This is a genomic window from uncultured Dubosiella sp., assembly GCF_964018005.1.
Taxonomy (GTDB): Bacteria; Bacillota_I; Bacilli_A; order Erysipelotrichales; family Erysipelotrichaceae; genus Dubosiella; species Dubosiella muris.
The window spans coordinates 45,628-221,038 of record NZ_CAXHOA010000002.1; the positions used below are offsets into that span (position 1 = coordinate 45,628).

Annotated in this window: 176 protein-coding genes, 1 pseudogene, 2 riboswitches and 1 other annotated feature; of the genes and pseudogenes, 120 read left to right on the forward strand and 57 right to left on the reverse strand. The window is 52.2% G+C overall.

The genetic code is table 11. From position 1 onward, the window contains the following. Together ABNS49_RS01925 and ABNS49_RS01930 are read left to right on the forward strand one after the other, a co-directional pair. Positions 1-300 (forward strand): annotated as a pseudogene (locus tag ABNS49_RS01925) (hypothetical protein); the annotation flags it as partial. A gap of 136 nt (positions 301-436) precedes the next feature. Further along, complete coding sequence (locus ABNS49_RS01930) at positions 437-694, forward strand: hypothetical protein (RefSeq protein WP_135981076.1); 258 nt, start codon at positions 437-439, stop codon at positions 692-694. 179 nt (positions 695-873) lie between these two features. Here the strand turns inward: ABNS49_RS01930 and ABNS49_RS01935 are convergent, their stop codons facing one another. Both ABNS49_RS01935 and ABNS49_RS01940 read right to left on the reverse strand, forming a co-directional pair. After that, positions 874-1,365, reverse strand: a complete 492-nt coding sequence (locus ABNS49_RS01935; protein WP_135981077.1) for a peptidylprolyl isomerase — start codon at positions 1,363-1,365, stop codon at positions 874-876. 46 nt (positions 1,366-1,411) lie between these two features. Beyond that, positions 1,412-2,473 (reverse strand): M20/M25/M40 family metallo-hydrolase, encoded by a 1,062-nt coding sequence (locus ABNS49_RS01940; protein WP_135981078.1) that lies wholly within the window; start codon positions 2,471-2,473, stop codon positions 1,412-1,414. A 55-nt stretch (positions 2,474-2,528) separates the two neighbouring features. On the opposite strand from ABNS49_RS01940, the gene ABNS49_RS01945 reads away from it, so the two are divergent. The 4 genes from ABNS49_RS01945 to ABNS49_RS01960 all read left to right on the forward strand — a co-directional run bounded on the left by ABNS49_RS01945 (position 2,529) and on the right by ABNS49_RS01960 (position 7,005). Next, positions 2,529-3,278 carry an LD-carboxypeptidase gene (locus tag ABNS49_RS01945; RefSeq protein WP_135981079.1) on the forward strand — a complete coding sequence of 250 codons (750 nt, stop codon included), beginning with the start codon at positions 2,529-2,531 and terminating at the stop codon, positions 3,276-3,278. Between the two features lie 46 nt (positions 3,279-3,324). Then, positions 3,325-4,134: a hypothetical protein gene (locus tag ABNS49_RS01950; RefSeq protein ID WP_135981080.1), complete on the forward strand. Its 810-nt coding sequence runs from the start codon at positions 3,325-3,327 to the stop codon at positions 4,132-4,134. Continuing rightward, positions 4,103-6,079: an ATP-dependent DNA helicase RecG gene (locus ABNS49_RS01955; RefSeq protein ID WP_135981081.1), complete on the forward strand. Its 1,977-nt coding sequence runs from the start codon at positions 4,103-4,105 to the stop codon at positions 6,077-6,079. The genes ABNS49_RS01950 and ABNS49_RS01955 overlap by 32 nt, the downstream gene beginning before the upstream one ends. Positions 6,080-6,168: 89 nt before the next feature. Further along, a complete protein-coding gene (locus ABNS49_RS01960) occupies positions 6,169-7,005 on the forward strand; it encodes a hypothetical protein (RefSeq protein WP_289183513.1) in 837 nt (278 codons plus the stop codon). 27 nt (positions 7,006-7,032) lie between these two features. On the opposite strand, the gene ABNS49_RS01965 is transcribed toward ABNS49_RS01960, so the two are convergent. Next, a complete protein-coding gene (locus ABNS49_RS01965; RefSeq protein WP_135980478.1) occupies positions 7,033-7,443 on the reverse strand; it encodes an HIT family protein in 411 nt (136 codons plus the stop codon). Between the two features lie 404 nt (positions 7,444-7,847). On the opposite strand from ABNS49_RS01965, the gene murF reads away from it, so the two are divergent. Genes murF through ABNS49_RS01985 form a run of 4 tightly spaced genes read left to right on the forward strand, consistent with a single transcriptional unit; the run spans position 7,848 to position 12,441 of the window. Beyond that, complete coding sequence (murF, locus tag ABNS49_RS01970) at positions 7,848-9,221, forward strand: UDP-N-acetylmuramoyl-tripeptide--D-alanyl-D-alanine ligase (RefSeq protein ID WP_135980477.1); 1,374 nt, start codon at positions 7,848-7,850, stop codon at positions 9,219-9,221. Continuing rightward, on the forward strand, positions 9,214-10,263 hold the full coding sequence (locus tag ABNS49_RS01975) for a D-alanine--D-alanine ligase family protein (RefSeq protein WP_135980476.1): 1,050 nt from the start codon (positions 9,214-9,216) through the stop codon (positions 10,261-10,263). The genes murF and ABNS49_RS01975 overlap by 8 nt, the downstream gene beginning before the upstream one ends. After that, complete coding sequence (alr, locus tag ABNS49_RS01980) at positions 10,257-11,411, forward strand: alanine racemase (protein WP_135980475.1); 1,155 nt, start codon at positions 10,257-10,259, stop codon at positions 11,409-11,411. The genes ABNS49_RS01975 and alr overlap by 7 nt, the downstream gene beginning before the upstream one ends. Positions 11,412-11,424: 13 nt before the next feature. Beyond that, positions 11,425-12,441 carry an acyltransferase gene (locus tag ABNS49_RS01985; RefSeq protein ID WP_135980474.1) on the forward strand — a complete coding sequence of 339 codons (1,017 nt, stop codon included), beginning with the start codon at positions 11,425-11,427 and terminating at the stop codon, positions 12,439-12,441. A 62-nt stretch (positions 12,442-12,503) separates the two neighbouring features. Here the strand turns inward: ABNS49_RS01985 and ABNS49_RS01990 are convergent, their stop codons facing one another. Together ABNS49_RS01990 and ABNS49_RS01995 are read right to left on the reverse strand one after the other, a co-directional pair. After that, positions 12,504-13,643 carry an aldo/keto reductase gene (locus ABNS49_RS01990; protein WP_289108349.1) on the reverse strand — a complete coding sequence of 380 codons (1,140 nt, stop codon included), beginning with the start codon at positions 13,641-13,643 and terminating at the stop codon, positions 12,504-12,506. 121 nt (positions 13,644-13,764) lie between these two features. After that, entirely contained in the window at positions 13,765-15,132 is a 1,368-nt protein-coding gene (locus ABNS49_RS01995; RefSeq protein ID WP_289108348.1) for a sodium-dependent transporter, read from the reverse strand. Positions 15,133-15,239: 107 nt separating this feature from the next. On the opposite strand from ABNS49_RS01995, the gene ABNS49_RS02000 reads away from it, so the two are divergent. From ABNS49_RS02000 to nth, 12 genes are all read left to right on the forward strand, one after another. After that, positions 15,240-16,067, forward strand: coding sequence for an HAD-IIB family hydrolase (locus ABNS49_RS02000; protein WP_168353593.1), 828 nt, complete (start codon positions 15,240-15,242; stop codon positions 16,065-16,067). Positions 16,068-16,195: 128 nt separating this feature from the next. Beyond that, positions 16,196-17,776, forward strand: coding sequence for an FAD-dependent protein (locus tag ABNS49_RS02005; RefSeq protein WP_135980470.1), 1,581 nt, complete (start codon positions 16,196-16,198; stop codon positions 17,774-17,776). Then, positions 17,777-18,301, forward strand: coding sequence for a YqeG family HAD IIIA-type phosphatase (locus tag ABNS49_RS02010; RefSeq protein ID WP_135980469.1), 525 nt, complete (start codon positions 17,777-17,779; stop codon positions 18,299-18,301). It abuts the gene before it with no gap. Continuing rightward, positions 18,294-19,370 carry a GTPase gene (locus ABNS49_RS02015; RefSeq protein ID WP_135980468.1) on the forward strand — a complete coding sequence of 359 codons (1,077 nt, stop codon included), beginning with the start codon at positions 18,294-18,296 and terminating at the stop codon, positions 19,368-19,370. The genes ABNS49_RS02010 and ABNS49_RS02015 overlap by 8 nt, the downstream gene beginning before the upstream one ends. Before the next feature lies 1 nt (position 19,371). Further along, on the forward strand, positions 19,372-19,662 hold the full coding sequence (locus ABNS49_RS02020) for a YhbY family RNA-binding protein (protein WP_135980467.1): 291 nt from the start codon (positions 19,372-19,374) through the stop codon (positions 19,660-19,662). Continuing rightward, the gene (gene nadD / locus ABNS49_RS02025) at positions 19,659-20,690 is read left to right on the forward strand and encodes a nicotinate (nicotinamide) nucleotide adenylyltransferase (RefSeq protein WP_289183508.1); all 1,032 of its coding nucleotides are present in this window, start codon (positions 19,659-19,661) and stop codon (positions 20,688-20,690) included. The genes ABNS49_RS02020 and nadD overlap by 4 nt, the downstream gene beginning before the upstream one ends. Continuing rightward, positions 20,691-21,029 carry a ribosome silencing factor gene (gene rsfS / locus ABNS49_RS02030; RefSeq protein WP_135980465.1) on the forward strand — a complete coding sequence of 113 codons (339 nt, stop codon included), beginning with the start codon at positions 20,691-20,693 and terminating at the stop codon, positions 21,027-21,029. Continuing rightward, on the forward strand, positions 21,019-21,729 hold the full coding sequence (locus ABNS49_RS02035) for a class I SAM-dependent methyltransferase (protein WP_289108345.1): 711 nt from the start codon (positions 21,019-21,021) through the stop codon (positions 21,727-21,729). Before rsfS ends, ABNS49_RS02035 begins: the two co-directional genes overlap by 11 nt. A gap of 1 nt (position 21,730) precedes the next feature. After that, positions 21,731-22,408, forward strand: a complete 678-nt coding sequence (locus tag ABNS49_RS02040) for a 5'-methylthioadenosine/adenosylhomocysteine nucleosidase (protein WP_135980463.1) — start codon at positions 21,731-21,733, stop codon at positions 22,406-22,408. Positions 22,409-22,452: 44 nt separating this feature from the next. Next, a complete protein-coding gene (locus ABNS49_RS02045) occupies positions 22,453-22,935 on the forward strand; it encodes a hypothetical protein (protein ID WP_289197261.1) in 483 nt (160 codons plus the stop codon). 3 nt (positions 22,936-22,938) lie between these two features. Then, positions 22,939-23,481 (forward strand): DnaD domain protein, encoded by a 543-nt coding sequence (locus ABNS49_RS02050; protein WP_135980461.1) that lies wholly within the window; start codon positions 22,939-22,941, stop codon positions 23,479-23,481. Continuing rightward, positions 23,481-24,170 (forward strand): endonuclease III, encoded by a 690-nt coding sequence (gene nth / locus ABNS49_RS02055; protein WP_289108344.1) that lies wholly within the window; start codon positions 23,481-23,483, stop codon positions 24,168-24,170. Before ABNS49_RS02050 ends, nth begins: the two co-directional genes overlap by 1 nt. Positions 24,171-24,189: 19 nt before the next feature. Here the strand turns inward: nth and ABNS49_RS02060 are convergent, their stop codons facing one another. Then, on the reverse strand, positions 24,190-25,353 hold the full coding sequence (locus ABNS49_RS02060; RefSeq protein WP_289108343.1) for a hypothetical protein: 1,164 nt from the start codon (positions 25,351-25,353) through the stop codon (positions 24,190-24,192). Between the two features lie 220 nt (positions 25,354-25,573). Between ABNS49_RS02060 and ABNS49_RS02065 the strand changes: the two genes are divergently transcribed. The 8 genes from ABNS49_RS02065 (at position 25,574) to ABNS49_RS02100 (ending at position 31,458) form a co-directional block, all read left to right on the forward strand. Then, positions 25,574-25,963, forward strand: coding sequence for a hypothetical protein (locus ABNS49_RS02065; RefSeq protein ID WP_289108342.1), 390 nt, complete (start codon positions 25,574-25,576; stop codon positions 25,961-25,963). Continuing rightward, entirely contained in the window at positions 25,894-26,355 is a 462-nt protein-coding gene (locus tag ABNS49_RS02070) for a hypothetical protein (protein ID WP_289108341.1), read from the forward strand. Before ABNS49_RS02065 ends, ABNS49_RS02070 begins: the two co-directional genes overlap by 70 nt. A gap of 153 nt (positions 26,356-26,508) precedes the next feature. After that, positions 26,509-26,991, forward strand: a complete 483-nt coding sequence (locus ABNS49_RS02075) for a PTS glucose transporter subunit IIA (RefSeq protein ID WP_289108340.1) — start codon at positions 26,509-26,511, stop codon at positions 26,989-26,991. 12 nt (positions 26,992-27,003) lie between these two features. Continuing rightward, on the forward strand, positions 27,004-27,840 hold the full coding sequence (locus ABNS49_RS02080; protein WP_289108339.1) for a PRD domain-containing protein: 837 nt from the start codon (positions 27,004-27,006) through the stop codon (positions 27,838-27,840). A 72-nt stretch (positions 27,841-27,912) separates the two neighbouring features. Beyond that, positions 27,913-29,046, forward strand: coding sequence for a PTS transporter subunit EIIC (locus ABNS49_RS02085; protein WP_289108338.1), 1,134 nt, complete (start codon positions 27,913-27,915; stop codon positions 29,044-29,046). Beyond that, on the forward strand, positions 29,018-29,347 hold the full coding sequence (locus ABNS49_RS02090) for a hypothetical protein (protein ID WP_289108337.1): 330 nt from the start codon (positions 29,018-29,020) through the stop codon (positions 29,345-29,347). Before ABNS49_RS02085 ends, ABNS49_RS02090 begins: the two co-directional genes overlap by 29 nt. Positions 29,348-29,427: 80 nt before the next feature. Next, positions 29,428-30,180, forward strand: a complete 753-nt coding sequence (locus tag ABNS49_RS02095; RefSeq protein ID WP_289108336.1) for a ChbG/HpnK family deacetylase — start codon at positions 29,428-29,430, stop codon at positions 30,178-30,180. Between the two features lie 87 nt (positions 30,181-30,267). Then, the gene (locus ABNS49_RS02100; protein WP_304968678.1) at positions 30,268-31,458 is read left to right on the forward strand and encodes a MupG family TIM beta-alpha barrel fold protein; all 1,191 of its coding nucleotides are present in this window, start codon (positions 30,268-30,270) and stop codon (positions 31,456-31,458) included. A gap of 181 nt (positions 31,459-31,639) precedes the next feature. Here the strand turns inward: ABNS49_RS02100 and ABNS49_RS02105 are convergent, their stop codons facing one another. Beyond that, on the reverse strand, positions 31,640-33,199 hold the full coding sequence (locus ABNS49_RS02105; RefSeq protein WP_305084783.1) for an ABC transporter ATP-binding protein: 1,560 nt from the start codon (positions 33,197-33,199) through the stop codon (positions 31,640-31,642). A gap of 73 nt (positions 33,200-33,272) precedes the next feature. On the opposite strand from ABNS49_RS02105, the gene ABNS49_RS02110 reads away from it, so the two are divergent. Continuing rightward, on the forward strand, positions 33,273-34,511 hold the full coding sequence (locus ABNS49_RS02110) for a helix-turn-helix domain-containing protein (RefSeq protein ID WP_305084784.1): 1,239 nt from the start codon (positions 33,273-33,275) through the stop codon (positions 34,509-34,511). 39 nt (positions 34,512-34,550) lie between these two features. Next, entirely contained in the window at positions 34,551-35,951 is a 1,401-nt protein-coding gene (locus ABNS49_RS02115; RefSeq protein ID WP_305085542.1) for a 3'-5' exonuclease, read from the forward strand. A gap of 59 nt (positions 35,952-36,010) precedes the next feature. Here the strand turns inward: ABNS49_RS02115 and ABNS49_RS02120 are convergent, their stop codons facing one another. Both ABNS49_RS02120 and ABNS49_RS02125 read right to left on the reverse strand, forming a co-directional pair. Then, positions 36,011-36,187 (reverse strand): hypothetical protein, encoded by a 177-nt coding sequence (locus ABNS49_RS02120; protein WP_168353590.1) that lies wholly within the window; start codon positions 36,185-36,187, stop codon positions 36,011-36,013. 167 nt (positions 36,188-36,354) lie between these two features. Beyond that, positions 36,355-37,254: a DUF362 domain-containing protein gene (locus ABNS49_RS02125; protein WP_288341487.1), complete on the reverse strand. Its 900-nt coding sequence runs from the start codon at positions 37,252-37,254 to the stop codon at positions 36,355-36,357. A gap of 111 nt (positions 37,255-37,365) precedes the next feature. On the opposite strand from ABNS49_RS02125, the gene ABNS49_RS02130 reads away from it, so the two are divergent. From ABNS49_RS02130 to ABNS49_RS02140, 3 genes are read left to right on the forward strand one after another with little or no spacing between them, the layout of a single operon-like run. After that, the gene (locus tag ABNS49_RS02130; protein ID WP_288341489.1) at positions 37,366-37,959 is read left to right on the forward strand and encodes a histidine phosphatase family protein; all 594 of its coding nucleotides are present in this window, start codon (positions 37,366-37,368) and stop codon (positions 37,957-37,959) included. Continuing rightward, a complete protein-coding gene (locus ABNS49_RS02135) occupies positions 37,956-38,543 on the forward strand; it encodes a histidine phosphatase family protein (RefSeq protein WP_288341491.1) in 588 nt (195 codons plus the stop codon). Before ABNS49_RS02130 ends, ABNS49_RS02135 begins: the two co-directional genes overlap by 4 nt. Position 38,544: 1 nt before the next feature. Next, positions 38,545-39,450, forward strand: a complete 906-nt coding sequence (locus tag ABNS49_RS02140; RefSeq protein ID WP_288341493.1) for a ketopantoate reductase family protein — start codon at positions 38,545-38,547, stop codon at positions 39,448-39,450. 222 nt (positions 39,451-39,672) lie between these two features. On the opposite strand, the gene ABNS49_RS02145 is transcribed toward ABNS49_RS02140, so the two are convergent. Together ABNS49_RS02145 and coaBC are read right to left on the reverse strand one after the other, a co-directional pair. Continuing rightward, on the reverse strand, positions 39,673-40,461 hold the full coding sequence (locus ABNS49_RS02145; RefSeq protein ID WP_289197444.1) for a type III pantothenate kinase: 789 nt from the start codon (positions 40,459-40,461) through the stop codon (positions 39,673-39,675). Then, entirely contained in the window at positions 40,455-41,651 is a 1,197-nt protein-coding gene (gene coaBC / locus ABNS49_RS02150) for a bifunctional phosphopantothenoylcysteine decarboxylase/phosphopantothenate--cysteine ligase CoaBC (RefSeq protein WP_288341497.1), read from the reverse strand. The genes ABNS49_RS02145 and coaBC overlap by 7 nt, the downstream gene beginning before the upstream one ends. 180 nt (positions 41,652-41,831) lie before the next feature. Between coaBC and ABNS49_RS02155 the strand changes: the two genes are divergently transcribed. The 13 genes from ABNS49_RS02155 (at position 41,832) to ABNS49_RS02215 (ending at position 50,641) form a co-directional block, all read left to right on the forward strand. Next, entirely contained in the window at positions 41,832-42,977 is a 1,146-nt protein-coding gene (locus ABNS49_RS02155) for a glycerate kinase (RefSeq protein WP_288341499.1), read from the forward strand. Beyond that, a complete protein-coding gene (locus ABNS49_RS02160) occupies positions 42,970-43,482 on the forward strand; it encodes a hypothetical protein (RefSeq protein ID WP_288341501.1) in 513 nt (170 codons plus the stop codon). The genes ABNS49_RS02155 and ABNS49_RS02160 overlap by 8 nt, the downstream gene beginning before the upstream one ends. Positions 43,483-43,485: 3 nt before the next feature. Continuing rightward, positions 43,486-44,454, forward strand: coding sequence for an asparaginase (locus ABNS49_RS02165; RefSeq protein ID WP_135980441.1), 969 nt, complete (start codon positions 43,486-43,488; stop codon positions 44,452-44,454). Positions 44,455-44,548: 94 nt separating this feature from the next. Beyond that, a complete protein-coding gene (locus ABNS49_RS02170; protein WP_288341504.1) occupies positions 44,549-45,427 on the forward strand; it encodes a Cof-type HAD-IIB family hydrolase in 879 nt (292 codons plus the stop codon). Positions 45,428-45,440: 13 nt separating this feature from the next. Next, on the forward strand, positions 45,441-46,607 hold the full coding sequence (locus ABNS49_RS02175) for a GNAT family N-acetyltransferase (RefSeq protein ID WP_135980439.1): 1,167 nt from the start codon (positions 45,441-45,443) through the stop codon (positions 46,605-46,607). 78 nt (positions 46,608-46,685) lie between these two features. Further along, positions 46,686-47,075 carry an Inorganic pyrophosphatase gene (locus tag ABNS49_RS02180; RefSeq protein WP_135980438.1) on the forward strand — a complete coding sequence of 130 codons (390 nt, stop codon included), beginning with the start codon at positions 46,686-46,688 and terminating at the stop codon, positions 47,073-47,075. A 70-nt stretch (positions 47,076-47,145) separates the two neighbouring features. Next, complete coding sequence (locus tag ABNS49_RS02185) at positions 47,146-47,697, forward strand: rubrerythrin family protein (protein WP_135980437.1); 552 nt, start codon at positions 47,146-47,148, stop codon at positions 47,695-47,697. A gap of 69 nt (positions 47,698-47,766) precedes the next feature. Beyond that, the gene (locus ABNS49_RS02190; RefSeq protein ID WP_290091972.1) at positions 47,767-48,228 is read left to right on the forward strand and encodes an SseB family protein; all 462 of its coding nucleotides are present in this window, start codon (positions 47,767-47,769) and stop codon (positions 48,226-48,228) included. Positions 48,229-48,434: 206 nt separating this feature from the next. Beyond that, complete coding sequence (locus ABNS49_RS02195) at positions 48,435-48,701, forward strand: hypothetical protein (protein WP_290091973.1); 267 nt, start codon at positions 48,435-48,437, stop codon at positions 48,699-48,701. Next, on the forward strand, positions 48,698-49,213 hold the full coding sequence (locus ABNS49_RS02200) for a phosphatase PAP2 family protein (protein WP_135980434.1): 516 nt from the start codon (positions 48,698-48,700) through the stop codon (positions 49,211-49,213). The genes ABNS49_RS02195 and ABNS49_RS02200 overlap by 4 nt, the downstream gene beginning before the upstream one ends. A 184-nt stretch (positions 49,214-49,397) precedes the next feature. Beyond that, complete coding sequence (locus ABNS49_RS02205; protein ID WP_135980433.1) at positions 49,398-49,832, forward strand: hypothetical protein; 435 nt, start codon at positions 49,398-49,400, stop codon at positions 49,830-49,832. Beyond that, the gene (locus ABNS49_RS02210) at positions 49,793-50,239 is read left to right on the forward strand and encodes an AEC family transporter (RefSeq protein WP_348687805.1); all 447 of its coding nucleotides are present in this window, start codon (positions 49,793-49,795) and stop codon (positions 50,237-50,239) included. Before ABNS49_RS02205 ends, ABNS49_RS02210 begins: the two co-directional genes overlap by 40 nt. Positions 50,240-50,254: 15 nt before the next feature. Further along, the gene (locus tag ABNS49_RS02215; RefSeq protein WP_290155336.1) at positions 50,255-50,641 is read left to right on the forward strand and encodes a nuclear transport factor 2 family protein; all 387 of its coding nucleotides are present in this window, start codon (positions 50,255-50,257) and stop codon (positions 50,639-50,641) included. A 15-nt stretch (positions 50,642-50,656) separates the two neighbouring features. Here the strand turns inward: ABNS49_RS02215 and ABNS49_RS02220 are convergent, their stop codons facing one another. Next, complete coding sequence (locus ABNS49_RS02220; RefSeq protein WP_289183631.1) at positions 50,657-51,724, reverse strand: 3-deoxy-7-phosphoheptulonate synthase; 1,068 nt, start codon at positions 51,722-51,724, stop codon at positions 50,657-50,659. A 61-nt stretch (positions 51,725-51,785) separates the two neighbouring features. Further along, a complete protein-coding gene (locus tag ABNS49_RS02225) occupies positions 51,786-52,391 on the reverse strand; it encodes an HD domain-containing protein (protein ID WP_135980429.1) in 606 nt (201 codons plus the stop codon). A gap of 114 nt (positions 52,392-52,505) precedes the next feature. Here ABNS49_RS02225 and ABNS49_RS02230 point away from each other — a divergent pair, with 114 nt between their 5' ends. Then, a complete protein-coding gene (locus ABNS49_RS02230) occupies positions 52,506-53,513 on the forward strand; it encodes an aromatic acid exporter family protein (protein ID WP_135980428.1) in 1,008 nt (335 codons plus the stop codon). A gap of 59 nt (positions 53,514-53,572) precedes the next feature. Here ABNS49_RS02230 and ABNS49_RS02235 read toward each other — a convergent pair whose 3' ends face one another. The 8 genes from ABNS49_RS02235 to ABNS49_RS02270 all read right to left on the reverse strand — a co-directional run bounded on the left by ABNS49_RS02235 (position 53,573) and on the right by ABNS49_RS02270 (position 61,360). Continuing rightward, positions 53,573-53,782 carry a hypothetical protein gene (locus tag ABNS49_RS02235; protein ID WP_135980427.1) on the reverse strand — a complete coding sequence of 70 codons (210 nt, stop codon included), beginning with the start codon at positions 53,780-53,782 and terminating at the stop codon, positions 53,573-53,575. 159 nt (positions 53,783-53,941) lie between these two features. Continuing rightward, positions 53,942-55,009, reverse strand: coding sequence for an SIS domain-containing protein (locus ABNS49_RS02240; RefSeq protein ID WP_289108084.1), 1,068 nt, complete (start codon positions 55,007-55,009; stop codon positions 53,942-53,944). Positions 55,010-55,018: 9 nt separating this feature from the next. Further along, positions 55,019-56,014 carry an SIS domain-containing protein gene (locus tag ABNS49_RS02245; RefSeq protein ID WP_135980425.1) on the reverse strand — a complete coding sequence of 332 codons (996 nt, stop codon included), beginning with the start codon at positions 56,012-56,014 and terminating at the stop codon, positions 55,019-55,021. A 15-nt stretch (positions 56,015-56,029) separates the two neighbouring features. Beyond that, a complete protein-coding gene (locus ABNS49_RS02250) occupies positions 56,030-56,851 on the reverse strand; it encodes a PTS system mannose/fructose/sorbose family transporter subunit IID (protein ID WP_348687811.1) in 822 nt (273 codons plus the stop codon). Continuing rightward, positions 56,832-57,614, reverse strand: a complete 783-nt coding sequence (locus tag ABNS49_RS02255; protein WP_135980424.1) for a PTS sugar transporter subunit IIC — start codon at positions 57,612-57,614, stop codon at positions 56,832-56,834. Before ABNS49_RS02255 ends, ABNS49_RS02250 begins: the two co-directional genes overlap by 20 nt. Before the next feature lie 9 nt (positions 57,615-57,623). Continuing rightward, positions 57,624-58,094 carry a PTS sugar transporter subunit IIB gene (locus ABNS49_RS02260; RefSeq protein WP_135980423.1) on the reverse strand — a complete coding sequence of 157 codons (471 nt, stop codon included), beginning with the start codon at positions 58,092-58,094 and terminating at the stop codon, positions 57,624-57,626. An 18-nt stretch (positions 58,095-58,112) separates the two neighbouring features. Further along, entirely contained in the window at positions 58,113-58,541 is a 429-nt protein-coding gene (locus tag ABNS49_RS02265) for a PTS sugar transporter subunit IIA (protein ID WP_135980422.1), read from the reverse strand. Positions 58,542-58,666: 125 nt separating this feature from the next. Further along, positions 58,667-61,360: a sigma 54-interacting transcriptional regulator gene (locus tag ABNS49_RS02270; RefSeq protein ID WP_289108081.1), complete on the reverse strand. Its 2,694-nt coding sequence runs from the start codon at positions 61,358-61,360 to the stop codon at positions 58,667-58,669. Positions 61,361-61,470: 110 nt separating this feature from the next. On the opposite strand from ABNS49_RS02270, the gene rpoN reads away from it, so the two are divergent. Then, complete coding sequence (rpoN, locus tag ABNS49_RS02275; protein ID WP_135980420.1) at positions 61,471-62,697, forward strand: RNA polymerase factor sigma-54; 1,227 nt, start codon at positions 61,471-61,473, stop codon at positions 62,695-62,697. 192 nt (positions 62,698-62,889) lie between these two features. On the opposite strand, the gene ABNS49_RS02280 is transcribed toward rpoN, so the two are convergent. Next, positions 62,890-63,687 (reverse strand): YoaK family protein, encoded by a 798-nt coding sequence (locus ABNS49_RS02280; RefSeq protein WP_135980419.1) that lies wholly within the window; start codon positions 63,685-63,687, stop codon positions 62,890-62,892. 79 nt (positions 63,688-63,766) lie between these two features. Then, positions 63,767-64,648 carry a DMT family transporter gene (locus ABNS49_RS02285; protein ID WP_135980418.1) on the reverse strand — a complete coding sequence of 294 codons (882 nt, stop codon included), beginning with the start codon at positions 64,646-64,648 and terminating at the stop codon, positions 63,767-63,769. A 139-nt stretch (positions 64,649-64,787) separates the two neighbouring features. Here ABNS49_RS02285 and tig (ABNS49_RS02290) point away from each other — a divergent pair, with 139 nt between their 5' ends. The 3 genes from tig (ABNS49_RS02290) to tig (ABNS49_RS02300) all read left to right on the forward strand — a co-directional run bounded on the left by tig (ABNS49_RS02290) (position 64,788) and on the right by tig (ABNS49_RS02300) (position 68,895). Further along, positions 64,788-66,020, forward strand: coding sequence for a trigger factor (tig, locus tag ABNS49_RS02290; protein ID WP_135980417.1), 1,233 nt, complete (start codon positions 64,788-64,790; stop codon positions 66,018-66,020). 93 nt (positions 66,021-66,113) lie between these two features. Beyond that, complete coding sequence (locus ABNS49_RS02295; RefSeq protein ID WP_135980416.1) at positions 66,114-67,580, forward strand: family 1 glycosylhydrolase; 1,467 nt, start codon at positions 66,114-66,116, stop codon at positions 67,578-67,580. 100 nt (positions 67,581-67,680) lie between these two features. Further along, positions 67,681-68,895 (forward strand): trigger factor, encoded by a 1,215-nt coding sequence (tig, locus tag ABNS49_RS02300; RefSeq protein WP_289183846.1) that lies wholly within the window; start codon positions 67,681-67,683, stop codon positions 68,893-68,895. A gap of 76 nt (positions 68,896-68,971) precedes the next feature. On the opposite strand, the gene ABNS49_RS02305 is transcribed toward tig (ABNS49_RS02300), so the two are convergent. From ABNS49_RS02305 to ABNS49_RS02315, 3 genes are all read right to left on the reverse strand, one after another. Then, a complete protein-coding gene (locus ABNS49_RS02305) occupies positions 68,972-70,006 on the reverse strand; it encodes a hypothetical protein (RefSeq protein ID WP_348687817.1) in 1,035 nt (344 codons plus the stop codon). 162 nt (positions 70,007-70,168) lie between these two features. Beyond that, positions 70,169-70,801 carry an HAD-IA family hydrolase gene (locus ABNS49_RS02310; protein ID WP_135980413.1) on the reverse strand — a complete coding sequence of 211 codons (633 nt, stop codon included), beginning with the start codon at positions 70,799-70,801 and terminating at the stop codon, positions 70,169-70,171. After that, positions 70,794-72,251, reverse strand: a complete 1,458-nt coding sequence (locus ABNS49_RS02315) for a glycoside hydrolase family 1 protein (RefSeq protein WP_135980412.1) — start codon at positions 72,249-72,251, stop codon at positions 70,794-70,796. The genes ABNS49_RS02310 and ABNS49_RS02315 overlap by 8 nt, the downstream gene beginning before the upstream one ends. 176 nt (positions 72,252-72,427) lie before the next feature. Between ABNS49_RS02315 and ABNS49_RS02320 the strand changes: the two genes are divergently transcribed. The 8 genes from ABNS49_RS02320 to ABNS49_RS02355 all read left to right on the forward strand — a co-directional run bounded on the left by ABNS49_RS02320 (position 72,428) and on the right by ABNS49_RS02355 (position 86,701). Beyond that, on the forward strand, positions 72,428-73,897 hold the full coding sequence (locus ABNS49_RS02320) for a family 1 glycosylhydrolase (RefSeq protein ID WP_135980411.1): 1,470 nt from the start codon (positions 72,428-72,430) through the stop codon (positions 73,895-73,897). Between the two features lie 129 nt (positions 73,898-74,026). Beyond that, a complete protein-coding gene (locus ABNS49_RS02325; RefSeq protein ID WP_135980410.1) occupies positions 74,027-75,115 on the forward strand; it encodes an FUSC family protein in 1,089 nt (362 codons plus the stop codon). A gap of 438 nt (positions 75,116-75,553) precedes the next feature. Continuing rightward, a complete protein-coding gene (locus tag ABNS49_RS02330; protein ID WP_135980409.1) occupies positions 75,554-75,802 on the forward strand; it encodes a hypothetical protein in 249 nt (82 codons plus the stop codon). A 177-nt stretch (positions 75,803-75,979) separates the two neighbouring features. Continuing rightward, positions 75,980-76,206, forward strand: a binding site (T-box leader). Between the two features lie 35 nt (positions 76,207-76,241). Then, on the forward strand, positions 76,242-77,525 hold the full coding sequence (locus ABNS49_RS02335) for an O-acetylhomoserine aminocarboxypropyltransferase/cysteine synthase family protein (protein WP_135980408.1): 1,284 nt from the start codon (positions 76,242-76,244) through the stop codon (positions 77,523-77,525). 1 nt (position 77,526) lies between these two features. Next, positions 77,527-78,465: a homoserine O-succinyltransferase gene (gene metA / locus ABNS49_RS02340; protein WP_135980407.1), complete on the forward strand. Its 939-nt coding sequence runs from the start codon at positions 77,527-77,529 to the stop codon at positions 78,463-78,465. A gap of 296 nt (positions 78,466-78,761) precedes the next feature. Beyond that, positions 78,762-79,577, forward strand: coding sequence for a hypothetical protein (locus ABNS49_RS02345; protein WP_304645496.1), 816 nt, complete (start codon positions 78,762-78,764; stop codon positions 79,575-79,577). A gap of 68 nt (positions 79,578-79,645) precedes the next feature. Further along, positions 79,646-79,879, forward strand: coding sequence for a hypothetical protein (locus tag ABNS49_RS02350; RefSeq protein WP_135980405.1), 234 nt, complete (start codon positions 79,646-79,648; stop codon positions 79,877-79,879). A 294-nt stretch (positions 79,880-80,173) separates the two neighbouring features. Continuing rightward, positions 80,174-86,701, forward strand: a complete 6,528-nt coding sequence (locus ABNS49_RS02355) for a GH32 C-terminal domain-containing protein (protein ID WP_305085458.1) — start codon at positions 80,174-80,176, stop codon at positions 86,699-86,701. Positions 86,702-86,757: 56 nt separating this feature from the next. Here ABNS49_RS02355 and ABNS49_RS02360 read toward each other — a convergent pair whose 3' ends face one another. From ABNS49_RS02360 to ABNS49_RS02380, 5 genes are all read right to left on the reverse strand, one after another. After that, positions 86,758-88,044 carry an extracellular solute-binding protein gene (locus ABNS49_RS02360; RefSeq protein ID WP_289197313.1) on the reverse strand — a complete coding sequence of 429 codons (1,287 nt, stop codon included), beginning with the start codon at positions 88,042-88,044 and terminating at the stop codon, positions 86,758-86,760. Continuing rightward, positions 88,041-88,703 (reverse strand): response regulator transcription factor, encoded by a 663-nt coding sequence (locus ABNS49_RS02365; protein ID WP_135980858.1) that lies wholly within the window; start codon positions 88,701-88,703, stop codon positions 88,041-88,043. Before ABNS49_RS02365 ends, ABNS49_RS02360 begins: the two co-directional genes overlap by 4 nt. Next, positions 88,696-90,006, reverse strand: a complete 1,311-nt coding sequence (locus tag ABNS49_RS02370; RefSeq protein WP_135980857.1) for a sensor histidine kinase — start codon at positions 90,004-90,006, stop codon at positions 88,696-88,698. The genes ABNS49_RS02365 and ABNS49_RS02370 overlap by 8 nt, the downstream gene beginning before the upstream one ends. Further along, on the reverse strand, positions 90,006-90,953 hold the full coding sequence (locus tag ABNS49_RS02375; RefSeq protein WP_277820840.1) for a sugar ABC transporter substrate-binding protein: 948 nt from the start codon (positions 90,951-90,953) through the stop codon (positions 90,006-90,008). Before ABNS49_RS02375 ends, ABNS49_RS02370 begins: the two co-directional genes overlap by 1 nt. A gap of 96 nt (positions 90,954-91,049) precedes the next feature. After that, on the reverse strand, positions 91,050-92,222 hold the full coding sequence (locus ABNS49_RS02380; protein ID WP_348687820.1) for a helix-turn-helix transcriptional regulator: 1,173 nt from the start codon (positions 92,220-92,222) through the stop codon (positions 91,050-91,052). A 111-nt stretch (positions 92,223-92,333) separates the two neighbouring features. Between ABNS49_RS02380 and ABNS49_RS02385 the strand changes: the two genes are divergently transcribed. After that, positions 92,334-93,848 (forward strand): ABC transporter ATP-binding protein, encoded by a 1,515-nt coding sequence (locus tag ABNS49_RS02385; protein ID WP_135980855.1) that lies wholly within the window; start codon positions 92,334-92,336, stop codon positions 93,846-93,848. Between the two features lie 29 nt (positions 93,849-93,877). Here the strand turns inward: ABNS49_RS02385 and ABNS49_RS02390 are convergent, their stop codons facing one another. After that, positions 93,878-94,921 carry a ribonucleotide-diphosphate reductase subunit beta gene (locus ABNS49_RS02390; RefSeq protein WP_135980854.1) on the reverse strand — a complete coding sequence of 348 codons (1,044 nt, stop codon included), beginning with the start codon at positions 94,919-94,921 and terminating at the stop codon, positions 93,878-93,880. A 19-nt stretch (positions 94,922-94,940) separates the two neighbouring features. Continuing rightward, entirely contained in the window at positions 94,941-97,454 is a 2,514-nt protein-coding gene (locus ABNS49_RS02395) for a ribonucleoside-diphosphate reductase subunit alpha (RefSeq protein WP_135980853.1), read from the reverse strand. A gap of 397 nt (positions 97,455-97,851) precedes the next feature. Between ABNS49_RS02395 and ABNS49_RS02400 the strand changes: the two genes are divergently transcribed. From ABNS49_RS02400 to ABNS49_RS02440, 9 genes are all read left to right on the forward strand, one after another. After that, positions 97,852-98,769: a dihydrodipicolinate synthase family protein gene (locus tag ABNS49_RS02400; protein ID WP_135980852.1), complete on the forward strand. Its 918-nt coding sequence runs from the start codon at positions 97,852-97,854 to the stop codon at positions 98,767-98,769. 23 nt (positions 98,770-98,792) lie between these two features. Further along, positions 98,793-100,355, forward strand: coding sequence for a sodium:solute symporter (locus ABNS49_RS02405; protein WP_135980851.1), 1,563 nt, complete (start codon positions 98,793-98,795; stop codon positions 100,353-100,355). Further along, positions 100,352-100,807 carry a YhcH/YjgK/YiaL family protein gene (locus ABNS49_RS02410; protein WP_135980850.1) on the forward strand — a complete coding sequence of 152 codons (456 nt, stop codon included), beginning with the start codon at positions 100,352-100,354 and terminating at the stop codon, positions 100,805-100,807. The genes ABNS49_RS02405 and ABNS49_RS02410 overlap by 4 nt, the downstream gene beginning before the upstream one ends. A gap of 57 nt (positions 100,808-100,864) precedes the next feature. Next, positions 100,865-101,776 (forward strand): ROK family protein, encoded by a 912-nt coding sequence (locus tag ABNS49_RS02415; protein ID WP_135980849.1) that lies wholly within the window; start codon positions 100,865-100,867, stop codon positions 101,774-101,776. Then, on the forward strand, positions 101,769-102,587 hold the full coding sequence (locus tag ABNS49_RS02420) for a MurR/RpiR family transcriptional regulator (protein WP_135980848.1): 819 nt from the start codon (positions 101,769-101,771) through the stop codon (positions 102,585-102,587). Before ABNS49_RS02415 ends, ABNS49_RS02420 begins: the two co-directional genes overlap by 8 nt. Before the next feature lie 240 nt (positions 102,588-102,827). Next, a complete protein-coding gene (locus ABNS49_RS02425; protein ID WP_135980847.1) occupies positions 102,828-104,069 on the forward strand; it encodes a serpin family protein in 1,242 nt (413 codons plus the stop codon). Next, positions 104,062-104,871: an AzlC family ABC transporter permease gene (locus ABNS49_RS02430; protein WP_135980846.1), complete on the forward strand. Its 810-nt coding sequence runs from the start codon at positions 104,062-104,064 to the stop codon at positions 104,869-104,871. The genes ABNS49_RS02425 and ABNS49_RS02430 overlap by 8 nt, the downstream gene beginning before the upstream one ends. After that, positions 104,804-105,073, forward strand: a complete 270-nt coding sequence (locus ABNS49_RS02435) for an AzlD domain-containing protein (protein ID WP_348687838.1) — start codon at positions 104,804-104,806, stop codon at positions 105,071-105,073. The genes ABNS49_RS02430 and ABNS49_RS02435 overlap by 68 nt, the downstream gene beginning before the upstream one ends. A gap of 128 nt (positions 105,074-105,201) precedes the next feature. Further along, positions 105,202-105,498, forward strand: a complete 297-nt coding sequence (locus ABNS49_RS02440; RefSeq protein WP_348687823.1) for a GNAT family N-acetyltransferase — start codon at positions 105,202-105,204, stop codon at positions 105,496-105,498. A 410-nt stretch (positions 105,499-105,908) separates the two neighbouring features. Here ABNS49_RS02440 and ABNS49_RS02445 read toward each other — a convergent pair whose 3' ends face one another. Beyond that, a complete protein-coding gene (locus ABNS49_RS02445) occupies positions 105,909-106,307 on the reverse strand; it encodes a hypothetical protein (RefSeq protein ID WP_135980843.1) in 399 nt (132 codons plus the stop codon). Between the two features lie 254 nt (positions 106,308-106,561). Beyond that, entirely contained in the window at positions 106,562-108,058 is a 1,497-nt protein-coding gene (locus ABNS49_RS02450) for an RNA-binding domain-containing protein (protein WP_348687824.1), read from the reverse strand. 196 nt (positions 108,059-108,254) lie between these two features. On the opposite strand from ABNS49_RS02450, the gene ABNS49_RS02455 reads away from it, so the two are divergent. From ABNS49_RS02455 to ABNS49_RS02470, 4 genes are all read left to right on the forward strand, one after another. Continuing rightward, on the forward strand, positions 108,255-108,440 hold the full coding sequence (locus ABNS49_RS02455) for a hypothetical protein (protein ID WP_135980841.1): 186 nt from the start codon (positions 108,255-108,257) through the stop codon (positions 108,438-108,440). A 52-nt stretch (positions 108,441-108,492) separates the two neighbouring features. Continuing rightward, positions 108,493-109,155, forward strand: a complete 663-nt coding sequence (locus ABNS49_RS02460; RefSeq protein WP_135980840.1) for a GNAT family N-acetyltransferase — start codon at positions 108,493-108,495, stop codon at positions 109,153-109,155. Between the two features lie 73 nt (positions 109,156-109,228). After that, positions 109,229-110,002 carry a ZIP family metal transporter gene (locus tag ABNS49_RS02465; protein WP_277820839.1) on the forward strand — a complete coding sequence of 258 codons (774 nt, stop codon included), beginning with the start codon at positions 109,229-109,231 and terminating at the stop codon, positions 110,000-110,002. A 230-nt stretch (positions 110,003-110,232) separates the two neighbouring features. Beyond that, positions 110,233-111,924 carry an ammonium transporter gene (locus ABNS49_RS02470; protein WP_338400922.1) on the forward strand — a complete coding sequence of 564 codons (1,692 nt, stop codon included), beginning with the start codon at positions 110,233-110,235 and terminating at the stop codon, positions 111,922-111,924. A 157-nt stretch (positions 111,925-112,081) separates the two neighbouring features. On the opposite strand, the gene ABNS49_RS02475 is transcribed toward ABNS49_RS02470, so the two are convergent. The 5 genes from ABNS49_RS02475 to ABNS49_RS02495 form a co-directional block, all read right to left on the reverse strand. Beyond that, positions 112,082-112,309, reverse strand: coding sequence for a hypothetical protein (locus ABNS49_RS02475; RefSeq protein WP_277820838.1), 228 nt, complete (start codon positions 112,307-112,309; stop codon positions 112,082-112,084). Beyond that, the gene (locus ABNS49_RS02480; RefSeq protein ID WP_135980837.1) at positions 112,306-113,130 is read right to left on the reverse strand and encodes an HAD family hydrolase; all 825 of its coding nucleotides are present in this window, start codon (positions 113,128-113,130) and stop codon (positions 112,306-112,308) included. Before ABNS49_RS02480 ends, ABNS49_RS02475 begins: the two co-directional genes overlap by 4 nt. A gap of 123 nt (positions 113,131-113,253) precedes the next feature. Beyond that, positions 113,254-114,111 (reverse strand): MurR/RpiR family transcriptional regulator, encoded by an 858-nt coding sequence (locus ABNS49_RS02485; RefSeq protein ID WP_135980836.1) that lies wholly within the window; start codon positions 114,109-114,111, stop codon positions 113,254-113,256. Positions 114,112-114,275: 164 nt separating this feature from the next. After that, positions 114,276-114,950: a DUF554 domain-containing protein gene (locus ABNS49_RS02490; protein ID WP_135980835.1), complete on the reverse strand. Its 675-nt coding sequence runs from the start codon at positions 114,948-114,950 to the stop codon at positions 114,276-114,278. A 204-nt stretch (positions 114,951-115,154) separates the two neighbouring features. Further along, positions 115,155-115,640, reverse strand: coding sequence for an 8-oxo-dGTP diphosphatase (locus tag ABNS49_RS02495; RefSeq protein ID WP_135980834.1), 486 nt, complete (start codon positions 115,638-115,640; stop codon positions 115,155-115,157). 121 nt (positions 115,641-115,761) lie between these two features. Here ABNS49_RS02495 and ABNS49_RS02500 point away from each other — a divergent pair, with 121 nt between their 5' ends. Beyond that, entirely contained in the window at positions 115,762-117,204 is a 1,443-nt protein-coding gene (locus ABNS49_RS02500; RefSeq protein WP_135980833.1) for an ATP-binding protein, read from the forward strand. Between the two features lie 169 nt (positions 117,205-117,373). Here the strand turns inward: ABNS49_RS02500 and ABNS49_RS02505 are convergent, their stop codons facing one another. Both ABNS49_RS02505 and ABNS49_RS02510 read right to left on the reverse strand, forming a co-directional pair. After that, positions 117,374-118,195 (reverse strand): RNA-guided endonuclease TnpB family protein, encoded by an 822-nt coding sequence (locus tag ABNS49_RS02505; protein ID WP_135980832.1) that lies wholly within the window; start codon positions 118,193-118,195, stop codon positions 117,374-117,376. 81 nt (positions 118,196-118,276) lie between these two features. Then, on the reverse strand, positions 118,277-118,429 hold the full coding sequence (locus tag ABNS49_RS02510; RefSeq protein ID WP_168353629.1) for a hypothetical protein: 153 nt from the start codon (positions 118,427-118,429) through the stop codon (positions 118,277-118,279). 498 nt (positions 118,430-118,927) lie between these two features. On the opposite strand from ABNS49_RS02510, the gene ABNS49_RS02515 reads away from it, so the two are divergent. From ABNS49_RS02515 to ABNS49_RS02535, 5 genes are all read left to right on the forward strand, one after another. Then, positions 118,928-119,554 (forward strand): queuosine precursor transporter, encoded by a 627-nt coding sequence (locus tag ABNS49_RS02515; RefSeq protein WP_135980831.1) that lies wholly within the window; start codon positions 118,928-118,930, stop codon positions 119,552-119,554. Further along, on the forward strand, positions 119,551-120,771 hold the full coding sequence (gene tgt, locus ABNS49_RS02520) for a tRNA guanosine(34) transglycosylase Tgt (RefSeq protein ID WP_135980830.1): 1,221 nt from the start codon (positions 119,551-119,553) through the stop codon (positions 120,769-120,771). Before ABNS49_RS02515 ends, tgt begins: the two co-directional genes overlap by 4 nt. Before the next feature lie 118 nt (positions 120,772-120,889). Then, positions 120,890-121,456, forward strand: coding sequence for a DUF1292 domain-containing protein (locus ABNS49_RS02525; RefSeq protein WP_168353628.1), 567 nt, complete (start codon positions 120,890-120,892; stop codon positions 121,454-121,456). Positions 121,457-121,583: 127 nt separating this feature from the next. After that, positions 121,584-123,008 carry an MATE family efflux transporter gene (locus ABNS49_RS02530; RefSeq protein WP_135980828.1) on the forward strand — a complete coding sequence of 475 codons (1,425 nt, stop codon included), beginning with the start codon at positions 121,584-121,586 and terminating at the stop codon, positions 123,006-123,008. 199 nt (positions 123,009-123,207) lie between these two features. Next, complete coding sequence (locus ABNS49_RS02535; RefSeq protein ID WP_135980827.1) at positions 123,208-123,414, forward strand: cold-shock protein; 207 nt, start codon at positions 123,208-123,210, stop codon at positions 123,412-123,414. A 46-nt stretch (positions 123,415-123,460) separates the two neighbouring features. On the opposite strand, the gene ABNS49_RS02540 is transcribed toward ABNS49_RS02535, so the two are convergent. After that, positions 123,461-123,901 carry a DUF3021 domain-containing protein gene (locus ABNS49_RS02540; RefSeq protein ID WP_135980826.1) on the reverse strand — a complete coding sequence of 147 codons (441 nt, stop codon included), beginning with the start codon at positions 123,899-123,901 and terminating at the stop codon, positions 123,461-123,463. 9 nt (positions 123,902-123,910) lie between these two features. Next, positions 123,911-124,345: a LytTR family DNA-binding domain-containing protein gene (locus ABNS49_RS02545; protein WP_135980825.1), complete on the reverse strand. Its 435-nt coding sequence runs from the start codon at positions 124,343-124,345 to the stop codon at positions 123,911-123,913. Positions 124,346-124,531: 186 nt separating this feature from the next. Here ABNS49_RS02545 and ABNS49_RS02550 point away from each other — a divergent pair, with 186 nt between their 5' ends. Both ABNS49_RS02550 and ABNS49_RS02555 read left to right on the forward strand, forming a co-directional pair. Then, complete coding sequence (locus ABNS49_RS02550) at positions 124,532-125,134, forward strand: TetR/AcrR family transcriptional regulator (protein WP_135980824.1); 603 nt, start codon at positions 124,532-124,534, stop codon at positions 125,132-125,134. Further along, positions 125,121-125,651, forward strand: coding sequence for a GNAT family N-acetyltransferase (locus ABNS49_RS02555; RefSeq protein ID WP_135980823.1), 531 nt, complete (start codon positions 125,121-125,123; stop codon positions 125,649-125,651). The genes ABNS49_RS02550 and ABNS49_RS02555 overlap by 14 nt, the downstream gene beginning before the upstream one ends. A 17-nt stretch (positions 125,652-125,668) precedes the next feature. Here the strand turns inward: ABNS49_RS02555 and ABNS49_RS02560 are convergent, their stop codons facing one another. Both ABNS49_RS02560 and ABNS49_RS02565 read right to left on the reverse strand, forming a co-directional pair. Continuing rightward, the gene (locus ABNS49_RS02560) at positions 125,669-126,262 is read right to left on the reverse strand and encodes a DUF3267 domain-containing protein (protein ID WP_135980822.1); all 594 of its coding nucleotides are present in this window, start codon (positions 126,260-126,262) and stop codon (positions 125,669-125,671) included. Positions 126,263-126,314: 52 nt separating this feature from the next. After that, positions 126,315-127,418, reverse strand: a complete 1,104-nt coding sequence (locus ABNS49_RS02565; protein WP_135980821.1) for an aldo/keto reductase — start codon at positions 127,416-127,418, stop codon at positions 126,315-126,317. A 202-nt stretch (positions 127,419-127,620) separates the two neighbouring features. Here ABNS49_RS02565 and ABNS49_RS02570 point away from each other — a divergent pair, with 202 nt between their 5' ends. The 3 genes from ABNS49_RS02570 to ABNS49_RS02580 all read left to right on the forward strand — a co-directional run bounded on the left by ABNS49_RS02570 (position 127,621) and on the right by ABNS49_RS02580 (position 130,369). Next, the gene (locus ABNS49_RS02570) at positions 127,621-128,808 is read left to right on the forward strand and encodes an MFS transporter (RefSeq protein WP_277820837.1); all 1,188 of its coding nucleotides are present in this window, start codon (positions 127,621-127,623) and stop codon (positions 128,806-128,808) included. A gap of 514 nt (positions 128,809-129,322) precedes the next feature. Further along, complete coding sequence (locus ABNS49_RS02575) at positions 129,323-129,769, forward strand: low molecular weight protein-tyrosine-phosphatase (protein WP_135980820.1); 447 nt, start codon at positions 129,323-129,325, stop codon at positions 129,767-129,769. Between the two features lie 3 nt (positions 129,770-129,772). After that, positions 129,773-130,369 carry a uracil-DNA glycosylase family protein gene (locus ABNS49_RS02580; RefSeq protein ID WP_135980819.1) on the forward strand — a complete coding sequence of 199 codons (597 nt, stop codon included), beginning with the start codon at positions 129,773-129,775 and terminating at the stop codon, positions 130,367-130,369. A 15-nt stretch (positions 130,370-130,384) separates the two neighbouring features. Here ABNS49_RS02580 and tpx read toward each other — a convergent pair whose 3' ends face one another. Next, positions 130,385-130,867: a thiol peroxidase gene (gene tpx / locus ABNS49_RS02585; RefSeq protein WP_135980818.1), complete on the reverse strand. Its 483-nt coding sequence runs from the start codon at positions 130,865-130,867 to the stop codon at positions 130,385-130,387. Positions 130,868-131,008: 141 nt separating this feature from the next. On the opposite strand from tpx, the gene ABNS49_RS02590 reads away from it, so the two are divergent. From ABNS49_RS02590 to ABNS49_RS02650, 13 genes are all read left to right on the forward strand, one after another. Next, positions 131,009-132,094, forward strand: a complete 1,086-nt coding sequence (locus ABNS49_RS02590) for a VanZ family protein (protein WP_168353627.1) — start codon at positions 131,009-131,011, stop codon at positions 132,092-132,094. 360 nt (positions 132,095-132,454) lie between these two features. After that, the gene (gene rsmD, locus ABNS49_RS02595; RefSeq protein ID WP_168353626.1) at positions 132,455-133,036 is read left to right on the forward strand and encodes a 16S rRNA (guanine(966)-N(2))-methyltransferase RsmD; all 582 of its coding nucleotides are present in this window, start codon (positions 132,455-132,457) and stop codon (positions 133,034-133,036) included. Beyond that, positions 133,033-133,959, forward strand: a complete 927-nt coding sequence (locus ABNS49_RS02600) for an alpha/beta hydrolase (RefSeq protein WP_135980815.1) — start codon at positions 133,033-133,035, stop codon at positions 133,957-133,959. Before rsmD ends, ABNS49_RS02600 begins: the two co-directional genes overlap by 4 nt. Beyond that, entirely contained in the window at positions 133,956-134,843 is an 888-nt protein-coding gene (locus ABNS49_RS02605; RefSeq protein ID WP_135980814.1) for a CorA family divalent cation transporter, read from the forward strand. The genes ABNS49_RS02600 and ABNS49_RS02605 overlap by 4 nt, the downstream gene beginning before the upstream one ends. 11 nt (positions 134,844-134,854) lie before the next feature. Next, on the forward strand, positions 134,855-135,622 hold the full coding sequence (gene proC / locus ABNS49_RS02610) for a pyrroline-5-carboxylate reductase (protein WP_135980813.1): 768 nt from the start codon (positions 134,855-134,857) through the stop codon (positions 135,620-135,622). Position 135,623: 1 nt separating this feature from the next. Then, positions 135,624-136,514, forward strand: coding sequence for a LysR family transcriptional regulator (locus tag ABNS49_RS02615; RefSeq protein WP_135980812.1), 891 nt, complete (start codon positions 135,624-135,626; stop codon positions 136,512-136,514). Beyond that, positions 136,511-137,323 (forward strand): HAD family hydrolase, encoded by an 813-nt coding sequence (locus ABNS49_RS02620; RefSeq protein WP_168353625.1) that lies wholly within the window; start codon positions 136,511-136,513, stop codon positions 137,321-137,323. Before ABNS49_RS02615 ends, ABNS49_RS02620 begins: the two co-directional genes overlap by 4 nt. Before the next feature lie 88 nt (positions 137,324-137,411). Continuing rightward, the gene (locus ABNS49_RS02625) at positions 137,412-138,131 is read left to right on the forward strand and encodes a carboxymuconolactone decarboxylase family protein (protein ID WP_168353624.1); all 720 of its coding nucleotides are present in this window, start codon (positions 137,412-137,414) and stop codon (positions 138,129-138,131) included. Then, positions 138,128-138,520: a cupin domain-containing protein gene (locus ABNS49_RS02630; protein WP_277820836.1), complete on the forward strand. Its 393-nt coding sequence runs from the start codon at positions 138,128-138,130 to the stop codon at positions 138,518-138,520. The genes ABNS49_RS02625 and ABNS49_RS02630 overlap by 4 nt, the downstream gene beginning before the upstream one ends. 13 nt (positions 138,521-138,533) lie before the next feature. Continuing rightward, complete coding sequence (locus ABNS49_RS02635) at positions 138,534-139,004, forward strand: flavodoxin (protein ID WP_135980808.1); 471 nt, start codon at positions 138,534-138,536, stop codon at positions 139,002-139,004. A gap of 107 nt (positions 139,005-139,111) precedes the next feature. Beyond that, the gene (locus ABNS49_RS02640; protein WP_168353623.1) at positions 139,112-139,252 is read left to right on the forward strand and encodes a hypothetical protein; all 141 of its coding nucleotides are present in this window, start codon (positions 139,112-139,114) and stop codon (positions 139,250-139,252) included. Positions 139,253-139,299: 47 nt separating this feature from the next. Next, on the forward strand, positions 139,300-139,863 hold the full coding sequence (locus tag ABNS49_RS02645) for an NADPH-dependent FMN reductase (RefSeq protein ID WP_135980807.1): 564 nt from the start codon (positions 139,300-139,302) through the stop codon (positions 139,861-139,863). A gap of 153 nt (positions 139,864-140,016) precedes the next feature. Next, on the forward strand, positions 140,017-140,397 hold the full coding sequence (locus ABNS49_RS02650) for a hypothetical protein (RefSeq protein WP_135980806.1): 381 nt from the start codon (positions 140,017-140,019) through the stop codon (positions 140,395-140,397). A 94-nt stretch (positions 140,398-140,491) separates the two neighbouring features. Here ABNS49_RS02650 and ABNS49_RS02655 read toward each other — a convergent pair whose 3' ends face one another. The 5 genes from ABNS49_RS02655 to ABNS49_RS02675 all read right to left on the reverse strand — a co-directional run bounded on the left by ABNS49_RS02655 (position 140,492) and on the right by ABNS49_RS02675 (position 144,781). After that, entirely contained in the window at positions 140,492-142,090 is a 1,599-nt protein-coding gene (locus ABNS49_RS02655) for a hypothetical protein (RefSeq protein WP_135980805.1), read from the reverse strand. After that, entirely contained in the window at positions 142,083-142,802 is a 720-nt protein-coding gene (locus ABNS49_RS02660; RefSeq protein WP_135980804.1) for an ABC transporter ATP-binding protein, read from the reverse strand. Before ABNS49_RS02660 ends, ABNS49_RS02655 begins: the two co-directional genes overlap by 8 nt. 177 nt (positions 142,803-142,979) lie before the next feature. Further along, a complete protein-coding gene (locus tag ABNS49_RS02665) occupies positions 142,980-143,879 on the reverse strand; it encodes a GNAT family N-acetyltransferase (protein WP_135980803.1) in 900 nt (299 codons plus the stop codon). Then, complete coding sequence (locus ABNS49_RS02670) at positions 143,876-144,157, reverse strand: hypothetical protein (protein WP_135980802.1); 282 nt, start codon at positions 144,155-144,157, stop codon at positions 143,876-143,878. Before ABNS49_RS02670 ends, ABNS49_RS02665 begins: the two co-directional genes overlap by 4 nt. A gap of 9 nt (positions 144,158-144,166) precedes the next feature. Next, the gene (locus ABNS49_RS02675) at positions 144,167-144,781 is read right to left on the reverse strand and encodes a YigZ family protein (protein WP_135980801.1); all 615 of its coding nucleotides are present in this window, start codon (positions 144,779-144,781) and stop codon (positions 144,167-144,169) included. A 185-nt stretch (positions 144,782-144,966) separates the two neighbouring features. Here ABNS49_RS02675 and ABNS49_RS02680 point away from each other — a divergent pair, with 185 nt between their 5' ends. After that, positions 144,967-146,502, forward strand: coding sequence for a nitrite/sulfite reductase (locus ABNS49_RS02680; RefSeq protein WP_135980800.1), 1,536 nt, complete (start codon positions 144,967-144,969; stop codon positions 146,500-146,502). A gap of 299 nt (positions 146,503-146,801) precedes the next feature. Here ABNS49_RS02680 and ABNS49_RS02685 read toward each other — a convergent pair whose 3' ends face one another. Next, positions 146,802-147,971 (reverse strand): IS110 family transposase, encoded by a 1,170-nt coding sequence (locus ABNS49_RS02685; RefSeq protein WP_304805508.1) that lies wholly within the window; start codon positions 147,969-147,971, stop codon positions 146,802-146,804. Between the two features lie 300 nt (positions 147,972-148,271). Between ABNS49_RS02685 and ABNS49_RS02690 the strand changes: the two genes are divergently transcribed. The 16 genes from ABNS49_RS02690 to ABNS49_RS02765 all read left to right on the forward strand — a co-directional run bounded on the left by ABNS49_RS02690 (position 148,272) and on the right by ABNS49_RS02765 (position 163,741). Further along, positions 148,272-150,041 (forward strand): Na/Pi cotransporter family protein, encoded by a 1,770-nt coding sequence (locus tag ABNS49_RS02690; protein WP_135981284.1) that lies wholly within the window; start codon positions 148,272-148,274, stop codon positions 150,039-150,041. A 42-nt stretch (positions 150,042-150,083) separates the two neighbouring features. Beyond that, positions 150,084-150,626: a GNAT family N-acetyltransferase gene (locus tag ABNS49_RS02695; RefSeq protein ID WP_135981285.1), complete on the forward strand. Its 543-nt coding sequence runs from the start codon at positions 150,084-150,086 to the stop codon at positions 150,624-150,626. Further along, a complete protein-coding gene (locus tag ABNS49_RS02700; protein WP_135981286.1) occupies positions 150,595-151,176 on the forward strand; it encodes a GNAT family N-acetyltransferase in 582 nt (193 codons plus the stop codon). Before ABNS49_RS02695 ends, ABNS49_RS02700 begins: the two co-directional genes overlap by 32 nt. 2 nt (positions 151,177-151,178) lie before the next feature. Next, positions 151,179-151,280, forward strand: a riboswitch (TPP riboswitch). Positions 151,281-151,333: 53 nt separating this feature from the next. After that, positions 151,334-152,098, forward strand: a complete 765-nt coding sequence (locus ABNS49_RS02705) for an ABC transporter permease (RefSeq protein ID WP_135981287.1) — start codon at positions 151,334-151,336, stop codon at positions 152,096-152,098. Positions 152,099-152,124: 26 nt separating this feature from the next. Continuing rightward, positions 152,125-153,123 (forward strand): ABC transporter substrate-binding protein, encoded by a 999-nt coding sequence (locus ABNS49_RS02710; protein ID WP_135981294.1) that lies wholly within the window; start codon positions 152,125-152,127, stop codon positions 153,121-153,123. Further along, the gene (locus tag ABNS49_RS02715) at positions 153,120-153,854 is read left to right on the forward strand and encodes an ABC transporter ATP-binding protein (RefSeq protein ID WP_135981288.1); all 735 of its coding nucleotides are present in this window, start codon (positions 153,120-153,122) and stop codon (positions 153,852-153,854) included. The genes ABNS49_RS02710 and ABNS49_RS02715 overlap by 4 nt, the downstream gene beginning before the upstream one ends. Further along, positions 153,847-154,530, forward strand: coding sequence for a TatD family hydrolase (locus tag ABNS49_RS02720; protein ID WP_135981289.1), 684 nt, complete (start codon positions 153,847-153,849; stop codon positions 154,528-154,530). Before ABNS49_RS02715 ends, ABNS49_RS02720 begins: the two co-directional genes overlap by 8 nt. A 175-nt stretch (positions 154,531-154,705) precedes the next feature. Beyond that, the gene (locus tag ABNS49_RS02725) at positions 154,706-156,076 is read left to right on the forward strand and encodes a PTS sugar transporter subunit IIC (protein ID WP_277820866.1); all 1,371 of its coding nucleotides are present in this window, start codon (positions 154,706-154,708) and stop codon (positions 156,074-156,076) included. A 4-nt stretch (positions 156,077-156,080) separates the two neighbouring features. Next, positions 156,081-157,166 carry a MupG family TIM beta-alpha barrel fold protein gene (locus ABNS49_RS02730; protein WP_135981291.1) on the forward strand — a complete coding sequence of 362 codons (1,086 nt, stop codon included), beginning with the start codon at positions 156,081-156,083 and terminating at the stop codon, positions 157,164-157,166. A 123-nt stretch (positions 157,167-157,289) separates the two neighbouring features. Continuing rightward, the gene (locus tag ABNS49_RS02735) at positions 157,290-157,451 is read left to right on the forward strand and encodes a transposase (protein WP_277820867.1); all 162 of its coding nucleotides are present in this window, start codon (positions 157,290-157,292) and stop codon (positions 157,449-157,451) included. 433 nt (positions 157,452-157,884) lie between these two features. Next, entirely contained in the window at positions 157,885-159,132 is a 1,248-nt protein-coding gene (locus ABNS49_RS02740; RefSeq protein WP_135981293.1) for a cation:proton antiporter, read from the forward strand. Between the two features lie 68 nt (positions 159,133-159,200). Beyond that, a complete protein-coding gene (locus ABNS49_RS02745) occupies positions 159,201-160,223 on the forward strand; it encodes a dipeptidase (protein WP_338400925.1) in 1,023 nt (340 codons plus the stop codon). A gap of 24 nt (positions 160,224-160,247) precedes the next feature. Further along, positions 160,248-161,615: an SLC13 family permease gene (locus ABNS49_RS02750; RefSeq protein ID WP_135981241.1), complete on the forward strand. Its 1,368-nt coding sequence runs from the start codon at positions 160,248-160,250 to the stop codon at positions 161,613-161,615. 18 nt (positions 161,616-161,633) lie between these two features. Continuing rightward, a complete protein-coding gene (locus tag ABNS49_RS02755; RefSeq protein ID WP_135981240.1) occupies positions 161,634-162,224 on the forward strand; it encodes a cytidylate kinase-like family protein in 591 nt (196 codons plus the stop codon). 93 nt (positions 162,225-162,317) lie between these two features. Next, on the forward strand, positions 162,318-163,313 hold the full coding sequence (locus tag ABNS49_RS02760; protein ID WP_135981239.1) for a tyrosine-protein phosphatase: 996 nt from the start codon (positions 162,318-162,320) through the stop codon (positions 163,311-163,313). Positions 163,314-163,462: 149 nt separating this feature from the next. Further along, the gene (locus ABNS49_RS02765; RefSeq protein WP_277820862.1) at positions 163,463-163,741 is read left to right on the forward strand and encodes a hypothetical protein; all 279 of its coding nucleotides are present in this window, start codon (positions 163,463-163,465) and stop codon (positions 163,739-163,741) included. 204 nt (positions 163,742-163,945) lie between these two features. On the opposite strand, the gene ABNS49_RS02770 is transcribed toward ABNS49_RS02765, so the two are convergent. From ABNS49_RS02770 to def, 4 genes are all read right to left on the reverse strand, one after another. After that, on the reverse strand, positions 163,946-164,467 hold the full coding sequence (locus ABNS49_RS02770) for an energy-coupled thiamine transporter ThiT (RefSeq protein ID WP_135981238.1): 522 nt from the start codon (positions 164,465-164,467) through the stop codon (positions 163,946-163,948). Positions 164,468-164,492: 25 nt separating this feature from the next. Then, a riboswitch (TPP riboswitch) is annotated at positions 164,493-164,591 on the reverse strand. A 74-nt stretch (positions 164,592-164,665) separates the two neighbouring features. Next, on the reverse strand, positions 164,666-165,517 hold the full coding sequence (locus ABNS49_RS02775; RefSeq protein ID WP_135981237.1) for a metallophosphoesterase: 852 nt from the start codon (positions 165,515-165,517) through the stop codon (positions 164,666-164,668). A gap of 38 nt (positions 165,518-165,555) precedes the next feature. Beyond that, positions 165,556-167,412, reverse strand: coding sequence for a ribonuclease J (locus tag ABNS49_RS02780; protein WP_277820861.1), 1,857 nt, complete (start codon positions 167,410-167,412; stop codon positions 165,556-165,558). Positions 167,413-167,462: 50 nt separating this feature from the next. Beyond that, entirely contained in the window at positions 167,463-168,023 is a 561-nt protein-coding gene (gene def, locus ABNS49_RS02785) for a peptide deformylase (protein WP_135981235.1), read from the reverse strand. Positions 168,024-168,154: 131 nt separating this feature from the next. On the opposite strand from def, the gene ABNS49_RS02790 reads away from it, so the two are divergent. The 4 genes from ABNS49_RS02790 to ABNS49_RS02805 are packed head-to-tail and all read left to right on the forward strand — an operon-like array spanning position 168,155 to position 174,890. After that, entirely contained in the window at positions 168,155-169,423 is a 1,269-nt protein-coding gene (locus ABNS49_RS02790) for an FtsW/RodA/SpoVE family cell cycle protein (RefSeq protein WP_135981234.1), read from the forward strand. Then, the gene (gene coaD / locus ABNS49_RS02795) at positions 169,420-169,911 is read left to right on the forward strand and encodes a pantetheine-phosphate adenylyltransferase (protein ID WP_135981233.1); all 492 of its coding nucleotides are present in this window, start codon (positions 169,420-169,422) and stop codon (positions 169,909-169,911) included. Before ABNS49_RS02790 ends, coaD begins: the two co-directional genes overlap by 4 nt. Beyond that, positions 169,895-170,578, forward strand: a complete 684-nt coding sequence (gene rnc / locus ABNS49_RS02800; protein ID WP_135981232.1) for a ribonuclease III — start codon at positions 169,895-169,897, stop codon at positions 170,576-170,578. The genes coaD and rnc overlap by 17 nt, the downstream gene beginning before the upstream one ends. A gap of 13 nt (positions 170,579-170,591) precedes the next feature. Continuing rightward, positions 170,592-174,890: a PolC-type DNA polymerase III gene (locus tag ABNS49_RS02805; protein ID WP_135981231.1), complete on the forward strand. Its 4,299-nt coding sequence runs from the start codon at positions 170,592-170,594 to the stop codon at positions 174,888-174,890. Positions 174,891-175,411 lie beyond the last annotated feature (521 nt).

Sequence of the window (175,411 nt, forward strand, 5' to 3'; positions counted from 1 at the left end):
ATGCATGATTTCCACTGTACAAACCCGGACGACATGTTTTATGATGAGCTTAGAGAAGCCGTATCGTATTTTAAAAAAGAACCGGAAGGAGTGAATACCATGTGTGAAATCATGAGAGAATTTGAGAGAAAATCCGAGAACAAGGGACGTGCCGAGGAACGTAAAAAGGCAAAGAAGCGCACGGAAGCCATTATGCGCAATTTGCGTGAAGAAGGCATGTCCTACGAAAGGATCGCGCGAATCACCAATCAATCGCTATCAAAAGTAAAATTGTTTTTTAAGACGCAACAAACCGCGTAACAAGCAGGCATCATGGCATACGTCATGATGCTTTTTGATGAAAATCTTCTAGTGTACAAACCCGGATGACATGTTTTATGATGAGCTTAGAGAAGCCGTATCGTATTTTAAAAAGGAACCGGAAGGAGTGAATGCCATGTGTGAGATCATGAGAGAATTTGAAAGAAAGTCCCGGAACAAGGGACGCGCAGAAGGACGAGCGGAAGGCTTTGCCCAGGGACGTCGGGAAGGACGCGCCCAGGGACGGGCAAAAGGACGCACGCAAGAGCGTGAAGCCATCATGCGCAAATTGTATGCCAAAGGCATGGATTTGAAAACCATCGCTGAAGTAACGGGGCAAACCATTGCCAAAGTCGAAACGTTTTTCCAAAAACAAGCATTGAATAAAGGATAAAACCGTTTTTCACCTTCAATACATTCCCTGGATCGAAGGTTTTATTTTTGCGTCGTTTACTGTGCGACGGAACGAAGTTGTTGTTGGAACGCATCAAAAAAAGGAAGAATTCTGATTTTCTTCCTTTCAATAGATCTATCACAAACTTTTGGCAACAATCGCAAGCCGCGTTTCGTGTTTTAGTCGTGATCCTCGACCCGGATGGATTCGATGACTTGCGGTGTTTTTGGCGCGTCGTTCCAGCTTGTCGGGGTGCCCGCGATGCGGTCCAGCTCGTCCAGACCTTCGGTAATCAAGCCAAAGCCGGCGTACTGGCCATCGAGGTGCGGCGCGTCGGCATGCATGATGAAAAACTGGCTGCCCGCCGAGTTTGGATCCATCGCCCGCGCCATCGAAAGGATGCCGCGCGTGTGCTTCAAATCGTTTTTAAAGCCGTTGGCGTTGAACTCGCCCTTGATCGAGTATCCCGGACCGCCGGTTCCGTTGCCTTTGGGATCGCCTCCCTGAATCATGAACCCGGGAATGATGCGGTGGAACGTCAATCCATCGTAAAAGCCTTCGTTGGCGAGCTTTTCAAAGTTCGCCACCGTTTCCGGCGCGATATCCGGATACAGTTCGCCGGCCATCGTGTGGCCGTCTTTCATTGTGATGGTTACTTTTTTCTTTTTCATATCAACATCTCCTTCTCTTCACCTTACCATAAAACGCGCCGCGCCCCTAGAACGATGCCACGGTTTCCTTGTCCAGCGACTCGATGATCGCTTTGGCCAGTTCGACCGCTCCCTCGTAGTCTTTGATTGAGCAAAAGCCCACGCTCGAATGGGCGAACCGCGTCGGGATGCCAATGACGATCGTCGGCATGTCGTATGTGTGGTAAATCCCGCCATTCGTGCCGCCGCCCTTGCGCACCGCCACCTGGTACGGAATGCCGTGTTCCTCGGCGCACCGCAACGCGAACCGCTGAAAGCGCGGATGCGTAATCATGGAGCGGTCGAACGCGCGCAGCATAACGCCTTTGTTCATCGCCGACTGAATCAAATCCGGCGACTCGAACGAGTCGTCCGCCGGGCACCCCTCAAAACAAATGACGACATCGGCCTGGATCTTTTTCGCCGCCAGCGTACTGCCCCGGTCGCCTACTTCCTCCTGGGCGCTCAAGACGCCAATGACATGGTTAGGGCTTGTCTGCGTCTGGCGCAGCGTGTCCAGCAACGCGGCGCATCCAATCCGGCAGTCGAACGCCTTGCCCATGAACACACCGCGGTTTTCGTCAAACGCGCACGAAACGGCCGGCACGACAAAATCTCCCGGACGAACGCCCAGCGCGCGCGTTTGCGCTTTGTCGCTCGTTCCCACGTCGATTACCAGCGAATCGAAGTCGATGGGGCGTCGCTTTTCCTCCTCGCTCATAAAATGCACCGGTTTGGCCGCGACAATGCCGGTCACAAAGCCGTTTCGCGTCTGGATCTTCACCGGCGCGCCCACGATATTGACCGGGTTCCAGCCGCCCAGCGGCAAAAAGCGAAGCGTTCCGTTTTCCAGCAGCGCCTGCACCATAAAGCCGACTTCGTCGCTATGCGCGTCCAGCGCGATCGTGCAGCCGCCCGGCTTCGACGCGTTCGAGCGAGGACGCAAATACAAGTTGCGCAGCGTGTCCTCGGCCGCGTCGCAAAAATCGGCCGTGTCTGCTTTGGCGAGCGCGACCACCTCGTCTTCCATTCCGCTTGGGCCAAACGCGTTGGAAAGCGCGAGAACGCGCTCAATGCAATCATGATTCATAATTCTTTCCTTCTTTCCTGATATAATCAAATAAAATATACCTCGGAGGAAAACCATGCTCAATATAAAAATAGGAATTTTAAATCTTTCCAATCCGCTGACGCGTCCACTGGACGACTTGATTGACTGGCTGCAGGCGGAAGGGTTCCAAATCGCCGTTTCGCCGTATTTGTACGACCAACAGGCGTCGCCCGCCCAAAAAGCGGCCGTATTCAACGCGTGGATGCGTGAAAACGTTTTTGATTTTGTGTTCGACGTGTCCGGCGGCGACCTGGCCAACACGACGATTCCGTACTTGGATGTCGAAGCGTACCGCCAAGCGAAAACAGTGTTCGCCGGCTACAGCGATTTGACGTGCGTGCTCAATGTCTTATGCGTGCAAAAACCGGCCGTCCTGTACCAGCTGCGCAACCATGGCCGGCAAAGAGAGCTTCTCGACTGGCTTCGAAAGGAAAACGAGGACCTCCTCGTTCAAAAAGGCGTGTATGGCGGCAATATCCGTTGTTTGTTGAAGCTGGCCGGGACCGGCCGGTTTCCGGATCTGACGCAAAAGACGCTTCTTCTTGAAAGCTTTTCCGGTTCTTCCCAGCGTATCGAAAGCGATTTCGCGCAGCTGGCGATGATGGGCGTCTTCACGAAAATCCGCGCGCTTGTCCTGGGCCGGTTCACCGAGTTGTTTCAATCGCGGGACGGCCGGGTGGAGCTGGAACGCATCGCGCGACAGTATTATCTCGGACCGATCCGGTTCGATGATCGAATCGGGCATCAATACGACGCGTTCGCGGCGGTGTTGGGCGAATCGTGATTTTCGGGTATAATAAAGAAATACATCATTGAAAGGAGATCTCACGATGAAGAAGCTTCAAGCGTTCTTTTCCCATTTTCAGTTTCGCAGTCTGCTCAAGGCGCTGGTTGCGACGCTTATTTTGTCGTTTTTATACAATATCCCTTATTTAATGGCGGGTTCAGCCGCCATCGACCCGCGTTTGTTTTACGGCATCCAAGTCGTTCTCTCGCTGCTGTCTTCGATTGGCTTTTACAAAATCTGCACGCTGGCATGGACGCCCGACAAGGAAAAGCTGACGGCAGGTGCGATCGGGCGCGTGCTCATGCTGCAAGGCGTTTTGATCTTGCTCGTATCGGCCGTCCTCATGCCGCTTTCGACGGTTTTCGCCAGCAATATGCCCCTGTCGATTGTCGTGCAGCTCGTAAGCACGTTCGTTTTGATTGTCGTCATTCCGTTTCAGCTCGTGTACTATTACGCGCTGTTTTTAGGCAAGAGAAGCTGGAAGGACATTTGGGGCTTTGTGCGCGCCGTCTTCGCCCGCCACTACCGCTCGCTTTTGAACGTGTACTGCGCCTTGATTTTGGCCGTCATGGCCATCGACACGGTGACGGGCGGGCCGTTCTCACTGGCGCAAGGCTTTTACGTGCCCCACATCGTTTACAACTTGCTGTATGTGGGCAACCCGATGTTCAGCTGGATGTACATGCTGTTTTTAACCGTCGGATTCGGCGTGCCGCTCTCGAGCATGTTCGCGATCATTTTCCTTTTGTTCGTGGTCGGCTGCCTGTACGCCTACCTCGAGTTGAATTTTGTGGCGTTCGTCCAAAAGGAGTGTGTGGACCGTGGAACTGCGCGAACTCAAACTCACCGCTAGGCGCTATGGCCTGCTGCAAAAAATGAAGATCGACACGGTGGAACAGCTGCTTAAAACGTATCCGTTCCGCTATGAAACGATCGAGGCGGTGCCCTTCGACCAGTGGGAAAAAGGCGACAACGTGGCGCTGGAAGGACTGATCGCCTCCAGACCCTCGCTCATCCGGCTCGGGAAGAACCGCACGATGACGCGGTTTTCCATTATCGCGTGGAACGAGGAAATCGAAGTCACGCTCTTCAACCGGCCGTGGATCGGGCAGTTTCGCTTTGGTGAAACGATCACGCTGTTTGGCGTCTACCAGGGAAACGGCAAGATCGTGGCCTCCAACTACAACTTGAAGCCCCTCAGCGCCCAGACCGGGCTACGTCCGGTGTACTCGCTGACCAAAGGCATGAAGCCCGCCGACATGCAGGCGGCCATCAAGGCGGCGCTCAAGCACGTGCGCGACCTTCCCGATTTGATTCCTTCGCGCTACCGCCAAAAATACCGGCTGCTCGACAACGCCACCGCCTACGAGTGGATCCACGAGCCCCGCTCGATGCGCGAGCTTCACCAGGCGATCCGGACTTTAAAATACGAGGAGTTTCTTTGCTTTCAATGCTGCGTGCAGGCGCAGCAGGTGCAAACGATCACAAAGGAAGCCAAAGTGTTCGATCAAAAGCGGATCGAGGAAAAAATCGCGCAGTTCAAGTTCCCGCTGACGCCCGACCAGCAAAGCGCCATCGACGACGTCTTGCGCGACATGCGCTCGGACACGATCATGTACCGGATGATCCAGGGCGATGTGGGATGCGGCAAGACGATCGTCGCGATGATGAGCTTGTTCGCGTGCGAGCTGGCCGGATACCAGTGCGCGTTTTTGGCCCCGACTGAGATCCTCGCCCGCCAGCACTATGAAAATTTAAAAGCGCTCGGCCTGCCGGCCAGCCTGCTGGTCGCCTCGCTGCCCGCCAAGGAAAAGCGGGACGTGCTGGCCGGCTTGGAGGAAGGGGAAATTCGAATCGTGGTCGGCACCCACGCGCTGTTTCAGGAAAAAGTCAATTTTGAAAAGCTCGGCCTCGTCGTGGCGGACGAGCAGCAGCGCTTTGGCGTCAACCAGCGCCGGGCGTTGCTGGAAAAAGGAAAAAACGTCGACTTTCTCATGATGTCGGCGACGCCGATCCCGCGCACCTACGCGCACTTTCTCTATGGCGATATTCGGTTGAGCAGTATTCGGACGATGCCGCCCGGCCGCAAGCCGGTGCTCACCCGGTACGTGCCGGGCACCTCGATGAAAAGCATTTTGAGCGATGTGCTCGCCGGCATCGACGAAGGGCGCCAGTGCTACGTGGTGTGTCCGATGATCGACGAGAATCTGGAAACGAACTTGCGGGCCGTCACGACGATTTACGAAGGCATGGTCAAGACGCTGGGCGACAAATACCGGGTCGGCTTGCTGCATGGCAAAATGCGCGCGCAGGAAAAAGACGAGATCATGGAGCAGTTCGCCAACAAGGCGTACGACATTCTCGTGTCGACGACCGTCATCGAGGTTGGCATCGACGTGCCGGACGCCACGATGATGGTCATTTACGACGCGCATCGCTTTGGCTTGTCGACGCTTCACCAGTTGCGGGGACGCGCCGCCAGAGGCAAACGGCAGGGCGAGTGCTGGATGCTTTCCAACTCCAAAGATCCGGAAGCGATCGAGCGGCTCAAAAAGCTCGAAACGATGACGGACGGGTTCGCGATTTCCGCGTACGACTTGTCCAAACGCGGTCCGGGCGACTTGCTGGGAACCCGGCAAAGCGGATTGCCGACTTTTATTCTTGGCGACTTTGAAAAAGATCCGGCTATCATGGAAGTATGCGTGCACGACGCCCGGGAAATTCTCGATCTGGGCGAGGACAAGGCGATGCTCGACTACGTGAAGCAGGCGATGGAAAACGCGCGGTATTTCGACTAAGCCGCGCGATTGGAGGGACATAGGGATACACAAGAGAAGGGAGAAAAGGAGTTTCCTCGCGCAGACATTGCGGTATCCACTTCTGGAAGATGATGAATAAGGAAGCAATTCAAAACAAACTCGTTTATTTTGGCGCCTTACTCGGGTTGTGCGCCCTGCTGATCCTTGTGGCGTATTTCTTCTTTTTGCGGACGGTCAAAGTGGATGTCATGAGCAGCATGCGCTTGATTTACGAAGGGGAAAACCACGACGCCAGCGTGGAGGCGATCAATACGATGGAGGACATCAACCAGCGCATTCAGGAATTTTACAATACGATTCACTACACGGTGGAGCCGGATACGGGCTTGTCGAACGGGGACACGATCACGGTCAAAGCCCAATACGACGAGGCGCTGGCGCAGCAGTACCATTTCGAACCGGAAAACACCGTCAAGGAAATCGTGGTGGAAGGCCTGCCAAACCGCTTTGACTCGGTAACGCAAATCGACACGGCGTGGATCGGGCAAATCGAGCGGGAAATGGAGCGCTATATCGAAGAGCACAAAGGACAGGAAATTGAAACGGAATTCACGCAAATCGACCCGCGCGAGGCGACGCTGGAGTCGACGACGCTCGAATACGCCGGATTTTTAAAATCCATGGAAGCGCAGCACGGGGACCGGTTTATCGGATTGTACCGGCTGTCGTACGCCATCGAGCAAAAGCCGGTGGACATGTACTATATCGTCATCGTGCCCAATATCAACGACTCGCTCCAAATCGACACGCAAAATATTTATGGCGAGCGGGCGTACTTGAGCGAGGAGGAAATCGCGCAAGGCAAATATACGGACTACATCGCCCGGATCTTTGGCTCCCAGTACGTCATCGAGCCGGTGGCGCTTGAAAATGAAAAAGAAGAAGCGGATCAGCAGCCAAGCTGATCTTTTTCTTTTAAAAAAAAATCCGGTTTATTCAACCGGACGGGTAATGTTGGCGACAAGCTGATCGAAGTCGAACGCACCGATCTCGCCGAATTGGAATTTGACGTTTTCTTTGGCAGAATCTTCATAGCGCGGAATCAAATGAACGTGGAAATGCGGAACGGTTTGGCCGGCCGCTTCTTTCGCGTTGGTCAACACGTTGATTCCGTCGCAGTTTAAATTCGACATAAGCTGGCGGGCCAGCTTTTGCGCGACGTCCATCACATGATGAAGCGTGGCGGGATCGCAGTCCAAAAACGAGTCGATATGCGCCTTGGGCACGACGAGGGTGTGGCCGTAGCTCGTTGGCGCGACGTCTAAAAACGCGATGACCTGGTCGTCTTCATACACGCGCTTGGCAGGAATGGTGCCGTTTGCGATTTCACAAAAAATACACATTTTCTCTCTCCTCCTGAATGCCGCCTTAAACGATGAAAAGCCAGGCTAAGGGGAGGCCTGGCTTCTCAAAAATTAAGGGGATAGAAAATAGTATGAATATCATTATATGACATCATACCGGCAAGGCCTTCTATTTCCTTGCTTGATTAACAGTATAGCATAAGGCGGGGAATAATTTATGTGAACTTTATGGGAAAGTATGTGAATCGAAGCAAATGGTTGTTTTTGTGGGGAGATAGACCAAAAAAAAGGATTTTTTTTGCGCTTTTCGACCGAAAAAATAAGAAAAAGCCGATTTTATCGACAGAAAGCAGCAAAAATACGGGAAAAATGACATCGAAGATTGGTCGTCCCATTTCCCGTGCGCTGTGTTATAATAACTTCCAAATGGAGGCTCATAAATTATGATCAAAAAAACGATTTCTGAAATTGCCGGACTCATGCAAGCGCCGGTGTATGGAACCTATAAAGAGGACACGACAGTGGAAGGCGTCGTGATCGACTCCCGGCAAGTGCGCCCGGGCAGTTTATACGTCCCGATCCTCGGTCAAAAAGTCGATGGGCATTCATTTATCGAGCAGGTGGCGCAAAACGGCGCCGCGTTGGCGTTTTGGCAAAAGGACCATACGCCATACCCGGATCAGTTGCCGCTGATTTTGGTTGAAGACACGCAGCAGGCGCTCGCCGCGCTGGCGAAAGCGTATTTGGACACGCTGCATCCGCTTGTGATCGGCGTGACCGGCTCGAATGGAAAAACAAGCTGCAAAGACATGCTGTATAGCGTGTTTTCGCAAGAAAAAAAGACGCAGAAAACGCAGGGAAACCGCAACAACGAAATCGGTTTGCCGCTGACGGTGCTCGATTTTGACGAAGACATCGAGGTGGCCGTTTTGGAAATGGGCATGGAAAACAAAGGGGAAATCGCGGAGCTTTGCCAGATCGCGGCGCCCGATATCGCCATCATCACGACGATTGGATCGGCCCATATGGAAAATCTGGGCGGTAAAAAACAAATCGCCGAAGCCAAATGCGAAATTTACGACGGACTGCGCCCGGGCGGGCTTTTCCTCTACAACAAGGACTGCCCGGAAATCGACGAGGTTCTTCGTGAAAAGTCGCTGGACCGATCCAAGACGATTCGCTCGTTCGGGAAAACGGGCGATGGGAAAATCGTTTCCGGCATCGCGTATAAAGCCGGCGGCATCGAGTTTTCGACTTCGCTGCTGGACGGAAAGATCGCGTTGCGCGCCCTGGGCGACCACCAGGCGATGAACGCGCTGCCATGCATCATGGCGGCCAAGGCGTGCGAAATCCAGGACGAGTCCATCCAAAAAGGACTGGCCGAACTGGAAATGACGAAGATGCGCACCGCGCTCACACAGCTTGGCGCCGCGCGTGTTTTGGACGATTCCTACAAGTCGAATCCGGAAAGCGCCCGGGCGGCCATCGACACGCTGATGGCTATCGACGGAAAGAAACACGTGGCCGTGCTCGGGGACATGCTCGATCTGGGCCGGCAGGAAAACGAGCTGCACGGGCAAATTGGCGCGTACGCGCGCGAAAAAGGCGTCGACCTGCTGTACGCGTTCGGACCGCTTTCAAAACACACCGCGCAGGCGTTTGGATCGGGCGGAACGTGGTTTGAAACAAAAGAGGAAATTGTGGATCATCTGTCTTCGATGCTCGAAGACGATGTTGTGATATTGATTAAAGGAAGTCGGGCGATGAGCATGGACTCGATCGTCACGCAATTAAGTGGAGGATTTAAAAATGTCTAAATTGAAGTTGGGAGTCGTGTTTGGCGGCCAAAGCAGCGAGTATTCGGTATCGCTGCATTCGGCGGGCAGCTTTTTGCACCAGATCCATGCCGACCAGTATGATATGACGTGCATCGGAATCGACCAGACCGGTCATTTCTTTTTGTACACCGGACCGGTCGAGGCGATCGAGCACGATGAATGGAAAAAGGAGGAGTACGTCCATCCTTGCGCCTGGGTGCACAAGGGAATTTATGATCTGCAAAACCAGATCTTCATTCCTCTGGATGTCATCTTCCCGGTGCTGCACGGCAAAAACGGCGAAGACGGCGCGCTGCAGGGCATGTGCGAAATGATGAACATCCACTATGTCGGATGCGATATTTTGTCTTCCGCCATGTGCATGGACAAGGAAATCATGCATATTTTATGCGACGAGGCGTCGATTCCGTGCGCGGATTACGTGTGCCTGAAAAAAGGACAGCCGCAGCCGACGTTCGCGCAAATCCAAGAGCGGATCCCGCTGCCGTGGATCGTGAAGCCATGCAACGCGGGCAGCAGCTACGGCGTGCATTTTGTGGAAGACGAGGACGGGTTCGCCGCGGCGTGCGAAGACGCGTTTTTCTATGACGGCCGGGGAAAGATCCTGGTGGAAAAAGCGATCGACGGCTTTGAAATCGGCTGCGCGGTCATGGGCAACGAAGTCGTCGAAACCGGCAGCGTGGACGAAATCGAGATCGAAAGCGCGTTTTTCGACTTTGAAGGCAAGTACGCGATGAAAGGCGCCGAAATCCACTGCCCCGCCCGCCTGGACGATGAATTGTTCGAAAAGGCGCGGCTGCTGGCCAAAGACGCGTACCGCGCGATGGGCTGTACCGGACTGGCGCGCGTCGACATGTTTGTGACTGGCGGCGACATCGTGCTCAACGAGCTGAACACGATTCCGGGCTTTACCGCGACCTCGCGCTATCCGACTATGATGCAGGAAGCCGGATTGGGATTCAGCGACTTGATTGACCGGCTCATCGCGCTGGCGATGGAGCGTCAGGTGAGCGCATGCTAGAATCGTACAGCCGCGCGTGGTGCGAAATCGACCTGGACGCCATCGCGCACAATGTGGAAGAAATTCAAAAACTAGTGGGCCACACGAAGATCATGGGTATCGTCAAGGCGAACGCCTACGGCCACGGGGCGCTGGCTTGCGCCCAGGCGCTGACGCGATGCGGCATCGAGATCTTTGGCGTTTCCAGCATCGACGAGGCGATCGAGCTGCGCGAGGGCGGCATCGAGGCGGATATCCTGATTTTGGGCTACACGCCGCCCCGTCATTTTGACAAGCTGGCGGAATACGGCTTGATTCAGTCGCTTGTTTCTTGCGCCTACGCCAAAAAGCTGGAACAATACGGCGAGGCGAACGACGTCGTGTTTCGGGCGCACGCCAAAATCGACACGGGAATGAACCGCACCGGAATCGTCTACCAGCCCGATCACAAGCATTTTGACGAGCTGAAAGACGTGTACCGGCTCGACCATGTACGCGTCGAAGGCATTTTCAGCCATTTTCCGGTGAGCGACGATTTGGGCGAGGACGCCTTGTCGTTTACGAAGCGTCAAATCGCCTTGTTCGACGAAGCCGTCGAGCGGCTGCGCGCCGAAGGCATCGACCCGGGCGCGCGCCACATCCAAAACAGCTATGGCATTCTCAACTACCACGATCTAGGCTACGACTATTGCCGGCCGGGGTTGTTATATATGGGGGTGACAAGCGACGACGCGATCGAAATCAACAGCGCGCCGGACTTTATTCCGATTTTATCCGTATGGGCGAACGTGAGCGTCGTCAAATGGCTCAAGCCGGGGGAAACGGTCAGCTACGGCCGTCATTTCAAGGCGGAAAAGCCGACAAAAATCGCCACGATCTCGATTGGCTACGCGGATGGCTTGCCGCGTCTTGTTTCCAATCAGGGCGTCCAGGTGCTTGTCCATGGCGTGCCATGCCCGCTGGTCGGAAACGTGTGCATGGATCAGTGCATGGTCGATGTGACCGCGGTGGAAAACGTGCAGGAAGGGGACGTCGTCTGTCTGGTGGGCGAGCAAAACGGCCACAAGATGACGATCGACCGCTTGTCGCGGCTGGCGCATACGATCAACAACGAAACGCTGTCGCAAATCGCGGCCAGAATGCCGCGTCTGAAAAAAAGAGAACAATAAACAAGGGGTGAAAATGAGGGGAAAACAATACGCGGCGATCGACATCGCCCGCTACGTGTCCGCGCTTCTTGTCGTCTGCATTCATGTGTATCCGTTTGCGGGCATCTCTGAAACGTTCAACACGTATTTTATTCAAACGCTTTGCCGGCTTGCAGTGCCGTTTTACTTTGTGGTTTCCGGTTTTTTCTTCTTTCGGAAATGGGATCCGGACGAGGAGGAAGCCAACGAGGCGCACTTCAAGCGATATGAATGGCGGATCCTGAAGCTGTATTTGATTTGGTCCGTCATCTACTTGCCGTATGTGATTTGGAACTACGCCAGCCAGGGCTTCTCGTTTCTGGATGTGTTCGCGTACATCCGGGATTTTGTGATGACCGGAAGCTACTATCATTTATGGTTTCTTCCCGCGCTCATCGTCGGGATGTGGATCGTCTACATGAGCTACACCCGCAAAGGGCTTGGCTTTACGCTGAAGCTGGCGCTGGCTTTGTATTTGGCTGGGTATTTGATCAACGTGTACGCGCCGCTTTGGGAGAAGCTGCCGTACGTGTCGATTCTTTACGGTTTTTTCACAAAGACGATGGGCACCGCCCGCAACGGCTTGTTTTTCGGACCGATCTATTTGGCGCTGGGCCTGCTGCTGGCCAGAACGAGGCGCCTGCAAGTCCGGGCGAGCATGCTGGCGTTCCTGATTTCGTTCGTGCTGCTCGTGGCGGAAGTGACGCTGTATATCCGCCTTGGCATCATGTACGATTTAAGCTGCATGTTCCTCATGCTCGTGCCGGCGACGTACTTTCTTGTCAACGGGCTGCTCGCGGTACGCATGCCGTACCGGCGGCAGTACACGATTATGCGCTACGACTCCTTGCTGATTTACACGTCGCATATCTTGTTTGTGCGCATCTTGTTTTTGCTGCTGCCCGATGCCAATCTGGTCGTCTACTTCGCGACGCTCGCCTTGTCGCAGCTGTTCGCCTCTTTGGTCGTGCGCGGCAAGGAGCGGTTTCCGGTTTTGAACAATTTGATTTGATCCCGTTTATCGGGATCTTTTTTTCTTGGAAGTAAAAAAAAGCACAGACCGCGCTGTGCTTGCTATTTTCCAAAATGGGCCGCCACCTCTTTAAGGTGTTCGATAATCGGCAAATGCTGCGGACAAACGCCTTCGCACTGGCCGCACGCCACGCAATCGCTCGCCTTGCCGAAACTTTGCGTGAGCCGGTCGTAGTATTCGCCTTGCGGGGTCCAGCCTTTTTCTTCAACTTCCTGAAGATCGGCGTTGTACAAGGAAAAATACTTAGGAATGTTGATGCGCATCGGGCATCCATCCGTACAATACGAGCAGCCCGTGCACGGCACGGCGATCGTTTCGTTGATGGCGTCGGCCGCTGCTTTCACGATTTGTTCTTCGGCCGGCGTGAGCGGCACAAAGTCTTTCATATACGAAAGGTTGTCTTCGAGCTGTTCCGGCGTGCTCATGCCCGAAAGCACCATCGCGACGCCTTCCTGGCTGGCGGCGAACCGGATCGCCCAGCTTGGAATGGAAAGCTCGGGCGCGTGGGCTTTCATGGCGGCTTCCGCTTTGGCCGGCAGCTTCGCGAGCGTTCCGCCCTTGACCGGCTCCATGACGATGACCGGCTTGCCATGTTTGCGGGCCACCTCCAGACATTGTCTGGATTGGATGCCGGCGCTGTCCCAGTCCAAATAGTTCAGCTGGAGCTGCACGAATTCCATTTCCGGATGCGCGCGCAAAACCTGGTCGAGAACGTCGGCGGTATCGTGGAACGAGAAGCCAATGTGCCTGACGAGGCCTTTTTTCTTTTTCTCGACGATCCAGTCAAAGCAGTCCAGGGCGGTGTATTTTTCAAAGTGGTCCTTTCCCATGTCGTGAAGCAGGTAATAGTCGAAAAACTCGACGCCCGTCTTTCGAAGCTGCTCGTTAAAAATACGATCCCGGTCTTCTTTCGTATGCAGGAAGCCAGCATGCAGCTTGGTCGCCAGCGTGTAGGCGTCGCGCGGATGGCGCTCGACCAGCGCTTTGCGGACGGCGTTTTCGGACTCGAAGCCGCAATACATCCAGGCGGTGTCGAAATACGTGAAGCCGCTGGCTAAAAAAGTGTCGACCATCCGGTTCGTTTGGGCCAGGTCGATGCTGGCGGCGTCGTCCGGATCGGTCAGGGGCAGCCGCATCAATCCAAAACCGAGTTTTTTGGGGGAAGGAAACAAAGATTCCATAAACATTTTCCTCTTCTTTCTTTTTCTCTTTTATTGTAGGATGGGCGCGGCAGATTCTCCAATATTTCTTTGGCATACGTTTCCATTCGCGCAAGGAATAAAAAAAGATGCCTTATGGCATCTAAGCAAGAAAAGGAACGAGTCCCAAAACAAACACGACGAGAATCACGCAAGGCAGGACATAGCGGCAGTAGTTTTTCATCCAGGGTTTGACTTGCACGCCCTGTCCCGTGTTGGCTTCCTTTTGAAACGCTTCCCAGCCCCAGCCCTGGCTCCAGGTGCAAAACAGCACGAAGACAAGCGAGCCCAGTGGCAGCATGATGTTGGAAACGAGGAAGTCCTCAAAGTCCAGAATCGTCGTTCCGGCGCCGAGCGGCGCGATGTTTTCAAGCACGTTGAATCCAAGCGCGCAAGGCAGCGACAACACGAAGACGACGACAAGGTTGACCAGACACGCCTTCTTGCGCGACCAGCCAAATAGCTCCATGGTGCTGGACAGGATGTTTTCAAACACGGCCAGAACCGTCGAGAGGGCGGCAAATGACATGAAGACGAAAAAGAGCGCGCCCCACAAGCGGCCCAGTGGCATGTTGTGGAACAAGTTGGGCAGCGTGATGAAAATGAGCGACGGGCCTGCGCTTACTTCCACGTTGTACGCGAAGCAGGCCGGAATGATAATCAAGCCCGCGGTAATGGCCACGAACGTGTCCAGCAGGGCGACGTTGATGGACTCGCCCATGAGCGCGTGGTCTTTGTCGATGTAGGAGCCAAAGATGGCCATGGCGCCAATGCCCAGCGACAAAGTGAAGAACGCCTGGTTCATGGCCGCCACGATGACGTTGAGGGCGCCGGCTTCCTGAAAGCGGCTCCAGCTTGGCAGCAAGTAAAAGGCGAGCCCTTCCTGGGCGCCGTCAAGAAACAGCGAGTTGACGGCCAGCACGACCATGATGGCCAGCAGCGCCAGCATCATCCATTTGGTGATGCGCTCCAGTCCGTTTTGCAGTCCGAGCGCGCACACGCCAAATCCGATGGCGACGACAAGACCCATGAAGAAGACGAGCGTCCACGGGTCCTGGTTCATGGCCGTGAAGTGGGCGGCGACGGTTTCCGGGGTGGAGAAGTCGAGCCGGCCGGTCGCCATGTCGACAAAGTATTTGAGCATCCATCCGGCGACGGTCGTGTAAAACATCATAAGCAAGTAGTTGCCGGCGATGGCGAACTTGCTGTGGTGGTGCCACTTCGAGCCTTTGGGCTCCAGCTCGTTGTACATTTTCGCGCAGGAGCGTTTCGCGGCCCGGCCCATGGAAAATTCCATCGTCATGACCGGGATGCCGAGCACGACAAGGAAAAACAAGTAAATCAAAATAAAAATCGCGCCGCCGTTTTGCCCGGCGACATATGGAAATTTCCAGACGTTGCCGATGCCGATCGCGCAGCCCGCCGACAGCAGGATAAAGCCAAGTCTGGAACCAAGTTTTTCGCGTTCCATAAAAATTCCCCCTTCTTTTTTATTCGTATTCCATCTTACCATAACGAAAACCAAAAAGCGGCGGAGAATTTGTATTTGCGCACGGAAAAATGCGGTACAATGAAAGCATGGAAAAAAAAATAAAACTCATCCTGCTCGACATTGACGGAACGATCGTCAACTCGAGCTGGGACATGACACCGCTCACCAAACAAACCTTGACCAGGCTCCATGCCGCCGGCATTTTGCTTGGGATCGCTTCCGGCCGTCCGGTCGACGACATTTCGTTCCATTTGAAAAAGTGGGATTTGCCGTTTGATTTTGATGTGCTTGTCGGCTTGAACGGCTGCGAAGTCCAAAACAACGTCACCGGCGCGTACTCGATTTCCCACGAGCTCGACTGCCAGCGCTTGAGAACCGCCGTCACCTTGATGCAGGACCACTTCGACTGCATTCCGTTTTTGTATCGCGGCCCTTTGATCCACGCGCTCAAAGTCGATGAAGTCATTCGCACCTCGGCGCTCAAGTCCGGCAAGCAGCCGGTAGAAGTCGACCTGGACACCTTGTGCCAGTCGCCGTGCGTGAAAGTGATGTTTCGCACGAAGGACGGTCAAACCGTCGCGGAGATGGAACGCTTTTTGCAGGACACACCAACACCGGGATTGAAATGGTTCAAGACGCAGGAAACGCTTATGGAAGTGTCCGATCCCGACGTGTCCAAAGCGCTTGCCCTCCCCATCTTGTGCGCGCAGCTCGATTTGCCGGTTGAGGCGATCATGGCGTGCGGCGACACGACCAACGACAACGAGATGCTTTCGCAAGCCGGCCTTGGCGTCTGCCTGGCCAACGGCACCGACGACACGAAGGCGTGCGCCGACGAGATCACGGCGATCGACAACGATCACGACGGCCTGGCGCGGCATTGGATGGAACATCACCCGGAACTGTTCGACTAAACGAAAACACCATGCGGTTTTGGCAGGACGCGCATGGTGTTTTTATGGTTTTGTCATCAAAGCTGGCAAAGCGCGTGAAAACAAGCGCCTTTTTTTGTCGAAAGACGGGTTGGTGTTATAATGAATCCATGATTCGAGTACATCAAATAAAAACAAGCAGCCGGCAGCGCGAGGACATTCGGGCCGCCCTGCTCCAAAAACTGAATATGCCGGAAGCCGACTTGATCGACTTCCACTTGTATCGGCGAAGCGTGGACGCCCGCGGGCACCACGTGACGTTTTCATGGACCGTGGACGCCAAGGTGCACCACGAAAAAAAGTATTTAAAGCACAAGGATGTCGTCAAAAAGCCAAACGAGCGCTTTGATTTCGTCCCGAAAGGGAACATCCCGTTGACGAACCGGCCGGTGGTCGTCGGGTTTGGCCCGGCGGGAATGTTCGCCGCGCTCGTGCTCAGCCAGCAAGGCTATCGCCCTGTCGTGATCGAGCGGGGCTCCTCGATCAAAAAGCGGCAGGCGGATGTGAACCGGTTTTGGAAAGAAGGCGTTTTGGACCCCGAAAGCAACGTCCAGTTTGGCGAAGGCGGGGCCGGCGCGTTTTCGGATGGCAAGCTGACGAGCCGGACGAAAGATCCGCTGCTTCGAAAGGTTTTGGAGGAGCTGGTTCATTATGGCGCCGATCCCGACATTTTGATCGATGCCTATCCGCATATCGGCTCGGACGCACTGGCCGGCATTATCGAGCGCATGCGCGACGACATGATCAAAATGGGCGCGACGTTTCTTTTCGACACGAAGGTCGAGGACGTCGTGACAGAAGAGGGGGCGCTTTGCGCGCTGGTCGCCAACGAAAAGACGATCGACTGCCAGGCGTGCGTGCTCGCGATCGGGCACAGCGCCATGGATACGGTGCACGCGCTATACGAAAAAGGCATGCGTTTGGAAAACAAGCCGTTTCCGATTGGCGTGCGCATCGAGCACACCCAGGCGTTTATCAACGAGGCGATGCTTGGCGATTTCAAAGACGACCCGCGCCTCGTTCCGGCCCGGTACACGCTGACGGAAATGACGTCCAACCATAAAGGGGTGTACACGTTTTGCATGTGCCCGGGCGGATACGTCATTCCAAGCGCCGCCCAGCCCGGACAGCTTGTCGTCAACGGCATGTCATACGCCGATCGGGCGGGCACGAACGCCAACAGCGCGCTGCTCATCCAGTGCGACGCGTCCGATTATGGGACGAATTTGTTCGATGGCGAGCGATTCGTGGAGGCGCTGGAGCGCAAGGCGTACGCGATGACGGAAAACTACAAGGTGCCTGTCCAGCTCGCGTCCGATTATTTGCGCGGGCAGACGAGCGACCATTTGGAAGGCGTAGAGCCTTCGTACGCTTTGGGCTATTCGTTTGTCGACTTGAACACGCTCTTTCCGCCGCAGCTCAATGCCTCCCTCCACGAGGCGCTGGAGGCGTTTGAACGCAAGGTTCCCGGCTTTGTTTCGTCGGGCGCCGTGCTGTCCGCCATCGAGTCCCGAAGCAATCCGACGGTGCGGCTCGTGCGCGACAAGGAAACGCGGATGAGCAGCTTGTCGGGCGTGTATCCGTGCGGCGAGGGCAGCGGGTACGCGGGCGGCATCGTGACCAGCGCGATCGACGGCATCAAGAGCGCCCAGGCGCTCATGGATCGCTTTGCGAAATGTGAGGTAAAATAAATGCGTTTATTCAAACCGGATTACTATGTCCGCAATTTTGAAAAAATAAATTTGGACCGTCTGAAAAAAAGAGGAATCAAACTTCTGCTTTGCGACATCGACAACACGCTGGTCGCCTACAACGACCCGGATTCGAACGCGAAGGTGAAGCGTTTTTTGCGCGACGTGGAAGCCCATGGCATCCAGGTGGCGCTGTGTTCGAACGCCGCGCCGGCCAGAGCCAAGCGGTTCGCGCGCGATCTTGACGTGGAAAAAGTGTACTATCTCTCGTTCAAGCCGCTGGCGCGCAACATGAAAAAAGCGATGCGCCACTTTCACGTTTCGCCAAGACAGACGGCGCTGCTCGGGGACCAGCTGCTGACGGATATGCTTGGCGGACATCTGGCGGGGGTGTACACGATTTTGACCGCCCCGATCATTGAAAAGGACAAACTCGACACCCGGATCAACCGGTTTTTCGAAGGGTTCATCTATCGGCATTTTGAAAAAAACAATATTTTGAAAAAGGGGGATTTTGATGACTAAATACTGCAAAGGATGCGGGGCCCGGCTCCAAAACGACGATGAAAACGCGATTGGCTATGTGCCGACGCTGGATTCGTCGTATTGCCAGCGGTGCTATCGCATTCGCCATTATGGCGACGTGACGATCAACTTGCAGCAGGGAATCGAATCGAGCGAGACGTTTGAAAAAATCGACCGTCTGGAAGGCGTCGTGTTTTGGGTCGTGGACTTGTTCGCGTTTGAATCGAGCCTGATTTCCCGGCTGAACCAAAAGCTGCCGGGAAAAAAGATCGTGCTCGTGCTTACGAAACGCGACGTGCTGCCCAAGACGCTCACCGACCGCAAGATTTTCGATTTCGTGGACGAGCGTCTGGCCGAGGAACACATTCGGGTGGAAGCCAAAATCATTTTGGGCGGCTTGCTCAAAGGCGGCGAGGAGGCAAACGCGTCGATGGCGACGCTCGACGAAGCCATACACCGTTACGCCGCGCATCAAAACATCATCTTTATGGGGGTCGCCAACTCGGGAAAATCGACGCTGATCAACCGGCTGCTCGCTTCCAACGACTTGACGACTTCGCGCAATCCTGGAACGACGATCGACGTGGTGACGATTGAAAACGGCGACCATATCCTTTACGACACGCCCGGCATCGAAGATCCGCACAGCGTGCTCACCCACGTGGAGCCCAAAGATTTGAAAACGCTCATTCCAACGAAGCCGATTCGACCGCTTGTGACCCAGATTTACGAAAACCAGTCGTTCGCGGTGGGCGGTCTGGCCCGCATGGACGTGTATACAAACGGCAAGGCGACGGTCGTGGCTTACTTTTCGCGCAGCCTGAGCGTGCATCGTGGCAAAGTGGAGAAGGCGGACGCGCTGTGGCAGCGCCATATTGGCGGCATGCTTTCGCCGACGCTGGATTCGTCGCCAGATTCCATGCAGGTGTACCAGGCGCCCGCTTTTGACGGGAAGCTCGATGTCGTCATTCATGGAATCGGCTGGTTTTGCGTGTCGGGCGATATTAAGGAAATTTACGTAAGAGTGCACAAAGGCATCTTTGTGACGTTTAGAAAGGCAATGATTTAACATGTTGAACAATCAGGATAAAAAATATTTAAGAGGACAGGCGCAGGAAATGAGCGCCCTGGTGCAAATCGGAAAATCGGGGCTTTCGATGAATTTGTACGAGTCGCTTGATCTGGCGCTGGAAGCGCACGAGCTTGTGAAAGTCAGCTTGCTCAAAACGGCGCCTCTTGACGCGCGCGAGGCGGCGATCGAATGCGCGGCCAACACGCATTCCGAAGTCGTCCATCTTGTCGGCCGGACCTTCGTGTTGTACCGGCGCAGCAAGGAAAACAAGATGGGATTGAAAAAATGAGGCATGTGGCGCTGCTTGGCGGATCGTTCGATCCGATCCACCGCGGTCATTTGACGATGGCGCGCACCGCCCTCGAACAGCTGGGCGCGGATGAAGTGTGGTTCATCCCGACGTACGAGACACCGCTTAAAGACCGCGTGCTGACGAGCGATTCGCATCGTCTGGCGATGATTGAGCTCGCGATCCAGGACGAGCCGCGTTTTCGCTGCGATCCCATCGAGGTCGAGCGCGCGGAAAAATCGTACACGATCGACACGCTGCGGGAGCTGACGGCCCGCTATCCGGATACGAAGTTCACGATTTTGATTGGCGCCGACCAGGTCGCGCAGTTCGACCGGTGGCGCGACCACGAACAGCTGCTCGAGCTGGCGAACGTCGTCGGCGTGGAGCGGGAAGGAATCGTGGGGGCCAATCCGTGCGGCTTGCCTTGCGTCAAAATGGAGGCGGTGCCGGTGTCCTCGTCGATGGTTCGGCTTGGTCAAGGCTTGAATTATGTCGACCGGCGCGTTTTGGATTATATTTACGCGCATCGGCTGTATGTGAAGGATTTTATTAAGTCGAGGGTGCATGAGCACCGGTATTTGCATTCGTGTTCGGTGGCGGACCTTTGCGAGCTGTTCGCGCTGGAAAACGGATACGATCCGACCAAGGCGTATTTGGCGGGGCTGTTCCACGATGTATGCAAGGAGCTGGCGCCCAGCCAGATGCGGGCCTGGATCAAGGCGATCGCCCCCAAGTACCTCGACGCCCATCCGGCGATTTGGCATGGCTTTGTAGGCGGGCAGGTGGTCCGGTCGGTTTTCTTTATGGATGACTGGCAAATCGCCAACGCGATCCACTGGCACGTCCTTGGCCAAAGCGGCGATCCGTACGCGATGATGGTGTATTGCGCCGACAAGCTGGATCCGCTGCGCGGGTATGACAGCTACGACTTGATCGAGGAATGCAAGCGCGATATTTACAAAGGGTTTGAAAAAACCAAAGCACAAAACGACGAATATGTGAAAAAGAAGGAGAATCGGAAATAAATGGATGTATTGAATATCGTATTGAACGCGATTTCGGAGCGGAAAGGCGAAGCCATCGACGTGTATGACGTGCGCTCGCTCACGCCGTTTCTGGATACGATGGTCGTGGCGTCGTCATCGAATTTGCGGCAAAACAACGCGATTGCGGCCAATATTCGCGACCGGCTCAAGGAAGCCGGCTACACGGGCGAGATTCGCGAGGAAGGCATGAAAGAGTCGAAATGGCTTTTGATCGACTTGAAGGAAATCGTCGTGCATTTGTTTGTGGGCGAGGAACGGAACGCATACGGGCTGGATCGTTTGTATGCCGACGTTTTGGCGGAACGCTATGATGTATAACACGCTGGCGCGCTACTATGACGCGCTGGTCAAAGACGACGAGGCGACAAAGGCGTATGTGAACTGGATCGAGTCGTTCCATCCCGGAAAGAAAATGCTGGAGCTGGCGTGCGGCTCGGGGGAAATCACGGAACGGCTGGCGCGGGTCGGGCACCGGCTGGATGCGCTGGATTTAAGCGCGGACATGGTGGAGCAGGCGAAACAAAAAGATCCGGAGCGCCTGATCGGGTTTTCCGTGCGGGACATGCTCGATTTGACGGGTTTACCAATGTACGAGGCGGTGGTGTGCGTGTGCGACAGCTTCAACTATCTTTTGGAAAAGCAGGACGTCGCTCGTTTTTTCGAACAGGTGGCCGGCCATATCGAGGCGGGTGGCTTGTTTTTCTTCGACACGCATTCGCTGGACCGGCTGGATGAATTCGCGGACGAGTTTAACGAGACGGGCGCCTTTGAAGACGGCGTCCAGTACCAGTGGTCGATTATGGCGGAGGACGACTTCGTATATCAGGACTTCGCGTTTTATCTCGCGGATGGATCGGTGGTCCAGGAACATCATATGCAGCGGGTGTACGCCCCGCGGTTTTTAGAGGAGGCGCTCGAGCCGTGGTTCGACATCGTGTCGGTGACGACGGATTTCGACGAGAAAGGCATCGCGACGGGCGAGAAGTATTTTTTTGTATGTAAAAGGAAAAGAGGATAAAATGATTGGAATCATTTGCGCCATGGAGGAGGAGCTGCAAGCGGTCCTCGCCCATGTAAAAGAGGAAAAACAAGTGCGGACCGGCACGACGCGGCTGCATTACGGCACGCTGAACGGGCAGGCGATCGTCGCCTGCCTAAGTGGTGTCGGCAAGGTGAACGCGGCGATGGCGGCCACGATCGTATGCATGGAGCCGGCTGTCGACCTGGTGATGAATGTCGGGGTGGCGGGCGGCTTGCGCTCCGGCCAGCACGTTTGCGACCTGGTGATTTCCGACGCGCTCGTGCAGGCGGATTTTGACTCGAGTCCGCTAGATGGCGAAGAGGGGATCGGCTTGCGGTTTCCGGTGCGGCCCGAACTGGTCCGGAAGGCGTCGGCGATTGCCAGACAGCTCGATATTCCGTACCATGTGGGGACGATCGCGACGCAGGACTTGTTCATGGCCCGTCCCGAGGATTTCGCGAAGCTGATGGATCGGTTTCCGCAAAGCGCGTGCGCGGAAATGGAAGGGGGCGCTGTCGCGCAAGTGGCGATCGCGTTTGAAAAACCGGTGCTGGTGCTGCGGACGTTGTCGGATGTCGTGCACCATGCCGACAATCCGATGGAATTTTCGAAATTCGCGGCGCTGGCCAGCCGGCAGGCGGCCGATGTGATCGCGGCGTGGTGCGCGCAGGCGTAAGGAGGGAAGTTTCTCTCCTTTTTTTTCTATGTTATAATGGGCCCATGGCAGTGCTAAAGAAGAAAACGAAAAAAAGAGGGGGTTCCTCGTATTACGGGTTCCCGATGACATTGACGCTGGTGTTCACCTTTTTGTTTGTGTTCGCGCTTTTATGGTCGTTGTTTATTAGCGGCCCGGCGCGGGTGCATGACGAGCAGCTGGCGAAGGCGTACGTGACAATCGAAAAGAAGGTGCCGGGCATTCAAGGGCTGCGCCAAAACATATTCGACTATGTGACGTATCAAGGCTATACGGAAGACACGCTGTACTGGTTCGACCAGAAGCTTGACGAGATCACGACGCGGGACATCGGGACGCTGGACTATGAAAAAGCGCGCGAAATCGCCCAAAAGGAATACGGGATCGAGCCAAGCACGGTGGAGCTGACGTTTGGATACAACAGTCCATGCTACGAAGTGATCGGATCGGATCGGATGCTTTTGCTCGACTACGACACGTTCACCCGGGTTTATGAAAGGCAGGTATAGAGGATGGCACAAAATATTGACTGGTCCGCGCCCTGGATCGACCAGTGCGCGTGGATTTTTTCCAATTTGGAGAATTTGACGCTGGACGCGAAAGAGGCGCTCATCGTGCTGCTGATCGCGCATTACAACCGGCACGACCTTCCGATTTCGACGGAGGCGTTCGCGCAAAAGGCGAAAATCAGCGAAGAGGAAGTGGATACGATTTTTCAAATTTTGTCCACGAAAGGGTATTTGACGATCGACTTTGTGAACGGAAAAGTCGTGTTCTGTCTGGACGGGCTCGTACGGATGACAAGAGTGCCTGGAAAACAGCTTTCCAAAAGCTTGATTTCGGAATTCGAGGATGAATTCGGACGCGATCTGAGTCCGCAGGAAATGCAGAAAATTTTAGATTTGTCCGAAAAATTCACGGAGCGGCAGGTGATTTGCGCGTTGAACGAGGCGTCTGTCTACAACAAGCGCAATTTGACGTACATTGAGAACGTGCTTATTTCCTGGAGCAACAAGGGGCTGAGTACGGAAGATATCGAAAGCGGGATCCGGTAATGACGGGCAATGAAATCGTCGAAAAAATTGAAACGATTTTTCCGGACGCGCAATGCGAGCTTTTCCACGACTCGACGTTTCAGCTGGTCGTGGCGGTGATTTTGTCGGCGCAAACAACGGACGCTTCCGTCAACAAAGTGACGCCGAAGCTGTTTGAAGCATATCCGGACGCGCAAAGCCTCGCCAAAGCCGAGGCGGCGGATGTCGAACCGTACATCCGCTCGATTGGTTTGTATCGTTCGAAGGCGAAAAACATCGTTTCGATGGCCCGGGATTTGATGGCGCGTTTTGACGGCGTCGTGCCGAGCACGTATAAAGAATTGCAGTCGCTGGCGGGCGTGGGACGAAAGACGGCCAATGTCGTGCGCAGCGTCGCGTTCGACATTCCAAGCTTCGCGGTGGATACCCATGTGGATCGGGTGAGCAAGCGGCTTGGCCTGGCGAAGTTTGGCGACAGCGTGGAGAAGGTGGAGGAAAAGCTGAAGCGAAAGATCGACCGGGACCGTTGGAACCAGGCGCATCACGATTTCATCTTTTTCGGCCGCTATTTTTGTACGGCGCGCAATCCGAAATGCGAAGAATGCCCATTTCAGTCGTTTTGTAAAAAAGAGGGTCTGGAAGCGTATAAAAAGAGCGAAAAACAGCGGCTTTCCAAAAAAAATGAACAAGCAAAAACCGATGGCGAATGATTCCATCGGTATTTTTTGGTTACTGGCTGTCGCCGCCGCTTTCCGGTGGCGTGATTGGATCGACGGGTGTCGGATCTGGTGTCGGGGTCGGCTCCGGATCTGGTGTCGGCGTTGGTTCCGGGTCCGGCGTCGGGGTTGGCTCTGGATCTGGTGTCGGCGTTGGTTCCGGATCTGGCGTCGGGGTCGGGTCCGGCGTGGTCGTTCCGGTATTGCCTGAATTTCCCGGATAGTACGTTCCCGGGTTGGAGTAGGATGGTTCCTGATATGCTGGTGTTTGATTTGAGGTGTTCGTTTCCGGTTCGGCCGCCTTTGGCTCGGCTTCGGTTTTGGTTTCGGCCGGGGCGCCTTCCGGTTTGAACGTTTCCGGATTGAAGTATTTTTTACCGTCCGGTTTGGTGTAGGAAATCGCGTTTTTCAGCGTTCCTTTTTCCTTTTGGAGCAAAATCGTCTCGATTTCCTTTGGTTGTGGCGCGATCGAGATGGATGTCTGGGTTCCGCTGTTCAGGGCGTCCCAGGTTTGCTGGCTGAGCGGAACGAGTCCGTCCACCATGGACGAGAGGGTTTCGCCGTTGGCGACGTCTTTGGCGCTGACGACTTTCACGTTGACTTCCTGTTCCAGAAATTTGCCGTTTTCGCAGATGGCTTTGACTTTGATCGTGTTTTCGCCCGGCTTCGTGATGTCGACGGCGTCGGTTTCAATGCGGACCGGCTCGTTCGCGATCGCGAGGAAGTAGTTCGCCAAGTCGAAGTCGATGGCGTCCTGCTCGACGACGACAAGTTCCGGGAAGCCGATGAAGCGCGGCAGGCCGGCGGTGGTGTCTTCCTTGACGACGAGCTTGGAGCTGACTTTTTGATCGCCTCGAATAAGCGTGACGGTGTAGGTGCCGGGTTCGAGCGCGTCTTTTCCTTTCGTGGTCACTTTTTTCGTCGTGGCGTCGTAGGTGTATTTGGACGAATCGCTCAGCAGCGGACTTTCAATCGTGACGCCTTCGGCATCGGATTCCAGAAAGAGCGCGGGTTCCAGGCGGATGGCTTCGCCATACGGAACTTCCACTTGTTCTTTGGCTTCGATCGTGTCTTTGGGCAGGAACATAAAAAAACCGATGGCGGCCAGAATTGCGACGACGCTTAGACTGATCCCGACAATTAGGTTTCGTTTACGAATCGAACTTGTTTTTTTCATTACATTCTCTCTCCTCTTACTTTTATAATTTTCTTGGTTGATTTTCTTTTTTCATTATATCAGAAATGGGGGGAGGATTTTGGGAAAAATCAAAACTTGTATGGAAGAAAAACGGAATTCCATTTTTTTTAATTTTTTTCTTTTCGATCTACTTGGATCCAATTTCATCGCACTTACTTATGATTATGAAGGAGGAAATTTTCTGGATAAAGACAGAAGTTTGAAAGCACTCCTCTCCATCAAAGAAATTTTTGCGTCTTTGGTGAACACGTTCGTGTGTGACGGGACGCCAAAAGTAAAACCGGAACAAATCGTTTTTTTGACTATGCAGGGAAAGATCCATCGAAACGGGATGTTTCGGTATTTTGACCGGGATACGCTCGCTCTGGTTGTGGACGAAGAACGCAGGCCCTGGTTCCTGATTGGCTTTGAAAACCAGACGGGGATAGATCCGGATATGGACATTCGCAATTTGACGTACGACGCGACGACGTGGCACTGGATGACGACGAAGATCCGGCAAACCCGTAAAAAAATTCGTTGCGCGAAAAAAGCGGACGGGAAATCCATCTGGATCCGGATGACTTGTCGTATCGTATCCCCTGTGTGACGATTGTGCTTCATTATGGAAAAAAGGAGTGGAAACCGCGCACGTTGGCGCAGTCGATGCCGCAAAATGACTGTGAAAACTTGAAACGATTGAGCGCGGACCGGATCGTGGAGTCCGTGCTGGATTCGCTCATTCAATCGGAAAAGACCGAACCAACGAAGGGAGGTGTTGTGATGGCGGGGGCATTCGAGCAGTATATGAACACGGTGCTGGAAGAGAAGATGGAGAAGGAAAAGAAAGCGTGGCTTTTGGAGAAGCAGCGCTGGGACAAAGAGAAACGAAACAGGGACGAGGAAATCGGCGAGGCGGTTTCGACCTTTGTGATTTTAGCCCAGCGTCTTTTGTTGAAGGGGAAGCTGCGCGAAAAGATCATGAAGTTTTTGTTTCACTAATTCGAAAAAAGGGATTGACAACGCTTACATCAGACGTTAGGATATAGCCAGAAATAAGGTTTGTAACTCCTTGGAGGCATTACCTGTGATTGACGAAGGTCAAATGCATGGTGGATGTTGACGGGGAGTTTTTTTTACGAAAAAGGAGGGTGTATGTTTGGGTTAAAGAAAAAGTCGGAAGCGCCAAAGCGGTCGAAACTGGTTGTGGCGGCTCCATTGAGCGGAAAGCTCATTGATTTGTCGAGTGTGAACGATGCGGTGTTTTCAAAAAAGATGATGGGCGAAGGCTTTGCCATCAAGCCGGAAAACGGACAGGTCGTGGCTCCCGTCGCGGGGACGGCAATCACCGTTTTTCCGACCGGGCACGCGGTAGGCATCCGCACGAAAGACAACGTGGATGTGCTTGTCCACATCGGACTGGATACGGTAAACTTGAAAGGAGAAGGGTTCAAGACGCTCATCCAGGAAGGCGACGAGGTGCGAATCGGGCAGCCAATCGTGGATTTTGATCAAGACGTGATTGAGAAAAACGGATTCGAAACGACGACGATGGTCGTTTTTACGGAAGGATTCAAACGGCCAATCAAAGTGAATCCGAAGCAAGTCAAGGCGGGTGATGTGCTGATTCAGGCTTAGAAAGGGAAGACGATGCGGATTATTAAGAAAATCAACAACAACGTGGCGATCGGACTGGATCAAAACGAAAAGGAAGTTATCGTGTTTGGAAAAGGCGTCGGGTTTCCAGCGATTCCTTACGAGCTGAACGATCTTTCGAAAATCGACCGGACGTACTATGACATTGATCCTCGCTACTATGATTTGATCAACAGCGTGGACGAGCGCGTGCTGTTGTTGTGCACGAAAATGATGAACGTGGTTTCGACGAAAATCATCGCGGAATGGAATCCCAACCTCGTCTTTATTTTGACGGACCATATCACGTTCGCGCTGGAACGCTTCAACAAAGGGATGGCGATCCAGTTCCCCTACTCAGATGAAATCGAGCAGGAGTATCCGCAGGAAAACAAGTGGGCGTACTGGATCGTGAAAAACGTGAACCACAACTTTCGGGTAAAGCTGCCCAAAGGAGAGATCACATGCATCGCGATGCATTTAATCAACAACCAGATCGGGGACAGGAAAGGGAAGACGGAAACGGCGTCGCAGCGGTCGGACCGGATCTTGAAGTTCGCCATCGCAACGATCGAACACGATTTCGGCATTCAGATTTCCCGAAAGGATTTAAACTACTACCGGTTTAAAAACCACATCGCCTATTTTGTGAAGCGCAAGGATCGCCATGAGGAGTTCAAAGACGAAACGAGCGACTTGTACGCCATGATGATGGAAAAGTATCCGGATTCGTTCAAGACGGCGATGAAGATCAACGATTTTTTGAAGGAAGAATACCACGCGGATTGTTCGCAGGACGAGATCCTGTATTTGATGATCCACATCAACCGATTTATCCAACGAGGATTGTAACCTGGAAAACAGGGCATGACCCAAAAACTTTTAATGGTGTTTTTGGGTTTTATTTTTAGGAGGAAAAGAAAGATGGAAAAAAACCAGCAAATCGCGGCAAGCGTTTTAGAGCTTGTTGGCGGAAAAGAAAACATTTCGTTCGTGACGCACTGCATGACGCGGCTGCGCCTGAATTTGAAAGACGAAAGCATCGTGGACGACGAAAAGGTAAAGAAGATCAAAGGCGTGCTGGGCATCGCGCATTCGGGCGGCCAGTACCAAATCATCATTGGGCAAAACGTGCCAAAGGTGTACAAGGCGGTGTGTGAAACAGGCGGCTTTCAGCAAGAGGCCGCGATCGAGGAAAACCTCGATCAGCCCAAGGAGAAACTGACGTTGAAAACGATCGGATCGAATATCATGAACTATATGTCGGGCGCGATGACGCAGCTGATTGGCGTCATGATCGGAGCGGCGATGTTCAAAACCGTGCTCGTTTTGATTGGGCCGGACATGTTAAAACTTATTAGTGTGGAGAGCGACACATACTTGCTGTTGAACGCGATTTACAACGCCTTCTACTATTTTCTGCCGGTGTTTCTCGGGTATTCGGCGGCCAAAAAGCTGGGCACCAACGTCACGCTGGGCATGATGATGGGAACGTTGCTGCTGGTGCCGGATTTTGTCAGCCTGATCGGAACAAAGGAGTCGATTTCGATTTACGGCTTGTTGAACGCGCCGGTGCAGTCGTACGCGCAATCCGTTTTGCCGATTTTACTGGCGGTCGCGATCATGAGCGTCGTGGAAACGTTCTTTAAAAAAGTCGTTCCGGATGTGTTGTCGACGATTTTTGTACCGACATTGACCATCGCCGTCATGGTTCCGCTTCTGTTTTGCGTTTGTGGTCCGATTGGCGGCTATATTGGCGCATGGGTGGGTGATTTGCTGATTGGATTTGGCGATGTGGGCGGCTTTGTCGCGGTAGCGGTTGTCGCGGCGCTGTGGGAGTTCCTTGTTATGACGGGCATGCACGCGGTGCTGATTACATTCGCCATTACGACGATGCTTCAGACAGGAAGCGATTCGTTTGTGCTAGTTGCCGGAGGAATCGCGACATGGTCCGCGTTCGGCATGGCGCTGGGCGCGTTCTTTAAACAAAAAAAACAAAGAGGAGAAAGCGGAAAGCTTTGGATATTTCGTGTCGGGAATTCTCGGCGGTGTGACTGAGCCGGTGCTGTTTGGTGTCGGCATGCGCTACAAACGACCATTTATCGCTTTGTTGATTGGTGGCTTTGTTGGCGGATTGTACGCGGGCATTATGCATGTGACCACGTATGTGATGGGCGCGACGAACTTTTTGGCAATCCTTGGTTTTGTAGCCGGAGGAACGAGCAATTTGATTCACGGCATCATCGCCTCGATGATTGGCATGTTTGGAACGGCGATTCTAACATACGTCTTAGGCGGCTTCGAGGAAGAGGACGAAATCGAGGCGGCCGAGGAACTGGAACCTGTATTGGAAATTTAATCCAAAGACGGGCTGCGGAAGAAATATTCTTCCGTAGCTCGTCTTATTCGATACAATAAAGGAAAAAGGAGAAAAGGAAAATGAAGCAGATTTTAGTAAGAGCGGACGATCTGGGCTATTCGCGTGGTGTGAACTATGGCATCATGGACAGCGTGCGGCATGGCATCGTGCGGTCGGTGGGACTGATGCCGAACATGCCGGAAGCGAAAAACGGGTTTGATTTGATCAAGGATCTTGATGTGTGTATCGGGCAGCATACGAATATTTGTGTGGGGAAACCGCTTTGCGATCCGAAGGATATTCCATCGCTTGTGGACGAAAACGGAAACTTTAAAAGCTCAAAGACGTATCGTTCGGCGAAAGAGGACTTTGTCGATCTGGATGAGGTCATTTTGGAAATCGAAGCGCAATATGAAAAATTCAAGGAAATCACGGGCAGGGATCCGGGCTACTTTGAAGGGCACGCGGTGGCGAGCGACAACTTTTTCAAGGGACTGGAAATCGTGGCGAAGCGGCATGGCTTGCACTATTTGGGAATGAGCTTTAGCGGACCGGTTCCGTTTAAAAACAGCTGGATGGCGAGCAATTTTGGCTTCAACGACAAAGATTACGACCCGTTTGAAACGTTGAAGCGGATGGCGCTGGCGGACTATGACGAGAATGTCGTTCCGATGATGGTGCTCCACCCGGGCTATTTGGACGCGTTTATTTTAAAAACATCCTCGCTGCTCAAGCCAAGAACGCTGGAAGTGCAGATGACGATGGATCCGGACGTCAAACAATGGCTGAAAGACAACGACGTGCAAGTCATCTCCTATGACGAGGTAAAGTAAAAAACAAGCAGGCGTTAGGAAAAGGTTTGTTCCCTTCGCTTTGGATTGTTCTTTATAATGAATCCAAAGGATAAAGGAGAAATGAATATGAAACTTGGATTGAGCGTGTATCCGGAACAGGAAACACTGGAACAAATCGAAGCGTATTTGACATTGGGAGCGAAATATGGCTTCGATACGATTTTCACGTCCATCTTTTCGGTCGATGGAACGCGAAAGGAAATCGTGGATTATTTTAAAAAACTGACGGACATCGCCCACGGGCTGGGGTATGTGGTCGACGGTGACGTCAATACGTGGTTTTTTGAAAAGATTGGCGCCAGCTACGACGATCTTTCGGTCTTTAACGAAATGGGTATCGACATTCTTCGGATGGATGGTCCGTATGGGGACGAGCGGAACGCGGCGCTGATCAACAACCCGTTTGGCATCAAGATCGAATACAACACGTCGATGACTCGCGTCGTGGACAACGCGCTGGCGCACGGGGCGAAAAAAGAACGGATCTCCACGTGCCACAATTTCTACCCGCAGCGCTATACGGCGCCAAGCTATGAGCAAATCAAAGGGATGAACGCGCATTTTCACAAGCTGGGCATTCCAGTCGCGATGTTTTTGAACTCGCAGGTGGAAGGAACGCATGGCCCGTGGCCCGTATCGGACGGGCTGCCGACGATCGAGGAACACCGGGATGTGCCGGTGAGCGCCCAGCTCAAGCACATGCTGGCGATGAAGACGATCGACCTGGCGCTGTTTGGCAACGCGTTCGCCAGCGAGCAAGAGCTGGAAGCCGTGGCGCGGGTTTTGGACAAGGCGACGGTTTCTTTAAAAGAAGTGGATCCGAAAATGGCGCGCGCTTTACGCGGCATGTACGCGATGCATGGCAAAGCCGTGCCGAAAGAACAGCTCGTCCGCATTCCGTTTTTGATTCACGAGGAAGAAGGATTGAGCGAGGCGGAAAAGGAGCGGTTGTACTTTGGCTTTCACGCCGATCTGGGTGATTGCTTGAACTATATGCTGCGTTCCCGGTTGAGCCGGATGGCGTGCGGCAAAGAGGAAATCAAACCGCGAATTTGCGACAAGCCGATGTTTGAGCGCGGCGACGTCGTCATCGTGAACGATCATTTGCGCCATTATGCGGGCGAAGTGCAAATCGTGCTGAAGCCGATGAAAAACGACGGCCAGCGCAACTTGCTTGGGCATGTCGACGCGAGCGAGGAGGAAATCTTTGATTTGATCGAGGCGCTGGATTTCTTTACGTTTGTGAAAGCGGAATAGATACTTTGGGACAGTGCGAGCCGTCCTTTTTTGCGCAGAAATTAAAAAGTCCCTTGAAAAAGTGTAAATTGCGCGTTTTTGGTGCGGGAGGTATAGAAAAAGAAATCCGTTTCGTGAAATCGGATTTCTTTTTCATTTCAAGGCCACGAGCAAATCGGAAACGAAGCCTGAGTTCCTTTTCTCAATCTTCTTTTCTTTGCACACGCTGGATCGTTCCACGCTCCATGAATACGATCGCATCGTAAAGCTCCATATTGGCCGTAACCGGCTTGTGGCAAATGGAAACCATCGCCAAATCGGAACGTTCTAGAAACACGCGTTCGATGGTCGCGGTTGTTTGCGTGTCCAGCGCGGAAAATGCTTCGTCCAGCAAAAGCCAGGGCCGTCGCTGATACAACGCCCGGGCCAGCTGGATGCGCTGGCGTTCGCCACCCGAAAGCACGTCGTGATCCAAGCGAAGCCTCTGGTTTGGGTCCAAATAGGAAAGGCCGACCAGATCCAAAACCTCGGCGAGCCTTTTTTCGTCGCGTGGTGTATCCAGACAAATGTTGTCCGCCACGCTGCCCGGAAACAAAGGCGCGTCCTGCTCGACGATCGAACAATACGCGTGAAAGTCGGGCAGTGGCGGATCAAGAGCGATGTCGCCTTTGAGCACGTTGAACAACGTCGTCTTGCCGCAGCCCGACGGGCCGACGATCATGACCTTTTCCCGGGCGCGAAGCGTAAAGTCGATGTCGTGAAGAATCGTCTTGCCCTGGATGGCGAGCTTGTCGATTTGAACCGGGATAGAATCGGGATCCTCGCTTGGAATGGAAGAGGAAACCGCTCGATCGCGCAACACCAAAAACGAGGCCAGAATCGGCGCGTTGGACACGAGCCGGTTGCGAATTGTCGAAAAGTTGATGACCGGATTCGTGATCGTGTTGGACACCTGCATCGCGCTGACCGCCAGCCCGGCCGCCGCGCCGCTTTGCAGCAAGAGTCCGCACAAAAACACCTGACCGAAAAACAACATGTAGCCGATCTCGAAATTGATCGCGTCCAGTTTGGCTAGAAGAAGATGATTGGCGTACACCGCGTCAGCGCCGGCGTGAATCGTCTTTCGCAACATGGTTTGTTCCCGCTTTTCTAAATCGTAGTTTTTGATGACCGAAAAGTTGTGGTACATCGCCTGGATGCGGGCCAGCCATTGGCTTTGCTGGTCGAGTACCGCCTGCTGGCTCGCCTTCAGCTTCGTTTGAAACAGCGCGTTGAATCCGACCATGACGATACTGCCCGCCAGTAAAAAGCCAAGAATCAGCGGGGAAAGGGTAAAAAAGTACACGCAGCCAAACACGAAGTTGACGGCCAGCCCCATCGCCTTCAATAACGGCGTCATGTACTGGTCCATGAGTGTGTCCATCTGGGTGGACAGCTTGTTCAAGTAGGCGTTCAATTCCGTTTGGTGAAACGTTGTGTTCGACTCGGCCAGGTACGCCTGGATCGCGCCCTCGAGCAAAGTCACCCGCGTCTGGCGCTTCGCTTTCTCCATGATCCGCTCCCGGCCGTACTGGGCGATGAAATGCAAAACGATGAACCCGGCGCATATCGCGTAAAAGCGAAGGTGGTTCAAATCGGCGATGTGGTCGATGAGCAAGCCGAACACGACGGCGCTTCCGAGTTCCACGACGGCCGCCAGCACGAGCCAGAAAAAAATTTGCGCGAGCAGGTGTTTTTGATGAAAAAACAGTCGACGAATCATAGAGAGACTTCCTTTCTCGTTTGAAATCATTTTATAATGGGGATGTATTTTCTCAAGGAAAGGATATTCAGGAATGTTGAAGACTGGAAAAAACGAGAAAAGCCGCATTCAAGGCGCGCTCATGCGGACGTTGCGGTCAAAACGGGGATTTTCCCTCGAAAACGTGGCCGGTGATCTTTCGGTTTCGAAAACGACGTGGTTCCAAATGGAGAAAGGAACCCGAATCGTTGACGAGTCGTTGTTTCAACGCTTTATGGAACGATACGAAATTCCCTTTGACGACGATTGGAGTCGTCTGGACGAAGCGAAAGGGCAAATCGCAAAAGCGCGGAACGCCATTTACACACGGAACAAGGAAGAAGCCAATGAGATCCAAACCGGAAATCAAACGATAGACTACGGGTATTTCCACCGTCAGCTGCTCGATTTTGTGTTGGATGTACCGTTTTATGAAAAGGACAAAAAGGCGTGGCGCGAGCGGTTTGAAGCCATTGAACAGGATTACGACGTGTTGGAGGAGCGGGAGCTGGCGCTCTTTTACACGGTGGCTGGCTACGACCAAATTTGGAACACGGATGGACGGGAGGCCCGAAAGCTGCTGGAAATCGGCTTGCGGTTCGCCCGCCAATGCGGCGACCGGAAAGTCGAGGCGCTGGCGCTGTTGTGGCTCGGTCAGCGGGAAATCGGCGCCCGTCATCCTTTGGAGGGACTGCGCCTCACGCAAAAGGCGAAAGCGCTGTTTGTGGAACAAAACCAGTGGAACCGGGCCGCGGATGCCACGATGCAGTCGGTGTGCTTTTTGTGTTCGATGCGCGCGTATGAAGAAGCCAAACGCCAGCTGGATCAACTGGAAAAGACGGAGGGTGTTTCTTGGCGGGAAGTTGTGAACCAGCGGATCTGGATCGCTTTCCAGCAAAAGGAGTTCGCGCAAGGGTGCGCGCTCATCGAGGAAAACCGGACGAAGGAAACGCTTTTGGATGGCAACTTTGGATTGCTGCCGATGGGATATTTTTTGCTTGGCGAAACCAGGCGGGCCCAAGAGGAGCTGTCAATGCTTTTTCCAAACGCCAGCGATCCATGGACAAAAGCCGGATTGACGCTGGTGGAGGATTTACTTCGTTCGAGGCGTAAAAACATCCACCGCACCTTGAAGACGCTGCGCCATCAAAGTGAAGCGCGCCGCAAAAGGGACGTGTACCGGTTTTTGCTGGGGTGCGTCATCGAGACGAGAACGCGGACCTTGGACGACAAAGATGTGGAATCGCTGCGCGAGCTTGTCGAATGGCAGCGGGAGTGGATGGAGATGGAGTAGAAAATTTTATTAAAAATCGTGTAGGTGTATAATGGCGGTATGAAACCATTTGTATCACGAAGGAGTATGAAACAATATCCGCTGGATTTGGACAAGATCGCGGATTGTTTTGTCGCTATTGATTTTGAAACGGATGGCCGGGACAGCCAAAACGGGCGCGTCATCGAAATTGGCGCCTGCTTTTTTGAAAACGGGAAGCCGGCAAAGACGTTTTCCTCGCTCGTTCATTCGGTTGAAACCGTTTCGCCGTTTATTACCGAACTGACCGGCATCACATCCGAAATGGTGCAAACCGCGCCACCGGAAAAAGAGGTGTGGGAACAGTTTGTCCGGTTTTTGGGCGGCGCGCTGGAAGGAAAGGAAATCGTGGTCGCCCACAACGCAGGCTTTGACACGGCGTTTTTGAAGGCCACGCTGGAGCGGCTCGGCTACTCGGCGACGATTCGATACTTGGATACGGTCGACTTGTCGCAAAAGCTGCTGCCGCACATGTCAAGACACGCGCTCAACGTCGTTTGCGAGGAGCTGGCCATCGAACTGGAAAACCATCACCGGGCTTTGGATGACGCCGTGGCGTGCGGACACATTCTCGCCCGGTTGATGAGTGATCAGGCGTCTTTGAAAAGGCATGTCAAAAACGTGTCACAAGTGCTTTCGAAGCGTGAGCTGGAAATCGTGTCCGCCATTGTTTCCATGGGCGAGGCGGACTGGGGCGTTGGCAAGAGCGGCAGCTCGGTCGTCACGGTGCGCGCGAAAGGAAGGCCGGTATGCAGCTTTGTATGCGCGGGCGACTCGTTTTCCCTTTTAGCCAACGCGGATTTGCTGGAACAATGTCCCTGGACGTGGACGTTTGCCAATCAGAAAGAATGCGAGTACGGCTTGTTTCGGCTTTCTTTGGATGAGATCGGCCAGCTGGAGTATTTTAAGCCGTATATTCAAGCCTCGATCCAAAAGGAGATGGAATGTCCGTTCGAGGACGAAAGCCGGCGTGTCGAGTGGATGTATGGCATTGAGAAGCAGACGTACGAGAAGATTAGACCGCGGCTGCGCGAAACCGTTTTGACGTCTTCGTATACGCAGAAGGAGGCGAAACCGGTTCCGTTTGCGCAAAAGCTGAAGATCGAAGCCGCGAAGCCATTCGATCTGGCGGATTACGAGCGCGGCCTGGCGTACCGGTTTTATCTTACGAAAGCCATTGAGGCGCGCAAGCGCCGGCGCTACACGCCAGCCAAGGCTTTTTTGAAAAAGGCGTACGCGAACGGCTTGCGCTGCGCGGAGCTGTTTGTGGAAATCGCCAACGTGTATCAGCACCAAAAACAAGCCGGAAAAGAAGTGGAATGGCTTTTAAAAGGCGCCTCGTTCATGGACGCGATCCATTTTAAAAAAGAGCGGCAGCTTCTTTTGCTTCGGGCGGCAAAACGTCTGGCCAAACAGCCATAAAAGAGGGCTGTTTTTTTTCGTGTTTTGGACAAAAAAACGCCCGAAGGCGTTGGGGAAAATTAATGAAGCACGCCGGACTCGTTCAAAACGGCCTTTTGAACGGCACCAAGCTGAACGTTGGATTTAGCCGGCCGAATGCTGGAAGGCATGCTCCAGTCAAAGTCGCTCGTTCTCGAGCTCATATATCGTTTGATCATTTCATCGGATTTCATTTTGTTGATTTTGTTGAATTTCATGGTTTGTTCCTCCTTTGAACATCCTCAATATAGTCCTTTTTTTCGAAAAGTCAAAGGGAAATACATAAAAAAAATTCAACAATATAAAAGTAAGCGTTTACTTTATTTATCCTGAAAATTGAAAGCGCAATCAAAAGAAAAGACGCCGGTTGGCGTCAGGGAAGCTTTTACTTGTCGATGTCGATCAGCTCGTACTCCTTCGTTCCAAAGCCGAGTGCGGCCGCCGCGTCCACGGTGTGGCGTCCGTTTCTGGACTCGATGCGCTCCACGAGGTGATCGCGTCCCGGATCGGTCGAATTGTACACCATGTCCAGGCACGCCTGGTCGATGGCGACCGGATCGGTCGAGATCATGATACCGATGTCTTTCATGCAAGGATCTTCCGCCACGTGGCAGCAGTCGCAGTCCACCGACAAATTGACAAGGGCGTTGATATAGACGACATGGTCTTTGAAGTAGTTGTGGACGGTTTGCGCCGCGTCCGCCATGGCTTCCAGAAACTCGTCGTGCTCGATCGGGATTTCCCAGCAGTCTTTCATATCTTTGGATTTGCCGGTCGAATGGATCCAGCATTTTCCATCCGAGGAGGCGACACCAATCGAGAGCTGTTTGAGCGCGCCGCCAAAACCGCCCATCGGGTGCCCTTTAAAGTGGGAAAGAACGAGCAGGGATCCATATTTGTCGATGTCCTTACCGACATAGTTCTCCTTGAGGATCTTGCCGTTTGGCACGTCGAGAACGAGGTCCGGTCCCTCGGCGTCGAGAATGTCGACATCGAAGTTTTCCGTCCAGCCATGCTCTTTGAGAACCCGGCGGTGGCTTTCCGTGTTGAAGCGGTGTCCGCCCATGTCGTGCCCGTATGCCGTATTGCATTCGACAACGGTTCCGTTCACTTTGTCGATGATGGGCTTTACAAATTCAGGCCGCAAAAAGTTTTGATTGCCTTTTTCGCCCGAATGCAGCTTGACGGCCACGTTGCCTGTCAGCTCCTTGCCCAGCGTCTCGTACAGGCGGACAAGGCTTTTCGAACCGGTGTCTTTGGTGAAATACACTTTTGATTTTTCCATAAGTTCAACCTTTCTCCTTATCATATTTTTGGTATTTTCATCATATTCCTTGGAGTTCGCATCAAGCAATGTTTTTCTGAAAATTTTTTTCTTTTTCTTTATAATAAAATTATGAAAAAGAAAGTGTATGTTGTCCGTCACGGACAAACCGAATTCAACGTGCAAAAGCGATGCCAGGGATGGAGCGACTCGCCCCTGACCGAAAAGGGAAAGGCGCAGGCGCGCAAGGTCCGGGCGTATTTTGACGAACACGGCATTCGTTTCGACCACGCCTACGCGTCCGATTTGCAGCGCGCGATCGACACGATGTGCCTCATCACCGCCGGATACGATATTCCCCGGTTCACGACGGCCGGCTTGCGTGAAATGAGCTTTGGCCGGTACGATGGCGCTTTCCACGCCGATATTCCATCGGGCGACATGGCGACGTATTTCAAGACGGTCGGCGGCGAGACGATGGAAGAGGCGATCGTGCGCGCGTACAAAACGATCGTGCAAATCATGGCCCAGCCCGATCATGAGTGCGTGTTGTGCGTGAGCCACGGTATCCCGGTTTCGGGCTTGTTCCGCTCTTTGCCAAGAGACGAGACAATCGAGGATCCGCGCGATTTTCGCAACGGCTGCATTCTCGAATACGAAATCGACGGTTACGATATGAAGCTGGTCCGGTTCGTGCAAACGGAAAAGGAGAAATTTGTGTTATGAGGAAAAAACTGTATTTGATGCGGCATGGCGAGACGATGTTCAACGAGAAGAAAAAGATCCAGGGCTGGACCGATTCGCCTTTGACAGAGCTAGGAAAGGCGCAGGCGTTGAAGGCGAAAGCGTGGTTTGACGAAAACGGCATCGTCTTTACCGACGCGGCGTGCTCGACTTCGGAGCGCGTCAGCGACACGCTCGAACTCGTGACGTCGCTGCCGTACGTCCGGCTCAAAGGATTGAAGGAAATGAATTTTGGCAAGTTTGACGGGGAAAGCGAAGCGCTCAATCCGCCGTTGGAGGAATACGACACGTTTTTCGCGGTATATGGCGGCGGGGAGACGCGCGCCCAGGTTGGAAAGCGTATGAGCGAGACGCTGACCCGTTTGATGGAGCAGGAGGGCCACGAAAGCGTGCTCGTGGTTTCGCATGGCGGGGCGATCGCCAACTTTTACCGGCAGTGGGAAGAGGACGCCAAGGTGAAAAAGACGGAACGGTTTTATAATTGCTGCGTGCTCGAGTACACATTCGAGGACGGACGGTTCGTTCTCGAGCGGATCGTGAATCCAAACCGCCCGGAAGGGGACTGACATGGACGCGATTCAAAAGGTGCTTGTCGTTGGCCGGGGCGCGGTCGGCGGGTTGTTTGGCACGCTTATCGAGGAAAAGATTGGCGACCGGTTCGCGTTTTTGTGCGATGAAGACCGGAAGGCGCGCTACCAGCAAAACGATTACGTCGTCAACGGCGTGAAAAAGACGGAGCGGTATGTCAGCCCGGCCGACGCGTATCCGGTCGATCTCGTATTGATCGCCACGAAAGCTTCGGGCTTCGCGGACGCGATGGAGCAAATCAAACCGTTTTTGAAGCCGGACACGATTTTGGTTTCCTGTCTAAACGGCATCGAAAGCGACGAAACGCTCATGCGCGCGTTTTCGCAGCCGGTCATTCGCGCCATTTCCCAGAAAATGGACGCCCGCTACCATGATGGCGAGCTGACGTATTCCAGCACGGGAGAGCTTGTCATCGGCATGGAGCAAAAGAGCCAGAAGAGGGCGTTCGAAGCGCTGGTGGATTTTTTTGAACGAATCCGGTTTCCGTATGTCGCCTCGAGCGATATCGTCCACGACCAGTATTCTAAGCTTATGCTGAATTGCGGCATCAACCAGGTGTGCGCCATCCATCGCGCGACGTATGGAAAGGTCATGCGGGATCTAGAGCTCCATCGGCTTTTTGTCGACACGATGAAGGAAACGCGGGATGTGCTCGCGACCCAAGGCGTTCGTATTTCGGATGCGGAAATCGAAAGCTGGGAGGACGCGATCGCGCGCCTCGATCCGGATTCGATGCCAAGCATGGCGCAGGATGTGCTGGCCGGACGGAAGACGGAAGTTGACTTGTTCGCGAAAACGATTATGGATATCGCGAAAAAAGCGGGCGTTTCGGCCCCGATCAACACGATGCTGTATGGAAAGATCAAGGAAATCGAGAAACGGTAAAATGGCGAATATTTTCGCCTTTTTTTTGTTCTGAAATGCGGAAAAGCAGCTTTATTGATTATTCGATTGCCTCCCGAGAAGAGAGAAAATGTGAAATCGACTTTTTGATTGCAGGATCCCTGCGTGAAAGAAATTTGTATACTTACGAGTATACTACGCGCAAGTATACAAATCTTCGACCCGGTTAAGCCACATAAAAAGCGCGCCCGTGACGCGCTTTGCCTATTCTTTTGGAGCGGATTTGGCATCCTTGTTTTTTTCGTAAATGAGCTTCAGACCTTTAAAAATCAGGTTTGGATCGTATACGTCGATCAAGTCGGTGTGGTCGCAAATCACGCGCCCCAAACCGCCGGTCGCGATGACCTTGAAATCCTCCTTCAATTCCTTTTTGAACTGCTTCACGGTCAGTTCGAAGCCGCCCAGAAACTGGTAGAAGATGCCGGCCTGCATTTCCGCCTGCGTGTTTTTGGCTAAAATCGTATCCGGCCGTTTGATTTCCACTTCCGGCAGCTGCGCTGTCTGGCCCCACAAGGCGTTGGCGCCCGACTCGATGCCTACGCCAATCGCGCCCGCTTTAAAGTGGCCTTCCTTCGTGACGTAGTCGTACGTCGTGGCCGTGCCAAAATCGACGACCAGCACCGGTCCGCCATATTCGTGGTACGCGCCCGCGCAATCCGCGATCCGGTCCGCGCCGACGCTTTTCGGGTTTTCAAGCTGGACGCTGATGCCCGTTTTGATACCCGGGCCGACAATGATCGGGTCGATGTCGAGAAACTTGATGATGCCGTTGCGAAAGGAGTGCATGATCTTGGGAACGACGCTGGAAACGATGACGTTGTGCACGTCGTCAAGGTCGATGCCCGCCGCGGTCAAAAAGTTGACAAGACTGGAACCGTACTCGTCGGAAGTCCGGCGAATCTTAGTCGTCAGCCGATAATTGGCAATCAGATCGTCGTGTTTGAAGACGCCGATCGTGATGTTTGTATTTCCTACGTCGATGGCTACTAGCATGCGTTTTCCTCCAGTGTTTTCATCGTTTTCAAAATGGTTTCGCCCACTTCCTCCTTCGTCAGCGTGCCAAGCTCGACTTTGTCGTCCGGAAAGAAGATCGTGACGACGTTGGTCGAAGTCTGGAAACCGGCTCCTTTGGTAAACAAGTTGTTGGCCACCAGGAGGTCGCAGTGTTTTTTCGCCAGCTTTTCCTTCGCGTTTTGTTCCAGGTTTTCCGTTTCCATCGCGAAACCACAAAGAATCTGCCCTTTTGGTTTGTGGTTGCCAAGCCAGGCGAGAATATCCGGGTTTTTCACAAGCTCGACCGCCATTTCATCGTCCTTTTTTTTCATTTTCTGCTCATGGACGCGTTTTGGACGATAATCCGACACCGCCGCCGCCATAATGATATAGTCCTGCTCGGCGTGGCGGGCCTGTATCGCTTCAAACATGTCCTGCGCGCTGCGCACCGGTACGGTGTCGACCCCCTCGGGCGCCGCCAAATCGACCGGTCCATGCACGAGCGTGACCCGCGCGCCCAGATCGCGCGCCTTTTTCGCGATCGCGAAACCTTGTTTTCCGGACGAGTGGTTGGAAATAAAGCGCACCGGATCCAGCGCCTCCTGCGTCGGTCCCGCGCTCACCAGGACCCGTTTCCCTTCCAAAATCCGGGGAGAGAACAACTGGTCGATCGCCTCCGCGATCGAGTCGACCGAGGCGAGCTTTCCTTTGCCGACATCCTGGCAGGCGAGCATGCCTTCTTCCGGCTCCACGATGTGCCAGCCCAGCTCTCTGGCTCTTTTCAGGTTTTGCCGGGTAACCTCGTTTTCGTACATATGCACGTTCATGGCCGGACAGATCATTTTTTTCGTGTGGCACGCCAGCGCGGTTGTGGAAACGAGATCGTCCGCTATGCCATACACGACTTTGGCGAGGATGTTCGCGGTCGCCGGAACGATGACGAACGCGTCCGCCCACTTGGCCAGGGTGATGTGGGCGATCGGATCCTCGTTCGTCTTGTCGAACAGCGAGGTTTCGCATTTGTGATGGGAAAGTGCCTCAAACGTGATTGGATTCACGAATTCCATCGCGTGAGCGCTGAGGACGACTTTGATTTCATAGTTTTTTTTCGTCAGCCGGCTCACTAAATCGCACGCCTTGTATGCCGCGATCCCGCCGGTCACCGCGATCACGATATGTTTTTTATCCATAGTATATTGCTTCCAGACATCAAAACGATGTGTGTTCCTTTCTTTTATTTTTTCCATTATAAATCATTGTTCCTGTGATTCCAACGGGAAAAATCGCCAGGGAGGAAACGAATGTGGAAAAGGATGGCCAACATGCGAACTTACGATTGATTTCCCGAAGCGGAGAAGTAAAATAGAACTATGAATATTTTAATCGCCTGCGACTCATTCAAAGGATGTATGTCAAGCGAGCAGGCATGCGAATGTATGAAAAAAGGATTGCGGACCGCCAATCCAAAGTGGCGCGTCGAAACGTATCCGATGGCGGACGGCGGGGAAGGCTTCGCGCAAGTCCTGTGCGGCTACATCCGCGGCAAAATGGTGGAAGTCGAAACCGTGGATTTGCTCGGACGGCGCATCAAAGCCCGCTACGCCTGGAATGAGGAGCAAAAACTCGCCGTTCTGGATGTCGCTAGCTGCATCGGGCTCAACTTGTACGAGCGCGCGGACCGCAATCCGCTGGCCGCGTCGTCGTTTGGCGTCGGGCTGCTTATGAAGGACGCCTTGCGGCGCAAGTGCCGGAAGATGATCATCGGTTTGGGCGGCTCGGGAAGCAACGACGGCGGAATGGGGATCCTGAAGGCGTTTGGCGCCAAATTTTACGATGCCCAGCGCCAGCTGCTGTCGCCCAACGCTTACAATCTGGAACGCATCGCCTTTATCGACAAACGGGGATTTTCGTTTGATCGCGACGTCGAGCTGATCGTGGCGTGCGACGTGAAAAACCGGCTGCTCGGAAAAAACGGGGCGACGTACACGTTTGGTCGGCAAAAGGGGATTTTCCCTTCGCAAATGAAGCGGCTCGACACCGCCATGGCCCACTACAATCAAAAAATCGACCAGACGTTTCACGTCGACATGGACGCGTTTGAAGGCTCGGGCGCGGCCGGGGGCATCGGCGGAGTGCTTTTGGGCGTGTTCCGGGCCTCGATGCGCCCCGGCATCGAGGTGTGCATGGACTACGCCCGCTTTCCGGACGCGCTCGACAAGGCCGACCTCGTTTTTACCGGTGAAGGACAGACCGACGCCCAAACCTTGTATGGAAAAGTGCCGTACGGCATCGCCAAGGTCGCTTCGCGCCGCCACGTGCCGGTGGTGTGCTTGAGCGGCGCGCTGGGCGCGGGCTACGAGCCCCTCTACAAGGAAGGCGTCATCGGCATTTTTTCGACGGCGGACCGGGCCATGGACTTTCAGACCGCGCTGTCGTGCGGAAAGGAAAAGCTGGAGGCGCTCGCGTTTTCAGTGGGCAAACTCATTAGAGGAATCGAGGAGATCAAAGATGAATAAAAAAATACAAAAAATCGTGGCGGGAGCGCTTGTGCTCGTGCTCGGTTTCGCGCTGACGGCTTGCGCGGCCAAAAAGGATTTTCAGGAAGAGCCGGTCACGATGGCGGAATTGAACGAGAAAATCGAAAAAAAGGAATCGTTCAAGCTGCTGGTGGAGCGGGACAACTGTCCGTTTTGCCAGGAACTCAACGACTATGTGGACGAAACGAAAAAGGATCACGACGGAACCGTGTACGTGCTGGATGTGACGGATTTTGATTTCAAGCGTGAAAAGGAAGACGATTTGACGCTTGTGTCGGAAAACGAGGATGGCAAGCAGTTTCTCGCCCTGTTTCCTTATTTTTTATACACCCCGACGATTTACACGATCGAGAAGGGCGTGGTGCAACAGGCGGCCATCGGCTACGATCCGCAAAACCAGACGATGAGCTTGTGGGATGTCGATTCGTCCATCGACTGGGACAGCGCGGAAACGACCGGCGTCTGGGATTATTTGGAATCCTAGCCTATGAAAACGATCGCGATTATCGCCACCGGCGGCACGATTGCGGGTCAAGGCAGCGCCTCGGCCTACAAGGCGGGGGAAATCGACGTGGATTCGATCATCGCCAGCATTCCGCGAATCAACGAGCTGGCCAGGCTGCATTTGATTTCCCTGTACCAAAAAGACTCCAACGACATTACCGCCCGGGACTGGGTCGAGCTGCGGAATTTGTGTTACGCGCTTGGTCATGACGACTCCATCGACGGTATCGTCATCACGCATGGCACGGATTCGTTTGAGGAAACGGCGTACTTCCTGAACCTGACACTGGATATTCGCAAACCGGTCGTGATGACGGGCGCCATGCGTCCGGCGACGGCCACCAGCGCGGATGGGCCGATGAATTTGTACGAAGCGGTGGCGCTGGCGACCCATCCGCAAGCGAGCGACGCGGGCGTGCTGGCGGTGTTCTCGGACACGATTTATTCGGGGCGGGACATCACGAAGACCAACAGCATCAAAACCGACGCCTTCAAAATGGGCGAGTTTGGAACGCTAGGCTATATGCGGGACGAGAAAGTGTACTTGCAGAATATGCCGTATCGGATGCATACGTATCAAAGCGAGTTTTCCACGCTGGAGTACGACACGCTGCCCAAGGTATCCATTTACTATGTGCACGCGGACTGCGACCCGAAACTGTTGGAGTGGATGCTCGCGCACAATGACGGGGTCGTGCTGGCGGGAAGCGGCTCGGGCAATTATCCCGATTCGATCCGCCGCGTTTTGGAAACGAACGAGACGTCGTGCGTCGTCGTGCGCGCCTCCCGGATTTTGGAGGGCGCGGTGTTTGACTCGGATGTGTTCGACCCGCTGCGCAAAACGATTCCGGCGTACCGGCTTTCGCCGCACAAGGCGCGGATCCTGCTTATGGTCGGTCTGGCGGCCGGCTGCGACGAGGAGCGCTTGCGCAAGGCGTTTGAAACGTATTGAGGACGACAAAGAAGAAGCCCGATTCCGGGCGCTTTTTTTTGGCAATGCGGTATAATGAAATGGACAACAGGAAGAAGAAGGAAAAAAAACAACTATGATCAATATTCTTGCTTTTGATTTAGACGGCACGCTGCTTACTTCGCAAAAGACAATCGACCCGCGAACGCTGGCGGCGATTGAAAAAGCCAAACAGGCGGGCATGCACATCGTGATTGCTTCCGGACGCGATAAAAACGGCTGCCGGTTTGTTTACGAGCCGCTCGGGCTGGAACAAGGTCCGCATTTTCTCGCGCTCGTCAACGGGCAGATCTTGTATGATTTTGAAAAAAAAGAATACGATTTGGACGATGTTCTGCTGCCGGAAGACGGATTGAAGATCCAGGAAGTGTGCCGGAAGTACAATGTGGAAGGCATCTTTTGCTGCGGGTACGATTTTTACAGCTACATTTCCCGGCTGGGACGAATTAAAAAAACGGTGAAAACCATCGTGCGCGGCGAGCCGGCCGACTACGGGCTGAAAGCGGGGGCGAGCCACCGCAACTTTATCGACTTGCCATACAAAGACATTACCTTGACGCAGGACATCAACAAAGTGTGCCTCGTGCATTCGGCGTCGTTTTTCGATAAAAACCTCGACAATCTCAAGGCGGACCTGAAGGACTACGACGTGCTGCTTGTGGGGCCGGAATGGCTGGAAATCATGCCGAAAGGCGTTTCCAAGGCGTCGGCGCTTGACAAGATCGCCCGCAAGCTAGGCTATACGATGGAAAACGTCATGGCGTTCGGGGACGCGGAAAACGATGTGGAAATGCTGGCGAAAGCGGGCATCGGCGTGGCGATGGGCAACGCGATGGATACCGCCAAAGCGGCGGCCAATGTCGTGACGAAAACCAACGACGAAAACGGGATTGGCGAAGTCATCGACAAACTGCTCGAAGGAAACGAGGACTTTTTGAAAGTCGGCATCATATAGAAATGAGGATACAATGAAATACGTAAGAGAATTGAACGAAAAAGACCGGAAGGCGCAGCTCGATTTGATTTGCGAAGGATTCCCGTGGAACACGCCGGAAGCGATGAAGGCGCGCTTCGACTTGCTTGTCGCGCATTCGGATTCTTTTGGCTCGTTCGAAGACGAAACGCTGGCAAGCCAAATTATCGCCACGCCGTATACGATCGACTTTTTTGGGACGCCGTATACGATGGCGGGCATTGGTTTCGTGGCGACGTCCGAAAATTTTCAGCACCAGCATCGAATCGACGATTTGATGAGCGCGATCTTTAAAAAACTGCATGAAAAGGGATGCGTCCTGTCGTATTTGGCGCCGTTTTCCTATCGGTTTTACCGCCGGTTTGGCTACGAGAAAGTGTTCGACATGCTGGATTTTCAAATCGTCCAGCGGGATTTGCCGCGCTTCGACCACACGTATCGCATCGAAGAGGTGGATTGGGCGCAGGCCGCGCCAATCGTGCACGATTTGTACGCCAGACGCGCCAACCGGGCGCGCGGGCTGATGGCGCGCGAGCCATGGTGGGAAGAGTATAAGTTTCATTTGCGCAAGCCGTACCGGTTTTGGATCGCGTACGAAGACGACGAGCCGGTCGGCTACATGGCGTATTTGGAGGACTTGGAAAAGCGGACGCTGTCTATTTTTGAAATCGTCGGGCAGGAGCCGGTGCTGCGCGCGTTTCTGGCCCAGCTGCGCGAGCAGGAAGGCGTGGACACGATCGCCTATTCGTGCTGTCAGGGACTGGATGAGATTGTCGATATTTTAGAGGACGCCAGCCCGGAAACCACGATCCGGTTTCAGCGGGGCATGATGGCGCGTGTCGTGGACGTGGAGGCGTTTTTGCGCTCGTATCCGTTCGCCCGCAAGGCGAAGTTCGCTATCGAGATTCGCAGCGACCGGTACGCGCCATGGAACGTTGGCATATACGAGGTGGAGCATCGAAAAGGGCACACGAAGGTGAAGAAGGTGTTCCGCACAGAAGAGCCAACGGCCCGTATGGATATCGAAGTGTTCGTGAAGTTGTTTTTTGGCGTGTTCGATCTGGACCGGGATCGCGGGCGCGTCGAGGCGGACGCGAAGCTTTGGCCGATGATCGCGCGCTGCGTCCGGCCGCAAGGCGTGTTGTTCGCGGATTATTTTTGAAAAAACATTTCAAAAACACATGTAAATCTTTCAATAAAGATGTATAATAATGAAACCGGCATATCAATGGAGGTCTTTATGAAAGCGTTAGAGAACAATGTATATTTTTGGCAAAAACTCGACACACTGCTCCTGTCGTGCACGTGCACGATCGACAGGCCCAAAGGATCGACACATTTTAAATATTCCAATCTCGTATATCCGGTTGACTATGGATTTTTGGCGGACAGCGTGGGATCGGATCAAAGTCCGATCGACTTGTTCAAAGGATCCGGAAAAGCCAACCGGGTGGAGGCGATCGCCATTTCGGCGGATATTTTGAAAAAAGATTGCGAAGTGAAGCTTCTGGTCGGATGCACCGAGCAGGAAACGGAAAAGATCCTACAGTTTTTGAATCAGACTCAATTCCAGAAAGCGATCCTTGTGCGCAGAGGGAAAGAGATGCCATCATGGGCGACCAGCGACTAAGAAGCTGGTCGTTTCTTTTGTACCGGGAAACCGAAAGGCATAAAATAAAAAGGAACGGAGGTAATCAAATATGTTTACTGTCAACTTAAAAGGGGAAAAAACTCTAAAGAACTTGCAGACGGCTCTGGCCGGCGAAGTGATGGCGTACACAAAATACCAGTGGTACGCGCAACAGGCGCTCAAAGACGGATATCGGGTTCTTTACGATATTTTCAATGAAACCGCGGCCAACGAAAACGAGCATGCGAGAATGTGGTTCAAGGCGCTTCACGACGGCGAGATTCCGGGAACGGTTCAAAATCTGACGGACGCCTGGGCCGGCGAGAATTACGAATGGGAAACGATGTATGACACGTTTGCCAAAGAAGCCGAAGAGGAAGGCAACACGCAAATGGCGGAGCTGTTCCGCAAAGTCGGCGAGATCGAGCACCATCACCGCGACCGGTATCAAACGATGCTCAACGAAGTGCAGGGCGGAACGGTGTTCAAACGCGACCACAAAGTAAAATGGATGTGCTTGAAGTGCGGATATATTTGCGAAGCGGAGGAAGCACCGCTCAAATGTCCGGTTTGCCAAAACAGCCAGGCCAACTTCCAGGAGCTTATTGATTACGACTGCTAAAAAGGCGGCGGGGAGTGATTCCATTCACTCCTCTTTTTGTTTTATAATGGAAAAAGAAACGAGGTTTTAATGATGAACGACAATGAACAGGAAATCCGGACCCACATCGAAAAGATCGCCTATCCGACTTTTGAACAGCGGGTGCGGGAATGGATCGCCGCAGGAAAACTGGGCGCGCCGTACACGGTCCTTGAACAAATATTTTTAATGGCGAAAGCGGGCGGCGAAGGCGTCGTGCCCGTTCGGAACAACTTGGATCAAAACGGGGAGCTGTCCGGCTTTACGATCAAAACGGTGCGCGCGGGACAGGAAGGCGCCCACTATGTGCCGGTGTTTACGCGCAGCGTGTATGCCGAGAAGGCCGGCTCGCGTACGAACGTCATCGCCTACCCGCTCCAGAAGCTGATGCAAATCGCCGGCAGCGATCCGCAATGCGCCGGTCTGGTGTTCGATCCATGGACGTACGATTTCGTCGTGCCGGCGGACGCGTGCCGTTTCTTTTTGGAAGAAGCACAAAAGCAGCAGGCGTAGGCGCGAAGAAAAAGATGGAACGCTGCAACGCTCCATCCTAGATGAGTGAATGTAAACCACTTCGTTTACGGTTCCATTATAGGCGAAAACCGAAAAAAATGAGGGGATTTTGCTTGCGATTGAACGAACATTTTCAATTTCGATAAAAAAAATTTGAAAATTTGTTAACAGATGCGAACGCGTGGCGATTGTGGTATTCTGTCTCTATGAGTCAAATTGAAATTTTATCGTGCGAGCAGGCTTTGCGCGCGCTTGGCGAAGGAGAAGTCGTGCGGATGGTCGAGCAGCCGATCCTTGTTCGCCAAAAGGAGGATAAGCTGCTGACGGTGCATCCAAACTGGCATGCCGCGTTGTCCGTACCGGAATTTCGGGCGCTGTTTCCTACGATGAACTTTCGCGTCGTGGCGCGGGAAGACGGCATCGACGAGGCGAAAGACGCGGATTACTACGCGTGGAGGAGTAAATACTTATGAATTGGGATGGCGGGATCTTGCTTTGGCTGCAAGACCATGTGCGGCACGTCGGCCTGGATACGATCGTGTTGTGGATCACGAACTCGATTCCGTTTGTAGCGGGGCTGTTCGTGGTTTTGCTTTGTTTTAAAAAGACGAGAAGGTTCGCGATTTTCGCGTTGGCGAGTCTGGCGATTTGTCTGGCGTGCAACGCCTTTGTGATCAAGCCGTTTTTTTCCAGGATCCGGCCGTTTATCGCCATTCCGGGCCTCGATCTGCTTGGCCCGGTGCCGGGCGGCTCGTCCTTTCCCTCCAGCCACACGACGGCGGTGTTCGCTCTGGCGTGGATGAGCTTGTGGTGCAAACAAAAAAAATGGACGATTCCGCTTTTTGCGTACGCGATCGTTGTCGCCCTGTCGCGCTTGTATTTGGGCGTGCATTATCCGACGGATGTGCTGGGCGGTATTTTGGTGGCTTGCGTGTTAAGCTGGCTGACGTATCGGGCGCTGAAAGCGGTGGGCGCGAAACCCTAGGAAGAGATCGAAGGATCTCTTTTCTTTTTTTGATCAAATGTAACTTTTGATGTTACACATAATCTGTGATATCCTCTTTTTGTAATAAGAAAGATTACATTGATGGAAGAAGGGAAATTATGCTGGATTTGGAGCTGGAAATTTTGTGCTTGCTGGGAATGGGAATCTGGATTGAAAAAAAGGAATGCTGAACGCGCAAACCGTTTCGCAGCTGACGGATTTTGTTGTGGATATCGTGTTGCCGTGCGCGATCGTTTCCTTGTTCGAGATGAAGCTGACGCCCGAGATCCTCGTTTCGACAAGCCAGGTGTTCGTGCTTGCCATCGCGATGCCAAGGCTTGTACTGGATCTTGAACCGGTTTCTTTACCGAACGTGGGGAAATGGCGAGCAAATTTGCGCGAAGTACGCCACGATGGTGACGAACGCGAGTTTTATCGGCATGCCCATCGCGCAAAGTCTTTACGGAGCGACAGGGCTGCTGTTCGCGTCGATCAGCGTGTTGCCGCAGCGCGTTTTGATGTGGTCGTACGGGTTGTCGTTGTACACACCAAAAACAAGACGTCGACTGGCGGAAGATCTTGTTCCATCCGTGCGTCGTTTCGATTTTTATTGGCATAGGCGTTATGGCGGCGTATGGCGCGGGATTCGTTTTGCCGGAAGGCGTATCGAAGACGCTCAGTATGGTGGGAAACTGCTCGACGCCGTTGTGTCTGGTTATTATCGGCACGATCGTCGGTCGTTTGGACTGGAAAGATCTCTTTCCATGGCGCGGTTTTCTCTTTAGCGTGTATCGGGTCTTGCTCCTGCCGGCTGTGGCGCTTCTGCTCGTGTGGTGGCTGCCGGTTCATTCGCTGGCGAAACAGATTTCCGTCCTGCTGACAGCGATGCCCGCGGCGACCACGACGGTCATTTTGGCGGAAAAATACCAAAAGAATCCGAAATTCGCAGGCCAGCTCATGGTTTTGTCGACATTTTTGTCTTTTGTAAGTATTCCGCTGTTCACGTTTGTTTTACAATGGATTTAAAGAAGGAGAAAAAATATGAAGGATCAAAACGAGATTTTCGCGCTGGTGCGCCGATACCAGGACGCGATCCACAGCCAGGACATCGAGGCGTTCAAAAGCTTGTGGACCGGAAAAAACAACACGCTCATTTCCATTACCGATTCGTATAGCGGACTGGATTCGATTACCGAGGACTTTTTGATTGGCGGCATTCAGGGCGCGTATGAGCGGATCGAGCTGATTGCCGAGGATATTCAAGTGCGCTTTGTTGCCGAGGATCTGGCGATCGTGATTTTCCAGTATCATACAGAGTGCGTCAAACGGGAAACGGGCGAGCCATACGGCATCCGGGGACTGGAAACGCAAGTCGTTCAAAAAGTGGACGGACAATGGAAGCTTGTCCATTTGCACTATTCGAAATAAAAAAGAGAAACGCCCTTAGCATTTCTCGTAAATCTCATAAATGAGCTGTTCCGTGTCGTCCCAGCCAAGGCACGGGTCGGTAATCGACTTGCCTGGAATCATATCTTCGCCAATTTCCTGCCGGCCTTCCTCGAGGTAGCTTTCGATCATCAAGCCTTTGACGAGGTTCTTGAGCTCGGGGTTGTACTTTCTGGAATGGAGCACTTCCTTGGCGATGCGGATTTGCTCCTTGTATTTCTTGCCGGAGTTGTAGTGGTTGCAGTCGACAATGACCGCCGGATTTTTCAAATCGGCCTTTTTGTAGGCGTCCAGCAGCCGGATGAGATCCTCGTAGTGGTAGTTCGGGATCGCGGTGCCGAATTTGTCGACGCCGCCACGCAAAATCGTATGCGCCAGCGGGTTGCCTGTCGTTTCCACGTCGTACAGGCGATGGATAAAGTTGTGCGGGTGCTGGGCGGCCGTCACGGAATTGAGCATGACGGAAAAATCGCCGCTTGTCGGGTTTTTCATGCCGACCGGGATGTCCGCGCCGCTGGCCACAAGCCGGTGCTGCTGGTTTTCAACCGAGCGGGCGCCGACCGCCTCGTAGCTGAGCAAGTCGTCGAGATAGTCGCGGTTGTTTGGGTACAGCATTTCATCGGCCGCGGAAAGGCCGGTTTCCTGCACGATGCGCAAATGCATCTTGCGGATGGCGATGATGCCCGACAACAAGTCCGAAGGCTCGTTGGGATCGGGCTGGTGCAGCATGCCTTTGTAGCCGTCACCCGTCGTGCGCGGCTTGTTCGTGTAGACGCGGGGAATGATTAGGATTTTGTCGCTGACCTTGTCTTCGATCGCTTTAAGGCGATGCACGTATTCGACAACGGTTTCCGGATTGTCGGCCGAGCATGGTCCGACAATCAAAATGAATTTGTCGGATTTACCGGTAAAGATATCTTTGATCTGCTCGTCGCGGATCGCTTTTTTTTGTTTGGATTCCTCATCCATGGGAATGAGCTCTTTCAAGACGTCGGGACTTGGAAGCTCATGGTTGATCTTGAACGCCATAGGGTTACCTCTCTTTTCCTCTCTATGATACGCAATTTTTGGAAATTACTTGTTCATTATACTCAAAATGAAAGAAATTGAAAACAATGAAAACAAATTATTCGTTTTTCAACTCTTCTCCCACGTGAGGACGGATGAAATGTTCCAGAGAATAGTCCCACAACGCTTTGGAACCGAGGGCGGAAGGCTCGTTGCGCTGGAGCACCTGGCTCAATTTGATCCCGTTGCGTTTCCACATTTCGCCGCCGGTCGCGTCGTTGAGCATTGTCGGCTGGAAGTTGTCAAGGCAGCGGGCGAATTTGGCTTCCGGAGTCTTTCGCTCTTCGAACTCCTGCCACAAGGAAAGAAAAAACTGTTTTTGATCGGCGGGAAGGAGACCGAAGAGGCGGTTGGCCGCTTTTTGCTCGCGCTCGAAATGGCTGGCCTGCCCTTGCTCGTCGTAGGCGTACGTGTCGCCAGCGTCGATTTCCACGATGTCGTGGATCAGCAGCATCGTGACGGTTTTGAACAAGTCGATATCCTCGTTGGCGTATTCGCTTAAAACAATCGCCATGAGCGCGGCGTGCCAGGCGTGCTCGGCGTCGTTTTCAAAGCGGGAAGCGTCGGATAAAAGCGTGCGGCGCTCGATGGTTTTTTCTTTGTCGATTTCTTTCGCGAAGGCGATTTGGGAATGGAGTCTGTCGGCGGATTTTGCGGCGGTCATTTTTGTTCCTCTACTTTCATGGTTTTTATTGTACAATGTTTTTTGTTTTTTTCCTATATGTGATATGGTGGACGGGGAAACGCGGAAAACGATATGAATCGGTAGAAGAAGGTGATGACGATGCAGGTTTCCATTACGGCGCGAAAGACGATCATTCAAGGTTTGAAACTGGCTGCCGGCACGATTCTCGCGGTGGCGCTTTCGAAAAGTCTGGGAATCTTGTCCCCGTACGCGACGGGAACGATCGCGTTGATTACGCTGCTTTCAAGCAAATGGGAAACCGTGCGGCTTACGCTGTATCGTCTGCTGACGTATTTTGTGACGGTGGCGGTTTCCTGGGTCGTGTACCGGCTCGTTCCGCTGCCCATCGTCGCGTTTGGACTCATCATGGCGGTACTGTACTGGTTGTACAACGCGTGGCATTTGTTGTCGACGCTGGCGGTGAATGGCGTCATTTGCTCGCATTTTATGACATATCAGGACTTTAGCCCGGACATGATTTTGCATGAGTTTTTGATTGTGCTCATTGGCGTGCTAAGCGCGTTGCTTATCAACCAGTTTTACACGAAGCGAACGACGGAGCGGGCGCTTCGGGGGTGGATGGCGAAAAGCGATCAGGAGCTGGTGGCGATTTTGGAGCGGATCGCCAATCATTTGGACGAGGAGCCGGCCAAGGCTTTTCATGTGACGGCGTACGAGGAAAGCCTGACGAAAGCGTACGCGCTGGCCAGGGATTTTGAGGAAAACACGTTTTCCAAACACACCAATTACTATGTCCAGTATTTCAAGATGCGGCTGGCGCAGTGCCATATTTTGAAAAGCATGCTTTGGGAGCTTCGCCGCATGCCAATGAATCCCAAACAGTCCAAAGTCGTGACGAATTACATTCGCTATTTGTCCCGGTATATTTTGGAAACCAACGCCCCTTTGGCGCAGCAGAAAGAGCTGGAAAAGCTCATGCGGCAAATGAAGGACGAGCCGCTGCCCGCGACGCGGCAGGAGTTTGAGAGCCGGGCGTATTTGATGCACATTCTTCTCGATCTCGAGGAGTTTGTCGCGTGCAAGCAGCATTATATTGACGGATTGAGCGAAAAACAAAAAGCGGCGTACTGGCGGTCATGAACACAAAGCAAAAAAAGGTCTGTTTTGAAAAGGAGCAGACCTTTTTCATGCGGAAAGATTCAATCCAGCGAGTGGAGCAGTCGGGAATACCGCAAGGCGTACCATAAAATGAGCGCGGCGATCGCCGAAGCGATGCCTTCCAGGGAAAAGGAGAAAAACTCGATTCCGGGGCACCACACACAAAGGCAGGCGCACAACGCGAAGCAGGGGATCAGAATCCATAAAATCAAAGCGGTCGTGGAACGATCGGCGAGTAAAAGTTTTAACATGTGTTTTCTCCTCCTTATGGTTCTAATTATAAGAGCGGGTGTGGAAAAAGAAGAAGAGAGCGCTTAAAATGAAACAACTTTTTCAGTTTTTGAAAGAAAACGCGTGAATTTTGAGAAAATGGGATGAAAAAAAGAGTCCGCGCGATCGGACTCTAAAAACTAGGCTTCGTCTTCGTCGTAGTTGACAAAATGCTCGGTTTTCGCAGACGCGATTTTTTTGAATTCCTTCAGAAGCGGGTGCTGCATCGTGCTGTGCAGTTTTTCGCTCACCAGCGCGCTGAGCAGTTGAGGAACCGGAAGCTCGACAAAAGAGGAGAACCCGGATTCCACTTTTGGTTTGATTAGCAACGCGTTTGGATCTTCTTGAAAGGCTTCATCCATCGTGATGAGATACGCATGGTCGGTAACCGATTTGGCGGCTTTGTACACTTGATGCAAGCGCGTCGACGCATCGTCGTTGCTGTCAAAAAAGAACAGCGTGTATTTTGGCGTGAGCTGGAGGTTTGGCCCGTGAATGAACTCTTCCACCTCGTAGTAGACGCTCGGAATATGAATTGTTTCTCCGATTTTTAAAGCGGCCTCCATGCCGACGCCCGCACTGGCAGGCGTGCCAAGACAGTAGACGACTTCCATTGCCGAAAGAGCTTTCCAGTGTGTCTGAATAAACGGAAGCGTCCGGGATTTGGCGTCTGTCCATGCCAGAAGAATCGTGGCCCAGTCTATCGTTTGACGGTTTGAAACGATTTGAGCGAAACGAAGCCAATAAAGGCACAAGGTACTGACGCCTTTAGTGACGTAACCGACGAGTTCCTCGCCTACGCCGTATTCTAAAACGAGCTTCGTATGGTCTTTGACATCGGCCTGCTTGTTTCCCGTTAAACAAACGACATCTTCATAAGATCGCAAATGATCAAGAACCGCGATCGCGTTGGTGGACAACCCGCTTTGCGTAATGACGACGATAAGGTCGTCCGGCTTGATATCCGGTGTATAATAAAGAAAGGTGAATGGAGTCATCAATTCCACTCGTGTTTCCATCCACCTTGTCATCAAGGGCTGTGCGCAGGCACAGGCGTTGAAACTGGAGCCGGAAGCCACCAGCCAAAGCGTTTCCGGCTTCTTTTTTTTGTACAATGCAATCAAAGGTTCCATTTGGGCCGAAGAGGATAGCAGCGCCTGACAAGCCGGGAGCGTTTGTTCCACATAGTCCTGCATCGTGAACTTCATAGATTTCTCCTAGTATTCCAGCGCCCGGTAATACCGGCGGATTTCCATCGGATGCTTCGTTTCGTCCTCCATGTGGACGTCGATCCGGTTGTTGACCGCGTGCATAACCAAATGGGAGATCTCACCCCGGTATTTTTCGCTGATTCCTTCCAGCGCGTAGTCTTTCGTGTCGATGAATGTGTAATTGCCGCAAATACGAGGCAGGAAATTCGCCACTCTTTCCGACAAAACCCGTTGTTTGTCTTCACCTAAATATACGGTCACAGGCGTTTCTTTTGTTACGATTTCAAACATGCCATGGAAAAATTCCGGCGAAGTGATGGATTTTGTTTTGATCCAAAGCTGTTCCTCCCAATAGCACATCGCGTACGAATAGGTCGCTCCCCACTGGTTTCCCGCGCCGACAAAGTAGTGTAAGTCGTCGTTCCAGTGTTTTTTCGCGAACTCGATCGCGAAAGGCTCCGCTTCTTTTTCCACTTCGACAAGCGCTTGCGCCAAATGCTGATCAAATTCCTGATACATTTCTTCATAATCGGCAAACTCGCCCGCGTTGCGCATGAAACGATCCGCTACCATGAAGAATTTCAACTGCTCGTTTTGCTTGTAGGAAATGACGTGGTCCACCATCTTCGCCAGATCCGCTTCGGGCGCGTCAATAAACCCGATCACCGTCGCACCGGCTTCCTGCGCCTTTTTCACGGCTTCAACCACTTCAATCGTGTTGCCTGTCACGGACGACGTGATCACAATCGTGCCTGCGCCAATGCGCTTGTTGCCTGTCGTCAAGTATTCCGCCGCGTTTTCCGCCCAGGTTTCGATGGCGGATTTTTCCTTCATATGCACGGTCGCCTGCTGCGCGCTCGCCCACGTGCCGCCAATGCCAAGCCACACAATGTTGGTGTAGCCTTTTTCGCAAATCCCATCCACGATTTCCTCAATTTGCCCACGGAGCGCCAGCGCGCCCTGCACGCTTTCCACTTTTTCCTGTTCGTTGAATTTTTTCATCTTTTTTTCCTCCTTTTATCCTAAGATGCCAAAGAACGCACCGACAAAACCAATCAGGATAAACACGATCAGCAGTGTCGTCGTTTTCACGTTTTTAAATTTCAGCAAGTAGTAAATTCCAAATGTAAATAACAGTGGCACGATTCCAGGCATGATCTGGTTGCAGATGTCGCCAATCGTCGTCGCCTCCTCGCCGGTTCCAATGACCATCGGAATGTTGATGGCGACGTTTTGCGCGGTCATTCCGCCAATGACGATCAATCCCAGAACCGATGCGCCATACGTGAGCATTTCCATCCAGCCGCTTTTTTGCAAAGTAGCCAGAAAGCCGCTTCCGAGTTTGTAGCCCGCGTTCATCAAGTAGTAGCGAAGACCCTGCGCGGGAATATTGAAAATCAGGAAAAATAAAATCGGTCCCAAAATATTGCCTTGCGTGGCCAGCGACAAGCCGACACCGGTCGCGATGATGCGCAGCGTTCCCCAAATGAAGGAGTCGCCGATGCCCGCCAGCGGACCCATCAGGGATACTTTCACGTCGTTGATGGATTGCGTGTCAAAATCGGGATCGTTGGCGTTGGATTCCTCCATCGCGGCCGTGATGCCAAGAATGAGCGTAGCCAGCTGCGGCGTCGTGTTGAAAAACTCCAAATGCCGTTTCATCGCCGCTTCCTGGTCTTTGGGATCGGGATACAGCTTTTTGATCACGGGGAGCATGCAATAGCAATAGCCAATATTCATCTGCCGCTCATAGTTCCAGTCCCATTCCAAACCGAACGAACGCCAAAAGACGGACATCAGCTCTTTCTTTTCCAGTTTTTTAGAAGTCGTCGTCATCATCCATTCCTCCTTGCGCGCCAGCGGGCTGCAGCATGCTCGTCCGCTTGATCTGGGTTAAAACGATCGCGATGATCGCGCCGAACACCGCGATGCCCGTTCCTGGCAAATTCAAATAAACCGAGAGGCCGAAGCCTAAAATAAAGAAGCACACATTCGCTTTGTTCATGATCATTTTCATGAGCAAGCCAAACCCGATTGCCGGCAGCAGACCCATCGTGATTTCCAGTCCTTTGGAAATCCAAGCCGGAATGATCGCCAGAAACGCCTCGATGGCCGGGCCGCCCAAATAGTAGCCAACGGCTACGCAAAGACCGATAATCAAGTTCACACCGAAGAATCCAGCCAGATAGTGCACGGTCGCGACGCCTTGCATGTTGTCTTTTTGGGCGTACTCATCCGCCTTGTGTACGAAAGGAGGCAGGATGAACACCATGCCAAAGTTTTTGGCCAGCAATACAAGAGAAGCGACCGGCAAACCGATTGCCAGGGCGGTTTCCGCGCCGGAACCAGTCGTAATGGCGAACGCCGTGCCGAGCACGGTTCCCGAAATCATTTCGGGCGGGATGCTGGCGCCAATCGAGAAGGCGCCCATGAAGGCGAGCTCCATCGTGGCTCCGATCTTTACGCCCAGTTCAATATCTCCCAGCACGATACCCGTAAAGGTTCCCATAATTAGCGGACGGGACAACAAACACGTTCCAAGTAAATATTCGGCGTTGCCAAGCATAGCAACCAGGCCAAGCAAAATAGACTGTATAAGCATGGTGTCCACCTACAGCGCCTTTTCTACCGGAACCGGCGTGTCTTCCGGCACCATCTGAATCGTGACGTCGACTCCGTCGGCGACGAGCTCTTTTAAAATTTGTTCCTCTTCGGATGTGATGTTTACCGCTTTGGAAATATTGCGGGTCGCATCGGTTGCCTTGGTGCCTCCAAGATTTAAGGCTTGAATGGCATCCACGTTTTGGATGAGCGTGGCTGCATCCGCGATGCTTTCGACGACGATAAACAGCTTATATTTATCGGTCACACCACTATTAAGCGCTTTGACGCTGTCGGAAATCGACTTGATGACAAGCTTGACACCGTTTGGCTTGGCCATTTTCATCGTCGTCTTGCGCAGTTCGTCGGAAACGACCGCGTCGCAGGCGATCAGGATGCAGTCGGCGTTCAGCGCGCTCGTCCAGGAAAACGCCACCTGACCATGAAGCAGCCGGTGGTCAACACGTAGTTTTTTAATCATAGTTTTTTGTTCCTCCTTTTAAAAATCTTCCTCTTCGCATGGCTTTTGGATCTTTTGATAGTTCGTTACGCACAACCCTTCCTGGCCGGCGCGAACCAGCCGCTCTTGAATTGCCGGATTTACACAAATCCTTTCGGGCGTTGACAAGAGCAGATCCAGCACGATACTCATATTGACTCCGCCGAATACCACGACGTTTTCAAACCGGCACAGCTGAGAAACGGCCGTATGGACGCTGCCGCCTTTGACATCGCATAAGAAGATAAACTCGTCTTCGGGATGCGAGGCGATCACGGCTTCCATTTGATCTGTGTAATCTCTTGGACTGCACGATGGATACAGGCAATATGTGTCGATTTCCTTGGCTAGGTCGCCCACGATCATTTCCACAGAATTTTTCAATCCTCTGGCAAATTCGCCGTGGGAAGCAATTACGATTTTCCTCATCATATATCCTCCTTTCTTTTTTTATTCTTCTCACTTGTATTCAAGCAAGAAGCGTGCCATCCGTCATTTTTATTTTTTTTTTGGATGTTTCGCTTCACTTGTATACAAGCAAAAAGTGTGCCAGTTCAGACACACTTTTGAAAGTTTTTATCGTTTTTGACATAATCGAACATATAGCCGATTTCCTCGACTGGAATATGGACGCCATAAAACGCCTCGACATCCTGGAACGATTCGCAAACCGCGTCGATAAATTGTTTTTGACGGGTCTGGAAATGTTCAATTTGCTTATAGTTTTCGATACCGCGATTCATGACGAGCCGTTCGATCAGACAACTCACATGGACGTACAAACCGAAGCATGTGTTGTTCGTGAGCTGGCAGTCAATCAAAGTTTGAAGCCGGTCGATGGCGTTAGCCACATGTTCCAGCAGTTTCGTCGGATTCAAAATCGTCAACGCGTTCATGATATTGGACAACGAGAAATTTTTCACGATGTTCTTTTTGAAAATCGCCAGCGCGCAAGGATCCATATAGCTTTTCAAATACAAATCAAGCGAGTTCGTGCTTTCCTGCAAAATCAAATCATCCAGCGCGACAAACGGGAGGCGGTCGATATTTGGATTCAACGTTCCGACTACGCAAATCACCTGATATTCCGCGAAGGCCAGATCTTCGATGCCTTTTAAAAGCAAGGAATTGTAATCGTATGTCAAGACGTGGATGGAAGAATCCGGCGGCAAAGAATCAAGAATTACGGTTTTCAGCTTTTCGGCCACACCAAGTCCGCTTGCGCAAGAGCAGATGATCAGCTTTTGTTTTTCACGATTGCGCTCGATATGATAGGAAACCGTACACGTGTTTTTAGCCGTTTCAAAAATCTCCTCCATTGGTTGCCCGCGCTTCAGTCCTTCGCCAATGGATAAGGCCATTTTTAAGTTGAGTGAGTTGATAATCCCGACATTTACATTGCGGATGTTCAATCCTTTCCACACGTCTTCCAGAGAGCCAAGATCGACGAGCAGAAACAACTCCTCGATGCCATCCATCTTTTTCAAATAGTCATTCAATTCGCGAATGCATTGCTCCTGGGAAATCGAAAGCGGCATATCAATCGCGTCGAACACATACTCGTCAAGAAGCTGGTTGACACAAACCGAAACCGAGCTGGCGGTTGAAAGTCCATGAGCCAGGATCACGCCCATTCGTTTCGGAATCGACTGCTGCTTTTCCAGTCCGGAAAGCAGCAGCGCCAAAACCAGACGATGCAAATCGTTCAATTTATAATCAAACGCCCGGCCAAGCATGCAGTCGATTTCAGACGCCATGCTGTAGTAACGAAACTTTTGTTTTTTCATTTGCAGCGTAAGTTTTTCAATTTGAAGCGGGTTTTGGCTTTGCAAAAAATGAAGAAGCCTGGATTGGCGTAAAAACGATCCCAGCGCTTTTTGAAGCGTTTCTAAATCCTTGCTTGAAAGTTCCATATGGTAGCCGGCGCAGACGTGCCGGACGCTTTCATACAGTCTTTGCTCGCAGAGTGCCGAATTTTCGCCGCTCAAATGCTGAATGAGCCGGCTGCTTTCGGCTTTCCAGACAGCGAAGAAGGTATCCGGATTTTCTAACGATTCGATTATTTCCTGATAAAACGCCAAGTCGTTTCCGGCGCTATGATCAAGATCCAGCAACTCGTCGATATAAATCCAAGACGGCTCCTCCAATTTGTTCAGGGACGCCACCGATATGTTTTTTGAAAGCGCAGAAGGCAGATTTTTGGCAGTGATTTCCATTTCGCCGCTATCGTTGATTTGAAACAGCGCCTGAACGCAAGAAGATTGAATCGTGCTTTTCAGTCCGCCAATATTTTCCGGAAACGGATAGGATACGAGCAGTCGAAAAACGGTCGAGCTTATTTTGATTCGAACATTCAATCGCTGTTGTTCGGTTTTAAAAATGGAGTGAATCATTTGTACCTTTTCATAGGTGCCCCGTTTTGATAAATTGGGAACGGTGATATTCATCGGAATTCGGCGCTGCAACGTTTTGAGAAGGACTTTTTCCGGATCCTCGGTTGTCGCGAAAATGAGCCGGACATGGGAAGTGTGCCACGTTTTGTTGTCGCCCATTCGATGATAGATGGACTGGTCCATAAACTGGAACAGCTTTTCCTGGCATTCCCCTTTTAAATTATGCACTTCATCAAGAAACAAGACACCGCCGTCTGCCAGCTCGATGAGGCCCGGTGTCGTCTGCTCGGCGCCTGTAAACGCGCCTTTGACGTAGCCGAACAGGTTGGCTGTCAAAAGCTCGGGATTGTTGGCGTATTCGGAGCAGTTGACCGAAACGAATCGGGCATCGGGTTTGAGCAAGCCCTGGCGGCTGGCATACTCGTACGTGAGGCGGGCGATTAAACTTTTTCCCGTGCCTGTTTCGCCCGTCAGCATGAGGGGAAGCCCGTTTGGCGGATAGGAAATCGTCGCCTTGCATTGCTCGACAAGGGAGGCGAGGCTGCCGTCGTAGCCAACCAGTTTTTCAAAGTCGGCAGGTTCTTTCGCCAAGCCGGCAAGCCAAAGCTCGAGATTGCCGATTTTTGTATCGGAAATGGAAAGGTTGTATTGATTCTCTAAAGCGGCGCGGCTTAAAAAGCGAACCGGTTTTCCTTCCGCTTTGATGAGTCGCCCTTCCTGAAACAGCTGCTGGAGCGCAAACGTAATTTTGTTTTTAGGAACTTGAAGAGTCTCGGATAAAGAAGCCACGGTATTTTGATCATAGGCACCGGACAAGGTTTGTTCGTAGATTTGACGCAAAAGAGTATCTTTCATAGGAATCACCTACAGGGAGTATATTTTGAAAAAAAAGCAAAGTCAAACGAATCCTTGTCACGATTTGTTGGCATGTTTCTTGCTTATATACTAGTGAGGAGGAAGGCGGTATGAAGCAAAATTTTTCTCAAAAACAAACCCAAAAACAAACCTTGACACTCACGCAAACGATGAAAAAATCACTGGATGTCTTGAAAATGGACCAGGAGGAGCTTGTCGAGTGCATGCGGGAACTGGCGTTTTCGAATCCATTTGTCGAATTGGACGAAAGCCGGGACTGGAACCAAATCATAGAGGAGACATTCTCGAAACGGCCGTCGCTTCAAGATGATTTGTACATGCAGTTGCGCACAAGCGGCTACGCTTACGATAAAAACCTTTGCGCATATATTATTGAATCGCTGGATTCCCATGGCTTTTTTCTGGAGGATCAAGAAACGGCGACTCGTGTTTTGGATTGTTCGGGCGAAGCACTGAAACGAGCCTTGCGTTGTGTCCAGTCTTTGGAACCGGCGGGCGTCGCGGCGACGTCAAGAAACGAGTGCGTCGTTTTGCAGCTGCGAAAAAAGAACGAGGATTTCGCGGCCCGGATTTTCCAGATGTATCCCGAGGCGTTGGCGAAAAAAGATCTGGCGGGCATCGCCAAAGCGGAAAATGTTTCGACGAACCGTATCCACCAGGCTCTCAGGGCGATTCAATCTTGTTCGCTCGATCCATGTCAGGCCTACGCGTCAGAGGCGCCTTCCTATATCCGTCCGGATTTTGAGATCAAAGTGGCGCATGAACAAATTGAAATCGTGCCTCGAACCGCGGGTGCTTTGCGAATTGACAATCAAATCGGCGTTTTGAAGGAGCCTAGCCCGGAAATCAAGGCGTATTTGGAAGAAGCGCGGTTTTTTATAGATTCTGTCAATAAAAGAAACAAGACTTTGCTCATTTTGATGAACGAGTTGATTCGGATACAAAAGAACTATTTTTTATTTGATGACGAATTGAATCCGTGCACGCTCCAGCAAATCGCGATGAGAACCGGTTTTCATGAATCGACCGTTTCCCGCACGCTGTCGAATAAGTACTACCAATATGGAGATCAGATTTTTGCGGTCAAAGATTTGTTTATTTCAAAAACGAAAGGCGGAACGAGCAAAGACTCGATTGTCAAAGCGCTGCGCCAGCTTGTGGAGCAGGAGGATCCGGACAATCCGTTAAGCGATCAGGAGCTTTCCGAAGCCTTGGCGGATATGGAATTGTATGTTTCCCGACGGACAGTCGCAAAGTATCGTACAAGTATGAAAATCCCGGGATCAAGCCAAAGAAAGAAAAAAATGAAAAAATAAAGCTTTAAGGGTGGTCATTTATAAATAAAAGCGTACAATAAAGACGAGGGGATAGAATTTCTGGCGCGGAAAGCCTGGAATGTTCTATCTGATAAGCAAAACGCACAAGGGAACCGCTATTTTCAAAGCGCTTTTCCAGCCGGCGTTTGCGGAAAGTTCAATCAAAGGTTTAGAGAATATAAAAAAGAAGTCTTAATGTCCTTTCGGGGTCATATCGAAGACTTCTTTTTCTTTTACGAGATCGGCGTAAATGAGCTGGATGAAAATAAAGCCAAGCGGAATCAAAGTAAACCAGATGGCCCGGCCGGAAAACACCGCGCACAAAAATGTGGAGAGCACGCCACCGGCCACAAAGACGCCCAGCATGCCGACATGCAGCCACGCCCGCTTGGAGAACGCCTGGTTTTCCGGATGCTTGAGGGCTTTGACGATATGGATGCCAAGCTGGCGGACGTGGTTGGTGCAAAAGGTCGTCGCCATCGGAATGCCTCGCGCCTGGCGAAACGTGTTGTACTGCATCGAGCACAGCACGTTGATCGTAATCTGGGTGATTTGGAACGGCGCGCTGTCCGGCACGAAGCCCAGCAGGGCGACCGCCACGATTTCCAAACCGATCAGGATCGTATCCCAGCGCAGCCAGTGATGTTTTTTGATCGGGGAAGGGAGGGCCTCGGAAACGATGGTTCCAAGCAGGTAGGCGCCCATCGGCACGAGGTAGTACACGGCTTTCATGAAGTTGGCGCTGCCCAGCGCCATGGCAAACAACACAAAGTTGGCGGTTTGCGCGTTGCAAAACACGCCCCCGCGAATCGAATACGTGTAGGCGCCGTAAAAGCCGCCGACGAACATCAGCAAAAGGAACACGTGACGCTTTTCGCATTCCAGATACTCGAATTCGCTTTCCTCGGTTTCCTCGATTTGTTCTTCGGCGAGCTCGTCGATGAGCTCTTCCTCGATTTCCTGTTCCACTTGTTTTTGAAGTTGATTCATACGCCCCCTATTATACTCGGGAATGAAAAAAAGTGGACAGAAAGCCTTTAAAAAATGGAATTTTTTGTTGACAGCGCTTTCAGCTGGCCGACAGGATGGCGCCGCACAAAACAACCAGGGCAAACAGCACTTCCCGCCCCGAAGGGACGGCGCCCAAAATCAAAAAGGACAAGCCGATCGACCAGGCGACGTATGTGATATTGAGCGGCATCGCTTTCGTGGATCCGATTTGGTGCAGCGCGTGATAGTAGCACAAGTACGACGCCGTGCCGGCCAGCGCCGCCAGCGCGATCCAGCCTATATGATGCTGGACGACCATGGTTTCCGCCAGTTCCCAGCCCGAAATCAAATTCATGATGACAAGCCCGTATCCAAGGGCGGAAACGCCCTGGCGCATCCACAATGCCTGGTCGCTGGAAATCGTTTCTTTTTTCATTCCCTGCTGCGCGAGCAAGCCTTCCAGTCCCCAGCACACCATGCAAAGCAGGGCGCAGCCAAGGCCAAGCGGAAAATTTCGAATCGAATCGTTTGGCGTCATCGACAACGCCACGACGCCGCCCAAGGCGACAAACATGCCAAAAACTTGTTTTCGAGTCAGCTTTTCTTTGAACAGGACAACGGCCATCAGCGCCCCAAAGGCGGGATACAAGCTGGAAAACGCGGCCGTGTAGCTTGGTCCCATGAAGAAGATCGCGCTGACGTAGCCGCTCATGCCGAGCGGGCCGCCCAAAATCGAAGCCAGAACGATCCAAAGTCCTTGTTTCGAACGCAGCACGCGCACCGCTTTTTTTATTCCCTTTTTCCATCCATGGTAAAACGTCAAATAAACAAACGAGCAGGTGTCGTGCAAAAACGCCGCCACGAGCGGCGCGATGAGCAGCGCCTCGTAAAACGAGAGCGCCTTCGAGAGCACGACCGTGTCCAGCGCCCATAAGACGCCCGCGAGCAATCCAAAACCCATAAAATAAATTCCCCCTTTTTCGCTTGTCTATTTTACCATAGGCTCTGTCGAAAGGTCGCAGGCGAAATGCAGGCAAACGCATTGTTGCAAGGACAAAGGACACGATACAATATAAAAACACAGGAAAGAAGAGGATCTTATGCAGTATACAGTGAATCATCGAAACGAGGAAATCGTCGTATTGGATGTGACGATTTCCAAAACAGAATTGGAAGAGACGATGGCCAAGGCGAAAGAAATGCTCCAAAACGCAGACGAGAAGACCGTGCGCCAATACGCTCTCAACTACGAGATTTCCAAGGCGATCGAGGAAGAGTTTGTCAAGACGCGTTCGAAGCTGGCCACCGAGCCGGAAATCGAAGAAAAGGAAAACGAAAACGGCGATATCGAGGCGCGGGTGACGTGCACCTTGATTCCGGCCATCGAAGTGGGACAATACACCAACTTCCAGCTGGAAAAACAAATTGTCGACGTCAAAGAGGAAGAGGTTCTGGCGGAAGCCCAAAAACAAATCGCCGCGCATCCGGTATGGGAGGAAACCGACCAGCCGGCCACATCCGGAAGCCAGGTCATCATCGACTTCGTTGGAAAAAAAGACGGAACGGTGTTTGAAGGCGGAAGCGGGACGGATTATCCGCTCGTTCTTGGATCGGGCGCTTTCATTCCCGGCTTTGAAACGCAGCTGATTGGCATTCGAAAGGGCGAGCAAAAAGCGGTGGAAGTGACTTTCCCGGCCGATTATTTTGAAAAGAGCCTGGCGGGAGCGCCGGTCGTTTTCGACGTGACGTGCAAAGCGGTGCAGGAAGCCGTGGAACCGGAGCTTACGGACGCGTTTGTCGCCAAGCTGGGCCACGAGCAAATCAAAACGGTCGAGCAGCTGAAGGAAACGGTCAAAAACCATCTCGTTTCCGTGAAGGAACGCGAGGCGGACGACAAGCTCGCGGCGGCGATTTTGGAAAAAGTGATGGCGCAAGTGGAAGTACGCGTTCCGCAAAAGATGATTGACAACCAGGTGGCCCAGCGCTTGAGCCAGCTTCAAAATCAAATCCAGCAATACGGGATGACGATGGAGCAGTATTTGAAAATGAGCGGACAGGAACTGGACGCGTTGAAAGCGCAGCTCGTTCCGATGGCGACGCAGGAAATCAAGCAGGCGCTCGTGCTGGACGCGATCGCTCAAAAGGAGCAAATCAAAGCGGACGAGAAGGAACTGCAAGCCGAGTACGAGCTGCTCGCGCGGGTGTATCAAATGCCGGCTTCCCAGCTGGTGCAAATGATTCCGGCGCCGGCGGTGGCGACGCAAATCGCGCAGCGCAAGACGATGGACTTCTTAAAAGACCACAACATGGAAGGGGACAAAGCCGGGCAGTAGCCGGCTTTTTTCAAAAATGAAACACAATGAAAAAAAGAAAGCATCCCAATACCGAAACCGTGTTAAAATAAACGAAAAAGAGAGGGAATAAATATGGGATTTCCAGAAGGATTTTTATGGGGCGGCGCAATCGCGGCCAATCAGGTTGAGGGAGGCGCGCGCGAAGGCGGAAAAGGATTTTCCGTCGCCGATATGGCGCGATACAAGCCCGATGTCGACGTAAAGAACTATCAGGCGCACAACGCGATTTCGCTCGACGAAATCGAGCGGGCGATTCAGGACGGGGACGACGCGTATCCGAAGCGGCGCGGCGTCGACTTTTACCATCGCTACAAGGAAGACATCGCGCTGTTCGCGGAAATGGGATTTAAAACGCTTCGTCTTTCGATCGCCTGGTCGCGGATGTTTCCGCGCGGCGAGGAGGAACTGCCTAACGAGGAGGCGGTCGCGTATTATCTTGACGTGTTCAAGGAACTGAAAAAGTACGGGATCGAGCCGGTTGTCACGTTGTCGCATTACGAGATGCCGCTGGATCTGGCGCTGAAATACAATGGCTGGACGAGTCGCAAAATGATTGACTACTTTTTGAATTTCGTGTTTGCGTGCTATTCGAATTTTGGCGAATACGTGAAGTACTGGCTGAACTTCAACGAGATCGACTCGATCATCCGGCATCCGTTTACGAGCGGGGGCATCGTGCCCCAGCTTTGCGAGCCGGGAACCTTGCGCCAGGCGTGTTATCAGGGGGCGCACCATCAGTTCGTGGCGAGCGCGTACGCGAAGATGCTGATGGAAAAACTGCTGCCGGACGCGAAGATGGGCTGCATGCTGACGAAACTGACGACGTATCCGCGCACGTGTCATCCGGAGGATGTCGCCTTGACGCAGCAAGTCAATTTGGAAAACTTGTTTTACACGGACGTGATGGTGCGCGGCGAATATCCAAAGCTCATGCGCAAGCGGTTCGAACAGGAAGGCATCCGAATCGAGATGCGGGAAGAGGATGAGGAAGTGCTCAAGGACGGCACGGTCGACTTCGTTTCGTTCAGCTACTATATGTCGCGTACGGAATCGGCCAGTCCAGACGCGGACCGGGTGCCGGGCAACACGGTGACCGGGGTGAAAAATCCGTTTTTGCCAAGCAGCGACTGGGGGTGGCAAATCGACCCGGTTGGATTGCGCATCTCGCTGGTTGAATTGTACGACCGCTACCAGGTGCCGTTGTTTGTCGTGGAAAACGGCATGGGCGCCATGGATGTCGTGGAGGCGGATGGAAGCATCCACGATCCGTACCGGATCGCTTATTTTAAAGACCATTTTCTGGAAATGGAGAAGGCGATCGACCTGGGCGTGGAGGTTATGGGCTACACGTCGTGGGCGCCCATTGACTTGATTAGCGCGTCGACGAATCAAATGAGCAAGCGGTACGGCTTCATTTATGTCGACCAGGACGACGAAGGCCGCGGCACGCTGGAGCGAAGGCGGAAGGATTCTTTTTACTGGTACAAGGACGTGATCGCGTCCAACGGGAAAAGCTTGCACGAGGAAAATGAGGATTGAATTTTGAATATATAGTTTCGCGCCTTCTCTTGCAGGCAAACGGTTATCCGAATTGTTATGGAGAGATTATAATGAAACTGTAGAAAGAAGATGGATCATCATGGATAAAAAAATCAATAAACCAAATAAAGACACAGTGCTGATCGAGGCGGTCGTTGCCAAAGCCGACTTGGATGAAGTCATTAAAAACGTCGCGGAAAGCCAAAAATCGGAAGACGAGGCGGCCAATTTAGAGTCCGCGAAACAATTCGAGGCGATGCAGCTCATTCAGGAGGCGATCATCGAAGAAGGATTGAAGCTGGCGACCCAGCCGGAAATCGAATTTAAAGAGGAAAAAGACGGCGACTTGCGCATTACGGTGGCTTGCACGCTCGTACCGGATGTCAACTTAGGAAAGTATACGGGATTCGAAGTGCTGAAAGAAGAAGTCAGTGTAAGCGACGAAGAAGTGCTGGAGTATGTCAACCAGCAAATCCAGTCCCAGGATATGTGGGAGGACGTGGATCGGCCCGCGCAGGATGGCGACCAGGTCATTATCGACTTTATCGGCGTGAAAGACGGCGTTCCGTTTGATGGCGGAAGCGCGGAAAACTATCCGCTGATCTTAGGCTCGCATTCCTTCATTCCCGGATTTGAAGAGCAGCTGATTGGCATTCAAAAGGGAGAACAAAAGGAAATCAACGTTTCATTCCCTGAGGATTACTTTGAAGCGTCGCTGGCGGGCGCGCCGGTTGTTTTCCAAGTCACCTGCCACGCGGTGAAGGAAAAGATCGCGCCGCAGCTCGATGACGCGTTTATCGAAAAGCTCGGTTTGGAAAATGTGAAAACCGTCGAGGAGTTCAAGGCGACATCCAAAGAACATATGCGGGAGATCAAAGAGCAGGAAGCCAAAAACAAGCAGGCGATTGAAATTTTGGACAAGGTCGTCGCGGATGCGCAAGTGGAAGTGCCGCAAAAGATGATCGACCAGCAAGTCGACCAGCAGCTCAACGAGCTGAAAGGTCAGCTCCAGCAATACGGTATGCAGTTTGACCAGTACATGCAAATGGCGCAGACAACCGAGGAAGAGTTCAGAAAGCAGCTTGAGCCACAGGCGGTTACGCAAATCAAGCAAGCGCTGATTCTGATCGCGATCGCTGAAAAAGAAAAGATCGAAGCGACACAGGAAGAAATCGCGCAGGAATATGAATTGATGAGCAATCTTTACCATATGCCGGCCGAACAGCTTCAAATGTTCATTTCCGACGATGTCATTCGTCCGCAAATCGTGCAGCGCAAGACGTTGGATTTCTTAACGAAAAACAATTCAAAATAAAAAACTTTAGCCAGCAGCCGCTGGCTTTTTTGTATGAAAAAGACCTTCAGTTGAAGGCCTTTCGGAAGACTGTCCATCAGTTGACAAGAAAGGGAAGGACTTTGGCGCGAATGGTTTCCGGATAGCCAAGCTGGTCAAGCGCCTCACTGGCGGATAAGCCTTGCTCGACCATGCGCTTTTGGGCGAGGATGACGAAGGTGGAGATCATTTCATTATGCTCCCGGGTCAGATCGTGAAGCTGCTTGTTCCACTCTTTTTCTTTTCGTTCAAATTTTCTTTCCGCCTCCTGAAAACCAAGTTGTCTTCCGCGTTTTTCACCACGTTGTTCTCCAATGCGCTCGCCGCGCTCTAGGATATGAGCAATTACACTAGCCATTGTCGGGGCTCCTTTCTGTTCATCTACTTTAAATTGTTTCACGTATTCGTCGAATATCTTCTTTAAATCGGGATCCTGCGACAAAGCCGCCAGCGCCGTCAAGGTTTGTTCGACGTGTTCAATCGGCCAGGTCGTTGGCGGCTCGTAGGTTTTCCCGTGACTGGCGCGCATTTGTGCGCAATAGTCGGCAATGAACCGGAAATCGCTTCGAATCGACTCGATTTTTTCCCGGTCCCAGCAAGCGATGTTTTCTACATTCATTTTATAATCGGTCAGGAACGGTTGCAAGCAAGGATATGAATCGAACTGAAATAATTCCCGAAACGACTTGGGTTTCCAGGCAAACCGGCCATAATGCAAGGTGAACACGACACAAGGAACGAACCGGTTTTTTGTCCATTCAAAACCGGAAGAATGTTTCTGTCGCAGCTGCCACAAAAAGACGGCGGCTATGTAGATGAAATTACGAACCGCCATCGTTGAATCGGAACGGGTCTGATTTTCAAAACAAAGGATGAAGGGCAGGTTGCGTTTGGAACCCGAAACGAAAACACACACATCGGGAAAAACAGGACGCAAGAGCTTGTCGAAGAAAAAATGTTCGGATAAGTCGATGTAGCGGATTTGGGAAGCGCGGATCACGGTCTTGTTGTCGTAAAGAAGAAAGTTGATCAAAGAGGCGACCACACTTGGAATCCGCAAAAGATCTTTTTGAGAGATGTCTTTGTTGGACATGAGATACGATTCCTTTCTGGGATGAATACATGTGGAAAAAAGAAATTCCGGATAAAACCAATCGAATGATTGGTTTGAAATGTTACTTTCCCATTATAGCAATCCTTTCTCGAAACGCAAGAAAAATAAAAACGCGCAATCACGTCACGCGTTTTTGATGAATTACGGGATCAGCCGCAGCAAGTCGAGTGGGCACTCAAACACTTCCACAAAATCCGGCAGCTCCAAAGGCATCGTGGCGCCCCATTTCGCCCAGCCAAAATCAACACCCGCGTTGTTGGCGGCTTCGTAGTCCGAGGGCGCGTCGCCAATGTACAGCACCTCGTCCGGGCGCAGTCCCAGCTTTTCAAGCGCGAGGCGAATCGGCGCCGGATCGGGCTTGTGTTTCGTTGTATCGTCCGCCAGCACGGCCGTTTCCATGAACGCGTCGACACCATGCGCCGCCACGTCGAGGGCGTACTGGCTTCTCGTTTTCGCCGACACGACCGCCTGGCGGATACCCGCCTGCTGGAAGCGTTCGAACACGGTCATCCAGCCGTCAAACAACGTCGCGCCGTTTTCGTATTCGTTGACCGCCTGGACCCAGCGGGCGTACACCGCCTCGGGATCGGGAAAATGCAGCGATTCCATGACTTTCAACCCCGGCCATGGGGCGTATGGCAGCACTTGCTCCCACGTCCACGGCCGCCCGGTTTCCTCTTCGAGAACGCGCATCAGCGGAATCATGTTCATGTCCAGCGTGTTCACGATTGTCCCATCCAAGTCGTATAAAACCGCTTTGTAGGCTTTACACATCGAGCTCGGCCCCGTTGGTTTCGATCGTGTATTTGTACCAGTAGTACGAATCTTTCGGGATGCGGTTGAGCGTGCCCTCGTTTTCGTCCTCCTCCCGGTCCACATACACGAAGCCGTACCGTTTCTGGTAGCCGTTGAGCCACGAAAGCAAGTCGGTAAACGACCACGTGCAATACGCCAGAACGCGGCAGCCCTCGTCAATCGCTTTTTTCAGCTCGATCAAATGCCGTTTCAAATAGTCGATCCGATACGGGTCGTGCACTTTTCCTTCTTCCAGCTTGTCGAACGCGCCCAGTCCGTTTTCGGAAATGACGATCGGCAAATCGTAGCGGCTCGTGATGTCGCGGCACGCGAAACGCAAACCTTCCGGGTCGATTGTCCAGTCCCAGTCCGTCGTTGGCAAATGCTCGTTTTGCGGGTTTTTGTACAAGCCCGGCACACCCTGCACCGTGCTCGTTCCTTTTTTTCCAGTCGTGTTCATCGTGTTCGTCATGCCCACACCGTCGATTGGGTTGTATTCCGCCACGCACGTCTGGTAATAGTTGACACCCATAAAATCGACAAGCTGGGCCGCCTCTTTTAAAATCTCCTCGTCGCCTTCCTCGAAAACCGGCGCCACGCCTTCGCTTCGCAACTGCGCCAGCGCGGCTCTCGGGTAGCGTCCATAGCCGTACACGTCCATCCAGTAGTAGCTTTGCAAGTCGTCATAATCCATTTTCGCCATCGCGTCCTCTGGCTTGTCGCTCTTGGCGTAGGATGGTCCAAACGCGAAGCTCGATCCGACCATTGCGTCCGACCATAGCGATTTCAAGGCGATGACCGATTTAGCATGCGCCATGAACGCGTGGTGGTTCACCTGGTAAAATGTCTTGCGGTCGTTGACTTTTCCTGGCGGGTGCGTCGCCATGAGCCAGCCATGGGCGGTAAATACGTTTTGCTCGTTCAAGACGATCCAGTGCTTGACACGGTCGCCAAAGCGTTCGAACAGCGTTTTGGCGTAGTGGACAAAATCGTCGACGATGTGCCGGCTTTCCCAGCCCCCGTACTCGTTTTCAAGGGCCTGCGGCAAGTCCCAGTGGTACACTGTGATCATCGGCGTGATGTCGTTGTTGATGAGCTCGTCGATCAGCCGGTTGTAAAACGCGACGCCTTCCTCGTTGACTTCGCCGTTGCCATCCGGAAAGATACGCGTCCAGGCAATCGAGAAGCGATACGTTTTCAGCCCCATTTCCTTCATGAGCCGCACGTCTTCCTCCATACGGTGATAGTGGTCGACGGCTTTGTCGCCCGTCGTCGCTTTGAATGTTTTTCCCGGAATCCGGACGAACTCGTCCCAAACCGAGCGGCCTTTTCCGTCTTCGTCCCAGGCGCCTTCCACCTGATAGGCGGCCGAAGCCGACCCCCAAAGGAAATCGCTCGGGAACTCTTTGTTTGGTTTTGTGATATACATACAAAAATCTCCTCTTTTTTTTATTATATAGGAAAACAACCCGTAACAGTGTAACGGTTTTCAAATTTGCGAATTATGGTAAAAACGGCCGAAAACGCGGAAAAACGGGAACGATGTAACAGCTTACAAAAGAAGGGTCCAATGATAAAATAGAAGCAGAAAGAGAGGATACGATTATGGGATTTCCTGAAAACTTTTTGTGGGGCGGCGCGGTCGCGGCCAACCAGTGCGAAGGCGCGTTTTTAGAAGACGGCAAGAAACTGTCCGTACCCGACATGCTGCTGGGCGGGGACGTGAACACGCCAAGAACGTTTTTGCCAAAGCTGGACGACAGCGCGTTTTATCCAAGCCACGAGGCGATCGACTTTTATCATCGCTACAAGGAAGACATCGCCTTGTTTGCCGAAATGGGGTTCAAATGCTTCCGGCTGTCCATCAACTGGGGACGCATTTATCCAAACGGGGACGAGGAAGAACCAAACGAGGCCGGACTGGCGTTTTACGACGCGGTATTCGACGAATGCAAAAAATACGGCATCGAGCCGCTTGTGACGCTTTGCCATTACGAGATTCCATGGAATATCGTGACGACATACGGCGGATTTTCGAACCGGAAAGTCATCGACCTGTTTGTCAAATACGCCACGACATGCTTCGAGCGCTACAAAGACAAGGTGAAATACTGGCTGACGTTCAATGAAATCAACATTCCTTGCATGCATGCCGGCGGCATCGGGCCGCTGTATGGTTTGGGTGTTATGGACGAAGAGGATATTCAGTCGGACCATCGCATTCCGCTCGACCAGCTGAAATACAACCTTCAAAGAACGTATGAGGCGCTGCATAACGAGTTTGTGGCCAGCGCGCTGACCGTGAAAGCCGGCCACGAGATCAATCCGGACTTTATGATTGGCAACATGATCGCCCACGAGACGACGTATCCGCTGACGCCCAATCCGCAAGACGTGCTCGCCTGCATGAATGTGGACGACCTCCACAACAACTTTTGCGGCGATGTGCAGGTGCGCGGCGAATACCCGAGCTTCATGTGGCGCTACTTTAAGGAAAACGGCATCGACACGTCGTTCATTACCGAGGAGGACAAGAAGATTCTCAAAGAGGGAACGGTGGACATGTACACGTTCTCGTACTACATGACCAACTGCGTGACGGTGGACGAGAACGCCGAAAAGACGTCGGGAAACATGTCGCTTGGCGCCAAGAACCCGTATTTGAAGGCGTCGGACTGGGGCTGGCAAATCGACCCGGATGGCTTGCGCTACACGTTGAATGTGCTGCATGGCCGCTATCCGGACACGCCGCTCATGGTTGTGGAAAACGGCTTTGGCGCGTTCGACACGGTCGAGGAGGACGGCTCGATTCACGACGACTACCGTATCAACTACTTCCGCCCGCATTTGATCGCGATGCGCGAAGCCATCGAGGACGGCGTGCCTTTGATTGGCTACACGACGTGGGGACCGATCGACCTTGTTTCGGCGGGAACGGGTCAGTACGCCAAACGCTACGGCTTCATTTACGTGGATCGGCACGACGATGGAACGGGCGACTTCTCCCGAAGCAAAAAGGACTCGTTCTACTGGTACAAAAAAGCCATCGAAAGCAATGGCGAGGATTTGGATTAACACAAAACGGCACCTTCGGGTGCCTTTTTTGCCGGTTTCAACTTGAAAAGGGTTTCACATTTCACTTTTTTCGCTTTTCTGTTAAGCTATTCCATGGAAAATCGGAAAATATTGAAATGAGGCGTTTTTATGAAATTTTACGATATTCTGCAATGCAGTCCGGACGTGCTGAAACGGATGATCCGGTCCAGCGACGATCCGCAGGAAATCAAACGGCTGCGTCGGGGGATGATCGTGCGCTCGCTTTTGATTGTCGTGTTCGCCATCGCCTTTATTGGCGTGATGGCGGCCTTGTTTGGCAGCGACAACAGCGCGATGGCCGTTTCGATTTTTTGCATCCTTCTGGCGGTTCGTTTTGTGAATTACGGATATTGCCTGCGCGATTCGATTCTCAATATGGCGATTGTGTTCGCGCTGCTGCTTGTGGCGCCTGTCGCCTCGTACGCGGTGGATCCCGTCCTCAAGTTTTTAATGGATGGGCTGTCGCTTTTCGTGATTTTGATGATGACGAGCGACGATCCGAAAATGGGAAACGGCGGGTTGTATTCGTTTGCGTTTATTTTTTTGACCGGCAATCCGGTGGAGGGACAGGCGTTTGTGAATCGGGCGTGGATGACGCTCATTGGATTTGTTCTTTGCGCGCTTGTTTACGCGCATAACCACAAAGACCAAAACGCGAATGTTACGTTTTGGTCCAAAATCAGGCGGTTCAGTCTTTACGAATACAAAGATCAATGGCGGATCCGGCTGGCAGTTGGCGTCGGGCTGCTGCTTGCGGTTTTCTCCTCCATACATTTGGAACGATTCATGTGGGCTGGCTTCGCTTGCGGATCGCTGCTTTCGGATGTCGATGTGGAAGCGAGAATCCGGGAGAAATTTTCCGACCGGCTTCTGGGCGTCGTGCTCGGCAGCGCGGCCTTTTATGTGGTGTACACGATTCTTCCCGCGTCTTTGTACCCGCTTGTCGGCCCGGTTGGCGGCTTATGCCTGGGTCTTTGCACCGAGTACAAGCATAAGACGGCGCTCAACTGCTTTGGAGCGCTTATGCTGGCGGCCGGCATGTACGGCGTGGAAGCGGCTGTATGGATCCGCATCGCCGATACGCTGATCGGAATCGTGTTCGCACTCGCGTTTTTCTACGTGTACGACCGGTTCGTGCTGCATCGCTTTTTGCCGCATCGTTCCCATTATGGCGCGCGAAAAGAAGAAAAAAAGTAGCAATCTTTTAAAAAGGAAATGGATTGTTGGAAGACGACTGTGGAATGGTCGCCTTCTTTTTTTATAGGACGAGGAAACGAAATAAATTAAAAAATGAAAATAATTGTGGTAAAGTAGGGATAATATAAAAAGGCGAGGAAGAGAAGAATGTGAAAAGAAAATAATTGTTCCAATTTCCTTGTTGATCAACGGTTTTTGGTATAAATATTCTCTTCTAATCATCTTTTATTCCCCAAATATATGCAGAGTAAAAACGAAGACATAAAGTAAGCAGAGAGAGGAAAAATGAAAAAATATTATATTTTATGTATGATTTATATATTGAGCATAATTATTGGGCCACTATTTATTTCGAATAAAGGATTATTGTGTGGTTTTATGATCATAAATAGTTATGCTTTTGTGATGGCTTTATCCTATTTTCTTTATAAATATAGAATGATGACATTGATCACAAGAGTTTCGTATTATGACAATTTTGATTGCGATAACAACTATATTGTTGAGGATTACTTAAAATATATTCATAAATTAGCGATGGCGCTTTTTGGCGGAGGTTCAGTGTTGACAGTAATTTTCAGAATTTTAAAAGCACCAATAGTTGTTGATATAAGTGTTTTTATAATCCTGCTGTTTATATGGATTGTTTTAGGTTATAGGTATTCAAAAAAAGTAAGCGGTAAATAGAACTACGGGTATTTGATCTTTAGTTCATTCAGTATGTTGATATAGTAACCTAAATCTTTTGGATACCTATTGATTCATGCAAGACGTTTTTGGGCATCTTGTTTTGCCTCTTTTTTTGAAAAATTTTCAAAAAATGAAAGACAAATGAAAATGATTGTGGTAAAGTAGGGACAATATAAAAAAGCGAGGAAGAGAAGAGTAGCGGCGCGTTGCGGGCCAAGAGAGATTCCGGGTGGTGGAAGGAATCGCTGGACGCGCGGCGAAGATGGTCTTTGAGCTGTCCGTCTGATACGTAAGGCGGAACGGAAGTCACCGTTAGCGGACTGGGGAATGGTTGTTCCCGACGAGGCGCGTTTTGCGAGAAGCGCGCGAATATAGGTGGTATCGCGGTTTTCGTCCTATGGCGGAAACCTTTTTTTATTTTCAAGGAGGATATGAAATGAGCAAACAAGGAATTGGCACGATTAGCGTGCAGGGAGGCTATCGGCCGGGAAACGGGGAACCAAGACAAGTTCCCATCGTGCAGTCCACGACATTTAAATACGATTTGGCGGATGATATGGGCGCGCTGTTCGACCTGGAGGCGACCGGATATTTTTATACCCGTCTGCAAAATCCGACCAACGACAGCGTCGCGGCCAAGATTTGCGAGCTGGAGGGTGGCAGCGCAGCCATGCTGACATCGTCGGGCCAGGCGGCGAATTTTTTCGCCATCTTTAATATCGCCGGCGCGGGCGACCATGTCGTCTGTTCGACGTCGATTTACGGCGGGACGTACAACTTGTTCGCCGTCACGCTCAAGCGCATGGGTATCGACTTCACGTTCGTCGATCCCGACGCGTCCGAGGAAGAGCTGGCGGCCGCTTTTCAGGACAACACGAAGGCGATGTTTGGCGAAACGATCGCCAATCCGGCGCTGAAGGTGCTTGATATCGAGAAGTTCGCCAAAGTCGCCCACGCCCATGGCGTGCCGCTGATTGTCGACAACACGTTCGCGACGCCAATCAACTGCCGTCCGTTCGAGTGGGGAGGCGACATCGTGACGCATTCGACGACCAAATACATGGATGGCCATGGCGCGGCGGTTGGCGGCGCCATCGTCGACTCGGGAAATTTCGACTGGGACGCCTACGCGAGCAAGTTTCCGGGATTGACGACGCCGGATGAAAGCTATCATGGCGTCACGTACACGAAGGCGTTTGGCAAAGAGGGCGCGTACATTACGAAAGCGACCGCTCAGCTTATGCGCGATCTGGGCTGTATTCAATCGCCGCAAAACGCGTTTTATTTGAATTTGGGGCTGGAATCGCTGCATGTGCGGATGCCGCGCCATTGCGAAAACGGGCAAAAAGTGGCGGAGTTTTTATCGAACCATCCGAAAGTGCGGTCGGTGACATATTGCGGACTGCCGGGCGATCCATGCTATGAACTGGGACAAAAGTACTTGCCAAACGGATCGTGCGGCGTCGTGTCGTTCGAGCTGGTTGGCGGCAAAGAGGCGGCGAAAACATTTATGGAACGGTTGCGGATCGCGGCGATCGAAACGCACGTCGCCGACGCGCGCAGCTGCGTGCTCAATCCGGCCAGCACGACACACCGGCAAATGAATGAGGAAGAGCTTCGCGCGGCGGGCATCAGCGGCGGTCTGGTGCGGCTGTCGTGCGGATTGGAAGACACGCAGGACTTGCTTGACGACATCGCCCAGGCGCTGGAGGCGTGCTGACATGCCAATCAAGATTCCGGAGGACTTGCCGGCGACCCGGACACTGCTGGATGAAAACATTTTCGTCATGACGGAAAAGCGGGCGCTTTCCCAGGACATCCGTCCGCTTCATGTCGTCCTGCTCAACCTCATGCCGACCAAGATCGAGACGGAAACGCAGCTCGCCCGCCTGCTGGGCAACACGCCGATCCAGGTCGAGCTGGAATTCATCCATACGAAAAGCCACGAGTCCAGGCATGTGTCGAGCAACCATCTGGGCAAGTTTTATCAGACGTTCGACCAGATCCGGGACAACAAGTACGACGCGCTCATCATCACGGGGGCACCCGTCGAGCAAATGCCATTTGAGGATGTCGAGTACTGGGACGAGCTTTGCGAGATCATGGAGTGGTCGAAAACGAATGTGTATTCGTGCTTCCACATTTGCTGGGGCGCGCAAGCCGGCCTGTACTACCACTATGGCATTCAAAAACGCGATTTAGAGGAAAAGCTGTTTGGCGTGTATCCGCACCAGGTCGAACGGTCGTCCTCGATTTTGTTTCGGGGGTTCGACGACACGTTCATGGTGCCTCATTCGCGCCATACGACGATCAAAAGGGAGGATATCGAACAAGTGCCCACCCTCAAGATTCTCGCATCCAGTCCGCAGGCGGGTGTGTTCGCCGTTTCCACCGAAGGCGGCCGGCAAGTGTTTATTACCGGACATGCCGAATACGACCCGCATACGCTGGAAAACGAGTATTTGCGCGACAAAAAACTCGGACTGCCGATCCACGTGCCGTACAACTACTATGAGGACGACGACGATACGAAGCCGATTCGAATGACGTGGCGTTCGAGTGCGAACTTGCTGTATGCCAACTGGCTCAACTACATCGTCTACCAGACGACGCCATACGATTTGGAAAAGATCGAGCTGCTTAAGGAATTTAAAAAGTAAATGAAAAAAGGGAAGTTCCGGTTTAACAAGTGGAAGGATATTGGGTTCTTCCACTTTTTCTGTTGACGTCCTCATTTTTTTCATGCTATAGTTTGTCCACATCCGCCTTCCGGCGGAGCCTGATTCCAATCATCGAAAGATTCCGTTCTTTTTCCCCAGGTTCTTTCCTCTCTTGTCTTTTTATGGCTTCCTTTGATTTTTTCCTCTTCACTTTTTTAGATCAAAGCACCGCATGAAAACAGAAATGGATCTTTTGCGATCTTGGTTTCATTGAAATAATTTTTGGAGGTGCTTACTTGAACAATCATCAATACTACTTTATGATTCAGCAATTCACGTTGTTTAGCGACTTTTTCATGTACGAAGTGTTTTCCCGCAGCAAACCGGCCATCACGTTGCTGGCACGCATCCTGACCGGCAAGCCCGACCTCGTTGTCAAGCGATGGGGGATGGAGGTAAAGAAGGGACTGCCGTTTTTTCGGCATGTCCGCTACGATTTGTTTGTCGAGGATATGGAAGGCAACTTGTACAACTTTGAGATTGAAAACGGCAGGAGGGCTCTTGGACAGCGGGCGTTGTTCAATTTGAGCGTGCTCGTTTCCCATATGTTGAAACCGAACGAACCGTTTCGCGCGTTAAACGAATCGTGGGTCGTCTTTCTGGCGAGAAAAGACTTTCTCAAACAAAACGAACCATTTTACACGTATGAATGGTTCGATCGGAAATGGAAGCGGATCCTGCATACGAAAGCGCATATCCGTTTTGTGAATGGAGAATACCGGGGCGATGACGCGATTGGAAAGCTGATGCATGATTTCCACTGTACAAACCCGGACGACATGTTTTATGATGAGCTTAGAGAAGCCGTATCGTATTTTAAAAAGGAACCGAAAGGAGTGAATGCCATGTGCGAGATTATGAGAGAATTTGAAAAGGAGTCCCGAAACAAGGGGCGTGCAGAAGAACGTAAAAAAGCAAAGAAACGCATGGAAGCCATTATGCGCAAATTGTATGCCAAAGGCATGGATTGTCCTACGATCGCCGAAGTAACGGGACAAACTGTTTCCAAAGTCGAAACGTTTTTCCAAAAACAAGCATTGAATAAAGGATAAAACTGTTTTCCGCCTTCAATCCATTCCCTGGGTTGAAGGTTTTATTTTTACGCGTTAACTGTGCAAACTTGGATGATATGTTTTATGATGAGCTTAGAGAAGCCGTATCGTATTTTAAAAAGAAACCGAAAGGAGTGAATGCCATGTGCGAGATCATGAGAGAATTTGAAAGAGAGTCCAAGAACGAAGGACGTAGAGAAGGGCGTGCCGAGGGACGTGCGCAAGAGCGGGAATCCATTATGCGCAATTTACGCGAAGAAAAAAGATTGCGCGAATCACCAATCAATCGTTATCCCAGGTAAAATCGTTTTTCAAAATGAAACAACCCGCGTAACAGTCCGGCATCATGGCACCCGTCATGATGCTTTTTTAATATGCAAGACAATAATGAAATCCAATAAAAGAGTGGTGGATTATTACCTATATAGAGGTTTGTGACATGCGAGAGAAGCGGTTGCTTGAAGGCATCAAAAACGGAACCTCCTTTTCTTTTGGAAAGTGATGACAATTATCACTTTTTACTTATTTCTTCTTATGAAATACTGATATCGAATAAGGACAGATATACTGATATCCAACAAAGGAGAGATGGGAAGATGGAGAAGAAGAGAATATTGATTCGAACGGGTAACGCGGTGCTCGCCGCTATGCTTAGTCTTGGTACAGTCGCTGGACCGTTGGCATCATGGCCGGTCCATGCGGAAACCTTGACCGTTGGAAGCGTGACGGTTGACAACACAGGCGGAGATAATGAGTTGTGGCTTGACGAGCTGGGCGAGGCGAAGTATTTCACATACCAGGCGACGGTGACGTTCAACGACTTTGAAGCCGGTCAGCAATCGGCCGCGCTGGCATTCGGGGATATGCGGGCCAATGTGCATAAGAAGATAGACTGGAACAATCCGGCCAGACTTTGGGGCAATTCTTTGACCCACGAAGCGGTCTGCCCGGGAGATAAAGGACAAGCCAATACATGGTTTGAGGCCAATGGAATCGACTTGTCGCAGCCTTTCACCTTGAAAGTGCAAGTGGCGTCCGCGGGAACCGTTTCTTATTGGATCAACGGGATACTGGTTTGCAGTTCGGAATTAAAAGAAGGCTACAATGGCGGAAGGATCGGCTTAATGACTTATTCCTCCAGCGCGACTTTCTCGAACATTGTGCTGGAAAAAGAGGAAGAGCAGCCACCCGCTCCCGATCGCACGGATTTGGACGCACTGATAGCGGAGTGCCAGACGCTAAGTGAAGCGGACTATGAGGCGGAGAGCTGGCAGGCGCTTGTGGATGCATTGCAAGTGGCACAAAAAGCAGTCAGCCAGGAAGAAATCAATGCGGCGCTCACGCAGCTGCAAGCAGCGAAAGAGGCTCTGAAGGAAAAACCGATCCAGCCAAGTGTGGACAAGACTGACCTGAACAAGGCGATCGAAGAGGCAGGCAAGCTGAACGAAGCCGACTATACGACAGAAAGCTGGGAAGTGTTCACGGAAGCGTTGAACAAGGCCAAAGAAGTCACAAATGACGACACGGCGAATCAAGAAGCCGTGAATAACGCGGCGAAAGCACTGACAGAGGCGCAAACCGCATTAGAGAAAAAGCCGGTCCAGCCAAGTGTGGACAAGACCGACCTGAACAAGGCAATCGAAGAGGCAGGCAAGCTGAACGAAGCCGAATACACGACAGAAAGCTGGAAAACATTCACGGAAGCGTTGAACAAGGCCAAAGAAGTCGCAAATAACGACACGGCGAGCGAGGAAACGGTGGCCCAGGCGCTGCAGGCGTTGAACGACGCGAAAGCCGCTTTGAAAAGCGCGGACGATGTGAAGCCGGAAGACTTCAACAATGTCGGCGCGGGGGGAAGCACGGTGGATCAAAACGCGCTGATCCTGGACGCGGCTGGCGATCATTTCGCGATGCTGAGCACGCAGAAAACCCCGTCGAATGATTTCCATTTCGAGGCGGATGTGCAGCTGCTGGCAGGAACTGGCGAAGGCGAGGAAGGCGACCAGATGTCGGCGGCGCTCGTGTTTGGCGCGGCCAATAAAAAACAGCCGGGCACAAAGTGGTATGGAGCGAACGTCGATACAAGGCGGAAAAACGAGGCGGACTATTTCCGCGTATTCGGCGCGGGACGCGACATTCTTTCGGGCGGACGTGTCGACGATGTCGATGCGACCAAACCACTGCATCTGGCGGTGGACGTGAAAGCAGACGGTTCTTTGACATATACATTTGGCAACGTGGGTGCGAATATGCACACAGCGACCGGGACGATCGAAAACTGGGAAGGCGGCTATGTCGGATTGCTGACATTTTGCGCCAAGGCGGCGTTCTCGAATGTCCGGTTCACGGATCGCACAGTCGAACAGGAAAAGAAGCCAATCGAGACGGATAATCGGTGGGATAACAATTTGGGTGAATCGGTCGCGCAAGGCGGAAGCTGGTCGATGAGCGATGATGGACTTTTTTCGGACGCCACAGGAAAAGGCGACACGTTCCTCATTTCGCAAATGGAAGGAGAGAACTTTGTGTACGAAACCGATCTTTCTTACCGGGGCGATACGGGGGCGGCCGGACTGTTGTTCCGCTTTTCCAATACCGAAAACGGCAAGGAAGGCTACGCGGTCAATGTGGATGCCGGCAGCCATAAGGCGAAATTCTGGCGCTGGGAGGCTGACCAGGCCCAGCAGCTGATTACCGAAAAGGAAGTCGAAAAAGCGGATACGTACCATTTGAAAGTCGTGTGCATCGACGGGTCGATCCAGTATTGGGTCAACGGTGTTCTCATCGCCAATCTTGGCGACTTTACGATGCAAAAGGACGATCTTGGACAAAACACGATCGTGACGAAAGGCTATTACGGCTTGTTGAACTGGAACAGCGAGGCCGTGTTCCAAAACACGAAATTCACCGTTCTTAACGAAAACAACACGCCGGTCGTTTTGGATGTGGATGTCAAATCCCATACAGGCACGGTCGATAAGAAAGCGCAGTTTTTCCCGGAATCGCCGACATGGATGCAGTACGTGAAAAACGACGCCCAAACGGTTTATTTGGAAGCGCAAATCAAAGAAGGCGCGAACGTGACGTTTGAAAAGGATGGAACGACGTACGCCGCCGGACAGGATATTCCAATCGCCGAAGGCGCCAACTGGATTACGATGACAATCGAGCAGGGGGGCGTTTCAAGGACGTATCGTCTGAATGTGCACCGGTTCGCGAAAGAATCCACCTACTACAATGAGCCATATCGCGGACAGTTCCATTATTCGGTCAAGGAAGGATGGGCCAACGATCCAAACGGCCTTGTCAAATACAATGGAAAATACCACATGTTTTATCAGTTCTACGACGACACCAAGTGGGGACCGATGCACTGGATGCACGCGACCAGCACCGATCTTCTTCATTGGGAGGAGGAACCAGTCGCTTTTTATCCGGATATGAACGGAACGATGTTTTCGGGCTGCGTGGCGGTGGACGAAACCAACGCGTCCAAATTGTTTAAAACGAACAAAGGCGGATTGATCGCGTACATTACGGTAAACGGCAACGGCCAGCGAATCAAGCTCGCGTACAGCGAGGATGAAGGCAAGACGTGGAAAAAATCGGATAAAATCGCGGCGGACTGGAGCGACGATTCCCTCTACAACAAAGATTTCCGCGATCCGAAAGTATTCAACTGGGAAGGCAAATGGTTCATGGTCGTGGCGGGCGGACCACTGCGCATTTATTCAAGCGACGACATGGTGAACTGGAAAGAGGAGTCGGCGTACAACGATTTGCATACCGAATGTCCGGATTTGTATCCGCAGCAAGTCGACGGCACAGTGAAGTGGATTCTTTCCAGAGGCGGGCGTTTTTACAAAGTCGGCGACTTGAAGGAAGTCGATGGAAAATGGACGTTCGTGCCGGACGACTACTACAAGGACAAGGATGGCGTCATGAATTTTGGACGCGATTCCTACGCGGCGATGACGTATTACGAGTCCAGCTTTGGAACCGCGGCCAACCCGACCATTCCGGATATTATCGAATTGAACTGGATGAACACGTGGGACGACTACTGCGATCAGGTCGCCGACACGGTAGGACAGAAATACAATGGAACGTTCAACCTGCATTTGAAAATCGGATTGGTGCGGGACGCCAATGGCGTATATCGTCTGACGCAAACACCAATCGACGCGTATGAACAGCTTCGAGGCACAGGTGTGGAAAAATCAGACAAAGTCGGCGCGGACAACGATTTGTTGAAAGATTTCCAGGGAACAAGCTATGAAATCGTATCGCGCTTTATCCCGGAAAGCGGCACGAAGAAGGTCGGATTTAAAGTGCGCACAGGCGCCAATGGCGAAGAAACAGCCGTTATTTACGATGTGGAAAACAATACGCTGACACTCGACCGTTCCAAATCCGGCATTCAAATTTCGAATAAATTTGCCGAGACGAACAGCCAGGATTTGTCGGATCTGATTCAAAGAAGCAAGACGACACGCAACGCGGACGGGTCGATCGACCTCCACTTGTTTGTGGACGCAAGCAGTGTGGAAGTGTTTGCCAACGGTTACACGGCGGCAGGCGCGAACCAGATCTTCCCGCTTCCAACTTCCCGTGGCGCAAGCGTTGTGGTGGAAGGTGATCCTTGCCAGGTGGATTTGACGGTCTATCCGCTGGATTCGATTTGGGAAAAAGAAAATGTCGGCACGATAATTGATTCGTCGGACGCCAGAGAACAAACGATTTATACCGGAAAAACGAAACAGCTTTCGGCTTACATTCTTCCGGTTGATACGGATCAGAGCGTGGAATGGTCTTCAGATAACCCGGATGTCGCGTCGGTCGATGAAAACGGAATCGTGAGCGGACACAAAGCGGGCACGGCGACGATCACCGTCCAGGCGAAGTCGGATCCGGCGCTTAAACTGGAATTCGCGATCACGGTCAAGGAAGACAATTTCAACACCAACGTGAACGACACGGTGACCGATGGCAACTGGGTCATTGAAAACGACGAGCTTATCAACGACAACAAAGGGCAAAACGCCTTCTGGCTGTCCAAGGAAACATTTGACAAGGATTACACCGTGTCGACCGATGTGAAATTCGGTTCGGGACTGGTCAACATCTTCTTTGCCTCCAACGGCAGTCCTTTCGACAAGGAGGCGTATGCCGTGCAGCTGACACAAGACAACGCGCTGCGTCTGTTCCGGTTTGGCGGTGGAGATGACGCGACCGTCGAGCTGGATAAGCCACTGTGTGACGATACCTACCACAATGTGGAAATCACCAAAAAAGGAAAGAGCGTCACCGTGTCTGTGGATGGAAAAGAAGTGTTAAAGCATACCTACGATGCCGTCGATTCCCACTTTGATACAGCCCATGTCGGACTGGGTCTGTGGGATGGCAAAGCGTCATTCAAAAACTTTATGGTCACGACGGCGGAACAGCCGGTCGTTGTAGACAAGACGGATTTGAATGCGGCCATCGAGGCGGCCGGCAAGCTGAATGAAGCGGACTACACGCCGGAAAGCTGGAAGGCGTTTGTCGAAGCGCTGAACAAGGCGAACGAAGTCGCCAAAGACGACAAGGCGAGCCAGGACGCGGTGGATGAAGCCGCGAAAGCGTTGAATGACGCGCAAAAGGCGTTGAAGAAGCCGGAGCAGCCGGTTGTCGATGCCGACGCGCTGAAAAAGGCATGCGAGGAAGCGAAAAACATCGACCGGGAAGCGTACACGGCGGAAAGTGTTGCGGCGCTTGATGAAGCGTATGGAAACGCGATCGAAGTTCTTGAAAATGAAAACATGACGCAGGAACAAGTGGATAAAGCGCTGAACGCGTTGAACGCGGCCATCAAAGGATTGACCTTGAAGCCGGAACAACCAGTCGTTGTGGACAAGACGACGTTGAATAAAGCCATCGAGGCGGCCGGCAAGCTGAATGAAGCGGACTACACGCCGGAAAGCTGGAAGGCGTTTGTCGAAGCGCTGAACAAGGCGAACGAAGTCGCCAAAGACGACAAGGCGAGCCAGGACGCGGTGGATGAAGCCGCGAAAGCGTTGAATGACGCGCAAAAGGCGTTGAAGAAGCCGGAGCAGCCGGTTGTCGATGCCGACGCGCTGAAAAAGGCATGCGAGGAAGCGAAAAACATCGACCGGGAAGCGTACACGGCGGAAAGTGTTGCGGCGCTTGATGAAGCGTATGGAAACGCGATCGAAGTTCTTGAAAATGAAAACATGACGCAGGAACAAGTGGATAAAGCGCTGAACGCGTTGAACGCGGCCATCAAAGGATTGACCTTGAAGCCGGAACAACCAGTCGTTGTGGACAAGACGACGTTGAACGAAGCGATCGAAGAAGCGTCCAAAGTGGATCCGGCACCATACACGCAGGAAAGCTGGGATGTGTTCGCGGCCGCGTTGAAGACGGCGCAAACCGTTGCGGCAAACGAGCAAGCCGATCAGAAAACGGTAGACAAGGCGCTGGCCGATCTGGAAACCGCCAAAGCCGGTTTGAAAGAAATCGAAACGCCAGTCGTTGTCGATAAGACGGATTTGAATGCGGCCATCGAGGCGGCAGGCAAATTGAATGAAGCGGACTACACGCCGGAAAGCTGGAAGGTGTTCGCAGCCGCGTTGAACAAGGCGAACGAAGTCGCCAAAGACGACAAAGCGAGCCAGGACGCGGTGGATGAAGCCACGAAAGCGCTGAATGACGCGCAAAAGGCGCTGAAGAAAGCAGAACAGCCGGTAGTTGTGGACAAGACGAAGCTGGAGGAGGCCATCCAAAAAGCAGAAGGCTTGAAGGAAAAGGACTACACCGCCAAGAGTTGGGAAGCGTTTGTGAAAGCGTTAAACGACGCGAAAGCGATCCAGTCCAAACAAGACGCGTCGCAACAGGACGTGGATGAAGCGTGCAAGGCGCTTGAGAACGCGATCAAGCAGCTGGTGAAACCGGCAACGGGCGGATCGACTGGTACGAGCGGCTCAAATTCAAGTGGAACGACTTCCACGCGCCGGCCATCGGCAAGCACGGCAGCGGCAACTGGCATGACGCAAATGTTCGCGACCGCGGGAGCGAGTCTGCTGGGCATTTTGGCGATCTTGAAGAAAAAATATCGAAAATAAAAACCCATTATATTCTCATCTTCCTTCTATAAAAACAGGACGTTGCCGTCCTGTTTTTACTTTTCGCTTTTCGCGAGATTGAGATCCTGTTCGAGTTTCATGAGCGCGAGATCCAAATCGTCGTCGCCATCTATCATGGATTGGATTCGCGTATCAAGCAGCAGAAGATCCGAATCGTCGAGTTCGACGCTGTATTGCGGATTTTTCTTCATGATGTTGTCGACCAGAGTGGCGGAAATGCCGATGTTTTCATAGTAGCCGTCAATTTCCGGATCGTACTGGTCCAAAACAATCGGACTGACGCCCAAGCCGTTAAACACGATTTCTTTTTGACTTTGCTCCTCATAGCAAAACGCCTTGAGCAGCGACCACGAAAGATTGGCGTAAAGCGTCCGGCTCGAGATGCCCATATAAAGGGAGGAACCGCTGTAAAAGCCGTCTTCTTTCGTTTGCGAAGGCATTGGAATGCAGCGCCAGTCGAAATTGGCGTAGCGCTTGATCCGCCACGGATACGGGTTGTAGGTGATGAACTCCGCGTAGCTCATCGGAGCGAACGCGACGCGGCCCGCGTCCAGATCGTCCTGGTTGGGCGGCGTTTCCTGTTCAAGCTGCCGCAGCTCCTTGAGCCGGCCAATCGCCGTCACGATCGAAGGCTGGTTCAGCTGGAGCCTGCCGCTTTGCGTGGCGAGATGGACATCGTATGCGGTCATCGCGTGGCGCCAGTCGTAGCCGTAAACGCCGAACTGTTCAATCGTTCCGTTGCCGTCCAAATCTTTTGTCACTTGCTTGCAAATGGCGTAAAAATCGTCGACATCCCAGGTTTCGTCCGGGATGGAAATGCCTTCCTTTTCCAGCAGGGAAATGTTGACGAACATCATTTCGGGGTTGTATTCGAGCGGCAGCGCGAACTGCTGGATGTCGTAGCGTCCTCGTTCGAGCGTTCCCGGATAGTAGCGATCCGGTTGAAAATCGGGATCCGACGAAATTTGCGGGTTGAGGTTTTTCAGCACGCCAAGCCGGGCGTACTGGAGCAAGTCCTCGTCCAAAATCAAAAACACGTCCGGACATTCGCCTGTGAGGATCCGGTCGGCCATCCACGAGGGATAGTCGCCATGGCGGATTCCTGAATCGTATTCCACCCGCACCCCGGGATGCTCGGCTTCAAACCGCTCGAGAATGCCGTCCACAAACGCGTATGTCGATGCGGAAGGCACGCCCCAGCCGCCACCTGTGAAAATACCCAGCCGGATCACGGCGGGACGTTGCGCGTAAACGATGGAAAGCGCCAGCGCGAAAACGACAAGACCGGCCGCGACCCATCGCAGCTTTGGCTTGGATATCATTTCCGTTTCCCCGTGTAGCCGTGCTCGACAGCCCAAATCGCCACTTGCGTCCGGTCCCGCAGCTGGAGCTTGTCAAGAATGCGGGAGAGATAGTTGCGCACCGTTCCTTCCGACAAGCAAAGCCGCTTGGCGATTTCCTTGTTGGAGCGGCCGTGCCCGATTTCCTGAATCACATCCCATTCCAGGTCGGAAAGGCCGTCGATGGACGCCTCGTCCACGTGGATGATGGGCGTGTTTTTCATATGGGAAAACAAATCGACCACTTTGCGGGCGATGCCGGGATTGATCATCGCGCCGCCCGAGTGGACGGTCTTGATCGCCTGCTGGAGCGTGTCCAGATCGCCGGCCTTCAGCAAATAGCCGCTGGCCCCGTACTGCAAGGCCGAAAAAACAAAGTCGTCATCGTCGAACGTCGTCAAAATGATGACTTTTGTGTCAGGCCAGCGCGATTTTACCTTTTTCGTGCACAACACGCCATCCATGACCGGCATTCGAATGTCCATTAAGATGACATCGACCGGCTCGCGTTCTAAAAAATCCAGCACCTCCACGCCGTTTTTAGCGACGCCTTTCACGCACAAGCCGTCCTCGCACGACAAAATAATTTCCAGCGAACTGCGGATCATTTCCTGATCGTCCGCAATCAATATTTTAATCATTCCATTCTCCTTTCTGCAGCGGAATTCTCGCTTCGCAAACAAATCCGTTCGATCCGTCGAATCGCAAAGAGCCGTGAATCGTTTCGATTCGCTCCTGCATTTGCATCAAGCCATACCCGGGCACGATCGAGGCGCAGCCCGCTCCGTTGTCCTTGACGACGATGCGCATGTGTCCGGGATCGCTTTCCTCGTGCCAGACGACGACTTGGATCCGGTTGGCATGTCCATGACGGATCGAATTGGTGATGCACTCCTGAATCATCCGGAACAAGGCATCCTCTTTTGTCTTTTCAAAGTCGATCGGGGGCATTTGCCAGCACAGCGTGATCTCGACATGGGACACCGAAATGAATTCGTTGATCATTTTTTTCAGTGCGCCTTCAAGTCCCTGCTGCTCCAGGGCGCCGGGCCGCAGCTTTTGTAAGGAGTTGCGCACATCGCCAATGCCTTCCGTGACGACGTTGCGCACGCGTTGCAGCTGTGGTTTGACCGCCTCCGGCTTTTTGTCGATCATAACCAGACAGGCGTCGATGCCGGCCGCGATGCCCGTCAGCGCGTGGCCCAGCGTGTCGTGGATCTCGCGGGCGATGCGTTTGCGCTCGTTGTTTTGGGCGATCTGCTCCGTGAGCGCCGCGTAGTTTCGCAGCTCCTCGTTGACCTGATTCACCATGTCCAGCTCCTGGGCGATGCTTTCCTTTTCCTCGTACTGGTTGACGGTAAAGCAGGCGATAAACGTGATAAACAGCAGCAGGTTGACGCCTTCGATCAACGAGCAGAGCAGCAGGAGCAGCGCGCGCACCGTCGGGGAAAAGACAAGAAAGTACTGGTGCAAATCGGTCAGCGGGACAATCGGGCTCATGATCGAAAAATTGGTTCCCAAATACAAAAGAACGGCCAGCGCGAGCATCGCGAAAAGATGGCTGTTTTTCAAGTCCCGCACATGAAACAAGCCGTCGCAAATGACAAGGAGCACGACGGACTGGGTCGTGAAATCCAGCAGGAAGAGGATGACGAAGGCCAGTCCCCATTCCATCGCGAGGCTGGAAAACGAAAAGGGAGCCCGGGGCGTGTGGCGCAGCACAAGCGCGGCGAACAAGGCGTACAAGCCAAAGCATCCAAAAAAGACAAACAGAGGGTTTTTCGGAATGTGTTCGAGCGTATCCAGAAAGGCGGCGCTGCGCTGGCGCACGACGACGGTTTTCGTCGCGGTCAAAAACACGCTGGCGTAAAACATGACAATGACGTAGTTTAAGACGACAAGAGCGAGCCGCAGCCGGCCCATCGTCCGAAAATAGGAACGCATCACTGCCAGCCTCCTTTCGAAAAGCGCGAAATCGTTTTCTCGTCGATCATTTCCACTTCGATCACGATGTCTTTCGCGACCGGTTTTCGTTCCAAATAGTCGTACATGGAGCGAATCGCGGTTTGGCCAATCACGTAAGGCGACTGGGCCACCGTGCCCGAAATGCTCGGATCCTGCCCGATCAACGTTTTCATTTCCGGGGTGCCGTCGACGCCGTAAATGCGGACGTCGTCGCGATCGAGCGTCTTCAAAGCCGCCTTGGCGCCCAGCGCACTTGGATCGTTGAGCGCCATGATGATCGTGACATCCGGGGTTTCCTGCAGCATTTGCTGCGTTTGCGGCATGGCGATCTCCAGCTGGCCAAGGCATTCGGCCTCGTTGACGATGCGAAAACGGGAATCGGACGCGATCGTGTCCTTGAAGCCGCGGATCCGGTCGCTGGCGGACTGCACAGCCGAGTGTTTGAGCAAGGCGATCGTTCCCGAATCGTAATGGGTCATGATGTGCCGGGCGCATTGCACGCCGGCGTCGTAGTTGTCGGACACGATGGTGGAAACAAGCGAGGTCGAGTCGCTGAGCGGCACGTCGATCGCGATGACCGGAATGCCGGCTTCCTTCGCTTTTTTCAACGTCGGCTCCAGAGCCTTCGAATCGACGGGATTGACGAAAATGCCATCGACCTTCATCGCGATAAACTGTTCGATTTGTTCTTTTTGCTTTGTGAAATTGAGAAGGGGGTCGCGCACGATCAACTGGTCGCCCCGGGATTCGATTTCCTTGAGCAGCTCGTTGTTGATGACCTCGTAAAACGGATTGTTCATCGTCATGTACGTGACGCCAAACCGCTTGATTTCGCGAGGGTGCGGGGAAATATAGTAAAAATAGAACGGCATGACGAAAACCGCCATCAAGCCGATGAGTAAGAGGAAATACTGTTTTTTCTTCATAATCCTTACCTGGGCCTTTCCAAAACCTTCCATAACTATAGATTATTATACCCGCCTTCCGATAGCAGGACAAAGAAAATAAAAAAAGCCTTGCTTTTACAACAACGTCAAAAGCCGGTATCTGCGCGTTTGGATTACCAGTTCCCGCAATTCCCGTTCAAACACCGGTCCAAAAAACGAGTCGTCTCGGGCCAGCGGCCAGACGTCTTTGGCCAGCGCGTCAAGCAGCGTGTCGGCATTGAGTCCTTTTTCGTATTTCAGCCGGAAATAATGAAGGTACGGATATTGCGGATTGCCCGGATCGTCCGTATTGGATACAAGGCACAAGGAAAGCCGGTCCATTTTATCCAGCCGCGAAAACGTGACGATCGCGACCAGGCGCAACGCCAGGGAAGTGCGGCTCCAGTCCGGAACGGTTTCCAGCCACCGGGCGACGGTTTTTAGCTCGTCTTTCTCGAAAAAAGCCATCGTAAGGTTGTGGACGTAAACCGCTCGTTTCGAGTCGAGGCAGACGTCGTTCCAGTGTGTCGTGATGTGGTTCCACGTGTGCTTCCAGTCGCTACGTTCCGCTTTGGAAAAGGAAATGAGCTTCAAAATCCAAAGATCCATTGTCCGGATGGGATTTTGCGCGTAAGACACCTCGCTTTCGAGCTGGTTGATGTGCACGGAAAGCAAGTGCCGCCGGTCGGTTTCCCACAACCGGTAACCATAGGAGATGCGGTTGGGCAGAAATTCGCTTTGGGACAGCTTCTTTTCCTCTTCAAAAGGAACGCCAACGGAAAGATGGGCGCCATAGCGCATCGCCAGCGCCAGATCCTGCACGCTTCGTGGCCATACCGGTTCCAAAAAGCGCCACAAGGAAGCGGCTTGATCAAACGAAAGCTCGCGGGATAAAAACCGTCGCAGCAAATCCAGAAAGTCGAGCGCGTCGCGGCAAAAGAGATCACGCGAAAACGGACGAAGCGTCGTTTCGATCCTCGTGATTCGCGCTTCCATGGTAGGCACATCGTACGTTTCGTACGCGTCGGCGAGCATGTTCCAGCACCGGTCGGAAAGAACGGTCTGATCCGGTTGGGGCCGGACATCGAATGCCAGCAGCAAGTCTTCGATCAAATCCAGTCGTATATCGCTTTTGCCGTTTTCCAAAAGCGACAATGTCTTGCGCGAACAGAGCGGGTGCGCTTTCAAAAAAGCCGCCTGCGAAAGACCAAGCGCCTTGCGCCGCCAGCGAATCCATTTTCCAATGTATGTTATCTGTCCGTTTTCCATGGAACAATTTTATCAGCGATTGGCTTAAAGCTCAATTTTTTGACGAATGGAACGTTTGACCGCTTTTTGAAAACAAGGAGAGTACGATAGCGAAAAAGGAAGGTGAGCCCCATGAAAATTTCCGATTTGCTGCGGCAGTCCATGAAAGAAAACCGAATGTGTCTCGCGTTGTCACTCGTGCTGGTCGTTCTTCTTTCGCTGCTCGACTTGTATTTTTCCATTTTGTTAAAAGACGCGATCGACGCCATCGTCAATTTCGATCCAAACAGGCTGACGCTTTGCGCGATCAAGAGCGGAATCCTCATTGCCGGATATGGCGGCGTGTACACGTTGTACTGCCGGGCGCGAAACGCGTTTCTTTTCCACACGATGAACGCGTACCGGACAAAGACGTTCGAAGCCGTGATGCGCCAAAGCGGCTCCAAATTTTGTCTTCATTCCAACAAAGACTACGTGGCGATGCTCACGACCAACATGGAAAACGTCCGCGAGGAAGGACTCGATCCCATCGGCAAAGAAGTGAGTCTGGTTGTGACCGGCATCGGAGCACTCGTTCTCATGCTTTCCTACAACGCCCTGCTGACGGCGCTCGCGCTTGGCGTCTCGCTTCTTCCTCTCGTCTTGTCTTTTCAAGCTGGAAAGCCGCTGGCTCAAATGAACGAGCAAGTCGCCGCAAAGCAGGCCGGGCTCGTCGCCGGGGTGCAAAACCTGCTGGACAACCACAAAGATTTGTTTGTGGGCCGGAAGTTTGGATTCGCCAACGCGTTGTACGAGAAAAAGACGATCCCGTACGAGCAAGCGCTGCTCGACAAGCGTGTATGCGTGCAGCGCATGAGCCAGATCGGGGCGCTCAACGCCCTCGTTTCCCAGCTTGGGATTTGCTGCGTGGGCGGCTTCATCGCCATCCGCACCAACACCTTGACGCCCGGCGAAGTCGTCGTCTTTGTCCAGCTGCTCAACTACGTCATCGAACCGGTCACGAATTTGCCGACGCTATGGTCCAGACAGGCCGGCGCGTTTCGTCTTGCCCGTTGTATGGAAGCCTCGCTTTCCCCGTTTGCCGATCCGCAGCCGCTTTTGGCGCTCGAATCCATCCGGTTCGAACATGTCGATTTTGGCTGGGGCGACAAACGCTGTTTGCGAGATTTTTCCTACACGTTTTTGTCGGGCCGCTCGTACTTGATCCAGGCGCCTTCCGGCTTTGGCAAGACGACATTGCTTCGATTGATGCTTGGCATCCTGCGACCCGATTCCGGAACGGTTTTATACAACGGAAAATCCGGTGTGGACATGGACACGCTACTGGAAACGATCGCCTGGATGCCACAGTTCCAGCCGCTGCTCGAAGGGACGGTTTTGGAAAACATCGCGTTTGTTTTGGACGATGCGGACACGGATGTGGCGAACTTGTCGGGCGGACAAGCCCGACGCGTCGAGCTCGAACGGATCCTCGCCCAAAACAAGGCGTGGCTGCTGCTCGACGAGCCGACGACCGGTCTGGATCCCGCGCTTCAGCTGGACGTGCTGCGCGATTTGGTAAAATCGGGGAAGACGTGTGTGGTCGTGATGCACACAAGCGACGAGAACGTGCTCTCGCTCTTTGACGAAGTCGTTTCGCTGCAATAAAAAACCCGGATGATTGTCCGGGTTGGATTTTAGAGGTCGTCGACAAGCGCCGTGCTCTTGGCGTAGGCGGTGCTTTTCGCTTCGAAAAAGTCGGTCTTGACCAGGTTGGCGTTGGAGTACTGGCTCACCCAGCTCATGCTGGCCGGCTCGGTGCGGTTGTCTTCGTACAAATCGCCAAAGCCTAAACCGGACCAGCGCAAATTGCCCAAATAGCGGATGTAGTCGGTGACCATCTGCTTGTTGAGGCCGGGAATGTCGTCGCCAATGACGTAGTGGCCCCAGGCGATTTCCTGCCGGACGCCTTCTTCCAGCATTTCCTTGAGCGTCTGGATCATTTCCGGGGTGAACAGCTGCGGCTCCTCTTTTTGAAGTTCCTGGAAAATGTTGCGGAACAGCCACAAGTGGGTGTTTTCATCCCGATTGATGTATCGGATCTCTTGCGCGGAGCCTGGCATTTTGCCGTTGCGCGACAAATTGTAAAAGAACATGAAGCCGCTGTAAAAGTAAATGCCTTCCAAAATGTAGTTGGCCATGATGACTTTCAAAAAGGTTTGGGCGTCTTTGCGTTCCTGGAACTCGTTGTACAAGTCGCCGATGAACGTGTTGCGCTTCAGCAAATGCTCGTCGGTTTTCCACTGGTACAAAATTTCCTCGCGTTTTTCCGGCGAGCAAATCGTGTCCAGCATGTAGCTGTAGCTTTGGGAATGGACGCATTCCTGAAATGTCTGGATAGACAGGCACAAGTTGACTTCGTTGGCGGTCGTGTACTCGCTGATGTTGGGCAGGTTGGCCGTCTGGATCGAGTCAAGAAAAATCAGAAAGCTCAGAATTTTGTCGTAGGCGCTTCGCTCCGCCTTGGAAAGAAGCGGATAGTCCTTGACGTCCTGCGCGAGGTTGATTTCCTCGGGGATCCAGAAATTGTTCATCGCCTGCCGGTACCAGTCGCTGACCCAGGCGTATTTCAGCGTGTTGAAGTCGTTGAGGTTGGTCGTGTTGCCGCCAATCATCTTCCGCAGCCGCACGTCGGTGTCGCCTTGCGGATTGAACAGGGGCTTTTTTTTCATTTCATTCATGATGGTTCACACTTTCTAGTTACGCGGAGCAGCTTTCGCACTCTTCCACTTCGAGCGATTTGCTCCGGACATAGTATATCGTCTTGACGCCTTGCTCCCAGGCAAGCAAATATAAATCCAAAACCTGGCGCAAGGTGTATTCGTTGGTAATGTACAAGTTCATGCTTTGCGCCTGGTCGATGTGGCGCTGCCGCACGCCGGCCGCCCGCACGCTCCAGCGCTGGTCGATGTGATGGGCGTTTTTATAGTACCAATACGTCGACGGAGAAAGCTCCGGCGCCACACGCGGAAGCATGCTGCCTTTCTTTTCCTCGAGGAAAAACTTGTTCATGATCGGGTCGACGCCCGCGCTCGTGCCCGCGATGATGCTCGTGCTACTTGTCGGCGCGATTGCCAGAAGGTAGGCGTTGCGCATGCCGTTTTGGCGCACTTTCTCTTTGAGCGCGTCCCATTTTTCGCCTTGGTAGCCGCGCTTGGCGAAGTACGCTCCCGTTTGCCAGTCGCTGCCTTCGAACACGCCGTACGAGCCTTTTTCGGCGGCGATTTCGCTGCTGGCCGAAATGGCCGCGAAGTTGATCGCCTCAAAGACGCGGTCGACAAATTCCAGATGCTTCTCGCTTTCCCAGACAATGCCGCGCTTGGCCAGCATGTGATGGTAGCCGCTCACGCCCAGGCCGATGCTGCGGTATTTGCGATTCGTCAGCTTAGCGTAAGGAAGCGGATAGAAATTCAAGTCGATGACGTTGTCCAGCGCCCGCACGACGGTGTGGACGATTTGGCTGAGCGCGTTTTCGTCTTCGACTGGAATGCGCCCAAGCGACAAGCTCGCCAAATTGCAGACGACAAAGTCGCCAGGTCTCGTCGTCGTGACGACGACCGTGTCGCCATCTCTCGTTTCGACTTCGGTGCTCACAGTGGAAATCGGCGCCATGTTCTGGGCGATCTCGGTACACAGGTTCGAGCAGTAAATGATGCCTTCGTGGCCATTTGGATTGGCGCGGTTCACCGTGTCGCGGTTGAACGTAAACGGCGTGCCGGTTTCCACCGCGCTTTTGAGCACGAGCCGGACAAGATCCTTGACACTGACGACGCGTTTCTGGATGCGGGGATCCTCGACGCAGCTTTGGTAGCGGCGCTCCCACTCTTCGCCATAGTAGTCTTCCAGGGCGTAGCCTTTGACGCTTTGGATTTCATGCGGACACATGAGGTACCATGGCGCGTCGATATTTTCCTTGGCCAGCTTCCAAAACAAATCCGGCCAGCACACCGCCGGGAACACGTCGTGGGCTTTGAGGCGGTCGTCCCCGTTGTTGGTGCGCAGCTGCAAAAACTCGGGCAGGTCTTTGTGCCACGCGTCCAGGTACACCGCGACGGCCCCCTGGCGCATGCCAAGCTGGTCGACGGCGACCGCGGTGTCGTTGACGAGCCGGATCCAGCGGATGACGCCACCGGCCGCGCCCTCGAAGCCGCGGATGTTGCTGCCGGTCGCGCGCACTTTGCCAAAATACAGGCCCATGCCGCCGCCAAACTTGCTGACTTTGGCAAAGTTGTCGATACTGCGGTAAATGCCGTTCAGGCTGTCCGGCACCGTGTCGATAAAGCAGCTGGAAAGCTGGTAGTACGGCTTGCGGGCGTTGGACAGCGTCGGCGTCGCCATCGTGACTTGCAGCTGGCTGAGCATGTCGTAAAACCGACGCACCCAGCCAAGCCGGTCGGCTTTTTCCTCCATCGCCAGGTGAAGGGCGATTCCTAAAAACATTTCCTGCGGCGTTTCCAGCGGAACGTGTTTTTGGTTGCGGATGACGTAGCGTTTGAGCAGCAAATCCAGTCCCGACCACGTGAACAAGTCGTCGCGCGAATCGTCCATGAACGTGGCGGCTTCCAAAATTTCCTGCCGGGTGTAGTTTTCCAAAATATAGCGCCCATACAACCCTTCGTGGGTCAAATAGACGATTTTTTCATAAAAGTCGCGCAAGCCACGCTCGTTTAAATCGGCCGCGAGCTGCTTGCGGAACGCGTAATTGAGAAAGCGGGCCGCGATGTGCTCCCACTGGGGCGTTTCCTGGCTTGTCAGCTCGATTGTCGCTTTTGTCAAGGCGTCCAGCAGCTCTTTGGCGGACATGTTCGGCTTGGCGAAGCCGGAAAACTGGCCGGCCAGCGTCGTGAGCGCGTACTGGTCCTGGTCGAAATCGCGCTGGATTTGCAGCAGAACGGGCTCAAGACCCGGATCGAGAACGAGGTTCAGGATCGTCTGGCGCGCTTTGCGAAGCTCGGTCCGTTTGTGGCGGTACAGGATATAGCTTTTCGCCACATCGTAGTAGCCTTGCTCCATCAAGGCGCGTTCGACTTCGTCCTGGATGTGCTCGACGGACGTGGTTTCTTCCGTGACGCGCAGCTCCACCCGGGTGAGCAGGGCGGCCAGCTCGGACGCGGCCGGCTCGATCCCGAGACTGAGAAACGACTTGCGGATCGCTTCCGTGATCTTGCGCGGATCGTACGCTTCCAGCGCTCCGCTTCTTTTCTTTATATACATGGTATTCCTCCAAATCTTTTTCCGTCTTTATTGATACCACGATGCATTCTCAAATACAAATCGCAGCATTCGCGAAAAGGAAACCTTGTTTGGCGTAAATTCCGAAATTTGCACATTTTGTTGAAAGAAGCGGACAATGAAAACGTTTTCTGCTGAAAGAAAATTCATAAAGCTCTTACATTTTGCGTAAAAATTGATACTTTTTAAAAAGAAAGAATGGTTGGACCAAAAAATATTGAAAGTAAAATCTGTTTTATGGGAAATGTTTGAAACTTATTTCTTTTTCTGTATACTTGGAATCAGCTTCGACGAGTGAAAAATCTTGTCGAGAGAAAATAAATCTATATTTTTGAATATTCATCAATATCGTTATTTAAAGACAAACAAGGAGAAACACATGAGAAATTTAGAAAAGTATGAAGGAGTTATTCCCGCGTTTTACGCTTGCCTGGACGAGAACGGCAACGTGGACGAAAACGGCGTGCAGGCGCTGACCCGCTATTTCATCGACAAAGGCGTGAAAGGCATTTACGTGAACGGTTCGAGCGGCGAGTGCATTTACCTGACGGTTCCGGAACGCAAAAAGGTGCTGGAAAACGTCATGAAAGCCAACGACGGGTCGTTGACCGTTATCGCCCATGTGGCGTGCAACTCGACGGAAGAGTCGAAAGAGCTGGCGCGTCATGCCGAGGCGCTTGGCGTGGACGCGATCGCTTCCATTCCGCCAATCTATTTCAAGCTGCCGGAGCACGCCATCGCCAAATACTGGAACGACATTTCGGACGCGGCGCCAAACACGGACTTTATCATCTACAACATTCCACAGCTCGCGGGTGTCGCCTTGACGCCGGGACTGTATGCGGAAATGCGAAAAAATCCGCGCGTTATCGGCGTGAAAAACTCGTCGATGCCGGTGCAGGACATCCAGATGTTTTGCGCGGATGGCGGCGAGGATCACATCGTGTTCAACGGACCGGACGAACAATTCATTTCGGGGCGTCTGATGGGCGCCAAAGCCGGGATCGGCGGCACGTATGGCGTGATGCCGGAACTGTTTTTGAAAATGGACGAATGCCTCAAAAACAAAGATTTGGAAACGGCGCGTGCCATTCAATACGACGTCAACTCGATCATTTATAAAATGTGCTCGGCGCATGGCAACATGTACGCGGTCATCAAGGCCATTTTGAAAAAGAACGAAGGGCTTGAGCTGGGAACGGTGAAAGCGCCGCTCGCGCCGCTTTGCGAGGCGGACATGGTCATCGTGGACGAGGCGGCTGACATGATTTGCGCCGCGAAGAAAAAATACCTCTAAAAAAACAAGAGAAGGAGAATTTCATGCAAGGTTTTACGATTATTGATTTTATTATTCTGGTCGTCTATCTGGGCGCGGTTCTCGTCGCTGGATTGTTCTTTGCCAAAAAAGACATGAAGGGCAAGGAATATTTCAAAGGAGACGGAACGATTCCTTGGTGGGTGACGTCGGTTTCGATTTTCGCGACGCTGTTGTCGCCAATCTCGTTTTTGTCGCTGGCCGGCAACTCGTATGCCGGAACGTGGATCATGTGGTTCGCGCAGCTGGGTATGCTGATCGCGATTCCGCTGACGATTCGTTTCTTTTTGCCGGTTTACGCCAAATTGAACATCGACACCGCCTACCATTATTTGGAGCTGCGGTTTGGCTCGAAGGCGCTTCGTATTTTGGGCGCCATCATGTTTATCATTTACCAGGTGGGCCGGATGTCGATCATTATGTACCTGCCTTGCATGGTGCTTTCCTCGCTGACGAACATCAACGTCAACGTCCTCATTTTGATCATGGGCGTCATCGCGATCATCTACTCGTACACGGGCGGTTTGAAATCGGTGCTTTGGACCGACTTCATCCAAGGCGCCGTGCTCATCGTGGGTGTGACGTTTGGCTGCGTGTACCTGCTTTCGCACATCGACGGAGGTCTGGGTGCGGTGTTCAACTCGTTTTGGTCGGAACAAAAGTTTCTGGCGCCAAACCAGCCGCTCTTTGACGCGAACCTGCTGCGCGACTCCGTGTTCCTGCTGATTTTTGGCGCGGGTCTGAACACGATGGGCTCCTACGTGTCCTCGCAGGACATCGTGCAGCGGTTCACGACGACGACGGATACGAAAAAGCTGAACAAGATGATGCGCACGAATGGCTTGCTTTCGATTTTCATGGCGACGGTGTTCTACTTGATTGGTACGGGACTGTACGTGTTCTACCAGCAAAATCCGCTGCCGCCAGCGGCCGCGCAGGACCAGATCTTCGCAAGCTATATCGCCTTCGAGCTGCCGGTGGGCATTACCGGCTTGCTGCTGGCAGCCATTTACGCGGCTAGCCAGTCGACGCTTTCGACCGGTTTGAACTCGGTCGCTTCCTCGTGGACGCTGGACATTCAGTCGCGGATCTCGAAAAAGGAAATGAGCTTTGAAAAACAAACGAAAATCGGCCAGTACGTGTCGTTGTTTGTCGGCATTTTCGCCATCGCCGTAGCCATTTTGCTGGCCAGCGGCGGCGTGACGAGCGCCTACGAGTGGTTCAACGGATTCATGGGACTTGTGCTCGGTATTCTTGTCGGCATCTTCGTGCTGGGCGTGTTCTTCAAATCGGCCAACACGTTTGGCGCGTTCATGGGCTTTATCGCCGCGTCGATCATCATGATCGTCATCAAGTACCAGTTTACGGACATCTCGATTTGGTCGTACTCGATGATTTCGATCGCGATCTCGCTTCTTGTCGGGCTGCCATGCAGCTGGCTGTACACGAAGTTCACGCACAAAGTGCTGGAAGTGCTTCCGTACACGACGTACGCCGACTTTAAAAAGGAAAAGGCGTCTGCCCGCATGGAAAAACTGGTGAAACCGGCAAAAGGAACGACGTTATGATTTTTGGACAAATCAAACACAAGAACGACGAGACGTTGAGCCAAGGCGTCCGCGCGGCGCTCGACTTTGCCCGGACGCACGATTTGGCGGCGTTTGAATTGGGAAAACATGAAATCGACGGCGACGATTTGTTCGTCAACGTCGTGGAATACGAAACGACTTCGCCGCAGGATCGTTTCTGGGAAGCGCATCGCGACTATTTGGACGTGCATGTGCCGTTGCGAGGCGACGAGCAAATCGACTTGAACTTTTTGACCAACATGGCTGTTAAAGACTATGAGAAAGCCGCGGACTTCGTTTCGATGGATGGTGGAAAAAACGCGAGTATCGTCATGGCGCCGGGCGACTTTCTCGTTTGCGATCCGCAGGACGCGCACCGGACGGCGGTGGCGGTCGACGGAAAGCCGGAACGAATCAAAAAAGCGATTTTTAAAGTAAAAATTGAACAATAAGACAGAACGGCACCGGGGTACTGGTGCTTTTCTGCATCGTATAAAGGAGGATTTATCATGAATACGTTTGCGTGTGTGGATATTGGCGGAACGGCCATTAAATACGGGATCTTGCGTGCGGATGGCACGATCGTGGAAAAGACGGAAACGCCGACCCAGGCGCATTTGGGCGGCGTGGCGCTGGCTGGCAAAGTGAAGGGGCTTGTCGAAGCGCTGATCAAAAAGGATCCGGCCATCGCGGGGGTGGCGATCTCGTCGGCGGGCGTCGTGGACAGCGAGAAAGGATGCATCATTCACGCTTCGGACGCGATTCCCGGATATATCGGCGTCGACTACAAGGAAGTCGTTGAACGGCCGCTGGGTCTGCCGGTGGAAGTGGAAAACGACGTGAACTGCGCGGGTCTGGCGGAGGCGAAAAGCGGCGCGGGCCAAGGAGCTTCCTCGATGCTCATGCTGACGATCGGAACGGGGATCGGCGGCTGCTTTATCGAAAACGGGCAGCTGCTGAACGGCTCGTGTTTTTCGGCGTGCGAGGTCGGATACATCCCGATCGACGGCGTGCCGTTTCAGGATGCGGGCGCGACGACGGCGCTGGTCCGGGATGTGGCGAATCGGAAAGGCGAACCGGAGGAAGAATGGAACGGCAAGCGGATCTTCGCGCTGGCGGATGCGGGCGATGCGGATTGCGTCGCAGCGGTCGACACCATGTGCGAGGTGCTGGGCCAGGGCATGGCGATGATTAGCTTTGTGCTCAATCCGGAGAAAATCGTGCTTGGCGGCGGCATCATGGCGCAGGGCGAAAAGATGCGGGATCGTCTGGAACGGGCGTTTGCGGCGCATACGATCCCGCTGATCGCCAAAAACACGAAGATCGCGTTCGCGGGCCACGCCAACGACGCGGGCATGCAGGGCGCGCTCGTGCATTTTTTGAATAAGCACCCGGAACTGGGCGGCGAGAACCATGGATAACCAGTACAAGTCTGTCCTTCCTAAAATCGAGTCGGCGTACGAGAAGCTGACGCAGCTGGAAAAAAGCGTGGCGGATTTCTTTTTGAGCAATCGGCAAATCGTCGATTTTTCCGCCAAAAGCATGAGCGTGCGGCTGGCGATTTCGGAGGCGACGTTGTCCCGGTTCGCGAAAAAGTGCGGATTCCGGGGGTATCGGGAGTTCATTTATTTATATGAGAGCTCCCTGAACCAGTCGGAGCTGTACGAGACGGTGGCGCAAAGCTCGAAATCGGTATTGCGGGCGTACGAGATCCTGCTGAACAAAAGCTATTCTCTGATCGACGAGGACCAGATGAGCCGGGTGACGGAGATGCTTTCCCTGGCGCGGCGCACCTATGTGGCGGGTAAGGGAAGCTCGGGCTACGCGGCGATGGAAATGGCGCACCGGTTTACACGTGTAGGCGTGGACATCAACGCGCTGACCGACTCGGAAATGATGATGATCCAGGCGGTCATGCGTCAGGAGGACGATTTGGCGATTGGCTTTTCGCTTTCGGGCGCGAGCCGGGAGGTCGTCGGTTTTTTGCAGGAATCGAAGCGAAAGGGCGCGACGACGGTGCTGGTGACGGCCAGCGCGGACGAGCACCACAAGGCGTATTGCGACGAGATTATCTTCGTGCCATCGCTGAAGCACATGGACCGGGGCAATCTCATTTCCCCGCAGTTTCCGTTGCTCGTGCTGATCGACATGTTGTATACGAGCTTTATGGAACTGGACCGGGCGCGTAAGCTCAAACTGCATGAGCAGACGCGCAAGGCGATTGATAAATGATGCAAAATTGAAAATTACACGTCGGCATGTCCGGCGTTTTTTTTGAGAGGAGCTTCAACTTGTTTAAGTAACGTGATATAAAGAAGTTGAAGGGAAAACTCATCGACAAGAAGGCGATGTTGACACGAAAAAAGGATAAATGAGGATCGAACCGTTTACACGTCGGCGTGTCCGGCGTTTTTTGTTGTGATTGGACGGCGTTTTCGTTATTCTAAAAAGGAAGGAAAAAAGGAGAAGAGAATGAAAAAAAGATACCAACATGGCATGGCGCTGGCGATGTGCTTGTCGCTGCTTTGCGGATGCGCGGCTTCGGGACGCGAGTACACGGCGCAGGTGCCAAAGACTGTGAAGTATTCGGACGACAACATCGACGCGTGGTCTGAAAACAAGCAGGAACTGGCGAACCAGTACGAAGGGTACGCCGACGACATGGATCCGTTTTATGAAAAGATGACGTCGACGCTGCTGGCAAAGGAGAAAAACGGGGTCATTTCGCCGCTCAACTTGTACATGGCGATGGGCATGCTGGCAAAAACGAGCGCCGGACAAACGCAGGCGCAGATCCTGGATGTGCTCAACCAGAAGGACACGGACGCGCTGGAAAAGAAGGTGAACGCCTTGTGGCTGGCGACGTACAGCGACGATGGCCGGATGACGAGCCGGCTGGCCAATTCGCTGTGGCTCGACGAAGGATTCCAATACAAGGAGGCGACGCTCAAAGCGCTGGCCGAGGATTTCCATGCCTCGTCGATGATTGGAAAGATGGGCAGCGACGCGTTCAACGAGCGGCTGCACACGTGGATGAATGAAAACACGGGCGATTTGTTGAAGAAGGAAGTCGCCGATGTGAACTGGAGCGACCAGACCCGGCTGGGCCTTGTGTCGACGCTGTATTATCAAAACACGTGGACCAGCAAGTTCGACGCGGCGCAAAACACGCACGAGACGTTCCATGGCCGTTCGGATGAAAAGGCCGAGTTCATGCATGGTCAAATGACGGTGCCATACGTGAAGACGGACGCGTACGAGGCAATCGCGCTGCCGATGGACGACGGCGCGAGAATGTGGCTGTACAAGCCGGTGGATTCGCCAAACGCGGTATGGAGCGAGAGAAAAAGCGACGAAGGGGAGCGGCGCATCGTCAACGTGTCGCTGCCAAAATTCGACGTGGCCGCCACGATGCAGTTGAAAGACGCGTGGGAAGCGCTTGGCATCACGGATGTGTTCGACGCGTCAAAGGCGGATTTCTCCCCGTTGAGCGACGAGGATCTGGTTCTTTCCAGCGTCGAGCATGGCGCGCGGGTGAAAGTGGACGAGTCGGGTGTCGAGGGTGGCGCCTACACGGTCATGTCGATCGAGGCGACGTCTTTGATCGAGGAGGAGCCAGTCGACTTCACGCTGGACCGGCCGTTCGCGTTCACGATCGAAAGCGCGGATGGATCGCTGCTGTTTGCCGGACAGGTGTATTCGCTCGATGCGTGACGGGAAAGGACAGTTTCGGCAGGGACTGAAAGATGGCGTGCCTGTCGCGCTCGGTTATTTTTCCGTGTCGATCGCCTTTGGCATGATGGGCGTTTTGCTTGGCCGGCCCGTTGGCGAGACGGTGCTCGTTTCCCTGACGAATCTGACAAGCGCGGGACAGTTCGCGGGCGTGCGGCTGCTGGCGGCCGGCGGCACGCTCGTCGAGTTGTTTTTGACGACGCTCATCATCAACGCCCGGTATTTTCTCATGGCGCTTTCCGTGTCGCAAAAGCTGGATCCCAAAGTGACGTGGAAGGAGAAGCTGCTCATCGCGTTTGGGATAACCGACGAGATCTTCGCGGTTTCGATGGGCCATAAAGGCGCGTTGACGTTTTGGTATATGATGGGGCTGATCGCTTTGCCCGTGCTGGGCTGGACGCTGGGAACGTATACGGGCGCGGTGGCCAGTTCCGTGCTGCCTGACAGTGTCACGAGCGCGTTTGGCATCGCGTTGTACGGCATGTTCATCGCCATCGTGGTGCCGGCGGCGAAAGACCACAAAAACGTGTTTTGGGCGGTGGCGCTTTCGATACTGGCCAGCTGCGTTTTGTTTTATGCGCCATGGTTTTCGTTTTTGAGCGATGGCTGGAGCGTGATCGTCGTGACGGTGGGAATCAGCGCTTTGATGGCGTTTATTGCGCCAATCGACGAGCAGGAAAGGATGGATGAAGATGGCGATTGCGGGTTTGATGGTGATGGCCCTGACGACGTATGTCATTCGGGTGAGTCCGTTTTTGATTTTTCGCAGGAAGATCACGAATAGGCGGGTGCAAAGCTTTTTGTTTTATGTGCCATACGTCGTGCTGTCGGCGATGACGTTTCCGGCCGTGTTTTACGCGACTGGCAATATGGCGGCTTCGATCGCGGGTACGATCGTGGCGACGGGTCTGGCGTACCGGCGGCACAGTCTGCTTGTCGTCGCGATTGGCGCGGCGGCGGCCGTGCTGGTCGTGGAGCTTGTATGAGCGGCACGCGCAAGGCGGGTATCGAAGATATGCCGTTCGTGTACGAGCGGATGTGCGATTTGGAGCAGACGATCTTCGACCGGGAACGGTTCGCGGTTTTGTTTGAGGCGTAGCTCGACGACAAGACGATGGAATCGCTGATTTACGAGGTGGATGGCGTGCCGGCGGCCTACGCCGCGATACGGTACGGGACATATTTGCACCATTGCGCCAAGACGGCGGAACTGATCGAACTGGACGTCGTCGAGCCGATGCGAAAAGAAGGCGTCGGGACAAAATTTTTAAAGGATATCGAGATGCTGGCACGTCAAAAAGGATGCGTGGAGCTAGCGCTTGCGACGAATCAAAAGCGAAAAAAGGCGCACCGGTTTTACGAAAAACGAGGGATGAAACAGACGCACTTCACGTATACGAAAAATATTTAAGAAAACCTTAAGAAATGTATTGACTTTCCTAGGACAATCCAGTATATTATGGAAGCAAGTTGTTTGGGGAAGCGACTTGTAACATCATAATAATGAAAAAAAAGCGAATCGGGAATCCAATTATTATACTTTCAAATGAATAATACTATCCTATACTCAATCCTTGATACCATATTCTAGTAGCATGGTTCCTCTTTCGGTCGCAGAAGATTGCGAAAGGATTTCCGAGCGCCTTGATTATGTGTGAGCTGAATACTCTACATAAAAAGACACCCGAAAGAAAAGAGCATGTTATATACAATTTGAGAGCGTCGGCTCTCATTTTTTTTTATATTCTGCCCGTAAAAAAAGGAATACCCGTTTCGTTCGAACGCGGATATTCCTTTTTGTTTTGCGTTGCCGGTCGTTCGTTACTCGTCTTCCGCCCAAGGAATGATGAACGCCATGTCGTGCATATAATCGGAAAAGCCGGGCCAGGAAACGATCGCTTTGTCACGGATCGTTTGAAGATGGTCTTTCCATTGCTCGTAAAGCGTCTCGTCCTCGCCTGCCATGCCCGCGACTTCGTAATACGTGTCGAATACGGCGTCGCAAAAGCCGGCTTCATTTGTTTCCCCGTAGTCAAGAGCCAGGTCGATAAAGGTCAAGCACAATTCGCCAAACGAGTCGTTTCCCAGTCCAAGTTGTTGAAAATCCGACAAGACGCGCTGCGCCTTTTCCAGGGAAAAAGGGCGTTTGCGAAAAATCGCATAAAGCTCGTTTTTGCTTGCCTCGAATTGTTTTGGTCCTTTTCTTTTTGTTGAATCCATTCCCATTTGTTTTCTCCTCTTTTGTGTTTTTATACTTTCTGTTGCATCCATTGTAACAAACAGCAGGGCGATCGCCAAAGGGGAATTGTCAGGGAGCGGGAAATGATTTCTCCAGCAAATCTCCAGCAAATCTCCAGCAAATCAAAGCTAAAAAAGGAATATCATACTTTAAGTAAAGTGGTTACTCCTTATTTAATTTGATTTTTTTAATAGTTGCAGGCAAAAATCTCCAGCAAATCTCCAGCAAATCTCATTTATAATTGCTTGGCAAGAATATTCAGTGCCTCTTTCGTTAATGTAAGAAGTTCTTGATTCGAACGAGTGATTGTATATTTTGTGGCTACAGATTTTCCGACACGTTTGATGATTTCTTTTTTGCAAAGCGAGTCTAAGGTTTGTTTAGTATGGTGTTCACTTAATTCTGTTGCTTCCTGGATTTCCTTTTTTGCCTTAGGGTTAGGGTAGTTTGTCAAATAATTGATTATAAGTATCTCTTTTTCCGTTAGATCGGGGTAGCTATCAGCAAATTTAACAGTCCAGATAGATAATCGAGTTTTTTCTAAGTCGGTTTCTATTTTTGGTGTTCTAAATTTCCATTTTAAAGAAGTCCCAAATATTTGTTGGCCACCAAAACCTTGTCTTTCGGAAAAACCGCAATTTCTAAAAAAACTCATAAGCATTTCATTGCGAGGTCGAGACTCTCCTCCTTGAGTAAATTGATTAATTGGAATTAGAAGTTGACCAGGATTCTCAAAAATATAAACGCCATTATGAATTTCGATTTTAATAGACGGATAGGATTGCTCATAATCCGCATGTGCTAAACAATTTACAAGAGCTTCGCGTAAAGATACTTCGATTGCCCTAGGATTCGATCTTTCTAAATTTTCATCTAATGCGAAAGGGGAATTAAAGCTATTGAGAAATTTTTCCCAAACTATATTAAAAAAGTTGTATACATTCATTTCAAAATCATAAAATTCGTCAGAAGCAATGCGATCATCCCATCTATTCTGCCCGGAGATACGATTAAAATAATCCAGATGAAAATGTGGATAAACTTTTTTAATTGATTGATATTTACCTAAAAAGAGCAAAGTTCCTCTTTTAATAGCATAAGTATTATTTTTTTGAAGATAAATAGCACCGATTCTTATAAGAAAATCTGTATCAGATAATGATTCAAAACGATTAGGATATTGCTGATTAAATTTTTTTCTATAACGATTTATTGTAGGAGAGTCTAAATCATCTAAAGAAGTGTTAGGTGCTGACAAAGAATCCATATCTGGCTTTGCGTTTCTAAACGTAGCGCGTAATTCATCGTTTGTCATTTTTAAATCAGCACTTCCTTTTCTGATAAATGAATTTTCAATATTTCCGCCACAAAAAACTGGTTTTTTGGATAAAGGAGCTTCTTCAATATCTATTTGAAGAATCGTTTTTCCATCAATGTTAATTAAGGTTATATTTTCCTCATTGGAATTATCATAGTTTACTTTACTTGGATTTCGGCAAGTGACAATGAAATCATCAATTACTTTTCTAGGATTTTCGACGCCTAAGATGATATTTTTAGGAGAATTTTCTTTGATTCCTAAATAAATTGTTCCACCATTTGTATTTGAAAAAGCGGAATAGGTCTCCCATAAATCTTTGGGCAGAAATTTACTTTTTTTTATTTCAGTAGAACAATCTTCTTTGAGTGTTTCAAAGAAGGTTCTATCTTTTTCACCTTGTACTATTTGCATACCAAATCTCCTTTTTATTTTATCCTACATAGGAAATTTAAAAAAGTAAATAATGCTGAAACGAGGATTGGAAATTTTCCCAAAAATGGTGCCGGCCATGTCAAAAAACACGGAAAAATGTAAACGCTTTTCAGGTTTTGTTTCTGAGCTTTCAAGCGTATAGTAAAAGTGAATAAAGGTAATGGAGGAGCCTGACGTGAACAAGAATGATAGACAATATGCCAAATGTTCGATTTTGCTGAATGAACAAACCGCTTTGCAAATGGAAGGCGGAAAAGTGAAATTGGCGATTCTTCCGGTTCGCCGAAAAATGTGGGGTGACGTTTTGAACGACCATTTTAAACGGCGGGAAGAAGAAAAAAAATCGGCGTATTTCGGTTAAATATACAGCAGGCAGCGCGATTGCCTTTTTTTGTGGAAAAGAGGTTTTGAAAATGAGAAATAAAGTGGATATTCCTTTTGAAAACGCCATCCAGGCAGGTGGACGGGTCGTGCGCCACGACAAAGAGGGAAAGCTGGTCGAAGCGCCTTCCGGCGTGTGGATGCTGCGCCAGCCAAACGAGTCCGTGTGTCGGGCGTGGCTGGCCGGGCTGGATCGCCAAAAGGTCGAGGTGATGATGGTGCAAGGGAAGAAAGCGCGGGATCTTGCCATGGTGACGCTTGGGTTTTCCTCGGCGCACGCCTGCCAGCTGGTCGTTTGGCCAAATTCGAAAGCCCCGGCGACAGCTTTGACGCTTTCCTTCCGGAAGGCGCGGGCCGATGATTTGGATTTCATCACCTCCCGTTACGATTTGCTCGAGCGGGAGGAGCTGGCCGCCTACATTGACAACGGGTATCTTTGGATCGCCTTACACGAACAAACGCCGATCGGGTTTGTCGGCCGCCACGCGGAAGGTAGCATGGGACTGCTTGAAGTGTTCGAACCGTTTCGGCGGCATGGCTTTGGCGCGCAGCTGGAAACATTCATGATTGGACAAATGCTTTCGGAAGGATTCACGCCTTACGCGGATGTGTTCGCCGACAACGGAAACTCTCTTTCTTTGCAGCGAAAGCTTGGGATGACGTTTGTTCCTTGCGAAACGTTCTGGCTGTTTTGAATAGCGTTCAAACAGGCGATCGTGGCTTTTTTTTGTATAATGGGGGCAAAAGAAAGGAAACCACACAATGTCAATGGAACTATTACAAGGGGTGCTCATTCCGTTTCTCGGAACGACATTGGGCGCCGCCTGCGTGTTTTTTGTGAAACACAACGTCCATGCCGGCACCCAGCGCGCGCTGACCGGATTCGCGGCCGGCGTCATGGTCGCCGCCTCGATTTGGAGCTTGCTCGTGCCCGCCATGGAACAATCGGAATCGCTGGAAGCGTTCGCGTTCGTGCCCGCGGTGGCGGGCTTTTGGATCGGGATTTTGTTTTTATGGATCCTGGATCATGTCGTTCCCCATTTGCATCAAGGCAGCGACGAGCCGGAAGGGGTCAAGGCGGCGCTCAATCGAAGCACGATGCTCGTTTTGGCCGTCACGCTGCACAACATCCCGGAAGGCATGGCGGTTGGCGTGGTGCTGGCCGGCGCGGCGCAAAACGGAATGATTTCCCTCGCTTCCGCGATGGTGCTCTCGCTTGGCATCGCGATTCAAAACTTTCCCGAAGGGGCGATCATTTCGCTACCGTTAAAATCGGAAGGCATGGGGAAGGCGAAAGCGTTTGGCTATGGCGTCTTGTCGGGCGTCGTGGAGCCGATCGCCGCGGTGGCGACGATTTTGGCCGCGCGCTATGTCGTGCCCGTCCTGCCGGTGCTGCTCAGCTTCGCGGCCGGCGCGATGATGTATGTTGTCGTCGAGGAACTCATCCCGGAAATGTCGGCCGGCAAGCATTCCAACGTGGGAACGCTTTGGTTCGCGGTCGGATTCACGCTCATGCTCGCGCTCGATGTGGCGCTCGGATAAAAACAGGTCGTTTCGCCTCGAATGCCACTCTGTAACAAAAAGAAAGAAAATGAAATAGATTTAATTTTTTTCAAAAAAGTATGAAAAAGACTTGCATATTCGAAAAAAGAGGCGTATTCTTAGGACATCCAATTCGAAGCAAAGGCGCTTATGGACTTGATCAACGGGGATCGGGTCGATAAGCGTCTTTTTCGCTTTTTGGAACAATCGAAAAGGAGAGAGTAGATATGATGGAAGAAGTATTGAGTCAAGTCTTTGGGATTTGGTTTCTGATCGGAGCCGCTTTGGTTTTCTTCATGCAAGCCGGATTCGCGATGGTGGAAGCGGGATTCACGCGGGCGAAAAACGCCGGCAACATCATCATGAAAAACACGATGGACTTTTGTTTGGGAACCGTCGCGTTTCTGATTTTAGGATTCAGCCTGCTTTGCGGAACGGGCGGAAGTCCCTGGATTGGCTGGGGCGCCCATCCGCTGACGGATTTCGCGACCACCGACTGGTCGACGTTTACCTTCAACCTTGTATTTTGCGCCACGGCCGCCACGATCGTTTCCGGCGCGATGGCGGAACGAACGAAGTTTATTTCCTATTGCGTGTACTCGTTTGTGATCAGCTTGCTCATTTATCCAATCGAGGCCCACTGGGTATGGGGACCGGACGGATTTTTGACCGCGATGGGATTCCACGATTTCGCGGGATCGGCCGTTATTCACTTCGCGGGCGGGATTTGCGCCTTCATCGGCGCGGCGATGCTGGGCGCCAGAATTGGCAAGTTTGACGCCGACGGCAAGCCGCACGGCATTCCTGGACACAACATTGTCATCGGGGCGCTGGGCGTGTTCATCCTCTGGTTTGGCTGGTATGGATTTAACGGGGCGGCCGCGAAAAGCGGGGTGCAGCTCGCGACGATTTTCGCCACGACGACAGTCGCGCCGGCGCTGGCGGCATGCGCGGTCATGGTGTTCACGTGGCTTCGTTACGGCAAGCCGGATGTGTCGATGACACTCAACGGCGCGCTGGCCGGACTGGTCGCCGTGACGGCCGGATGCGACGCGGTCAACGTGTTTGGCGCTTGCGTCATCGGCATCGTGGCCGGCTTGATTTGCTGCTTCATGGTATGGCTGCTCGATTATAAACTGCACGTCGACGATCCGGTCGGCGCCGTGGCGGTGCATTTCGCCAACGGGCTGTGGGGGACGATCGCGGTTGGATTGTTCGCGTGCGGCACCGAAACGATGCCGGAAGCGGCCGGCCTGTTTTACGGCGGCGGATGGGATCAGCTGCTCGTCCAGCTGTTTGGCTTGCTTTGCATCGGCGTGTGGACGGCCGTGACGATTTTCATTACCTTCTATTTGATCAAAAAGACGATTGGTTTGCGCGTGACCCCGCACGAGGAAATCATGGGTCTTGATAAAGAGGAGCATGGCTTGGAAAGCGCGTACGCCGGATTCACGATGGCGACGGAAATGAGCCCTTACGCGCCGATTCAAGTCGATGTGCCGAAAAAAGACAGCGTAGTCGTTGATGTCGAGGACGCGGTGCCGGTGCGGATGAAAGATGGAACAGGCGCTTTCTCGCAAGTGACGATCATTACGAAACCGGACCGGTTCGAAGCGTTGAAAAAAGAGCTCGATCAAATCGGAATCGGCGGCATGACGGTCGCCAATGTCATGGGCATGGGCGTCCAGAAAGGACAGACGACGTACTACCGCGGGGCGGAAGTCGAGTCGAAACTGCTGCCGAAGATGAAAGTCGAAATCGTCGTATCGGAAGTGCCGGTACAAAAGGTTGTCGACGCGGCGCGCAAAGCGTTGTATACCGGGTCGATTGGCGATGGCAAGATCTTCGTGTACGACGTGGAAAACGTCATCCGGATCTCCTCGGGCGAAACCGGAAAGGAAGCGCTGCAATACGCGAAATAAATGCGGAGGGACTTCGGTCCCTTTTTTGCGTGAAAAAGGGAAGGCCTGGCCTTCCCGGAGGATAAAAGATTGAGGAGTTGTCCTTGCTTAACGTTTTGAGGAGATCAGTTTTTTGCCTGCTCCAAAACGGCTTGGCCGTTGATGCGTCCGTAGTCGGTCATTGAAATGACATCGAGCGGGACGTTGTGCTTGTCGGCGATTTCTTTTGATAGCCGACTTGCGGGCCGAGCAAAGCGACGTTGATGCCTTCGATATGGCGGTCGAGCTCGTTGAGCGGGTAGGCGACGATATCGGCGTCAAGGCCTTCTTCTTTGGTCGCCTCTTTCATTTTTTCAACGAGCAGGCTGGTGGACATGCCCGCGTTGCAAAACAAGCGAATTTTCATGAATTTCCCTCCTGTAAAAGAAATGTGTCGATAAAATCGGCGATGCCGTCATGGTCGTTGTCGCCAATGATGAAGTCGGCCACGCGCTTCGTGGCGTCGGAGCCGTTGGCCATCGCCACGCCAATCCCGGCTTGCAGCACCATGTCGTGGTCGTTGTCGGCGTCACCAAACGCGCACACATCCTCAAGCGTCATGCCAAATGGTTCAATGGCCATCTGGATGCCGAGCGGCTTGCTGATGCGCGGATCCATGTATTCATACAAGATGCTGGCGGTTTTCAGGGCGGCCGACTTGTATCGCTCATTGGCAAACGTGCTTGCTCTTTCCACAACTTGATCCATGGTTTCCGGATCGCAGACAATCATCACTTTTGGCTTGGGCTCGGTGAGAAACGCGTCAAAGTCGACGACTTTGTATGGAACATGGTCGGCTTTCGACAAACTTTGAATGTGGCGGTCGTCTTTCGGGGCGTACAGGATGCCATCGTATGGAATCGCGAAGTTGACGTCCATATCGTCATAGTGGTCCATGATTTCGTGAATGAGCGCTCCATCCAGTGGAAACGCGGACTGGATCCGGTTCCAGTTGCGGTCCGCCACTTCCGCGCCACCCGTTCCGACGAGGATGTCGATAATCGAATCGAGCTTCCATTTTGGCAGCAGCGTTTCGACGCTGTTGACATCCCGGCCGGTACTTAGTCCCAACAGCACGCCAGCCTCGCGCGCCTTTTTCAAAGCGGACAATGTTTTTTCGGTCACGATGCCTTCACTGTTAAGCAGCGTGCCATCCAGATCGAAAAACAAGATTTTTGGTTGGTTCATATTCAATGCCTCCTTGCATGTTTAGTATAGGAAAACGAAAGCGGAAATGCCGGAAACGGAGGGAATACGAAAAAAAAGTCCCATCGAAATTTCGTTTTGAAAGCGAACGATGGGATTTTCGTGTCAGTCGTCGATTGTCGGGTTGAGCCGGTGGTAATACAAAAACTTTTTGTCAAGGTTTTCCTCGTAGCTTGTTTGAAAGTAAATGGCGTACAAGACGTCGAGCGTGTACAACAGGCTCATTCTTGTCGCGAACGAGGAAATCTTGCGGTAATGGTGCTCGTTGTGGTCGATCCATAAATGCGCTTTCACATTTTGAAAGACGCTTTCGTATCCGGGCGCGCTCAACAGGATGACGGGGGTGCGCGATTGTTCGAGCGCGTAGGCGATGGCGGGAATCGTTGAAGAGCGTCCTTCCATCGTGAGCACGATCGCGAGATGGTCGGGACCGGCGCTGGCGGCCATGAGCGTTTGCTCGTAGTCGTTTTCGGCCATGTGGACGTTTACGCCGATTTCGCGCAGCTGGAACTGGAAGTTTTTAAAGAAGCCCAGATTGCCGGCCGACGTGTACAAGTCGATCGCTTTCGCGTTGCGCATCGCTTTGCACGCTTCATACAAGCTGTACAGGTCGAACAAGTTTTTCTGGCTGGCCAGAGTGCTGTCGTAATCGGCCTTGAGCTGTTCGATGATTTCGTAGTGCGTCTGCATATGGGAAAACGGAAAATTTTTGTCGACATCCGCCTTTTCTTTTTCCCGGTGCAGCAGCGATTTGGAAATCTCGGCTTGCAGCGTGGAAAACCCGTCGAGGCCGAGTTTGGAAAGCAGCCGATACAAGGAGGAGGTGGAAACGTAGCACGTTTGGGCAAGTTGTTTTGGGGTGGTGGCCAGAACGGACTCGGGGTTGGCGAGAATGTGGTTCACGACGACTTGCTCGCTTTGTGTCCATGGGGAATCCAGCTCGAGGCGGGTAAGAAAATCCATAAGTTCCTCCTTTTTGGTTTATCATAACAGAAAAAAGGCCTCCGACGAGGCCTTTTTCCAAGAAAGTTTTAAGAAAGGGAATTTGATTATGAAGTGAGCTTTGTTTTAGCTCACCTGTATTAAACCATATCCGGATGGTCGTGCCAATGGAAACGCTCACTTTTTTATAAGAAAAGGGCGATGAGCAAGGCGGGCAGCAAATTGGCGACTTTGATCGTTTTTGGCCAAATCAAATTGACGCCCACGCAAAAGATGAGGACGTTGCCGACGACGGACAAGTTGTCCAGTGCCCCGTCCGCGAGCAAAAACACGAGAAACGACGACAAGACGGTAATCGTTCCTTGAAGCAGGCCGACGGGGATGGCGGAAAACACGCACCCGACGCCCAGAGAGGCGCTTAAGACGAACACGATGATGAAGTCGAGCAGTGACTTGGCGTACAGCGTGGATGGATCGTGGAACACACCGTCCTGGATAGCGCCGACAATGGCCATCGCGCCGATGCACACGGTCAGCGTGGTCGTGACGAACCCTTCCATGAACAGCTTGTTTTTGGCGTTGCCGCTTTTTTGCTTGAGCCACGCGCCAAAGCGTTCAAGCCAGCCTTCGATGTCGATCCAGTCGCCAACGATCGCCCCGATGGCAAGCGAGACGATGAGCATCATGGAAAACGAGCCGTGGAGCATGGATTCCATCGCGCCCGAGATGGCGAGAAACAGCACGCACACGCCGTTGATTTTCATCAGCAGTTCCTGCGTCGATTGTTTTAAATATTTTCCTAAGAGCATGCCGCCCAGACCACCAGCGACAATGGCGCCCACATTCACGATCGTTCCCATACAAATTCCCTCTTTTCGGCTTTTTATTATAAAATCGTTTATGACTCTTGTCTATTTTTTTTGCGTCACACAAAGAAAAAAGGCCTCCGACGAGGCCTTTTTCCAAGAAAGTTTTAAGAAAGGGAATTTGATTATGAAGTGAGCTTTGTTTTAGCTCACCTGTATTAAACCATATCCGGATGGTCGTGCCAATTGGAACGCTCTTTAAATTTCCAGTTTTTTTCCATCGAGTTCGGCAAGCACGAGCCGGTCGCCGACATAGTCTAGGCGAAGGTAAAAAAGCGGAATATCCTGCTGCATGAGATCGAGGAAAATCAAGTCCCCCGTCCACAAGGGGAGGTTTTTGATTTTGTCTTTCTCGATCCATACGAGCTCGCCTTCGTCGCATTCGATGAGTTCTCCGGAAAAATCTTTTCCGGTATACAAAAACATCAATTCGGAAAAGAGGCTATCGGTTTCGTCCTTTTGGAAGTTGAAGGTGATAATGGCCCGAAGCGTCGGATCATGCCAATCGAGGCCGGTTTCCTCCTTGCATTCGCGCTTCATGCAGTCAAGCACCGTTTCGCCCGGCTCCATTTTGCCGCCGATCCCGATCCATTTGTCTTTGTTGATGTCGTTTTTCTTTTTGATTCGATGGATCATCAAGTATTTTCCATCGTGTTCGATGTATCCTAAAGTCGTGTTTACCATAGGTTTATCTTAGCATAGTTGAGCGTGAAGTGGAGTGAAGTTGATGTTGAAGTGACTTTGAAGTAACGTTGAAGTAAGTTTGAAGTAGATGGAGCGAAAATGCAAAAAAGGGGGGGAGTCTATGTGTTTGGAGGAATTAGTCAACGTGATTTTGCTGGAAGATATGGAAGTGGAATGCAAGTCCCGACTGAATCGGGAGGATACGCTTGGATGGTTAAAAACCATCGCGGGCTTTTCCAATGCGCAAGGCGGTTGCTTGTATATCGGGGTGGAAGACAAGACGAATAAACTCATCGGGTTTGACCGAATCGAAGCGGATAACGAACGGAATTATTTCAATAATATAATCAATGAGCATATTGTTCCAAGACCGAATCTATCTATTTCTTTTCTTCCGTACAAAGTGCGGGAAAAGGAACGGTTTATCATTCAAATCCATGTAAAAGAATCAAGGATCAAGCCGGTTCTCTGCAAATATAAAGGCGTCCCGTCGATCTTTATACGTCGGGACGGGTTTACCAATGGAGCGTCGTATGAGGAAATCATTGATATGAGTGTAAAAAGCAAAAACACACAATATGACATTCAATTTTCGGATCAGCTGTATGATCCGGCCAACTTCACGACGCTCCAGGCGTTTTACGCGCAAAATAATCAGGGAAAAGAACTGCCTGAAAAAGCGCTTCGTTCGATGGGATTTTTCAACGAAGAAGGATATTTAGCCAATGGCGCCTTGTTGTTTTCCGATACGTATGACGGAAAGAAAACGAGTGTGCAATGTTCTGTGTTTTCAGGATTCAGCAAAGGAAGCAACCGGATCGTCACCGTCAATCGGTTTGAAGGAAATCTCATGGATTCGGTTCACTACATGCTGGAATTTGTAGAGCAGAGGATGAATCATACGATGATCAAGGAGGAAAATCATCGGAAAAATATCGACGCTTTCCCTTCGCGCGCTTTATTTGAAGCGGTGATCAACGCCATCGCCCACCGCAACTACTATTTGGATGGAACGCAGATCCAGGTCGATTTGTTTCGGGATCGTCTTGAAATTTCATCGCCTGGCAGTTTCTATCAAGGAGAGCAGCTTGCGAAAACATACGATCTTTCGTCCATTATTTCGAAGAGGAGAAACGAATTGATTGCTTCGGTTTTGGTGTTGTGCAACGCGATGGAAGCGGCAGGAACGGGATTCGATAAAATCATGTTGGAGTATCGGGATGCCAATCGAAAGCATCGGCCCTACATCTTTTCCTCTTCGGATGACTTTACGATCGTTTTGCCGGACCTTACGTATTCGGAAGGAATCGTGGACGACGCGACGCCAAGACTCTCTTTCGTTCCCGTGGAAAACGGGACCCGGTATGATCAAAAAGTATTGGAGTTTTGTTTTTACCGGACGCACAAAATATCGGAAATCGCGAAATTCCTCGGCATTAGCGATTCCACTTATTTTCGCAAAAATGTCATTGGAAATTTGGAGAGGCAAAACTATTTGATTGGCAGCAAACTGGGCCGGGCCAAATACTTTCGCACCAATCCGGAAATGGTCGCGCTCGAATGAATTACCTCGCCTGAACTTACGTTCTGGTAAGGTTTCAGATAACACCTGACAGAGAGAAGTGGAATCGGACGATTTCCGCACCCTTTTCTTTCAGAAACTATCCGGGCATATCCATGAGATGCCCTTACTGGTTCGGTCCTTTTCGACTTTGCCCAGCTATGGTTTTGTTTTAAGCCAGCTCCGGATGCACGATCCTTTTGATGTGGCGCAGGTCCACCTTGTCCGTTTTGAACAATTCAGGAAAAACCTTCCTTCCAATGTTGGCGGCCGCGTTCAGATCCGCGTTCAATATCTCTCCATTCGCGCGCCGGTAATTTCCTCTCGTCGTTCTCGTTCCACTCAAACCGTCCGCATGAAAACCATCCTCGTCATAGAACGACGCTTTCGAGGTGTACGCTTCTTCCGTCTCGATATATCGGATGCCTTCCCGCTCGCAACGGTATTTCAGCTTCTGTCGTAAGGCATAGAACGGGATACGGCAGAAGATGCGGTTGTTTTTCGAGCCAAGTTCGGCGTTTTGCTTCCATTCCTTGTTGCATCCGACGACCAATGTGTCGATGTCGTTTTCGACATACCACTGGATGATGGCATTGGCTGTCTTGTGCAGGAAATCCGTAGTCCTCAGTCCATTCTTGCGGTAGATCGCTTTCGCTCTTTTCGAGCTTTTCAATTTGATTTCCGTCCCGATCGTTTGTCTGGACGCCAATCGTGACAACGTGCGTGATTCCTCTTCCTTGATGCTTTTCAATACCCGCCCCGAAAACAAGAGGGAACGTTTCCCTATGTTGTTCGCGATGGCTGCGAGATTGTTCACACCGAGGTCGATCGAGGCGACTTGTTTGGGTTGTCTGCACGCTTTGACTGATTTCGTCTCATAAGTCAGCATGATCAAAAACACGTCATGATAGGGCACAATCTTCGCTTCTTTCAAGCGCCCTTCTTCCATACGACGGCATGGGATGCGCTCTTTGACATGGGGAAGTTTGAGCATCCCGTCGTAGTTCCTGCACTCCTGATTGGATAGGATGGCTGTCTTGTATTGCGCTTTGACGTATCGAGGAGGATTCGGTCTTTATCCATATGGATTGTTTTTCCACGCCTTCAACGATTTGAAATACGTGTCGAAATCCCGGCACGCCTGTTTCATCATGTGCTGCGCCGTATGACGAGGAAGTCCCTTGGCGAAATAGTCCGGATGGTTGGATACGGTAAACAGACGGAACAAAGTCAAATAGGATGGAAGTTTCCCGGTATCGAACGGGTTGTCAAACGAAGGCTGTTTCTTTTGGATCTCGGGAAGATACGCGTCTCATTGGCGTTTGGCTTCCAATTGAAGCGGATGGAGGTTTGTCTTGCCTTTCGAGGCGAAGACCTGGCGAAGCTGAAAAAGAGCGGCATTGTAGATGTTCTTGCTTTTTTGGCATACGTCCATACAATATGGATAGAGGGTATGGTTTCGTTTGATGACGATTCGATCGACAGCATAGGCCATGGGTTGACACCTCTTTTATCCAGTTCTATTGTAACATAATATGCATTTAGAAAAGAAATTTTATGTCAAAACCGCCAAAACAATATCGAACGCCCATGAAGATTCATCCCGTCATTGAGCCTGGCGTTCAGTGGGGGTCTTCTCTGCATGGGATAAAAACAAGGGAGGATCGTCGTTTTGCTCGTTCGCAGGGCTTTATTTTTCCGGCATCCAAGACTATAATTCATAGGTATGTCAGAGAAGAAATTGAAATTGTTGATTTACTTTATCGCGATATCGGCCGGATCCTTGCTGATATCCAATCTTTGCGCGATCAAGTTGTGGAATCTGGGCGGCATCGCCGTGGACGGCGGCGTCGTGCTGTTTCCCGTTACATATATTATAGGGGACTTGATCGTGGAGCTGTTTGGACAAAAGACGGCGCGCTCGATCATCTACGCGGGATTTCTCGTCAACGTGATCGCGGTGCTCGTGTTTTATATCGTCATCGCCCTGCCGCCGTATCCGGGATGGGAAATGCAGGACGCGTTCGCTTCGGTACTCGGGTTCTCGCCACGCATCATCGCGGGCTCGCTTTGCGGCTATTTGGGTTCGAACTTGCTGAACACGCATTTGTTCACGAAGATGAAAAACGGAAACGGCGTGTTCGCGCGTAGCTTTATCGCCCGGGCCCTTGGCTCCTCGGTGTTCGCGCACATCATCGACTCCGCGGTATTTGAAACGATCGCGTTTATCGGGGTGCTGCCGTTCAACGAGTTTCTGGCGCAGGCGGTGTTCGCGTACGTGCTCGGTCTGGCACTGGAAGTCGTGCTTTCGCCCGTCGAGATCGGTATTGAGAAGAAGTTGAGGAATTTATGAGTGCATATCACAACAACAACACCTTTTGGTTTGAGATCGTAAAACAAATCCCGGGACAGCTCGGCCGGGCCGGTATCATCCACACGCCGCACGGCGACATCATGACTCCGGCCTTCATGTGTGTCGGCACAAGAGGACAGGTGCCGTTTTTATCGCCCGAGGACTTGCGGGAAATCGGTGCCCAGGCCATGCTTTCCAACGGATACCATTTGCGTAACGCCTCGCCCGACATCGCCAGAGAAGGCGGGCTGGCCGCGTGGTCGAAATGGAACGGACCGACATTGACGGACTCGGGCGGCTTTCAAGTCATGTCGCTTGGCTCGGGACTTGGCAAAGTCGTCAGCATGGAACGGGAAAAGGAAGTGACGAACCGCAAAAAGGAGGAGCGGCTCGCGCTCGTGACGGAAACGGGCATCGAGTTTACCGATCCGGTTACGAAGGAGCTTGACTTTATTGGACCGAAGGAGTCGATGGAGATCCAGTGCCGGATCGGCGCGGACATCCACATGGCGTTCGACGAGCTCACGTCGCTGGCGGATTCGTACGAATACAACGTGGAGGCGCTGGAACGGACGGAACGCTGGGCGCAAATCTCGCTCGACGAGCATCGCAAACACGAGTACGACTTGGGCTACAAGCAGTCGTTGTACGGCGTGCTCCAGGGCGGACGCTGGGAGGACTTGCGCCGCTCGACCGCCAAAAAGATGGGACAAATGGACTTTGACGGCTATGGCCTTGGCGGCGCGTTTTTGAAAAACAACCTGGGCGATATCTTGCGCTGGTGCAACGAGGAGCTGCCGGAAGGCAAGCCGCGCCACTTGCTTGGCCTGTCGCACCCGGACGATATTTTGATTGGCTCCCTGATGGGGGCGGACACGTTCGACTGCGTGGCGCCAAGCCGGGAAGCCCGTCATGGCCGTATTTACACGCATGACGGCTACTACGCCTTGAACAAGTTCAAGGAAAGCGACGAGGTGCTTGAACCGGGCTGCGACTGCCCGGCCTGTCGAAAAGGATATACGCGCAAGCAGCTTTACACGATGCTCAAGTCGGAAGACAAGCCGACGCGCTACGAGTATTTCCGCCTGGCGACGCAGCACAATTTGCGATTCATCATCCGGTTGACGGAGGAGATTCGCCAAGCCATTTTGGAGGACCGGTTCGAGGAGTACCGCGACGCGTTCATGACGCGCTATTATAAAAAGAAAGCGAAATAGGCAAACGGGAGGAAGACGTCGAATCAAGACGCTTTCTCTTTTTTTCTGCTTTTTGGGTCATTCGAATGGGAAAACGATCAAGAAACACCAATAATAAAAAAAGATAGGAGGAATGAATATGGTAGAAACATTCACAGTCGAAAAAGACGGAAAGGAAATCACGTACCGCACGTTGCTGACGTTTTATAATAAAGAGGCCGGCAAGCATTTTGTCGTCTATACCGACGATTCGAAAGACGAAAAGGGAAACGTCAAGGTGCTTGTGTCCAGCTACGATCCCGATGTTGAAAAGTCGCCGCTTTGTTCCATCGAGTCGCCGGAAGAGTGGAAAATCGTTTCGGACGCGCTGGATGTGCATCAGGCCGAGCTGATGGCGGCGATCGACCGGTCGCAAGCGGCGGAAACGGTTGAAATCGAGGAGAAGAGCGCACCGGCCCGTTTTGAAATGAACGGTCTTACGTATCAGGTGCTCGCCAGTCTTGTCGACGAGGAAAACAACAACGAGTACGTGTTGTACGTGCCCGCGCAAACCGAAGCGGAAAAAGTGGAAGTGCTTGTGGGCAGGCTGCTGGAAAAAGACGAGAACGGCGTGCCAAGCAAGGTAGGCCCGATCGAAACCGAAGAGGAGTGGCGTCTGATCGAGGAGCCGGTCGGCGCGATCATTGAACATTTGAATCAAAAATAAAGAGGGAAGGCAAAGCGCGGGCTTTGCCTTTTTTGCGAAACGCTGTTTCATCTTTTCGAGGAACAAAGATTTTTTTTCCAATCGAGTCTATAATGAAGATGCATAGAGAAAAGGAAGGGGAAGTCGTATGGAAAAGTCTTTTAAGCTGGAATCCAGCATGCTGACCGGTTCTTTATGGAAACCGGTTTTACTGTTCGCGCTGCCGCTGGCCGCGACCGGGATCTTACAGCAGCTGTTCAACGCCGCTGATATCGCGGTCGTCGGCCAGTTTACGCAAGAGCGGGGCGCCATCGCCATGGCGGCGGTCGGAGCCAACGCGCCGGTCGTGGCGCTGCTGCTCAATTTTTTTGTGGGGATCTCACTTGGCAGCAACGTGGTCATCGCCAACGCGCTGGGATCGGGCAATCATACGATCGTGCGTTCGGCGATTGGCACTTCCGTCCTTCTCGCGCTGCTTGGCGGTGTGCTCATGGGCGTCGTGGGCGAGATAATCGCCGCGCCGTTGTTCGCGTCGCTCAACGTACCCGAGGAAGTCATGGAAATGGCGGTTTTGTATTTTCGCATTTACATGCTCGGCATGCCGGTAATCCTGCTTTATAATTTCGAGGCCGCGATTTTGCGAGGCGCGGGCGACACGAAAACGCCGCTGATGGTGCTGACGATGTCGGGTATCGTCAACGTCGTGCTCAATCTGGTGTTTGTGATCGGGATGGGCATGGCGGTCGAGGGTGTGGCCATCGCGACGGTCGTTTCCAATTTGATCAGTTCGATCCTTCTTTTGATCAAGCTTCTGCGTTCGAAAACAGAAATTTGTCTGGATGTAAAAAATTTATCTATGAACCGGGGCGTGCTCGTACGTATTTTGCGAATCGGCGTGCCGGCCGGCATCCAGAGTTCGGTGTTTTCGCTGGCCAACGTGATCGTGCAGGGAGCGACCAACTCGCTGGGCACAATCGTGATGGCGGCCAGCAGCGCGTCGACGAACATCGAGATTTTCGCGTTCAACGTGCTCGCTTCGTTTGGCCAGGCGTGCACGACGTTTGTCGGCCAAAACTATGGCGCCAACCAGGTGGCGCGCTGCAAGCAGATTTTGAAAGTGTGTCTGGTGGAAAGCGCGACGCTGACGATCGTCGCGATTTTGCTGATTATCAGCATGGGCCGGGGGCTGCTAGGCATCTTCAACGGGGATCCGGAAGTCATCGAAACCGGTTTTCTGCGCATGATGATTATTTTTCCGGCGTATATCTTCTCACTGACGTACGACACGATTTCGGGATATTTGCGCGGCTTTGGCATTTCGCTCATGCCGGCCGTTTTGACGACGGTGGCGATTTGCGGCTCGCGGATCACGTGGGTGTATTTCGTGTTCCCGCTCGCGCCGACGTTCGCGACCATCATGGCGATTTATCCGATTTCGCTTGGTTTGGCCGCGTTGTTTCTGGGCATCGCGCTGTGGATTAAAAAACCGGCGACGACCATTTTGAGAAAACAGCGGGAGCAGGAGGCGCGGCTGGAGGAAACCGGACAAACCGAGATGGCGGTTTCGCTGTAAAAACGCAAAAAGAGGGGTAAATCGCTTGTTTCTTTGAATAAATATGGTATACTTACTCTAGTAAAAGAAATTTCAGGACTTCAACTGATCGTTATTATTGGTTCTAGTGTGTATGTGTTTCTCAATACAAGGACCGGTCATGGCGATCATTTTTTGTAAAAGAAACGATTTCTTCTACGAAATGAAGGAGGTACTGAACATGAGTACAGGCAAAGTAAAATGGTTTAACAACGAGAAAGGATATGGATTTATCCAGATTGATGGTTCGGATCGCGACATTTTCGCGCATTACACGAACATCGCGGGCCACGGATTCCGTTCTTTGGAAGAAGGACAAAAAGTCGAATTTGAAATCGGCGAAGGAAAGCGCGGCCAGCAGGCGGAAAACATTCTCGTATTGCGATAAGGCGTGAAAGACCCGAAAGGGTCTTTTTTGTTCTTGAAAAGACGCCTTAGCGGGAATCGCGCTTCTGGAGTTGCTCATTGATTTTTTTCGCTTCTTTCAAGTTGTAGTGGCGAAAAATCAGGAAAATGCCCAGGGCGAGAGCGATTTGTCCGGCAAAGATAGCGAAAAAAGACAGCGGATGGCTCGGGTCGCCCATCCAGCCAAGCGACATCGCGATCGCTGTATACACGACAAGGCCGATACCAAGGTGAATGGTCATTTGCGTGGCGCGGGACAGGCGCTGGTCCTGGTACACGATCGTTGGCACGCCAAATCCCAGGCCGATGCCGATACAGCCCAGCACCATTTTCGTGAAGCGGTACCCGTCCAGAGAGAACATGCCGTGACCAATTTGGTCGAATACCATACCAATCAGACAAAAAAGCGTGCAGGCGATGCCGATGCTGATGAGCGAGTCGATGATGATTTGTTTGATGTTGTTTTTCATAAGTTCCTCCTAGATGCCGATGGCCTTTTTGAAGGCGGGCAAGTATTTGCGCGAAACGTAGTCCTGCTCCTTGTTTTTGAGCTTGAGCAGCAGCGCGCCGCCAAACGATAGTTCGACGTAGTCGATAAACCGGATGTTGACGAGGGTCGTTTTCGAGATGCGGATCATCGCGTAGCCGAGTTGCTGTTCGAGTTCGTACAGCCGTTTTTTGGACACGTATTTTTCGGTGGCGGTGTAGAAAAACACGGTTCCGTTTTCCACCCGCGCCATGTACAAATCTTCGGGGCGTAAAAGGACGATCCGGTCTTCCTTCATGGCAGCGATGGGCGCCTCGCTTGTGGACAAGGCGTCGATGAGCTGTTCAATATCGGGTGTCAAGGCGCTGGCGTGGATCGTGATATATGGGGCGGTGATTTCCGGGTCGAGTTGGATCTGTACTTTCATGTCATCCCTCCTTGGTTTTGATTATACGAAGAATGGATACGAAGAGGGGATTTTTTTGGTCAGTGGTCAAATATTACCGGTAAGAGGTGAATTGAGCGACGTCAAATCCGTTTTTTTTTCTTCTTGAAAAAGCGACACGCGTGTCGTATCATAAAAGCGACATATATGTCGCAAAGGAGACGGACAATGGAAACAAAGGGAGAAAAAACGAAACAGCTCATTTTGGATACGGCGTACCGGTTATTTGCCGAATATGGATTTACCCGTGTGAATATGAAAATGCTTTGCGAGCGAACCGGTTTGAGCCGGGGCGGGTTGTATCGCCATTATGAAAGCACGGCGCAAATCTTTTTGGAAATCCTTCGAAAGATGGCAGCCCGCCAGCAAGACGAAGTGCGAGAGCAAATCGCGAAAAAAGTGCCGGCTAAAGTCATTTTGGAAAGCCTGCTTTCCCGTTATGAAATGGAAATGCGGGACGATAAAAATTCTTTGAGTTTGGCAATCGTGGAGTTTTACGGCGATTCCAGTCATACGAAGGAAGACGGTTTTGTAAAACAAAGCTACGAGCGCTCCAAAGCGACGTGGATCGAACTTATTGCCTATGGCGTCGCGACAAAGGAATTTATGCCGGTGGATGCCGAGGCGGTGTTCCATGTAATCGTGTTCGCGTATCAGGGCGTGCGGTTGTATAGCCGGCTGATGGATATTGAGGACGATGTATCGTCGCAAATCGTAAAGGAAGTCAAGCGGCTTTTGCTGCCGCAGGAGGAACGGAATGAAAAAAGATGAGATTGTTTTAAAACGGCCGGTATCGGCGATGAAAGAGAGCGCGCTCGCGTACCGGAAAGCGCATTTTGAAAGTGGGGAAAAGACAATTTATGGAAGTGAGCTGTTCGATCAAATCGAGAGTTACGACGAGTGGCTGAAGGCGGTGACGCGCAACACGAAGCCGGAAACCGTCGATCCAAACTGGGTGGTGACGGACACGTTTTTCGCGGTCCGTCCCGGCGATCAGGAAATCGTTGGAATCATCGACTTGCGCCATTCGTTGAACGGCTTTTTGAAAGATTTGGGCCATTGCGGCTACAGCGTGCGTCCGTCGGAACGCAGAAAAGGATATGGAACGCAAATGCTGCGCCAGCTGCTGGATGTGGCGAAAGAGGCGGGTCTTCAAAAGCTTCAGCTTTCTGTGGAGCGGGACAACACGGCATCGGTACGTGTCATTCAAAACAATGGTGGCGTGTATGAGCGAAGCTTTTCCTTTGAGGGCAAAGAGGCGGATGTTTACGGATTTCTATTAAAATAAAGATGGAACGGGGATTTTTAGCGGTCCTCGTTTTCTTCTGGTATGAACCACCAGCTGTGAATACCCGACATGTACGTTTTCGCGCCTTTGGGCATTTGCGTTAGCGCGTGGAACACGTTGAGGTAGTCTCCGGCGCCCATGGTGATCGCGCACCATCCTAAGCCAAGCAGGACGCTGCATGACGGGAAAAGAAGGCCGAGCCCGTAAGGGAGCACACCGAAGACGCGGTTAGGAAGCATGGACATAAAAATGAATCGTCTCTTGCTCATCGTTTCGGTGCCGATCACGAAAAGCATGCCTTGGCGCAAGTTGGTGTATAAATAGACATCGTCTTTGAAACAAAGCGCGTGAAGGATCTCGTGGGGAAAACACGTGAGGAGAGAGAGGCCCCCGCCAATCCAGAAGCCGATGGAGAAAATCAGCCTGGTTTTGTACAGGGCTACGATTGGGATGGCGAGAACGACCAAAAGGACGAGCGCGATCCCGTTGGCGATCCAGGCTATTTTTTCGATGGAATCGGGTTCTTTGAATGGGACGGCGTCTTTTTTTGCGGGCGCGGCAGGCAGCGAGTCGGGATTGAGATCATAAGTTCCTTTATAGTGAAGTTTCATGAGGATTCCTCTTTCTTTTTTTCATTATAACGCAAAAAGCGCCGGCTGGCACTTAATGATCGAACGCTTCGGAAACGGTTTTAAGAAGAGAAACGATGGACAGATGCTGTGGACAGACGCCTTCGCATTGACCGCATGCGACGCAGGCGCTGGCCGGATTGCCCAAGCTGGAAAATTTATTGTAGTAGGTTTGATAGCGGGCGTGTTCGCCATAAAGACGCTGGCTGTTGTATGCCGTAAACAAGTCGGGAATCGCGATATGCATCGGGCAGCCGGCTACGCAATAGCGGCATTTGGTGCACGGAATCGTGTCCGCCGACAAAATTGAACGGGTGATGGCGGCGACGGCTTTTGACTCGGTTTCGGTTAACGGGCTGGCGTTTCGCATCGTCGCTGTGTTTTCTTTCATTTGTTCCCCATTGGACATGCCGGATAAAATCGTCATGACGCCTTCTTTTTCGGCAAGAAAGCGCAGCGCGAGAGAGGACGGTGTCGTGTGGGGAATGGTCTGTTTTCGAATGGCTTCGGCTTCGGGAGGCAAAACCGCCAGCGTACCGCCTTTGATGGGTTCCATGACGACGACGGGTTTGCCAAACCGTCGGGCTGCTTCATAGTTGCGCTTTGCCTGGATCACTTCGTTTTCCCAGTCGAGATAATTGAGTTGAAGCTGGACAAATTCCAATTCCGGGTGTCTGGTGAGGATTTGTTCGAGCAGTTCTGGCCCGTCATGATAGGAGAAGCCGATGTGCCGAATCTTTCCTTTGGCTTTCATTTCTTTTAAAAAGTCGAACGTGTTGTATTTTTCATACGTTGGCAAGTGTTTTTCCTCGACACTGTGAAGCAAATAAAAGTCGAAATAGTCGACTCCTGCGGCTTCCATGGATTCCTGGAAGACGCGTTCCACATCTTCGGGTCCTTTTAATTTCCATGCCGGCAGCTTGTCGGCTAAAGTAAACGTATCGCGCGGGTAACGTTTGACGAGCGCTTCACGTATCGCGTTTTCACTGCCCGCGTACGCGTAGGCGGTATCAAAATAGGTAAAACCGTTGTGCATGAATAAATCGACCATCGTCTGGACTTGCGTCTGGTCGATGACGCCGTTTTCGTCTTTGGGCAGGCGCATGAGCCCGAATCCGAGTTTGGAATGGCTGAGCATGAGGATTCCTCGCTTTCTATAGCTTCATTCTAGAGAAAAGGAAGAAGCGGCGCGATTCGTGGAGATGCTTTTGGAATGTTGTTTACAGATTGAATGAAAACGGGATTGGAAAGATGAAAACGAAGTTTGAGAAACAGGAAAAGCCATTTTCTTTTTTCTAAACGACTTTTACGATAAAGCTATCAAGAAAAGAGGGAAAAACATGGAATTTCAAATTCTCAAACAAAAGAAACACAGTTTGCTTGCCGGGTATAAAAATTCGTATTTCAGCTACTTTCTCATGTATAATTTTTACTATTTGTCATGGGCTTTATTTTCCGTTCTGATTTCCGTGTATTTGCTGGATCGGGGATATCGCGCCAGCGATGTTTCGCTCGTCGTGTCGGGATCGTTTCTTGCCTCGCTGCTTACGCAGCCGCTCATTGGTTCCTTGACGGACCGGTATGACGCGAAAAAGCTGAATCTCGCTTTGTTTGGTATCGCGATGATTGGGGCGGTCTTGTTTTTGATGGCCGATACCTTGTGGATGATTGCCGGCTCGTACGCGCTTGTGATGCTGATTTTGAACGGGACGAATCCGGTGATGGAAAAGGTGGCGACGGCCTCGCCGTACGCGTATGGACGGATTCGGATTTGGGGGACGATTGGATACGCGCTTGGCAGTCAGCTTGCCGGCTTGATTTACGACTTTGTTTCGCCGCAAGCGATCTTTATCGCGTTTTTGGGGACGATGGCTTTGTGCGTGATTGGATTGGCCGGAACCGATTCGCTGGCTATGGAAAAGAAACCGGAAAAGGAAAAGAATTCTTTGAAGAGCGGCAATAAAAAATTTTTTATCTATCTTGGGCTTGCGGGCGTGTTTTTTGGAATCACGAACGTGGTGAATACGTACGCGCCGGCCATGTTCCAGGCCAAAGGGCTGGATATGAGCGTGACGTCCGCGATTCTTTCGGCCGCTGTCCTTTGTGAGGCGCCCATTGTGTTGTGGTCGGGAAAGTTTATGGATCGTCTGGAAACAAAAACGCTTATGCTGATCGCGTTTGGTTTGGTGCTGGTGCAGCTAGGCGTGTACGCGCTTGATCTGAAGGTTGGAGCGATGGTGGCAATCACGCTGATGGCAAAGCATCCAGCCGGGATGTTGTTTATTATGATCAATTTGAAGGCGGTCGCTTCGCTTGTGGATGCCAATCGGCAAATCAGCGCGCTGGCGCTTGTGCAAACCGTGAAGTCGCTGTTTTCGATTGGATTTCAAAACGTAGCAGGAAATCTGTTGAATGTTGTGCCGTTCGCGCAGGTTTATCTCATTTGCGGATGCGTTCTTGGGGTGGCTTTGCTTGTGTTGCTAGGTGTCAAACTGCCTTCGACCAGTCAAAAGCTGTTCCAGAAATAGGGAAAAGGCTTGATGATATCCCCTCTATTCATCAAGCCTTTTTGTTTTCTATTCTTTTTTTCTTTTTCTTTTAAAGGCAGCCCGAGGAGCCGGTCTGTCTGGTCGGCCATAAAGAGTGGGATATTTATGGTAAATAAAGATAATCACGAAAATATGCATAATTTCGTGATAAAAATGACGTTTTTATTAAAAATGGCGTGATTGTCTTATGGTTTTCGTTATCGGACAGAATTGTAAAATAACATTTGAAGTCTATGTACATTTGAAGAAAAAAAGATGTAAAATTGAATCAAGTACTTTAAATATGAGATCAAAATAGTGTATTCCCAGCGGAAGCGGGGATGATCCCAAAAAGGTTTGCCTTCTCCGGGTGCGGGATGGGTATTCCCCGCGAAAGCGGGGATAATTGATGGGTCAGGATTGACTCTATTCAAATTAGAGATTTATATCTATGAGTCGGAATCGAAAAAATCCCCGTTCCATGTTAAGCTGGATTTCAAAGGAGAACGTACATATGAAAAAAATCCTATTCGTCTGCCATGGCAACATCTGCCGTTCCGCCATGGCCGAGTTTATTATGAAAGATCTCGTGAAAAAGGAAGGGATGGAAGACCAGTTTTACATCGAGTCCGCCGCCACGAGCACCGAGGAAATTGGCAACGACATATACCCGCCCGCCAAACAGAAGCTGCGTGAAAAAGGCGTGCCATTCACGCGACATTACGCTCGTCAGGTCACGAAAAAAGATTATAAACTGTTTGATGTCATTTTACTTATGGACGCCAACAACCAGCGCAACATCAAACACATTATCCCCAACAACCCGGACCACAAGATCCACTTGCTGCTGGACGGAAAGAATATCGCCGACCCATGGTACACAGACGATTTCGAAACGGCGTACCAGGATATTTTGAAAGGATGCCAGACGTGGCTGGATCGTCTGGTGTGGGAAAAATAGCGTATGGAAAAACTGGAAGAAATCATCGAGAAAGTCAAAAACGATCCTCGCAACGCGGACTACACGAAACGCGGCATTCCGCCCATCGTGCAAATGAGCGAAAACGCGAAAATTTTGATTGTTGGCCAGGCCCCCGGACGGAAGGTGGAGGAAACGTTGATTCCATTCAACGACGCGTCCGGCGTCACGCTGCGCAAGTGGCTTGGCATCGACGACAAGACGTTTTATTCGGATCAAATCGCGATCCTGCCCATGGACTTTTACTATCCCGGCAAAGGAAAGAGCGGCGATTTGCCGCCAAGAAAATTCATGGCCGCCTATCACGACGAGCTGCGCGCCCTCATGCCAAACATCGAGCTGACGATCCTGGTCGGGAAATACGCGGTCGACCACACGTTGAAAAAAGACAAGGAGCCGACGCTGACGGAAACCGTGCGCCAGTACGCGCGCTATTTGCCAACGTATTTTCCAATCGTCCATCCAAGTCCGCTCAATTTTGGATGGCGCAAAAAAAATCCATGGTTCGAGCAGGAAGTCGTCCCCGCGCTCCAGAAGCGGGTCAAGGAAATTTTAGACAACAAAAAAACGGCAGGATCCTGATTCCCGCCGTTTTGTTTACGCGCCAATCGCTTCGATGACTTGATCGTAGTGCGGCTCGTGGCTGACTTCATCCACGTATTCCACGTAGGTGAGTTTGCCGTCCTCGTCCGTGACGAACACGCTGCGCGCTAGCAAGCCGTTTTCCGTCATGCGCGTCCCTGTCTTTTTCGCAAAGTCGCGCTCTTTGTAGTCGCTTGTCGTCAGCACGTTGCCTTTGTGGGCCTGGCACCAGCGATCCAGCGCGAAAGGGAGATCCATCGACACGGAAATGACTTGCACGTCATCGCGCCCTTTCATGTATTCCATAAATTTCTCGAGTTCCAAATTGCATACGCCGGTATCGACGCTAGGAACGGCCAAAATGATTTTCTTTCCTTTTTCCTGCATGGGGTGGAGCGGTTCCAAACTAGTCGAGATAACTTCGAAGTCCGGCATCGTTTCGCCGGCTTTGAGCGCCTCGCCTTCCAATGTCACCGGATTGCCTAAAAATGTAGTCATAGTGTTTCCTCCTTGTTGATTTAACAGTAGAGGTTTCCAACGAAAGTATAAAGTGAAATGCCTGCCTTTCCGTCTAACAAAAACGTAATTCCGGCCCGCCGGCTCGCGCGATATAATCAAGGAAAAGAAAAGGAGGCAGACATGCACACTTATATCGAAGTCATTCACACCGCTCTGGTCGCGTTTCCGCTCGTGGCGGTTTTCTTCACCTTGCCTTACGTGTTGTACAACTATCATAAATACGGATCGGTTTTCTCGCTCAAAGTGCTCATCGTGTACTCGTTTATTTTATACATGATGACGGTCGTGTTTCTCGTGATTCTCCCGCTGCCTTCCCGCGCCAGCGTGGCCGCCTCGCCCGGCGTGCCGCCCAATTTCATCCCGTTCCGGTTTGTAGGCGACATTGTCGAGTACCAGAACCGGCACCATGTGCCCCTTTGGAAAAACGAAGCGTTGTTTCAAGTGCTGTTCAACGTGCTCATGTTCGTTCCCTTCGGCATGTATTTACGCTATTATTTTCGCTGTTCCTGGAAAAAAGCGATTTTGTTTTCGTTTTGCTTCTCGCTCTTTTTGGAAACGACGCAGCTTACCGGAATATACGGTCTTTACGCCAAAGCGTTTCGCATGTTCGATGTCGACGATTTGATGGCCAACACATGCGGAGGACTCGTCGGCTACGCGCTCATGAGCGGCTTTCGGTTTTTGCTGCCGTCACGGGAAAAACTCGATGAGGAAAGCTACGCCCTTGGACGACGGGTGTCCTTGTTTCGAAGAATCTTGTCCGTCTTGTGCGATCTCGCGTTTTCCAGCGGGTTCGCCGGTCTGATGAGCGTTTTGCTGCCGCACACGTTTATGGTTTGGATCGTACTTTATTTTATCGGAAGCGTGGCATGGTCGAAAAAAAGACGGACACCCGGTATGGCAATGACAAGCATGCGACTGTATTCGACGATCCCGCCCGACACGCAAACCATCGAGCTTTGGCAAATTTTCATCCGGTATTGTTCGATTTTTGCCGTTTTTTATATTTTCCCGTTCGAATTACTCGACTTGCTCGCCGTAAGCGGCCTCTTCGCGCCCATCGCCGCCATCGGGTATTTCATTTTCACGCTGGTCATCTTTTCCAAAATCGTGGAACGCCGGCCTGTCTTTTTCTCCAAATGGTCGGGAACGATCGTCGAGTCCGATATCGCCGCGCTCGAACAGCACGAGCGTGCTTTACGCTAACCGTCTTTGGACGGTTTTTTTTTGAAAACAAGAAAAAAGGCCTCCAACGAGACCTTTTTCCAAGAAAGTTTTAAGAAAGGGAATTTGATTATGAAGTGAGCTATTTCAAGCTCATCTGTATTAAACCACACCAAGTCCCTTTTGCCTATTGAAACGCTTTTCAATCGCCGCTTTTTTTTGAAAACGGTCAATACGCCGGAGAATTGGCGCGCTTTTCGCTGCGTCGCCATCGTTTCCTGGCTAAACGATCCGCTTTTGGCAGGGAAAGGGAATTCAAAAATGTAAAGGAACGTGATTTCCGGTAAAATGCGGTATAATAAAAAGAATCAACCGATACGAAAAAAGAATGGAGGAAGCAGTATGCGGATTATTTCCGGCAGCGCGCGCGGAACGAAAATCGACGCGCCCGAAGGATACGATACAAGACCGGTGACAGACAAGATTCGGCAGTCCTTATTCAACATATGGCAATGGGATATCGCCGGCAGTCATTTTTTAGATGTGTTTTCCGGCAGCGGGAGTATGGGGCTTGAAGCGCTTTCCCGTGGAGCCGATCGCGTCGTCATGATCGAAAAGGCGCCCAAAGCGCTGAAAACGATCCAGAACAATTTGAAAAAATGCCATTTTGAGCAAAAAAACGTGGAACTCATGGGAGCCAACGCGTTCAGCGCCCTCCCCGAACTGTCCCGGCGCGGCGAACGCTTCGATATCATTTATTTGGATCCGCCGTACACAGTCGACGAGATTTTCCATCCAGTCATGGAAACGCTCGGCTCGCTGCCGTTGCTCAAAGAAGACGGCATCGTTGTGATTCGAACAAAAAAAGAAAAGGAAATGGCGGACACGTACGGCTCGCTCGAGAAATACCGCGACAAGGTATACGGCATATCGAGAGCGCATTTTTACCGCCAGAAGAAGGAGGAAACGGAGGAATCCGCATGAAGAAAAACTATTTTACGATTCCGTCGTCCAGCGACGGGCTTTCGCTAAGCGTCATGACGCTGATCCCCGACCATGTGATCGGCGTCGTGCAGCTTGTTCACGGCATGGCCGAGCACAAGGAGCGGTATTTGTCGTTCATGACTTTTTTGGCAAAGCATGGTTTCGCGACCATTATCCACGATCATCGCGGGCATGGCGCCAGCGTGCCCCACGAAGACGACCTGGGGTATTTTGGCGACGAGAGCGGGCAGGCGATCGTCGAGGATGTGCACGACGTGTATTTGGCGATGAAGGCGCGCTTCCCCGATGTGCCTTACGCTTTGTTTGGCCACTCGATGGGCTCGCTTGTCGTGCGCCGCTACATCCAGTTGTATGACGACACGCTCGACGCCTTGATCGTGTGCGGCGCGCCGGGAAACAACCCTCTTGTCGACCAGGCGCTGTTTCTTGTGGAAAAACTGGAACGCCGGTTTGGCAAGCGGCATCGCTCCAGGCTGGTGGCGGCGCTCTCGACCGGCGCCTACGACCGGCAATTCAAGGGCCGGCACAAAAACCGCTGGATCAGCGCCAACGAGGACAATGTCCACGCGTTCAACCACCACGACCGCGACGGATTCACGTTCACACTCAATGGCTATAAAAACTTGTTTCAACTCGTGAAGGCGACGTACACGAACGAAGGATGGCGAAAACAAAATCTGGATTTGCCGATTTTGTTTGTCGCCGGCGAGGACGACCCTGTCATTTTGTCGGTGGAAAAGTGGAAGGAAGCCCAGCGCTTTTTGCGCCGGGAGGGATATCGCCATGTGAAAGGCATGTTGTTTGAAGGAATGCGCCATGAAATCCTGAATGAAAAAAACGGCAATTTGGTGGAAGAGGCGATTCTTGACTTTTTAAAAGACGCCGGCGGGGGACGCGAATGAGAAGGGAATGGGAAAACGACGGTCTGACCGAGGCGATCGAAGTCGTGACCTCGAAGGATTTCAAAACGGCCCACCCCGAATTGTTCGATCGGACGCTGGTCGGCAAAACCATCAATCAAATTCACTTCTGCAAAGCCAACCACTATAAAAACATCACATCAGGCAGCTTTGTCGTTCCCGACAAACGCGATCCATCGAAAGAACGAATCGTGTTCGCCTTCTGCATCGCCAGCAACACGTTGTATTTTATCGACGACACGAACAAAATCGAGTTGCTGCTAGGCAATATGCAAAAGGAATTCGAATACGCGCTGACGACGCCGATCGTGTTTTTGCTCGATTTCATGCAGTATATGATCACCGACGACGTGTACTATTTGCAGAAATTTGAAATGCGGCTCTCGCAGCTCGAAGAACAGCTCAAGCATGGCATCGCCAAAAATCTGGATCAAAACATCATGAGCATGCGCAAAGATCTCAACAGCCTGGGCATGTATTACGAGCAGCTCTCGGATTTGGGAGAAACGCTCGAGCAAGTCGTGCTTCAGGAAAAAGACGAGCTCGCCAACAATCTGCTTTCACTGTACAACACGCGGGTCGGGCAGCTGTATTCCATGGTGCAAACCATCAAGGACTACGCTTCGCAGCTTTCCAACTTGTCGCAAAACATCATGGCGGCCAAACAAAACAACATCATGCAGTTTCTCACCGGTGTCACGACAATCTTTTTGCCCATGACACTCGTGACCGGATGGTTTGGAATGAACTTTCGCTATTTGCCGTTTATTTACACCCGCGCCGGATTTATCGGCACCTGCGTGTTTTGCGTCCTCGTGCTCGTTGTGGAAATCATCATCTTCCGCAAGAAAAATTTATTTAAGTAAGGAGAATAACGATGAAAATTGGAATGATTGGATTTGGGAACATGGCGCAAGCCATTTACCGGGGCCTGGAAGGGAAAAGCGTCGTAAAACCCGACGACGTGTATGTATGCGCCGCCCACTATGACACGCTGCGCCAGCGGGCCGAACGCTATGGCGTGCACGCGTGCGAAAGCGCCCAGGACGTCATCGACCACAGCGAGCTTGTCGTGCTCGCCGTCAAACCGTACCAGGTCGACGACGTGTGCGCCGGACTCGATTTCAAAGGACGGATCGTCGTTTCCGTCGTGGCGGGAAAGCCATTCGCGACACTTTGCGAAATCGTCAAAAACGGCGCCCTGCTTTGCACGATTCCTAACACACCCATCGCGGTGGGGCAGGGCATCGTGCTCGTCGAGTCGAACACGAACTGCACCGGGGAACAATGGAAACGCTTTGAGCAGCTGTTCGCGCCGATCAGCCTCATTGAGCGAATCGAACCCGAGCACATGTCGATCGCGATGGTTTTGGCCAGCTGCGCGCCCGCGTTCACGGAAATGTACATGGAGGCGCTGGGCGACGCCGGCGTGAAGTACGGCTTGAAACGGCAAAGCGCCTACGCACTGGCCGCCAAAATGATCGAAGGGGTCGGGGCGCTCTATTTGGCCGAACAGGACCATCCCGGCGCGATGAAAGACGCCGTCTGCTCGCCGGGCGGCACGACGATCAAGGGCGTATGCGCCTTAGAACAAAGAGGCTTTCGCGGAACGGTGATCGCAGCCGTCGACGCGATCGAACAATGATATGGAGCTGCGGGTCCTCCGGTATTTTTTGACGGTCGCCCAGGAAGGAAGCATTTCGGGGGCGGCCCAGACGCTTCATCTCACCCAGCCGACGTTGTCGCGCCAGCTGCACGATTTGGAAATCGAGCTGGGCGTCAAGCTTTTTAACCGCGGCAAACGCGAAATCACGCTCACCGAAGCGGGCGCGCTGTTTCGGGAACGCGCCGCCGAAGTCGTCGCCCTCGTCGACAAGACGACAAGAGAATTCGTCCAAATTGGAGGGCAGGTTTCCGGCACCATTCACGTAGGCTGTATCGAAAGCATGGGCTCAGCGCTGCTGGCCCGCATCATCGCGGCGTTTCACAAGCGCTATCCGCTCGTCCGCTTTCATCTCTACAACAACTTTACCGACGACTTAAAGTGGCGGCTCGAGCAGGGATTGCTCGATGTTGGTCTGCTCATGGAGCCAACCGACATCGCCCGCTTTTCCTTTTTACGCTTTCCCGTCGAGGAACGGTGGGGCGTCACGGTGTCCGTCGACGATCCGCTCGCAACTAGGGAATCCGTTCTCGCGTCCGATTTGGAAAAGCGCGCCTTGATCCTGCCGGTGCGGGAGGCGGTGCGCCGCGAGGTGCTCAACTGGTTTCAAAAAGAGGAAAACGAGTTGAACATCGTGTGCGAGGAAGCGCTGTTCTCCAACGTCATGTATTTGGTGGAGGAGGGTATGGGATGCGCCATCGGCTTGGAAGGCGTCGTGGGCGCCGTGCAAAATCCGTATTTGGCGTTTGTGCCGTTTCATCCGCGCAAAAACACCCGCAGCGTCCTCGTATGGAAAAAGAACCGGACCGAAAGCGCGTGCGTGAAGCTGTTTCTGGATTTTTGCGCCTCGTATATAAAGGAGAATTTCGTATGATCAAATTGCTGGCCGTTGACATGGACGGCACGTGCCTGGATCCGTTTTCGCGTTTTTCCAGCCAAAACCTCGCCGCGCTGTACCGCGCCAAAGCGGCCGGGATCGAAATCGTGCCAACGACCGGACGGGCACTCGACTGCCTGCCGCACGTTCTCAAAGCCCATCCCGACTTGTTTCGTTACGTCATCGCATCCAACGGGGCGCTCGTGCGCGACATGCGCCGCGGGCAGGATGTGTTTCATACGCGGATCCCGCCGTATTTGGTGGAGGAAATCATCGACGCGTTTCAAAACACGAGCGTGAAGCCGGCCGCCCACATCGTGGGACAGTACTGGGTGCATGGCCAATGGATGAAAGCGCAGGGACGCCTCGTCTTTGGCAAGGACGCGAAACAATCCAAAGCGGCCGGAAATCTATACGATGTGCTGCGCGAGCAAAAAGCGTACGTCGAGGAGATCCAGCTGTACTTTCTTTCCCCGAAACAAAAGCGGCTCGTGCAAAAGAAGCTGGAAGGACTGGTCGAGCTGCACGCCGCCTACACGAGCGCGTATGTCGAGATCTTCGATCAAAACAGCTCGAAGGGCAAGGCGCTCCAGCGGCTGGCCCGCCATCTTGGCTTGCAAACCGGGGAGATCGCCTGCGTTGGCGACGGCGAAAACGACGTGTTCATGTTCCATGTGGCGGGGATGTCGTTCGCGATGGGCAACGCGAAGCCGGCGGTAAAAAAAGAAGCGGACTTTGTGACGGGAACGAACCGGGAGCATGGGGTCGCGCAAGCTGTGGATCGTATTTTACATACCATGCCTTAAAGGCATGATACGCCATTGGAAACGGGCATTTTACATCGACCCGTTTCTTTTTTATAGTAAAGGTACGAAATCCAAGGAGGGCAATACGATGTTTGAGGAAAGTATGAAAACCAATCACGCCGCGCTGGCGCGAAAAAATGAACAAATGATAGACCGGTGGCTGTATTTCACATCCGAAAAATCCGCGCTGGACGAGAAGACGCGCTGCATGGCGGTTTTGGCGGCGCTGCTTGGCTGCCAGGGAATGGACGAGTTTGAGCGGATGGTTCCTGTCGCGCTAGACTGCGGGGTGTCGCCGGTCGGGATCCAGGAAATCGTCTACCAGGCGACGGCGTATTTGGGTATGGGCCGGGTGGCGCCGTTTTACACGCTTCTCGACCGCATCTTTGATGCCCGCTCGATTCAAATCGAAGACGACCGGCAAACGACGATGCTGGAAACCCGCCTTCGCCAAGGCAACGACATCCAGATCGCGTATTTTGGTCCGCAAATGAAAAACACGTGGGAAAAAGGAGGCGATCGGGCGCGCGTCAACGAATGGCTGGCGTCGAACTGTTTTGGAGATTACTACACCCGCAAGGGATTGACGGATTCGATCCGGGAAATGATCACGTTTTGTTTTATTATGGCGCAGGGCGGCTGCGAGAACCAGCTGCGGGGCCATACGAATGGCAACTTGAACGTGGGCAACTCGAAGTCGTTTCTCATCGCGGTCATCGAAGCGTGCGTGCCGTGGATTGGCTATCCGCGCAGCCTGAACGCGTTTGCCATCGTCGAGGAAGTATGCAAAGGGGAAGAGAAAAAATGAAAAGCATTTTCAAGCGAGGAGAAGTCAATCCATATGGAAAGTTCTTTGATGGAACGAGCTATTTGAACATGTTGAATACGGAAAACATCAGTGTGGGCGATGTCATCTTCGAGCCGGGATGCCGCAACCACTGGCACATCCACCACGCAAAAAACGGTGGCGGACAGATCCTGCTTTGTCTGGCCGGCCATGGCTGGTACCAGGAGGAAGGCAAACCGGCGCAGGCGCTGGAAGCGGGCAGCGTGGTGCGCATTCCGGCCAATGTCAAGCACTGGCATGGCGCCACGAAAGACGACTCGTTCGAGCACATCGCCATCGAGGTGCCGGGCGAGGAAACGAAAACCGAGTGGTGCGAGCCGGTGGACGAGAAAGCGTATTTGGCGCTGTGAAAGGAGAATGCGTATGACAAACAAACTGGTGGCTTATTTTTCGGCGACAGGAACGACAAGACAAAAGGCGCAGCAGCTTGCCGGGGCGCTGGGAGCGGATGTGTATGAAATCGTCCCGAAACAGCCGTATACGAACGCGGATCTAAACTGGATGGACAAAACGTCGCGTTCTTCATTGGAAATGAACGACCCGGACAGCCGTCCGGAAATCGCGGACAACGCCATCGACGTATCCACGTACGATACGATTTATGCCGGCTTTCCGATTTGGTGGTATGTCGCCCCGCGCATCATCGGGACGTTTTTGGAGGCGCATGATTTTGCGGGCAAGCGCATCGTGCTGTTCGCCACGTCGGGCGGCAGCGGGTTTGGCCAGGCGGTCGACGAGCTGAAACCGCTTGTGGCGGCTTCGACGACGATCGAGGAGGGCGCGCTGCTCAACGTCCCCGTGTCGGACGAAAAACTGAAAGTCTTGTTCAAGTAAGCGGAGCGATCCGCTTTTTTGTATGCGGTTTCATGAAAAGAGCACATCGTTTTTCTTTTTTTAACGAATTGGATATAGTAGAGCCAGAAAAATCAAGGAGGACAAACATGATGAATCAACCATTTCAAATCAATGCGGACGAAGTGCTTGCCCGCTATATGACAGAAGAAAAGGAAGAACAAGTGAAGACGCTTGTGCAAGTCGACCCGTCTGGGATCGTGCGGCACACAGTGCTTTCCGAGAGTTAAAACAGCAGTGGCGTGATACGATAAAAATACAAGGGAGAATCAACTCTATGACAACAATGAAAAAAATCACGATCCTCATTGGATCGCTGCGGAAACACTCGCTCAACCGCCAGCTTGCCGACATGGCGCAGGCGGCGCTGCAAGGAAAGGCGGAATGCGTCGTGTTCGATCCGGCCGAAATCCCCCTCTTCGACCAGGATCATGAATTTCCGGCCCCGGAAAAAATCAAACGGATGCGCGACGCCATCCATGAAAGCGACGGCGTGTGGATCTTCACGCCCGAATACAACGGCCAGCTGCCGGGCGGCTTGAAAAACGCGCTCGACTGGCTGTCCAGACCACTCAAGGAAAACGATCCGGACTGGAAAGACACGGCGGTATGGGGCAAGAAAGCGACCATGTCCGGTGTTGGCGGAAAGAACGCGACGAAATCGGTGCAGGAACAGCTGTTGTCCCTGCTCAAATTTATGGGCATGGACGTGATGACGCAGGATCGGGCGCAGATTGCGATGTCGCCGCAGACGATGGAAACAAGCGATTTGGCTTTGACCGAAGGGGTCCATGAAGCCATCGACGCCCAGGCGCGAGCCTTTCTGGAATTTTTGAAGTAAAAATAGAAGAAGAAATCGACGTCATCGTAAAAACGAGGCGTCTTTTTGCATGACATTCCACTATAATGGCCAAGTATTCCATTTCGTTTTTGTATAAATATATTCTGTTATTATTGTTGAAGTGAATAAAAAACGAAGAGAGGAGCAGTTGAAATGATATTACCGGATACGATCCGATTTGATTCGGTTATTTTTGATCATCAAAATCAAACGTTTGAAATATTGAATGGATCCGTTGGTGTTCATCCATATAAGGAAATCGAGCGGGTCGCGGTATTGAATGAAAACGCGAAATATCGCGGGAAACGGCCGCCTTTTACAGCCCTTTTACCGGGTGCCGGCTTACCGGCGGGCATCTTTTCCCATCCATATATGTTTGTAGGTGTCAAGGTTGTTTTGAAAGAGGAAACCATTTTAGGGATTTACGTCTCGAAACAAAAAAAGATGTTGAATACGGATCAATATGTGCGCGACAGAAAAATCGCGAATGAAATCGAACAGGTTTTTAAGGCGATCATGCGCCTTCAAAAATAAGGAGTAGACGGTTCACCAATCGAAGGGAACCGTCTTTTTCCTTCTTTCTTGAAAAAAGGAAGATGCCATGAACGACATCTTCCTGCAAGGATATTTATATTTTCATCAAATGCTTGATGACCAGCTTTGGCGTGATGATGCCAAAGACCACGATGAGTCCGACAAGAACAAGCCCCGCCACGATTGTGTACACCGTCAAGTTGTCGATGAGAAAAAATAAACCGACAAACAAGGCGAGAACGAGCCACGACACGAAAAGCTCCGCCATGACGTTCATGTTGTTTTTGACAGCCTGCGTTTCGTCCTCCCAGTTGAGCTTTGGATGCAGTCCGTCGATCAGGATCGCGATCTGGTTGATAAGCACCGTTGACAGCAGGGCGCCCAGCACGAACATCAAGTCGTAATACACCGGATATGTGAAGATAAAGTGGGCCAGAATGACGATGATAATGGTTCCCAGCAAGGAGAACGCGATGCCGATGCCCATTTTGGCAAGGATCTGTTTTTCCATCGCCAGCGGAATGTACTTCACGAAATCCAGATTGCGTCCCTGTCTGGAAAAGGCGGTGCCACTAATGCCGTTGACGGAGCCAAAAAAGAAGCCACTGCCCGCCCCGAGCAAAAACATGAAGATCCACAAGTTGAACATATCCGCCAGCGGCAGGGCTTTGGCCATGGGCAGCAGTTCGCGGATTTGCGGATTGATCACAAAGACAAGCACGAGCACGATGGGCATGATGAAGGCGCCCAGCACGCAGTTGGACAAATACGCCGGGGTGCGCACGAGCTGTTTGAGCTCCACGCTCATATAGCTTGCCAGTGCGCCCTGCTTGCGAATCGTCTTGCGCTTTCCTTTTTTTTGCGCGCCCTGGCTCATTGAAAGCACCGTTGGCAAATACAGCTTTTGGGCGCATACGAAGAACAGCGCGCCCAGCGCCACGATGATTGCCACGTTGACAAGCAGCGAAACGAACGAGCCGTCGACGATGCTTTGCGCCGCGCTCGGCACATGGAAGAACAACTTGGTCGCCATGCCAAGCAAAACCGGGCTTTGGGTCATCAGATTCATGACGACTTCGCCATCGCTGGCCGACACCATGTTGCTCATAACGCCCACACTCACACCAAACACGATGCCCAGCAAGCCAAGCACGAGGTTGAAGCGGTCCTTGTTGGCGAAAAACGGCATGAACCGCATGACGAGCATCGTCAAAACGCTCATGACAAACAAAGGCGGCAAAATGTTCAAAAACAGCTGCAGCACAAACATCACGATGCCAACGATTTGAGTCGGATGCGTCTGGATGAACGCGACAAGCAGCGGCAGCAGCGCAATCAGGCTGATCGTCAGGCACGAAATGTAGTTGATGACGAATTTCGCCGCGACAATCGTCCACGATGGCACGGGGAGCACAAGCAGTTTGGGTACGTCGTTGGAAAAGTAAAACGAGCTGGCGAAGGTGAACAGCGCCGTCCACAATACGAGCATCGCCGTCGCGACCAGAAACATTTCAAGCCACATCAAGTCGAAGCGGGAGGCGAACATGTCCACGCTGCTTGTATACAGTATCCAAAGCAAAGGCAGGATGGATACGATGATCAGGGCGCCCAGCGCGAGCGTCTTCGCTTTTTTCTTTCCAAGCGAAAGGCTGTTTTTGAGCAGCGCTTTCGTCAAAACCGCAAAATTACGCATGGGACACGACTCCCAGGAAAATTTGCTCCAGACTTTCGCCTTCGTGCATCGCCTTCAAGTGGTCGAGCGTGCCGTCGTATTTGATTGAGCCGTCGCTAATCATGATGATTTTGTCGCACAGCTTTTCCGCCACCTCGAGCACGTGGGTCGAGAAAAAGACGGTGTTGCCCGCGGCCGCGTGCTGTTTCATCTTTTCCTTTAAAATGTAGGAGCTTTCCGGATCGAGGCCGGTCATTGGCTCGTCCAGGATCCAGATGCTTGGATTGCACACAAGCGCGGCGATGATGATTGCTTTTTGGCGCATGCCGTGCGAGTAGCTCGCCATTTGGGAGTCGAAGTCGTTTTCCAGCTTGAAGTCGCGCACAAGCTCGTCGATCCGCTGCTTGCGCTCGTTTTGGCCGATATCGTAAATGTCCGCCATGAAGTTGGCGTATTCGCGGCCTGTCAGGCGCAAAAAGAGATCGGGCGAATCGGGAACCAGGGTGAACTGGCGCTTGGCCTGGATCGGATCGGTGGCGATATTGATGCCGTTGAGCGTGATCAGTCCTTGATCGGGCGCGAGAACGCCGGTCATCATGTGGATCGTCGTCGTTTTGCCGGCGCCGTTGGGGCCGATAAAGCCTGTAATGCAGCCGGCCGGAATATCAAAAGAAATATGATCGACTGCGACTTTCGAGCCGAATTTTTTGGTGGTGTTTGAAATTTGAATCATAATCATTCCTCCGTGTTCAACAGTAGCACGGTTTTCGACACTTTAAATCAAGTGGTCGCCGGCTTTTGGCGACTGGTTCGATTTGAAAGCCAAGTGGTACTGTATTACACGAATAATACACCTTGCGCTCTTTGGACGCAATCCGGGAAAGAAAATAAAAAAGCGGTATGAAAACCGCTAAAGCAATCCAAACCACATGGGCCGGTCCAAATCTTTGAATGCCTGATTTTGCTCCGCCTGTGAAAACGTGGCGAACAGTTTCGGATTGTTCGCCCGGGCGAGAACCGTTTCCTTTTTCCGCCACTTCAAGTTCGGGTACAGCTTTTCCAGTCGCTCGTGCTCGGATGTGCGCACGTAAATTTTGTCGCTGATCAAGCTCAAATTCGAGAAAAGCGATTCCAGGGCGTCCGAATTCAAATAAATCAGACACTCGATCCGGATGACGTGCTCGTGCACCGTGTAGATGGCCAGTCCGTTGGGCTCGTAATGGTCGTCGTACATAATGTCGATTTTTTTGCGGGCGGCGTGCAAGTACGCCAGCTCGTTTTCAAACTGGGCGCGCGTCAGCACGATCGAGCCGTCGAAATGACGAATGAATTTTTGATACAGCGGGTACAAGTCGAAAGCGGGCCGGTATTTTCGGGTGCGCGCGAACCGCTGCTCCTCGATGCGCGAAACCGGCAGCGTGTATTCTTTGATGAAGGCGACAGGTTCCAGCGATTCGCCGCGGAAGATCTTTGGTGTCATCGTTTTGACAAGCGAGACGAGATCGTTGCACGACGCCTTGGCGCAAAAGGCCGAGAGCAGTTGCTTGAAGTAGCCTTGATCGCGCTGGTCCTGCGCGGTCAGCGCCAGCTCGATGACGCTGGCGGTCGCGTTTTTGCCTCGGTAGCGCAAGGTGCGCTTGGCGTATTGCAGGCAGGAAACGATTTGATCGTCTTCCAGCAAAAGGAACATATGTTTCGGGTCGAATTTGTAGGTGAACCACGCGTCGATTTCCGCGTCTTTGGCGTACCACCACCGGCGCAGGAACCGATAAAGCTGTTTTTCACGTCCAAGAGCGGTTTGTACGATCATGGGCGCTCCTCGTCCTTTTCCTCGTATTCGACATATTCGACATCAATGGCGTCGGGCCGTTTTTCGCGGGTCTGCACCTTTGGCTGCTCCGGTTCCTCGCTGGTGAAATACGATTCGTATTGGCGGGTGAACTCGCTTTCGCGCTTGTTTTTTTGCAGCGCGCGCCGCACAGCGCCCAAAACGGAAACGATGATCAAAAACGGAATGAGAATCGGCAGCATGTAAAAAGCGAACATGAACAAGCCGATCAAGATGAGTATAATTAAGAAAAATTCCATAGTGCGTATTTATCCTCCGGTTGTTGGAACGGCGCTTTCGCGTTCGGTTTCGCCGACATAGTCGATTTGAATGCGGCCGGATGCCAGCTCGTTGAGCGCCGTGTCGATGTTTTCTTTGACGCAAAAATGATAAACCACTTCGCTTTGATAATCCTTTGAAATGACTTCGATGCCGCGGGTGCGGAAATACGCGTCGAAACGGCCGATCAGGCTGTAGTCGAACGCGATCCGATACGTCTGGAGCGTTTGCGCTTCGACAAGCGAAGCCTGCTCGAGCGCCAGTTTGACGCTGTCCGTGTAGGCGCGAACCAGTCCGCCTTTGCCAAGAAGCGTGCCGCCGAAATACCGCACGACGACCGCCACGATATCGGTCATGCCCCGGCTTGTCAGCACGTCGAGCATCGGATGGCCGGCGGTGCCGGCTGGCTCCCCGTCGTCGTTGGAGCGGACGATCGGACCAATCACCAGCGCGGTGCAGTGATGGCGGGCGTCGGGATGCGTCTTTTTGACGAGTTTGATAAACGCCCGGGCCTCGTCCTCGCTGTCGGTTCGGTGCAAGTAGGTGATGAATTTGCTTTTTTTGACCTCGATCGAGTGTTCCACATCATTTTTGAGTTTCGGCATATATTAATACTAGCAAACTTTCCTGGGCAATTCCAATGCAAAATCGTCAGAAACGGACGGGAGGGCTCTTTTTTTTGGGCATCGGTTCGATTCGGACAACGTCCTAAAATTTTCCGTTCTTTTGCGGGAACTTGGGATGGAACCTATGATATGATGACAATAGAAATTCAGGAGGCTTTTTAACAATGAATAAAGAATGGATCGAATTATACGATAAGGAAATCGAAAAATTTGCCGAACAGACGAAGGCGTTCCACGATCAGGAGATGACCCGGAAAGAATACAAGGGAATTTCCGGCGGAATGGGTTCGTACGCGCAGCGCGACGCCAACGAGCATATGGTTCGTTTACGGATGAACGGTGGCGACCTGACGCAGGATAAATTAAAATTTCTAGTCGATACGATTGACCGTTACGACATCAAGCGTCTGAAACTTTCAACTTGCCAAACCGTGCAGCTGCACGATTTAAAATACGACCAGGTCGCGCCCATCATCCGGGAGGCGATTGACGCCAAGATTTACACGAAGGCGGGCGGCGGCGACAATCCGCGCAACGTCATGTGCTCGCCGTTGTCGGGCGTGGAAAAAGGCGAACCGTTCGACGTGATCCCGTACGCGACGGCGGTGGCCGACTACACGCTGTCGATTTGCCGCGACTTCAAAATGCCGCGCAAGCTCAAGATCGCGTTCTCGAACGGCGTGGACGATTCGGTGCACGCGACGTTCCGCGACATGGGCTTTGTCGCCAATGACGACGGCACGTTCAAGCTGTATATCGCCGGCGGTCTTGGGGCCAACCACAGCAAAGGCGTGCTCGTGAAGGAAAACGTGCCGGCCGAAGATGTGTTGTACTATGTCCGGGCGATGATCGACTTGTTCTGCCAAAACGGAAACTATGAAAACAGGGCGAAGGCGAGAACGCGCTATTTGCAGGAAAGCATGGGCGCCGACAAGCTGAAAGAGGAGTTTTTGCGCCTGGCCGGCGAATTGAAAGCGGCGGGCGGCCACGATTTGCACATCGAACCGAAGAAAATCGACAAGAAAGGCGACGGCGCGATCGAGGGCAGCCGGATCGTTTCGCAAAAACAGGAAGGGCTGTACGCGGTCGAGTACCATCCAATCGGGGGCGATTTGCCGGTCGATCTGCCAAAGAAGCTGCTGGAAGCGCTCAAGGACATGCCGGATGTCGAGTGCCGCATTGGCGCCGACGAGACGATGTACTTTGTCAACTGTACCGCCAAAGAGGCGCAAAAGCTGCTTGACTTGACGGAAGGCGCGGCGCAGACGGCGTTCGAGCACTCGGTCGCTTGCATTGGCGCGGCGGTTTGCCAGCAAGGACTGCGCAACTCGCAGGCGACGCTGAAGGCGTGCATCGACGCGTTGCGCGACCATCCAAAAGCGGCGGCCGCCTTGCCAAAAGTCCGGATTTCGGGATGCGCGTCGAGTTGTTCGGCGCATCAAATTGGCTCGCTGGGCTTCCAGGGCTTTGTGAAAGTCGTGGATAAGGCGCCACAGCCGGCGTTCCGGATGTTTGTTGGCGGCAGCGACGCGATCGACGACGTCCAGTTCGGGGATTTTGTCGGCGTCGTGCTGGAGAAGGACATGCCGGCCATGTTCGTCGAGCTTGGCGAGGCGTGCGTCAACAGCGGCAAGCCTTGGGATCGCTTTGTCAAGGAAAACCGTGACGAAGTCGTGGAAATCGCGAAACACTACGCTTAATTTTCAACAAGACGACGCTTCGCTTTGGCGGGGCGTTTTTTGCGTGGAAGGCAAAGGAATGGACAAAAACGGAAAAAGGTGTTGCGCTGGCGGTAAAATTCATGTAAATAAATATTAAGCGTATAGAAGACTTTAAATAAAAAAGACAACTATATAGGAAGTCAAGTATAAAATTATGAAATAGTTTGAAATATTATTGCTTGATTTGTTGTCGATTTGATCTTTGAAATTGTAAAAATGTGTACACTAAAAAGAACTATGGGGAAATAGCTTTTTTAAAGATGACTTTGACTTATTTATTATCGTAAAAGGGCTGGATCAAATTCTTTGCCGGTCGTCAAAATATGATAGATTATTCGAAGCAGTTTACGCACGCAGTGGCCTTGAGCACAAAGGTGGGACTTACCTTCTGCTCGCTTCTTTGCATAGTATTGATTGAATACCGGATTGAAGAGGATTACTGCCTGAATCGTTTTATAAAGTGTTGCTCTTAGATACTTTGACCCTTTCTTTTCTAACCTTGTTCGTGCCATACTATAGGTACCCGATTCATATACAAATGGATTGGTTCCTGACAGTTTGATGATTTGTTTGGCACTTTCATATTTGGAGAAATCGCCGATCTCTGCCAGGATAGACATCGCTGATATGTGTGAGATACCAGGGATGGCAAGAATGGGAGAGTTTAGTTGTCGGCTGAACTCTTCTATTTTTTTCTCAACAGCCTCTAGGTTTGAATTGATCTTTTCGATCATCTCCACAGTCTGCCGGATTTCTATTTCCATTGCGAAATTAGAATGACCGATCGATTGTTTGGCTGCAGATTTGAGCTCTTCCGCAGTGATAGAAACGCAGCGTCCTCTATCTACGATCAAAGCTTTCCGAAGAGTTCGTATGTCTGTAGAAGCAATGTTTTCGGCACTCTGAAAGTCATGGAGAACCTTTAAATAGGTATTTGAATAAGCGGTAGAGAACAAAGAATCAAATTCCGGAAAAGTGATATCGATCAACTTCTTCAATCGATTTTTGTAGATATTACTGGATTTGGTCAGGTGCAGACGATAGCGAGTAAGCTCGCGAATCTCATGATAAGAGAAATGATCATCTTTGATGATTCGATAAAGTCTAGGCATTGCCAAGGCAGAACCAATCGTAACCGAGTCTAGTTTGTCGTTCTTGGCTTTACCAAAAGCCAAGCGAATATGATTGGTAGCTAAAGGATTAAGCATGGCCACTTTCAATTCTTTGGATAAAAGAAAACGTTGAAGATTATCGCCATAATGGCCAGTATCTTCCATACCGATAATGTAATCATCATTGGTGAAAGAGGAAACGGTAGATAAAAACAATTGGAAACCAATGATATCGTTATTGAAGTCAAAAGGTTCAACGTAAACGACACCATCATTATCAATGACAGAAGCTGTATGTTTGAATTTACTGACATCGATGCCGATCAAATAGCGCATAAGAGCACCGTCCTTTCTAAAATGAGCGAATGGAATCTCCACTTACAAAGTATTCGACTGATCCTGGTACAAGAACTCAAAGGCCCACCCAACTGATCGCAATTCTGAATACGAAGAAGTGGCAAGATTCTTTCCTATGAAGTCAAAGCCCCAAGGAGAAATTTCGAGTACACATTCGCAATTTCAATTCTAACAGACAAGTAAAATCCATGATGAATACAAAATCAGGTAGAAAGGAAAAGGTATATAGAATGGCTCAGTTAAATGGGCTAATTCATATATACCAGGGAGAAAGAGAATATGAGTGAGAACATTTTGATGGCTTTGAATCTTTTATGCGGCGTGGCGTTGTTTTTGTATGGAATGTCCTCAATGGGGGACGGACTGAAAAAAGTGGCCGGTAACAAGCTGGAACTGATTTTATACAAGCTGACAAACTCGCCGCTCAAAGGGTTTCTGCTCGGAACCGCGGTGACCGCGGTCATTCAGTCTTCTTCGGCGGCCAGCGTGATGGTCGTTGGATTTGTGAATTCCGGCATGATGAAGGTGTCGCAGGCGATTGGCGTCATTTTGGGCGCCAACATCGGAACGAGCATCACGGGCTGGATCATTTGTCTTTCGTATTTGGACAGCGCGGGCGGCATCGCCTCGTTTTTGTCCTCGGCCACGATTACCGCGGTCGTCGCGATTGTCGGAATTTTGCTGAAGATGTTTGGAAAGAAAGACGTATATACGCATTTGGGCACGATCATGCTCGGTTTTGCCGTGCTGATGACGGGCATGTCCACGATGTCGGCGGCGGTATCGCCTTTGCGAAGTAATCCGGCGTTCATTCAAATCATGACGACCTTGACCAATCCTTTGCTTGGAACGCTGTTTGGGATCGCGTTCGCGGCGCTGCTCCAGTCGGCTTCGGCGGCGGTCGGCGTGCTGCAGGCGCTTTCGACAACCGGCGCGATTGGCTTTGGCGCGGCGTTTCCGATGGTGCTTGGCATTGGTGTGGGCGCCAGCGCGCCAGTGCTGCTGGCGGCGATTGGCGCGAACAAAAACGGCCAGCGGACTTCGTTTTTATATTTGCTCATTGCCGTGGGCGGCATGATTTTGGGGTTTGCGGGCTTTTATGGAGCCAACGCCATTTTGCATTTCCAGTTCGCGCACATGACGATGGATCCGTTCGCGATCGCCATTACGAACACGGTGTACCGGGCGGTGACGATGACGCTCATGCTTCCGGTTTGCGGCGGACTGGAAAAGCTGATTTTCAGGCTGCTGCCGGATACACAGGCGGATCAGGAGTCGACAGCGGAGTTCGATTTGCTTGAAGACCGCTTTTTGTCCAATCCGGACGTGGCGTACGAACAAAGCATGATCGTGATGAACGGTATGGCGAAAAAAGCGCGGAAAAACGTCGATCGCGCGCTGCGTCTGCTGGAAGACTTCTCGCCGGATGGATACCGCAAGGTGGGCGAGCTGGAGCAGACGCTCAACAAGTACGAGGACAAGCTTGGCTCTTATTTAATCAAGCTGACGGGCGCGGGCGTCAGCGAGGAGCAGGGGCAGATCATCAACAAGGCGCTGCAGGCAATCAGCGATTTTGAAAAGCTGAGCGACTACGCGCTGGATATCGCCGACACGGCCAAGGCGATGGCCGAGGCGAAGCTGACGTTTTCCCTAGTGGCGACCGACGAGCTGACCGTGGTCGGCACGGCGATTGAGGAAATGGTCGAGATCACGGTGCGCGGCTTCATCGAAAACGACGCGAAGGAAATCAAGCGGGTGTTCCCGCTTAAGGAGCTAGTGGCGATGAACTGCAACGAAATCAAGAAGCGGCACGTTTTGCGGCTGCGCTCGGGCGAGTGCCACACGCAGCAAGGCCTGGCGCTGTATGATTTGCTCAACGACATGCTCCATATCGCGGATCATTGCGCGAGTCTGGCGCTGGACATCATCAAGATGGATGAAAAGGAATTTAATTTGCATCGGTTCCTGCGCCGATACCAGGAAGAAATCGAAAACGAGTATTCGGATCTTCTGCATCAATATGAAGTGAAGTATTCGATTCAAATGTGATAGAAGGCTCCATCCGGAGCTTTTTTGATAAAAGGAGTAAATATGGTCATACAAACGGAACGGCTTTATTTGAGGGAGCTGACGCCAGACGATTTGGCGTCCTTAAAGGCGCTGATTCAAAACGAAACGGTCATGGAGTCTTATGGCGGGGTGCGCGACGACAAGGAATGCGAAGAATGGCTTTCCCGCCAGCAAGCCCGCTACGCTTCGCTAGGCTACGGGCTTTGGGCTCTGCACTTGAAAGAAAACGACCGGTTTATCGGACAATGCGGCCTGGTGCCGCACGAATGGAAAGGAAAGACGGTTCTTGATCTCGTATACATTTTGGATGTGGGTTTCTGGAATCAGGGCTACGGGACGGAGGCGGCCAAAGCGTGCCGCGACTTCGCGTTCAACACCCTTGGCCAAAGCGAAGTGTATTCGATCATTCGCGACATCAACGAGTATTCCCAAATCATTTCCGTGCGCCTTGGCATGGAAGTGGTCGACCGCAAGACGGATTTGTACCGGGGCGTAAAAAAACCGCACTACTTGTACTGCGCCCGGAGGGACCATGCGCAAAAACGAATCGAAACCCGTTCTTGAAACGGCGCGGCTTTTCCTGCGCGAGATGACGGAAGCCGATCTGGACGATTTGAAGGAGATCTTGCAGGACGAAAAAGTCATGACGGCCTACGAAGGCGCGTTTTCCGAAAAGGAAGTGCGGGACTGGCTTTCCCGCCAGCAAAAACGATATAGAGAATCGAGCCACACGCTCGGATTGTGGGCGGTCGTCGACAAGCAAACGGGCGAGATGCTCGGCCAGTGCGGGGCGACCGAGCAAAACTGGAACGGCGAAACCGTGCTGGAAATCGGGTACTTGTTCAAAAGGAAACACTGGAAGCATGGATACGCCATCGAGGCGGCGAAGGCGTGCAAAGCGTACGTGTTCGACGTACTCAATCAAAACGCGGTGTATTCGATCATCCGCGACACGAATCGAAACAGTCAAAACGTAGCGAAACGAAACGGGATGGACATCGTCGACCACTGGACAAAGCATTACCGGGGCGTGGACATGCCGCACGATTTGTGGCGGGCGGAAAAAAGGGTTTGTGACGAAGTCTTTTTGTGGTATAGTGAAAACGAAAAATAGAAAAAACATGACAGGGGCGCTGAAAAAGCTGAGATGTGCGAAGGCACGGTCTCTTTGAACCTGATCCGGTTAATACCGGCGGAGGGAGTCATATGGATCACGTAGTGGACAGGCGCTCTTTCGGGTGCCTGTTTTTTCGTCTTGAAAAGGGAGGGTTATGAAGAAAAAAAGTCAGAAAATCGTGTTGCCGCTGCTATTGTTCGGGCTTGTGATTGGAGGCTGGGAGCTTTACGTGCGGGCGTTCGACATTTCACTGTATATTTTGCCGGCTCCATCGAAAATCATTGCCGCGGTGGTCGATAACGTAAACATCCTGATGCGCCATTCGCTTGTCACGCTGGAGGAGGCGCTGATCGGACTGGGCATCAGCGCGGTGTTCGCGATCCTGATTTCCATCGGCATGGACTTGTCGAAAACGTTCCGGTCAAGCTTGTATCCGTATTTGATCGTGACGCAGACCGTTCCGGTCATGGTGCTTGGACCGCTGTTTTCAATTTGGTTCGGCTTTGATTTGCTGCCGAAGATCCTGATCGTCGTGTTCATGTGTTTTTTCCCGATTGCCGTCTCGCTGACGGACGCGCTCCAGAAAGTCGACCCTAAACAAATCGACCTGGTGAAAAGTTTGGGAGCCAACGTATTCCAGGTGTACACGCTTGTCAAGATCCCGGCAGGGGCGACCGGTCTGTTTTCGGGATTGAAAGTGGCGGCCACATATTGCGTGGGTGGCGCGATCGTCGGCGAGTGGCTTTCAAGCAGCGCGGGCCTCGGATATTATATGCTGCGCGTGAAAAACGGCTATATGCTCGATAAGGTGTTCGCTTGTGTGCTCATGGTCGTGTTTTGGAGCGTGCTGCTCAATTTGGGCGTTTCGATGCTGGAGAAATTGTGTTTTCCGTATTTAAGAAAAGGAGCAAGAAAATGAAAAACAAAGGAAAAAAGAAATCGTGGATTCAAAAACTAGGCGTGGCGGCGGCGCTGTCACTGGTACTGACCGGTTGCGGAAGCGAAAATCCGGATGCGCAGGCTTCCGATACGACGAGCGTCACGCTTATGCTCGACTATACGCCCAACACGAACCATACCGGCTTTTATGTCGCCCAACACAATGGGTACTACGAAGCGGAAGGATTGGACGTGGAAATCATCGAGCCGGGCGACAACGCGACGACTTCGATGGTCGCGGCCGGGAAAGCCGACTTTGGCGTTTCCTATCAGGAGGATGTCACATACGCCTTGACGAGCGAGGATCCGCTGCCGATCAAGACGATCGCGGCAATCGTGCAGCACAACACGTCGGGGTTCGTGGCGCTTGAGAGCATGGGCATCGACTCGGTAAAAGACTTTGAAGGAAAGACATACGCGGGTTGGGGCGCGCCAAGCGAGGAAGCCGTCATTCACGCGGTGATGAACGAGGCGGGCGCCGATTTCGACAAGCTGACGATCGTGGGCGCGGATGGATCGGGCATCGCGGGCTTGTCCGATACGACAGGGCCGAACAAAGTCAATTTAGGCTGGGAGTTTTACGGCTGGGCCGTCATTCAGGCGCAGCAGGCCGGATACAAGGTGAAGTACATTCCGCTATCCGAGCTTGACGAGCGGCTTGATTACTACACGCCGGTCATCATCGCCAACGACGAGACTCTCGAAAACGACCCGGAAATGGTGAAAAAGTTTATGGCGGCCACCAAAAAGGGATACGAGTACGCCATCGAGCATCCGCAGGAGGCGGCAAAGATCCTGCACGAGGACGCGCTGCCGGATACGGACCTTTCTTTTCTGGAAGCCTCGCAGCAGTATTTGAGCGCCGAATACGCCCGTGACGCGAAAAGCTGGGGCTTGATGAAAGATTCGGTATGGAACAACTACACCGACTTCATGTACGAATGTGGTCTGATTGATCATAAAATCGAAGCCCGTGATCAGTATACGAACGCGTTCGTGCAATGAAGCTGCGTGTGGACCATTTGCGCCTCGCTTTCGATGGCGCGCTGATTTTGGACAACCTTTCGTTTGAAGTGCGGGAGCGGGAATTTGTGTCGATCCTGGGACCGTCGGGTTGTGGAAAATCGACGATCCTGAATATTCTGGCCGGCGTGCTGCCCGATTATGACGGATGCGTGGAAGTCGATGGCGAGCCGGTTTTCGGGGTGAGCCGGCATTTCGCGTACATGCCGCAAAACGACTTGCTGCTGGAATGGAAGACGATCCTTGACAACGTGTCGCTGTATGGCCTCATCCATCATGATCGCTCGATCCGCCAAAAAGCGCAGGCGGATTTCAAGACGTTTGGTTTGGAAGGCTACGAGGGGGCGTATCCTTCCGCGCTTTCCGGAGGCATGCGGCAGCGGGCGGCGTTTTTGCGGACCTCGCTTTGCGAAGCCGACATCCTGCTGCTGGACGAGCCGTTTGGCGCGCTCGACGTCATTACCCGCAACGAGATGCAGGACTGGCTGCTTTCACTGCGGACACGCTACAACCGCACGACGCTGCTCGTGACGCACGATATAGACGAAGCGCTGTATTTGTCGGACCGCATTTTGATTTTATCAAACAAGCCGTCCAGGATCCTGAAGGAAATCGACTTGCGACAGCAATCGAAATCACGGGACTGGCTGTTTTCGCAAAGCCGGCTGAAAAAGGAGATCTACGACCTTTTGAAAGGGGAAAATCATGCATGACGCGCATTTTCATTTTTCATCAAAGATCCTCGCCGCGCAAAAAAAGTACGGCATCCCTTCCTTGTGCAGCGCGGCAAGTGTAAAGGAGTGGCAAACCGCGATGGAAAACGGGTTGCGCTGCTCGTGTGGTGTGCATCCGTGGTCGGCAAGCCATGAGCGCTTAAACGAAATGAAGCCGTTGCTCAAGCAGGCGCGGATCATTGGCGAGATCGGAATGGACTCGGTGTGGTGCGATACGGATATGACACTGCAAAAAGACGTGTTCGTCAAGCAGATCGAATACGCGTACCAGCACCATAAGCCGGTCGTTTTGCATACGAAAGGGCAGGAGCAGGCGATTTTGGATATTTTGCGCCAATACCCGAACACGTACATCGTGCACTGGTATTCGGATTGGGCGGGCGTCGAGGCGTATGATAAGATCGCATCGTATTTTACGGTGGGGCCTTCAGTGGGCAAGGACGAGACGGTGACGAATCTCGTCAGAAAGATCCCGTTGGAAAAGCTGTTGCTGGAAAGCGACGGACTCGAAGCGCTCGAATGGGCGTGCGGGGATGTGGAGTATGTTGAGGCTTTGCGCAGGTCGATTGAAAAGATCGCGGCAATCAAAGGAAAGACGCCAAAGGAAACCGAGCGGATCCTGGATGAAAACTTCGCTCGAATGATGGAGGAATAGGAAAATCCTGTTTCTCCTTTTTTCCTTTTCACATGAATATACAATATACAGTAGATTGAATATTTTCGGGCGCGGCGGTGGAATTTAAAGCGCTTTCATGATTTAATCCTGACAGAAACCAATAAATATTGTGGGTAGAAAGGATTTTATTTTTATGCATGGTTTTTTAACTTGGATGGAAGAACACTTTATGCCGGCCGCGGCGAAAGTGGGAAATCAAAAACATCTGATGGCGATTCGGGACGCTTTTATCGCCATTATGCCGATTACGATGGTTGGCAGTATCTCTGTTCTGCTGAATGTCTTTGTCCGGGATCTTCCAAACTCCTGGTGGGGAGAGGGCAACGCGCTGACCACGGCGATGGAGCCGCTCATCAAAATCAATGGCAACGTGTATTTTGGCTCGATCACGATTTTGGCGCTGGCGTTCGCGTTCGCTTTGGGCTATCAAATCGCCAAAGCGTATCATGTCAATCCGATCGCGGGCGGCGTGATCGCGTTCTCGGCCGTCGTCACGTGTATGAACCAGAGCGCGGTGTTCGATCTCGCGCTGGACAAAGTCGATGTTTCCCAGCTCGCCGCGCTGCAAGGCCTTGGCGTGGACGCCATCGCGAAGGAAGGCGTCGTGAGCCTTTCCGTATCGGAATGGGGCTATTTGGGCAGCGCCTACACCGGGGCGACCGGCTTGTTCACGGCGCTGATCGTCGGCCTGGTGTCCTCGATGATTTATGTCAAGCTCATGCTCGCCAACATCACGATCAAAATGCCGGAAAACGTGCCGCCGGCGGTCAGCCAGTCGTTCGCGGCCATCATTCCGGGCTGCGTCGCGATTTACGTGTTCGCCATCGTGACGCAGTGCTGCGTGGCGTGGGGCGGCATGTATCCAAACGAGCTCATTCAAAAGTGGCTTCAGGCGCCGCTGATGGGCTTGTCGCAAAACATGTTCAGCGCCATTCTCGTGTCGTTTCTGGTGCAGGTGCTGTGGTTTTTCGGACTGCATGGCTCCAACATTCTCGACCCGTTCGTGCTGGGCGTGTACACCCCGGCCTTGCTGGAGGACCTCGCCTATTTCGAGGAGCACCGCACGACCGACGGCATGCCGTACATTTGGACGCAAGGCTCGTTCGCCGCGTATTCGCAAATGGGTGGGGCCGGCGTCACGCTCGGCTTGCTAATTGCGATCTTCGTGTTCTCGAAGCGCAAGGACGTGCGCGAGGTGGCGAAGCTGTCGGCGCCGATGGGGCTGTTCAACATTAACGAGCCAGTCATTTTCGGCCTTCCAATCGTTTTGAACCCGATCTATTTCATTCCGTGGCTTATCGTGCCGCCGGTTTGCACGCTGGTCGCCTACTTGTTTACGGCGGGCGGCTTGATTCCGCCTGTGTACGTGCAAGTACCTTGGGTCATGCCGGCTGGTATTTACGCGTTTTTAGGAACGGGCGGAAATCTGATGGCCGGTTTGGTTTCGTTGCTCAACCTGGGAATCTCGTTTTTGATTTGGTCGCCGTTCGTGTTGCTCGCCAACCGGATGAAGGACGCGGAGTAAGCCGATGCGAAGACTCGGTATTTCGATTTATCCGGAGCACGCCTCTCTGGACCAAAACAAACAATACATTGACGTGGCCGCACGCCATGGATTCAAGCGCATCTTCACATGCCTGCTGTCGGTCGACAAGCCGAAAGCGGAAGTCGAGGCGGAGTTCAAGGAACTGATCGACTTCGCGCATGAAAAGGGAATGGAAGTCGTGTTGGATGTGGCGCCGTACGTGTTCGACCGGCTCGGTATTTCCTATGACGATTTGTCGTTTTTCGCCGCCATCCACGCCGACGGCATCCGGCTGGACGAAGGGTTCGACGGGCATCGGGAGGCGCAAATGACGTACAATCCGCAGCGGCTGAAAATCGAGCTGAACGCGTCGATGGACAACGCGTCGATTGAGAACATCATGCGCTACAAGCCGAATGTGGACTACTTGCTGACGTGCCATAATTTTTATCCGCAGCGCTATTCGGGCTTAAGTTTCGACACGTTTCAGCGCACGTCGCAGGCGATGCGTCAAATGAACCTTCCGGTCGCGGCGTTTATTTCCAGCCGGCAGCCGGGCGCGTTTGGACCGTGGAACGTCAACGAGGGGTTGTGCACGCTGGAAATGCACCGCGATCTGCCGATCGACTTGCAGGCGCGTCACTTGTTCGCGACGGGTCTGGTGGACGATGTGCTCATCGCCAACTGCTTTCCATCCCAGGCGGAACTGGAATCCCTGGCGCAAATCGACCCGGGCGTGCTGACTTTGCGGATCGAGCTGGAAGGCACCCCGGGCGATGTGGAGGAGCAGATCCTGTTCCATCACGCCCACGAGGTGCGGGGCGACCGCAACGCGTATTCGGCCAGAAGCACTTCGCCAAGACGGACGTTCAAGACCGCTTCGATCCCGCCGCGAAACACGCGCGATCTCAAGCGGGGCGACATCGTCATCGTGAACGAGACGTACGACCGCTACAAAGGCGAGCTGCATGTCGTATTGCGGGACATGCCTAACGACGGGAAGAAAAACGTCGTCGCCCGTTTGCCAGAAGAGGAGTGGATCCTGTTGGATTATTTGGACGCGTGGCGGACATTCAAACTCATACAATAAGAAAAGAGAGAGTGGTTCATCCATTCTCTTTTTTGGCGAATATATGCGCTAAAAAGAGAATAACAATGTACGCAATCAAAGAACCATACGAAATTGATTCAAAGACATGTATGGCAGGAGTATTTGGATCGTGCCGAAGAGATGCGCAAAACAGCACAATGGAAAAGTCATTATAAAAACAGAAAAGAAACAATCGAAAAAGTATTTGCGGAAAACAAAGAATATCACAATTTAAGATATACGAGAGTTCGTGGTTTGGAAAAAATCAATTCCAGGCGACGATGATTTTTGCGTGTCATAATCTAATGAAAATGGCCCGAAGAAAGTGGGATATAAAAGAAATGCAGGAAAAGAAATGGGAAGAAATGGCAAAGAAGTAGAGGGAAACCTCTAATTTTTTAGTTTCTGGGCATCAAAGTCGAGCGAAGTCATAAAAACCAAAACAAAAAAAAGAAAAACGAACTCCCACTTTATAAAAAGTAGGAATTCGTCAACACTCTGGGCGGACGGAAGTCCGCTTTTTTGTGAAAACGCTTTACCTATTGCATAATTTGACTTTTTATCCGGAATAAAAAATAAAAAAGGGAAAGAGTGTGGAGGTGAAAACGTTTACTTAGGAAAAAACAAATTTTATAGTCAAGAGGTATGAAAAAAGTATAGCTTTTTGCCATAATACGGGTGTAATATACCTGTTGCATGCGATATATGGAGGATATATATGGAAAGCTATCGTTATTTACTCGATATCGCGATCATCCTGCTGTTTACGAAAGCATTCGGCATTTTCTCGAAAAAACTGAGGATGCCAAGCGTCGTCGGCGCGCTGATCGCGGGAATCGTGCTTGGTCCAGCTGTGCTCAACATCGTTGAGCCAAGCAATTTGATCTCTGCGTTATCCGAAATCGGTGTCATCGTCCTGATGTTCTCCGCCGGTTTGGAAACAAGTATTACGGATCTGAAAAAAGCGGGCTTTAAGGCATTCATCATTGCCTTGTTCGGAGTGCTCATCCCTCTGGCGGTCGGCTATTTGATCGGTATGATTTACAACGTCGGTCCGCAGGCGTGGATCGAAAACCTGTTCATTGGTGTCATCTTCACGGCAACCAGTGTGGGAATTACCGTTGAAACACTCAAAGAAATGCACTGCATGAGCACAGAAAGCGGCAACGTTATTTTGGCCGCCGCCGTCATTGACGACGTGCTTGGTATCGTCTGCCTCACGCTTGTAACAGGTATGGCCGACAGCAGTGTCAATGTCGGAGTCGTTCTCTTGAAGATCTTAGGCTTCTTCATTTTCTCGATCATTGTCGGCGTGATTATGCACAAAGTATTCAAATGGTGGTTCAGTCACGATCCGAACCATGGTTTGCAGCGATATTCGATCGTATCCTTCGCGTTCGCCCTCATCATGGCTTACTGCTCCGAAGAGTTCTTCGGTGTTGCCGACATCACCGGCAGCTTTGTTGCTGGTCTCATTATTTCCGGAACCGCGCAAAGCGAATATGTGATGAAGCGAATCGGCACGTTGTCCTACATGCTGATTACGCCAATCTTCTTCGCCAGCATCGGTTTGAAACTGGAACCGATCCAGGTGACTTGGGGACTGGTCGGCCTCGTCGTCTTGTTGTGCGTGGCAGCCGTCCTGACAAAAATCATCGGTTGCGGCGGCGGCGCCCTGCTTTGCCGGTACAACCCGGCCCAGTCGCTGCGAATCGGCTGCGGTATGATCTCGCGTGGCGAGGTCGCCCTCATCGTGGCCGACAAGGGAATGAATCTAGGCATCCTGCCGGAAATGTTCGTGACGCCGATCTTGCTTTGCGTCGTGTTCACAACCGTCATCACCCCGATCTTCCTCAAGATTGTTTACAAGCATAAACCAGGCGATCCGGACTTCAAAAATTCGAAGATGAGCGCCTTTGAAAAAGACGAAATTCAACACGAGCTTGCCAACCCGATGGTTGAGTAATCTCGCGACCCGCCCTGCGCGGGTTTTTTTTTACAAAACTGTCCGATCGCAACGAGGCGAAACGCGGTATGATGGAAGCGGAGGAAAACGAAATGAAATACATTGACATGCATTGCGATACCGTTTTGGAATGGCTGGAGCAAGAAGAGCGCGGAACAAAGCCCGACTTCGTGAACAATGCCTTGTCCGTCGATTTAAGCAAGCTGCAAAAAGGCGGCTGCATGGTTCAGAACTTCGCCTTGTTCACGAATTTAAAAAAGGAAGCCGTACCCGAAAAAGAAACGATGAAACTATACGACATGTATTGCCGGATGCTGGAGGAAAACCGCGACCGCGTCGCGCCGGTTCTTCGATATGCCGACATTGAAAAAAACGCGCGCGAAGGCAAAATCTCCGCGCTGCTGACCTTGGAGGAGGGCGATGTCGTTTTCGGCTCGCTGGCGATGCTTCGAAACTATTACCGCATGGGCGTGCGCATGATTGCGCTGACATGGAACCACCCCAACGCCATCGGCCATCCCAACTTCTCGATGGACGCGTTTGACGACTACAAGGCGGCCGACGTCTTGCAGCGCGCCGACACAAAACACGGCTTGAACGCGTTTGGCATCCGGTATGTGCGTGAAATGGAGCGGCTCGGCATTTTGATCGACGTTTCCCATCTATCCGACGCGGGATTTTGGGATGTCGTTCGCCATACGACCAAGCCCTTCGTGGCGTCGCATTCCAACGCCCACGGGGTATGTCCGGTGGCGCGCAATTTAAGTGACGACATGATTTTGGCGCTCGCCCGGCGCGGCGGTGTCATGGGATTGAATTTTTGCGGCGACTTTTTAAAGCTGGATGGAACGAACAAGAGCCGCGTCGAAGACATGGTTGCCCACATCGACTATATCAAGGCGCTGGCCGGCGTCGACGTCATCGGGCTGGGAACGGATTTCGACGGCATCCAGTCGGATTTGGAAATCGAGGACGCTTCCCAGATCGGCAAGCTGGCGCAGGCGCTGCGCCATCATGGCTATACGGAAGAGGAGATCGAGAAAATATTTTACAAAAATGTGTTGCGTGTTTATCAAAATGGGCTAGAATAAGAACAGTTTGAAAGAGAAAAGATTATGAATGCATTGGGATTGGCACCGTGGGTCGCGGTGTCGATTTTTGTGGTCATGTTCGTGTTGATTATTTTGGATAAAATCGAGCGGCACGTGGTCACACTGGGGTGCGGAGCGGCCACGCTGCTGCTCGTATTTGGCGTCTGCATGGGCTCGTGGCCCGCGATTTGGTCGACGTTAAACGTGCAAAGCATCTTCACCCCGGCGTTTTGGTATGGCGCCAGCGAAGGCGCCGAAACGGTGGGCGGAATCAACTGGGCCACAATTTTGTTTATCGCCGGCATGATGATCATGGTGGAAGGCATGGCGGATGCGGGATTTTTCCGGTGGCTTTGTCTGCGGTTCGCGAAGATGGTGCGCTACAAAGCGACGTGGATCTTTCTGGTGTTTATGATCATGGCGGCGGTTCTGTCGATGTTTATCGACAGCATTACCGTCATCTTGTTTTTGGCGGCCGTCACGGTCGAGCTGGCGCAGCTGCTGCGCTTCGATCCGGTGCCTGTCATTTTGGCGCAAATCTTTTGCGCCAACCTTGGTGGCGCGGCCACGATGTGCGGGGATCCGCCCAACATCATCATCGGCACCGCGCTTGGGTACTCGTTCGCCGATTTTGTCGCCAACACCGGCTCGATCGTCCTGATCGCGCTCGTGTTCGTTTTGGTGTATTTTTGGCTGTGCTTTGCCAAAGGGCTGAAAAAGAGCGAGGCGCACATCCGGGACATCGAGACGTTTCCCGATCCGAAGGAAGCCATCACGCATCCGCGCGGCTTCCTTGTTTCGACCGCGATCTTTTTGCTGGCCATCGTCTTGCTTGTGACGCATGGCAGCACGCATTTGAGCGTGGCGTTCATCGGCGTTTTCATTTCGATTTTGACGCTGGCGGGCGCGGGAAGGAAAGCGCCGCTCATTTTGACGAAGGTCGACTACAAGACGCTGCTGTTTTTTATCGGTCTGTTCGTGGTCGTGGGCGGCCTGGAGCAAACCGGCGTGCTCGAATGGATCGCGGAAGGCATCGCCCTTGTTTCCAACGGCAACGTGTATGTGATGCTTGGCATTATTTTGTGGGTGTCGGCGATCGCCAGCGCGTTTGTGGACAACATTCCGTTCGCGGCCACGATGATTCCGGTCATCCGCATGCTGTCGCTCAGCTCGTCGGTGCCGCTGGCGACGCTGGCGTGGACGCTGTCGATTGGAACGGACATTGGCGGCTCGGCGACGCCGATTGGCGCCAGCGCCAACGTCGTGGGCACGGCCGTGGCGATGAAAGCCGGATATCCGATTGGCTGGGGCAAATATTGTAAATACTGCGTGCCGGCCACTCTTTTGGTGATCGGGATCGCGATGATTTGCGTGTTTGTCCGTTATGTGTAAGACAGAAAGGGAAAAAAGATGATCATTACGATTTCAAGGGAGTTTGGCAGCGGCGGGCAGGAAATCGCCCGGGCGCTGGCCGACCACTACAAACTGAAAGTATACGATGAAAATATGCTCAACGAGATCGGCATCCACGAAAGCTATGACATCGACCAAATCAACCAGTACGACGAGGCGCCCCGTTGGCGGATCCGTTCCCGGACCGTGCGCGGACTGACCAATTCGAACATCGACAACATCGCGATGAAGGAGTTCGACTTCCTGCGGGAAAAAGCGCGGGTCGGCGCGTCGTTTATCGTCGTGGGACATTGCGGGGAAAGCGTGCTGGACGGCTACGATCCGATCACGATTTTCGTCAGCGCGGCCATGGATATGAAAGTCGAGCGGACGATGAAGCAGTTCGGCTTGTCAGAAAAGGAAGCGCAGGCGCTCATCAAAAAGACCGACCGCAACCGCAAGACGTACCACAATTACTATTGCGACCACAAATGGGGCGATTCCCGGTTTTACGACTTGTGCATCGACTCGTCCAAGCTGGGCGTGCCGCAAACGGTCCGGTTTTTGATTACGTATATTGACATGATTCAATCGAACCTGCCCGATTGATTGGCGATCCCCGCTTTGGCGGGGATTTTCTTTTGGGCATTTAAGATACCTGATAAAAAGGAGGCCGGTATAATAATACAAGGAGGATTGGCTATGCAGGAAAACAATCATGCTTTGACAAGTATCACGTTCAGCGAAAACGGACGGGAACGGCGAATCGACATCCAGCATGTGATTTGGGCGTTCGAGTGGGAAGGCGCGCTGTATTTGGTGGATAAAAATAAAAAAGTGTACACCTTCGAGTTGGAGTCCAAGGATCCGGAACTCGTGTTCGAAGCGTTGAAGCAAGCCAATCCGGCTATCATTTTCGGCGCGTTCGAAGGCAGTCGAATCGGGTTCGAGTCTTTGGACAACACGCGCGATCTTGGCGGCATCCAGACGATGGACGGCCGGTTCATTTTGCCCCACAAGCTGCTGCGAAGCGGAAGTTTGCATAAAATTTCCAAAGCCGACCGGCACCGGTTGGAGCAGGAATTCGACGTCCGGCTCGTGATGGATTTGCGGACGGAAGTCGAACGGCTCGCCGCGCCCGATCCAATCATGCTGCAGGCGGAAAACGTCCATGTTTCCCCGCGAAAAGCGTCCTCGCTGGACTTGCTGGCGAAAGACACGCACGCGCAAAACATGCTGGATTTGATTCGGCACGCGAAAAAGACGATGCGCTGCATGTACGAGGAACTGGTGGTGTCCGAGCAGGGACTGAAGGCGTACCGGCGCTTTTTCGAGCATTTGCTCGCCAGCGAGAAAGGCAGCGTGCTGTGGCACTGCACCCAGGGCAAAGACAGGACGGGTGTCGGGACAATGCTGCTGCTGAGCGCTTTGGGCGTGTCCAAAGAACGGATTTACCAGGACTATTTGCAGACAAACGTGTATTTGAAAGGGGAAAAAGACGCGCTGGCGGTCCGGCTGCGCGCCCATCCCGATCTTGTCGGCCATCTTGATGATTTGTATGACGCCAAAAAAGAGTATCTTGATTTGGCGTACCAGAGCATCGAGCAAAATTTTGGCACGATGGAAAATTATTTGATCGAAGGGCTTGGCTTGGAAAAGGCTGACATCGCCCGGCTGCGCGAGAAATTTCTGGTTTAAAATTTGTATTAGAAAAAACATAACATTTAGGTCGTTAAAATTGCGCAATCCCATAGGCAATGGTATTTTATAGACAGAGCTAATCGCACGCAAAGCGAGCGATATCCATATCCCCCTGAAAAGCACAGTCTGTATTCTTTATGGATTTTATGAGTGGATTTTATTTTGGACATGGGAGTTCTTGGTGTATTAATAATATAAAAAAACGCTGGAATTTAAAGCAGGGGAGATGCATCGGCCGCAGACAGGGATTTACGCGCAAAGCTCTAGAAGAAAATGGAGTAAAAAAGATTCCGATTCCAGCGGATTGGACTGTAGGAGATCACGGTTTCCAGATTCGAAAAGACCAGAAATGGTCTTTTTCTTTTGGATTGTTTTGCGTTTTATGTTACAATATGAAATATAAGAAGTTAAAAATGAAAACATAATGGGAAAAGAAGGGGAGAAAAGAAATGAAGGACAACTGGAAACAGCCGATCCCGCATTCGGGATCCATCGTGATCCTTGGCATGCTCGCTGTCACATTGATTTTGGCGGCCATGGCGGGATAACGCAAGAAGACGCGCGTCTTCTTTTTTTTTGCCCATGAAAAAGGATGCCGAAACGGCATCCCGGAAACGGATAGAGATAGATCAGGCCCGCGCCTTGTTCATGAGAGGCGCTAGCGCTTTGAGCAGCAGCGGCACGAGCACGAGGTCGAGAAGCAGCGTGGGGACCATGTACGTCGCGTTGTAGGCCGCCGAAGGCAAAGGAAGCAGTCCCCATACGACGCATCCGCTAATCGTCGAAGAAAGAAAGCGGATCACGTTGGTGATCAGGACACCGGAATCAAACCAGCCAAAATTCGGGAACAGGCAAGCCAGACCGTATACGCTAAATGCGATCAAATAGTCGAGCAGGAACCCGAGCAGATCGGGGGTGTACATCGGACCGGTCGCGAACTGGGCGAAGACGCTCACAATCGAAACGACGAGTCCTTTTTGCCAGCCGAGCTGATAGCTTGCCATCAGCAAAGGAATGGTCGAAAGACCAAGGCTTCCGCCATTGGGCATTTGGAAAAACGGCAGCGTGTTGACAAACGTGTCCAACACCATAAACAAAGCCACGTAAAAGGCCATCAACACAAGCTCTCTGACAGATAAATTTTTTTTCATAAAAAAACACCTCCAATGAGGCGCAGGAAATAATCCACAGACTCCCTACGCTAGTATTATCTAGATCAGGTCCGAGGGACCGTGCTTCGCACATCTCAGCCTTGCGGCGCCCCTGTCGTTGATGACTTCATTATACACAAAATCAAGGAAAACACCATGAAAACATGAAAAAATCTTCCAAAAAGGAAGATGGATAGGCTATCGTGAAAAAATCAAATAGACGATTTCCGGCGTGGCGTTCAGACGGGCGTTGACGTGAATGCAGCCGGTTCCCGCCGAAATATAGTACGGAAACGGAAGATTCGCCCCGTTGTCGCGGTTGAGTTTTTCGTTGCCCGGATATTTGCGGTAGCCGCCAAGGATCGGATACAGGATTTGCGTTCCGTGCGAGTTTCCCGCCAGCGCGTAGGAAATCGAGACGTTTTTAAGCGCGTCGTTGCGCAGGTGGTCGGCGTAATGGGACACGAGCAAGTTGTAGTGGGTGTCATCCACGTTGGCGAGCGCCTGGTTGAAGTCGGCGTCGGTACGCAAACCGATCAGCTGAATGCCCGACTTGGAACGGTTGCCAAGAAACCGGGTGCTGTTGTCGACGACCTCGACCTGGCTGTTGGCGTAAATGTCGTAGACAAGCGTCTGGCGCTCCTCGTTGACAAGATCCTGCTCGCCGATGACGGCGAACTTGCCCAGCGAGGCCGGAAGGGCCGCGAACCGGTCGATCATCGCCTGCCGGTCCTGGTCGGTCGTTTTGTATTTGGCGTCGAAAAGGTCGCCGCCGAAAATAAGAATGTCCGGGTGCAGCTCCTCGATTTTTTTGAACAAGGCGTCCGTCCGCTTCTGGTCCTGGAATTTGCCATACTCCAAATCGGTGAAATACACGATGGACACGTCGTACATGTCTTTTGGGATTTTTTTGTTTTTGATCATCTGGTAGTTGACAGCAATCTCGCCAGGCTCGATGTAAATGGCATGATAGAGCGAGGCGCAAATCGACATCATGCACGCGGTCAGGACGGCCACGGCGATGAACAAGGTTTTTTGAAGTTTTGTCATATGCACAATTTTACCATAAAAAGAGAAAAGGGAAGCAATTACTTCGCTTCCCGATGATTGTTTTCCCGTCTGGAATGGATCGGCCGTTTCGAACGGTCGTGCGCGGCGCGCTTTTTCGTGATTTCCTCCATCGTTTGTTTCGAGTTCAAGATGACCGGGATCACGATTGGATTCCGATGCGTCTTTTTGTAAAGGAACGGCTCCAGCGTCGAACGGATGCAGTTTTTGATTTCCGAGAACGTCGTCTTCTCTTTCATTTTTTCCTGCAAAGACGCGCCGACGATAAATTCGGCTTCCTTGATGAGCGCCTGGCTGTCTTTGATAAAGACGAAGCCGCGCGAAACGATGACCGGTCTGGAGAGGATCTTGTTTTCCTTCGAGTCGATCGCGATGATGACGGCGACCAGACCGTTGTCGGCTAAAATGCGGCGGTCTTTAAGGACGGCGGTCGACAAACCGGAAATGTCGTTGCCGTCGACATAAATGTCGTCGCCCTGGTAGCGCCAGTCGCTTTGCAGCAGCTCGTGGTTGCGCAGGATGAGAATGTCACCGTTGGCGCACACAAAAATGTTTTCAGGCGGCATGCCGGTATCGATCGCGGTTTGGCGATGCTGCATGAGCATTTTGTATTCGCCATGGATCGGCATGAAGTAGTGCGGCTTGATGAGCTGCAGCATGAGCTTTTGTTCTTCCTTGGAGGCGTGGCCGGTCGTGTGCAAATTGGTTAAAACCGATTTGGACAGCACGGTCGCGCCCGAGCGGAACAGCTTGTCGATGATCTTGTTGATGCTGGACGCGTTGCCCGGAATCGGACTGGACGAGAACACCACCGTGTCGCTTGGCTTCAAGTGGATGTGGCGGTGGGTGCCCGACGCGATGCGCGACAAGGCGGCCAGCGGTTCGCCCTGGGAGCCGGTGCACAAAATGCACACTTCGTTGTCCGGTGTGCGGGACAGCTCCTCAGGGGAAAGGATTTGCGAGTTCTTGATTTTGATGACACCCATTTTCCGGGCGATATCCACGACGTTTTCCATGCTTCGTCCAAAGACGGCGATCTTTCGTCCGCATTTGAGCGCCGCCTCGATGATTTGGTTGACGCGGTACACGTTGGACGCGAACGTCGCGATGATCAGCCGGTGCTTGGCATTGCGCATGATTTCCAAAATCTCGTTGGCGACGTCTTTTTCGGAAATCGAAAACTCCTCAACGCCGGCGTTGGTGGAATCGGCCATGAGCACGTCCGGCTGCATGACGCCGATGTACGCCATTTTCTGGTAGTTGGCGTTGGTGCCCACCGGGGTGAGATCGAACTTAAAGTCGCCCGTATGCACGATGGAGCCGTTTGGCGTCGTGATCAGCACGCCCAGCGAGTCCGGGATGGAGTGGATCGTGTTGAAAAAACCAACAGTAAAATAACGAGTCTTGATCGACGAGTCTTCGTCGATCTCGATAATCGGGACTTTTTCGAGTCCTTTGTGTTCACTAAGTTTTTTTAGAATGAGGGCTTTGGCAAACCGTGGTGCGTAGATCGCGTCGATCTGGACCTGTTTCAGCAAAAAAGGAATTCCGCCGATATGGTCTTCGTGACCGTGCGTGATGACGAGGAATTTCCTTTTTTTGTTCATCCGGATCAAATGGTGGTAGTCCGGGATGACATAGTCTACGCCGAGCAGCTCGTCGCCAGGGAACAAAACGCCGCAGTCGACGATGCAGATCTCGTTTTCATATTCATAGCAGTACATGTTTTTTCCGACTTCGCCAAGTCCGCCCAAGGCGTAAATCAACGTGTCGCCTTTTTGGACTTGATTTTTGCGAACCGGGGTCTTTTTGTTTGTCAAATGCCCTCCTTGATGGTGATTCGATTTATTTGGCATTGATGACCTCTTTCTATTCATAAAAAAATCTTTAACTTTATTATACTCTATTAGGAACAAAAAAACAGAAGCTAGTACACTTCTGCTTCCGGATCCGTTTTCCATGGATCGTTCGGGTCGATGCGGTCATAAAACAAAATGCCCGACAAATGGTCGATTTCGTGCTGCAGACAAATCGCCAAAAACCCTTTCGCGCGAATCGTGACGTTTTCGTTGCGCACCAAGTCAAAGGCGCGCACTTTGATGCGGGCGTGCCGCATGGAGTGCCCTTCGTGCTCTTCCAGTACCGACAGGCAGCCTTCGCCGGAATCCAAATAGGCGTTTTGCACCGATTCCGAAATGATTTTCGGATTGACCAGAGCCAGTTCGATGTCTTCCTCCTCGTTGTCCGGGTTCGGGCAGACGATGGCTAGCATTTGTTTTGGAACGCCGACCTGGATGGCGGCGATGCCCACGGCGGGGCGCAGGTTGTCGCGCTCGGCGATTTCCTCGTCCTGTGAATCGCGCACGTAGGTAAGCATCGCTTCGAGAAGCTCGCGGTCCTGCGCGTCCAGGGGAAGGGCAACTTTTTCGCTTTTCTCGCGGATCCTAGGATCGTGATCGCTAATAATCGTATCTAATGTTATTTTCATTTTATTTTCCTCGCTTTTTCATTTTAATCCATTTTCAACGTGTTGACAAATCGTTCCATTCGATTTTATCTTACGGGGAGATTGTGCAAAAAGGTTCGATGAACATGTCGTTTCTATGGTAGAATGGGAGCATGTCTGAACAAAGAAAAAAAATTTCCAGAAAGGAAAAGAGATATCTTCGCAAGCTGAAACGCAATACGCGGATCCGCGATTTTATCAACACGGTGACGCTGGCTCCCTACTCGGACGTTCCGCTCAACCTGGCGATCTTTGGACTCATGCTTTTCGGGACCGCGATGATCGCCTCGACCGCGGTAGGCCAGACGACGGATTCGCTGCGCACGGTGCTTTTCGCTTTAGTCAAACAGTTCGCCTTTTTGGGCGCGGCGTATTTGACGTTCCTGTACGCGGACAAGGGGTTTAGTCTGCGCTGGTTCTACCGCATCCAAATCGTGATTTTTTTGATTTTTATCGGGGCGATGATCACCCCGTTCGCGTTTCCGGCCGTTGGCGGCAGCCACGCCTGGATCCGCATCGGTTCGGTCACGTTGCAGCCTTCCGAATTCGGCAAGCCGCTGCTGATCATCATTTGCGCGTGCGCGGTGTATAGCGCCAAGCGCAACCGCGAGCAGCGCAAGTCCTTTTTCGCGTTTTTCCGCTGGCCGCTCATCGCCTGGCTTGTGACGATGATTTTGCTGGCGGCGCAAAAAGACTACGGGACGGCGGCCATCACGAGCGGCATCGTGTACGTGTGCATGATGCTGCCGTCGTATCCGACTTTGCGCAAAGTGCAAAAGCGGGTGACTGTGTTGCTGGCGGCTGGCGCTATCGCGCTCGTCGGCTTGTTTGGCGTCACGGACATCGGGACCGATCTTCTTGCCCAAACGCCGCTGGCCCACATCGCGACGCGGATCGTCAACGCGAAAAACCCGTATTCGGATATTTACGGGACCGGTTACCAGCCGGCCAACTCGTTGTATGGAATCGCGGACAGCCACGTGATTGGCAAAGGGTTTGGCAATTCCTCGCGCAAATACGGCTATTTGACGCAGGCCGACAACGACTACATCCTCGCGGTGACGATTGAGGAAACGGGAATTCTCGGCTTCGCGTTTATTATCTTTTTATATGGCGTGATTGAGTACCGGCTGATTTATTACGCGCTGCGTACGCAGGACACGGTGAAAAAAATGATTTTGATTGGAACGGGAACGTACTTGTTCCTGCATTTCGCTTTGAATGTTGGCGGCGTGGGGGCGCTGATCCCGATGACCGGGATCCCGCTGCTGTTTATTTCCAGCGGCGGCTCGTCTTTGCTGGCGGTTTCCTTCGCGCTGGGGCTTTGCCAGCAGATGATTTCGAAGATCCGGGAAAAGGAAATGAAAGGGGTGCGGTTATGATTGGCGCGTTTTGCGGCAGCTTTGATCCGCTGACGCTCGGGCACGTGGACATTATCGAGCGCGCGAGCCGGCTTGTGGATACGTTGTATGTGTTTGTGGCGGTCAATTCCGAAAAGCGTTCGATGTATTCGCTGGATCAGCGGCTGGCGTGGCTGGAGGCGGCGTGCGCCGGGTTGCCGAACGTGCGTTGCGCCGTCCAAAACGGATTGGTTGTGGACGCCTGTCGAAAGGCGGGGGCGCGAGTGCTGTTTCGCGGCATCCGGAACGGGCAGGATTGTGCGTACGAGCAAAACATGGCGTTTATGAACGGGTATTTGGATCCGGACGTGGAAACGGTTTGCCTGTTTACGAAGCCGGAGTACGATTTATACTCAAGCTCGAATGTGCGCGAACTCGTCAAATACCATCAGGATGTGGCGAAATTCGTGCCGGCTTGCGTTTTGAAAACATTGTTGGAGCAGGAGGAAATGGATGAAAACATTAATTGACTGGATGGAGGAAAACGGATATTCCGTAAAGGATCCGAAATATTATATCGAGGCGTGCACGCATTCTTCGTACGCCAACGAACATCATAACGGAATCGACGACAACGAGCGTCTGGAATTCATGGGGGACGCGGTGCTGCAAATCTGGAGCGCCCAGCAGTTGTTTGAAATGGAACCGAAAATGCGCGAAGGCAAAATGACGACGCTGCGCGCGCAAACGGTGTGCGAGGCGACCCTCGCCCATTTGAACGAGCAGCTGGGCTGGTACAATTATTTAATGCTTGGTGTCGGCGAGGAAAAATCGGGCGGCCGCAAGCGGGCGAGCATTTTGGCGGACCATTTTGAGGCGTGCATCGGCGCGGTGTATTTGGATCAGGGCTACAAGGCGGTGGACTCGATTTTGCAGAAGGTCATGAAGCCGGTGTTCAAAGAGGAAAAGAGCGACGAGGTGACGGACTACAAAACGCATTTGCAGGAAGTCATCCAGGCGGATTCGCGCAAAACGCTCCAGTACCGCCTGCTGGAGGAAGTCGGGCCAAGCAACGCGCCAACCTTTACGATGGGCGTGTATTTGGACGACATTCAGCTGGGCGTGGGCGTGAGCAGCACGAAGAAGAAGGCGGAGCAGAAAGCGGCGAAAAACGCGTTCGAAAAAATGGCCAAGTAGAAGAGGAGGGTCTATGTCGAAAAACGATATTACAGGATTGATCGAGTTTCTCCCCGAGGAACTCGCCTCTTTTTTTGAGGGGGCTTCTTATTTTCAGACGCCGGAGTTTCATTCAAGACGCCGCGAGCTGACGTTGTATTTCGCTTTGAAGGCGCCCCTGCCATACGAGGTGTACGACCGGATGGTCAACGCGCTTCGGCTGACGTTCCATGCCAGCGTGGACGTGACGATTCAGGCGGAAAACGGCGAAGTGAACGTGGGCGAGTTATCGCGCTATGTCGCTTTTTTCACGCAAAAGGAAACGCGGCTGCAATGCTTCCGGTATATCAATCCAAGCAAGGGCGAGCAATCGTACACGTTTTCCACGACGGATGAGGAAAAGGCGGCGGCGATGAACCGCTCGCTGAAGCGGTTGGAGGAGCTGCTGGCGAAAGTCGGCATCCGGCAGGCGCTGAAAGTGGATTTGGTCGAAGACGACCAGCCGGTGGAAGCCGTGTACATTCCGGATCTTCCGGTGCCAAAGAGCGCGCCGGTGGAAAAGAAGGAGCGGTTCGCCCGCTACAAAAAAGAGGCGGCGCCGCTAGTTAAAATCGCGGATCTGGAAGTGGGCATGGACAACGTGTGCGTCGAAGGCCACATTTTCGATGTCGACAACCGGGTGACGAAGAGTGGCAAAACGTTGCAGATGCTGTATGTGTCCGACTACGAGGAGGCGATCGTCGCCAAGCGGTTTGAAGGCAAGCGCCATACGCTGGAGGAAATCGAGTCGGTGGGCAAAGGCATGTTTGTCCGGCTGACTGGGCAAGTCGTGTACGACTCGTATTCGCGGGCGAACTCGTTTATGATTTCCAAAGTGGAGGAAATTCCGGCGCCAAAGCGCAGGGATCCGGAATTGAAAAAACGGGTGGAATGGCACGTGCATTCCAATTTTTCGGAAATGGATGGCGTGTGCGCGATCGAGGAATACATTCAGACGGCGTACGACTGGGGGATGGACGCGATCGCGGTGTGCGACCACCAGGTCGTGCAGGCGTTTCCGATGGCGCAGCACAAGGTGAGCGCGCTGAACAAAAAGGATCCGGAACGCAAGTTCAAGATGCTGTATGGTTGCGAGATGAGCATGGTGGACCCGGTGTACCATATCGTCTACAACAATGACCATCGCAAGCTGGAGGACGCGGAGTACGTCATTTTCGACTTGGAGACGACGGGTCTTTCGAACCGGCTGGACGAGATCATCGAGTTTGGTGCGGTGAAGATGAAGGATCGGGAAGTGATTGACCGCAAGCAGTTGTTTGTCAATCCGAAGCGGTCGATCCCGGCGCACATTTCGAGCCTGACGCATATCAACCAGAGCGACGTGGACGCGGCGAAGCCAATCGAGGACGTGTTTGACGATTTAAAGCAATGGATCGGGGACGCGGTGCTGGTGGCGCATAACGCGACGTTTGACGTGGGGTTCATGAACGCGGCGGCAAGAAAGCTTGGCAAGCCGGAATTTTCGAATCCGGTGATCGACACGCTGCCGCTGGCGCACGCGATGCTGGACTTGAAGCGGTATCGTCTGGGGAACGTGTGCCGGCACTATGGCGTGAAGTACGATGGCGAAGGGGCGCACCGGGCGGATTACGATGCGGAGGTGCTTTCGCAAGTGCTTTGCCATATGTTGAACGCGTACAAGTCGGATGCCACGCTGGATACGTTGCAGGACAACCAGAAAGAGGACAGCTTTAAAAAGGTGCGGCCAAGCCACATCACGGTGTTTGCCAAAAACAAGGAAGGGCTGAAGGAGCTGTTTGAGCTGATCACGTTGTCGCATACGAAGTATTTGGCGTACAATGGCAAGTCGACGGAAAATGTCGTGGCCGAGCCGCGCATCCCGCGGGCGGAGCTGATGGAGAAGCATAAAAACGGAAATTTGCTGCTGGGGTCGTCGTGCCAGAACGGCGAGGTGTTCGAGATGGCGCATACGCGCGACCACGACTTGCTGAAGAAGACGATGGAGTTTTACGACTACGTGGAAGTGCAGCCGCTGGAATGCTATCGAAACTTGATCGACCGGGGCGCGATTTTGAACGCGGCGGATTTGAAGAAGGTGCTGGGCTATATTTTGGAGGCGGCCGACGAGCTTGGCAAGCCGGTTTTGGCGACGAGCGACGCGCACTATGTGCATCCGCATGAGAAACGTATCCGGGATATTTATATTAACGCGAAGGCGATTGGCAACGCGCGGCATCCGTTGTATAAGTACAACGCGCAGGACCGGAAGATGTATCCGGCGCCGAACCAGTATTTGCTGACGACGCGGGAAATGTTGTCGGCGTTCAGCTGGCTTGGCGAGGACAAGGCGAGGGAAATCGTCATTGACAATCCGAACAAGCTGAAAGATACGATGGAGCCGATTTATCCAATCAAGGACAAGCTGTATCCGCCAGATATCGAGGGTTCCGATCAAAAGCTGCGGGACATTTGTTTTGAAACGGCGCATCAGTGGTACGGGAAGGATTTGCCGGAAATCGTGGAGAAGCGGCTTGTGCGGGAACTGGACAGCATCATTGGCGCGGGCTACTACGTGGTTTACTATATTTCCCATCTTTTGGTGAAGAAAAGCAACGAGGACGGGTATCTGGTTGGTTCCCGTGGTTCGGTTGGTTCGAGTTTTGTCGCGACGATGTCGGGGATCACGGAGGTGAATCCGCTGATGCCGCATTACATTTGCCATCATTGCCAGCATTACGAGTTTTTGGATGACGACTCGGTGAAGTCGGGGTTCGACTTGCCGGATAAGGAGTGCCCGATTTGCCATCGGCCGATGCGGGGCGACGGGCAGGATATTCCGTTTGAGACGTTCCTTGGTTTCGAGGGGGACAAGGTGCCGGATATCGACTTGAACTTTTCGGGGGAATACCAGGCCAACGCCCACGCCTATACGAAAGAGGTGTTTGGCGAGGATCATGTGTTCCGGGCCGGCACGGTTGGCACGGTGCAGGAGAAGACGGCGTACGGCTACGTGAAAGGCTTCGAGGAGGAAATGGAGCTTCCGGTTCCGTTTTCGGAGGCGAAGCGGACGGATTTGGCGAAGGGCTGCGAGGGCGTGAAGCGAACGACGGGGCAGCATCCGGGCGGAATCGTCGTGGTGCCGCTGGATATGGATGTGCATGACTTTACGCCGGTGCAGTATCCGGCGAACAACCCGTACGCGGAGTGGAAGACGACGCATTTCGACTTCCACCAGATCCATGACAATATTTTGAAGTTTGATATTTTGGGTCATGTCGACCCGACGGCGATGAAGATGTTTGAGCGAATGACGGGAATCGACGTGACGACGATTCCGATGAACGATCCGAAGACGATGTCGATTTTCTCGTCGCTGGATGGTTTGGATATCGACTCGACGCGGTACTCGGAAGTGACGGGTGCGGCGGGAATCCCGGAGTTTGGTACGCCGTTTGTGCGCGGGATTTTGGAGATGACGAAGCCGAAGACGTTCGCGGAGCTGGTGACGATTTCGGGATTGTCGCATGGTACGAATGTATGGTTGTCGAACGCGAAGGATTTGATCGAGGATGGCACGTGTAAGCTGAACGAGGTCATTGGTTGTCGTGACGACATCATGGTGGATTTGATGGGATATGGCTTGCCGCCGAAGGCGAGCTTCACGATCATGGAGAGCGTGCGAAAGGGCAAAGGCTTGAAACCGGAGTGGGAAGAGCTCATGAAGGAAAACAAGGTGCCGGACTGGTACATCGAGTCGTGTAAGAAGATCAAGTATATGTTCCCGAAGGCGCATGCGGTGGCGTATGTGATGAACGCGGTGCGGATCGCCTGGTTCAAGGTGCATATGCCGGCGTATTATTATTGCCAGTATTTTTCGATTCGCTGCGATGCGTACGACATTCAGACGATGATTCAGGGCGAGGAAGCCATCCGGAAGAAGATGAGCGAGATCAAGCTGAACAAGGAGATGAACACGCCGAAGGACAAGGCGATTTACGATACGCTGGAGCTGGCGCTGGAGATGGTGCTGCGGGGATACCGGTTTACGAATCTTTCGATTACGAGATCGGCGGCCACGGAGTTCCGGGTCGATCCGGACAATCCGAAGATGATTATTCCGCCGTTCACGTCGCTGGACGGTCTGGGTGACAACGTAGGAAAGTCGATTGTCAAGGCGCGGGAGGAGCGGGCGTTTCTTTCGAAGGAGGATGTTTTGAAGCGGACGCAGATTTCGAAGACTTTGCTGGATAAGATGGACCAGATGGGGGCGACGGAGGGTCTGGACGAGGAGAACCAGATGACGTTGTTTTAGGTTGAGATAGAGAAATTGAATTGAATGAAACCCTTGTGATTCTGAAAATGTCGGGATGCAGGGGTTTTCTTTATGTGCATATTTATTTCTTCGTTTATTTAATCTGGTAGACTGAATATAAGTTTTCGTTTGAGGTATAATAAATAAAAAGATTTGGATTTATTCAGCAAGAGGGGTTATAAAAATCCGAGAATATAACTGTTTTTATTGGGAGGAGTGACTTATTTAAAATAAAAGAATTTTTGAATTAAGTAGAAAATCATTTAGATCAAGTTCATGTATAAAATGTGGATTAAGCTATGAAAAGGAAATAAATTTGATGTTTTCTTCGTGCGAATAGAAAGTGAACTTGAAATCTTTGGGAGATTCGCACCGAAAGAAAAAGTGCCTGAATAAGAAAATGAGGATAATTCATAGAGATATATTTAAATGATTTCCAAACGTTGACGTTTGTTTAAGAAATTAGATGTTAATTGGTTAGTGATACGGTCTCAACCCTCTTGGGTTGAGTGGATTGAAAT

What these genes read in the sequence shown, in the direction of transcription:
- ABNS49_RS01950 (WP_135981080.1), top strand. Translation starts at nt 3,325, where the DNA reads ATGAAGAAGCTTCAAGCGTTCTTTTCCCATTTTCAGTTTCGCAGTCTG.
- ABNS49_RS02545 (WP_135980825.1), bottom strand. Translation starts at nt 124,345, where the DNA reads ATGAAAGTACAGATCCAACTCGACCCGGAAATCACCGCCCCATATATC.
- ABNS49_RS02655 (WP_135980805.1), bottom strand. Translation starts at nt 142,090, where the DNA reads ATGCGTAATTTTGCGGTTTTGACGAAAGCGCTGCTCAAAAACAGCCTT.
- nth (WP_289108344.1), top strand. Translation starts at nt 23,481, where the DNA reads ATGACGGGCAATGAAATCGTCGAAAAAATTGAAACGATTTTTCCGGAC.
- ABNS49_RS02315 (WP_135980412.1), bottom strand. Translation starts at nt 72,251, where the DNA reads ATGTATATCACAAAACCAAACAAAGAGTTCCCGAGCGATTTCCTTTGG.
- ABNS49_RS02310 (WP_135980413.1), bottom strand. Translation starts at nt 70,801, where the DNA reads ATGTGTAAAGCCTACAAAGCGGTTTTATACGACTTGGATGGGACAATC.
- tpx (WP_135980818.1), bottom strand. Translation starts at nt 130,867, where the DNA reads ATGACTACATTTTTAGGCAATCCGGTGACATTGGAAGGCGAGGCGCTC.
- tgt (WP_135980830.1), top strand. Translation starts at nt 119,551, where the DNA reads ATGAGTGCATATCACAACAACAACACCTTTTGGTTTGAGATCGTAAAA.
- ABNS49_RS02250 (WP_348687811.1), bottom strand. Translation starts at nt 56,851, where the DNA reads ATGATGACGACGACTTCTAAAAAACTGGAAAAGAAAGAGCTGATGTCC.
- ABNS49_RS02555 (WP_135980823.1), top strand. Translation starts at nt 125,121, where the DNA reads ATGAAAAAAGATGAGATTGTTTTAAAACGGCCGGTATCGGCGATGAAA.
- ABNS49_RS02670 (WP_135980802.1), bottom strand. Translation starts at nt 144,157, where the DNA reads ATGGAATTTTTCTTAATTATACTCATCTTGATCGGCTTGTTCATGTTC.
- ABNS49_RS02140 (WP_288341493.1), top strand. Translation starts at nt 38,545, where the DNA reads ATGGACGCGATTCAAAAGGTGCTTGTCGTTGGCCGGGGCGCGGTCGGC.
- ABNS49_RS02475 (WP_277820838.1), bottom strand. Translation starts at nt 112,309, where the DNA reads ATGAAAATTCGCTTGTTTTGCAACGCGGGCATGTCCACCAGCCTGCTC.
- rpoN (WP_135980420.1), top strand. Translation starts at nt 61,471, where the DNA reads ATGAAGCAAAATTTTTCTCAAAAACAAACCCAAAAACAAACCTTGACA.
- ABNS49_RS02380 (WP_348687820.1), bottom strand. Translation starts at nt 92,222, where the DNA reads ATGGAAAACGGACAGATAACATACATTGGAAAATGGATTCGCTGGCGG.
- ABNS49_RS02535 (WP_135980827.1), top strand. Translation starts at nt 123,208, where the DNA reads ATGAGTACAGGCAAAGTAAAATGGTTTAACAACGAGAAAGGATATGGA.
- ABNS49_RS02400 (WP_135980852.1), top strand. Translation starts at nt 97,852, where the DNA reads ATGAGAAATTTAGAAAAGTATGAAGGAGTTATTCCCGCGTTTTACGCT.
- ABNS49_RS02460 (WP_135980840.1), top strand. Translation starts at nt 108,493, where the DNA reads ATGAGAAATAAAGTGGATATTCCTTTTGAAAACGCCATCCAGGCAGGT.
- ABNS49_RS01995 (WP_289108348.1), bottom strand. Translation starts at nt 15,132, where the DNA reads ATGGAACGCGAAAAACTTGGTTCCAGACTTGGCTTTATCCTGCTGTCG.
- ABNS49_RS02485 (WP_135980836.1), bottom strand. Translation starts at nt 114,111, where the DNA reads ATGGATTTTCTTACCCGCCTCGAGCTGGATTCCCCATGGACACAAAGC.
- ABNS49_RS02240 (WP_289108084.1), bottom strand. Translation starts at nt 55,009, where the DNA reads ATGAAGTTCACGATGCAGGACTATGTGGAACAAACGCTCCCGGCTTGT.
- ABNS49_RS02590 (WP_168353627.1), top strand. Translation starts at nt 131,009, where the DNA reads ATGCACACTTATATCGAAGTCATTCACACCGCTCTGGTCGCGTTTCCG.
- ABNS49_RS02115 (WP_305085542.1), top strand. Translation starts at nt 34,551, where the DNA reads ATGAAACCATTTGTATCACGAAGGAGTATGAAACAATATCCGCTGGAT.
- ABNS49_RS02145 (WP_289197444.1), bottom strand. Translation starts at nt 40,461, where the DNA reads ATGCTAGTAGCCATCGACGTAGGAAATACAAACATCACGATCGGCGTC.
- ABNS49_RS02625 (WP_168353624.1), top strand. Translation starts at nt 137,412, where the DNA reads ATGTTTGAGGAAAGTATGAAAACCAATCACGCCGCGCTGGCGCGAAAA.
- ABNS49_RS02085 (WP_289108338.1), top strand. Translation starts at nt 27,913, where the DNA reads ATGGAAAAAAACCAGCAAATCGCGGCAAGCGTTTTAGAGCTTGTTGGC.
- ABNS49_RS02620 (WP_168353625.1), top strand. Translation starts at nt 136,511, where the DNA reads ATGATCAAATTGCTGGCCGTTGACATGGACGGCACGTGCCTGGATCCG.
- murF (WP_135980477.1), top strand. Translation starts at nt 7,848, where the DNA reads ATGATCAAAAAAACGATTTCTGAAATTGCCGGACTCATGCAAGCGCCG.
- ABNS49_RS02370 (WP_135980857.1), bottom strand. Translation starts at nt 90,006, where the DNA reads ATGCGTTCCTATTTTCGGACGATGGGCCGGCTGCGGCTCGCTCTTGTC.
- ABNS49_RS02480 (WP_135980837.1), bottom strand. Translation starts at nt 113,130, where the DNA reads ATGAACCAACCAAAAATCTTGTTTTTCGATCTGGATGGCACGCTGCTT.
- ABNS49_RS02725 (WP_277820866.1), top strand. Translation starts at nt 154,706, where the DNA reads ATGGAAGAACACTTTATGCCGGCCGCGGCGAAAGTGGGAAATCAAAAA.
- ABNS49_RS02750 (WP_135981241.1), top strand. Translation starts at nt 160,248, where the DNA reads ATGAATGCATTGGGATTGGCACCGTGGGTCGCGGTGTCGATTTTTGTG.
- ABNS49_RS02615 (WP_135980812.1), top strand. Translation starts at nt 135,624, where the DNA reads ATGGAGCTGCGGGTCCTCCGGTATTTTTTGACGGTCGCCCAGGAAGGA.
- ABNS49_RS02730 (WP_135981291.1), top strand. Translation starts at nt 156,081, where the DNA reads ATGCGAAGACTCGGTATTTCGATTTATCCGGAGCACGCCTCTCTGGAC.
- ABNS49_RS02675 (WP_135980801.1), bottom strand. Translation starts at nt 144,781, where the DNA reads ATGCCGAAACTCAAAAATGATGTGGAACACTCGATCGAGGTCAAAAAA.
- ABNS49_RS02110 (WP_305084784.1), top strand. Translation starts at nt 33,273, where the DNA reads ATGTTGAAGACTGGAAAAAACGAGAAAAGCCGCATTCAAGGCGCGCTC.
- rnc (WP_135981232.1), top strand. Translation starts at nt 169,895, where the DNA reads ATGAAAACATTAATTGACTGGATGGAGGAAAACGGATATTCCGTAAAG.
- ABNS49_RS02680 (WP_135980800.1), top strand. Translation starts at nt 144,967, where the DNA reads ATGAATAAAGAATGGATCGAATTATACGATAAGGAAATCGAAAAATTT.
- ABNS49_RS02330 (WP_135980409.1), top strand. Translation starts at nt 75,554, where the DNA reads ATGATGACATTGATCACAAGAGTTTCGTATTATGACAATTTTGATTGC.
- ABNS49_RS02130 (WP_288341489.1), top strand. Translation starts at nt 37,366, where the DNA reads ATGAAAAAGAAAGTGTATGTTGTCCGTCACGGACAAACCGAATTCAAC.
- ABNS49_RS02325 (WP_135980410.1), top strand. Translation starts at nt 74,027, where the DNA reads ATGAAATTTTACGATATTCTGCAATGCAGTCCGGACGTGCTGAAACGG.
- ABNS49_RS02365 (WP_135980858.1), bottom strand. Translation starts at nt 88,703, where the DNA reads ATGATTAAAATATTGATTGCGGACGATCAGGAAATGATCCGCAGTTCG.
- ABNS49_RS02630 (WP_277820836.1), top strand. Translation starts at nt 138,128, where the DNA reads ATGAAAAGCATTTTCAAGCGAGGAGAAGTCAATCCATATGGAAAGTTC.
- ABNS49_RS02445 (WP_135980843.1), bottom strand. Translation starts at nt 106,307, where the DNA reads ATGGATTCAACAAAAAGAAAAGGACCAAAACAATTCGAGGCAAGCAAA.
- ABNS49_RS02255 (WP_135980424.1), bottom strand. Translation starts at nt 57,614, where the DNA reads ATGCTTATACAGTCTATTTTGCTTGGCCTGGTTGCTATGCTTGGCAAC.
- ABNS49_RS02715 (WP_135981288.1), top strand. Translation starts at nt 153,120, where the DNA reads ATGAAGCTGCGTGTGGACCATTTGCGCCTCGCTTTCGATGGCGCGCTG.
- ABNS49_RS02405 (WP_135980851.1), top strand. Translation starts at nt 98,793, where the DNA reads ATGCAAGGTTTTACGATTATTGATTTTATTATTCTGGTCGTCTATCTG.
- ABNS49_RS02360 (WP_289197313.1), bottom strand. Translation starts at nt 88,044, where the DNA reads ATGATATCCAAGCCAAAGCTGCGATGGGTCGCGGCCGGTCTTGTCGTT.
- ABNS49_RS02430 (WP_135980846.1), top strand. Translation starts at nt 104,062, where the DNA reads ATGCGTGACGGGAAAGGACAGTTTCGGCAGGGACTGAAAGATGGCGTG.
- ABNS49_RS02395 (WP_135980853.1), bottom strand. Translation starts at nt 97,454, where the DNA reads ATGTATATAAAGAAAAGAAGCGGAGCGCTGGAAGCGTACGATCCGCGC.
- ABNS49_RS02305 (WP_348687817.1), bottom strand. Translation starts at nt 70,006, where the DNA reads ATGTCCAACAAAGACATCTCTCAAAAAGATCTTTTGCGGATTCCAAGT.
- ABNS49_RS02225 (WP_135980429.1), bottom strand. Translation starts at nt 52,391, where the DNA reads ATGACCGCCGCAAAATCCGCCGACAGACTCCATTCCCAAATCGCCTTC.
- ABNS49_RS01990 (WP_289108349.1), bottom strand. Translation starts at nt 13,643, where the DNA reads ATGGAATCTTTGTTTCCTTCCCCCAAAAAACTCGGTTTTGGATTGATG.
- ABNS49_RS02320 (WP_135980411.1), top strand. Translation starts at nt 72,428, where the DNA reads ATGGGATTTCCTGAAAACTTTTTGTGGGGCGGCGCGGTCGCGGCCAAC.
- ABNS49_RS02420 (WP_135980848.1), top strand. Translation starts at nt 101,769, where the DNA reads ATGGATAACCAGTACAAGTCTGTCCTTCCTAAAATCGAGTCGGCGTAC.
- ABNS49_RS02285 (WP_135980418.1), bottom strand. Translation starts at nt 64,648, where the DNA reads ATGGGTTTTGGATTGCTCGCGGGCGTCTTATGGGCGCTGGACACGGTC.
- ABNS49_RS02780 (WP_277820861.1), bottom strand. Translation starts at nt 167,412, where the DNA reads ATGAATAGAAAGAGGTCATCAATGCCAAATAAATCGAATCACCATCAA.
- ABNS49_RS02355 (WP_305085458.1), top strand. Translation starts at nt 80,174, where the DNA reads ATGGAGAAGAAGAGAATATTGATTCGAACGGGTAACGCGGTGCTCGCC.
- ABNS49_RS02760 (WP_135981239.1), top strand. Translation starts at nt 162,318, where the DNA reads ATGCAGGAAAACAATCATGCTTTGACAAGTATCACGTTCAGCGAAAAC.
- ABNS49_RS01930 (WP_135981076.1), top strand. Translation starts at nt 437, where the DNA reads ATGTGTGAGATCATGAGAGAATTTGAAAGAAAGTCCCGGAACAAGGGA.
- ABNS49_RS02080 (WP_289108339.1), top strand. Translation starts at nt 27,004, where the DNA reads ATGCGGATTATTAAGAAAATCAACAACAACGTGGCGATCGGACTGGAT.
- ABNS49_RS02335 (WP_135980408.1), top strand. Translation starts at nt 76,242, where the DNA reads ATGAGCAAACAAGGAATTGGCACGATTAGCGTGCAGGGAGGCTATCGG.
- ABNS49_RS02665 (WP_135980803.1), bottom strand. Translation starts at nt 143,879, where the DNA reads ATGATCGTACAAACCGCTCTTGGACGTGAAAAACAGCTTTATCGGTTC.
- ABNS49_RS02180 (WP_135980438.1), top strand. Translation starts at nt 46,686, where the DNA reads ATGAAAGCGTTAGAGAACAATGTATATTTTTGGCAAAAACTCGACACA.
- ABNS49_RS02125 (WP_288341487.1), bottom strand. Translation starts at nt 37,254, where the DNA reads ATGGAAAAATCAAAAGTGTATTTCACCAAAGACACCGGTTCGAAAAGC.
- ABNS49_RS02035 (WP_289108345.1), top strand. Translation starts at nt 21,019, where the DNA reads ATGATGTATAACACGCTGGCGCGCTACTATGACGCGCTGGTCAAAGAC.
- ABNS49_RS02530 (WP_135980828.1), top strand. Translation starts at nt 121,584, where the DNA reads ATGGAAAAGTCTTTTAAGCTGGAATCCAGCATGCTGACCGGTTCTTTA.
- ABNS49_RS02410 (WP_135980850.1), top strand. Translation starts at nt 100,352, where the DNA reads ATGATTTTTGGACAAATCAAACACAAGAACGACGAGACGTTGAGCCAA.
- ABNS49_RS02770 (WP_135981238.1), bottom strand. Translation starts at nt 164,467, where the DNA reads ATGAAAAAAAATTTATCTGTCAGAGAGCTTGTGTTGATGGCCTTTTAC.
- ABNS49_RS02195 (WP_290091973.1), top strand. Translation starts at nt 48,435, where the DNA reads ATGAGTCAAATTGAAATTTTATCGTGCGAGCAGGCTTTGCGCGCGCTT.
- ABNS49_RS02190 (WP_290091972.1), top strand. Translation starts at nt 47,767, where the DNA reads ATGATGAACGACAATGAACAGGAAATCCGGACCCACATCGAAAAGATC.
- tig (WP_135980417.1), top strand. Translation starts at nt 64,788, where the DNA reads ATGCAGTATACAGTGAATCATCGAAACGAGGAAATCGTCGTATTGGAT.
- ABNS49_RS02075 (WP_289108340.1), top strand. Translation starts at nt 26,509, where the DNA reads ATGTTTGGGTTAAAGAAAAAGTCGGAAGCGCCAAAGCGGTCGAAACTG.
- ABNS49_RS02540 (WP_135980826.1), bottom strand. Translation starts at nt 123,901, where the DNA reads ATGAAAAACAACATCAAACAAATCATCATCGACTCGCTCATCAGCATC.
- ABNS49_RS02650 (WP_135980806.1), top strand. Translation starts at nt 140,017, where the DNA reads ATGATATTACCGGATACGATCCGATTTGATTCGGTTATTTTTGATCAT.
- ABNS49_RS02095 (WP_289108336.1), top strand. Translation starts at nt 29,428, where the DNA reads ATGAAGCAGATTTTAGTAAGAGCGGACGATCTGGGCTATTCGCGTGGT.
- ABNS49_RS01940 (WP_135981078.1), bottom strand. Translation starts at nt 2,473, where the DNA reads ATGAATCATGATTGCATTGAGCGCGTTCTCGCGCTTTCCAACGCGTTT.
- ABNS49_RS02040 (WP_135980463.1), top strand. Translation starts at nt 21,731, where the DNA reads ATGATTGGAATCATTTGCGCCATGGAGGAGGAGCTGCAAGCGGTCCTC.
- ABNS49_RS02135 (WP_288341491.1), top strand. Translation starts at nt 37,956, where the DNA reads ATGAGGAAAAAACTGTATTTGATGCGGCATGGCGAGACGATGTTCAAC.
- ABNS49_RS02020 (WP_135980467.1), top strand. Translation starts at nt 19,372, where the DNA reads ATGTTGAACAATCAGGATAAAAAATATTTAAGAGGACAGGCGCAGGAA.
- ABNS49_RS02385 (WP_135980855.1), top strand. Translation starts at nt 92,334, where the DNA reads ATGAAAATTTCCGATTTGCTGCGGCAGTCCATGAAAGAAAACCGAATG.
- ABNS49_RS02425 (WP_135980847.1), top strand. Translation starts at nt 102,828, where the DNA reads ATGAAAAAAAGATACCAACATGGCATGGCGCTGGCGATGTGCTTGTCG.
- ABNS49_RS02765 (WP_277820862.1), top strand. Translation starts at nt 163,463, where the DNA reads ATGAGTGGATTTTATTTTGGACATGGGAGTTCTTGGTGTATTAATAAT.
- coaBC (WP_288341497.1), bottom strand. Translation starts at nt 41,651, where the DNA reads ATGGATAAAAAACATATCGTGATCGCGGTGACCGGCGGGATCGCGGCA.
- ABNS49_RS02600 (WP_135980815.1), top strand. Translation starts at nt 133,033, where the DNA reads ATGAAGAAAAACTATTTTACGATTCCGTCGTCCAGCGACGGGCTTTCG.
- ABNS49_RS01935 (WP_135981077.1), bottom strand. Translation starts at nt 1,365, where the DNA reads ATGAAAAAGAAAAAAGTAACCATCACAATGAAAGACGGCCACACGATG.
- ABNS49_RS02570 (WP_277820837.1), top strand. Translation starts at nt 127,621, where the DNA reads ATGGAATTTCAAATTCTCAAACAAAAGAAACACAGTTTGCTTGCCGGG.
- ABNS49_RS02695 (WP_135981285.1), top strand. Translation starts at nt 150,084, where the DNA reads ATGGTCATACAAACGGAACGGCTTTATTTGAGGGAGCTGACGCCAGAC.
- ABNS49_RS02465 (WP_277820839.1), top strand. Translation starts at nt 109,229, where the DNA reads ATGGAACTATTACAAGGGGTGCTCATTCCGTTTCTCGGAACGACATTG.
- ABNS49_RS02005 (WP_135980470.1), top strand. Translation starts at nt 16,196, where the DNA reads ATGATTCGAGTACATCAAATAAAAACAAGCAGCCGGCAGCGCGAGGAC.
- ABNS49_RS02375 (WP_277820840.1), bottom strand. Translation starts at nt 90,953, where the DNA reads ATGAAGAAAAAACAGTATTTCCTCTTACTCATCGGCTTGATGGCGGTT.
- ABNS49_RS02390 (WP_135980854.1), bottom strand. Translation starts at nt 94,921, where the DNA reads ATGAATGAAATGAAAAAAAAGCCCCTGTTCAATCCGCAAGGCGACACC.
- ABNS49_RS02010 (WP_135980469.1), top strand. Translation starts at nt 17,777, where the DNA reads ATGCGTTTATTCAAACCGGATTACTATGTCCGCAATTTTGAAAAAATA.
- ABNS49_RS02645 (WP_135980807.1), top strand. Translation starts at nt 139,300, where the DNA reads ATGACAACAATGAAAAAAATCACGATCCTCATTGGATCGCTGCGGAAA.
- ABNS49_RS02755 (WP_135981240.1), top strand. Translation starts at nt 161,634, where the DNA reads ATGATCATTACGATTTCAAGGGAGTTTGGCAGCGGCGGGCAGGAAATC.
- ABNS49_RS01960 (WP_289183513.1), top strand. Translation starts at nt 6,169, where the DNA reads ATGATGAATAAGGAAGCAATTCAAAACAAACTCGTTTATTTTGGCGCC.
- ABNS49_RS02515 (WP_135980831.1), top strand. Translation starts at nt 118,928, where the DNA reads ATGTCAGAGAAGAAATTGAAATTGTTGATTTACTTTATCGCGATATCG.
- coaD (WP_135981233.1), top strand. Translation starts at nt 169,420, where the DNA reads ATGATTGGCGCGTTTTGCGGCAGCTTTGATCCGCTGACGCTCGGGCAC.
- ABNS49_RS02575 (WP_135980820.1), top strand. Translation starts at nt 129,323, where the DNA reads ATGAAAAAAATCCTATTCGTCTGCCATGGCAACATCTGCCGTTCCGCC.
- ABNS49_RS02260 (WP_135980423.1), bottom strand. Translation starts at nt 58,094, where the DNA reads ATGATTAAAAAACTACGTGTTGACCACCGGCTGCTTCATGGTCAGGTG.
- ABNS49_RS02745 (WP_338400925.1), top strand. Translation starts at nt 159,201, where the DNA reads ATGATGGAAGCGGAGGAAAACGAAATGAAATACATTGACATGCATTGC.
- ABNS49_RS02230 (WP_135980428.1), top strand. Translation starts at nt 52,506, where the DNA reads ATGACGATGCAGGTTTCCATTACGGCGCGAAAGACGATCATTCAAGGT.
- ABNS49_RS02505 (WP_135980832.1), bottom strand. Translation starts at nt 118,195, where the DNA reads ATGCTCAAACTTCCCCATGTCAAAGAGCGCATCCCATGCCGTCGTATG.
- ABNS49_RS02015 (WP_135980468.1), top strand. Translation starts at nt 18,294, where the DNA reads ATGACTAAATACTGCAAAGGATGCGGGGCCCGGCTCCAAAACGACGAT.
- ABNS49_RS02580 (WP_135980819.1), top strand. Translation starts at nt 129,773, where the DNA reads ATGGAAAAACTGGAAGAAATCATCGAGAAAGTCAAAAACGATCCTCGC.
- ABNS49_RS02660 (WP_135980804.1), bottom strand. Translation starts at nt 142,802, where the DNA reads ATGATTCAAATTTCAAACACCACCAAAAAATTCGGCTCGAAAGTCGCA.
- ABNS49_RS02155 (WP_288341499.1), top strand. Translation starts at nt 41,832, where the DNA reads ATGAATATTTTAATCGCCTGCGACTCATTCAAAGGATGTATGTCAAGC.
- ABNS49_RS01985 (WP_135980474.1), top strand. Translation starts at nt 11,425, where the DNA reads ATGAGGGGAAAACAATACGCGGCGATCGACATCGCCCGCTACGTGTCC.
- ABNS49_RS02525 (WP_168353628.1), top strand. Translation starts at nt 120,890, where the DNA reads ATGGTAGAAACATTCACAGTCGAAAAAGACGGAAAGGAAATCACGTAC.
- ABNS49_RS02740 (WP_135981293.1), top strand. Translation starts at nt 157,885, where the DNA reads ATGGAAAGCTATCGTTATTTACTCGATATCGCGATCATCCTGCTGTTT.
- ABNS49_RS02215 (WP_290155336.1), top strand. Translation starts at nt 50,255, where the DNA reads ATGAAGGATCAAAACGAGATTTTCGCGCTGGTGCGCCGATACCAGGAC.
- ABNS49_RS02450 (WP_348687824.1), bottom strand. Translation starts at nt 108,058, where the DNA reads ATGCAAATAGTACAAGGTGAAAAAGATAGAACCTTCTTTGAAACACTC.
- ABNS49_RS02120 (WP_168353590.1), bottom strand. Translation starts at nt 36,187, where the DNA reads ATGAAATTCAACAAAATCAACAAAATGAAATCCGATGAAATGATCAAA.
- ABNS49_RS02690 (WP_135981284.1), top strand. Translation starts at nt 148,272, where the DNA reads ATGAGTGAGAACATTTTGATGGCTTTGAATCTTTTATGCGGCGTGGCG.
- ABNS49_RS02200 (WP_135980434.1), top strand. Translation starts at nt 48,698, where the DNA reads ATGAATTGGGATGGCGGGATCTTGCTTTGGCTGCAAGACCATGTGCGG.
- ABNS49_RS02165 (WP_135980441.1), top strand. Translation starts at nt 43,486, where the DNA reads ATGAAAACGATCGCGATTATCGCCACCGGCGGCACGATTGCGGGTCAA.
- ABNS49_RS02775 (WP_135981237.1), bottom strand. Translation starts at nt 165,517, where the DNA reads ATGACAAAACTTCAAAAAACCTTGTTCATCGCCGTGGCCGTCCTGACC.
- rsfS (WP_135980465.1), top strand. Translation starts at nt 20,691, where the DNA reads ATGGATGTATTGAATATCGTATTGAACGCGATTTCGGAGCGGAAAGGC.
- ABNS49_RS02435 (WP_348687838.1), top strand. Translation starts at nt 104,804, where the DNA reads ATGGCCCTGACGACGTATGTCATTCGGGTGAGTCCGTTTTTGATTTTT.
- ABNS49_RS02470 (WP_338400922.1), top strand. Translation starts at nt 110,233, where the DNA reads ATGGAAGAAGTATTGAGTCAAGTCTTTGGGATTTGGTTTCTGATCGGA.
- ABNS49_RS02500 (WP_135980833.1), top strand. Translation starts at nt 115,762, where the DNA reads ATGTGTTTGGAGGAATTAGTCAACGTGATTTTGCTGGAAGATATGGAA.
- ABNS49_RS02495 (WP_135980834.1), bottom strand. Translation starts at nt 115,640, where the DNA reads ATGGTAAACACGACTTTAGGATACATCGAACACGATGGAAAATACTTG.
- ABNS49_RS02175 (WP_135980439.1), top strand. Translation starts at nt 45,441, where the DNA reads ATGAAATACGTAAGAGAATTGAACGAAAAAGACCGGAAGGCGCAGCTC.
- ABNS49_RS02560 (WP_135980822.1), bottom strand. Translation starts at nt 126,262, where the DNA reads ATGAAACTTCACTATAAAGGAACTTATGATCTCAATCCCGACTCGCTG.
- ABNS49_RS02100 (WP_304968678.1), top strand. Translation starts at nt 30,268, where the DNA reads ATGAAACTTGGATTGAGCGTGTATCCGGAACAGGAAACACTGGAACAA.
- ABNS49_RS02170 (WP_288341504.1), top strand. Translation starts at nt 44,549, where the DNA reads ATGATCAATATTCTTGCTTTTGATTTAGACGGCACGCTGCTTACTTCG.
- alr (WP_135980475.1), top strand. Translation starts at nt 10,257, where the DNA reads ATGCTAGAATCGTACAGCCGCGCGTGGTGCGAAATCGACCTGGACGCC.
- ABNS49_RS02720 (WP_135981289.1), top strand. Translation starts at nt 153,847, where the DNA reads ATGCATGACGCGCATTTTCATTTTTCATCAAAGATCCTCGCCGCGCAA.
- ABNS49_RS02235 (WP_135980427.1), bottom strand. Translation starts at nt 53,782, where the DNA reads ATGTTAAAACTTTTACTCGCCGATCGTTCCACGACCGCTTTGATTTTA.
- ABNS49_RS02415 (WP_135980849.1), top strand. Translation starts at nt 100,865, where the DNA reads ATGAATACGTTTGCGTGTGTGGATATTGGCGGAACGGCCATTAAATAC.
- ABNS49_RS02550 (WP_135980824.1), top strand. Translation starts at nt 124,532, where the DNA reads ATGGAAACAAAGGGAGAAAAAACGAAACAGCTCATTTTGGATACGGCG.
- def (WP_135981235.1), bottom strand. Translation starts at nt 168,023, where the DNA reads ATGAAAATAACATTAGATACGATTATTAGCGATCACGATCCTAGGATC.
- ABNS49_RS02490 (WP_135980835.1), bottom strand. Translation starts at nt 114,950, where the DNA reads ATGGGAACGATCGTGAATGTGGGCGCCATTGTCGCTGGTGGTCTGGGC.
- ABNS49_RS02045 (WP_289197261.1), top strand. Translation starts at nt 22,453, where the DNA reads ATGGCAGTGCTAAAGAAGAAAACGAAAAAAAGAGGGGGTTCCTCGTAT.
- ABNS49_RS02565 (WP_135980821.1), bottom strand. Translation starts at nt 127,418, where the DNA reads ATGCTCAGCCATTCCAAACTCGGATTCGGGCTCATGCGCCTGCCCAAA.
- ABNS49_RS01975 (WP_135980476.1), top strand. Translation starts at nt 9,214, where the DNA reads ATGTCTAAATTGAAGTTGGGAGTCGTGTTTGGCGGCCAAAGCAGCGAG.
- ABNS49_RS01945 (WP_135981079.1), top strand. Translation starts at nt 2,529, where the DNA reads ATGCTCAATATAAAAATAGGAATTTTAAATCTTTCCAATCCGCTGACG.
- ABNS49_RS02265 (WP_135980422.1), bottom strand. Translation starts at nt 58,541, where the DNA reads ATGAGGAAAATCGTAATTGCTTCCCACGGCGAATTTGCCAGAGGATTG.
- ABNS49_RS02185 (WP_135980437.1), top strand. Translation starts at nt 47,146, where the DNA reads ATGTTTACTGTCAACTTAAAAGGGGAAAAAACTCTAAAGAACTTGCAG.
- ABNS49_RS02790 (WP_135981234.1), top strand. Translation starts at nt 168,155, where the DNA reads ATGTCTGAACAAAGAAAAAAAATTTCCAGAAAGGAAAAGAGATATCTT.
- nadD (WP_289183508.1), top strand. Translation starts at nt 19,659, where the DNA reads ATGAGGCATGTGGCGCTGCTTGGCGGATCGTTCGATCCGATCCACCGC.
- ABNS49_RS02280 (WP_135980419.1), bottom strand. Translation starts at nt 63,687, where the DNA reads ATGAATCAACTTCAAAAACAAGTGGAACAGGAAATCGAGGAAGAGCTC.
- ABNS49_RS02105 (WP_305084783.1), bottom strand. Translation starts at nt 33,199, where the DNA reads ATGATTCGTCGACTGTTTTTTCATCAAAAACACCTGCTCGCGCAAATT.
- ABNS49_RS02805 (WP_135981231.1), top strand. Translation starts at nt 170,592, where the DNA reads ATGTCGAAAAACGATATTACAGGATTGATCGAGTTTCTCCCCGAGGAA.
- ABNS49_RS01965 (WP_135980478.1), bottom strand. Translation starts at nt 7,443, where the DNA reads ATGTGTATTTTTTGTGAAATCGCAAACGGCACCATTCCTGCCAAGCGC.
- metA (WP_135980407.1), top strand. Translation starts at nt 77,527, where the DNA reads ATGCCAATCAAGATTCCGGAGGACTTGCCGGCGACCCGGACACTGCTG.
- ABNS49_RS02295 (WP_135980416.1), top strand. Translation starts at nt 66,114, where the DNA reads ATGGGATTTCCAGAAGGATTTTTATGGGGCGGCGCAATCGCGGCCAAT.
- ABNS49_RS02160 (WP_288341501.1), top strand. Translation starts at nt 42,970, where the DNA reads ATGAATAAAAAAATACAAAAAATCGTGGCGGGAGCGCTTGTGCTCGTG.
- ABNS49_RS02440 (WP_348687823.1), top strand. Translation starts at nt 105,202, where the DNA reads ATGGAATCGCTGATTTACGAGGTGGATGGCGTGCCGGCGGCCTACGCC.
- ABNS49_RS02270 (WP_289108081.1), bottom strand. Translation starts at nt 61,360, where the DNA reads ATGAAAGATACTCTTTTGCGTCAAATCTACGAACAAACCTTGTCCGGT.
- ABNS49_RS02205 (WP_135980433.1), top strand. Translation starts at nt 49,398, where the DNA reads ATGCTGAACGCGCAAACCGTTTCGCAGCTGACGGATTTTGTTGTGGAT.
- ABNS49_RS02000 (WP_168353593.1), top strand. Translation starts at nt 15,240, where the DNA reads ATGGAAAAAAAAATAAAACTCATCCTGCTCGACATTGACGGAACGATC.
- ABNS49_RS02060 (WP_289108343.1), bottom strand. Translation starts at nt 25,353, where the DNA reads ATGAAAAAAACAAGTTCGATTCGTAAACGAAACCTAATTGTCGGGATC.
- ABNS49_RS02635 (WP_135980808.1), top strand. Translation starts at nt 138,534, where the DNA reads ATGACAAACAAACTGGTGGCTTATTTTTCGGCGACAGGAACGACAAGA.
- ABNS49_RS02245 (WP_135980425.1), bottom strand. Translation starts at nt 56,014, where the DNA reads ATGAAAAAATTCAACGAACAGGAAAAAGTGGAAAGCGTGCAGGGCGCG.
- ABNS49_RS02050 (WP_135980461.1), top strand. Translation starts at nt 22,939, where the DNA reads ATGGCACAAAATATTGACTGGTCCGCGCCCTGGATCGACCAGTGCGCG.
- tig (WP_289183846.1), top strand. Translation starts at nt 67,681, where the DNA reads ATGGATAAAAAAATCAATAAACCAAATAAAGACACAGTGCTGATCGAG.
- ABNS49_RS02685 (WP_304805508.1), bottom strand. Translation starts at nt 147,971, where the DNA reads ATGCGCTATTTGATCGGCATCGATGTCAGTAAATTCAAACATACAGCT.
- ABNS49_RS02640 (WP_168353623.1), top strand. Translation starts at nt 139,112, where the DNA reads ATGATGAATCAACCATTTCAAATCAATGCGGACGAAGTGCTTGCCCGC.
- ABNS49_RS02705 (WP_135981287.1), top strand. Translation starts at nt 151,334, where the DNA reads ATGAAGAAAAAAAGTCAGAAAATCGTGTTGCCGCTGCTATTGTTCGGG.
- ABNS49_RS02605 (WP_135980814.1), top strand. Translation starts at nt 133,956, where the DNA reads ATGAGAAGGGAATGGGAAAACGACGGTCTGACCGAGGCGATCGAAGTC.
- ABNS49_RS02700 (WP_135981286.1), top strand. Translation starts at nt 150,595, where the DNA reads ATGCGCAAAAACGAATCGAAACCCGTTCTTGAAACGGCGCGGCTTTTC.
- rsmD (WP_168353626.1), top strand. Translation starts at nt 132,455, where the DNA reads ATGCGGATTATTTCCGGCAGCGCGCGCGGAACGAAAATCGACGCGCCC.
- proC (WP_135980813.1), top strand. Translation starts at nt 134,855, where the DNA reads ATGAAAATTGGAATGATTGGATTTGGGAACATGGCGCAAGCCATTTAC.